Source organism: Collinsella sp. LCP19S3_B7 (assembly GCF_052121795.1).
In the GTDB taxonomy this organism is placed as follows: Bacteria; Actinomycetota; Coriobacteriia; order Coriobacteriales; family Coriobacteriaceae; genus Collinsella.
Genome location: NZ_JBQKDO010000003.1, coordinates 1 through 171,713, shown reverse-complemented (window position 1 = coordinate 171,713; position 171,713 = coordinate 1). Strand labels below are relative to the sequence as shown.

Sequence of the window (171,713 nt, the reverse complement as noted above, 5' to 3'; positions counted from 1 at the left end):
CGTGCCCCCTTCGTCGGTGATTTGTTGTTTAGTCGCTAGAAATCATATGACGGGGCGCGGGCCGTGTTCCGCTATGCGGTTGTCAATTTGCGAAAGAAATTATGCGTCACCAACCAAAAACTATTCGTTTTGGCGATGTCAAGCCGCAACCCATTGATTACAAACCAGTTGGTTGATCAATCGAGAAAGCAGCTCCCCATAGAAGGTTTACCTACCTCCCGCGCAGGGCCTTGAGCTTGGCCAGTGCCTCGGGGCTCAGGCGACTGCCCAGAGTCATCTTGATCTGCGGAGCCTCCTCTGCCTCGCGGACGTCGTTATCGATCTGTTTGATCTCGTCCACCAGCATGCGGCTCGAGATACGCGTAACGCCCTTGCCCATGACGACGGCTTGAATTGTGCCGTCACTCGACACCACGGAGCACGCGCGGCCTTCCTCGCGCGCCTCGATGCAGAGCTTTTGTACCACGGTATCGGCCGATACGCCCGTCGGCGAAAACTCGATGCGCACGCCGCGAGCCGGCAAGTTGGGACGCTCGCTAGAGATATTGCCTGCACCGTCAAACACAATTACGGCCTCGTAGCGGCCCTGGGCAAAGGCGGCAACGTCGTTGATAAGGGCGGTGCGCGCCATATCGTGAACGTCGCTGGAATACGGATCGTCGGAATGGTCGTACACGAGCTTTTCGTAGCGCGGCGTGCAGTGGATCACATTGTAGCCGTCGACCACCAGCAGCTCGGGCTTATTGGAGTGAACCGTCGAGACCGGGTCGGCGATAGCCTGCGCAAACGCATTGCCGCCCACGCCGTAGGTCGCGGCCGAGACAATCGGCTTGGCCGAGCCTTCGCCAAAGCGCTTGGCCTTAGACTTGGCGCGGTTCTTCTTGGACATGCGCTACTCCTCCCCCATGAGCTCGCCGGCGTTGCGACGTAGCCACTCAAAGCACAGTGCCGTCGTTGCCTGGGCAACGTTGAGGCTCTCGGTCATGCCACGCTGAGGAAGCTTGGTCAAAAAGTCGCATTTCTCGAGTACCAGGCGCGAGATGCCGTCGCCCTCGGAGCCCATGACAAGCGCCACGCGGCCCTCGAAGGGAGCATCCCAGCAACTGCCCTCGGCGTGCTCGGAGGCGCCGCCCACCCAAAAGCCAGCGGCCTTAAGATCGTCGAGTGCACGAGCGATATTGGGGACCTGTGCGATAGGCAGATGCATGACGGCGCCGGCTGAGGTCTTGTAGCTGCCCACGGTCACGCCGGCAGCGCGCTTGTTGGCAATAATGACGCCCGCGGCGCCTACAACCTCGGCGGAGCGCACGATGGCGCCAAAGTTACCGTCGTCGGTCACGTGGTCGAGCACCACGACAAGTGCCGGACCCTCGCCTGCACGGTCGAGGATATCGGCGACATCCGCATAAGGGAAGTTACCCACCTCGAGCGCAATGCCCTGGTGAGCGCCATGGCTCGACAGCGTATCGAGCTGCGCGCGTGGCACGTACTTAATGCGGACACCCGCGGCGTTGAGGTCATCGACCAGACGAGACAGGGCGGCATCGCGCTCCCCGCCCTCGGCAATGAGCGCGCACTTGATGGGAAAACCGGTGCGCAGCGCCTCGACGGCAGCACGACGGCCTTCGATAAACTCGCCCTTGGGAGCCTGGACAGCGTCGCGGTTGCGATCGCGCTGCGGACGCGCAGCTTGGGTGCGATCGCGCTGGCCCTTGGAAGCGGCAGCGCGGTCATTTCGGCGAATCGGACGCGAGCCAGAAGCGGCCTGCTTGCCGCCACGAGGCGCACGCTTGCGATTGTCGGCCATAGGACGGCCTCCTAAATACAACTATCAAACGAAACAAATAGACCGACCGCCCGAGGTGCGGCAGATTGCCTTGAAAGAAGAGGGCATAGACCTTGAAGTCATGCCCGACGATTGAAAGGCAAGGTGCCGTGGCTCGGGCGGTCGGGTGCTTGGGAAACCCGCGGGGGTTAGAGGGATTTGATACGGGTGCCGGCGGCGGTATCTTCAATCGTCAGGCCCAGGTCCTTGAGTTGATCGCGGATGGCGTCTGCCAAGTCCCAGTTCTTGGCGGCACGGGCCTCGGCGCGAGCCTCGAGAATCTTGGCAGCGGCCTCGTCCACGTCGTCACCAGTGTAGGCAACCAAGCCGGCGGCAACGCCCAAAAGGCCCAGCGGCAGCTCGACCTTGGGCTCGGGAAGCTCAACGCCAAACGTATCGAGCAGCTCGACCAGCGTATCGGCGGCAGCAAGAGCCGCGGCCTTGTCGGCAGCGTCGCCCGCCTGCTCCAGATACTGATTGCACTCGGTGACAAAACCAAAGACGGCGCCCATGGCACCGGCGGTGTTAAAGTCGTCGTCCATGCACTCCTTAAAGGTGGCACGGGTCTCGGCAGCCTTGGCGGCAAACGCCTCAGATGCTGCCTCATCGGCATCGGCCGTCGCATGGTTCGCGGCCCAGCGCAGGTTCTCGACCGTACCGGCGATACGCGTGAGCGAATTCTCGGCACCCTCCAGGCGCTCCCAGGAAAAGTCGAGCGGCGAGCGATAGCTCGTCTGCAGCATCAGCAGGCGCAGGGCGGCAGCGGAGTGCTGCTCGAGCACCTCGGCCAGCGTAAAGAAGTTACCAAGCGACTTGGACATCTTCTCGCCGTCGACCAGCAGCATGCCCGTGTGCATCCAGGTGTTGGAGAAGCCCTGGTGCCAGGCGCAGGCAGCCTGGGCGCACTCGTTCTCGTGATGCGGGAAGGCAAGGTCGGAGCCACCGCCGTGAATGTCGATCGGGGTACCCAGGTAGCGGTGCACCATGGCGGCGCACTCGGTGTGCCAGCCGGGACGGCCCTCGCCCCAGGGGCTCGGCCAGCTGGGCTCGCCGGGCTTGGCGGCCTTCCACAGGGCAAAGTCGAGCGGGTCGTTCTTGTCCTCGTTCTCCTCGATGCGCGCACCCACCATAAGGTCGTCGATGTTGCGGCCCGAGACCTGACCGTAGTTGGGATCGCTGCGCACGGAAAAGTACACGTCGCCGTTATCGGCGGCGTAAGCGTGGCCCTGCTCGATGAGCGCCTTGATCATGGCAATCATGGGGCCGATCTCCTTGGTGGCGCGGGGGCGCACATCGGGATCGAGCACGTTGGCAGCGCGCATGACGCCAATAAACTTATCCGAGAACTCCGTCGCGACCTCGGCGGCCGTACGGCCCTGCTCGTTGGCGCGCTTGATGATCTTGTCGTCGACATCGGTGAGGTTCTGGGCGAACGTGACCTCGTAGCCGCTCGCGATGAGCCAGCGTCGAATCACATCGAAGCTGATGAACGTGCGTGCGTTGCCGATGTGGATGTTGTCGTAAACCGTGGGGCCGCACACGTACATGCGGACCTTGCCGGGCTCGATGGGCTGGAACTCTTCCTTTTTATGGGTAGCGCTGTTGTAGATACGCATTCGTTACTCCTTAACGGTTTTCTGTAGCAGGCAGACGGCCCAGGCGCCAATTCCCTCGCCTTGACCTTCCCAACCGAGCTTTTCGGTCGTGGTGGCGGCGACGCCCACGTTTTCGACGTCAACGCCCAGGGCATGGGCCAAGTTGGCACGCATGGCATCGCGGTGCGGGGTGATCTTAGGCTGCTGGCAGGCAATGGTGCAGTCGGCATCGACAAACTCAAAGCCCAGCTCGCGCGCATAGTCCATTACGCGGGCAAGCAACACCATCGAGTCGGCACCCTCGTAGGCGGGGTCGGTGTCGGGGAACAGCTTGCCAATGTCTCCCCCGCGGCAGGCGCCCAGAATAGCGTCGGCCAGCGCGTGCGCGAGCACATCGGCATCCGAGTGGCCCAGCAGGCCGCGCTCGTAGGGAATGTCGACCCCGCCGATGATACATCGACGCCCCTCCACCAAACGGTGGACGTCGTAGCCGTGGCCAATGCGCAGGTTACTGAACATGGGGAAGGTCCTCTCTCTCGGCCATCCGCCCGAGCAAAATCGCGGTTACGGGACGCAAGTCCTCGGGCACCGTCACCTTAAGGTTGTCGCGCGGGCTCTGGACGCAGTGGACGCGCCCACCCATGCGCTCGACCAGTGACGAATCGTCCGTACCGATAAAGCCCTCGGCAATCGCCGCGGCATGGGCGCGTTTCATGGCGTCGACACTAAAGATCTGCGGCGTCTGCGCGGCCCAATAGAGTTCGCGTGGCGGCGTCTCGACGATGTTGTCCCCATCGACGATCTTGAGCGTGTCGATCGCGGGCTGGCCACACACGACACCGTCGAGCGAGCGGTCACTCACGAGCACGTCGATAGCGTGATCGATGGCCTCGGTAGTAATGAGCGGACGAGCGCCGTCGTGAATGGCGACGTATTCAAAGCCTGCCGGCACCGCATGCACGCCGGCACGAGTGGAGTCCTGGCGAGTATCGCCGGCATCGGCGAAGCTGATGGGCGTGTCATACGAATACGGGCTGATGGCCAGGCGGCGCATCTCGGCACGACGCTCGGCAGGGCAAACCACGACGATATGGCCGACCTTATCGCTACGGTCAAACGCGCGGATGGACCAGCTCATAAGCGGACGGCCCGCTACATTGACGAGCTGCTTGCCACCGGGATTACCAAAGCGCTGGCCGCTGCCACCGGCAACGACCACGGCGCATACGGGCGCCATTATGCGTTCCCCTGTTTGGTGCCCTTCATGCGGTACAGGGAGTCCGCAAGAATGGCAGGGTTGTTAACGCCAAAGTCGCCCAGGCGCTCCGGATCCTTGCTGATGTCGTCCATGAGCTCCTGCAGCGAGCCATACTCGTCGACGATCTTCTCGGCCACGCCGTCGCGCACGACGGACACGCGCGAAAGCGTGCGCAGGCCCAGCGGCGTCATGACGGAGTCCTCGTCCAGGTCGTCGTAACCCAGAACCGCCGCCACATGCTGCGGGTCGGACAAGTCCTTGGGCGTCATACGGCTAAGCTCGGCACGGATCTTCTCGGCGTTTATCTCGGAGGAATCGCTTGCGTAGTCGCGAATCATCAAGTCGTACTCGGTATCCATGCTGGAGCCGGCGAGCTGCTCGAGCTGCATCTGCACGAGCTTGCCCTGGTTGCCCAGCTTGACAATGCAATCCTTAAGCTCGGTCTTTGCCTGCTGCATGATCTCGAAACTCGAGAAAATGCCGGTGATGTCGGCGAGCGTGACGTAGTCGTCCAGCTCGAGGGCCGTCAGACGCAGCAGGGAGCGGTCGAGCGACTGACGGGTGGTCTGAAGCGTAGCGACGAGCTGGTTGACCGAGCTCATGATGGTGGTGACGGGCTGAATCTCATAGCTCTTGCCGTGCACATACACGTTGACGACGGCACGACGGGCCGAGACCGAGATCACGATGGCGTCGGTGAGCACCGACATGCGAGCGGCAGTACGGTGACGCATGCCCGTCTCGCTCGTGGCGAGCGAGGGGTCGGGATTGAGGTGGAAATTGGCGCGCAGGATCTGGGTAAGGTCGCCGTCGATGACGATGGCGCCGTCCATCTTGGAAAGCTCGAACAGGCGGTTCGAGGTAAACGAAATGTTGAGCGGGAAGCCGTCGTTACCGGCAGCGAGCACGTTTTCGGTGTCGCCGACGCAGATAAGGGCACCCAGGTGACCGGCGATGATCATGTCAAGGGCGGTGCGGATCGGCTGGCCAGGTGCCGTCAGGCGGATGGCCTGTTCCATACGCTTTTGCAGCTCGTTCTTATCCAAGGCATCGCTCCCATCGTATACGCTCCATAAACGTCAATAAGTTTCTCACGGTTTGCCCCTGTGACGCCCGCAAATTCCGATGCTTACAGAATGAGCGAACACCGCTTAGGTAGCTCATTTGGGACGGGGCTCTTTTGGCTGCTCATGTGGTAGCATCGGGTCTCATATAAATGAGGGAGTAGTCGTGTAATCGGGTTCGCCCGCAGAGAGGGGGCCAGACTATGGGACTCGCAGAGCTCGTGTTGCTCGCCGTTGGCCTTTCGATGGACGCCTTTGCCGTTTCCATCTGCAAGGGTCTCGGCATGAAAAAGATCAACCTTAAAGTCGCCGTTGTGCTCGGCCTTTTCTTTGGCGGCTTTCAGGCCGGCATGCCCGTAATCGGTTGGGCACTCGGCAGCCAGTTCATGGGCATCATCGGTCCCATAGACCATTGGATCGCCTTTATCCTTTTGGCCTTTATCGGCGGCAAGATGCTGTGGGAAACCTTTACCGAAGACGAGGATGAGGACGAAGGCGACGGCAAGGATGCCGAAAAGATCGACCTGGGCGAGTACCTAATCCTTGCCATCGCCACCTCGATTGACGCGCTCGCCGTGGGCATCTCGTTTGCCGCGCTCTCGGTCGATATCGTGCCCTCTGTATCACTTATCGGCGTCACAACGTTTATCTTCTCCGTCGCCGGCGTAGCGATCGGCCACACCTTTGGCGCGCGCTACGAAAAACCCGCCACCATCGTGGGTGGCGTCGTACTCGTCCTCATCGGGCTTAAGATCCTACTTGAGCACCTTGGGATCCTCGCACTGTGACGAATAACGGCCGCCCGGCATTACGCCAGGCGGCCGTTTTCATAGCCAGCCGTTTTAGAGCGGCTTAACCAAGGCGACCTTTACGCGGCAAGGCGCTTGAGGACGTCGATGAGCAGCTCGTAGAAGCGCTCGGCAGAAGCGAGCTCCATGCTCTCGTCCGGGGTGTGGACATCGGAGAGCGTCGGGCCCACGGCGATGGCGTCCAGGCCGTGCAGGGCCTCGGCAAACAGGCCGCACTCAAGGCCGGCGTGAATGGACTCGATGCGCAGCTCGGATCCAAAGAGCTCGCGATAGCTCTCGATAAAGACGTCGCGGACCGGCGAATGCTCGGCATAGCTCCAGCCGGGATACTCGAACTCAAACTTGGCGTCGAAGCCCAAGATATCGGCCAGCGTCTGCAGGCGGTCCTTGAACTCGTTCTGCAGCGAGGTGATCGAGGAGCGCGGGGACAGCATAATCTTGACCTCGTCGTCAGAAGTGGCAACCACACCGATGTTGGAGGAAACCTCGACGGAGCCGTCGGTAGCAACGTTGCGGCGGATCACGCCATTGGGGGCAAGACGCAGGGCGCGGATGAGGGCAAGCGCGGACTTCTCGTCCATGGCCTCGACCTCGGCGTCGTCGGCAATCTCGACAGTGCAGGTAAAGCCGGGGTCGAAGACCTCGAGCTCGGCAGTGACGTCGGCGATAATGCCCTTTGCGATCTGGGCCGCGGCCTCGGCGGCAGCGTGGTCGGCGTAGACCAGAACAGCCTTGCACTCACGGTTGATGGCGTTGTCCTTGGTGCCGCCGTTAAAGCTAACGATGGCGGGCTCGCCGGCAACCATCAGGCGGTCAATGATGCGGGCCATGATGAGGTTGCCGTTGCCGCGCTCCAGGTGGATATCGCTGCCGGAGTGACCGCCCAGCAGGCCGGAGATGTCGAACGTGAGGGTGCTACCGGTCTTGTGCTCGCGCGCGATCGGGCAGGTGTAGGTAACGACGACGCCGCCGGCGCAGCTGACGGTGGCAACGCCCTCTTCCTCGGAGTCAAGGTTGATCATGGTGCGGGCGCTAATCTGAGACTTGTCGAGCGTCTCGGCGCCGACCAGGCCAGTCTCCTCGTCGGTGGTGAATACGCACTCGAGGGCGGGGTGAACGATCGAATCGTCATCGAGAACAGTGAGCATCAGAGCGACGGCGATACCGTTGTCGGCGCCCAGCGTGGTGCCGTTAGCGGTGAGAACGCCGTCCTTGACGAGCAGGTCGATACCATCGGTCGTAAAGTCGTGCTCAACGGAGCCCAGCTTGTCGCACACCATATCGATGTGGCCCTGCAGCATTACGGTCGGGGCATTCTCGGCACCGGCAGATGCGGGCTTGCGAATGATGACGTTGTAGACCTCGTCCTGGTACACATCGAGGCCGCGCTCCTTGGCAAACGCAACCAGGAAATCGCTGATGCCCTTCTCGTTGCCAGACCCACGGGGGATCGCGCTGACCTCCTCAAAGAAATGGAACAGCTGGGCGGGCTCATAGCCGGTGATCTTGTAGTCCATGGTGCCTCCTTGGCGCAACTGGTTAGACAATAAGACATGCGCCTTGTATATTCCCAGACTTCGTTTGCATAAACCAGTCGAAAACGCCGAGCGCTCTCGCATCATCGGCTAACGGCGGAGAAACGCCACTTTATTAAGATAAAGCAGGTAGACGCACCGCGCCGAAGGGACGTTGGACCCTTTAACCAACCTCAATGCTCGATCAACGCTTATGCATACACCGTTGGTATGTTTAATGAGATTTACTTTGAACGAGGGGCCTTTCCAACAGAAAAAAGGGCGCTCCTTTGGAACGCCCTCGTGGACACAAGGTTTTGTTACGCCCTACAGCGCGCCGGAACCGGCTTGCATCATGCCGCCGGGGCCCGAGCTTACGCCACTGCTCACAGGCGCGGCGTTTCCGGTGTGCGGCGCTTCCGGAGCGGTATCGCCCCCAAGCGCACCTGCCGGACGCGGCGCTGGGATCTCGCCCGTACCGTGGCTAAAGACGAACTTGCCGTCGGCCACGTCGCACAGGACGGTATCGCCGCTGCCCCACTCGCCGGCCAGCAGCTCCTCGGACAGCGGATCCTCGATGAGCTTTTGGATGGCGCGGCGCAGCGGACGTGCGCCGTTGGTGAGGTCGGTACCCTCGGCTACGATCTTGTCGTAGGCCGCATCGGTGAGTTTGATGTTCATGCCGTTGGCAATCAGGCGCTGGCGCAGGTCGTCCACCAGCAGGTGAGCGATCTTGGTCAGGTTCTCGCCCGAAAGCTTCTGAAACACCACGATGTCATCGATACGGTTGAGCAGCTCGGGGCGGAACAGGCGCTTGAGTTCGCCCATCGCACGGCCCTTAATCTCGCTCGAGGTAAGACCCTGCTCACCGGTGGTGCCAAAGCCAACGCTCGCATCCTGCGCAATCTCGCGGGCGCCCACGTTGGACGTCATGATGATCACGGTGTTGCGGAAATCGACCGTCTTGCCCTGGCTGTCGGTCAGGCGACCCTCCTCAAGCACCTGCAGCAAGATGTTGAAGATATCGGGGTGCGCCTTCTCGATCTCGTCGAACAGCACGACCGAGTACGGGTGACGGCGAACGGCCTTGGTGAGCTGACCGCCCTCGTCGTGGCCCACGTAGCCCGGGGGGCTACCGATAAGCTTGGAGACCTCGAACTCGCTGCCAAACTCCGACATGTCGAAGCTGATAAGCGCGTCCTTGCTGCCAAAGAGGTACTCGGCGAGCGTCTTGGCGAGCTCGGTCTTGCCTGTGCCGGTAGGACCCAAGAAGATGAAGCTGCCGCCGGGACGACGCGGGTCCTTGAGCGGCGAGCGGCTGCGGCGCACTGCCTTGGCCACGGCCTCGACAGCTTCATCCTGGCCGATAATGCGGGTCTTGAGCACGCTTTCGGTCTGCAACAGACGACGGCTTTCGCTCTCGGTGAGCGAAGACACCGGCACGCCCGAGGTCACGGACACGATGTCGGCAACCTGGGCGACATCGATGGTGAGCGGGCTGGCGTCGAGCTCGGCCGTCCAAGCTGCCTTGGCCTCGGCGAGCTCAATCTCGGCAGCCTTCTGCTGCTCGGTAATCTCGGCGGCCTTGTTCATGTCGTCGCCCTCGGTGGCCTCCTGCGCGGCAGCCTTGAGCTCCTCCACGCGATGCTCGGCCTCGCGCACCGGCTCAGGCGCACGGTTGGCGGCAATGCGGGCGCGGGCGCCGGCCTCGTCGATGAGGTCGATGGCCTTATCGGGCAGGAAGCGATCCTGGATGTAGCGGTTGGAGAGGTTCGCGGCAGCCTCGATGGCACCCTGCGTATAGCGCACGTGGTGGTGCTCCTCGTAGCGTGGCTTGAGCGCGGTCAGGATCTTGACCGTGTCCTCGACGCTTGGCTCCTCAACATCGATGGTCTGGAAGCGGCGCTCGAAGGCCGGGTCCTTGGTGAGGTACTTGCGGAACTCCTCGGCCGTGGTGGCACCGATGATCTGGAAAGCGCCGCGCGCGAGCACGGGCTTGAGCATGGAGCTTGCATCGATGGATCCCTCGGCAGAACCGGCACCGATGATGGTGTGCATCTCGTCGATAAACAGGATGACGTCGTCGGCTTCGGTTGCCTCCTGGATTACGTTCTTGAGACGCTCCTCAAACTCACCGCGATATTTGGCGCCCGCGACAAGACCCGGCAGGTCGAGCGTCCAGATGTTCTGGTTCATAAGGTTCTCGGGCACGTTGCCGGCAGCGATCTGCTGCGCTAGGCCCTCGACGATGGCCGTCTTGCCCACGCCGGGGTCACCCAAGATAAGCGGGTTGTTCTTGGTGCGGCGCGAAAGGATCTCCATCATGCGCTGGACTTCCTTTTCGCGACCGATCACCGGGTCGAGCTCGCCGTCGCGCGCCTTCTGCGTAAGGTTGGTGGCGAACTGCTTGAGCGTGTCGGTGCCGCTCCCCTTTTGCTGCGAGGCGTCCGAGCCGCTAAAGAACGGCAGGCCTGTACCGGGACGCCCGGCACCGGCACCGGCGAGCGGGCGCTTCTTGTCTTGATCCTTGGCGGTAAGCTTCTCGATGGCTTTTTTAATGGAAGCGGACGAAACACCCAGGCGCATGAGAATGTCCATGGCCATGCCGTTGCCCTCTTCGACGATACCGATGAGCAGGTGCTCGGTCGACACATAGGTCTGGTTGTTCTCGCGCGCCACGCGGAAGGAACGCTCCATCACGCTGATGACGAGCGGCGTAAAGGCGAGCTTAGCGGCCTCGGTCTCCTCGCTGGGCTCGGGAACGGTGGTCTGGACCTCCCTGAGCGTGTCCATGATGTCATCGTAGGAGATATCGAGTGAGCGCAGTGCCTCGGCGGCAATGCCCTCGTCCTCCTTGGCGAGCGCGAGCAGCAGATGCTCGGTACCCACCTTATTTGAGTGAAGATCGAGCGCCTCCTGCTTGGCCATGGACATGACCTTGCGCGCGCGATCGGTAAAACGGTCCAACATGCTAGTTCCTCTTAGACGAGCTAGTTTTTCAAACGCAAAGCGCCACTCGTGGCGGCGCTTTGGTCTCTTTACCCATATGGAGTATATGTTAACCGCTGTGGCCTTTTCCGCGTGCAGCCATACGACAACGTCTACAAAAAAGGAATCGCCGGGTGCGGCGGGCGCTCTAGGTTAGAGGCTCTTGCCTAGCAGGCGGGCTCGGCGTCCATACTCTCGGCAACGTCATCGACGACATCGGCAACGGGAGCGCCCGGCATACGTACGAGCTCCATATGCTGCTCTTCAAAGACGGTTCCCATGGGGAAGGCGCGTCGGAAGATAAAGCGAGCAACCCCGGCGTGACCAGGAATTTAAAAGCGAAACCCTTGGCAAGGGGGCTGGCAACAAACCAGTCGCAGCACATGGCAAAAATGTAGGCAACGGGGAAGCCGAGCCACGCGGCGGCAATGGCCTCGCCGTTGATGGCCCCATGCTGCAGGGCAACGTTGTAGATGCTCATCCAGAGCACCATGCAAAAGCACATGATAAAGGTAAACAGCAGGCTCTCTCGTTTATTGATAGGCATATAGGGCAAAATCCTTTCTGTGTTACGCCGCGGTGCACAACAAAAACGGGCGGGCGAGATGGAGCTACTGGGACTTCATCTCGCCCGCCCGTGGTACGTGCGTCTGCGACTACTTATGTGGTGGAACTACCCTAACACGAACAGCACACGCTTCGTAAGCGTTGAGTTTATGAAGATGCAGGGCACCAATAATCCCCCGACCCCATAAGTTGCGGTGGAATACGAAGTGCCAACCAGAGCAACGTCGCAGGTTGAGCATAAGTCAGCGAGCGGGCTGCATTTGAGACAAGGTGACGTGAAACGAAAGGGCGCTGACCTTTCGGTCGCGCCCTTGAAGTTGAACGTCAGATTGTACAGGTGCGGCCCGCACAGCGTCGAGCCGTTACGCGGTTCGTAGAACCGCGTAACTAGTTAGTACATCTTTGCGCCGGCGGGAATGGAAGCGTCGAGCTGGATCAGGTTGAGGCGCTCCTCGCCCTCCTCCTCGTGGATGGCACTGATGAGCATGCCGCAGCTGGGGATGCCCATCATCTTGCGCGGAGGCAGGTTGGTGATGGCAAGCAGGGTCTTGCCGACCAGGTCCTCGGGCTCATAGTATTCGTGGATGCCGGAGAGGATGGTGCGGTCGGCACCGGTACCGTCGTCGAGCGTAAAGATCAGCAGCTTCTTGGACTTCTTGACGGCCTCGCATGCCTTGACCTTCACAGCGCGGAAATCGCTCTTGGAGAAGGTATCGAAGTCGACGAACTCCTCAAACAGCGGCTCAACGGCGATCTTGGAGTAATCGAGCGTGGGCTTGAGCGACTTAACGAACGGGCTCGCGGCGTTGCCAGCCTCGGCAGCCTTGGCGGCAGCGGCACCGGACTGGAAACCCTTCTCGGGCTTCATGTGCGGGAACAGCAGGACATCGCGGATAGAAGCCTGGTTGGTGAGCAGCATGACCACGCGGTCGATACCGATGCCAATGCCGCCCGCGGGAGGCATACCGTACTCGAGGGCGCGCACGTAGTCCTCGTCATACTCCATGGCCTCATCGTCGCCGCCGGCCTTCTCGGCCATCTGGGCGGCAAAGCGCTCAGCCTGGTCGACCGGGTCGTTGAGCTCGGAGAATGCGTTGGCGTACTCGTGGCCGGCGATGACCAGCTCAAAGCGGTGGGTCAGACGCGGATCGTCCTCAAAACGCTTGGCGAGCGGGCTGACCTCGATGGGGTAATCGCACACGAAGGTCGGGTTGACGATGGTGTCCTCGCCCAGCTCATCGTAAATCTCGGCGATGATCTTGCCTGCAGTCCACTCGGGCTTGATCTCCAGGCCCTTCTCGCGCGCGGCGGCAGCAAGCTCCTCGACAGGCGTGTCGATGGTGACCTTCTTGCCGAGCACGTCAGAGACAATATCAGTCATGGGACGACTTGCCCACTCACCGGACAGATCGATGGTCTGGCCCTGGTACTCGATGACCTCGGGGTTGCCGATGGCCTTGTTGGCAGCCTTGATGACGCCCTGGGCGAGCGCCTTCATGCCCTCGAGATCGGAGAAGGCACGGTAGGCCTCCATCGTGGTGAACTCGGGGTTGTGGGTGAGGTCCATGCCCTCGTTACGGAAGATACGACCGATCTCGAAGACGCGCTCAAAGCCACCGACGATGCAGCGCTTGAGGTGCAGCTCGGTAGCAATGCGCAGGTAGCACTCCTGATCGAGAGCGTTAAAGTGCGTGATGAACGGCTTAGCCGTAGCGCCACCCTGAATGGTCTGCAGGATGGGGGTCTCGACCTCCATGTAGCCGTCGGACTCCATAAAGCGACGGAAGGTGGAGAGGATCTGCGAGCGCTTGCGGAAGGTCTCGCGAACATCGTCGTTGGCGATCAGGTCGACGTAGCGCTGACGATAGCGGGTCTCCTTGTCGGAGAGACCGTGGAACTTCTCGGGCAGCGGGCGAACGGCCTTGGAGAGCAGGGTCGCGCTCTTAGGGGCGACGGAGAGCTGGCCGCGCTGAGTACGCACAACCACACCGGTCACACCCAGGATATCGCCAAGGTCGAGGGCCTTGAGCGTATTCCAGGCTGCCTCATCCATGTCGTTGATGCGGCAGAACAGCTGAATCTCGGCCGTTGCGTCGCGCACGACGATGAACATGATCTTGCCCTGACCACGCTTGGCGACCACGCGGCCGCCGATCTTCACGACGTCCTCGGTGTCTTCGCCATCGGCAAGATCGGCATACTTAGCCTCGATGTCGGCAACGTAGTCCTCGATCTCGGAGTGCTCGGGATAGGGGTTCTGGCCCGCCTCGAACAGGGCGGCGCGCTTGGCCAGGCGCGTGGCGCGCTCGTCGTTGAGCGTCGATGCCTGCTCGGCGGCGTTTTGGTTCTCTGCCATAAGTTAGCTCCTCAAACTAAAACGCTCCCCAGGATTCGGTCCCAGGGAGCGAAAACATACCTTTACGCGGGACCGTGGTCTAGCGTGCGATCTTGGCGATGGTGTAGACGCGAGTCTTGCCGGAAGGCGTAACGACCTCGACGGAGTCGCCCTCGCCGTGGCCGATGATGGCGTGGCCGACCGGGGACTCGTTGGAGATCTTGTGCTCGAGCGAGTTGGTCTCGGTGGTACCGACGAGCGTGACTTCCATGACCTCACCGTTGGGATCAATCAGCGAAACGGTGGAACCGATGGAGACGGTCAGATCGCCCGTGGTGGCAGCAACCTGAGCGTTGGCGAGAATAGCCTGAATCTCGGCAATGCGAGCAGCATTCTGAGCCTGCTTGTCCTTGGCGGCATCGTACTCGGAGTTCTCCGAAAGGTCGCCAAACGCGCGGGCTTCCTTGATGTCCTCGACGATCTCCTTGGCGTAATCGCCCTCACGCCAAGCGAGCTCCTCGACGAGCTTCTGGCGGCCCTCAGCGGTCAGTACGATCTGGCTTGCGTCCATACGGATATCTCCCCAACTATGATGTAACAATCAACTGTCAACATAACGAAAAAGACCGGCTAGCCTGCGGGCAAGCCGGTCAGGTGCTCACCCCAAAGGGATGGGACTACTCTGCGTCCGCGTCGCCGTCCTCTGCCTTCTTTTTCTTGGCGGCGGCGAGCTGGGCCTCGAGCTCTGCGATCTTCTTGTCCTCCTCGGACTCCTCGACCACAACGTCCTCGGCCTGCTTGGTCTCGTCCTTATCGTCGCCCTCCATACCCTCGCGGATATTCTTGACGGTAGAGCCGAGGGACTTGCCGAGCTTCGGCAGGTTCTTGGGCCCGAAGATAATCAGGACAACGACGAGAATAATGATGAGCTCAGGAGCCCTCAGTCCAAACATGTAGACCTCCACAAAACAGCGAGACAAGCTCGAATGAGTATACCGCGGGTATCGCGGTATCACAACAATAGCTAAAAAAAGGGACCGCAAGAAGCGGTCCCTCCTCATGCTCTGGTCGGGTTGACTGGATTTGAACCAGCGACCCCTGCGTCCCGAACGCAGTGCTCTACCAAACTGAGCCACAACCCGTTAGCTCGACTATAGTAACAAAGTTTTTCGCCGCGTGCTAGAGAAATTATTATTTCTTTGGCGCGTCGATTTGTACCGTGTTGGGAATAAGCTCAGTCGCGCAGGACCACCAGCCATTTTGCTGGGCGGCGTCGACAAGCCTTTCGGCCGTGGCGGCGGTGTCGCAAATGGCAAACGAGCAGGCACCCGACCCGCACACGTCCACGGCAACGGTTCCCTCCTGTTCGCTCAGCCAGTCGAGAACCGCCTGGATCTGCGGCTCCATCAAAGAAGAAATGACGCCCAAGTTGTTATGGATGAGCGAATACGCCATCTTCGCATCACTCACGCGAAGAGCCGATGCAATGGCACCGGGCGCAGTCGCGGGCACCGGGGCCTCGTCAAAACGTCGATAGGCCTCAATTGTCGAAACGCTCGCCTCCCGCGGCTTGACCAGCACAACGGGCGTCACAGGAAGCGCGGGGTACTCAGTTGCCAGAACGTCTCCCCCACCCACGTAGAATGCGGGGCTCGTATGCAAAAAGAACGGCACGTCGGCGCCGATGCCACGCGCAATCTCATCCAGCGCAGGATCAGTGCGGTCGATGCCCCACAGCTCAGCCAGGGCAACGATAACCGCCGCGGCATCCGTCGAGGGGCCGCCCAGGCCGGCGCACAGCGGGATGCGCTTCTCAATCGTCACGCACACGTTTGCCTCGCGCCCGAAATGATCGGCCATGGCGACGGCGGCGCGGTAGGCAGTATTCTTTTGCATGGGAAAATCTGATGCCGGAACCGTCTGGACGGTCAACGCCTGCGCCGGCGTGACCGTCACGGTATCGGCTAGGCCGACAGCTGCCATCAGGGAATCGACTTTGTGGTAGCCGCGGGTATCGCGCTCGGTATGAACCCCCAGGTAGAGGTTAATCTTTGCCGGCGCAGTAAGGATGAGGGACCGATCGGTCACCGTTAATGCTCCTCGAGCTGGTTGCCGAGCGGAGTAAAGATGTGCTCGCCGCTCTCGGGGTCGAACAGTTCAACCTGACCGGTAAGGACGTCGATGTACTGGTAGGACTGACGCGACTTGCGGCCGCGGCGCTCGTCAACCTCGACGATAAAGACAGCCGGGTGGACGCTCTTGATGGTACCCATGCGCTCGACAACGCGGGTACGGCCCATGTTGGCCTTCACCTTGACGCGATCGCCCACCATATCGGTCAGCTTCTCGTGGATGTCGTCGACGTAATTGACTTCCATCTCTTCCATGAACAGGGCCTCCAGAAGGTGCAATTCAAAAAGGGGATAATACCCCTAAGATAGACAAAACTCTAATACTATAGCACCCTGTTACAACCCCACGCAAGTAGCTAATTAGGCTACTTACAGATTGTCGGTATCGAGGACAATGGTGAACGGGCCGTCGTTGACCAGGTCGACTTTCATGTCGGCGCCAAAGATGCCGTGCGCCACGTGGTCGACGTCCTGGGCGACGAGCGTCAGAAAGTACTCGTAAAGCTCGTTGGCGACATCGGGCGCGCCAGCATCCGTAAACGACGGACGACGGCCGTGGCGGCAATCGGCAAACAGCGTAAACTGCGACACCACGAGCACCTCGCCGTCGACATCGGCAAGCGCCAAGTTAGTCTTGCCGTTCTCGTCCTCGTTGATTCGCAGCCCGCGGAGCTTGCCCCATAGTTTATCGGCCTCGGCACGCGTATCGCCATGGCCCACACCCAGCAATACCAGATAGCCGCGCCCAATGCGGCCCACGCACTCGCCGTCGACCGTCACACCGGCGTTGAGCACGCGCTGCACCACCGCACGCACGGCCTACTCCTCGCCCGTGAGTTTGGCGGACAGGTGCTCAAGTGCATGGAAACGATGGCTGATGGCGTTCTTCTCGTCCGCTGTGAGCTCGGCCATAGTCTTGCCCGGCGTATCGACCGGCAGGAACAGCGGGTCGTAGCCAAAGCCGTGGTCGCCGCGGCCCTCGTGTGCGATAACGCCCTCGCAGGCGCCCTCGCCATAGGTGACCAGGCCGTCTTGGTCGATGAGCGCAACGACACTCATAAAGCGTGCGGTGCGATCCTCGTCTGCCACGCCTTCCAGATTAACGAGAAGTTTGGCATTGTTGGCGGCATCATCGCCGTGTACGCCCGCATAACGCGCGCTATACACACCCGGCTCGCCGTCCAGCGCGTCGACGACCAAGCCGGAATCGTCGGCGATGGCCATAAGGCCCGTCTCCTCGACCGCAGCCTGCGCCTTGATGATGGCGTTCTCCAAAAACGTCGTGCCGTTTTCCTCGGGGTCCTCAAAATCGCCCAGCTGGCCGAGCGCCACAAAGCGCACCTCGGGCATGACCTTGCCCAAAATGGCCTCGATCTCGGTGAGCTTATGGGCGTTACCCGTGGCCACAACAATGGTCGCCGCCGGGTCGAGGGTGTCGATGTCAATCTTCTCAAGTGCCATAGCTGGCCTCCTTGTCTCTTATAGCAATGCCGTGTAGAGGACGACGAGGGCCTCGGCCTCTCCCCTCTCAATCAACGGCAGTCTTATACTTCGGCGTTTTCGCAGATTAAACCTGCCAAAATCAACATCCCCTTTTGGCAGGTTAGGCGAGGGCTTGACGCTGAAGCTCGATGAGCTCGGCGATGCCCTTGTCGCCCAGATCGAGCAGGGCGTTGAGACGCTTGCGGTCGAAGGGCGCCTGCTCGCCGGTACCCTGGAGCTCGATCATCTCGCCGGAGTCGGTGGCGACGAGGTTCATGTCGACCTCGGCGTGGCTGTCCTCGGAATAATCCAAGTCGAGCAGGGTGTTGCCGTCGACGACGCCCATGGAAATAGCGGCAACCTGACCGGTAAGCGGAATGCGCTCGAGCTTGCCCGCCTCGACCCACATGGCAAGGGCGTCGTGCAGCGCCACCCAGGCGCCGGTGATGCTCGCCGTACGCGTGCCGCCATCGGCCTGGATCACATCGCAGTCAACGGTAACGGTGTACTCGCCGAGCGCCTTCATGTTGACGACGGTGCGCAGGCTGCGGCCGATCAAGCGCTCGATCTCCATGGAACGGCCCTTGCGGTTGGCATGTTCGCGCTTGCAGCGCTTGCCGGTCGACGCCGGCAGCATCGCATATTCCGCCGTTACCCAACCGGCCTTGGCGCCCTTGCGCCAGCCCGGAACGCCCTCCTCGATGGTGGCGGCGCACAGCACGCGCGTGTCGCCAAACTCTGCCAGGCACGAGCCGTGGGCGTGCTTCATGACGCCGCGGGTGAGCTTAACGGGACGCAGCTCGTTTGCGGCGCGGCCGTTGGCGCGGTTGACCTGCATATATTCCATGGAACTATCCTTTCGGCAAAAGAGTGGCGAAGACTCCGGCGACATTGCGTGCCTAACCGAGTTCATCGATATCGACATGCTCGATGCTTTTGAGCGGCTGGCCAAAGATAAAGCTGCCCGCCACCGCAAACTCGGCAATGTTGTCGGACGTGGTGGCAAAGCGATGCTGCGGCTCGGCGGTGTTGCCCGCCAGCTGCTCACGGCGCGTGAGGATATCGGTCAGCTCGCGGGTGGTCTCCTCGGCGGAGCTCACCACGCGCACCCCGGGCCCCAACGCATGACGGATGGGGCCCACCAGCAGCGGAAAGTGCGTACAGCCGAGCACCACGGTATCGATGCCACGATCGTGCAGTGGCTCGACTGTGGTGTTGACCAGCGCGCGAACGGCTGGCGTATCAAAAATATCCTCGTTCTCGAGCCACTGCTCCTGCAGATGCGCGCCCGAGGCGAGCTCGTGCTCGACAACCTCGACAAAGCTCGAGGCAGGGCAGCCATACACGTCCACGCCGGCATCCAAGTCCTGGATGGCGCGCGTGTAGGCGCCCGAGCGGATGGTGAGATTGGTGGCGAGCACGCCCACACGGCGCGTGCGGGTGCTGTTGATGGCGGCACGCGCGCCCGGCGCGATTACGCCAATCACGGGGACATCGAGCACCTGCTGGGCCAGGCGAAGCGCCGCTGCCGTCGCCGTATTGCAGGCGATGACCATGATCTTGACGTCGTGTCTCGAAAGCCAGCGCCCCGCCTGTAGCGCAAACGAGCGTACCTCGTCCTCGGTGCGGGTGCCGTAAGGGCAGCGCTTGGTATCGCCAAAGTAGTAGACGGACTCGTGCGGAAGCGCCGTCGCAATCGCGCGCGCAACCGTCAAGCCGCCCAGGCCCGAGTCGAACACGCCGATGGGGCGCGTATCACCGGCCAGATTCTCGATATCGGACATTACCTCACCAGATTCTCTCTCGAAAAGATATGGCCAAGCGTAACGGCACTGCGCTATGAACGGGCCGCGACGAGCAGCTCCGCCGTCGCCGCCCAGCCGTCAACGATCCTGCCGCGCGTGACAAAGGCGTTATCGCAGGACGCAAGAAACTCGGACGCGCCGGCGCTGGTCAGACCGTTCTCGACCAGGCAGAACGTGCCCACGTGGTCGGCCATGTAGAAATCAGACTCGGAATCGCCGAGTGCCAGCGTCTCGTCGCGCTCGATGCCCAGACGCTCGCAGAAACGCGCGACCGCCACGCCCTTGTCGAGACCCGACGGATTGATGTTAAAGGCACGACCGTCCTCGACGCGATCGAGCTCGAGGGTCGTCGGCTTGGACAGATGAGTCAAGTGGCCGTTGCAGGCCCAGACCAGACCGCAGCCGGCCTCGTCGAGGATGGCCTGCGCCTCGTCATCGGGAATATCGCCGCGCATGCCGACGGTGACCTCGCGGTACTTATAGCCAGTCGACATGTCGTTGTGGTACTCGATCTTGTGCGGCCAGCGAGCGAGAATCTTCTCGCACACGCCGGTCTGCTCAATCACCTGGTGCGGCGTAAGGCCGCAGGCGGGGTCGTAAGGCATGTCGCCGGTCAGATACTCCCAGTCGTTGGCCTTGAGGTCGTACATGACCAGGCCACCCATCTCGCCAATGTAGGAGTTGAGGCCGAGCACGCGGGCATCTTCGTGGATCATGGTGCGGTTGCGACCCGAGGTGGGAATTACCTGGATGCCAGCGCGGGCAAGCGCCACGACGGCCTCGACGAGCTTGGTCGAGGGATTGCCGTCGTTGTCGCGCAGCACGCACGAGCCGGGCGCGAGCATCGTGGCGTCCAGATCGGTAAAGACGTACTTGACCTTGGCAAGGCGCTCGCGCATCTCGCCCGAAAGCTCGGCAACGGTCGGCAGGGTGTTGTGGGACATGGTCACTCCATTTATTACGTAGAAAAGGCTTAATCTTGATACCGCGTTTTCCCTAAGGTGAACACGCTTGAGAGGCACTGCATCATCGGGCGTCGAGGATCCACAAACGCCATCCTAAAGGCAGCAGCGCTTAGGCGTCGTACGCCGCAAGGATGCGCTTGAGAACCGAGCCATCACGCTCGCAGGGCTCGGGTCCGTTCTTGCGCAGCATGCACTCCTCCTCGCCCTTGCCGGTCACGATAACCACAGCGGGGCGGTCGGTCTCGCGCACGGCCGTCTCGATAGCGGCGGGGCGGTCGCACACGATCTGCCAGCTATCGTTTCCCTGCGCCTGGACATTGCGCGCGATCTCGGCGCAGATGTCCTCGACGTCCTCGGGGCCCGGGTCGTCCTCGGTAATCACGATGCGATCGGCGTACTTGCCGGCAGCGATACCCATCGTAGTACGGCGATCGACACCCTTGCCTCCCGTTGCACCAAAGACAACCGCCAGCTCGCGCTCGGGATAGTTCTCTCGCAGGTCGCGCAAAAGCGTCTCGAGGCTCATGCCGTTGTGCGCATAGTCAACGACGCCCAAAATCTTGCCCGATGCAGACGGATAGAGCTCCATGCGACCGGGAACAAAGACGCCCTCAAAGCCATGGATGATGCCCTCTTCGGAAATGCCGAGGGCCTCGGCGCAGGCAATGGCGGCAAGCGCATTGGACACATTGAACTTGACGGGCGTGGGGATCACGATGTCACGCGTAAAGCGCGGCGTGCGGACCGTGGCGATCACGCCGCAATCGCCGTTGCGAATCGCCAACGCGCGCACGTCGGCGCGTCCATCGGCCAGCGAGAACGTCACCGTGCGCTCGCAGCGGGACGCCGCCTCGAGCACGCGGTCGACGTGGTCCATATCGAGGTTGACCACGGCAAAGCGGCTCTGCGAAAAAATCTTGAGCTTGCTGGCAAAGTAATCCTCGAGCGTGGGGTGCTCGATCGGCGAGATATGGTCCTCACCGATATTGGTAAAGGCGCCCACTTCAAAGTCAATCTTGCCCGTACGCTCGTATTTGAGGCCCTGACTCGACGCCTCCATGACCAGCCACGGAGCGCCCGCCTCGGCGGCATGTGCGATACGCGACTGCAAAAGGAAGGACTCGGGGGTCGTTAGCTTAGAAGGACCGGCCTCGATACCGTCATCGAACTCGATACCCGTGTTGAGGGCTGGTCGATGACGGCCCGTGAGCTTAGCCTCGTTGGCAAGAATGCCACGCAGATAAAAGCTGCAGGTCGACTTGCCCTTGGTGCCCGTAAAAGCGCAGACCTTCACCTTGCCCGAGGGATGACCGTAATAGGCGTCCGCCACCACAGCGAGCGTACGGCGGATATCGTTGACGATCACAGCGGGAATATCGACGTCGTAATCGACCTCGGACACGTACGCCACGGCGCCTTCGGCAATCGCCGAGACCAGATACTCGGGCTTGAACGCACGGCCCTTGCAGACAAACAATGTGCCCGGACGTACCTGGCGCGAGTCGTCGGTCGCAAACTCGATGCGCTGGTCGCAAAGAGTATCCGGCTTGGAAACAACAAGGGCCTCGGCCTCGAGCAGCTCCACATAGCGCATCAAAGCCAGCTTCTCCTTCGTCGTACCCGACATATAACGACCTTTCTCGCTAAACCTAACCTTAAAAGAGCAAAAACCGTCCCAGATGAATCCGGTCGCGCCCCTGTATTATCAACCATCCTAATATGCCACCTGACCTTGCGAGTGTCTCAGCACCCTAAAAACTTGCAAGGACCAGCGCACGGTTAATTCGAAATAACAAAACCCCCGCCCTACAAATGCGCGCGATGCGGGGATGACCAGTGAGTTTGTCATGCTCTACAAGGACACGTCGCTGCTTTCGAGCGTCGGCGTTATGGAACTCATGCTGTTCTCCAAAAACCTCACGACCACCACGGGCAACATCACACCCTATATTTGCGCCGCACCCTACTAGCTGGTTGTGACGATTCCGCTCATCCACGTCGTCGCCAAGGTAGAGCACCGCCTTGCCAAGCGCGGCAAGCGCTAGCCCCTCTCGCGCTCTCGCACACAGCAATCGTCGCAGTCACGGCCCGCCGCTTCACCCAACGTGCGGGCCGTGGTTTTTCGGTCCCCTCGGCGCTTATGCCCCATCACGAAGCAAAAGATTGGCATGATAGTAAGGATTGATTGATATCGACTGCTGCAAACCTTGCGGCAGCGCACCTAAGCCGTCAGCAGAAAGGATCTTGCATGTGCGGTTTTGTCGGTTTTACCGGTACAGATGAACAGAGTGAGCTGGTTCTCACGGCCATGATGAATCGCATCATCCATCGCGGGCCGGATATGGGTGGCCAGCACATCGTCGATAACGTCGCCCTCGGCTTCCGCCGTCTTTCGATTCTCGACCTTTCCGAGGCTGGCGCTCAGCCCATGTCGAGCGATGACGGCAAGGTCACCATCGTCTTCAACGGCGAGATCTACAACTTCCAGGAGCTTCGCGCCGAGCTCGAGGCTGCCGGCTACGTCTTCCACTGCAACGCCGACACCGAGGTCCTGGTGCACGGCTACGAGGCGTGGGGCGAGGACCTGGTCAACCGCCTGCGCGGCATGTATGCGTTCGTGATTCACGACCAGAACAGGAACAAGCTCTTCGGCGCCCGTGACATCTTTGGCATCAAGCCGTTCTATTACTACCGGGCCTCCGACGGCTCGCTGCTGTTTGGCTCCGAGATCAAGAGTTTCCTGGACCACCCCAAGTTTGAGAAGGCCGTCAACCGCGACGCGCTGCGTCCCTACCTCACGCTGCAGTTCCCTGCCACGGAGGAGACGTTCTTTAAGGGCGTGTTCAAGCTTGCCCCCGCGCATTGCTTTACGTACGACCTTACGACCAACACTATGGACATCAAGCGCTACTGGAGCTGCGACTTTACCGATGACAACTCCAAGAGCTTCGAGGAGTACGTGGACGAGTGCGACAAGGTCGTGCACGAGAGCGTTGCCGCGCACCGCATCGCCGATGTTAAAGTTGGCTCGTTCCTCTCCGGCGGCGTCGACTCCAGCTACATTGCCGCCTGCCTCATGCCCGACACCACGTATTCCGTCGGCTTTGACTACAAGAACTTCAACGAGACCAACTATGCCGCCGAGCTTTCCGACAAGCTTGGCATTAAGAACGTGCGCAAGATGATCACCGCCGACGAGTTCTTCGACGCGCTACCCGATATCCAGTACCACATGGACGAGCCACAATCGAACCTCTCCAGCGTGCCGCTGTACTATCTGGCACAGATGGCCGCCGAGGAAGTTACCGTCGTCCTTTCGGGCGAGGGCGCCGACGAGCTGTTTGCCGGCTACGAGTGGTACGAGGACACCCCCGAGATGCGATCCTTCAAGAAGCGCGTGCCGCTCGGCGTGCGCCGTGCCCTGGGCTCGCTCGTTCAGCATCTCCCCTACTTTAAAGGTCACAACTTCCTGACCAAGTGCGCCGAGGTCCCCGAGCGCTGGTACGTGGGCCAGGCAAAGGTGTTCGACCCGTCCGAGGTTGACGAGGTTCTCAAGCCAGCTTACGACACCGGCAAGAACGCCTCCGAAATGTGCGCAGAGTACTACAAGCAGGTCCCCGACTGCTGCGAGCTCTCTAAGAAGCAATATCTGGATATGAACATGTGGCTTCCGGGCGACATCCTGCTCAAGGCAGACAAGATGTGCATGGCACACTCCCTGGAGCTCCGCGTTCCGTTCCTGGACAAAAAGGTCATGGAGTTCGCCGAGCATATTCCCGCCAACTACCGTGTCAACGAAGAGGGCTGCAAACTTGTCCTGCGCCACGCCGCCAATCGCACGCTGCCCGATGAGTGGGCAACACGCAAGAAGGTTGGCTTCCCGGTGCCAGTTAAGTTCTGGCTGCGCGAGCAGAAATACTACGACTACGTCAAGGAGTACTTCACCGCACCGTGGGCTGCCGATTTCTTTGACACCGATGCGCTCATGAAGCTGCTCGACGATCACTTTGAGGGCCGCGCGCTCAACCAGCGCAAGATCTATACCACGCTGACGTTCCTCATTTGGTACAAGCGCTTCTTTATCGACGAGAACAAGGGCACCGAAGTCTCCGCTTAGATTTCGTTATGAATTAGCGGTGAACCCCGCAGGGTTTCCGCTATACTCAATTCCCGCGGGCGATTGGCGCAACGGTTAGCGCAGGTGCTTTACACGCACAAGGCTGGGGGTTCGAATCCCTCATCGCCCACCACTTGATTGAAAAGGCTCCCAGCGATGGGGGCCTTTCCTTTTTGGGCCCAGTGCAGAGGAATTCGAACCCGCAAGGGTGCGGAGCTGAGGAAACGCGAAGCGTTTTCCAGCGCAGCACGCGAGGAGCGGAGCGACGAAGCGGGGCGCGGGCGGCGCCAGCCGCACGCGGACATCCCTCATCGCCCACCACTGAATTGGAAACGGTCCTCGCAAGGGGACCGTTTTTGTTTGCGCCCGGTGCATGGGATTCGAACCCGCAAGGGTGCGGAGCTGAGGAAACGCGAAGCGTTTTCCAGCGCAGCACGCGAGGAGCGGAGCGACGAAGCGGGGCGCGGGCGGCGCCAGCCGCACGCGGACATCCCTCATCGCCCACCACTGAATTGGAAACGGTCCTCGCAAGGGGACCGTTTTTGTTTGCATACGGCCTATCCCAGCCATGGTAAATCGATAGCAAAACGGGTTCCAGTTCGCCCAATCGTGCGCCAAACGGCACGTGACGGTCTGGAACCCGCTTCAAACTGCTCTATGCCTGATGACGCTAAGCTAAAACACCCGCCAGGATCTCGATTAGGCTGTCCACATCGGCTTCCTCGCACACGAGCGGCGGCAAGAAGCGCAGTGTATGTGCACCTGTAGCGTTAATCACGGCACCAGCCACCAACGCGCGAGCCACAACGTCGTGCGCATCACCCGCAGCATCGTCCAAATCGCAGCCGAGCATTAGGCCGCGACCACGCACCTCGGTAACATGCGGCAGCTTGGCGAGCCTTGCCTCCATATAGGCACCCACCTTGGCGGCATGGTCTGCGTAGTCACCGCGCACAAGCGCGGAGAGCGTCGCGGCACACGCCGCGATGGCCAAGCAGCTGCCGCCGAAGGTCGAACCATGGTCGCCGGGCTTAAAGATGTCAGCGATTTCCTTCTTTGCCACCACGGCACCCATGGGCACGCCGTCGGCGATGCCCTTGGCAAGACTCATGATATCGGGCTCCACACCATAAGTCTGGAACGCGAACGGCTTGCCGGAGCGGAAAATACCACACTGGACCTCGTCGGCGATAAGCACGGCACCCACCTCGTGTGCCAAGTCGCGCGCCGCCGCCATAAACTCCTCGGTCATGGGATGCACACCGCTTTCGCCCTGAATCGGCTCGAGCATCACAGCGCAAATCTCGCTTCCCAGCTGCTTAAAGATTGCGTGCAGTTCATCTACATCGTTGGGTGTGCATGCCACAAAGCCACCCGGCAGCGGGCGGAAACTGTCCTGCAGCCAATCCTGCATGGTCGCGGCAATGGTCTCGAGCGTACGACCATGAAATCCGCCGCGCATACACACGATGGTGTTGCCACCGTTGCCGGCACGTTGGGCATACAGACGCGCGAGCTTCATAGAGCCCTCGTTGGCCTCGGCACCGGAATTGGCAAAGAACGTCTCCCACACCTGCTCGCCCGCAGCCGGAGCGCCAAGCGCCGCCGCCGTGGTCTCGTCGCCAGCGGCAATCGCGTCGGCAAGCACGCGCGCACCGTCCGCATCGTCGTTAGCGAGCTTGGACAGCAACGCCGCGACCTGGCCGCGCTGCTCAATGTAGAAGTAGTTGGAGACATGCAGGAGCTTTTTGGCCTGGGCCTCGAGCGCCGAGAGCACCGCCGGGTTGCCGTGGCCTAGGCTGCATACGCCAATACCTGCAAGAAAATCGAGATATTCGCGACCATCGTCGCCGGTGAGCTTCATGCCGTGGCCCTCGACAAACTCGACCGGCGAGCGGCCAAAGGTTTGCATAACGTAGTGGGATTCGAGCGATTGTTGAGCTGCAAGTGACATGAGATGCCTTTCGTTAAGCGCCAGGTGGCGCGGACTGTGGGTGTAACGGTGTGACGATTTCTAACCAGCTAGACCGTCTGGAGCTTCTCGACCTCGTCGAGGTTCTCGGTCAGGCGCGCCGCAAAGGTCGAAAGCGGGTGCGGGTGCGTATCAAATTCGTAGGCCGTCTCGGTAGAGTGGATCACGGTGCCGACGCCGGCATCGGTCAGCAGCTCCAGGAGCAGCGAATGCGGCGTGGTACCGTTAATGATGTGAGCGCGAAATACGCCGCCGACAAGCGCATCGACGGCCGCGCGCAGTTTGGGAATCATGCCCTTATCGACCTCGCCACCGTAGAGCATCTCATTAACCTCGTCGAGCGTTAGGTTGGAGATGAGCGAGTCTTTATCGCTAAAGTCCTTGTACAGGCCGTCGACGTCGGTCAAAAAGATCGCCTTGTGCGCGTGGAGCGCCGCCGCAACGGCACCGGCGGCGGTGTCGGCGTTGATATTGAAGAAGCCACCGTCCTCCCCCGCCGCGACGGTAGCGATGACGGGAATATACTCGCTATCGAGCAAGTTCTCGATGTAGTCGGTGTTGACATGCGTCACTTTGCCCACGCGTCCGAGCTCGGGGTCGAGCGGCTCGGCGATGAGCGTGCCGGCGTCGCTGCCCGATACGCCCACGGCCAAGTTACCGTGGTGGTTGATTGCCGCCACCAGCTCTTGGTTAACCTTGCCGCCCAGCACCTCGCGCACGATATCCATGGTCGCCGGCGTGGTCACGCGCTGGCCGTTCTTAAACTCGACGGGCATATCGTAATGGCTCAGCGCCTCGTTGATGGCTTTACCACCGCCATGCACGATGACGGGGCGCATGCCGATAATCTTGAGCAAAACGATGTCGCTCATCACGTCGCGACGCAGTTGCTCGTCTACCATGGCGGCCCCGCCATACTTGATAACGACCGTCTTGCCGGTCAGGTTTTTAATCCACGGCAGCGCTTCGAACAGCAGCTGCGCAGTTGCTTCGTTGGATTCGCTCGAACGACAATCGCGTGCGAATTTCATAATCTGCCTCGTCTTTCGTATCGTTATCGCGCTGTGCTCCGCTGCCCGCAATCGCGGCGAGATGCGCAGCGTGCCTGGAATCTAGGAGCGGTAGTCACCATTGATTGAGATGTACTCGTGCGTGAGGTCACAGGTCCACACGGTCGTTGCCGCGTCGCCTGCGCCCAGGTCGGCCGAAATCACGATCTCGGGCGCCTCAAAACGTCGCAGGGCCTCGTCCTCGTCAAAAGGAACAGTCAGGCCATCGCGGCAGACGGGCAAGCCCATCATGTCGATGGAAACGTCTTCCTGATTAAACTTTACGCCGCACTTGCCGAGCGCCATGGCAACGCGACCCCAATTGCAGTCGTGGCCAGCGATGCAGGTCTTGACGAGTGGCGAGTTGGCGACGGCGCGGGCGGCGATATCGGCTTCCTCGTCGTTGGCGGCGCCGGTGACGTTAACCGTCACGAGCTTTGACGCACCCTCGCCATCGGCCGCGATGTTACGCGCCAGGCTCTCGCACACCTCGTGCACGGCAAAGGCCAGCTCGTCAAAGGCGTCAGTGCCCTCGACGACGGCCTCGGCATCCGCGGCGGCAGCGCCAGAAGCCAGCATGATACAGGTGTCGTTGGTCGAGGTATCGGAATCGACCGTCACTTTATTAAAGGTCTGTTTAACGGTCGAGAGCAGTAGGGTATGGAGCGCCGCCGACTCGACGGGGGCATCGGTAGTAATGACCGCGATCATGGTGGCCATATTGGGCATGATCATGCCCGATCCCTTGCACATGCCGCCCACCGTATAGGTATTGCCTGCGTGCCCCGCGGCCTCGCTGCGGTAACACACGGCATACTCCTTGGAATGCGTATCGGTCGTCATGATGGCACGGGCTGCATCGGCGCCGCCATGGGCAGAGAGTGCCTCGTAGGCGGACGGAATTGCCGTCTCAAACGTGTCGATCGGCAGAATCTGTCCGATCACGCCCGTGGAGGCAACTAAAATCTGTTGGGGTTCACAGCCAATGATCTGCGAGGCGATGTTGCACGTCTCGCGCGCACAGGCAAGGCCGGTCTCGCCCGTGGCGGCGTTCGCGTTGCCGGAGTTGATTGAAACACCGGCGATGATGCCATAGCCCTTGTCCGTACCGCCCAGGTTGGCACGGCTCACCTGCACGGGCGCCGCACAAAAGCGGTTAGTCGTAAACACGCCGGCCCCGGGACAGGGTTTATCGGGCACAACGAGCGCGTAATCCAGGCGCGCGGGATTCTTGCGGAATCCGGCATGGATGCCCGCCGCCTTAAAGCCGGCTGCCGCCGTTACGCCGCCCTCTACGGCACGAATCTTGATATCGAACTGCTCAGCATTCATCGTCTTTACGACTCCTTATGTCAAACAAAAAATGGGCATCGGTTGGTGCGCCATGCCAGCCACAATCATGAGACCAGCTTAAAAGTGGCGCCAAACTCGATACCCGACTACCAAATCGTTAATAATCGAATGTGCTACACCGGGCACGCCACTGTGGGCAAGCCTCGTCGCTCGTCAAAACCAAAGACGATGTTGGCGCACTGGACCGCCTGGCCCGCAGCGCCCTTGCACAAATTGTCGATGGCGCCCGTCGCCACCAGCACGCCCGCACGCTTGTTGAGCGCAAGGCCGATCTGGGCGGCATTGGTACCGACAACCGAAGCCGTCTTTGGCTGCTGGCCGGCATCGAGCACGCGCACAAAGGTACGACCGGCGTAGAACTTCTTGTAATGGTCGACGGCATCCTCAAGAGTCAGCGCTTCGAGAGCCTGCGTTGCGAGCGGCAGCGTCACCGTAGAGAGCAGGCCGCGCTTGAGCGGTGCCAGGTGCGGAGTAAAGACGACGCGATCGGTAAGGCCCAGAATTTGCTCGATTTCTGGCGTATGGCGATGTTTTCCTACGCCATAGGCCTCCAGATTCTCGTCCGCGCTGCAAAAATGGGTGCGGGTGTTGCACGACTTACCGGCACCCGTCACGCCACTGATGGCGTCGACGACTACGGGGCCGCTCTGGGCCACCCAGCCCGCACGCACGGCAGGCGCGGCAGCAAGACTCGTTGCGGTGGGATAGCAACCGGCGCAGGCGACCAGTACGGGCTTTCCGTCGGCGTGGTCGGATGCAGCGGTCTCTAAGTCCTGGCAGAACAACTCGGGCAGACCGAAGGCACGTGTCTTGAGCAACTCGGGGCTCGTGTGCTCGGCGGCATACCATGTCTCAAAGACGGACGCGTCGCTCAGACGGTAATCGGCCGAAAGATCAAAGCAAGAGACACCCGATGCAAGCAGAGCGGGCACCTGTGCCATGGCAGCCGTGTGCGGCACGGCGAGAAAAACCGCATCGCAGCTCTTAAGTTCAGGGGCGTCATGCGTGGTGAAAACCAGATCGCTCACGCCAGCAAAGCTGGGATACACCGCGGACAGCAGCTGGCCGGCATCGGCGTTGGACGTAATGGCAACAAGTTCAAACTCGGGATGGCCGAGCACGAGGCGAATAAGCTCGGCGCCGGCATATCCAGCCGCGCCGACGATTCCAACCTTTAAAGACATATCGGACTCCTTGTCTGCGGTCTTATGCGTCATTGCGCATTCCGCAGCCGTCGTTATGAGGTAGGTTGAAACTTTAGCACCCGAGAATGCATATTTACGCAAATAATTTGTGTCTTCATGCATTGAAACATACCCGACACATTCGCTTGTAGGAATTGACAAAAAAGCGAGCTCTGCATTAGCCGCAGCGCATCATGCTGCTGGCCAATGCAGAGCCCACCTTATACGGAATACCAAACTTAAGGGTCGCCCAGAGCAGCCTAGAGCTCGACCGGAACCCATTCGTCGTGATTGCAGATAAAAGCCTCGGGGTCCTCGACGCTAAAGAAGACGAGCGTGGGATCGTTAGGCCCCTCATAGTGCTCGCTCAAGCGCTCAAGATGCTTCCACCCGGCCTCGCGCATTTCATCCGAAGCCCGGTCGTCCAGACCCGCACGTCCGCGCAGGATCAACCAACCATGGCCCGGCCACCAACTCGTGGCCTCAAAGCGCTGGTTTTGCAGCAGCTCTTGCCACACATCTTTGGTGCGCGCCGTTACAAACCACAGCTTGCCGTCCTGAATCTGCGCAAACGAGAACGGACGCACATGCGGCTGCCCGTCCACGCTCGTCGCTAGGTACCACGCCGGCACCGACGTCAGATACTCCAGCACCGTATTCAATCCGTCCACGTTTCCTCCTGTCATCTGACCAGTCTTTTTGGAATGGGCAGCTAATTTGGGAAATTAAAGCTCGAGGAGCTCTTCGCTGCCGTCGATATCGCAGAACCGAGCGGCGATGTTGCGGACCGAGAAGAACGCAAGGCGGCCATCGTTGGCACTATCGTGTTGCTCGCCAATGCCCACCATGTGCTTAAAGCCCGTCTGGCGCACCTTGTCACTCACGAATGCATCGTCCTCGAGTGCGGCCTCGCCAGTTAACACGATCCAGCACTCCCCCGGCTTCCAGCCCGATACCTCAAACTTGGGATTCTTGCTCAACTCCGCCCACACGTCCTTGTCGCGCGACGTGCAAAACCACAGCTTGTCGTTATCGATCATGGCAAACGAAAACGGCCTCACGCGGGGCTGATGCCCGTCGTTTGCATCGGTCGTGGCAAGATACCACGCCGGAATGCGTCTGAGATACGAGCAGACGCGCTCGAGCTGAGCCGTGCGATCGATGTCGGTCATAGAGACCCCTTTCTTGCGCTCGAATCGAGCTTAGACGAGTTGAAGATTGATAACGACAACGCATGCCACCAGCAGCGCCATCGCCACCGCGGCCAGTGCATCCCCGCGGCCAAACGTAAGCGCATGCAGACGCGTGCGTCCCCGCTCGCCGTGATAGCAGCGCGCATCCATGGCGGCCGAAAGCGTCTCGGCATGACGGAACACGCCAGCAAACAGCGGAATCGCCACACTGCCGAGCATGCGCACGCCACCGAGCGGACCGCCCATCACGCGCGCGCCACGGCTTGCCTGTGCATCGGCCGTCTGCTTCATCTCGGTGGCAAATTGTGGCATAAATCGCAGTGCGATACCCATAATCATGCCGAGCTCGTGCGCCGGAAGCCCCACACGCGCGAATGGTGCGAGAAGGCGCTCAAAACCCGCGGTGAGGTCGAGCGTCGGCGTGGTGAGCGTAATGGCGCTCATGCCGGCCATCATCATCGTCAGGCGACACGCCATAAACGTCGCAGAACGCAGCGAGCCCTCGCTCACCTGCAAAAAGCCAAACTGCCACAGGATGCGGCCACTCTGATCGGAAAACAGGTTGAGCACCGCGACCAGCACGACAATCGCCAGCAGTGGTGCCATCGACGATAGGACCCGACGCAACGGAACCCGGGCCGCGACATAGACCAGCACGACAAAAATTGCGATCGGAACCAGCCCGCGGAAGCTGCCGACGGTGAGCGCAGTGATCAGAAATGCGAAACCTAGGAGCAACTTAGTGCGCGGATCCAGGCGATGCACTGCGCTTTCCCCCGGATAGTAGCTGCCAAATGAGAATGCCTCCATTAGCAGCCCTCCTCTTGCGTGGCCATCTTGGAACCAGCCTGACGCGACGCCCTCAAAGGTCCGTCCGCGCAGCCTAGCAGCATGCCGGCCAACTCGTCGGCCAGCGCCTCAACCGTATAAAGCTTGTCGCAGCGGAGCGCCACACCGGCTTGCACGAGCGACAATGCCATGCGCTGCGCAGCGGGAACGCCCAAACCGATCGATTTGAGCTCGTTCGCGTGCGCAAAAACCTGTGCGGGCGTTCCATCGGCAAACACCGCGCCCTCGTTCATCACAACGATACGGTCGCAACAATTTGCCAGGTCATCCATGCTGTGCGAAACCATGACAACGGTCAGGCCCTCACGATGGAGCCGATCGATAAGCTCCAGGAAATCCCTGCGCGCAGCCGGATCGAGCCCCGCCATGGGCTCGTCGAGCACCAGGACCTCGGGCTCCATGGCGAGCACGCCGGCAAACGCCACGCGGCGCTGCTGACCGCCCGAAAGCTCAAAGGGGCTCTTGTCGCCTATCGCGGCAAGGTCGAGGCCCACGCGCGCAAGCGATGTTGCGACACGGCGAACAACCTCGTCTTGCGGCAGGCCAAGGTTGCGCGGGCCAAACGCCACGTCCTGCGCCACGGTCTCGGCAAATAGCTGGCGCTCGGGATACTGAAACACCACGCCGACCTTGGCCTTAACCGCGGCGGCGCCTTTCTTGCTTGATAGGTCGAGTCCCAGTGCGCAAACGCTCCCCTCCTGTGGACGAATCAGCCCGTTGAGATGCTGAACCAGCGTTGATTTACCCGAGCCGGTATGACCCGCCAGGCCCAGAAACTCGCCGCGACGCACCGTCAGCGAAACATCACGTAGCGCCCAGGGGCTGTTTGGATCGCTGCCCCAAAGAGCCTGTTTGCCCGATGCGCCCACAGTGGTCGAGCGCTTGCGCCATCGGCGGCGCTCGCGGGCGCTCAGCGTGTAACTATGCGAGAGGTGCGAAATCTCGATGACGGGCTCCGACGCGACCATCCCGCCGGCTGCAGAGGATGCATGGTCAAGCACACGAGAATCGGATGCGGAGGGCCGCCCAGCGACGTCCGCCCCGCTCCGCTCAGCATAAACCTGTGCAATCTCGGCGACCATATCCACCTCACGCACCTGCGCGCAAACGGGTACGCCCTTCGCGCGGAGTGCCCTACCTAGAGAGCACGACGCCGGCATATCCAGGTTGAGCTGGGCAAGTTCGTCCGCCCGCGTCAAGATTTCCTCGGGCGCACCGAGCATGGCAACGCGCCCCGCCCGAAACACCGCGACACGATCGGCCTCGGCGGCCTCTTCCATAAAGTGCGTAATCATCACGATGGTCATGCCGCGATCGTGCAACGCGCGGCAAACCTTCATGAGGCCCTTACGTCCACGCGGATCGAGCATCGAGGAAGCCTCGTCCAATATGAGCACGCGCGGTTCCATGGCGAGCACGCCGGCAAGCGCCACGCGCTGCTTTTGGCCGCCCGAAAGTGCATGGGTCTCGTGGCGCTCAAAGCCCACCAGGCCCACACCCTTCAGCGCCTCGCGTACGCGCTGCGCAATTTGTGCCGATGGCACGCCAAGGTTTTCGGGACCAAACGCAACGTCATCTTCGACAAGCGTTGCCACCAGCTGATCATCGGGATTCTGGAACACCATGCCCGCGGTCGAACGAATGTCGTAGACCAACTCGGGATCTGATGCATCCATGCCGTTGATACGCACCGTTCCTGCATCGGGCTGCAGCAGCGCATTCAGATGCTTGGCAAACGTCGACTTGCCCGACCCATTGCCGCCGAGGATGCAGAGAAACTCGCCATCCTCGATGTTCAGATCGATACCGTCGAGCGCCGGCGTGACACCGTCATAGCTAAAGGAAACGCCTCGACAATCAATCATGCGCGGCCTTTGACCTGGTCCTTTTTAGGCGTGATGAGGTTGGAGACCGCCTTGTACACTGCAAGCGTGAGCACCGAGTTGAGCACGGTCTTGATAAGGTTGAACGGCAGCACGGCAGGAACCATGAGCGGGGCGATCGCATCGACCGAGCCATACCAGAACCATACGCCAATGGTAAGGTTTGCGACCATAGACAGCGCCGTAGCGGTAATGACGCCGAACACCAGGCCAATCACGGCACCCTTATAGGTATGCATCTTCTGGTAGACGATAGCCGCGGGCAGAATGTAGCCCAGCGTGGCAACCAGGTTCATAAGCGCACCGACCCAGTCACCCGTGGTGAGCGCGTGAATAACGATAGCCATAGCGGCAACAGCAGTACCGGCGCCGGGACCATACGCAAACCCGCACACCATCGCCGGCACCAGCGACGGGTCGTAGGTCAAAAACGGCGCCGAAGGAAGGATGGGCAGCTGCACGTACATAAACAGGGCGCCCAAGGCGCACATCAGCGCCATGGTAACGAGCTGTTTGGTGCTCCACCTATTCGTGTTCTCAAAATGGATATGCTGCGACTGTTCAGACATAAGATCACCTGCCTCTTTCATCCGGACTCTAACCGTTGGTACTGGGATCTCACCAGTTCAGCCGGCATGCGAACCAACGCACGCACGGGTCGCGGACTCATCGGCTCGGACGCAGGCACCTCGCCTGCGCCACGGCGCCCCTCTGGCACCGTCCGATTTACCGCCAGTGGGGAATTTCACCCCGCCCTGAAACAGCAATTCCAAGTCTAGCACGGGTAGGCTTTCGCGCAAGTATGCCATGGGTAATTTATGGTGGGGATCAGTTGCCGCAACAACCACGTTCCCCACCCATCCCACAGTAACGCGCTTTTCGCGGCAAAGCCGCGAAACAGCGAAAGGGACACGTACCCCCATCAACCATGTCCTTCTCCGCGAGCCGACCTCAAGGCCGTAAACGCAGGGAATCCCGGCGGCGTGACGGGGCTTCTCTCCGGAACATTCCGCAGGACGCAAAGAGGCTCCGCAGCGCGAAGCGCGATGCGGAGCCTCTTTGCATGTCCGAGGACGTTCCGGAGAGAAGCCCCGTCACGCCCCCGGGATTCCCGGTGGGAGTTCTAGACCTTGTCGGCCTTAGTACATACCGCCGCCCTGCTGACCAGCGGTAGCAGCAGCGATAGCATCCTCAAGCTGAGTGTTCTTGGGCACATCGGAAACCGTGGCCTCGGTGATGAGGATCAGGCTGGCGACAGAAGCAGCGTTCTGCAGGGTGACGCGGCTGACCTTGACGGGGTCGAGGACGCCCATCTCGATCATGTCGCCCCACTCGCCGCTGGCAGAGTTGAGACCCTGGCCAGCGGGCAGCTCGGCGACCTTGTCGACCACGACAGCGCCCTCAAAGCCAGCGTTCTTGGCAATGGTTGCGACCGGAGCGGTCAGAGCCTTCTTGACGATGTCGACGCCGATCTTCTCCTCGGGGTCGTCGATCTCGACTGCATCAAGCGCAGGCACAGCGTCCATGAAGGCGACGCCGCCGCCAGCGACAATGCCCTCCTCGACAGCAGCGCGGGTTGCCTGCAGGGCGTCCTCGACGCGGTGCTTGATCTCCTTGAGCTCGGACTCGGTGGCAGCGCCGACCTTGATGACGGCAACGCCACCGGAGAGCTTGGCCAGGCGCTCCTGGAGCTTCTCGCGGTCGAAGTCAGAGGTGGTGTTCTCCATCTCGCCCTTGATCTGAGCAATACGGGCGTCGATGGCCTCCTTAGAGCCAGCGCCGCCGACGATGACGGTGTTGTCCTTGGAGATGGTGACGGACTTAGCGGTACCGAGCATATCGGCGGTGATGTCAGCGACCTTCACGCCCAGCTCGTCCAGAGCAGCCTGACCACCGGTGAGGACGGCGATGTCCTCGAGAATGCGCTTGCGGCGATCACCGTAGCCCGGAGCCTTGACGGCGCAGACGTTGAGGGCGCCGCGGATCTTGTTGAGGACGAGGGTGGGCAGAGCCTCGCCGTCGATGTCCTCAGCGATGATGAGCAGGCCACGGCCAGCGCGCTGGACAGCCTCGAGAACAGGCATGATGTCCTGGACGCTGGAGATCTTCTGGTCGGTGATGAGGATGTACGGATCCTTCATCACGGCCTCCATGCGGTCGTTGTCCGTGACGAAGTAAGCGGAGACGTAGCCCTTATCGAACTGCATGCCCTCGACGGTGTCGATGGTGATGTCGAACGTCTGGGAATCCTCGACGGTGATGACGCCGTCCTTGCCCACGACTTCCATGGCCTCGGCGATCTTCTCGCCGACCTCGGGGTCACCGGCGGAGATGGTACCGACGGAAGCAATCTGCTCCTTGGTCTCGACCGGCTTGGCCTGCTTCTTCATCTCGGCGACGGCGGCGTTGACGGCCTTGTCGATGCCGCGACGGATGGCCAGCGGGTTGGCGCCAGCGGCGACGTTGCGAAGACCGTCGTTAACGATGGCCTGAGCGAGCAGGGTTGCGGTGGTGGTGCCGTCACCCACGGTGTCGTTGGTCTTGGTGGCGACCTCCTTCACCAGCTGGGCACCCATGTTCTCAATGTTGTCCTCGAGCTCGATCTCCTTGGCGACGGAAACGCCGTCGTTGGTGATGGTCGGGGCACCGAACGTGCGCTGCAGGGCGACATAGCGACCCTTGGGGCCCATGGTGACGGTAACGGCATCGGCCAGAGTGTTGACGCCCTTGGCGAGCTTAGCGCGGGCATCGGTATTGAACGTAATGTTCTTTGCCATGGTAGGTAATCCTCCAAAAGAAATGTGACTCACGTCGCCGCTTCCGAGTCCTATGCGGCGACCGCGTTCAAAGACGAATCAGAGAGCCTGATGAGACTAGGCCTCGACGACGGCGTAGATGTCGTCGGCGCGCATCAGCAGATACTTCTCGCCGTCGACCTTGACCTCGTTGCCACCGAACTTGCCGTAGATGACAACGTCGCCTTCCTTGACGTCCATGGGGATGCGCTCACCCTTGTCGTTGACCTTGCCAGCGCCAACGGCAACGACGGTGCCGCGCTGCGGCTTCTCCTGAGCGTTGCTGGCGATATACAGACCAGAAGCGGTCTTCTGCTCGGCCTCGTCGGGCTTGACCAGAACACGATCTGCAAGCGGTTTCAAAGACGACATGCTTGTCTCCTCCTTTTTGGGCCGCGTGGTTATGCCACGCGAATTAACCCTATTTGTTTGCGTACGCGTTGAATGGTACCCACGAATGGCGGGTTATACAACATAGAGTCAAAAAATCTTATTTTTTGGCACTTAGATTTTCTGAATGCCGGGGGGATAACTTGTGCGCAGCTCCCGTGTGGCGCCGGAGGGGCGGGGCATAAGGTTTCCTGCTCGGGCAGTCCTGCTCGCACGAAGGCCACATTACGTGACCTTCGGCTCGTGCGGAACTCGCGATAAACCTTATACCCCGCCTCTCCGGCGCCACACGGGAGCCAAGTTAACTAGTTCGGGCCCGGCATTCAGAAACGTCAGTGCAGCAAAATGGCGATGCGGATGGGAACATGGGCATGGCTTTCGCTGCACGCACGGGTCCCCTGGGGAGCACCGTGCATTTTTGGGAGTATTCAGCAGACCAGGATGGCTGTATACGCGCCAGACACATCTTATTGGTCCCAAGGACGCCTTCGACCGGCGATTTGGGTCGGCAGGCAGACCCCATCAGGGCATAAAGGCATGCCTCGTGCCTGCCCGGACGCCAAAATAACGTCAATCCCCATGACATTACCCGACCGCAACGGCGCCGGCAGAGCTCGCAGTGCTGAATACTCCGTTTTTTGCACGGCCCAGGCGGGGGTACATCAGGGCCAGAAAGAACATCCCAACCTTTTTATGCAATCTGTAATGGGAAGTATGCAAACACCATGAGGCAGCATTGCAAATGTCCAATTTGAACGCGCGGGGCAGCAGCGCCTCCACCCCACGCACAAATCCGGCAGAGCAGGGACGCTCATAACGAGTCCCCACCGATATGCAGACGTGGCTCGAGCGCCATCCCAAAATAAGTCGCCCGGGCCGCGTTTAACGACACGGCATGAGCATCAGCGCTCGTAGATTACGTTACCTGCCAGGTAGGTGGCCTGAACGTTGGTGGCTTGCAGCTCTTGGGGGTCAACAGTGAGCGGGTTTTGGTCCAGGACTACCAGGTCAGCATACTTGCCGGGCTCCAAGCTGCCGAGGTTTTGCTCGTCGCCTGCTGCATAGGCGCTGCCCAAGGTGTAGTTGCGCAAAGCCGTTGCCGCGTCGATGCGCTCGCTCGGTAACCAGCCGCCCTCGGGCCAGTGGCTTTTGGGGTCCTGGCGCGTGATAGCCGTGTAGAGCACGTCCATGCTGGTAACGGGCGTGATGGGGCTGTCGGTACCGAAGGCTTGGCGAATGCCGCGCTGTTTATAGGTTGCGAACGGCCACATGATGCGGCTGCGCTCCAAGCCCAAATCGCGCTCCGGTCCACCCGGGTCGAGCGTAATGTGGCAGGGCTGGCTCGAGGCGATCACGTTGAGCTTGCGCAGGCGGTCGATGTCCTCGGGCAGGAGGTTCTCCAGGTGCTCGAGCGTGTTGTGGCCGTGCTGGGGCAGGCCGTACAGACCGGCGGCTTCCTCGAAGATATCCAGCGCGGCATGAATCGCACCGTCGCCGATAACGTGGATGCGCACGGCGCGGCCGCGCTCCGCAGCCGCCAGAACCAGCTTGCGCATGCGCTCGGCGGAAACCGTCAGACGGCCTTGGTCGCCCGGGAAGCGCGGATTGGTATAGGGCTCGGTGAGATATGCCGTATGTTCACTCGACACACCGTCAAAGAACTGCTTAAAGCCCGGCGCCGAAAGCAGTGCGTTGTTCGCGTAACGTGCCTGCAGCTCTTCTAGACGCGACTGGTCATCCAGCAGCGTGGGGAACAGATGGGCACGAATGCCCAGCTTGCCGGCTGTCTGCAGTTTGTCGTAGACGTCGTCGCGGATAAAATCGCAGCCCGGCATGGGCATGAGCGACATGTCGCAGATCGAGGTGATGCCCTGCTCGGCCATGCGCCTCATTTGATCGGCGTAAGCGCTTGCGATGCGATCTTCGCCCAGCCACTCAAGGCAGCGCGGCAACAGCTGCATGGCGGCCGCCTCGTGAGCAATGCCCGTGAGCTCACCGTTTGCGTCCTTGTCGTAGCTGCCGCCCGCTGGCGGCTCGCTATCGCGCGTGACGCCGAGCGCCTCGAGAGCGCGACTGTTGAGCCACAGCGTGTGGCCGTCGCCCGAGTACATAACGCAGGGACGATCGGGAAATACCGCATCGAGCGACGCCTTGGTAGGATGCTCGGGCGGGTCCCAACGGTAGTCGCGCCAGCCCTGCGTCACAACCCAAGCGTCGTCGGGCAGATCCTGGGAAAACTCGAGCACGTGCTGCACCAGCGCCACCTCGGACGTGCCCCCATCCATAAGCATATACGGCGAGGAACCGACCGAGGTATGAAAGAAGTGCAGATGAGCGTCATGGAAACCGGGGCAGACAAACTGCTCGCCGTAGTCGATAACCGGCGTGGCGGCAGGCGCGGCGGCGATCACGTCATCGGGCTTGCCGACTGCGACGATACGGTCGCCTGCGATGGCAATCGCCAGCTCACGGGCGGTATCGATGCCGTCTTGCGAGGTAAAGACGTTCTTAGAGCGGATAATCCGATCGATATGTTGCATGGGCATCCCCATCTCTGGCAGGAAATTCAACACCCCCGAGTGTACTCCACCGCCACAGTTGCAAAACGTCAAGCGGTAAACGGCACCTTTCCCAACCCCAACGGCCCCGCCTGCCCCTTGGGAACGGGGTAGAAATGGTAGATTTCAAGCTTGAAATCCGCATCCAAGGCTGCGTGCACAAGCAATTTGCACCTATCAAGGTTACGGAGGTATCCATTTCTACCATTTCTGCCCCGTCCCCAAGTGGCAGGTGGCATACTGGAAAGAGCCTGTACGATTTTGCGATAAACCAGCAAGGAGCAAATCGACCATGACGAAGACCAAGGCACAGCAGATTATGGCAGCGACCGAGGCCCGCGCGGCTGATGACGTCACCGCAGCCATCCAAGATATCGCCGCCGAGTTTGAGCCCTACATCATCAAGCAGCGCCGGCACTTCCATAAGCACCCGGAGCTGAGCCTCGCCGAAGAGCGCACGACTTCTGACATCGCCAACCAGCTCGACGCCATGAATATCCCCTACGAGCGCCCGCTTAAGACGGGCCTGGTGGCGACCCTTCGCGGCACCGCACCCGACGCCTACCGCGAGGACGGCACGCCGCGCCGCCGCATCCTGCTGCGCGCGGATATCGACGCCCTACCCGTCACCGAACAGACCGGCGAGGAGTTCGCCAGCGTCAACGAGGGCTGCATGCACGCCTGCGGCCACGACTGCCACATTGCCATGATGCTCGGCACGCTGCAGATCCTGCGCCATATGACCGACGACATCCACGGCGAGGTCCGCATCGTCTTCCAACCCAGTGAGGAAAACGGCCAAGGCGCCAAACTCATGATCGGCACGGGTGTGCTCGACGGCGTCGATGGCGCCTACGCCGCACACATCTGGAGTGAGGTCAACGCCGGCACCGTAAGCTGCGAGCCCGGTCCGCGCATGGCCAATACCGACTGGTTCCGCATTGATGTCCGCGGGACCTCGTGCCACGGCGCCATGCCCCAGCGCGGCCACGACGCCGTCATGGTGGCGGCCGAGATCGTCAACGCCCTGCAGACCATCGTTTCGCGCGAGATCAGCCCCTACGAGCCGGCCGTCATTACCGTCGGCGAGCTGCACGGCGGCACCGCGCGCAACGTTATCGCCGGTACCGCCTACCTCGCCGGCACGGTGCGCACCTATGGCGATTCGACGCACGAGGAAATGCCCGAGCTCATGCGCCGCATCGTAGAGCACACTGCGGCGGCCCTGGGCGCCGAGGCTGAACTTACCGACTACACCATCGCCAACTACAAGGTCGAAAACGACGTCGCCTCGAGTGAGCGTTGTCGTCAGGCCGTGGTCAAGTGTCTGGGTGCAGCCGGCGAAGGCCATTATCGCGGCACGCTTTCGGGCGAGGATTTTTCGGAGTACCTGCGCCGTGTACCGGGTGTGCTTGCCTTTGTGGGCACGCGCAACCCCAAGATTGGCGCCACGTACGCCCAGCACTCCTGCTTCTATAAGATCGACGAGAGCGTGCTCGCCAAGGGCTCCATGGTGGCCGCTCAGTATGCCATCGACTTTTTGGCCGAGCCCACGCAAGAGGAGCTCGACGGCCCCGCTATCGCCGCGGTTGCCGAGACCAATCCCGATCTGGCAGCCAAGCTACGCTCTGCCAAGGCAACGGCCGCCGAGGCCCGCGACGCCATGCACGACGCCCGCACCGCCCGCCATGCCGCCATCAAGGGCATCCACGAAGCTCGCACCGCCGCTCGTCACGAGGAGAAGCACAACGAGTAGTCGAATCGCGACCATCTCGCAGCCGTAGCCACATCGCGATGTCAAAGCGGGGGCGGACGTTTCGACACGTCCGCCCCCGCTCATTCGTCAAGCACTATTTCTACCATTTCTATCCCGTCCCCAAATGGCAGGTGACAGGGCTACTCGTCTTGCGGGTCCTCGTCGGAGCTTGGCTCGGGTTCCGTCTCGGGCTCGGGCTCCGTCGTGGGCTCGGACTCCGGCGCAGATCCCGGGACAGACTCAGGCTCGGGCTCAGGCGCGACATCCGGAGCGCTGTAACCCGAAGGAGCGGACTTCTTCTCGAAGGGCAATACAAAAGTCAGGACGTCGTCCTTATCCTCGTCGGCCCACTCGCTTGCATAACGTGCGACCCAATAGCCAACGGCACGGTGCTTGAGCATCTTGCCAAAGACCGTTAGAAATACGGTGACGAAAGCGATCAGCACCAGGAACAGCACGAGTGAGATGCCACCGCCGGTAACAATTGCCTCAATACCCGTAGGACGATAGTAGTATCTATACATACCGACAGAGGCAATGGCGCCAAAGACCGCCGTCAAGATCCATGTGACAACGTTGGCGACCAGGCCCGTCAAAAACTCGGGAAGGAATGAAGCGCAAAACAGCTTGGTCTTATTGTTCTTAAAGGCCGCCCAGACCTTGTCGAGCGAAAACGCGCTCTCGACGCGACCGGTCACCGCAAAGTGCATCACGGCGATATCGGCGAACATCTTAAAGAAGACTCCCAGGACCGCCGTGGCAATCATAGCCAGGACAAGCAGACCAAGCGAGCCAAACAGCGCAGTCTCGAGCGCAGAAGAGCCGTAATACGAATACGAGCCCGCCGCGCCAATTACCACGCTCTCCACCAGCGAAAGCACTACACCAATAACGGGAATGGCAGCGATAATCTCGAGCACGACCGAAATAACGCTCGAAAAGACCCCGAGGCCAAACGATGTGGAACGCATCAACGGACGATCCATGCCGTCATCGATCTTAAGCGACAGGTCGCGACCCCACTCGATGCCAAAGCCCGAACCGCACACACTCGCCACGCAGGCGGCCAAAAAGCCGATGGCAGCTGCAATACCGCCGATAACGGGAATGAACAGCACGAGCACCGACACGACACAGATAAGCGCCGGCAAAAAAGCAATCTGGCACACGCGCTGCAGCACGCCCGGAGTCTTGGTCATGTCTTGGAACGCCTGAGCCACACAGCCCTTTGGCGCATTCGCCACGGGCGGTTGCGGAACAAACTGCTGGGGCTGAGACTGTCCCTGGGGAGCGGGGCCGGCGGCCTTGACCACGGTATTAGGGGCACCGCACACGCCGCAGAACTTGTCGTTATCGCCCATGGGGGCGCCACACTGCGAACAGAACATCGAAATCATCCCTTCGTATCTAGAGTGAACCACCTGGATCGCAAACGACGTCTTTGGCAACATTATCGCGCAATGTGGGGACAAATACCCCAAGATGACCGATTTGAAACGTTGGCGGCTTTATTCAATGGTTCGAAGGGTATATCCGCGCTAGTTCGTGCCGCGGAAGCCCTTGCCCACGATCTCGGAGCTGTCAACGATCGTGATAAACGCATCTGGATCGATATCGCGGGTATAGCGGCGCAGTTGCACTGCTTCGCGACGGCTCAGCACGCTCATGATCACCGTCACGCAATTGCCCGAGAAGGCACCGTAGCCGCGGCTGATCGTTGCCGTGCGGTTGAGATGCTTGACGATAAACTCCTCGACTTTGCGTGGCTCGGCGCAAATAATCGTACAGACCTTGCGCAAATGAATGCTCTCGATGGCCTTGTCGACCACAAGCGTCTTGGCAAACAGGCCGAGCACGCAGTACAGGCCAACGCGCGGACCGTACAAAAAGGCCGCGATGGTCACGATGCCGATATCGACCAGTAGCAAGGCGCGTCCGATCTCGAGCGTCGTGCGACGCTTGAGGATCATGGCAAGGATATCGGTGCCGCCCGTTGAGGCGCCAATGTCAAAGACAATGGCACTGCCCAGCGCCGGCAAGATAACGGCAAAGCACAGGTCGAGCCACATATCGCCCGTCATCGAAACATCCGTCGGAATGAAGAGCTCAAACAGCGAGACGTAGGCCGAAAGCGCAAACGAGGCAAAAACGCTCCAAAGGATTGCCTTGCGCTCCAAAAAGATAAAGCCCAAGACGACGAGAACCGCGTTGATAATCCACATAAAGACGCCGACGGGCAGAGTCGGGAACAGCGTGGAAAGAATGACCGACACGCCCGAGGTTCCGCCGAAGGCAAAGTGATTGGGGGTTTTAAAGGCCACGATGGCGAACGCCGTGAGGATCAGGCCCAGATTGAGCTCGGCGAAAAAGCGCGGGAAGCCCGGCTCCTGGCTGCGCTTGCGGCCGGCGCGCTCGCCACGTTCGATATCCTCGCGACCGACAACGCGCTCCATCGGCACCACGGGAGGACGATGCACCTCCTCGGCGGCACGCGACGCCGCCTCTGCCGCAGCGGCCTCAATCGCCCATGCCTTGCTTTCTGTTTCGTGCTCGTCGGCCATTACGGCAACCCCTCGTTAACGATTTGGAAACAATGCGCCCATTAGGGTAACGCGGAGCGCGAAGATTGCAACCCTTAGTTAGACGAGCGGTATGCCTACATCGGGGGCATACAAATAACGGCCGGCCGCACATGCATCCGTGCGGTCGACCGTTTAGCGTTTTCGCAGGTAAAACCTATCGAAACAAACCTGTCCCTATTTGGTAGGCTACTCGTGCTGGCTGGTGCGGTGCTCGTACTCCTCGGGGGTGATGACATCCTCGATGCGCAGGTTGACGCCTGCCACCTCAAGGCCGGTCATCGCGGCCAGACGCTCGGTCACGCGCGCCTTAACGTCGTCGAAAATCGCGGGTGCGTAGGCGCCGTACTCGATAATGACGGAAATGTTGACGACCACGCGGTTGTCATCGGTGACCTCGACCGTCACGCCCTTGGTCAGGTTCTCGGCACCAAACTGCTCCTGAACAAAGTGCATAAGGTTGCCCTTCATGCCCAGGACGTGCGGCACCTCGCGGGTAGCCATGGCGACGATCTTCTCGATCACACCGTTGGAATAGGTCAGCGAATCCTCGGACTCGTCCGCTTCCTCATCATCCTCGTCCGCATCGTCGGCGGGCTCGGCCTCGACGAGCGCCCCGTCCTCGAGCGTTACGTCCTCAGCCTCGGCGGCGACGGTCTCGTCTGCCTCGAGCTCGGTATCGGCCACATCGACCTTCGTATTAAAAGCCATGGTTCCTCCTTATGCCCACCGCACACGCGGCGGTCGAATACATACTAGCGGCCGCTAAACAGACGGCCGAAGAAGTTGACGATCCCGTTCTCGCCGTCACGGATCTGGCCAATCACGGCGCCGATCAGCACAAAGAATGCGATGACGAGTGTGTCCCACAGGCCGAGCGTGAGCACCAGCACGGCGAGCACAAAACCAGCGACGGCTCCGAGCGTGGTGTTGGGATGACGGACGGCATAGCTCCAGATGGCCGCCCCCGTACCCTTGATGAGACCCATGGCCTCGTCAAAGTCGTTGGCGGCGCTGTCGTGCTGCTCGCCGGCCTCGGGGGTGGTGTCGGCGGACTCGCCTGCCGGCGTAGCGTTCTGGTCGATCGTCAGGCGCGGGGTGCGGACGGTCTTGTCTTGATTGGTATCACTCACCGGAAACCTCCACGGTCTGGACGGTAGTCTTGGACGGCAAAAAACGGACGCGCGCGGTCGTGCCCGGCGTGCCGAGCATGGTGTCGCAGGCCTCCTCGATACGTTGCTGCATCGCGGTTGCAAGGGAGGCCACGTCCCGGTCATCGAGCGCGATGGCGTCGACCTTAAAACGGACGAGCGATTCGTCGGAACCCTGCACGCGCGCCTCGACATGCTCGACCATCACACGGTCGTCGCGCTCTGCCGCAGCGCGAGCGCACGAGGAAAGCGCTGCGAGGGTGACCTCGATGTTGCGCTCCCCCGCCGGATGCACGCAGGACGGCTCGCGACGCGCTAACATCAGGCGGAAAAACCCGATGAGCACGCCAAGTGCCACGATGGCGGCGCACACCGTAACGACGACGCGAGGCATGGTGTCACGCAACAGCAGCATAAAGCGATACGTATACGGTCCCCAGAACTGGCAGACAAGCGTGCCCAGCGCCACGATGGCGGCGGCAAGGTACACGGTTGCTAGGGCTCGTTTGAGTACGCGCACGCGCGCTCCCTTCAGGTTTCGGTCCACAGAATGCAAAACGATTCGCATCATTATAAAAGAGCCGGGTCCGGTGCCATACGCACGCGGATCCGGCTCATCTATTCCACGAGGCTTGTATGCTCGCTTCATTATGCCCAGATATGCACGGCTTAACCCGTGCAGGCGCTACTCCTCCTCGAGGGCAGCGATGACCTCGTCGGTCATGTCCATGGTGCTGTAAACATCCTGAACGTCGTCGAGCTCCTCGAGACGGTCGATGAGGCGCTGGACCTTCTTGGCATCGGCGCCGGAGACCTCGGTCGGGGTGGTCGGAACCATGGTGGTCTCGGAGCCCTTGACCTGGATGCCCTGCTCCTCGAGCGCCTTGGAAACAGCCATGACGTCGTTGGCGGCGGTCCAAACGATCCACTCCTCGCCGGCGTCCTCGTAGTCGTCGCCACCGGCCTCGGCGATAGCCATCATGAACTCTTCCTCGTCACCGGCAGCACCGTTGGCGATCATGGTCTCCTTCTTGGCGTTCTCGTCCAGGATCTCCTTGGCGACGACGATCTGGCCCTTGCGCTCAAACTGGAAGGCGACGGAGCCGGAGGTGCCCAGGTTGCCGCCAGCGTGGGAGAAGGCGGAACGGACATCGGCGGCGGTACGGTTGCGGTTATCGGTCAGGCAGTCGACGTAGACGGCAACGCCGGCGGGACCATAGCCCTCGTACACGATGTTCTCGTAGACGGCGGCATCGGCACCCGAACCGAAGGCCTTGTCGATAGCGGACTTGATCTTGTCCTTGGGCATGGACTGAGCCTTAGCCTTGGCAACGGCAGCGGCGAGGCTGGCGTTGTTCTCGGGCAGCGGGTCGCCGCCGAGACGGGCAGCAACGGTGATGTTGCGGCTCAGCTTGGAGAAGAGGGCGGAACGCTTGGCGTCCTGCGCGCCCTTACGATGCTTGGTTGTGGCCCACTTAGAGTGTCCGGACATACGTGTCTCCTATCGGTTTCGACCTAAAGCCCAGCGCAGATGCTCGGGCAATATAAACAAACGTCGTTATGATATACCTACTGGCCTGCGAGATAAACCCCAAAATGAAGGCGTCGTGATGATGCAGCCCCTTGGTGCAAAGTAACCTGTCCCCTTTGCACCAAGTTAGAACCAGAGAAGGTCGCTGCGGGTGATGGTGGCGCCGATGGCGAAGGGCATGCAGGCGATGACTGGATACAGGTAGCGCATGTAGGTCGAGCCGTTGCAGGGACCGATCAGGCACACGGCGAGCACGCCCAGCAGCGGCACCCAAATGGCCAGCCCGCGCCACGAATGACGACGTAGCAGATAGACCACCACAGCGATCATGATCCACACATAGGTGGCCGAGCTCATGGTGAGCGAGATAAACGGGATGCGTTGTACTGCCACGCGATACAGGTTGATCAGGTGGTCGCACCAGCGCACAACCTTGCTATCGACCGGATAGAAGTCGAAGTACTTGAGGTTATCGGGCTTCGCCATGATCTCGGCACTGCGCGCCGTGCTGTAGACCCACGCATCGCGGGCGCTCGGATAAAAGTAGCCGTAGTAGTTATTGATGAGCGCCGAGATATAGCACTCGGGATCCTTTTTGAACATCTGGGCCCACACCTCAAAATAGGCCTTGATGTCCTCCTGCGAGGCGTACTCGTTAAAACAGTTTTTTACGGCATCCGACTTGTCGGGGTTGTAACGGCGGCCCAGATTCTCGTACTTGAGCACCCGATCGATCGCAGCGCGTTCCTTATCGGTCACCAGACCGTCGCAGGGAGCTTCCTCAATCGTGCCGTCGTCTTTGACCTTGGGGTTAACGCCCGAATTAAGGCCGTCGTGCTTTTGGACGAAGCGCGCCGTCTGTTGAAACGGAATCGAGAGGATCTCGCGCTTGGAGCCCGGCGTGATATCGTGCGCGGGCATAAAGACCTTGGTAAAGTACATGTTGGAGGCAAGGCAGAGCACGAGCACCGCGAGAACGCCGGCCCAGCGGAAGCGCGGCGTGGCGCATGAGGGTGCGACGCCAGACTGTTTGACCACGCGACGGGCCACATGCGCGTCCCAGGCGCAAAACGCCGCCGCAATCACGCAGGCCGCCAACGGAAAGACCAGGCCGCCATTGCGCAAAAACGTGGAACCCATGGCGCCCAGCACGAGCAACAGCCAGTCGTGGCACGCAAAGAGCACAGGCGTGCGCTCGCCCGCGCACTCGGCATTGACATCGCGACGGGGCAGGCCACATGCCACGAGCTTGACGGTCTGAACGAGCAGTACCAGAAACGCATCGGCAAACAGTACGTCTTTGGTCAGCAGCGCCGCGTAGTTGGAGAACATCGGCATAAACGCAAAGAACAGCAAGATGACGCCGCGGACCGGCAGGCTCACGCCCAGCTTGCGCAGCGACGATATGGAATAGGCCACGCAGGCGGCCGTGATAACAAATTGGGCGCAGGTGTAGATGGCAAGACCCGCATTGGCGCTATTGAATAGCGAAAGCCCCAGTTGCACACACGAGCCGATGATGGCCGTGTGCACCACCGGATGATGGCCGTTGAGCAGCACGTTGGGGTTAAGCAGGCGCAGGTAGTCGCTCGTGCCGTTGGGGTAGTTGAACCATTGGCGGATCTGCGCGCCCGTATCTCCCATAAAGAGGCCGGGCAGCGAGGCGATAAGCGTGGGCGCCCAGACAATCATGAGTACAAGAAACGGCCCAACAAAAGGATGGACCGAGAGCACGGCGTGGGTAACACGCCACACGCGGCCAAAATGCGCCTCCGAAAACGGAATGCGGCGAGAACTCAACCAATCCAAAAACTCAAAAGCCAGATAGAAGGACACAATCGCCAGAAGCATCCAGCCCGCGCCGCCAATCCAGGCGCAGATAACGCGCGCCTTGTCGCCCAGCACAATCTCGGCCGAATCGGTGAGGTCGTAACTGCGGCCGAACACCATGCAGACGGCAAAGAATAGCGATGGCAGCACGACCGAAGGACACCAAGCGTCACCGCGGCCAAAGAACACATAGCGAAACGGCAGCGTGAGCAGGCAGGCCAGCGCGAGCAGCATCACAGCGTCGGTATGGCCGGCAAATGAGAGGAGTACCTCGTAGCACACGTAAAGCATGCCCGAGGCCTTTGGATCGATCGCCAGGACCGCGTTGCTCGACACCGGGGCGGGATCGATGGAAAACGCCGTGGTCGCCAGCAGGGCGAGCAAAAATGCGACGAACGTCTGCTTGGCGGGATAGCGCTTAAACCAAACGATGCGGGCGGCGTCGCGCGCAGCCGTTGTGGAGAGATCGGAATCCTTCACAGTCCGAAAAGCCTTTCTAGAAACCTGCCAAAAAGGGACAGGTTTATTTTGGCAGGTTTTATCTGGGGAAACGTTACGGTTCTGTCATCGTTGCCTGGCAAAACCACCACAAAGGTGCCTGTCCCCTTTGTGGTGTATGTGGTGGTTAGGCGTCGAGATAGATGCGCTGGGGACGGTTGCGGCGGAGGGCAAAAATGATGAGCGCCAGGCCCGCAATCACGAGCGGCAAACTCAGCAGCTGGCCCATGGTGATGACGCCGCCCAGCAGATAGCCCAGCTGGGCATCGGGCACGCGCACGAACTCAACGAAAAAGCGGACGATGCCGTAACCCATCACAAACACACCCATAAACGTACCCTGGGGCAGCAGCGGTTTTTTGCGGCTGAGCACCTGCAGAATGCAAAAGAGCACAATGCCCTCGAGAAATGCCTCGTAGAGCTGGGATGGATGGCGCGGCATATCGCCCGCGGTGCCGCCAAAGATCACGCCCCAGGGCAAATCGGTCGGCTTGCCCCACAGCTCGCCGTTGACAAAGTTGGCGCAGCGCCCCAGGCACAGGGCCAGCGGAGCACCGATAACGGCAAGGTCGGCGATGGTCCAGGCGTCGAGCTTGTACATGCGGCACACGAGCACGCCGCCGATGATGCCGCCCACCAGGCCGCCATGGAAACTCATGCCGCCTTCGTTGGTGGCAAAGATCTCGAGCGGATGCGCCCAGTAGTAGCCGTCACCGTAAAAGATGACGTAGAACAGACGGGCGCCAATGATGAGGCCAAAGACCACACCAACCACGACACTCATCAGGTCGTCGACCGTAATGTCAAAACCCCAACGACGCTGCGTGCGGTACATGACGACCGCCGTGAGCAGAGCTCCGACCACATAGGCCAAGCCGTACCAGTAGATGGTGATGGGCCCCGCCGAAATGGCGACAGGATCAAGCATATGGTAGAGGTCGTTGAGCATATCGGTCCCCCTGCTCCCTACATACAAATGCGGCCGCGGGCCTTTCGCTCGCAGCCGCACATTTGGGCATGACGTCTATGCGGAGCACATCGCCCGCAGCTTTCGCTTCTCAGAACGGCGCATACTCGTCGTACAGATCCTCGACCTCGCCGGAGGCATTGACCTGCTCGACACGCGTAACGCCGGGCACGTGCTCCTTGAGGATACGCTCGACGCCCATGGAAAGCGTCAGAGCGCTCATGGGGCAACCGGCGCAGGCGCCCTGAAGCTCCAGCTTGACGACGCCCTCGTCATCAACGCCCATATACTCCATGTCGCCGCCGTCGGCCTGCAGGTTGGGGCGAATCTCTTCAAGAACCTTCTTAAGCAGCTCTTCGTTAACAGCCACAGGGGCTCCTTTCTCACAATAACGCGGGCGCGCCCGCGGACAGAGCTATGTTACTACAGCCATGTACCCGCTCGCGAGCCGTCCATGCGCGCGGACACGACTTTCACGAGCAGTTAATTTGACGGTCAATTTGGGACGGGGCTTAATTAGCCGCTTTTGCCAACGCCCGGCGCTCGTACACGCTGCCGCTACTGCTGAGTTTGTTCCCCGGTACCAATGTGGACATCGACGATAACCTGGCGGAAGCTAATGCCACAGGAGTCGAGAATGCGGCGACTGATGCGGCCGTCGTCGGTGTCGGCGTACTTATTGTCCAGATAGACAACCTCGCCCACACCTACCTGCGCCAGGATTTTGGCACAGTCGTGGCACGGGAACAGCGTGACGTAGACCGTGGAACCCTCAAGGTCCTTGAGCGAGCCGCGGTAGTTGAGCACGGCGTTGGCCTCGGCATGAACTACGTAGTTATGCTTGTCCTGCAGCGGGTCATCGCTCGTGCCCCACGGGAAAAAGTCGTCGTTGAGCGCCGAGGGCGTACCGTTGTAGCCCACCGAAAGAATGCGGTGGTTGGTGCTGGCGATGCACGCGCCCACCTGCGTATTGGGATCCTTGCTACGGCGCTGCGCGGCGATGGCCACGCTCATAAAGAACTCGTCCCAGCTAATAACGTCGCGGCGCTTGCCCGACGCGGTTTGATGAAGATCGTCCGACATGGCAGACACCTCCGAAATCGAAATAGTTTGACCCATTGTAGCAGGTGAAAGGTGGGGCTTTTTTCCTCCCGGCGCCGACATCCTTGGCTTTATGCGCGGCGAGGCTTTTGGTTGATGCGGTACAGCTCGGCGAGACCTCGCAGCGTCAGCGCGTCGTCTACCGTCAGGCTGTGACCGACCAACGCCGCGAGCGCCTCGGCATCGTCGCCGGTGATGACAATGGGCACGCTGCCCTCGCCTGCCGCCTTGGTCGAGCGCATCTCGGCAAGCACCATGTCGAGCATGCCGTCGATACGGGCCACCTCGCCCAAGACCACGCCCGAGCGCATGGCCTCGCGCGTGTTGCGACCGATCACATGCGTGGGTGCCGAGGGCTCGACTTGCGGCAGGCGCGCCGCAGCGGCCGAGAGCGAGCGAGCGCCGAGCGCCAGCCCCGGCGCGATAACACCGCCGACAAAGGTTCCGCGCGCATCGATGACCTCGATATTGGTCGTAGTGCCCAGGTCGATCACGATGCACGGAGAGCCGTAGACGGCACGGGCCGCCACGGCGTCGGCGATGCGATCGGGACCGATCTCGGCCGGGTCGTCGTAGTGCACGGGCATGCCGGTCTTAAGTCCCGGCCCCACGGTGAGCACGCGCCCCGTGCAGGTACGGGAAAGTGCCGCCTTCCACGGGCGCTCGAGCGCCGGCACCACGCAGCTCAGCACTGCTGCCGCGGGAACAAGCACACCAGGCATGCCCGCATCGGCTGCCAGTGCGCCCATGACCCGCGCGAGCCTCATGCGCGCCTCATCGGCCGTAATGCTCGGCGGCGTCGTGATCTCGCACGTCGCAAGCGGGCATTCCTGCGCCGCGGCCGAATCCTCGGCAAACAGACCAAAGCGAATGAACGTGTTGCCCACGTCGACCGTCAATATATATGCGCACCCATTAAGCATCGTCGGCGCTCCTTTCGTCTGCCCAGCAGTATATCGCCTACCCGAACCAGCCATCCCAGGTAGTCATTTTGGGACGGGGCTATTTTAGCTACCCCAATATGTCGGTTGATATTTGCCCCAATCCCAGATAATTCGTCGACTGTCAAAGGGTAGCTAAAATAGCCCCGTCCCAAAATGACTAAAAAGCCCCGTCCCAAATTAGCTGGTTTTGGCAGGGCATGGGACGGGCGATGCCGCTATACTGATGCGCGGTCGTGCGCGAGCTCACGCGGCGGCCCTTGGTAACCCGACTTCCCGCGCCGTATCCGTAGCGGCGCTTGCGGGGGAAGCGGATATACGCAAAGGAGTTCTATATGGGCAATCCCTCGAACCGCACCTCTATGCGCGGTCAACTCACGCTGCGCGGCGTCGTCATCGGCGTCCTTGGCTGCGTGATTATCACGGCAAGCTCGGCCTACACGGCCCTCAAGATGGGCGCCCTCCCCTGGCCGATCATTTTCGCTGCCGTCATCTCGTTGTTCTTCCTTAAGCTCATGGGCAATGCCAGCCTCAACGAGGCCAACGTTACCCACACCATCATGTCCGCGGGTGCCATGGTCGCCGGCGGCCTGGCGTTTACCATCCCGGGCGCCTGGATGCTGGGCTATGCCGACCAGATCAGCTGGCTCGACATGTTTATCGTGGCGCTCGCCGGCACCATCTTGGGCCTTCTGGCGACGGCGCTCATCCACCGTCACTTTATCGTGGACGCCGCGCTGGAGTTTCCCACCGGCAACGCCGCAGCCCAGACCCTGCGTGCTACCGAGGCTGGCGGCAAGACCGGCAAGCAGCTCTTTGGCTCCATGGCCATCGCAGGCATCTATAGCGTGCTGCGCGACGCCCTGGGCGTGGTGCCCAGCATGCTGTGCACGCTCAATATCCCCGGCGTGACCTTTGCCATCTACAACTCGCCCATGTTACTGTCCATCGGCTTTTTGGTGGGCTTTGCCCCCGTCGCCTTCTGGTTTGCCGGCGCGCTGCTGGGCAACTTTGGCATTATCGTCGGCGGCACCGCTGCCGGCCTGTTCGATATTGTGACCGCGCAGGGTATCGTCAAGTCCTTAGGTATGGGCCTTATGATGGGCTTTGGCGTCGCCGTCGTCCTTAAAGACATCCTGCCGCAGGTCGCCGGTATCGTCCGCGGTCTTGCCGCCGACAGCTCCACCGACACCGACGAGCAGTCGCTCATCTCGGGCTCGCTTAAGCTCGACGCCGGCATCATCGGCCTGGGCACCGCCGCCATCGCCGTGATCATCGCCATCGCGCTCGACCTTGGCCCCGTCCCAGCCGTCATCGTCACACTGTTCACCTTTGTCACCACCATCATGAGTGCGCAGAGCTGCGGCCAGACGGGTATCGACCCCATGGAGATCTTTGGACTCATCGTCATGCTCATCGTAGCGGCCTTCGCGCAGCTTGCGCAGGTCAAGCTGTTCTTTATCGCCGGCATCGTGGCCGTGGCGTGCGGCCTTGCGGGCGACGTCATGAACGACTTTAAGGCCGGCGCCGTGCTGGGCACCAACCCGCGCGCACAGTGGATCGGCCAGGCCATCGGCGGCATCGTGGGCGCACTGGTCGCTGCCGCCGTCATGGTCGCGCTCGTCACCGCCTATGGTCCGGACGCCTTTGGTCCCGACAAGAGCTTTGTGGCCGCGCAGGCAAGCGTAGTCGCCACCATGGTCTCGGGCATCCCGAGCGTGCCGTGGTTCGCAGGCGGTTTTATCGCCGGCATCGTCATGTATTGGCTCGGCATTCCGGCCATGATGATCGGTCTGGGCGTGTACCTGCCGTTCTACATGTCGCTCACGGCCTTCTTGGGCTCCTGCGTCAAGCTCGCCTACGACAAGTGGGCAGCCCACCGCGACGCCGGTTCCGGTCTTTCGGGCAAAGAGAAGGCTTCCAAGGATGCTGGCTTCCAGGAGCAGGGCCTGGTCGTCGCCAGCGGCCTGTTGGGAGGCGAGTCCGTCGTTGGCGTTATCCTGGCGTTTGCCTCCGTCGGCCTGAGTCTGCTGGGCTAAACCCAACAACAATGTACCCGTACAGAGCGCGGGGCCGGAGACCATCCGGCCCCGCGCTCTGTATCTGTCGAAACACTCGGCCGCAACCGCATTTGACGTCCCCCTTACCTGCTCGTCTAAGTTTCACGTCAAGATGACCACCCCGCCCGCCACGGTGTAGAGTACATGCTGCGAGCGCACCCGCGTTCCTGCGGCAATACGAGGTGGACATGGAACTCGACAAACAACAGATCAAGCGACTACGCAAACGCCATCACCGGCGCCACGGCATTCGACCTGCCCATAGTGAGGCCCTGGAGAACACCGGCCGCTTCCTAAAGCGCGCATTCAACATTCGCGAGGGTCGCGCACCCTATCACGTGATTCGCAAGCGCTTTGTAAACGGGGCGCGGCTGACCGGCTCGCACTTATGCATCCTCATCATCGCCATGCTCATCGCGAGCATCGGCCTCGATATCGACTCGGACATTGCCATCGTGGGCGCCATGCTCATCTGCCCACTCATGGGGTCGGTCCTTGCCATGGCATATGGCATCGCCACGCTCGACCGCGAGATTGCCGTCGAGGCCGTCGCCGGCCTCGCGCTACAGATGGCCTTTTGTCTGATCACGTCCACGCTGTATTTTAAGCTCTCGCCCCTTGGCACCACCACGGCCGCCATCATCGACAACTCGACGCCCACTGTGTGGGACCTTGCCGTCGCGCTCGCGGGCGGCTTTGCGGGCGGGCTGGGCAACTCGCGTGACCAGGAACCTGCCACGCTTATCGCCGGCGTGGCCGTGGCGACCGCGCTCATGCCGCCCCTGTGTGCGGCGGGCTATGGCATCGCCATTGCAAGCGGGTCACTGTTTCTCTCGGCGCTTTATGAGTTTGGCGTCAACGTGGTCTTTATCGCACTGGCTGCCGAAGCCGTGCTGCTTCTTTTGCGCGTGCCGCTCAAGCGCGACCTGAACGGCGACGGTATTGTGACTGCTGAAGAAAACGCCGAAGTCAACGAGCTATCGCGCAAGGTGCGCCGCCGCATCATCGTGGGCACGGTAATCTTTGCCATCCCCTGCATTATTATGACGGCGGGGTCTATTGGCTCGGCGCAGGCCGGCGTGCAAGACGGCTACGGCGTCACTGAAACCACGCGCGAACTTGCGGCGGTGCTGCCGGGCTTTAAGGATTACACCGTCGCCGTCGAGACCTCGGCCGCCGAAGGCGACAAGGAGGGCGTTGTCGAGCGCCAGATTGTCGCTCACGTAACGACAAGCGAGACGCTCGGGGCGCACGACCGCCGTGTTGCCCGCAAGCTCATCGACCTCAACGTGCCCGAACTCGATCGCGTGGAGTTTGACGTGAAGTGATGCGGAACGTGAGGTAGGCCCGGTACGAGCGCGCGCAGCCGCGGGGCACAGGCACAGCCAAGCGCAGCGCTACAGCTCGTACTTGTACACGCGGTAGATGTACTTCTCGGCTTCCATCTCGTACGTGGCAATGGGCAGTCCATAGCGATCGTACTCGGCAAAGGTCTTGGCTATGCCCGATGCCACGAGCATGCTATTCGAATCGCCGACGCGCTGCGCACTACTTACGTAACCTGAGAACGGCGCTGCGATCTGGTCCACAAGCTCGTAGGTGCGCGCGGTCTCGTCCACCGTAAAAATGCGCCCAAACGAATGCGTTCCCTTGCTGTAGTCGGTCACTACCGCAGCGCCCAGCTGGCCCCAGTCGAACTTGGGATAGCTCTCGGCAACACCAAAGTTGTTGTCGTATAGCAGCACCTGGTAGCGACCAGTCGCGGTCGTCTCGTCGTTTGGCAGATAGGTCACACTATGCTGGCCTGCGTTGAGCGAAAAATCGCCTTGAGCCTGCAGCAACTTGTCCTCAAAGCCCGAGCCGGCCCAAAACTCTGGCGAGCCCATAAGCCAATCGACCGTAGGCGTACCGTAGATATCCGTGAGCTTGATGACCGTTGAGGTCTCGCGCGAGCTGAGCAAAACGGTGCCGCCGCCGAGCCACTGGATCGTGTTGATGTGAATCCAATCCAGGTCGCCGTCCGAGGCAACCTTGGCACTTGCCTTGAGGTCGGGGAATATATCGCCCAGGTCCACGACGAGAGAGACGTCACCTGTTGTTATGTCGACCTTAATGATGAGGTCCTCTACATTAACGCGATCATCCTTATCTTTTTTGGCAGCCGCGCGATCGACGTCCAAATCGGCTTCGGAGCCGGCGTGACTCGCCAGCACCAGCAGGTTGCCATCGTCATCGAAAGCGTAGTCGTGGTGTAGCTCGTAGTCGCCCGTGCTCCAGACGTTTACCACCTGGCCGATGGCGTTGATCTGGGCCATCTTGGTAGTCGAGATGCTCATGATCATGCTGCCGTCGCCCGGGAACAGCAAGCGGTGGCTGCGGTAGCCGACAATCGGCACCTCGCCGCGAATCTGGCCGTCGTTGTCGTAGAGGTACATAAAGTCGAGCTTGGACGAGTCGTTGCCCAGAATAGTAAAGAGACCATCGGCAAGCGGCGTATTGGACTCCCCCGACGTGACGGTGAGCTGCTCTTCTTCCTCGCCTTTGAGAGCCGGCGTCTTGACCGTGAACGTCGAGGTGCGGCTGATACCATCTTGTGCCGTGCAAGTGATGGTTACCGTGTTTTTGTGGTTGGGAATGAGGCCGATGACCTTGAACTCGTGTTCCGTGGCCGGCGCGTCGCCGCCGTGGGGCGTATGGGAAAAAGCGGCGACCTTGGGCGTGTCACCAGTCTTTTTGCGACCGGCGACCTTGTAGGAGACGGTTACGGAATCCGTTGTCGCAAAGCGAACGTAGCAGCTCAGGGTATCGGTGCCAAAGGGATCCTGCGCGATAAACGGAGCGGTCTCGTTGTAGCCGCCGTCAGCGTACTCGGCATCGAGCCGCTCCTTGATGGCCGCCTGCTTCTCGACGTCGTAGGTCGCGACAATCTGCTTGTGGAGTTTCTTTTGCTCGTCAGTGAGCTCGTTGCTCGCAGTAGATGCGGCGCCCGTGCCGGCCCCGCCGACCGAGCAGCCCATGAGCCCTGTCCCGGCAAGCGCCAGCGCGCCCGCCGCACCCGCAAGAGCCGCTCGACGCGAAAACAGTCTGCTGTCCTTGTCACTCAATTCCATATCGTTACCGTCTTTGAATACCATTGTCGTTCCCTCATATACCACGGCGTTTGCCCAGCCCTGTCTAATTATGACTCACAGTTTAACAAACGCCCCTTAATGCAAGTTTAAGCTTCTAGCGATACGGAAACGCGGGGCGCGAAGGGAATCCGCAATCCTTCCGCTCCCAAGTGATCAATCGGGGCGGCCGCGATGGTGCTCGATCCAGTCCACGGCAAAGTCGACAAGTTCGCGTTGGCGCATAAAGCGGATTGTCCCGTTGCCGAGCGGAGCTGCGGCGCACTGACACTGCAAATGACACGTTTCTCAATGTTGCCGAGGGATCTTTTTAATACTTGAAGAAACCCTCGCCCGAGCTTTCGCCCAACTTGCCTTCGTCGAGCATCTGCTTGAGGACGGATGCCATGGCCTTAAAGTTGTAGGGCATCATCATCTTTTTGAGCAGCGGGCTCACCAAGCCCGGCACCTTCTGATACTGCATGACGATGTTGTAGGCCGTCTGGATGCCCACGGTGTCGAACACGCGGAACGGGCCCTTGGGCGCGCCAGTGCCGCGCGTCCATGCGAGGTCGATGCTCTTGGGGTCGCTGACGCCCGAGACGTACAGATCAAGGCCCGAAAGCAGCCACGGCACCAGCATGGAATTGAGCAGATAGCCGTTCTTTTCCTTGTTGACGGGCAGGGCAAGCATACGGATGTCGCTAGCAAAGTCGACGAGCTCATCGAAATAGCGTTTGTCGGTCTGGTCCTGAGCCATGACCTCGGTCATGTTGTTCTTCCAGATGGAGTTGGCAAAGTGCAGCGACAGGTACTTCTCGGGGCGGCCGGTGTACTTGGCAAAGGTGCTCGGTAGCAGCGTGGAGGAGTTCGTCACGACAACGGTCTTTTGCGGGAGAACCGGGGCGAGCTTCTTGTAGAAGTCGATCTTTGCCTGGGTGTCCTCGGCCATCGACTCGATAACCAGATCGGCGTCGGCCACTGCCTTGGCAAGATCGAGCTCTAGCTTAAGTGTGGAGTAGGCACGCTCGACGGCGGCGAGCGCCGCCTCCTTGTCGAAGGGCTGGTCACTATCGGCGATACCGGCACACCACTCGCCCGTGCCGTCCGCCATGCCCTCGATAGCCGCGATGTACTCCTCGCGCACATGATCGATCTTGGGCTGAGTGCGGCCGATGCTGCCCTCGCTGCGCAGCCAGATCGTCACATCGAAGCCGCAGTAGGCAGCCTGAAAGGCAATCTGGCTTCCCAACACGCCGCCACCGGCAACACAAACGGTCTTGTAGCTCATAGGAACAGTCCTCTCTTACGTAATTCCATGGATGTGTATTTATTCAACCGTAAGGATGACGCGCGCTGGGGGTGGGTTCCATAAACGGACGGTAATTTGCGGCGAACGGCTACATATGTTCATTATCTCAGGGTTCCAAGGGCGATTTTTGGTGCCACTGACACGTCGCTTTCGGAAGAGGTGATAGTTGGGGCGTTTACGCAGCATACGTCCAGCAAAAACGGGTGGTAGCCGATACGGCTACCACCCGTTTGTCTCATATCTAGCACATAGCAGGCCAACTACTTCTTAATGCCGCGTCCCAGACGCTTGGCGACCGATGCAACGGCCTCCTCGCTGACCGAGCCACAGCTCACGCAGCCATCATGGGCACGCATCTGGCCGGTGACCTCGTCCATCGCGAGCGGCGCCACCTTCTCGAGCTTAAAGCCCTTACCGGCGCGCATGTTTTCCTTGGCCACGCTGATCATGAGCTTAATGCGGTTGAGCTGGTTGACCTCGGACGCGCCGGGGTCGTAGTCCACCGCGACAATGTTGCTCTCGGGGTGCTGACGGCGCAGCTCCTTGATCGCGGCCTTGCCCACCACGTGGTTAGGCAGGCACGCGAAGGGCTGCGTGCAGATGATGTTGGGCGCGCCATGGTCAATCAGGTCGAGCATCTCGGCCGTGAGCAGCCAGCCTTCGCCCATGTTGTTGCACACCGAAAGCACCGTACGGGCCTTGTCCGCCATGGTGCCGATGCGCTCGGGCGCCTCAAAGCGGCGGGACTTTTGGAGCAGCTCCTCCACCGGCGTACGCATCCAGTCCACGAGCTTGATGAGCGCCTGCATACCAGCGCGCGTGGTTGCAGAGCTTCCGAGCTCATCCTTCTGCAGCTCGGCGTTGCTCATGGAGTACAGGAAGAAGTCGAGCAGGCCCGGCACCACGGCCTCGCAGCCCTCGCGCTCGATAACGTCGACCACGTGGTTGTTGGCTGTGGGGTGGAACTTGACCAAGATCTCGCCGACCACGCCCACGCGCGGCTTGGTGCCCTCGCCCACGAGCTGCATGGTGTCGAACGCGCGGATGGCCTCGCGGCACAGCTTGGTGTAGTTGTGGCGGTTGAACTTGGGCGCCAGCTTGCGGGCGCGCGCCATGTACTCCTCGTAGAGTGCGTTGGCGGCACCGGGCGTAGCCTCGTATGGACGACAGCGATAAAGCATCTGCATCATCACGTCGCCAAAGAGCACCGCGTAGACTGCCTGCTTAAGCAGCGCCGGCGTAATCTTAAAGCCGGGGTTGTCCTCACCGAGCGCCACCGCCGAAAGCGAGATCACCGGAATCTCGGGGTGGCCGCTCTCGCGCAGGGCCTTGCGGATGAGTGCGATGTAGTTGGTGGCACGGCAGCCGCCGCCGGTCTGGCTGATAACCACGGCCGTCTTGGACAGGTCGTACCGGCCGCTCTCGATGGCCTCCATAATCTGGCCGGTCACCAAAATGGACGGATAGCAAATGTCATTGTTCACATAGCGCAGGCCGGCCTCGACGGCGTCGTGATCGGTCGAGGGCAGCAGCTCCAAGTTGTAGCCGGCACCGCGGAACACCTCTTTGACCAGGTCAAAGTGGATCGGCGCCATCTGCGGGCACAGGATGGTGTAGCCCTCCTCGCGCATCTGCTCGGTAAAGGGCACCTTGGGCCACGCGGTCGATGCGCTCTCGCGCTGAGCCTCGAACGTGTACTTGCGGCTCGCGAATGCGGGGGCATCCGTGGAGGGAGCCACCGGCGCGGCATCGCCCTGCTCGTAGGTCTCGCCCGCGGCCGCGGCCTCGGCCAAGCGCTCAGCCTCCTGGTCCTTAAGCGCGGCCATGAGCGAGCGGATGCGGATGCGCGCGGCGCCCAGGTTGGACACCTCGTCGATCTTGAGCACGGTGTAGATCTTGCCGCTGGCCTCCAGAATCTCCTGCACCTGATCGGTAGTCAGAGCGTCCAGGCCGCAGCCGAAAGAGTTGAGCTGGATCAGGTCCAGGTCGTTGCGCATCGTAACAAAACGGGCGACAGCGTACAGGCGGCTGTGGTACATCCACTGGTCGACGACGCGGATGGGGCGCTCGGGCTTCACCAGGTGCGCAAGCGAATCCTCGGTAAAGACCGCAAAGCCAAAGCTCGAGATAAGCTCGGGCAGGGCGTGGTTGATCTCGGGGTCGTTGTGGTAGGGGCGGCCGGCGAGCACGATGCCGTGACCGCCGTGGTCCTCGACCCACTTAAGGGTCTCCTCGCCCATGGTCTGGATGTCCTCGTGGAAACGCGCATCGGCCTCAAAGGCAGCGTTGACGGCGGCATCGACCTCGGAGCGCGTGATCTTGGGACCGCGCACGCGACCGCGACCGGCCTCAGCATCGGCCACGCGGTCGACGGCAAGCACCTGGTACAAGCGGCGCTTGAGCTCGGTCTTGTCGTGATAGGGCACAAACGGGTACAGGAACTCGATATTCTGCTCACGAATCTCGTCGATATTGAGTGCCAGCGCCGTGGGGTAGCTCATGACGATGGGGCAGTTATAGCAATTGCCAGCCGTCGGATCCTCCTTGCGCTCCCAGCGCACGCACGGCATCCAGATAAAGTCGACATCGCGGTCGATAAGGTTCATCACGTGGCCGTGGCTCATCTTGGCCGGATAGCACACGCTCTCGGACGGCATGGACTCGATGCCTGCCTGGTAGGTCTTCTTGCTCGACTGGTCGGACAGCTGCACGCTAAAGCCCAAGCGCGTAAAGAACGCATGCCAGAAGGGGTAGTTCTCGTACATGTTGAGTGCGCGCGGGATACCCACGGTGCCGCGCGGGGCCTCGTCGGGGCTCAGCACCTCGCGATTAAAGAGCAACTCGTTTTTCTTTTTGAAGAGGTTAGGGGCCTCGGTCTTTTGCTTTTTGTGGCCGGCGCCCTTCTCGCAGCGGTTGCCGGTAATGAAGCGCCTACCGCCGCCAAAGTCATTGACGGTGAGCTGGCAGTTGTTGGAGCAGCGACCGCAGCGGACGTGCTTTTGCGTCACAGTGAGGTGCGCGATGTCCTCGGCCGAAAGGATGGTCGAGGTGCCGTCGACGCCAGCGCGATCGCGGGCGAGCAAGGCCGCGCCATAGGCGCCCATGCAGCCGGCGATGTCGGGACGCACGGCGTGAACGCCGGTGAGCTGCTCAAACGCGCGCAGCGTGGCATCGGACATAAAGGTGCCGCCCTGGACGATCACCTGGCTTCCGATCTCCTTGGGATCGCGCAGCTTAATGACCTTGAACAGGGCATTCTTAATGACGGAATAGGACAGACCGGCCGCGATGTCGCCCACCGTGGCACCTTCCTTTTGCGCCTGCTTAACACGCGAATTCATAAAGACCGTGCAGCGACTGCCCAGGTCCACCGGAGCCTTGGCATGGATGGCGGCGTCGGCGAACGCGCGCACGTCCATGTTCATAGAGACGGCGAAGCTCTCGATAAAGCTACCGCAGCCCGACGAGCAGGCCTCGTTGAGCATGATGTGCTCGATAACGCCGTCCTTGACGCGCAGGCACTTCATGTCCTGACCGCCAATGTCCAGGATAAACTCGACGCCGGGCAGGAATGCCTTGGCGCCGCGCAGGTGCGCGACGGTCTCGATCTCGCCGGAATCGGCCTTGAGGGCCTCGATGAGCAGCGCCTCGCCGTAACCCGTGGTGGTCACGTGGCCGATGGTGCAGCCGGCGGGGATGTGGTTGTAGAAATCGGCCATGATGACCTTGGCCGTACCCAGGATGTCACCGTTGTTGTTGCCGTACCAGGTATGCAGCAACTGGCCGTCCTCACCCACAAGCGCGGCCTTCATGGTGGTGGAACCGGCGTCGATACCGATGAACACGCGACCGGTGTAGCCTTCGAGCTTGCCCTTGGGAACGACCTCGGTGTCGTGGCGGGTCTTGAACTCGGCAAAGTCCTCGTCGGTGGCAAAGAGCGGATCCAGACGCTCGACCTCGGCGCCCTGTGTGTCACCCAGGGCATCGATGGCCTCGATGAGCTGCGGGAACGTGCTGAGCTTATTGGACTCGTGCGCCATGGCGGCACCGCTCGCCACAAACAGGTGAGCATTTTGGGGCACGATGCGGTGCTCCTCGTCCAGGTTGAGCGTGAGGTAGAAGCGATGGCGCAGCTCGGAGAGATACTGCAGCGGGCCGCCCAGGAAGGCGACGTTACCGCGGATGGGACGGCCGCACGCTAGGCCCGAGATGGTCTGGGTCACGACGGCTTGGAAGATGGAGGCGGCCACGTCCTCGGGGCGGGCGCCCTCGTTGAGCAGCGGCTGGACGTCGGTCTTGGCAAAAACGCCGCAGCGGCTGGCGATGGGATAGATGGTGGTGGCGTTGGCCGCGAGTTCGTTAAGGCCGCTGGCGTCGGTGTGCAGCAGGGTTGCCATCTGGTCGATGAACGCACCCGTACCGCCGGCACAGGTGCCGTTCATGCGCTGCTCGATGCCGTTATCGAAGTAGATGATCTTGGCGTCCTCGCCGCCCAGCTCGATGGCGACATCGGTGGCCGGGATGAGGGTCTCGACGGCGCGCTTGCTGGCGATGACCTCTTGGACAAACTCCAGGTCGAGCCACTGGGACAGCAGCAGGCCGCCCGAGCCGGTAATGGCGCAGGTCATTTGGACCGTCGGCAGCACGGCCGCAGCGCCCTCGAACAGGTCGCGGGCGCAGGCGCGGACGTCGGTGTGGTGGCGCTGGTACTTGGCGTAGACGATCTGGTTGTCATCGTTGAGCACAGCGAGCTTGACGGTGGTGGAGCCCACGTCGATGCCCAGGTGCAGGTTGCCGTGGGCGGCCTCGGGGTTGAAGATTGCGCCTTCGGGGGCGTGGGCGGCGGCTTCGGGCTCGGCGGCGGTGGCGGGCTCGCTAGCGACGGACGTCTCCCCTACCGAGTTCTTGGCATCGGCAACTGCCTCGACAACTTTCTCGGCAGCCGCGGTCGCGGCCTTCTGCGCGGCGTCCACCACGGTGGGCGCAGCCTCGCGTGCGGCGGCGACCATGCGGTCCTTGATGCCCTCGACGAGTTTGCTCATTGTCTCTCCTCTTAGTTGTTGGACTCGACGGTTGCGGGGGTGTCGGCCGCGTCCTCGAGCTGCAAGTTCAATAGCTTCATGCCGTACTCCGGCACGTTGATATCGATGGGTTGGCTATACAGGTCACCAGGGCGCACAAAAGCGAGCACCGTCATCATGCGCGCCATGGCCTCGGGCGATTCGGTGAGCCCACGCTCAAACCAGCGCTGAATCATGCCGACCTCGGCACTCACGACGTAGGTGACGTAGTAGTCAAAGAACGTGCCCAGCGCCAGGCCCAAAATGCCCGTCTGTGCACGCGGCACCACAGCCTCACGCGCGGTGTCGATAATCCTTTTAATGAAGGCCTGGTCGCCGCCCGGACCCAGCAGCGCACCGATCAAGTCGCGGTTGGCCGCAAGATAACGCAGTAGCTCAACCGAACCGGGCGCCGGCTCGAGCTCATCGATGTTGTGATAGAGATCGGGCAGCCGAGCTGCGGTGATGAGCTCAATACGCTCACGGATCTCGGCCAGCAAGCCGTCCTCGATTTGATTGATAAAGTCGGGGATATCGCGGTAATGCGAATAGAACGTACGGCGCGTAAGGCCAGCACGCTCGGTGAGCGACGCGACGTTAATGCGCGAAAGGTCGCCGCTTTCGGCAAGCTCGCTGGCAAGTGCCTGGCGAAGGGCACGCTGCGAGCGAAGGGACCGGCGATCGCATTTCTCGAGCTGGGACAAGCGTCCTCCTTGTTACTCAGCCTGTGCGCTATTGCACAGTGCGAGTATTATTGCACACCGTGTGCATCAACACGTAAAGGCAATATTTGGATGCGACGAAGGGGCAGTCCCTTTGTCACATTATTCGATGATGGTGCGGGGGTTTTGCTTATGCATGGTGGCGAGCATGTGTTTGGGGACGGCGTGGACCATGCAGCTGCCGATAGTCGCGCTCGCGGCGGCCTTGGCCGCGTCACTGCCGTTTTTGGTCGCGTAGCTGTGGCGGAAGCGCTTGAGCATGGCGATGTCGTTGCCGCCGTCGCCGTAAACCGCGACCTCGTCCTCGGCAATGCCGTAGTAGCCCGCCAGCCAGGCCACACTCTCGCCCTTGTTACACGCCACGTCCGTGATCTCAAACATCACCGGATCGAACGGCGCGTTGACCACGCGGTCCGAGCGCTCGGCCAAATACGCCTTAAGGTCGCGCTCCAGCTCGGGCGAGGTCACGCGACAATTGATCTTGCATACGTCATGGCGCAGGATGTCACCGATCGACTGGTCGAAATACTGTTCCTCGTGATACCCCCCACGTGCACGCATGCCGCGCATCACGATGCGCTTGATAGGACTGTCCTTTTTAAAGCCCGCCTGGTGCATCTCGAACGATCCGCTCGAGAACATGCCATCGGGCGTGGAGCAGTCGAAGCAAATGTCCGGGAACGCCTTGAGCAGCTCCTCGGTAACCTGCGGGTCGATGGTCCAGGTCTTGAGCACCTCGCCATGGCTGTTGCGTACGATGGATCCGTTGGAGCAGCAGGCGTCGAGTGCCAGACCCGTAAAGCCATGCTCGCCAATCGGCAGCGTCGAGCGCCCGGTCGCGGGAACCACATGCAGGCCAGCTTCGGTCAGCTCGCGAATGGCACGGCGGATGGTCCCATCTGCCTCGTGTAGGGCGTTCAGCAGCGTTCCGTCTAAGTCACTCGCAAACATCTTGATCATGGGCATGCCTCTCCTTCGTCTGCACGATATTGTAGACGAGAACGGGCGCGCCCCAAGAGAGGCACACCCGTCAGGCGGTCGATTCTACACCGCGGCGGGGCCGTGTTCGCCGGTGCGGATGCGGATAACTTCCTCGACCGGCTCGACCCAAATCTTGCCGTCTCCAACGGCACCGGTGCGAGCAGCATTGCAGATGATGTCGACAATTCCGTCGACATGCTCATCGGCGCAGATGAGGGTGAACTGCACCTTAGGGATCGTGTTGACAAGCAACTCGTTGCCGCGCACGTATTCCTTCCAGCCATGCTGTGCGCCGCAGCCCTGCACCTGGTTAATAGTCATGCCACGAACATCAGCAGCAAACAGCGCGTCTTTAAGAACCTCAAGCTTCTCGGCACGAACGATCGCCGTAATCTTCTTCATAGTGAATTCCTCTCTTTTCTTTAATAAAGAAATGAACCGCTCGTTCATGTGGCACGGGTTTTCCAGGTGCCCGAGATTGCCCCGAAAGAGGAGCGCCGCGTACTTCGGTACGCAAGCGACGGTTTGAGGGGCAAGGTCGGGTGCCTGGGAAAGCCGTGCTGCTAATCGAGCCCAGAGAACGAAGGATACGCGCTCTCGCCGTGCTGACTCGCATCCAGGCCCAGCGCCTCGTCTGCCTCGTCCACGCGCAGGCTGCCGCGAAACAGCGCCTTGACCACCGCGGCGATCACCAAATCGAGCACCAGTACAAGAGCGACCGTCACCACAATGCCCAAGATCTGCGAGATGAGCAGCGACACGTCGCCCGTGTAGAACAGGCCGCCCTTACCGGTCCACGAGAGCTCAGGCACGCAGAACAGGCCCGTGAGCACGCCGCCCAAGATGCCGCCGATGCCGTGGCAGCCAAACGCGTCGAGCGCATCGTCGTAGCCAAACTTAGTCTTAAGATGGCTGATAGCCAGGTAGCAGACAGGCGATACGATCAGGCCCATGACCAGCGCTGCCCACGGCTCGACAAAGCCCGCACCCGGCGTGACCACCACAAGGCCCGCAACCAGACCGGTGCTGGCACCCACCAGCGTGGGGCGACCGGTGCGCACGCGCTCGACGACAAGCCACGAGACCATGCCCGCCGCGCTGGCCGTCACGGTGTTGAGGATGGCGAGCGCCGCCACGGCGTCGGCCTTAAACTCGCTGCCGCCGTTAAAGCCAAACCAGCCAAACCAAAGCAGGCCGGCGCCCAGCGCCACAAACGGCACGTTATGCGGGCGGTAGCTCACCATGCCAAAGCCGCGACGACGGCCGAGCATTAAGCAGAGAATCAGGCCCGTCAGACCGGACGAGATGTGCACCACGTCGCCGCCCGCAAAGTCGAGCGCACCGATGATGTCGCCGATAAAGGAACCCTCACCGCCCCAGACCATGTGGGCGAGCGGCGCATAGACCACGAGCAGCCAAATGCCCAGGAAGGCCGTCATGGCACCAAACTTAACGCGGCCGGCCAGGCTGCCCGTGACGATAGCAGTCGTGATCATGGCAAACGCCATTTGGAAGGTGATGTTGATGATTTGAGGGTAGACGGCACCGTCCGCAGCATTGCCCTCGGCCGCCTGCAGCACCTGGTTGAGCACCGGCAAGCACAGCAGCTGGTCAAGGCCTCCAATAAACGGGCTCGAGCCGTCGCCGCCGTAGGCCAGCGACCAGCCGGCGACAATCCACAGCACACCAACCAGACCAATGGTGCCAAAGCACATAAGCATGGTGTTGATGACATTTTTGCGCCTGGACAGGCCACCATAGAAAAACGCCAGACCCGGTGTCATTAAAAACACGAGCATGGTGCAGATGAGCATAAACGTTGTCGATCCCGTATCGTACATTCGCTCCCCTTTGGTCGCATGAACGTTGCGGCGCCCATAATGCGGCCGAAGGGCAACTGGTGTAGACCAGATACGGCGTTGTTAAACGCTGCGTTGTCGAATGGAAACGGTACCGCAATCTTGGAAACGGCACGGCAACGGGCACGAAACGAACGGGAAATACGCGAGCAAGGGAGCCGTGTGCGCGCCCATCCCGGCTAGCGCCGAAACAGCTCGTGGGCGCGGTCGCGGAGATTAGTTGCTCGAATGACGCCCTCGTAGCGATTGATGCGCAGACGCGGGAAGGCATTGAAGAAGCGCAGGTCGCGACGGCTGAGCGACACGCTCGGCACCGGACGGCTTGCGCGCCTGCCGGCACGGAGACGGGCGAGCGACGGCCGAGGCATGCTCGGCGCGGCATCGGCCACGCGGCGGGCGGCAAGCGCCAGTCCGCGAGCACCATCCGAGATAAACGTCGGCATCGAAGCCTTCTCGCGCAGGGCATCGAGCGCCGCGTCGCCCAGCTCGGCCAGCCACGCGTTAACGGCGCGGCTACGGATATGCGTCTGCGCTACCGAGTCGATCGTCGAATCGGGAATACGTTCGAGCATGGAGTCGGACGCATCGGCGAGCGACTCATTGATGCGGTCGGCAAGGTCGGCCCGGACGCGCTCCAGCTGATCGGACAGACGCCGCCAACTGGCCAAAGAGCACGCTGCGTCAACCATCATCGCGACCGAGACGATAAAGGCGGACAGCCGCACAATCAGCACCGGCAGATGGCCAAGCAGTCCCAGCAATGCCGGCTCCACTAAACGACAAATGCACAACGCGCCCAGGCCAAACGCGCAGGCCCAGTACAGGCAGATACGTCCGTGCAAGTTAAACGGCAGGTGTGAGTAGTCCCAAAAGCGTGCGCCTGTTGCCTTTTCCAATAGAAGGCCCACACTGTACTCGATTACGCTGCACACAAGCGCCGCGGCGACAAATTGGCTCGAGGCATCCGGAATCCCGCGCAGCAAAAGCCAGCAGGCTATGCCGCCCACACCATAGATAGGGCAACACGGCCCCAGCAAGAATCCGCTGTTGGCAAAGCGTCCTTGGTTGAGCATGGCGCAGACTGTTGACTCCCATGCCCAACCGCAAAACCCGTAAAAGGCAAACGAGAGCACCAGTGCCGAGAGCGGACAGGCGGCAAGCGTCGCGCCGTCAAATGCCATGTCGATCGCGGTCCCCACCGTCTACCCTCTCCTCTTTTCGCTCGATTCTTCACTCACGCCATCGTCTGCCTCGTCCTTGCGCGGCAGACGGCCGGCGACCGTCTCGCGCAGAGCACACCATTTATCCGCCAGGCACACAATCCATGCCTCACGACACGTCGGCGGCACCGGCACCAGCGGAAACATATGCCGCACGATAATATTCCGCTCGCGCGACGTCAGCTCAAAATCTTCCTCCGCACGCGCCAGGGCAAAAAACGGATGCCGAAATCCGTGCAGGCGATGGCTTGGGTCGGGATCGTGCCAGTCATAAAGAAAGTAATCGTGCAGCAGGGCCCCGCGCAGCAACGAGGCGCGGTCGACGGAGATACCGACACGGCCCAAGCGCTCGGCAAAGGACAGGCTCGCCCGCGCTACCGAAGTCACATGTGCATAGACCGTCACATCGCCATGCTGGATAAACCCGCGCGTCAGGTCCAGACGGCCCGCCTGCGCCAGTTGACGGGCAGCATGGTCTACTTCGCACGCGATTTTCTCGGCACGAACGACATCGGACATGCTGCCTCCTTCAGCGACTCACGGCGACAAGCCACAGCCTGCACGCATTGAATTAATCATCATCGAATCTACCAGTATGGCACCGGACAAAACGTTTCGCCCCACCAGTTGGCGAATTACCGCGCCGCCGTCACATATCAAACGCCAAAATGTGCGAGACTGTTTTGTGCAATTGTGCCGGCCGAGGGAGCGCCGGCGCTCGATTCGCATGGAGTAACCCACAACGATGCTGCTTACGCAAACGACAACGCCCGAGGACGTCAAGGCTCTCGACCGCGCCGAGCTTCCGCTGCTCTGCGGCGAGATCCGCCAGGCAATCCTCGAAAGCTCCGCCGTCGTCGGTGGGCACGTTGCCCCCAACCTGGGCGTCGTTGAGCTTACGGTTGCGCTTCATCGCGTGTTTAACTCCCCCATCGACAAGATTGTCTTTGACGTTTCGCACCAGACCTACGCCCACAAGGCGCTGACGGGGCGCGCGTACACCTATATCGATCCGGATCGTTATGGTGAGGCTTCTGGCTTTGCCAATCCCGACGAGTCCGAGCACGACCTGTTCGCCATGGGCCATACCTCCACGTCGGTGAGCCTGGGCTGCGGCCTTGCCCACGCGCGCGACCTGGCGGGTGACGCGTACAACGTCATTACCATCATTGGCGACGGTTCGCTTTCGGGCGGCCTGGCGTTTGAGGGCCTCAACAACGCCGCCGAGCTCGACAGCAACTTGATCATCATCGTCAACGATAACGACCAGTCCATCGCCGAAAACCATGGCGGCCTGTATCGCAATCTGGCCGATCTGCGCGCCAGCAACGGCGCCTGTGAGCGCAACGTTTTCCGCGCGATGGGGCTCGACTACCGCTATCTGGACACCGGTAACGATGTGTTAGCCCTCGTCGACGCGCTGCAGGAACTACGCAATATCGATCATCCCATCGTGCTGCACGTCTCCACCGCCAAGGGCAAGGGCTTTGAGCCGGCCCAGAGCGACCCCGAGCGCTGGCACCATGTGGGTCCGTTTGACATGGCAACCGGGCGCAAGCTCTGCCCGGGCCATCCGAGCGAGCCTGCGCCGCGCACCTATGCCGACATTACGGGCGAGGCACTCAGCGCCGCCATCGAGCGCGATCCGCGGGTCGTGGGCATCACGGCCGCCACGCCCTACATCATGGGCTTTACACCCGAGCTTCGCGCCGCGGCCGGCAAACAGTTCGTCGATGTGGGCATTGCCGAGGAGCACGCCGTGACCTTTGCCACCGCGCTTGCGCGCTCGGGCGCCAAGCCAGTCTTTGGTGTGTACGGCACGTTTTTGCAGCGCGCCTACGACGAGCTGTGGCACGACCTGTGCCTCAACGACACCCCCGCAACCATCCTGGTGTTTGGCGCGTCGATCTTTGGCACCACATCCGAGACGCACCTCTCGTTCTTTGATATATCCATGCTGGGCGGACTTCCCAACATGCGCTATCTGGCACCGGCCTGCATGGAGGAATACCTGTCCATGCTGAGCTGGTCGCTCGACCACCGCGAGCATCCCGTGGCGATCCGCGTTCCGGGCATTGGCCTGGTTAGCCGCCCCGATTTGGCGCCCGCCGAGGACACCGACTACAGCGCCGTTCGCTACGACGTGGTGCGTCAGGGCCGCGACGTTGCCGTGCTCGCGCTTGGCGATTTCTTTGAGCTGGGCGAGCGCGTAACAAACCGCTTGGCTGCCGAATACGGCATAGAGGCCACGCTCGTCAACCCGCGCTTTGCAACCGAGCTTGACCGCGAGTCTCTCGATGGCCTTGCCGCCGAGCATCGCGTTGTCGTCACCCTCGAGGACGGCATCTTGGACGGTGGCTGGGGCGAGCGCGTCGCGTGCTACTTGTCCTGCACGCCCGTGCGCACGCGCACCTTTGGCATCGCCAAGGGCTTTCCCGACCGCTACGACCCCAACGAGTTGCTTGCTCAGAACGGCATAACGGTCGAGAACATGGCCGCCGAAGCGGTACGCCTGCTGAGCGAGTAGAAAAACCTCCGCAAGGGAAGCACCCCTGCGGAGGTTTTTTCCCAACTCAATTGTCTCGATCTGTAACACCTAGAGGACAAATCCTCGCCCAATTGTTACAGATCTAGACAAACCGTCTTTGCCCCTGTTGTTTGTCTCAATCTGTAACAGATAGAGACCTTTTGTCCGTCCAGATGTTACAGATCGAGACACTCAAATCCCCCTAAAGAGAAAATCTCAATCTGTAACAGTTACTCGGCAAAAATGGCTGCAGGTGTTACAGATTGAGACAAAACAGCGAGGCAGGCCGCCACATCTGCAAGAACCACCACAAAGGTGCCTGTCCCCTTTGTGGTAGTTTTAAGTCATGGTCGGCGCGAAAAACGAATAGCCGTTCATACGCGATCTCCTTACTTATATATGTCGCGTTGCCGCCATTATAGCGACCGCCGCGAGCGACCATGCTGTCCGCAAAACGCTATCTCAGCTGTAATAATCGACGTTTGCCCAGATAAAACCTGCCAAAATAAACCTGTCCCTTTTTGGTAGGTAGAATTACCCATAAGGTAAGTATGTTTCTGAGTTATTTCGTGTTGACCCATTTGAGCGCGATAGGGTATAACTCTATTCAACCGCTAGGGATTTTATTGAGAAAGGTGTTCTACCATGAGCAAGAGCCTCTCCCAGCAGGTCGTTTTCGACCGTCGCGGCTTCATCGCCGCCACCTTTGCAACCGTCGCCGGCCTTGGTCTTGCCGGCTGCTCCGACACCAGCGCCGAGACCGACAAGGGTTCCGCCGCCGGCTCCTCCAAGAGCCCCGAGGACACCGAGGCTTCCACCACGCTCGATGCCAAGGCATTCGACAAGCTCGTCGACAACGGCCCCAAGGCCGATGATGACGCCATCGCCGCCAGCACCTGGGCCACGGCCGTCAAGGACGCCGGCGTCTTTAAGATCGGTGGCGTTCAGACCTCCACGCTCTTCTCCCTCCTCAACGAGAAAGACGGCAAGACCCGTGGCTTCGACGCCGGCATCGCGCAGCTCCTGTCCAACTACATTCTGGGCGAGAACAAGGTCGAGATCACCCAGGTGACCTCGGACACGCGTGAGTCCGTCCTGCAGAACGGCCAGGTCGACGCCGTCTTTGCCACCTACACTATTACCGATGAGCGCAAGAAGCTTGTCTCCTTTGCCGGTCCCTACTACTACACCCAGCAGGCTATCCTGGTGCTCGCCGACAACGACGACATCAAGAGCGTCGACGACCTGGCCGACAAGAACGTCGCCGTCCAGTCCGGCTCCAACGGCCCCGCCATCCTGGAGGAGTTCGCCCCCAAGGCCAGCCAGCAGGAGTTCAAGACCGACGAGGAGGCCCGCCAGGCACTTCAGCAGGGCCGCGTTGACGCCTACGTCATCGACAACAACATGCAGCAGAGCGCCCTGGTCCGCGAGCCCGGTAAGTACAAGATCGCCGGCAAGCCCTTCGGCAGCAAAGAGCCCTACGGCATCGGCCTGCCGCTCGATTCCGACGGCGTCGCCTTTGTCAACGACTTCCTTAAGAAAATCGAGGACGATGGCACCTGGACCGAGCTGTGGCAGATCTGCATCGGCGATCGCACGGGCGACACCAACGTTCCCGAGCTGCCCGAGATCGGCGCCTAGACAGCGAGCCCAGTAACGGCCGCTACGAAACCATACGGAAACGCACGATGCGCTTTATTGCGCTAAACTGTTTCCACACTGAGTTGTCGGGGCTTCCGTACACACGGGAGCCCCTTTCCTTATCGGCGGGAGGTCCGCATGAGTCTCTCCGAGCTCTGGTCGCTCTATGGCCAGAACTATATCGACGCGCTGCTAGCAACCTGGGGCATGACGCTTGAGTCGTTTGCCATCGCCATGGTGCTGGCCGTCGCTGTCACCGTGATGCGCGTGTCGCCGCTCAAGCCGCTGCGCATTTTTGGCGACCTGTATGTTCAGGTCTTCCGTAACATCCCCGGCATCGCGCTGCTTATCATCGTCGTCTATGCGCTGCCGCCGCTCAAGGTCGTCCTGCCCTACCGCACCTGCGTTATCGTCGCCACGGTCCTTTTGGGCTCGGCCTTTGGCTCCGAGAACTTTATGAGCGGCATCAACACCGTCGGCGTCGGCCAGGTGGAAGCCGCGCGCTCGCTCGGCATGAGCTTCAGCCGTATCCTCGCCAAGATCGTGATTCCGCAGGCGCTGCGCTCGAGCGTGCTGCCCATGACCAACCTCTTTATCGCCGTCATGCTCACCACCGCACTCGGCAGCCAGGTACCGCTTCAACCGCAGGAGCTCACCGGCGTGGTGAGCTACATCAACACGCGCTCGCTCGGCGGCGTCGCCGCGTTCTTTATCTCGGCGCTCGGCTACCTGGGCACGGCCTTTGTGGTGAGCCACATTGGCAACTACATCGATAAGAAGGTGAGGATCCTCCGATGAGCAAGCATTCCACCTCCGCGCTCACCATGCGCGATGCGCTCTACGAGGCCCCCGGCCCCAAGATGCGCGCCAAGATTCGCATCGGCACCGCTATCTCGCTTGTTGCCGTCACCGCGCTCGCCGTCCTCGTGTTGCAGCGCTTTTATGTGACCGGTCAGCTTTCGGTCCACTATTGGTATTTCTTTACGCACCTCACCACCTGGAAGTTCCTGCTTGCCGGCTTTGAGGGCACCGTTAAAGTCGCACTCACCGCTGGCGCCATCGCGCTGGTGTTGGGCCTAGCCCTTATGCTCGGCCGCACCAGCGACATTAAGCCGCTGCAGCTGGTCTGCCGCGTGCTCACCGATTTCTTCCGCGGCGTACCGAGCCTGCTGTTCATCTACTTCTTCTTTTTGGTGCTGCCTCAGTACAAAATTGCGCTGCCGTCGTTTTGGATGCTCACGCTCCCCGTCGCGCTCGCTGCAGCCGGCGTGCTGGCCGAGATTTTTCGCGCGGGCGTCAACGCCGTGCCGCGCGGGCAGGTCGAGGCAGCCCAAGCGCTCGGTCTCTCCAAAGCTAAAATCACCTTTAAAATCGTGCTGCCGCAGGCGATTCGGTTTATCATTCCGTCGTTGATTTCGCAGCTTGTGGTCGTAGTCAAAGACACCACCGTCGCCTACGTGGTGAGCTACCCCGACCTCATGCAAAATGCCCGCGTGCTCATTACCAACTACGACGCCCTCGTGTCGGTCTACCTGGTAATCGCGGTCATCTACATCCTCATCAACGTCGCGATCAACAAGGCCGCTGTCTACGTTTCGCACAAGACCGGCGCGACCATCATCCGCTAACGCTTTACCATTTCCAGTCATAAGGAGCCGAGCACCATGGCACAGAGCACCTCTTCCACCGGCAATCAGCCGCTGATCGAGCTCAGGCACGTCGATAAGCACTATGGCGATCTGCACGTCCTCAACGACATCAATCTCTCGGTCGACCGCGGCGAGGTCGTCGTCGTGATCGGCCCCTCGGGCTCGGGCAAGTCGACCATGTGCCGAACCATCAACCGCTTGGAAACCATCGACTCGGGCGAGATCCTCATCGAGGGCGAGCCCCTGCCGCAGGAAGGCAAGGACCTTGCCCGTATGCGTGCCGAGCTGGGCATGGTATTTCAGCAGTTCAACCTGTTCGCACATATGACCGTGCTGCAGAACGTCATGCTGGGACCGGTCGACGTGCTGGGCGTCTCCAAGGACGAGGCCCGCGAGCGCGCCATGGACCTGCTGGGCCGCGTGGGCGTTGCCGAACAGGCTGATAAGGTGCCCGCACAGCTCTCGGGCGGCCAGCAGCAGCGCGTAGCCATCGCCCGCTCGCTTGCCATGCAACCCAAGGCCATGCTTTTTGATGAGCCCACGAGCGCCCTTGACCCCGAGATGATCAACGAGGTGCTCGAGGTCATGGTCCGTCTGGCCCAGCAGGGCATGACGATGATCGTCATTACGCACGAGATGAACTTTGCCCGCCGCGTGGCCGACCGCGTCGTGTTTATGGCCGACGGCCAAATCGTGGAAACCGGCACGCCCGACGAGTTCTTCGACCACCCCCAGACCAAGCGCGCCCAGGACTTCCTCAACTCCATCAAGGGCCACTAACCAGCAACCCCGTGGGACAAATCCATTGAAAGTGTTATCCCACGTCTCTCATGCGCCCTGTCACCTTCAGATTCGAAAGCAGCACCCATGATCGGAACACGTACTTCCTCGTCCTATACCCCGCACGTCGACGTTGCCCCCTCCGACCGTCCGCTCATCCTCGTCGCGCCGCGTTGGGAAGAGGCAAAGCCGTTTTTGAGCGAGACGCTCTCCCCCAACGAGGAAATCGCCAGTGTCTTTGTCGATGCCATCCTTGCCGCCGGCGGCCTGCCGCTGCAGATGTCCATCACCGAGGACATTGATGTCATCCGTCATTACGTCGATATCGCCGACGGCATCGCCATTCCCGGCGGCCCCGATGTCAATCCCAAACGTTGGGGCGATGATCGACCCTACGACCCCACCCTCTGCTGCGAGATCCGCGATAGCTTTGAGTTTAAGCTGGTCGACGAGGTACTCCGCGCCAAAAAGCCGCTCTTTACCACCTGCCGCGGCACGCAGCTGCTCAATGTCGCCACCGGCGGCACCCTGTGCATGGACGTACCGAGCCTGGGCGCTCGCGAGGGGCGCACGCAGTGGCGCCATACCCACGTGCTCAACGACCCCGTGCATCCCGTCGAGGTCGTGCCGGGCTCGCTTCTGGAGCGCGCGGTTGGCGGGCACAGGCTTATCCAGACCAACTCCGCACACCACTGCTGCGTCGAGCGTCTGGGTAAGAGCACGCGCTTGGTCGCCAAGGCAACCGACGGCGTTCCCGAGTGCATCGAAGTCGAAGGCCAGCCTTTCTGCCTGGGCGTGCAATGGCATCCCGAGTACACCTGGCAGACGCTCGAGACCGACTTTAACCTGTGGAAGTCGTTTGTCGAGGCGGCGGCCAAGGTAAAGCAGGCCCGCTAGTTCGCGAACCGCACAACAGATAAGGACGCCCCGCCGGCCACATGGTCCGACGGGGCTTCCCTTTGCCTAGCTAAACCGAAGGGAACGCGACAACGTCCGCAGGACGCTCCAGCGTCTCGGCAATGCGATCGCGCACTTCGAGCAGACACTCGATAAGCAGCGGATTGAAAGCGCCGCACTCACCGTCCAGAATCATCCGAATCGCCTCTTCTTGCGAAATGGCGTCCTTGTACACACGCACGCTCGTCAACGCATCGTACACATCGGCCACCGAGACCACCTGAGCGGCAATGGGGATATCGTCGCCCTTAAGACCGTCAGGATAGCCCGTACCATCCCAACGTTCATGATGCCAGCGGGCGATTTGGTACGCATAGTCCAAAAGGGCACTTCCTTCATGGTTTCTGCCCAGATTGTGCAGCATGTCGGCGCCAATGGTAGTATGCGTCTTCATTATTTCAAACTCTTCGGGCGTCAGACGTCCGGGCTTGTTGAGAATCGCATCGTCGATCGACATCTTGCCGATATCGTGCAGCGCCGACGCCAACGCAATCGAAGAACGCTCCTCGTTGCCAAGAGAGTACTTGTCGCTCCGTCGCGCCAAGTCGCCAAGCAGCAGCTCAGTCAACTTCTCGATATGCGTGACATGCCTGCCGCTTTCGCCATTACGGACTTCCATGACGCTCGCCATGATGTCGACGAGTATACGGCTGTTATTGACGCGCGCATTGTACTGCTGCGACAGCAGACTCGTCAGACGACGCTGTTTGGCATACAGTCGAATAATATTGTTGACGCGACGACGCACAATGCGGTCATCGAACGGGCGACTGATATAGTCCGAGGCGCCCAGCTCGTACGCGCGCAGAACCATATCATCGGAATCTTCGCTCGAAATCATGATGACAGGTAGATTGTCACTAACCGATCGGCGCGACAGATCGGCCAGCACCTCAAAGCCGCTTACGCCCGGCATGACAATATCCAGCAGCACAAGCGACAACTCATCGCCATAGCGGTCGACCATGTCGAGCGCCGCACGACCGTTATCAGCCTCGAGGATGCAATACTCATCCTTAAGCATCTCGTTGAGAATGGCTCGGTTCATCTCGGAGTCATCGACAATAAGCACCAAAGGCTTTTCGCTTTGGAAGGTCTCGATGGAATCGGCATCGGTCACGACCGTACCGGCTTTTGCCTTAGCGCGGCTCAATAACTGGACGGCGCGGCCAACGCCCTCATCGACCGTCTCGCCATGAATGAGAACGCCACCAACACATGCCGTCAAGCTCGCGTGCTCATGGCCCGGAATAATCGTGGCATGAACGGCATCGGATACCTGATGCAGGCGACGGGTGAAGTCATCGGAGGGAATATTGGGCATGACAACCACAAACTTGTCGCAGCCATAGTGCACAAGCTCGTCAGTCGAACGGATTCCGCTGCGCATTGCTGTCGCCACAGCACCGAGCGCAAGGTCGCCGGCATGACGGCCACACGTATCGTTGAAGACCCTAAAATCATCAAGGTCGATCATCGCAACGCCGGCATTCATGCGGGCGCTACGGAGCTTTTCCTCGTAATATCGGCGATTGCGCACGCCCGTCAGCACGTCGGTGTAGACAAGGTCCTCTTCTGTGGCCTCTTGCTCATCAATCGGACGCACCATCAGCAAGACGTGAGGCTCGCCCTCGACCTTTAGAGGGCGCAGACGGGCGCGGTACTCAACACCATCATTGAGCAGTTGCTCCGATACCTCATCGGAGTCTTCCAAGGCCTCAAGACTCGACTGACGCAGACAAGGGCAGCGATCGCCGGCGAGCAAGCAGTTAGGCTCGCTCTTAATCTGATCGGCCGACAGCAAACGCACCACGGGGTAGGTCTTCGCGACGCGGGCGACCTCAGCGGCAGCCTCCTCGTCGGTTAGATTTGCCTCGTGATTATTGAGCATATGGGGCCCTTTCTATCGTCACGCACGGCAACGGCGCATATCAAATGATACAAGGGTATCATCTAACAGCTGCAGGCAAATGCGCGATTATCGTTGCATTTTTATGACCTGGCAAACAGCGGTAATGGAGCCGCGGGCGCACGGCTATGGGCGCATTCGTTAACAATGACGAAACGCCAACAGTCCCCCTCCCCGCAGGTCATCGAGCGCGCTAACGCTCCAAGACATCGCGAACGGCGTTTGCCGCCGTAACGGGACGATCGCGCAGACCGTTATGCGCGCCCGGGATCGTCACGAGGGGGCAATCGAGATATTCGGCAGCCGCTCGCGTACCAGCCTCGCGGGGCGTACCGACCGAAAGCTCGCCGAGAAGCACAGCAGCAACGGACTTCGATGCGCGGACACTATCCCAATTGGGAACGTAAGTCATATTTGTTCCGTATTCATTGGCCATGAAGCAACGACCATTGCGCAGGGCATGTTTGGCTTCCGCTTCGGTCGTCCCAGGAGCCTCGGGGTCCAAGTCGCCGAGGGCTCCCAAGAAAAGCCGGAGTGCCCTTGAAACCTTTCCAGCCGCAATCATATCGAGCAAAACCGGAGCTGCGCCCATGCCGACGCCTTCGGCCGACACAGCCGGCTCATGCAGAATCGCACGGGCGACGAGATGGGGTTCGGTGCGAAGAAGCTCCAGCGCCACCAACGTACCGGCGCTATGCGCAAGCACATTTGTCGAAGCGCCAACGTGTTCGATCACGGCCTGCAGGTCGGCGGCCTGAGTGGAAAGATCATAGCTGCCGTCTGCCGCTTCGCTGCTGCCACCACAGCCACGGCGGTCGTAGGCAATTACGCGGTAGTTGCGGCTGAGCTCACAAGCGATGCCGTCGAAAAATGTGCCGTCGACACAAGCACCGTGCACGCACACCAAGGCAGGAGTATCAGGCGACACATCCGGGCCGGCATATTCGCGACAGGCAATCGTGGTGCCCGCATTCTCGACCGTAAAATCCATGTTGTGCCCCCATCATCAATGCCCATCCAGTTGCGCGTCAGTACGGTTGGATGGACCCGCATTGCCTTATGCCTTGTTAACAGATTAACTGTACCCGAGCCGAGGCTTTTCATGGCACAGCATCATGAGCGACGTGAAAAAACGAAACTTGTAAAGCAGGAGCCCGCACCTTGTTTTGGAGCCGATGCTATGCTTAGGCACAATTGTCTAGAGGAGCATATGCCTATGTCTACGTATTTGAATGCCAGCCCCATCTTTGGGCCCGTCCGCAGCCGACGCCTTGGACTCTCGCTCGGCGTCAACATGATGCCTGCCAGCGGCAAGATTTGCACCTTTGACTGCATTTACTGCGAAAACGGACTCAACGCCGAACGCCCCTGCCACGAGTCACACAACACGGCTGCCGTGGTGCTCGACGCACTCGAAGCCAAACTACGCGAGATGACAGTCGAGGGTGAGCTGCCCGATGTAATCACGTTTGCCGGCAACGGCGAGCCCACCGCCGCACCGGAGTTCCCGCAGGCTATCGCCGGCGCTGTCGCGCTTCGCGACCAGTTGGCCCCGAACACCAAGATTGCCGTGCTTTCCAACGGCACGCGCGCCGACCGTCCCCAGGTGCATGATGCGCTCATGATGGTCGACGACAACATCCTCAAGCTCGATACGGTCGATCCGGCATTTATCCAGCTGCTCGAACAGCCCGTTGGTCCCTACGACGTCGAGCACCAGATCGAGACGTTCGCGAGCTTTGATGGCCACGTTATCATTCAGACGATATTCCTCACCGGCGAGTACCAAGGCAAGTCTATTGACAACACGGGCGACGAATACGTCGGCCCTTGGCTTGCGGCGCTCGAGCGCATTCGTCCGCAGGAGGCGACCATCTACACGGTGGCGCGCGAGACACCAGTCGCCGGCCTTGCTAAAGCGGCTCCCGAGACGCTCGACGCGATTGCCGCACGCGTGCGCGCCCTCGGCATCCCCTGCCAGGTGAGTTACTAGCACCCGTCTGCCCAAGAGCAGCTAATTTGGGACGGGGCTTTTTTGACTGCTTTTGGGAGCGATATGGGCGGCGCAAGGCCGCGCGGACAAAAGCAGTCAAAAAAGCCCCGTCCCAAATTAGCTGCTCTGCGGGTGGACTATACTAGCCTCGGATGAAAGGAAGTTAGCCATGTATGACAAAGGACCCGTGCCTGGCCGCAACGACGCTTGCTGGTGCGGCAGCGGCAAAAAATACAAGAAATGTCACAGCTCCTTTGATGAGCGCCTCGAGCGCCTGTGGGAAGAGGGCTGGAACGTCCTGCCCCGCACGCTCTATAAGACGCCTGCCGATATCGAGGGCATCAAGCGCTCGGCCGCCATCAACGTGGGCGTGCTCGATTATGTGGGTGAGCATATCACCGCGGGCATGACCACCAACCAGATCGACCAGATGATCTACGACTACACCGTCGAGCATGGTGGAACGCCGGCCGACCTCAACTACGAGGGCTACCCCAAGAGCGTGTGCACCTCGATCAATGACGTAGTCTGCCACGGCATTCCTTGCGATACGGACGTACTGCACGAGGGCGACATCATCAACGTGGACTGCTCAACGATCTTAGACAGCTATTTTAGCGACTCGAGCCGCATGTTCTGCATCGGCAAGGTCTCGGCCGAGCGCCAGCGCTTGGTCGACGTCACCCGCGCCAGCGTGGAGGCGGGTCTGGCAGCCGTCAAGCCATGGCTGCCGCTCTCCGTGATGGCCGAGGCCGTACAAAAGACGGTCGAGGACGCCGGCTTTAGCGTGGTGCGCGAGTATGGTGGCCACGGCATTGGCAAGGAGTTCCACGAGGACCCGTTTGTGGGCTTTACCACCGAGGCGCCCGACGTGGACACTATCATGGTTCCGGGCATGGTCTTTACTATCGAGCCCATGGTCAACGCCGGAGCACCCGACATTAAGATTAGCAAGGGCGATGGGTGGTGCGTGCGCACCAAGGACGGCAGCGACTCGGCCCAGTGCGAGGTACAGCTCGTGGTGACCGAGGACGGCTACGAGCTGCTGAGCTGGTAGCCGTAGATGCGCCAGATGCTGACGGGCACGCTCGTCTTACATCCGGCGTTTTATTTGAACGTTTTGCCTGATAAAACCTGCCAAAATAAACCTGTCCCTTTTTGGCAGGTTGAGCGGAGAGGAACGCTTGTGAACATCCTGGTTTTGCTGCCCGTCAACGACCGCCATCGTGCAATTCTTGAGTCGAGCGCTCCGGGCGAGGATTTTATCTACACGAGCGCCGGCGACATCACGCGCGAACAGGTCGCCGATGCCGACGTAATCCTGGGCAACATCGACCCTGACATGCTCACGGCATGCGACCATCTCCAGCTGTTGCAATTGCAGACCGCCGGCTATGACGACTACCTTGCCGCCGGCACCGTGCCGGCTGAAGCCAAGCTGTCTTGCTCGATCGGCGCCTACGGTCAGGCCGTGAGCGAGCACATGTTTGCCATGGTCCTTTCCATGATGAAGCGCCTGCCCGGCTATCACGACTTGCAGCGCGAGCATCGCTGGGAGGATTTGGGGCCGGTCATCTCGCTCAAAAACGCCAACGTGCTGGTGCTGGGCGCAGGCGATATCGGTGGCCACTTTGCCACGCTCTGCCGCAGCATGGGTGCGCACGTCCGCGGCATCAAGCGCCATCCGCTCGTCTACCCCATTGTGTTTGAGGACATGGACGGCATGGATGCCCTGTCTGAGCGCCTGGCAGAGGCCGACATCGTCGCATCCTTTATGCCCAGCACGCCCGAGACCCGCGGCCTGGCGAACGCCGAGTTCTTCGCCGCGATGAAACCGGGCGCGTTCTTTGCCAACGGCGGCCGCGGCGATCTTGTGGTCGCCGACGACCTGGTTGCCGCTCTGGAATCGGGACATCTCGCCGGCGCCGCGGTCGACGTCACCGATCCCGAGCCGCTGCCCGCCACAAGCCCGCTGTGGGATGCACCCAACATGCTCATCACGCCGCACGTCTCGGGTTGGTTCCACCTGGCCGCCACGCTCAATAACGTGGTCGACATCGCCGCGGAGAACCTGCGTCACCTGCAAGCCGGCGAGACGCTTCGCTGCTGGATTGAGCATTAGGGTTCCGCCGTGCTAACGAACGGCGGACCAGTCGACGCTGCGCGCCGCCCAGATAAAACCTGCCAAAATAAACCCGTCTTTTTTTGGCAGGTTTTAGAGCTCTACACTTTCGGCACCGTTGATGTTTAGGTCGCGCTCGTAGAAAGCCGTGAGGGCACGAATCGCGTACATCACGTCGCGCACGCCACCGGTCTCGTAGCTCGAGTGCATAGCCAGCTGCGGCAGGCCCACGTCCACGGCGTGCATGCTCGCCTGCATATTGGACAGATTGCCGAGCGTGGAGCCACCCGCCATATCGCTCTTGTTGGCAAAGGCTTGCGTGGGCACGTCTGCGTCATCGCAGATGGCCTGGAACACTGCGCGGCTAAAGGCATCGGTGCAGTAGTGCTGGTTGGCGGCTTCCTTGATGACGATACCGCCGTTGAGCACGACCTGGTTGTGGGCATCGCACTTCTCGGCGTGGTTGGGATGCACGGCGTGCGCGTTGTCGCAGCTCACGAGCATCGAGGCGGCAAGCGCACGGTGGTACGACTCGTCATCAAAGCCCAGCGACCCGTTAATGCGACGCAACGCATCGGCCAAGAACGTCGACATGGCGCCCTGCTTGGTCTCGGAGCCAACCTCCTCGTTGTCGAAGCAGCAAAAGACCGAGATGTCATGCGCATTCTCGGCGCCCAAAAATGCCTGCAGCGAGGTGTAGGCGCAGGCTAGGTCGTCGAGCTTGGGCGTCGAGATAAACTCGTCGGCCCAGCCCCAAATGCGCGCGTCCTGACGATTGACCAGAAACAGATCGCGGCCCAAAATCTGCTCGGGCTCGACGTCCAGTTCGTCGGCGATCAGAGCATCAAAGTCGCCCTGCTTAAGCTCGCCGGCGCTGATGAGCGGGCACAGGTCGACAGCGCGGTTGGGTGCAAAGCCCTCATTGACGCCACGGTTCATATGGATAGCAAGGCTCGGAATGATAGCGACCTCGCGCTCGGTGGCAAGCAGGCGGCTCTCAATACGGTCGCCCTCGCGCACCAGCACGCGTCCAGCCAGCGCCAACGGGCGATCGAACCAGGTGTAGTCGATCATGCCGCCGTAGGCCTCGGTGTTCAGGCGCAGCGTCTCGCCCGCGCCGTCGAGCTCGGGCACGGCCTTGACCTTAAACGTCGGAGAATCGCTGTGCGACGCCGTGAGCTGAAAATGATAGTCGCCGGCAACGCCGTCCTCGCCCCACGTCGCGGCCAGGTCCTCGCCCACCTTAAAGGCGATAACGCTCGAGGTGTTGCGCTGCGTGTAATAACGCCCGCCCGGCTCGATGTCCCACGCCGCATTCTCGGGCAGGTAGGTAAAGCCCGCCTCGTCGAGCTCGGCCATAATGGTCACCGCCGTATGGAACATGCTGGGGCACGCCTCGATAAAGTCGATAAGGTCGTTGGCGGCCTCGATATCGTCGGCCGTCACATGCGCGCGCTCGGGCGTTTCCTGATCCGTCATGCTCTCCCCTTTCGCTGGGTTGATGGTCCCCTCCAGCATACCCCGCCACGCCAGCGCCGCACTCTTCATTCCATGTTTAATCCCGTGCCGCTCATCAGGTTGAGCCATCATGCCCGCGCTCCTTTTGCGATAATTACGCCAACAGGACGAGAGGAGCCGTCATGAAGCCACGTAACATTGCCATCGCCTGCGGTGTCGCGGGAGTCGCCGTCGGCCTTGCCGCTGCCACCGGTATCGTTTACCGCAAGCAAATCAAGTCCGCCGCGTCGCTCAAACGCTTGACCGGCTACGCGGATGGCTATGACCTGTACGCAATCGACATCGCCTACGACTACGATCTTGATCGCATCATCGCCGCTGGCGTGCGCGACGACCAGGCCTACATCGATGCCGTGGTGGCGCAGGTGCTGCCCGGTGTGCCGGCACATGTCCAGGCTCCCCAGTTTGCCTGCAGCGCTTTTGTCGCCGTAGATGCCGAAGGCCGCGTGCGCACCGGTCGCAATTACGACTTTAAGGACGACACCTCGGCGCTGCTGGTGCGCAATCACCCACGCGGCGGCTATGCCTCCATCGGGTTTGCCGCCCTTAACAACCTGGGCGATAACACTCCGCTTGACTCCGTCGCCGGACGCGCCGCCGCACTCATGGGTCCGTTTGCCCAGCTCGACGGTGTTAACGAATGCGGCGTGTCCGTTGCCGTACTCACCCTGGATTCCAAGCCCTGTGACCAGGACACGCAACGCCCTGTCATCAATACCTCGCTCGCCATCCGTCTGGTGCTCGACCGTGCCGCCACCACGCAAGAAGCTGTCGACCTGCTTTCCGCCTACGACATGCACGCCATGGCAGGACGCGATTATCACTTCTTTATCAACGACGCCACCGGTGACGCGCGCGTAGTAGAGTGGGATCCGCACGATCCGGACCGCGCTTTCAAAGCGACTCCTGTACGCCAGGTTACGAACTTCTACCCCTGCTATGGCGACGAAGTGCTGCCCAACCAAAAGAACGGCGAACTGGGCCATGGTAAAGAGCGCGCCATCGCAATCGCCGATGTCCTTGACGCCCATGTCGGTGCCCAGGACGAAACGATTGCCTGGGAAGCCCTGCGCGCCGCAGCGCAAGAGCCCAAACAGGGAGACATCACCAGCAATACGCAATGGTCGGTCGTCTTTGACAATACCGAACCCGCCGCCGCTATTACGCTGCGCCGCCACTGGGGCGACGTCGACGCCTTCGCACTGTAAGGAGCCAGGCCCGTCGACCTTACGCTCGCCTGACGTTGTTTACATTTCTATACGTTTGAGCTAACACGTTTTACCCCCGTATCAACAGTGTGCGGGGGTAAACTTATGCGCATGTTATAACTTGCCCGGAAGGATTCATCATGCTTAGGATCGGTCTTCTTACCAGCGGCGGCGACTGTCAGGCGCTCAACGCCACCATGCGCGGCATCGTCAAAACGCTTATGACCAATAGCGAAGAACCTATCGAGATCTATGGTTTTGAGGACGGCTACCAGGGCCTTATCTACAGCAGGTTCCGCGTCATGACGCCCGCCGATTTTAGCGGCATCCTTACCCGCGGCGGCACCATTTTGGGCACGAGCCGCACGCCGTTCAAGCGCCTGGACATTCCCGAGGCCGACGGCGTCGAGAAGGTGCCCGCGATGGTCCACACCTATCACAAGCTGCAACTCGACTGCCTGTTTATGCTGGGCGGCAACGGCTCCACCAAGACTGCCAACCGCCTGCGCGAAGAGGGCCTCAACGTTATCGCTCTGCCCAAGACCATCGATAACGACACCTGGGGCACCGAAATGACGTTTGGCTTTACGAGCGCCATCGACGTCGCCACCAAGTGCATCGACGACATCCACACCACCGCCTCGAGTCACGGCCGCGTGTTCGTTATCGAGATCATGGGCCACAAGGTTGGCTGGATCCCGCTGTACGCCGGCGTCGCGGGCGGCGCGGACGTCATCCTGATTCCCGAGATTCCCTACGACATGGGTAACGTCATCAAGACCATCGAGCATCGCATGGAGACCGGCAGCCGCTTTACGATCGTGGCCGTCGCCGAGGGCGCTATCTCCAAGGAGGACGCGGCGCTGCCTAAGAAGGAGTACAAGAAGAAGCTCGCCGAGCGCACGAGTCCGTCGATTGTCTACGACATTGCCAAGGAAATCGAGGCCAAGACCGGTCGCGAGACCCGCGTCGCCATCCCCGGCCACACGCAGCGCGGCGGTCAGCCCGACGCCCAGGACCGCATCTTTGCGACCCAGTGCGGCGTTGAGGCGGCACTGGGCTGCCTACGCGGCGAGTTTGGCTACATGATTGCCCTGCGTGACGGCAAGATGTGCCACATGCCGCTCGAGGAGGTCGCCGGCAAGCTCAAGTTTGTCGATCCCCAGAGCGACCTGGTACGCGAGGCCAAGGCGCTGGGCATCAGCTTCGGCGACGAATAGCCTCGGCCGAAATCCATCCCATCGGGCCCTCCGACCCCGCCCGACGTATTTCGATTTGGCTCCTCCCTTGACTCCGTCAAAGGTCGCCAATCGAAATCGTCGGTCGGGGTCGGAGGGCCCTGCGTTTACATGCTCGCCGAGGCTATTCGACTTCTTGCTGCGGGTGCCTAGGGCAGGAGGCGCCGTGCATTTTTTGGGAGTTTTCAGCAGCCGAGGGTGCCTGCATACTGAATTTTGGGCGAAAGGCAGGCGCCATGGGCCGCATCTTGTAAAAACGAGCGGCTCTTGAGGCGTTGGGAGCTCAGAATCAGGGCTTTCAGCGCAGTTTTGTGCGCCCGCTCCCATACTCGTGGACTCCGGAATGCTGAATTCTCCGGAATTTGCACGCCGCCCCTGGGGGTACCTGCGGGTAAAAAGCAACCGCCCCGCCAAAATATGCATTCTGCGGGACGGTTTATGCAATAAAGCGACTGTGGCACGTCACAGCTCGCTACAACCTGAATCCAAGAACAGGTTACTCGGCGCTCTTGAGGGCACCGACCATGTCGATCTTGTTGAGGGTTCGGTTGGTGGCGATGTTGACGATAAACGTAAAGCCAAACGAAAGCACCACAGCGAGCACGAAACTCAGCGGCTCGACCTCAACATCAAAGTACAGCGACGGCATCTGAAGAACGTACGTAAAGCTCTCGGCAAGCAGGCCACCCAGCGGCACGCCCAGTGCGGTGCCAATCGCCGTAAGGATCAACGTCTCCTTATTGACGTAGTGGTGCACCTCGCCACGGCGGAAGCCCAACACCTTGATGGTCGCCAGCTCGCGTTCGCGCTCCGAAATATTCGTATTAGACAGCGTAAACACCACCACAAACGACAGGCACGCCGCCATAAAGGTCACAAGCACTACGACCGAATTGATAATCGTAAAGTTCGCCTCATAGTTCTCCCAATGCTCGGCCGTACTCGAAATCGTAAGCCAACCGTCACTCTTAAGCTTCTTGCTAAACGCAATCTGGTCGGCCGACGAGCCCTTAAGCAGCACAAAGATGCCGTTAAGACGCGCGCTTCGGCCGAACGCGCGCTCATAGGTGCCCTGCGTCATATAAAGCGTGTTGCCCAAATAATTGAGCGAGATATCGCTAACCTTGACCTTGGTAACATTGAGCGACGAATCCTGGACCTGCGCCGTATCGCCCGGCTGAATCCCCAGCACCAGCTGTGAACTCTTGCTTAAATACACGTCCCCGTCACGCAGGGCGAGCGGTTCTTTGGACTCATCCTCCAGGCGCACGTAATCGTCCAGGTCATTCGTGCGGTCGTCGGGAATCACAATGAGCTGTACGGTCTCGCTCTTACCGCCAAACGTAAAGGTGACGTTGTCGGTCATAATCGGCAGGGTCGAGGTCACGCGTACGCCGGAGTCGCTGGCCGCGCTACGCTCTTCCAGCGCCGCACACGTCTGAGCATAGTCATCGGGATTGGCGACCGCCAGCAAGTCATAGCGCGTGATGTGCCCGTACTGTTTGGGCGAAAGCGCCACCGACGTATCGCGGATGCCCATACCGCAGATCACGAGCGCCGTGCAGCCGGCGATACCGAAGATGGTCATAAAGGCACGTTTTTTGTAGCGGAACAGGTTACGCGCTGTCACCTTGTTCAAAAAGCCCATGCGGCGCCAAATAAAGCCGATGCGCTCAAGCAAGATGCGCGAGCCGGCTCGCGGGGCCTTGGGACGCATAAGCGAGGCTGGGGTCTCGGCCATCTCGTGGCGGCAGGCGATAATCGTGGCACCCACCACGCCCACGGCAAACAGCGCCACCGAGACGATCGAGGACACGATGTCGTACGAAAGCAGCATCTGGGGCAGTGAGTACATGTCATCGAACACCGTAAACAGAAACAGCGGCAACCCCACAAATCCGATGATGTTGCCGAGTACGCCGCCGAACAGACATGCCCACAGCGAGTAGTCCACGTATTTGGACAGGATTCGCCCGCGTGAATAGCCGAGCGCCTTGTATAAGCCAATGAGCGTGCGCTCCTCCTCGACCATACGAGTAGCGGTGGTAAGGCTGATGAGCACGGCTACGACGAAGAAAATAAATGGGAAAACCGTGGCGATGGCCTCAATCGAAGAGCTGTCGCTCTCGACGCTTGAGTAGCTTGCGATGTTACCGCGATCCTGGATGTACCAAGTGCATTCGCCCAGATCGGAAAGCTCGGCGCGTGCATCGGCAAACTGCTGGTCGGTGGCGGCGCGGCGCTGGTCCAAATCGGCCTGAGCCCGAGCGCGCTCCTCACTGCCCTGGGGCATGCGGTTGATGTTGTCCTGCTCAATCCCAAAGAGCATATTCGCCTGGCGCTCGGAGGCATCCAAGCTTGCCGGCGCGTCGACCGTCAGCTCTTGGACGCGCACCTTCTCACGCTCGTCGCGAATCTTCTCGATATTACCCTTGACCTCGTTGATCTTTGTCGTGTAGGCATCTGAATAGGAGTTGAGGCTCTTGGCTCCCTCGACGATCACGTGGACCGCGGAGTAGGAAGAAGATGTCGCGGCATCCTCGCTCACATAGAACTTATAGTCCGCAGCCGAAGCAGCGCGAAAGGCGTTGACTGTCGAGTCGGAGCTCACATCAATAGGATCGAGGACCTCGGCCGTAATGGTGTAATCACCCGCGGCAAACTGGTCCTTGGCGCTTTGGTTCGACGAGCTCGCGTCATTGGCGGCAAAACTCACCGTGTCGCCGAGCTTTTTGCCCGAAGCCCTCAGGAACTTCGAAGTCACCGCGACCTCGCCGGCGCTCTCGGGCAAATCGCCGCTCACCAGCACCGGTTGATCGATATTCTTCCTGGAAAGGCTCTGCACGACTACACGCTCGCGCGTGGTACCCACGGCGGTGTAGGCGGTCTCGGTGTAGATGCCCTCGGCCGTCTCGACGCCGTCGACCTCTTGAATGGCCGCAAGATCGTCGCGCGTAAGGCCATAGGTCGACTGCACGTTAATGTCATAGACATTCTGCTGGTCAAAATAGACGTCGACCGAATCGCGCAGATCCTCGCAGCCCGCCTTAAGACCGCACATCACGCTCACGCCGAGCGCGGTAATGACCACGATAGATAGGAAGCGCTTAAGACTGCCTCGGATTGTGCGGGAGATGCCACGGCGAAAAACCGTCGGCACCATATCATTTGAGCTTTGAGCGGTACGGTAGGTCGCGAACTCCCGATCGTGACCCACGTGCTCCGTATCGTGGTTTTGGCTGTTTCGGCGATCTTGGTCCATGGGCGCTACCACTCGATCGTCTCGATAGGCACGGGATTTTGCTGGACCGTCTCGCTCTCCACACGACCGCTCTTAAAGCAGATCAGGCGATCGGCCATGGGCGCGAGCGCGGAGTTGTGCGTGATGATGATAACCGTAATGCCCTGCTTGCGGCAGGTATCCTGCAGCAGCTGCAGGATCTGCTTGCCGGTTTTATAGTCGAGCGCGCCCGTGGGCTCATCGCACAGGAGCAGCTTGGGGTTCTTGGCCAGTGCGCGGGCGATGGACACGCGCTGCTGCTCGCCGCCCGAAAGCTGCGCGGGGAAGTTGGCGAGGCGCTCGCCCAGGCCAACCTGGCGAAGTGTCTGTTCGGCATCGAACGAATCGGGGCAGATTTGCGCCGCGAGCTCGACGTTTTCGAGCGCCGTCAGGTTGGGAACCAGGTTATAGAACTGGAAGACAAAGCCGACGTCGGCGCGGCGGTATTCCACGAGCTGCGCCTCATTGGCGGAACTCACGTCGCGCCCATCCACCGTTACGGTGCCGGAAGTCGCCGTATCCATGCCGCCCAGAATGTTGAGCGCCGTGGTCTTGCCGGCACCCGAAGCACCCAAAATGATGGCGAGCTCGCCACGCTCGACCGTAAAGCTCGCGCCATCGAGCGCGTGAATGCGGGCGTCACCCTCGCCGTATGCTTTGACGACGTCCTTGAATTCGATATAAGCCATCGATTAATTCCCATCTGGTCGGATAACTCTTTAGTATTACCCATTTCGCACCGACCAAAAAGGGACAGGTTTATTTTGGCAGGTTTTATATGGGGAAACGAGGGGTGCGGGCAGGCACCAGGACTGTCCACGGCAACCATTTGACCCAAACCGTATCCACCGCTATGATGCCGCTACGGAATGAATGTCTCCGTTGGGTGCGCCAGCCAAGCTGCCGCGTTACCCTAAACCGCCTTGTTGCTGATGACTTCTGCTGTTACGTGATGCCCCTAGGCATCACGCCGCGGCAGGAGTCTTTTTTGTTTTGGAGGAGAAGTGTCGGAAAGCGGCGCATCGAGCAGAATCAAACGTCTGCTCAACACCTATAGCGGTCTTGTGCTTATGGGTGCCGTCGGAATCCCCGTCGGTATCATCGTTGGCGCCATCTGCGCGCTCTTTGGACGCGTGCTTTTGGCGATCGGCGCCTTCCGCGACGAACACATCACCCTGCTCCTCCCCTTCCTCGCCCTTATGGGCCTTGCCATCGTGTTTGCCTACCGCGCTTGGGGCAAGGGCACCGACCGCGGCATGAGCCTGGTATTCGACGTAGGCCACGGGCGTGAGGACGCCATCTCGCCGCGCTTGGTGCCGCTCATTATGCTGAGCACGTGGGGGACGCACCTCTTTGGCGGCAGTGCGGGACGCGAGGGCGTGGCCGTGCAGATCGGTGCAACCGTCTCACATTGGATCGGCCGACGTCTACCTTTCCGAGACCCCGGCAACACGTTTTTGCTTATCGGCATGGCCGCCGGCTTTGCCGGGCTCTTTCGAACGCCCCTTGCTGCCACGGTCTTTGCTATCGAAGTACTGGTCGCAGGACGCATGGAATACCGCGCGCTGTTTCCCGCGCTTACAGCCTCGCTCGCCGCAAGTATGACCTCCGGTGCCCTGGGACTCGAGAAGTTCGAGGTCGCCGTTGTCGCCTCATGCGCGCTTGATCTCCCCGGTCTTGGACGGCTTGCGGTACTAGGCATCGCGTTTGGCATGGTAGGCGGTGCCTTTGCCTGGTGCCTTGCCCATGCCAAGACCCTTGCGGCGCGGCTGCTCCCCAACCCCTATGCGCGCATCGTCGCTATCGGCATCGCGCTATCGGCGATTCTGTTCGCACTGTGGCAGGGTCGATACTGCGGCCTTGGCACCAACCTGATATCGGCGGCGCTCAACGGTAACGGTAAGGTCGCCATCATGCCTTGGGACTGGGCGCTCAAATTCGTACTCACCATCGCCACACTTGCCGCAGGATATCAGGGCGGTGAGGTGACGCCGCTGTTTTCCATCGGAGCCAGCCTGGGTGTCGTACTCGCCGGGATTCTCGGCATGCCCGCCGAAATCTGCGCCGCGCTGGGCTACGCAGCCGTCTTTGGCAGCGCCACCAATACGCTGCTCGCACCCATCCTTATTGGCTGCGAAGTCTTCGGCTTTGGTAATCTGCCGATGTTCTTTATTGTCTGCGTCGTGGCTTACCTGTTCAACATGGATAAGTCGATCTACGCCCTGCAAGAGCGAGCGTAGAAAGATGTCCAAGCAGGTGGTCTCAACCGGAAACGGCGTCCCACTCTGAGGCTGTATTCCGGGACACGGTTTCCGCTTGGGACGCCATTCGGAAAGCGCATCCCGCTTTAAAACGGAATTCCGGGACGTGGTTTCCGTCTGAGTCTCCATTCGGAAAGCGTGTCCCGTTCTTTCACGGCATCTTGGCTATGCAAAGTGTTCGAGCGCTAGTCCTCGTACGCGCCCTCAAGCCGAAGCAGCCACTCCTTGCGATCGAGCCCGCCGGCATATCCGTTAAGCGCGCCGTCGGCGGCAACCACGCGATGGCACGGCACGATAATCGAAATAGGGTTGCGAGCGACCGCAGCCCCCACCGCACGAGGAGACATAACGGGGTCCTCGTTCCCCGGCACCCGATGGCGGGCGGCGACACGAGCCGCAATCTCGCCATACGTGGCGACCTCGCCACGCGGAATAGAAAGCAGCTCAAACCAGACTTCACGCTGAAACGCCGTACCGATCATATGCAACGGCGGCGTATACAGAGGCTCCTGCCCTGCAAAATAAGCATTCAGCCAAGCCCACGAACGCTCAAGCACCGAAGAAGCCGCACCATGAGCCGGACTCGCCGACGACATGCCACCAGCACCGGAAACCGCATCGGCCCCTTCAACATGTTCGGAGTCTTCCCGGAGAAGCGTGGAGCCAAAGTGCTCCTGCCCCTCAAACCAAAGCCCCGTCAGGCCGCGGCCATCAGCGGCAAGCAGGATTTCGCCCAAAGGCGAAGCAAACGTCGTCGTGACCACCAGCGGCTCCTTTCAAAACTCCGCACTATAATACCGCGAATTGTGTAGACAACTCCGCAGATACGTCTGGGCAGGAACGCAATTGCTTAAGCGAGGCCACTTTCCCCAATCAAGCGGAGAAGACGCGGGGCTTCGACGCCAAAGCGGTACCCCTACCAGCTGAGCTCTAATACTTTTCCCGAGAAGTGAACGAGTAAAAACGAGGCCCCGGAGCATCCACACTTTTTGATTACAAAACCGCAGGATTCGCGCAGCAAAGCCGCAGGAAATAGCGGTCAAAATATGCCAATGCTTCGGGGGTCCAAAATAGGTCGTTCACTTCTCGGGAAAAGTATTCAACTTCAATTCACCCCAACCCCAAAGTCACCTCAGGCAGCAGGCGCGAAGCGCCGCAGCTGCCGTCACGGACCCGCAGTCCCCAAAGGAGGCAGGCGCAAAGCGCCGAGGCCGCCGCCGGGACCAGGGCCCGCAACGGCCACGTGCCCTCACATCAGCCCAGCGGCCCCAACCAACAACGGCCCCATCGCAGACCGCTCGCAGCCGAGTCACCGCAGGCGGGGGCCGGGCTTAGCTTTCAGAACACTCCGCAGACCAGTGCGGCGCCTTGTCCGCGGCTCCGAAGGAGCAGGACAAGGCGCCGCACATGGTCGAGGACGTTCTGAAAGCTAAGCCCGGCCCCCGCCGGACAGTTCCACCGCTACTCGCAGAGCAGTTTGGCGATCTGGACGGCGTTGGTTGCCGCGCCCTTGCGGATTTGGTCGCCACAGCACCAGAAGGTGATGCCACGCGCGGCCTCGGGATTCGAGATGTCGCGGCGCACGCGACCGACCCAAATCAGGTCCTGGTCGGAGGTGTCCATCGGCATGGGGAATCGGTCGTGCGCATCCTCGGCACCCAGGTCGTCGACCAGCTTGACACCCGGGGCAGAAGCCAGCGCAGCACGGGCCTCCTCGACCGTAATGTCGCGCTCAAACTCGAGCGTAATGCTCTCGGAGTGCGAGCGCAGCACAGGCACGCGCACACAGGTGCAGTTCACGCGCAGCTCGGGCAGGTGCATAATCTTGCGACCCTCGTTTTGCAACTTCATCTCCTCGGAGGTAAAGCCCTCCTCCTTGACGCCGCCAATCTGCGGAATTAGGTTGCTCGCCAACTGGGCGGCAAATGCGCGCGGCTCGGGAATCTCCTCGCCACGACCCAGGGCGGCCAGCTGGGCCTCGAGCTCGGCCATACCGGGAGCACCAGCGCCCGAAGCCGCCTGGTACGTCGAGACGATCATGCGCTTCACGCCGGCGAGCTTGTGCAGCGGCCAGGTGGGGACCAGGCCGATGATAGTTGCGCAGTTAGGGTTAGCGATAAGGCCGTGATGCCACTTGATGTCGTCGGCATTGATCTCGGGCACGACGAGCGGCACCTCGGGATCCATGCGGAAGGCGTGGCTGTTGTCGACCACGACGGCGCCACGCTTGACAGCCTCGGGCAGCAGCTCCTTGGCGATATCGTCGCCGGCAGCGCCGAGTACGATGTCGCAGCCCTCAAAGGCCTCGGGGCAAGCCTCCTCAATAACAACCTGCTCGCCGCGGAACTCGACGGTCTTGCCCGCAGAGCGCGCGCTCGCCAGCAGCTTGAGCTTGCCAACCGGAAACTCCTGCTCGTTGAGGCACTCGAGCATCTGGGTGCCCACGGCCCCCGTCGCGCCCAAAATAGCAACCGTGTACTGTTTCATGCTTCCCCCTTTGAAGGTTGTGGCTTTTGCCCGCACGCCGAGCAGGCAGGATATTCTTGCCCAGTGTATACAAGAACGGGGCGGACACAAAACCCACCCCGTCGAAACGAAACCGAAACGAAACGCCCCGCGCTAGATTTTTTGGAACATGCCTCAAAACCCACTCGTGCGCCAAAAGGTAGATTTCTAGACATATCCCAAAAATCTACCGGGATGGTCGCTATTTGTGGAGGGCAGCCAGGGCGGGTTCAATCGGTGCAGGAGCCTCCAGATCGGAGACCTTCACAATGCCGTTCTCGTCGGAGAAGGCACGGTAAATGGTCTGAATCGCCAGGTCGAAGTCCTTATCCTCGACACCGATAATGATGTTGATCTCGTCGCAGCTCTGCGAAATCATGCGCACGCTCACGCCAGCCTGGCCGAGCATGCCAAACAGGTGGCCGGAAATACCTGCGCGGCCGCGCAGGTTACGACCGACGGTCGCGATGAGCGCCAGGCCCTCGACAACCTCAATCTCGAGCGGCTCAACCTCCTGCTGGATGTCGCCCACGAGCGAGTACAGCGAATCGTGCACATCCTGCTCCTGCACCACGGCGCCAAAGCGGTCGACGCCGGTGGGCATGTGCTCGACGGAAACGTCATAGCGCTCGAACACCGAAAGCGCACGGCGCATAAAGCCGACGCGGGGCTTGGTGCGATCGCGGGCCACGTTGATGGCGACAAAACCGCGCTTGCCGGTCACGCCGGTAATGATGGGCTCCGCCTCGCCCTCATCAGCCGTCTCGCTAATGATGGTGCCGGGGTCCTGCGGCGCATTGGTGTTCTTGATGACCAGCGGAATACCCGCCTCGCGCACGGGGAACACGGCCTCCTCGTGCAGGACGCTTGCGCCCATGTACGAAAGCTCGCGCAGCTCCTCGTAGGTAACGCGCGCAATGGGCTGAGCCTCGGGAACAATACGCGGATCGGCAGAGTAGAAGCCCGAGACGTCGGTCCAGTTCTCGTAAAGGTCGGCGTCCAGACACTTGGCCAGGATCGAGCCCGAGATATCGCCGCCGCCACGATCGAGCAGCTTAATCTGGCCCTCACGCGTCGCGCCATAGAAACCGGGCATAACAAAGCCGCCCTGCTGACCGTACTCCTGCACCAGCTCGGAGGTGCGGTTCATGCTGAGCGTACCGTCGTGATGGAACGCCACAACCGTCGCGGCGTCCAGGAACGGCAGGCCCAGGTACTCGGCCATCAGGCGAGCGGTGAAGTACTCGCCGCGGCTCACAAGCTCCTCGGTGGAGTAGCCGCCCGAGCGGGCGCGCTCGGCAAAGGCCGCGAACTCCTCACGGATGGGATAGGTGAGCTCCAGCTCGTCAGCGATATCAAAATAGCGCTGGCCAATGTCCTCGAGCAGCTCCTCACACGACACGTGATACTTAACGTGCGCGTTAACCAGGTAGAGCAGGTCGGTCACCTTGGTGTCGCCCTTAAAGCGGCGACCGCAGGCGGAAACCACCACAAAACGGCGGGCCGGGTCGGCATCGACGATGGCCTTGATCTTCTTAAAGTGTTCGGCGTCGGCGACCGACGAGCCGCCAAACTTGGCAATCTTAATCATGGGCTGGAGGTTACCTTTCTAAAAAGCCTCTGCGAACCTATTTGGCACGCTCTGATACCATGGTTTCACCGATTGGGACCAAGGCATCCGAGGAGCAGTGTTATATGGGAACTTATCATAGTACACGAGGACGCACTTTATCGTGCTCAAGTAAGGTGGCAATCCGCACCGGCATCGCTCCCGACGGGGGTTTGTTTGTCTCGGACGAGCTCGGCACCCAGCAGGTCGATATCAGCTCGCTTGCAGATAAATCGTACTTTGAAATCGCTCAAGATGTGTTGGGAATGTTACTGAATGATTACACGGGCGAAGAAATTTCGGCCTGTGTGAATGAGGCATATCGCGGCTCGTTCGCGAGTGAAGAGGTTACGCCGCTCGTCAAACTCGACGCTGCGCCGGGCGCTGACGCCCCTCAGACCTATGTGATGGAGCTCTTTGGCGGCCCCACGAGTGCCTTTAAGGACGTCGCCCTGCAGATGCTCCCCCGCCTCATGGCCCGCACTTCCGCCAAGGACGGCGGCGCCGAGCGCATCATGATCGTCACCGCCACGTCGGGCGACACCGGCAAGGCCGCACTCGCCGGTTTTGCCGACGCTCCGGGCACGGGCATCACCGTCTTTTATCCCGAAGGCAAAGTCAGCCGCGTGCAGAATCTGCAGATGTCCACACAGGAAGGCGATAACGTCGCCGTCTGCGGCATTCGCGGCAACTTCGACGATGCCCAGAGTGCCGTCAAGCGCATCTTTGCCGATAAGGAGCTTGCCGAGCGCTTGGAGGCCGCCGGAACGGTGCTCTCGAGTGCCAACTCCATCAACGTCGGCCGTCTGGTGCCGCAGGTCGTCTACTACTTTGCCGCCTATGCGCAGCTGTTGCGCGCCGGCGCCATCGAGGCCGGCGACGCCGTGGAGTTCTGCGTACCGACCGGCAACTTTGGCGATATCCTGGCCGGCTACTATGCCAAGCGCATGGGTCTGCCCGTCGCCAAGCTCATTGTCGCGAGCGACAAGAACAACGTGCTGGCTGACTTCCTGACCACCGGCGTCTACGACCGCAACCGTCCGTTCTTCACGACCATCTCGCCGTCGATGGACATCCTCATCAGCTCCAACCTGGAACGCATGCTCTACTTCCTGTCCGATGGCGACTGCGAACTTGTTGCCGGCCTTATGGAGCAGCTGGCAAAGACTGGTCACTATGAGGTTCCCGCCGACCTGCTGGCAAAGATTCAGAGCGTCTTTGGCTGCGGCTGGGCCAGCGAGGACGAGGTGCGCGCTGCCATCAAGAGCTGCTGGGATGCGAACGGCTACGTGATCGACCCGCACACCGCTTGCGGCTATCACGTCTTTGAAAATGTCGCTCCCGCCGAGGGCGCCAAGGCCCGTGTGCTGCTTTCGACCGCCAGCCCCTACAAGTTCCCGCGTGCCTGCTGCGATGCTCTGGGGCTCAACGTTCCCGAGGACGACTTTGAGGCCATGCGCGTGCTCGAGCAGGCCACCAATACGGCCGCACCGGCACAGCTCGCCGAGCTCGAGTCCAAACCCGTCCGCTTCGAAGACGTCTGTGACGTCGATGAGATGGCAAGCTACGTCGAGTCTGCAGCAAAAAAGATGGCTACCAACTAAAACCCTTATTAAGCGCCGGCGAAAGCCGGCGCACCTTCTTTTATCAGATAACCCCCGGGATGATGACGAACGCGCACAGCGTGCCTGGCTGTTTAGTTCGTCGCGAGTTCCGCACGCAAAGGAAAGCACTTAATGTGCTTTCCGTCTTGTGCAGGACTGCCCGAGCAGCAAACTAAACAGCCAGGCACGCCAGGAGGACCCACATGATCAAGATCACCGTCCCAGCAACCAGCGCCAACCTAGGCATCGGCTACGACACCCTCGGCATGGCCGTCAGCCTCTACTCGCACTTCACCTTCGAGCGCGCTGACAAGCTCACCATCACGGGCTGCCCCGAGGAGTTCCAAAACGAGAACAACCTGGTCTACGTCAGCTTTGTCGATGCGCTGGCCGCATGGGGCGAGCCGGCTTTTCCCGTCGCCATCGACATTCAAACCGATGTACCCGTCGCTCGCGGCCTGGGTTCCAGCTCCACTTGCGTCGTCGCTGGCATTATGGCCGCCGCCGCACTGACAGGCCACACCGTCGACCGCGCTGAGCTCGTCCGCATTGCCACCGAGGTCGAGGGCCATCCCGATAACGTCGCTCCCGCCATCCTGGGCGGCGCCGTCTGCTCCTTTACGCCGACCGATTCGCTCCCCCAGTGCCTGCGCTACGAGGTGAGCGATCGCTTGCGTTTTATTACCGTGATTCCGCCCTACGAGGTTCACACGAGCGAGGCGCGCAAGGTCGTGCCGCAGGAGATTCCGCTCTCCACCGCCGTATGGCAAATGGGCCGTATCGCCGGCATGACGCGAGGCCTGGAGGCTGGCGACCTCGACCTGATTGCCGCCGCCAATGACGACCGCATCCAGGAGCCCTATCGTCGTCGCCTGATTCCCGACTACAACGCTGTGCGCGACACCTGCCTTAACGGCGGCGCCAAGACCATCTGGATCAGCGGTTCGGGCTCTACCCTTATGGCTGTGACCGACGACACCATCGTGGCAAAATTCCTGCAGGTCAAGCTGCGTGAGCAGTTCCCCAAGTGTGAGACGCACATTCTGACGTGCGACACCGAGGGCGCTCAAATCGAGTACCTGTAGCGCCCTGTCTCATTGCTCTCACCGGTCTCCTTGGGGCTTCCCCTGAAAACGTCCTCGATCATGAATTGCCCTGTCGTGCGCTTCGCGCGACGGGGCAATTCGATCTGCGGATTGTTTTCAGGGGAAGCCCCAAGGAGACCTACGCGACCTCGACAGGATAATCGCATTCGCTGATTTAATATTGCGCTCCTTCGGAGCTGCGGATAAGCGGGCCTCGTGCTGCGGAATGTTTTTAAGGGGATGCCCCCGGGTGGCCCTATGGCAACGTGGCTAGCGATGTCTATAGGGACCCACGCTTTGAAGGGGCGTCGGGCTGAAATTATGGCCCTTTATTGATAGGGGCTCTTGCTAGGCTGGAGCACTTACTAGTGACAGGATTCGACTATGTGCTTGGTTTACGCCGCACTGGGTTCCTTGTATTCGAAGACTGGTTCTAGGAGGTCTTCGATGTTGCAGTGGAGGGCTTTTGCTATGGCTCTTACGCTTGTTACCGAAGCTTCATTGATGTTTCTCTGGCGCTGCTCGTACATTTGGATTGAGCGGAGTGACACACCCGATTCGTATGCTAGGTCTTGTTGGGTTTTCTTAAGCTTCTTTCTTGCTAACGCAAGTTTGGTTTGCCTGGACGCTTTTTTCGCCATATCGCAGACGAGGCGAGCCACACGTTCCTCCGAGGCTTCGTGCCAGGGGTAATACAGACTGCGCAGCACATCAAATGGAACGACATGCAGCAAATCTTCGAAAGACTCTCCTAGGCGCCACTGCAGGTATGCCAGCATCCAGCCCGCCCAATATTCCGGCGTCTTCTCAAATCGATAGGTGCAGTCCGGTATAGACCTGTTTTGATAGCCCGACCTTTCAGCGATAAGCGCGAACAGCTCAACACCCGATTTTCCCGACACGACCCATGCGTTACCGCGTTCAAACTCGCGAGCAACCCCGCTCAGGCAAAAGAGTTCAGCAACTTCAGATCCTTCTGCTCCATAGTCATTGACGGCATAGTCGAAGCAGTCGCCGAGGTTGTTCATTGCGTCCTCAAGGTAGTAGACGGGATATGTCCTACTCGGTCCACGATCTGTTAACTCTTGGATCATTTAAATCAACCCTCCCTGCCATTAAATCCCTAATGTCGATACCTTCGGAATCGAACCCATTGACCGTATCCAAGTATTTGCGTCGAGCATTCTGCTCTCGCTCAAAACGCTTGGGATAAAACTCAGACCCCGAAGCCCGCTTCCAATCGCAGAATCTAATCATCGAAAATGCGCGCTCGCTCATAAGGGCATATTGGATACCCAAATCACCCAAGCACATGATACGTTGCAGCTGTCTGAGCGATATCATGCCGCTGACAAACTGTCTTGCAAACGAAAAATAGGAGTCGTCAGCACGATAGCCTCGAATAACGTCGTGTACCAACAACTATCACTGGGGTGATATAGATGGATGAATACTATTGTCTGCCAAGAGCCCCTACTAGAGGCAGGCCTCGGCAATGCGGCGCTTGAGCTCGTCGATGCCGGTGCCGGTCTGGGAGCTTGTGATGATTACGTTTTCGGCCGGGACGTTGAGTTGCTTTTTGATGGCTGCCGCTTGGCGTGCCTGCTGGGTGCGGCTGAGTTTGTCGGCCTTGGTGAGGCAGACGACAAAGTTGAACTCGTTGCCCTGCAGGTAGTCGATCATGTCATGGTCGAGCTTGCTGGGGTCATGGCGAATGTCCACCAGCGACACAACCAGGTTAAAGCTGCGCTCGGAGTCGAAGAAGTCGCCGATGAGCTCGGCCCAGCGGTCGCGCTCGGCCTTGGAACGACGGGCGAAACCGTAGCCCGGCAGGTCCACAAAGTGCACGTCGTCGGCCTCGAAGAAATTGATATTGCTCGTCTTGCCCGGCGTGCTCGAAACCTTGACCAAGTTCTTGCGGCCAAAGAGCTTGTTCATGATGGACGACTTACCCACATTGGAGCGGCCCACAAAGCTCACCTCGGGACAGGTGGACTCGGGGATCTGCGAAACCTTGCCGTAGCTGGCGACGAACTTGGCAAGCTGGTAGTTAATGGAATCGGCCATGGATACTCCTTGGTCGTAGGTTCTTACAATAGGGATGCACGATTACGCAGCGGCGATGCAGCGGACGATATCGAGTGTGATGCCGCTCGCGGTGCGGGCGTACTCGTCCAAATCGAACTCTCGCTCGCAAAACGCGTCATATGCCTCGTCACAATTATCGCTGATAGCACGCAGCACCAGACAATCGACACCGTTCTTGGCTGCAATATGGGCAATCGCAGCACCTTCCATCTCAACGCAATCGGCATGCGTCGCGTCGATGGCGGCGGTGCGCATAGCGTCGCCCGTTACAAAGCGGTCACCTGTAGCGATAGTGCCAACCAGGAACTGCTTAGGGTCCTTCTCCGCAGCGGAATCGGAAGCGTCAGCATCGATAAACCCATGTTCGGCAAGCACGGTGGTGGCGATGTCAACCAGAGCCGGTGTCGAGGCAAACTCCTCAAGCTCCGGCGCCGACTCGGCGATGAGCGCCGTGTCGGTATCCAGATAGCGCAGGCACTTGCCAATAACCACGTCATTGATATGAAGTTTGGAGTTTAAGCCACCCGCAATGCCCGAAAACACAACGGCCTGCGGAGCATATTTGCTGATGAGATGCTGTGTTGCACCAGCGGCGTTTACGGTTCCCATGCCAGCGGTCGTGGCGACCACTGACAGACCGTTGAGCTCGCCGCTTACAACGCTCAAGCCTGCCTCTTGCGACACATGGGCGCCGTTCAGTTCTTCTTTAATCTGCGCAACCTCTTTTTCGAGTGCACCGATGATTGCGATGGCAGGCATACCATCCCCCAAACCTGTGAAAACTGTTTATCCACGGTATGGTACCAGCATTTTGACTCAACCGCGCAATACGAAGCCGTTAGGCCAACGCAGCGCGGGTATCGTAGAGCGCCTTGGCGATGGCGGCCACGGCCTCACTCGAACGGTCACTCCACGGCATCGATGACATGATGCTCATAATGTAGGTGTCGCCATCGACATCGATGAGGCCAGCATCGCACGTCGCATTGCAACCTGCCTCGCTGATCCAACCGGCCTTGTTACGCACCATGACATGGTCGTCCGCAATGCCGTCACGGATAAAGGACCGGGTCGTAGAGGCCAGAAGGCCCGACAGCCATTGCGACGTCTCGCTCTCGCGGCTCAAATACTCGCTCATCTCGCGCCACAACTTGGCCGAGGTGCGCGGGCAGTAGGTTGGGAAATCGCTCATTGGATCGAGCGCGACCTCGTCTTCGACGCCGAGTGCGGCAATCCAATCCTCGTAGCCATCTTGATCAAACGTTGCACGCAACGCGATAAACGAGTCGTTATCCGAGTTGACGACCGAGGTCTCGATCAGGTCGCGAACCGTCAGCCAGCCCATACTGTAGCCGCCATAGGTGCCCAGAGTATCATCGAGCGATACTTGCCCTGTCTCGACCAGTAACTCGCAGACGTAGAGTACATAGAGCGCCTTGTAGCTGCTCGCACCGTACACCTCGGCGTCCGCGTTATACGTCACGCCCTTGCCGCTCGACAGATCGTAAAACACCACGCCCACGTCGCCCAATTCCTGAGCCTGATCAAGGGTATCTTGGAGCGCGGCGAGGCTCTCATCCTCCAGGACGGGGATCTGGTCATCAACCAGTGAGAAGGTCTGCACGGTATCGCCTGAGGGAATATCGTTAAAGTCCGCCTTCGAAAGCCTCGTCTTGAGGCTCGCTGTCGACAGGGTTTGACTTGCGGTGGCTTTAGATTTAGAGACCTTTTTGTTTTGCGTCTGTACCGTTGACGCATCTGAGTGTGCCATTCGCTCCGACGCGTAGGTTTTAGCGGTAATTCCGAGGATAATAACCGCCAACGTTAGCATCCCAATGGCGGCAATCTTCGTCACGCGGATGCGAGCGTCGGAAAGGCCACGCGAAGACGTGCCCTTCGTCTCATATCTGCTGCTATGCTGCGGCACATGCTCGTCCCGCGATGCGTTGTTTCGCACGTGGTCTCCTGATTGCTCCCGTTCATATACGAGCAGCATAATACCGAGCAGGCATTTCTTTCCAAAGATATTCAGAAGCGTTTAAGGTGTCTTTAAAGAAACCACAAGCGTATTTATCCAAATGGCACGATTCTGTTGCGCATCTCACCGCAACCCAGAGAGCAGTCTTTTTAGGACGGGGCTCTTTTAGCTACTTCTCCACCCTACCGGCCCCAAATGAGCTACCCCTAGCCGATGGCGTTTTTGAGTTCCGCGCGGCGCTTTTTCATGCCCGTCATGACGGCGTTGCGCAGCTCGGGGATGCGCGCGGCATCCATCTGTGGAACGCCCTCGAGCTTATAGGGAATCCCCAACTGTTCATACTTGACGACGCCCATCGTGTGATACGGCAGCATTTCCAGGCCCACCACGTTATGCCACGGGGCAATCAGACGACCGAGTGCCTCGCACTCCTCTGCCGTGTCGGTAATGCCCGGTACTACCACGTGACGGATAACGACCTTGATCCTGCGACGCGCCAGCTCATCGCCAAACGCCAGGATGCGCTCAGGATCGCAACCGGTCAGCTTTTTATGCTCGACGGGATCGGCATGTTTAATGTCGAGCAGCACCATATCGGTCTCGTTGAGTACGGCATCGAACTTCTCGGGATGCGCGGGGTCGAACGCATAGCCGCAACTATCCAAGCAGGTATGTACGCGACCATCGGGGTTGTTGTGCATTGCGCGGAACAGGTCGGCCAAGAACTCAGGCTGCAGGAGCGGCTCGCCGCCGGATACCGTAATACCACCGCTGCGGTAAAACTCATGGTTGCTCTGGAACTCGTCTATCAGGTGCTCGACGGTCACCATGGTGCCGCCGTTAACCGACCAGGTATCGGGGTTGTGGCAATACGCACAGCGCATGGGGCAGCCCTGAACAAACACCACAAAGCGGATGCCAGGTCCATCGACCGTTCCCATCGTCTCGATCGAATGAACGCGGCCCAGGGCAAACGCGGAGTCCTCAGGACGAGCGTCCATACCCTCGAGCTTCATCTCAGCCATTCCCGCTACCTTGCCTCTCATTGGTTTTAGCTACATAAATGCCAGAGTCATTCTAGCCTATATGCTTGATGGCGAAACGGTTTAGCGGTCAATTGGATTGTCCTATTTGGCCCCATGCAAAAGCGGCGGGAAGGTTGTCGCAACCCGCCCGCCGCCGAGGCAATAGAAATCGATAGACGCCAGGCGTTACGCCTTGAGCGTGAGCACCGCGCCGAAGGCGGTCGGGCCGCAATGGCTCGAGATGACGCCGCCGACCTGAGTCCAGGTAACGTCCCTAAAGCCCAGGTCGTGCGCATAGACTTCCATGTCGTCGCGCAGCTCCTCGGAAAGGCCTACCGAATACGCCAGGCCAATGTGCGAGTAGTCAATTTCGCCCTTCGCAACCATGTGGTCAATAAAGGCGCGGGCGCACTTGAGCATAGAGCCGCGGAACTTCTTGGTCGCCACGAACTTGCCACCCGTTACCTCAATGCAGGGCTTAATCTTGAGCAGATGGGCGCCTAGGAACGCGACGTTGGACAAGCGACCGCCCGCCTTAAGGAAGGCAAGGTCGGTAGGAACAAAGCCCAGCAACACGCGGTCCATAACGGAGCTCGCGAAGGCGAAGATCTCGTCGACGGTGGCATCGGGATGAGCCTCGATGTATTTGGCGGTCTCGACGACAACAAGCGACTGGCCCACCGAGACAAAACGCGTGTCCATGGAGAACACGTAGTCGCGCCCCTCTGCCGCGATCTTCGAGGACTGATGCGAACAGGTCGTGGCCTCGGAATACGCAAGATGCAAAATGGTCGCGTCTGGCTGCTCGGCGTGAATGCGGTCGTACACGCGAGAGAAATCTGCCGGCGCGCAGCCGCTGGTCTTGGGCATCACGCCAAACTCGTTGCAGCGCGAATAGATCTCGAGCGGATCGATCGAGCCGTCCTCGACGGTCTCGTCACCAATCGTGACATGCATGGGCACACGCACGATGCCGTAGCGTTCGCAGAGCTCTGGCGTCACATCCGAACCAGATTCAACCACGATTACGTACTTGCCCATTCTTATCACGACCCATCTCGACGTTGACTTTTTAATATGTGACGCACGTCCGCCGTCCTGCTACAGAACGGCCTCCAAGCGCCAAAGAGACGCCGTCCCTTGCACACAACAAAGGACAGCGTCTCCCTGGAAAACTCCGTTCTTAACTGAGATTTTACACGGTTTATTACTAAGTGTTACTTACTCCGCAAACGGTAGCTATACGCGATAAACGGTAGCAAGTAAGTATCCAGAACGCTCAACCCATTAGGAGCGTTCCGCCTAAAGGGTGACTACAAAGGACCCCCGCCGGGGCTGTTTGGGCTACCTCCCAAAACATTCCGCAGGACGCAAGAAGCCCTCGCCGCACGAAGTGCGCAGCGAGGGCTTCTTGCATGTCCGAGGACGTTTTGGGAGGTAGCCCAAACAGCCCCGGCGATCCTGCGGGAGTTAAACCCCTTTAGAACTTGTTGTGGAAGGTACGCGAAATGACCTCGTCCTGCTGCTCCTTGGTGAGCGTGTGGAAGTTCACGGCATAGCCGGAAACGCGGATGGTCAGCTGCGGGTACTTCTCGGGGTGAGCCTGAGCGTCGAGCAGCGTCTCACGGTTGAAGACGTTGATGTTCAGGTGGTGGCCACCCTTCTCGGCGTAAGCGTCGAGCATGTGGACCAGGTTGTCGGCCTGAGTCTCGGAAACTTCAGAAACCTTCATAATGTGTCTCCTTCAATCGATAGGCGCCGGCCGAAACCGGCGCACTAATCAGTAATCGTTATTGTTAGTATAGCACTAACAATAGTTACTCGCCCAGCTGATCAAGGTCGATATCACCAAAGAACACTTGGTCCTCCTTGCCGAGCGCGCCCGGGATGATGGAGAAGGTGTTGGAGATGCCGTCCTGGGCATCGCGGAACGGGAGCTTGGAAACCGAAGACAGCGAAGCGATGGCGCCGTGGCTATCGCGCTTGTGCATGGGGTTAGCACCCGGGGCGAACGGCTGGCCAGCCTTGCGGCCATCGGGCGTGGAGCCGGTCTTCTTACCGTACACGACGTTGGAGGTAATGGTCAGAACCGAAGTCGTGGGCACGGAGTTGCGGTAGGTGTCGTTCATGCGGATGTACTCCATAAACTGGTGCACAACGTCGTGAGCGATCTGGTCGACGCGGTCGTCGTCGTTACCGTACTTGGGGAACTCGCCCTCGGTCTCGAAGTCGACGATGATGCCGTTCTCGTCACGGACGGGGTGGACCTTGGCGTACTTGATGGCGGACAGGGAGTCAGCCACGACGGAAAGGCCAGCGATGCCCGTAGCGAACCAGCGGTGCACGTGCTTGTCGTGCAGAGCCATCTGGATGCGCTCGTAACAATACTTGTCGTGCATGTAGTGAATGATGTTCAGCGAGTTGACGTACACGCCAGCGAGCCACTTCATCATGTCGTTGTACTTGGCCATAACGTCATCGTAATCGAGCGTGTCGCCCTCGACGGCGCGATACTTGGGGCCGACCTGCTTCTTGGAGACCTCGTCAACACCGCCGTTGAGTGCGTACAGCAGGCACTTGGCCAGGTTAGCACGAGCACCGAAGAACTGCATCTCCTTGCCAATGCGCATGGAGGACACGCAGCAGGCGATGCCGTAGTCGTCGCCGTGGTAAACGCGCATGAGGTCGTCGTTCTCGTACTGGACCGAGGAGCTGGCGACAGAAGTCTTGGCGCAGAACTTCTTGAAGTTCTCGGGAAGACGGGTCGACCACAGAACGGTCATGTTGGGCTCGGGGCTGGTGCCCATGTTCTCGAGCGTGTGCAGGTAGCGGAAGCTCATCTTGGTAACGAGCGTACGGCCGTCAACACCCATGCCGCCGATGGACTCGGTGACCCACTGCGGATCGCCGGTAAACAGGGCCTGGTACTCGGGGGTACGGGCAAACTTGACCATGCGGAGCTTCATGATGAAGTGATCCACGAACTCCTGGATCTGCTCCTCGGTGAAGGTGCCGTTGGCAAGGTCGCGCTCAGCGTAGATGTCGATGAACGTAGAGGTACGGCCGATGGACATAGCGGCGCCGTTCTGCTCCTTGACGGCAGCGAGGTAGGCGAAGTACATCCACTGGATGGCCTCCTGCGTGTTGGTAGCAGGTTTGGAAATATCGAAACCATAGGTCTCGGCCATCATCTTGAGCTCGCCGAGGGCGCGGATCTGCTCCTGCAGCTCCTCGCGATCGCGGATGTTGTCGGCGGTCATGACCGTCGGGGTGGAAGCCTTCTGAGCCTCCTTGTCCTTGATCAGGTAGTCGACGCCGTACAGGGCGACACGACGGTAGTCACCGATGATGCGGCCGCGGCCATAGCCATCGGGCAGACCGGTGATGATGTGAGCCGAGCGGCAAGCACGCATCTCGGGGGTGTAGACATCGAAGACGCCGGCGTTGTGGGTCTTGCGCTCGAAGGTGTAGCGCTCGACAACGTTCTCGTCGACCTTGTAGCCGTGCTGGCTGGCAGCCTGGCAAGCGATGCGGATACCACCGTTGACGTGCAGAGCGCGCTTGAGCGGCTTGTCAGTCTGGAGGCCGACGATGGTCTCCTTCTCGCGGTGGGCGTTATCGATGTAGCCAGCGGGGTGGCTCACGATACCCGTGACAGTCTTGGTGTCCATATCGAGGACGCCGCCCTGCTCGCGCTCCTTGAGCAGCAGGTCGAGGACCTCGCCCCACAGCTCCTTGGTACGCTCGGTCGGACCGGCGAGGAACGATTCGTCGCCCTCGTAGGGGGTGTAGTTCTTCTGGATGAAGTCTCGGACGTCAACCTCTCCCGTCCAGATGCCTTCCTTGAAGCCTTCCCATGCCTCCTGCATTGTGTAACCACGCTCCTAGTTACGTATAATGCGGCGCTCTCTCACACCGCTGCTTATTGAATTCTTGAATGTTCGACCTGCACTACCGGCTTCTTCCGTTCTTCACCACACGTTGGTATAGGAAAAAACGTTTGTCCACCTTGGAACTGCAACCCAAAACCCAAGATTTCACCCGTCTGAGAAGGATAACATAGCCACCCCCTTCATCAGGGCTGTTATATGTTTCTTTTTTTATACCATTAGGGCGTTTTTAACAAATCCGCAGGAAATGCGAGCGTGAACAACTACCGTTCACCGATTTGTTTGGTATTTTTCCTTGCCTTTGTACGACGTTCACTCTAGCTGTTATGCCAGCTTTAGCAGGGTAAAGTGCCCCAAAGACCCACAGAAACTGCAGGGCGGCCACGGGATTTCCCCCGGGGCCGCCCTGTGGCGTGGCTAGTTATTTAGCTTTGATTGCCGCTTGGCATTAGGCGGCTGCGGCGACCTTGTCGGCCGCGGCCTTTTTGCTGTCGCCGTGACCCTGGCCCTCAAAATGCTTGTAGCACCAGCTGGTGACCAGCGGGGTCAAAATGGCCGTCACGATGGCGCACGCTGCAACCTGCGCCGTAGCCGTCGCGAGCACGGCGCCACCGTACATGGCCTCGTTGACACTCGCCATGGCGGCAGGCGTGGCCACATTGGCTCCGGCGCAGCTCGAAATGGCCGCACCTGCGACACCCGTACCGCCCGTAAGCTTATCGACCGCGATGACGGGAATTGCAAAGACCACCGAGCAGATCACGCCGAGCAGGATGCCGGGAAGACCGCCGTTGATGAGCTGGCCAAAGGTCATGGTCGAGCCCATGGCAAAGAAGACGAGCACGATGATGGCGGAAAGTGCCGGAGCCATCATCTTCTTAAAGCTCGGGAAGAGGTTACCCAGAATAATGCCGACGACGATCGGCAGGATGGCGCCCACGAGCGACCAGCCGATCGGAGCCTGGCCAGCAGCGCCGAGCACGATCATTGTGACCGGAGGGCCGACAACGAGTGTGGTGATGGCGACGGCGCCACGTTCGGCCTCGTTGCCCATGGTGCCCATCAGACCAGCGTACATAGCGTTGTTGGCGCCGGTGCAAGCCGCCAGCATCACCATGGCAGAGATGCCAAACAGGTTGTCGTTGAATACATAAAGGATGAGCAGCGACACGGCAACGACCACGATCTGCTTGACCGCGATGATGATGGCGCCGCGTGCAGCGGCGGCAGGAGCACTTTTAAACGAAATCGTCGTACCGACGATGAGCAAAAAAGCGCCCACGAGCGGGCTTGCACCCTGCTGGGTCATTCCAAGCGTAAAGCTGCCGAGCGTCTTGAACAGGTCGGGGAATAGCGTGTTGAGCAAGCAGCCCAGCAAAAGCGGCACCAAAATATTGGCGCCCGGGATGGAGGACATCTTAAAGAACGGCTCCTTTGCAGCCGGCGCCTCCACCGCAGTCGATTCACTCATATATATCTCCTTTGGATGCATGCGAATCGTAGCCGCACGCGCCTATGTCAGAAAGAAGGCGACAACCCCGAGTCGCCAGGGTCGCCGCCAAACGATTACCGCGGGGTATTACCCGTCCAGGACGATGCCGCCGTCGCAGTCACCGATCTCGCCGTTCACGAAGCTGGCGAGGTCGGAAGCGAAGAACAGCACCATCTGCGCAGGCTCGCTGGCCTGGGCGGCGCGACCCAGAGGAATACCGTTGATGATGCGCTGAGAGTTCTCGTCAGAAAGGATCGACGTCATGTCGGTAAGCGTGAGCGACGGGCACACAGCGTTGCAGCGGACGCCGAACTTACCGCCCTCCTTGGCGACCGCCTTGGTAAGGCCGTTGACACCGGCCTTGGAGCTCGCGTAGGCCGCGGTGCCGAGCAGGCCGCCGCCGATCTTGCCAGCAACGGAGCTCACGTTGACGATAGTGCCGGCATGTGCCGCCTTAAAGTGCGGGTACACGGCATTCATCATGGTAAAGGTGCCGTTGAGGTTGATGTCGATGGTGCGACGCCACTCGGTGTCGTCGATCTCGTCAAACTTCTTGGTGCTGATGACGCCGGCGCAGTTGATCAGGATGTTGGTTTGCGGCAGGTCCGTAAAAATCTGCTCGACGGTCTCGCGCGCCTTGGGCGCATCGGCGACATCGAGCTGATAGAACTTGTTGCCCTCGCCAAGCTCGGCCACAGCCGCCTCGCCCTTGGCAGCGTTCCTTGCGATGAGCGCGACGTGTCCGCCGCCTGCAACGATACCCTTGGCAATCTCGAGGCCAATGCCCTGAGTGCCACCGGTAACGATCGCGGTTTTACCCGTGAAGTCAAATGCCATGACTCCAACCCCCTTGATTCAGGTGTCTCCTTGCGGGAAGTTGGAGCATCGCACATGGCGATAAATGAGTCCCAGTCGTCATGGTGGTGACAACCCCTCGCCTAACCGCGGGCATGATAGTTCTTTGAAACGCTTCAGCAATTGAATTATTTTAAGTCTTTATGCGCTCTTTATATTGCCTAGTGGCCAAGTAGATTTTTAGGACATGTCCAGAAATCTACCGAATAGGATGGTTAAGTGGGGGTATCTTTTTTCACCGGAAATAGTTTCTAGTGTTAGGGGTTTTCGGTGAAAGATACCGATTTCCGTGAACTTGGGCGTCAGCTCCTTACCGAGTTCGGCAGCATGCATCAGCGCATTTCGCGCTTTGCGGACAAAGCCCTCAGTGGCGAGATGGCCGTCATGCGCGCCCTCATGCTCGCTGGCGGTTCGCTCACGCCAAGCGAACTCGCCGATCGTGCCTGGGTCTCGAGCGCCCGCATCGCCAATATCCTGCGCGCTCTCGAAGCCAAAGGCTGGGTCGAGCGCGAGCACTCAAAGACCGACCGTCGTCGCGTACACGTCACGGTGACCGACAAGGGATTCCATGATCTCGAAATCAAGCATCGGGAATTCGAGGACCGCACCGCGGCCTTCCTCGAGCAGCTCGGCGAAACAGATACCCAAGAGATGGTGCGCCTTCTTAGGCGTGCCAACGAAATTATCGACCGCAATCAAGAAAGGAGAGATGCCGAGTGAGGATTCTCAAGCTCTTTAAAAAGCATGTCCTGGCACTGTTCGCAGCTATCGTACTTATCGTAATCAGCTGCAACGCCGATCTAGCGCTGCCTACGTATATGAGCGACATCGTCGACGTGGGCGTGCAGCAAGGCGGTATCGCCTCGCCCGTACCTGACACCATTCGCACCGAATCGCTCGACGACCTCGAACTCTTTATGAGCGATAAGGACGCCAAAGCTGTGGAGGCCGTGTTTAGCAAGGCGGATAATAACGGCATTCGAACGTACAAGGGCACCGAGGAAGAGCGCGCCGACGGCGGCAAGATTGCCGACATCGTGAGCCTGCCCGAGACCGTCGTCCTTTCGTTCAACCAGGGCATTGACGCCAACTCCATGGATGACATGATGGGTTCGTCCAGCGAGAATAACAACAACGCCGCCCAGGCCATGCCCACCCCCGAGCAGATGGCGGCAATGACGCCCGAGCAGCTCGCCGAGATGCAGCAGAAGGCCGCAGCAGCGCAGAACATGCAAAAGCAGATTGATACCGACGGCGGTAAGATCACCATGAAGAGCCTGCGCCTAGGCGTTGAAGGCGGCCTAATCGACCAGGGCAAGCTCGTCGAGGGTGCCAACGATATGGCGGACAAAATGGGCTCCATGTCGGGTTCCATCGTGACCCAACGCGCCGTGAGCTATGTACAAGACGAGTACAAGGCGCAGGGCATCGACCCCGCCGACGTGCAGAACGCCTATCTGGGCCGCATGGCAACCACGATGTTTGGTCTGTGCCTGATCTCGCTCATCGCCACCATCCTGACCGGCGCCGTGGCCTCGCGCACCGCCTGTTCCATCGCACGCGACCTGCGCCGCGAGACCTTCAACAAGGTTATGCACTTCTCGCCGGCCGAGGTGGGCAAGTTTAGCCAGGCCTCGCTCATCACCCGCTGCACCAACGACATTCAGCAGATTCAGATGGCCGCAACCCTGTTTATCCGCATGTGCCTGATGGCCCCCGTCATGGGCATCGTCGCCGTCATGCGCGTCCTGGCCAACCACACCGGCCTGGAGTGGACCATCGCCGTGGCCATCATCGCGGTCTCGGCCGTCGTCGGCGTGCTTATGGGCCTCACCATGCCCAAGTTCAAAAAGATGCAGAGCTTTGTGGACCGCGTGAACCTCACCGCCCGCGAGCTGCTCGACGGCCTTATGCCCATCCGCTCGTTCAACCGCGAGGAGCATGAGCTCGAGCGTTTTGACAAGGCTTCGCTCGACCTAATGACCACACAGCTCTACACCAATCGTGCCATGAGCTTTATGATGCCGCTCATGATGCTCGTCATGAACTGCATCACCGTGCTTATCGTCTGGTTTGGCGCGCAGGGCGTGTCCGATGGCGTGATGCAGGTCGGCAACATGATGGCGTTTATCTCCTATACCATGCAGATCGTCATGGCGTTTATGATCCTCACCATGGTTTCGGTCATCCTGCCCCGCGCCGAGGTCGCAGCCGAGCGCGTGGAAGAGGTCATCACCTGCCCCACGAGCATCAACGACCCCGCCTCGCCCAAACTGCCCGCGGCCAGCGCACCGCGCGGTGAGCTCACCTTCCGCGACGTGAGCTTCCAGTATCCCGATGCCCGCGCCGACGTCATTAGCGGCGTGAACTTCACCACGCATGCCGGTCAGATGCTCGGCATCATTGGTTCCACGGGCTCGGGCAAGTCCACGCTCGTTCAGCTGATTCCGCGCTTATACGACGTCACGGGCGGCAGCATTTCGCTCGACGGTATCGACGTGCGCGATATGACCCTTTCCGAGCTTCGCCGCCGCATTGGTTACATCCCTCAGCAGGGGCGTCTGTTCTCGGGCACCGTGGAGAGCAACCTTAAGTTTGCCGGCGACATGGTAAGCGACGAGAACATGCACGAGGCCGCGCGCATCGCCCAAGCCGAGGACTTTATCGCCGAGCGCGAGGGCGGCTACGACTCCCCCATCAGCCAGGGCGGCTCCAATGTCTCGGGCGGTCAGCGCCAGCGTCTGGCCATCGCCCGCGCGTTGGCAAAAAAGCCCGAGGTCCTGGTGTTCGATGACTCGTTTAGCGCCCTCGACTACAAGACCGACGCGCGCCTGCGCGAAGAGCTTGCCAAAAACGTTACCGACGCCGCGCTCGTTGTCGTAGCCCAGCGCATCGCGACCATCATGCACGCCGACCAGATCATCGTGCTCGACGACGGTCACGTGGTGGGCACTGGTACGCACGAGGAGCTGCTGCACAGCTGCCCGGCGTACCTGGAGATCGCACAGTCGCAGCTTTCCGCCGAGGAGCTGGGGCTCACTCAAGAAGAAATTGCAGCCGTTATGGAGGGAGGCGAGCACTAATGGCAGACGAGACCAAGACTCAGATTCCCAAGCCCACCCGCCAGCGCGGTCCCATGGGCCGCATGGGTGGCATGGGCCGCGGCGAGAAGGCCAAGGACTTTAAGGGCGCCATGCGGCAGTTGCTCGGCTATATCGGTCAACACAAGGTTGCCGTGCTTGCCGCCGTCGCCTTTGCCGTGTGCTCGGTCGTCTTTAACATTGTGGGACCCAAGGTGCTCGGCCAGGTTACGACCAAGCTGTTCGAAGGCCTGGTCGCCAAGGTCAACGGTACCGGCGATGTCGACTTTGCCTGGATCGCCAAGACGCTCGGCTTTTTGCTCTGCCTGTATCTGGCAAGCTCTGTTTGCAGCCTCATCCAGGGCTGGCTCATGACCGGCGTCACGCAAAAGATTTGCTACCGCATGCGCAAGGAGATCGCCGCCAAGATCGCTGTCGTGCCGATGAGCTACTTTAACGGACACAGCAAGGGCGATGTGCTCAGCCGCATCACCAACGACGTCGATACGCTGGGTCAGTCGCTCAACCAGAGCGTGACGCAGCTCATCACGTCGGTGACGCAGATTATCGGCGTGCTCGTCATGATGCTGTCGATCAGCCTGCCGCTTACCGGCGTCACCGTGCTCACACTGCCGGCCGCCGCGATTATCCTGACCGTGATGATTCATTTCTCGCAGCCGTACTTCCGCGAGCAGCAGCAGGTCCTGGGCACCGTCAACGGCATTATCGAGGAGGACTTTGCCGGCCAGAACGTCATTCAGGTGTTCGACCGCGCCGAGGCCTCAATCGAAGAGTTCGACCGTCAAAACGACCGCCTCTTTATTAGTGGCTGGCGCTCGCAGTTCCTGTCGGGCCTGATGATGCCGCTTATGAGCTTGGTGGGCAACATGGGCTACGTGGGCGTCGTCGTGGTGGGCGCACAGCTCGCGCTGACCGGCAATGCCACGCCCGGCGACATCCAGAGCTTTATCCAGTACGTTCGCAACTTTACGCAACCCGTGCAGCAGCTGGGCAACGTGAGCAACACGATGCAGTCTATGGCCGCTGCCACCGAGCGCGTCTTTGAGTTCCTGGCCGCGCCCGAGGAGGAGCAGAAGGCCGACGCGCAGATTCCCGAAAAGCGCCCTGGCCATGTGGAGTTTGACCACGTCAAGTTTGGCTACACGCCCGACAAGACCATCATCCACGACTTTAGCTGCGAGGCACAGCCCGGCCAGACCATCGCCATCGTCGGTCCCACCGGCGCCGGCAAGACCACGCTCATTAAGCTGCTACAGCGCTTCTACGACGTGGACGGCGGCTCGCTGCGCGTCGATGGCGTCGACGTACGCGATTGGGACCGCGCGGCACTGCGCGGCGAGTTTGCCATGGTGCTGCAGGATACGTGGCTGTTTAACGGCACCATCCGCGAGAACATCCGCTACGGACGCCCCGATGCAAGCGATGCCGAGGTCGAGGCCGCTGCACGCGCTGCACGCTGCGACCACTTTATCCATACGCTCGCCGGCGGTTACAACTTTATGATCAACGAGGAAGGCACCAACCTTTCGCAGGGCCAACGCCAGCTCGTGACCATTGCCCGCGCCATTTTGGCCGACCGCCCGGCGCTTATTTTGGACGAGGCGACATCCAACGTCGATACCCGCACCGAGGAGCTTATTCAGCGCGCCACGGATGCGCTGATGCAGGGCCGCACCAGCTTTGTTATCGCACACCGCCTGTCCACGATCCGCAACGCCGACGTGATCTTGGTAATTCGCGACGGCGACATCGTCGAGAAGGGCACGCACGACGAGCTGCTCGCCCAAGGCGGCTTCTACGCCGACCTGTACAACTCGCAGTTCGACGAAGCGGCGTAAATTCTGCCGCAGGGAACGAATAACACCCGAGAACGGGGGCGCAGGACAACTTGCGCCCCCGTTTTTTTGTTCTGCGACCCTCAAACCGCCTCCCCTGGGACCAAATCGACGACCTCTTCCGAGCCACGTGGCATCATTCCATTCCAGGGCCAGCCAACGTTTGCCCAGATAAAACCTGCCAAAATAAACCTGTCCCTTTTTGGCAGGTTTTGGGGTGACGAGGGCTTGCACTTTAGCGTGCGACAGCGGATAATGCCGAGCATTCGACAATGCACACTTTGTCTTATTTGATTGAGGAGGCCCCGTATGGCCATGGAATTCAAGCGCAGGTTGCCGATCCCCATGGAAATCCGCGAGGAAATGCCGCTTTCCGCCGATCTTACCGCCAAAAAACAGGAATTCGACGCCGAGGTCGCCAAGGTCTTTACCGGCGAGGACGCGCGCAAGGTGCTCATCATCGGCCCGTGCTCTGCCGACCGCGAGGACTCGGTGCTTGAGTACATGAACCGACTGGCCAAGGTCGCCGAAGAGGTCAAGGACAAGCTCATCATCATTCCGCGCGTCTATACCAACAAGCCGCGCACCAAGGGCACTGGCTACAAGGGCCTGCTGCACAACCCCGACCCCGAGGCTCCCGACGACCTGCTCGAGGGCGTCAAGGCCATCCGCCATATGCACCTGCGCGTCATCGAGGAGACCGGTTTCTTTACCGCCGATGAGATGCTCTACCCGTCCAACTACCAGTACCTCGTCGACCTGCTGAGCTACGTCGCCGTGGGCGCGCGCTCGGTCGAGAACCAGGAGCATCGTCTGGTGTCGAGCGGCATTTCGGTGCCTGTGGGCATGAAGAACCCCACCGCCGGTTCCACCACCGTTATGCTCAACTCCATCTACGCCGCCCAGGCACATCAAAGCTTCATCTTCCGCAACTGGGAGGTCGAGTGCGACGGCAATCCGCTCGCGCACGCCGTCATGCGTGGCTACATTGGTCTCGACGGTCGTACCTACCCCAATTACCACTACGAGCATCTGGAGCGTCTGGCTGAGCGCTATACCGGGCATGCCGGCTACGCCAACCCGGCGGCGATCATCGACTGCAACCACGACAACTCGGGCAAGCGCCCGCTGGAGCAGCACCGCATCTGCAAGGAGGTGCTCGACAGCTGCCGCCGCAACGAGTCCATCTCCAAGCTGGTCAAGGGCTTTATGATCGAATCCTACCTGGAGGACGGCAACCAGTCTGTCGACGGCGGCGTCTTTGGCAAGTCCATCACCGACCCGTGCCTGGGCTGGGAAAAGACCGACTACCTCATCCACGAGATCGCAGAGCGGGTGTAGGTTGCGGCGTTTTACCAAACGCCGTAACCTGCCGACGCTGCAAACCCGCCAGAACGGCAATATGCCTTTCAGCTTCGACGGCATGACCAAAAGGTCAATGCCGCCTCGCTTCAAGGCACCTTGCTCGCGTGTACGGGTTTTCGCTGACGTTTTTCTACCAGCGTCGTTGCCAAAGCTAGCACTTGGGGACGCTCCTTTTGGGGTAGTCGTTGGGGACGCTCTTGTTTGACTAGTCGTTTAAGAACGTCCCCAACGACTACCGGGGGAGTTGCCTTCCCTCGCGGCGGTCTTCTAGCAGAAAAACCAAGTGAGTAGGCTTTTTGCAGGAGGCCAAGCACGCCCCAAAACGCCACAGCTCTGACCTGCGGTTTTATTGAGCATTTGTCGCGATGTGCTCGGCAGGTTCAAAAAAGTCTACTCACTTGTATCTGAGACGCACCCGGTTGGAAAAAACCGCCGCGAAAGGGCCCCTGGTCCCTTCGCGGCGGTCATACGCCTCTGATTTTGCGACGATTTTGCCCGCTTGTTATTCGCTGTAGCGGGTGGCTATGGCAGCTCGCACCATTCCGGTGCTCATGAGGTAGGTCACCAGGAAGTAGCCACCGTATGCTGCTAGGAAGATTGCACAGGTGAGGCCCACGGTGCCGCCGATGCTCATATTTCCGAATATGCTCACCAGCTCGATGATCACCTTAAGTGCCACAAAGGAGTGCGCCAGGCCCACTGCCAGCGGGAACAGGAAGAATACCGCTTGCTGCGCCATCACCGAATGTCGAATCTGGCGGTCGTCGCAGCCGATCTGTGCCAGCACACGATAGCTGCGGCTGCCGTCGGCCACGTTGGAGAGTTGCTGGATCGACAGAATCGCCGCGCATGCAACGACCAATACAAAGCCAATGTAGATGGCTAGGTAGCTAATAAGACCGTTCATTTGCGCTGCTTGGGCGTACATCTCGGAGCGTGTGATGAAGGTTCCCCACGAACCCGGCTCCTTGCCGTCAACGAGCAGATTGTCGAGCAGAGTGTATTTAATGCTCTCGTCTGCCTCGGTCGTATCCATCCCCTGTTTGTAGTTAACGAGCAGGCTACTGGAATACGGCTGCAGATTAAGTTGGGACAACAGCTCGTCGGCAACGACGACGGTACCCGGATTACTGCCCATCGCCGAGTTGGCGATGGCCGCCGTGTCCTCGTCCGACTTATCGGTTGCGGGCTTGAGCGTATGCCCGCCCAAGGTAAGGGCATGGCCGCCAGCCATATACTTGGTGTACAGGTCGACCAGCTCACCGCCCATATCACACGTAAGCAAGTACTGGTCGCGGCCAATGCTCACCGGCTCCTCGCCCATCATCTGACGCAGCTTGTTGTACTGGCTCGCCGGCGTCACAAACAGACCTATCGCATCGGGCTTGCTACCCCCGAACGCCTTGGGAAGCTTTTCGCCCATGGTCTTGCACATCTCACCCGCAGACACCGAAGGGCTCGAACCGCCAAACGGGTAACTTAGATACGAATCGATCTGCACATGCTCACCGGCAACATCGGCGATATTGACCTTCTTGACGGTCTCGTCGTTGTTGTCCGCCGACTTGTCCTTACCGTGCCATGCGGAGTACAAATCGACCGTACTATCGGCCAGCACCATGCGATCGGCCTCAGACGGATTGACATACTCTTTGTAGTAGTCGAGCGTATCGGGCGTGTAATAGACATACGTCTGCGACATATCGGCCGGCGTATAGCGCTCCAGATTCTCGTTCATCACATTGGCAATCGACATACCGCACGTCACCGAGGTGATGGCCAAAAACAGGAGCATCGCGATGACGCCCATCGAAAAGCACACCGTGTTGACCTTGGCCGCAAGCTGGCGCACGATAAACATGTTGAGGCCGCGCCAATACACGCCGCGCAGGCTCTGCAGCAGCTTGATAAGCATGCCCGAGAGTCCCCAAAACAGGGCAAAGGTACCCACGGTAACCATAGCGGTCGTAATGCCAAACTGGTTCATGGCCTCTTGCAGCTTGCTGTCCGTCGCGGTTAGCGGGAACCCATCACGTAGCAGACGGTAATAGGCCACGCCCACAAGCACCACGCCCACGGCAAAGATGGCAATCGCGATCCAGGGGTTGCGTGTCTTGATGCTCTCGTTGCGACGCTCGGCACCCATAAGCTCGATGAGTTTGGTACGACGCACGGCGCGAAGGTTCAGCAGTAGCGTGAGCACAAACATTACGAGCATGCAGGCAAGGGTCAGGTTGAACGCATGCACCGAGAAAAAGAAGTGGAAATTGGCGATCTGTGTCTTAAAGAGCGAGGCCGTAAAGAACGTCATGAGCTGGGAGAGTCCCACACCCAGCACAATGCCGGCGACAAAGGCCACAACCGATACTATCACGGTCTCGAGCGCCATGATCGTGGCGACGCGCCCGCGCCCCATACCGAGCACCTGGTACAGGCCAAACTCCTTCTTGCGGCGTTTCATGATGAAGTTATTGGCATACACCATCAAAAAGGCCATGACACCGGCCAAAAAGTACGTCAGGTAGCCGAGCATGCTGCCCATAACCTGCGCCAAGCCCTCTTCATCGATTCCGGCGATGTCGACCTGCATCGAGATGGTGTTAAAGGCATAGAAGACCGTGACGCCCAGGGTGAGCGTCAAAAGGTAGACGAGGTAGTCGCGGCCGGCGCGGCGGACATTGCCCCAAGCGAGTTTACAGAGCATCGGCGCCCTCACCGCCCATCATGGCAACGACCTCCATAATGCGGTCGAAGAACTCGCGGCGGTCGGTGTCTCCGCGGCGCAGCTCGGTGAAGATCTTGCCGTCGCGAATAAACAGCACACGGCTCGTGTAGCTGGCGGCAAAGCTGTCGTGCGTGACCATGAGCACGGTGGCGCGCAGGCGGCGGTTAAGGGCCTCCAGGCTCTCGAGCAGCAGGCGAGCGCTCTTGGAATCGAGGGCACCGGTGGGCTCGTCGGCCATGATCATGGTGGGGTCGGTGACGAGCGCGCGAGCCGCGGCAACGCGCTGCTGCTGACCGCCGGACATTTGGTAGGGATACTTGTCGAGCACCTGACTGATGGACAGGCGCGCTGCCACATCCTGCACGCGGGTCGAGATCTCTGCCGAGTTTGTGCGGGCGATGGTGAGCGGCAGGGCGATGTTCTCGCGTGCCGTGAGCGTATCGAGCAGGTTGGAGTCCTGGAAGATAAAGCCAAGCTCCTCGCGGCGGAACTGCGAAAGCTTAGCCTGCTTCATGCGCGTCACGTCCTGGCCGTTGATGCGGATCGTGCCACTTGTGGCACTATCGATGGTCGACACGCAGTTGAGCAACGTCGACTTGCCCGAGCCCGAAGCGCCCATGATGCCAACGAATTCGCCGCGGTTGACGGTAAAGCTGACGTCGTTGAGCGCGCGGGTCACGTTGCCCAGCGCTCCGTATACCTTTTCGAGATGCACGACTTCCAGTACCGGGGTCGCCATGTGCGTGGTTTGCATACCGAGTCCTTTCTTGCGATTAGTCTACGGCATCTATAGTCGCAAGAAGCCGAGTCGGCTACCATCGATATCGCTTACGCTTGCCTTACCGTTGCGTAAGGTAGGGGTAGTCTTTTTGGGACGGGGCTTTTTTAGCTACCCTATCCGTAGCCTCCGAAGCATGAGGCCGCATTTGACATAGGGCAGCTAAAAAAGCCCCGTCCCAAAAAGACTACCCAAATGAGCTGCCTTGTCATGTGTTGATGTTAAGGGAGGACTCCTGTTGAAGACTGTTCATGTTGCCGCTGGGATCATTCGCAAGGAAGGATCCGATGAGCTGCTTGCCGTGCAGCGCGGCTACGGCGACATGCAGGGACTTTGGGAGTTTCCCGGTGGCAAGCTTATGCGCGGCGAGACGCCCGAGGACGCCGTACGCCGCGAGCTCATGGAAGAGCTGCAGGTAAAAGTCACCAACCTGCGCGATTTCTATACCGTTGAGTATGACTACCCCGATTTTCATCTCTCCATGGAGTGCTACTACTGCTCGCTGGCTAAAGAATCCGATGAGCCCCAGAAGCACGACCGCCAGCTCGATATCCGCTGGATTCCGCGCACCTCGCTTGCCACCGTTGAGTGGATGCCCGCCGACAAAGGGCTTATCGATGCTCTGATTGAGCTGAAGGAAGATCGGCTTGAGGCCAACGGCGCCGCCGATGACGCCACGCCCAACACGGCCGACAAACCCGCCACCAAGCCCAAGCGCGCACCTAAGCGCCGCAGCAAAAAGCGTCCCAAGCCCGGTCTGCTCGACGGCATCGATACCTCGGACCTCTCCGCTGACGAGCGCGAACTGGTGCGCCGTCGCGCCGCTATAAAAAAGTCCATGAAGGGCAACAAGCGCGCCAACACCAAACCCGAGCTGCTCGTTCGCCAGCGCCTGCGGGCAGCGGGCCTTACGGGATACCGTCTGGAATGGAAGGTACCCGGCAAGCCTGACATCGCCTTTCCCGGGCGCAAGATCGCCATTTTCGTCAACGGCTGCTTTTGGCATCGCTGCCCTAAGTGCAATCCGAGCCAGCCCAAGCGCAATGTTGAGTTTTGGGAGGCAAAGTTTCGCCGCAACGTCGAGCGCGACCGAGCCGCCATCGACGCGCTTACCCGAATGGGCTGGACACCCATCACCGTCTGGGAATGTGAGCTCAAGAAAGACCGCATCGACGCCACCATGGAAAAGGTCATCGAACAGGTACGCGCCGCCGCACCGCAGCGCTAACAGCGATCATTCACACGCTCCGCACGTCCGCGCCACAAACCTTAGAAAGCCCTTAAGCTCAAAACCTTTCAAGAGTGTTATTCGATACCTTTGACCTGCAGTTTCACTGTTATAACAAACCTGATTAAGCCTTTCTTTAGCGCTTCTTTGCAGCAGCCGCGGCATAATACAGCCAACGAACGGGACCTAGCAGCACACCCCGTGCGCAACCTTTTGGTGGACATCGAGGAGGCCGCATAAGCATGCATTCTTCCAATGACGCAGCACAGCAGCCATCCCTAAAACATGCAGACCTTTTCTCCTTCCCCCCCCCGACACAGAGAAACGGCCTCCTCGACTCCCCCACCACAAAAGCCAAACGCTCAACCGATCAGAATCTCAACTTGCGAGCATCGTTCGAAAAGCTCCAAGCATCCCTAAACAAGTCATTCCCCAACCAAGCCCGGGCATACTAGTCCCCCATCAACAAAGAGGCCCTAACGCCCCACCGATTTCCGCCCCAACGCCACAAGGGCGATTGAGCAGGGCCGTCCGGAAACGGAAAAGGGCCTATCTCTCAGAACATTCCGCAGGACGGAGGAAGCCCCGCAGCGCGTAGCGCACAGCGGGGCTTCCGACATGTCCGAGGACGTTCTGAGAGATAGGCCCTTTTCCGTTTCCGGACGGCCCGGTGGGATCAGAGTACCCTTGCTGTTACTCTGCTTTGCCCACAGAGTTGAGGTTGGTCATGCGGATCTTAACCAGCTCGGTGATCTCACGCATGCCCTCCTTGGCCGGCTTCTTGGGATCGAAGCAGGCGGGGTTCTCGGCCATGTAGGCCATGAAGCCCTTGGTGTAGGCCTGACGCAGCTCGGTAGCGTAGTTAACCTTGCAGATGCCGTTCTTCACAGCCTCGGCAACCTGCTCATCGGGCACACCGGAAGTGCCGTGCAGAACCAGCGGAACGTCGACGGCGTCGCGGATGGCCTTGACCACGGACTGCTCGATGTGCGGATCGCTCGTGTACACGCCGTGGCTGGTGCCAACGCCAATGGCCAGCGAGGTGCAGCCGGTGCGCTCGACGAACTCCTTGGCCTCGGCAGGATCGGTGTAGGGGCTCTCGCCCTCAACCGCGGGACCGTCGTCCTCCTTGCCGCCAACCTTGCCGAGCTCGGCCTCGACGGGCACGCCCATGGCGCGGCCGGCGTCGGCGACGGACTTGGTCAGGGCAATGTTGTCCTCAAAGGACTCGTGCGAGCCGTCGATCATGACGGAGGTGTAGCCCGTGCGGAAAGCCTGCATGCAGCGGTCATAGCCATCGCCGTGATCGAGGTGCAGAGCGACGGGCACGGAAGCGCGCTCGGCAGCGGCCTTCACCATGCCGTAGAAGTAGTCCAGACCAGCGGTCTTGATGGTGCCCGGGGTGGTCTGCATGATGACGGGGGACTTGGTCTCCTCGGCAGCGGCCAGAACGGCCATAACAAACTCGAGGTTCTCGACGTTGAACGCGCCGACGGCGTAGTGGCCGGCCTGAGCGTCCTTGAGCATCTTTTCGGTGGTAACAAGTGCCATGAGCGTTTGCTCCTCTCCCTCGCCCGCATCTGGACATCGGGCGTAGTTGTTCACAAGGCGTTTTACCTTGCGTTTTACTGCGCCCATTGTATGAAATTCAGCGGCTTTGCACGTGCGAGATATTGAGTCCATGCAGGCCAATACAGTCGTTTTTGAAAAGTAAACGGAAGGAATCGGAACCGAGTGGGCGTGTTCGATATTGAATTTTGAGCGTTTAGCGTCTTTCTTTTATAGAAAAGATAAGTAATCGAAAGGTGTTTTCTTACTCAAAAAGAAAATGAACGAAAATAGAGTCAACACAATTCCTGCAAATTTAGCCGAGAATGGAGCAAACATGGCCCAAGCTACCAACCGTGCTTTTGCTGACGAGCGCCGTACCGCCATTATGGAAATACTCGAGCATAACGCCTCGGTGCAGGTAGCAGAAATCGCCCAGACCTTTGGCGTGTCCTCCGTCACCGCCCGCGCCGACCTGGACGCGCTCGCCGAAGCAGGCAAGCTGCGTCGCACACATGGTGGTGCCGTATCGCTCCACAAACGCCTGACCGTCTCCACGCAAGATCGCCGCATCAATGTCAACGTCGCCGCCAAGCAGGCCATCGCGCAAAGCGCCATCGAGCTCGTTAATAACGGCGACACGCTGCTCGTCGACTCGGGCACCACGGCGCTCGAATTCGTCCGGCTCCTCGATCAGCGCGACGGCATCACCGTTATCACGGCCGACATTACCATCGCCGATTATATTGACGAGAGCATGCCCTCGGTCGATGTCGTCATGCTGGGCGGGGCACTGCGCAAAGGTCATCGCTATCTGTACGGCCCACTTACCATGCAGGCGCTCCAAATGGTCCACGCCGACCTTGCCATCATGTGTCCTGGCGCTTTTGTTCCCGGCTGCGGCTTTACGACCGACTTTCCGCAGATGGCCGAGACCAAAGCGGCTATGGTCGGTGCCGCCCGTCAAAGCGTCGCCCTCATGGACGCCAGCAAGGTCAACGGACGCGGCATGTACCGTTTTGCCGAGCTTGCCGACGTCGACATCATCGTGATGGACAGCGACCCCGACGCCGCCGTCGCCACCTCAATCGCCGAGGCCACCGATAGCGCACGTCCAGCCCTCATCATCGCCGGCGCTTAAACAAAAACCACCACAAAGGGCCTGTCCCTTTGTGGTGGTTTTGCCCGTTAAAAGCGAAATATCGCTACTTGGAAAGCTCGTCGGCGAGGGCCTCGATCTGGGCGCGCGATGTGTCGTTGAGCGAGCCCAGCACGGTCACCTTGTTCTGCGCCAGGGTGATGTCCTTCATGCCCTCGAGCTCCTTGGTCATAACCTTGGCAGCGGCGGGCGTCCAGGAACCGGCCTCGACGAGCGCCACGGTGCGGTTCTGGTAGGCATGCTCGGCGAGCGTGTGGATAAAGGTGCTCATGAACGGGAAGATCTCGCCCTGATAGGTGATGGAGGCGAGCACCAGGCGGTCATAGCGGAACGCATCCTCAACGGCCTCGGCCATGTCGTCGCGAGCCAGGTCAAAGACGGAAACCTTCTGACCGCGAGCCTCGAGCGCAGATGCGAGCTCCTCGACGGCAGCCTTCAGATGTCCATACACACTCGCATAGGCAATCGTGATGCCCTCGTCCTCGGGCTGATAGCTCGACCAGGTGTTGTAGGTGTCGAGGTAATAGCCCAGGTTCTCGGTAAGGACAGGACCGTGGAGCGGGCAGATGATCTGAATATCCAGATCGGCAGCCTTTTTGAGCACGGCCTGCACAAACTTGCCAAACTTTCCCACGATGCCAAAGTAGTAGCGGCGAGCCTCGCAAGCCCAGCCCTCGGGATCCTCGATGTCGTTGGCGCCAAACTTGCCAAAGCCGTCGGCGCTAAAGAGCACCTTGTCGGTGGCCTCATAGGAGAAGAGTACCTCGGGCCAGTGAACGTTGGGGGCGCCGATAAAGGTCAGGCTGTGGCCGCCCAGGTCGAGCACATCGCCCTCTTTGACAACCATTTTGCGCTCGGGGAAGTCGGTGCCAAAGTAGTTGACCATCATGCGGAAAGCACCCATGCTGGCCACAATCTGCGCCTGGGGATAGCGCTCCATAAAGGCGGCGATACCGGCGGAGTGATCAGGCTCCATATGATGGATGACCAGGTAGTCGGGCGTGCGGCCATCGAGCGCGGCCTCGAGGTTGCCGAGCCACTCGTCGACAAAACCACCGTCGACCGAATCGGCGACAGCGATTTTATCGCCCAAGATAACGTAGCTGTTGTATGCCATACCGTTCTCGGACACATCGTACTGGCCCTCGAACAGGTCAATGTCGTGATCGTTGACGCCAATGTAGCGGATATCCTTGGTGATCTCCATCAGGCACAGCCTCCTAGATAGACACAATAACCTGTCTATAATAGCACTTGGCAGCATTCCAAATGTTGTCTGCCGGCATCCTTACCGATTGTTATTGAAATACGATGAATCGCCGTTTACCTGCGCAAACTATGAGCGTGGCATCGCTGTGCTATGTCGAATAATGAGCTGGCCGGGAATACGGATAGCAACGGTTTTGCCCGCCGTACCCGCCTCGGGAACCGCGTGCTCAAACACCTCGCGTCCACGCTGATGTAAATCGAATCGAACGGTCGTGAGCTCGTTATGCGCGACAAAGTCGTCGAGCGAATCGTCGACGCCCACCACGCTTACGTCCTCGGGCACGCGCAGGCCGCTATCACGCAGCGCGGCAATCGCGCCATTTGCCATCTGATCGTTTGCCGCATAGATCGCCGTCATGGTGCGATCGTGCTCGGCCAGGTACCTGCCGGCCTCGTAGCCGCTGTTGGCAGACCAGTCGCCCTCGAGCGGCGCCTGTGGCTTAATGTGCTTATGCTCGAGCGCATCCTGCCAGCCGGCGCGACGAAATTGCTCGTCGACCGAGAACGACGGGCCGCCAATATAGCGAATTTGCTCGTGCCCCAGCTCAAACAGATGATCCATAAGCAAGAGCGAGCAGCCGTAATGGTCGGAGTCGACCGTGGTCACCCGCGGGTGCGCGTACATGGTAACAATAACCGTGCCAATGCCCGGCAGCGGATCAAACGTCTCAAAATCGGGCGCCATACGGCTCATACCGATGATGATGCCGTCCACCGGCAGCGCAGCCATACGACGCGTGGCCTCGGCAAGCGAAAACTCCTCGGTCTTGGACATCTCGACCAGCGTGATGGCGCAATTATGCTCGCGAGCAGCGCTGGCAATGCCGTCGATCATTGAGAGGTTGCCAAACTTGGTGATATCGTTGACGCACAGACCGACCGAATGGTAACGGCCGTCGCGCAGCGAGCGACCGGCATAACTCGGACGAAAACCGAGCTCTTGCATAGCGGCCTGCACGCGCTGGCGCGTCTGCTCGTTAACGTTGGGCAAGCCGTTGGCGACGCGCGAAACCGTCTGCTGCGAAACACCGGCAGCGCGGGCGACGTCGGCCATGGAGACCGGACGCGTACCCGTATCGTTGGACGAGTGCCTTGCCACAGAATCACCTTCACCCTTGCGAAATTTGAATAGCGTGCATGCCGACCCGGGCAGAAACACACCCCGCGCCGAAGCCCGCTATCGTCGGACGCATGTTAACGTACTCTACTTTTTCTATCTGCATCTCTTCTGCTTTATAAGTTCATACGGCATTACCGTTCACGGCTGTAATTCTACCGACTACCAGATTCTCAAAAAGTGACAAGCGATCTGTTATGAGTACGTTAACATAGCCCGTAACGTGCGGCATCGTGAACACTTGGTTCATACCGCTTCAAGTTGTTAACGTACTCGTAGCGACGCAAAACTCACCCGTGCGCGCCAAGGAAAGGACTCCCATGACCACCCCCGACGAAAAGACACTCACCATGCTCACCAGGCTGTTTGAGGAGGAGTTTGGACCAATCGGCGACCGCCAGGTACTCTACGTGCACGCACCCGGCCGTTCCGAGATCAGCGGCAACCACACCGACCACGAGGGCGGCCATGTTATCGCCGGCTCGCTCGATGTCGCCGTTGACGGTATCGCCGTGGCAACCGACTCCAACAAGGTCCGCGTCGCCGACGAGGGCTATCCTACGTTTGAGATCACGCTCGATACGCTAGATGTTCAGGAATCCGAGAAGGGCACGTCCGCGAGCCTCGTCCGCGGCATGGCCCACGAAATCGCCGCTCTGGGTGTTGAGCCCCAGGGCTTCGACTTCGCCTTCACCTGCTCCGTCCCCTCGGGCGGCGGTCTTTCGAGCTCTGCCGCCGTCGAGGCGGCGTACGGCCGCGCCATGGAGACGCTCTGGGGCGCGCCCGCCATCGAGCCCGTCGCGCTCGCCCAGATGAGCCAGCGCACCGAGAACAACTACTATGGCAAGCCCTGCGGTCTTATGGACCAGGCCGCCGTGTGCCTGGGCGGCCTCGCCTACATGGACTTTGAGGACCAGGCTCAGCCTAAAACCCAGAAGCTCGAACTCAACTTTGAGGATCACGGCTATGCGCTCGTGCTCGTTAAGGTTGGCGCCGACCATGTGGCAGCTACCGACGACTACGCCGCCGTTCCGCGCGAGATGCAGGACGTCGCCGCCGAGTTTGGCAAGACACGCCTGTGCGAGGTAAACGTGGCGGATTTTGACGCCAAGCTCCCCGAGCTACGCGCCAAGCTGGGCGACCGCGCCTGCCTGCGCGCCGTTCACTACTGGTACGAGAACGGCCTGGTCGCTAAGCGCTGGGCAGCCCTTAGCGCCGGCGACATCGACCAGTTCCTGGTCCTGACGCGCGAGTCCGGTGCCAGCTCCGCCATGTACCTGCAGAATGTCGTCGCCAAACTGGGCTCCGAGCAACCTTCCATGTATGCCTTGGCGCTGGCCGAGCATGTGCTCGACGGCCGCGGCGCCGTCCGCATCCACGGTGGCGGCTTTGGTGGCACTATCCAGGCCTTCGTGCCGCTCGACCTGGTCGACACCTTTATCTCCAAGATGAACGGCTGGCTGGGCGAGGGCTCTGCCCGCCACTACGCAATTTCTGACAAGGGGGCTTACGCTGCATGGCTGTAATGACTGATGTGCGCGAGGCCGCGCAGGGCCTGATTGAGTATGCCATCCATCGATCGATGATCGGACAGGATGACCGCATCTGGGCCTACAACACCATTCTGGAGTGCATCGGCGCCACGGGTCCCGCGCTCGACATGGCTTGGGCGATGCAGAACGAGAAGCTCTCGCTCTTGCACCCCGATACGCTCTCCGATTTTGACCTGGAGGGCACGCTTGCCGCGCTTTCCGAGGACGCCGTTGCCAACGGCGCTGCCGAGGACACGGCGTCGGGCCGCGACCGCATCGCCATGCGCATCATGGGCGCGCTCATGCCGAGGCCTTCGGTTGTAAACGAGGAGTTCAACGGACGCATGGGCGTCAACGAGCCCCGCGCCGCGACCGACTGGTTCTATGGTCTGTGCTGTGACGCCGGTTACGTGCGCCGCGCCGCCATCGCGCGCAATATCAAATGGAGTACCCCCACCAACTGGGGCGACCTGGAAATTACCATCAACCTGTCGAAGCCCGAGAAGGACCCGCGCGACATTGCCGCGGCCGGCGCCGCAAAGAACACGGGCGAGAAGTATCCCGCCTGTCAACTGTGCATCGAGAACGAGGGCTACCCTGGACGCTCCGCCGCAGCCGACGGCGGCGCCCACCCTGCTCGCCAGAACCTGCGCGTTATCCCCATTCAGCTCAATGGCGAGCGCTGGGGCTTCCAGTACAGCCCGTACGCGTACTTTAACGAGCACTGCATTGCTATGAGCTCCGAGCATCGCCCGATGCACGTCGACCGTAAGGGACTGACCTGCCTGCTCGATTTTGTGGACCAGTTCCCGCACTACTTTATTGGCTCCAACGCCGACCTGCCCATCGTGGGCGGCTCGATTCTGTCGCACGACCACTTCCAGGGCGGCGCGCACGAGTTCCCCATGATGCATGCCGCCGAGGTCTCGCAGTTTAACGTGCCCGGCTTTGACCAGGTCAGCGGCACCGTGTTGCAGTGGCCGCTTTCAGTGCTGAGACTGCGCTCGCACGACCGCGCCCAGCTGCTCGACGCCGCCGAGAAGATTATCCTCGCCTGGCGCGAGTGGACCGATGAGTCTGTGGGCGTCATCGCACACACAGCCGACGGCGTGGCGCATAACACTGTGACGCCCGTCATCCGCCGCGTCGACTCTCGCGGCAATGCCGGCGGCGAAATCTACGAGGCCTACCTGGCGCTTCGCTGCAACATCACAACCGACGAGCATCCGCTGGGCGTATTTCACCCGCATGCCGAGTACCACCATATTAAGAAGGAGAACATCGGCCTGATCGAGGTCATGGGCTTGGCCATTTTGCCGCCGCGCTTGGTTCCCGAGCTCGGCGCTGTCCGCGAGCACTTGCTGGCAGCCAAGGCCGATGTCAGTTACGACCTTGCCGGCGCGCTCGAGGGCGACGACCTTTGCCGCAGCCACGCCGCATGGGCCGAGGATGTCTTTGCCCGCCGCGCCGACGAGCTTACGGCGGATAGCGCCATCGACATCCTGCACGAGGAGGTCGGCATGGTGTTTGGCCACGTGCTCGACAACGCCGGCGTCTTTAAGTGGGACGAGGCGGGACGCGCCGCCCAACAGCGCTTTATTGACTCGCTGTAATGATCCCTTGGGGACGGAGGAAAACGGATCATTTCGTCTTCAAGACAACGGCGCCCGCCGGCAACATCGCCGGCGGGCGCCGTTTTTGGTGCAAGGGCAGCTAATTTGGGACGGGGCTATTTTGACTACTTTGCATCTAGAAGTAGTCAAAATAGCCCCGTCCCAAATTAGCTGCCTCTCATGAGAGTGGAAAATCTCCCACTCTAAGCCCGCTTGCGAGCCCAAAATGGGAGATTATCCACTCTCGTTTTGTTCGGTGCGCCGTAACTCTAAAGTTCGGTTACCTCTACGCTGTTGTAGACCTCGTCCCAGCGGTCCATGACCAGGTGGCCGGTCTTGGGATCCATGGCGTTGAGCTTGCCGCAGGTATTGGCGGTCTTGAGCACGGTGACGTCGTCGGCGCCGGCAGCAATGGCATGCGCAAAGCCGGCGATGGTCGAGTCACCGGAACCCGTCGCGTTCACAGCCGCAATCGCAGGCGTCTTGGCGCGGAACGCGCGGCCCTCATGGAAGCCCACCGAACCGGCAGCGCCCATCGAAACGACAACCCAGGGAATACCGGCAAAGCGGCCATCGGCGGCAAGCGCCTCGCGCAGAGCATCGACATCATCGGTCTTAAAGGACGTACCCAGCAGGCCGTTAATCTCGGTCAGGTTGGGCTTTACGAGCTCGGGCTTAGCGTCGGACTCCAGCGCGGCCTCCAGCGATGCACCCGAGGTGTCGAGTAGCACCTTGGCGCCCGCCTCCTCGGCGATCTTGACGAGCTCGGCATAGTAGCCGGCATCGACACCGCGCGGCAGCGAGCCCGAAAGCGTCACAACGTCCGCCTTCGCTGCAAGCTCGGCAAACTTGGCCGTAAAGGCCTCGAGCTCGGCCGGGGCGATCTGCGGGCCGCTCTCCAAAAGCTCGGTCTGATTACCCTCGTGCAGAATATTCAGGCAAATGCGCGTCTCACCGGCGATGGGCACAAAGTCGTTCTTGACGCCATCGGCATCCATGAGCTCGGCCATATAGGCACCCATGTGACCGCCAAGCAGGCCAGTCGCGAGCACGTCGTCGCCCAGCTGCAGCAACACGCGGCTCACGTTGAGGCCCTTACCGCCAGCGGTCTTTTCGGGCGTCACGCGGTTCACGTCGTCGATGATCAACTTGTCGAGCTGATAGCGCGTATCAATCGACGGGTTCATGGTAACGGTCAGAATCATATTGAACTCCTGTTTAGAAAACCGGCCCGCGCCCCATCACAGAAACGCGAGCCGTCAATTAAAAAGCTGCAGAATGCCGGGTCCGTCAATAACGAAGCACACAAGCTCAGCAAGCAAACGTGTTATCGGAGCAGCTTACCGAACCAGAAAGCTTCGCAACAACAGCGGTAACCCTGCAGGTGTCCCCAACGTCAGCGAGCGGCGATCAGGTGCCCCAGGTCGCCGCGAAAGAGGAGCGACGCGTACTTCATGTACGCGAGCGACGGTTTGAGCGACGAGATGGGGTGCCTGAACGCCGCGCAGCGTCGACCCGTTACGCGGTTTGGCAAAACCGCGTAACCCAATTAGTCGTGGTATTCGCCGCGCTCCCACTTCTCAAGGAACTCGTCAAAGAAGTGCGGGTCAGCCTGAGCCTCGGCGTCGGCCTTATTGCAGGCATCGATCTTGGCGATCAGGGCATCGTGCTCGGGGGTCTTCTCGTAAGGCTCCTCCAGGAAGGCAAGCATGATATCGGCCATCAGGAACTCACCGGTGATCTTGCCACCAAAGCCCACGATGTTGGCGTTGAGCTCGCGACGGGCATACAGGGCAGAGGTCATGTCGCGAACCAGGGCACAGCGGGCGCCGGGAACCTTGTTGACGGCGTTGGTGATGCCGATGCCGGTGCCGCACAGGGCCACGCCAAAGTCGGCCTTGCCGCTGGCAACAGCCTCGCCCACGGCCTTGCCGTAGATGGGATAGTGCGTACGGGTGTGGCTGTAGGTGCCGCAGTCGAGCACCTGGTAGCCAGCCTGCTCCAGGCGGTCGGCCAGATAGATCTTCTCGTCCGTAACGATATGGTCGCAACCGATTGCGATGGTCTTCTTCATCAGAACGTCCTTTCGTCTGAATTCACAAGTTGAGGTAGAAGTTCGAGTTCTCGGTGGCTCTCGTTAGGCCATCTTGTTGAGCATGTCGACACGGATCTGGTGACGGCCGCCGGCGTACTGTGCACGCAGGAACTCGCGGGCGATCTTCTTGGCGACCTCGGTGCCCACAACGCCCGGGCCCATGGTGACCATGCGTGAGCCGTTGTGCTCGCGGGTCATGTAGGCGGAACGCTCGTCGGAAATGTTAGCGACGACCATGCCCTTGATCTTGACGGCGGCCATATAGGAGCCGACACCGTACTTATCGAATGCGAAGCCCTGGGAATCCTTGTGCTCCAGCAGGTCCTTGGCAACGGCGGTAGCGGAATCGACAAAGTCCGCGGCAGGGGTCTCGGAATAGTCGACGACCTCGTGACCATCGGCGATGAGCATCTCCTTGATGGACTCCTTCATCGACATGCCGTCGGCATCGGAAGCGATTACAACCCTCATGACATCCTCCTTGAGAGATACGCAGGTGCGTTGTTTCTGTTTGGAAGTGTTGAATCTCGTTCAGGTCCGGGCATCTGAATGTGCGATTCTTCACTGTTCATGTTTATTTGAACACATTCGAACAGTAACTGCAACAACTATTTGTTTATCTTTGTTCTTTTTTGAACAAATACCGTTCACGGATGATTGCTGACCGTTTGGACCGGGCGCGGGCGTAGCGACCATGTGTTCAACAAACAAAAGGGCGGCCGAGAACGTGTCTCGGCCGCCCTTCGGCGGTATTCCCCGGTATATACGGCAGCTTTAGCTACTAGGACTGGCCGCCCTTCTTGGCATGCTTGGACGGAGTGCCCAGAAAGCGGCCCGTCAAATAATTCGTCGGCCCGGAAATATCAATCCCCAGCAGTGTGTGCCCCAGCCACAAAAACGCCGCGAGCACCAGCAATGGGATAACGCACGAGGTCACTATCATCACGATGACACCTTCGATCAGATCGGTCACCTGCTGCACAATCTCATCGGTCATCTGCTTGGCGCCGCTGGTCACCGTCGTGACGAGACCCGAGGCACCGTCGGCAAGCTGTTCAAGCACGTTCTTGGACTCTGCGGACTCGGTCTTTTTCTTAGTTGCTTTGGAGCTATCGCTATCTGCCGCACTCGCAGCGTCAGTCGCCTTTTGCTCGGCCGCCTCGATGCTCACTCGATACGTTTCATCGACCTTCTGCGACACCCATACGCTCGCGGGCACCAACACCATGCTAATGATGGCGACCACCAGCACACGCGTTGCCACGCGACGAATGACCGTGCTCGTGCTCCAGCGTCCGTGAATGCCAAGCGACGCTGCAAAGAGCACCAGCGCAAACGGGATCAGGATGCCCAGGCCAACCGACCACAAAATCGTGAGTAAATATTTCTCTAGGTATAGCACGGCAAGCACGATACCAAGATTACCCGAAAGCTGTGCGAGCTGCTCGGCAACCGGCGTTCCCGTATCGCCCGGCAGCGCAGTGATACCCGCAGATAGGGCGACGCACGAGGTCGTGAGCGCCAATACATTGCCCTTCTTTTGATCGATGACCTCGATGGTAGAGTTCCAAGTCTTGGTATCGGCAAAATGCGGACGAGCCACAAACCCCGACAGCAGCGCCAGTGCCACGAGCGCAACGATGAGGCCAATCTGCAGTTTTTTGTTTGCGCACACGACATCGGATAGGCTGGGCTGCAGCTCGGTCACCGTTGTTTGCTCGGTTATCTGGACAGGACGCCCATGAGCCATCTCGCCCGCGTCTCTCTTTTGAATCAATCCGTTGTCCGGCATTTGGATACCTCCTCATTCCGGCCTGTATTGCGGATGGAAGTATACCCACCCAGCGAAAAACCGAACGGCAAGAGACGCAACAGACTGCTGCATGACCTGCCCGCCATGAAATGGGCCCATCTACTACGGTTAACTGCCCATCCCCGACCATGCCCCGTGGCGTAAAAACAAAACCACAGGTAGAACGCTTGCAGTTTTTCATGAAACGCGGGTGTGTTCGGGGGTATCGGGTTAAACGTAGTAGATGGGCCATTTTCGTGGCGAGCATCGCCACTACCCCTCGGGGGACGGAGGAAAGCGGGTCATCTTGGCCTGTCAACCCAAATTTCACCGTAACCAAGACAGATAGGATACAGAAAAAGCCCTGCCGCGGATAGCGGCAGGGCTTTTGGAAGAGGACTTGGTTGTGCGGGCTCGTTAGGCGAGCTTGGCCTCGAGCTCAGCGATGCGCTTGTAGGCATCGATGGTAAAGCGGGTCTGCTTCTCCAAGATCATGGTGGTCATGAGAGTGTCCTGAGCGTGAGCCATGATGAAGGTCATCTCCATCTCGCCACCGCCGGCCTCCTGCGCAAGCAGCTTGGTCTGCGTGTCGTGGGCGCCGATGAGCGCATCGCTGGCATCCTTGTGCAGCTGTTCGGCCTTCTCAAAGTCACCCTCGCGAGCAGCATCGAGCGCTGCAAGCAGATCAGTCTGGGCGTCACCCGCGTATGCGACAATCTCGAATCCAACCATCGAGATTTCTTCTTTGGTTGCCATATTGCGTTCCTTTCACATATGAACCAACGGAGAGCACCGCGTCCGGGCATACGCGCTGCGCTGTGTATGACAGAAACAATAACATTCAAACAAAAAAGAACAATACAAACCGTTATTTTGAGCCGTGAACGGTCTTTTTTCACCCGCGAACGGTTTCCAAACCATTTCGAACAATATCAAACATGATTAACGGAAACCCAAACAGGACCGCGCCCTAACGCAAATCGTGCACCGTATCGCCCTCTACGAGCACGCCGGGGATCAGCATGTGCTCCACGCCAGACGCAACTCCCTCGGCGCCGGCGATCTTGTCGACTGCCCACATGCCGACACGCTTGTTGTCAAAGCGCACGGTGGTCAGGCGACGATCGGGCACGATGTCGCCCAGACTATCATCAACCCCCACCACGCTCACGTCCTCGGGCACACGCCTTCCGCGCGACTCGAGTCCGCGAATGCAACCGTAGGCCATGGCGTCATTGGAGGCATAGATGGCGGTACAGGTCGGATCGTCCGCCAGAGCCTGGCCTGCGGCATATCCACTCCGCGCCGTCCAGTCGCCACGGATGAGTCGCGGCAGCTCAATACCATGCGCGCGCAATGTCTCGCGCCAGCCCTCCTCGCGCTGCATGCCCGAAAGCGAGCGTTCGGGACACGAGATAAAGTGCACGGTCTTGTGCCCCTGCCCCAGCAAGTACTCGACAACCTGGCGCGAACAATCGAACTGATCGTTATCGACCGTTGAACAGAGCGGGTGCTCCAACATCGTAACGAGCACCGTCTGCATGCCGGGCAGCGGTTCAAAGGTTCCAAAGTCCGCCGGCATGCGATTCATGATCACAACCATGCCGTCTACCGGCAGTGCGCTCATGCGCGACGATGCGCTCTCGAGGGTATACGGATGTCCATCTACTTTAGTGAGGGTAATGGCGTAGCCGTGCTTATCGGCGGCGGCGGCAAAGCCCTCCATACGGTCGAGGTTGCCGGTACCGGTAATGTTGAACATGGCGACGCCGACGGTCTTAAACTTGCCGCGGCGCAGCGATCGACCGGCAAAATTGGGGCGATACCCCAGCTCGCGCATGGCGGCACGCACGCGCTCCTTGGTCTCGGGGCGCACGCTGGGCGAATCGTGGACGGTGCGCGAGACCGTCTGTTCTGAGACGCCCGCGAGGAGCGCCACATCCTTAACGGAAACCGTTTTTTTAACAGCGGCCATAGGTCGATCTTTCTATGTCAACGATGCCATTGGTGGCACCCTACGCAGTCAAATGAAACATCTTCAAGTATATCTAACGCCTCCCCCACCATACGCTCACCACCCAAAACCTACCGTTCACCGACATTTTTGCTTCCCCGAACGGCTTTTATCGCCCAAATGTTAACGTTGCCATTGTGCAAACACAGAGCCACCGGGCGGCTCAAACGTTTACGCGCAAGAAATCGACGGTCCGCAGGCACAGGGGCCATCGGTTCGCATCTTATTTTGTGTCACAAAATGGCAACGTCAACATTTTGGCAACCAAACGTCAAAAGCTACCATCGTTGCTAACCCACCGACTCTTAGGAGCTTTGCATGGAGCAACTCATCGCCACCATCGAAAAGGGCCAGCCCTTTTTCAACGCGATCGCCCGCAACAAGTACCTCAAGGCGATCCGCGACGGTTTTATCTCCGTCATCCCCATCATCATCTTCTCGTCCATCTTCTGCCTGGTAGCCTCGGTCCCCAACATCTGGGGTTTCTACTGGCCCGATGACATCAACAACGCCCTGTGGAAGTGCTACAACTACTCCATGGGCATCCTGGCCATCGCCTGCGCCGCTACCACGGCCAAGCATTTCGCCGACGCCCAGAACCGCGATCTGCCCAAGAATAACCAGATCAACTTTATCTCGTGCATGTGCGCGGCCATCATCGGCTTCTTGCTCCTTTCGAGCGACACCATCGCCACGGATGCCGCCAGTGGCTTCAACACCACCTACCTTGGTTCCAAGGGCCTACTGACCGCCTTCATCGCTGCGTTTGTGACCGGCATCATCTACAAGTTCTTTATCAAGCGCAACATCACCGTCAAGATGCCCGAGCAGGTTCCGCCCAACATCTCGCAGACCTTTAAGGACATCATCCCCTTCTCCGTCTGCATCACCGTCTTTTGGGTCTTTGACATCGTCTTCCGCGCTGCCTTTGGCTTCTGCTTTGCCCAGGGCGTCATCCAGGTGTTCCAGCCCCTGTTCACCGCTGCCGACGGCTACATCGGCCTTGCTGTGATTTACGGCGCCATGAGCCTGTTCTGGTTCGTGGGCGTCCACGGCCCCTCGATCGTCGAGCCCGCCATCGCCGCCGCCCTCGTTTCCAACATGACCGACAACCTGGCTGCGTTCCAGGCCGGCCAGCACGCTTCCGCTGTCCTGACCCAGGGTGCCCAGTACTTCGTCGTCTGCATGGGCGGCACCGGCGCCACGCTCGTCCTGGTCTTTATGTTCTGCTTCCTGGCCAAGTCCCAGGAGATGCGCGCTGTCGGTAAGGCCGCCATCGTCCCCGTGTGCTTTGCCGTCAACGAGCCGCTGCTGTTCGCCGCGCCTATCGTGCTCAACCCCGTCTTCTTTGTCCCGTTTGTCTTTGCCCCGATCGCCAACATCTGGATCCTCAAGATCTTTATCGACTTCTTGGGCATGAACGGCTTTATGTACACCCTGCCTTGGACCGTCCCCGGCCCCATCGGCACCATCATGGGCCTGGGCTTCCAGCCGCTCGCCTTTGTGATGCTCGCCCTTATCCTGGTCGTCGACTTCGTTCTGTACTATCCGTTCTTCCGCGCCTATGACGCCCAGAAGTGCGCCGAGGAGGCCGAGATTTCCCAGGAGGAGCTCGCCGCCAAGAACGCCGAAAAGGCCGCCAAGCTCAACGATGCCTTCCAGGGCAAGGCCGACGCCAAGAGCGTTGCCGCCGGCGCTGCTGCCGAGGCCGTGGAAGCCGGCGCTCCCGCCGCTTCCGCAGCACCCGCTGCCGAGGCAACGGCCACCAGCGACCTCAACGGTAAACGCGTGCTCGTGCTCTGCCAGGGTGGCGGTACCTCGGGCCTGCTCGCCAACGCGCTGGCCAAGGCCGCCAAGGAGCGCGGCATCAATCTTGAAACCGCTGCCGAGGCCTATGGCAACCACGTGGACATGCTCCCCGACTTCGATCTGGTCGTCCTGGCCCCGCAAGCCGCAAGCTACCTGGCCGACCTGCAGAAGGACTGCGAGCGCGTGGGCAACAAGTGCGTCGCCTGCCGCGGTAAGCAGTACATTGAGCTTTCCCAGAACGGCGATAAGTCTCTCGCCTTCGTAAGCGAGCAACTCTCGAAGTAAGTAACGCACAGGGCCAGCCGACCATCCAAGACCGGCTGGCCCTTCGATTTAGATGATTGGATCATCATGTCCGTTAACCCTGCTAGCGTCACCAACCCGCCTGCGCAGTTTCCCGAGGACTTTGTCTTTGGCGGCGCCACTGCTGCCTACCAGGTAGAGGGCGAGACCCGCACCCACGGTAAAGGCAAGGTTGCCTGGGACGACTTCCTGGAGGCCCAGGGGCGCTTTTCCCCCGATCCCGCTTCGGACTTCTACAACCAGTACCCCGTCGATCTGGAGCTGTGCGAGGAGTTCGGCATCAACGGCATTCGCCTCTCCATTGCCTGGAGCCGCATCTTCCCCAACGGCACCGGCGAGATCAACCCTGAGGGCGTGCAGTTCTACCACGATCTCTTCGCCGAGTGCCACAAGCACCACGTTGAGCCGTTTGTCACGCTGCATCACTTCGACACGCCGCTTGCCCTCTTTGAGAAGGGCGACTTCCTCAACCGCGAGACCATCGATGCCTTTGTGGACTTTGCCACCTTCTGCTTTAAGGAGTACGCCGACCAGGTGACCTACTGGTTCACCTTTAACGAGATTTGGGCCGATGCCTCCAACACCTACATCGAGGGCACCTTCCCCGGCGGCGTCAAGGCGCATCTGGCCGAGGCTTTCCAGTGCGAGCACAACATGATGCTCGCCCACGCCAAGGCCGTACTGGCCTTCCACAACGGCGGTTTTAAGGGCAAGATCGGCGTCATTCAGTCGTTGGAGTTTAAGTATCCGCTCAACGAGAACGACCCCGCCGACATCAAAGCCGCCAACAACGAGCACGTGTTGCAGAACCAGTTCTTGCTCGACGCCACCTTCCGCGGCGACTACGCGCCCGACACCCTCGAGTGCGCCAACCGTCTGGCTGCCGTCTCGGGCGGCACCATCGAGATCCTGGACGAGGACCTCGAGATTATGCGCGAGGCCGCGCTCTACAACGACTACCTGGGCGTCAACAACTACCAGTGCCGCTTCTTGAAGGCTTACGACGGCGAGAACGACCTGCACCACAACGGTACGGGCGAGAAGGGCACCGGCCGCTGGCGCGTTAAGGGTATTGGCGAGCACGTGAACAAGCCTGGCATCCCCACCACCGACTGGGACTGGATCATCTATCCCGAGGGCCTGTTCGATCTGCTCGTCTACATTAAGCAGCGCTACCCCAACTACAAGCAGATCTTCATTACAGAAAACGGCATGGGCTACAAGGATCCCTACAAGGACGGTTTTGTGGACGATCAGCCGCGCATCGACTACATCGAGCAGCACTTGCGCTGGCTGCTCAAGGCCATGGAGGTGGGCGTCAACGTGGGCGGCTACTTCCTGTGGAGTCTGCAGGATCAGTTCTCCTGGACCAATGGTTACAACAAGCGCTATGGCTTCTTCTACGTTGACTTTGAAACCCAGAAGCGCACGCCCAAGGCAAGCGCCTACTGGTACAAGCACGTGGCGCAGACCCGTCGTCTGGACTAGCGGCTGGCGACCAGCGGAATTGCCCCGCTCACATAACCTGTCCCCATTTCTCAGCCGGGGGTGGCACGTCACACGGCGCGCCGCCCCCGGCCTTTTGTTTTTGTTCGGCTGGGGGGCCGCTTGTCTCGATCTGTAACATATAGCCGAGTTTTTGGTCCCTAGCTGTTACAAATCAAGACAAACCGGGAAGACGGGGCCGAATTGTCTAAATCTGTAACACTAAAACCGGTTTTGGACGTCTGGTTGTTACAGATTGAGATAAACGCACAGGACAATCCTCTCAATCTCGATCTGTAACATCTAGCCGAGTATTTCGGTCCTAACTGTTACAGATTGAGATGAACGAGCCGAGCACGTCTACACCCGCAGGTCCTTCACGCTGGAACGCTCGATCAGCACGCCCGACACAAGCGTGCGGCTTCTGGAGCTCGGAGCCTCAAGACCTGCGACGACCTCGTTAAGTGCACGGATGCCCAGCTCGCGGTGGCGAAACTTCACCGACGTCAGAATCGAGTTGGGAATCGTCTTGTAGAGCTCATCGTCGAAGCCGATCACGGACACGTCGTCGGGCACACTGAGCCCTTTGTCACGTAGAGCCATCATCACGCCGTTTGCCATGCAGTCGTTAGCGGCGAGGACCGCCGTGCAATCGGGCTTATCGGCAAGCACAAGGCCCGCGGCATAGCCACTATCCGCATTCCAATCGCCTTGCAGAGGCTCGGGCGGCTCAATGCCACGCGCCTCGAGTGCCGCACGCCAACCTTTCATACGACACTGGCTCGACAGCGACTCTTTCTTACCAGAAACGAAATACACGTTCTTGTGACCATGATCCAAGAAGTACTCGCACGCCATGCGCGCACCACCCTCTTGATCGTCACTGACGGTAGAACAGGTAGGATGCTCCATCGGTGTGATAATCACCGTCTTGAGGTCTTTCGGCGCCTCAAAGGTATCAAAGTCATCGACCATCTGACGCAGGTTGAAGATCATGCCATCAACAGGCAGCTGCGACATCCTGCGCGCGGCTTCGGCAAGGGTCATCTTCTCCCCCGCCCGCTTTTTGATCATCGTGAGCGCAAAGCCTCGCTCTTCGGCGGCATCGGCGATACCGTCAATCATGTCCACGGCGCCGCCCGACAAGTGGAACATCACCACGCCGATGCACCCGTAACGGCCCAACTTGAGTGAACGCGCGGCAAAGTTGGTTCGAAACCCGAGCGCCTCCATGGCAGCATGGACCCTATCGCGCGTCGACTCGCGCACGCTATCGGGCTCGTTGATCACGCGCGACACCGTCTTGAGAGAAACACCCGCGGCAATCGCCACATCGTTCATCGAGACGTTTTTCTTGTCCATCGTTGCCACTGCTTCTCCGCTCGGTTCTCTATCGCTTGTTTTTTGCGTTCTAGCATACACTACCTGCCCGACTGACAAATCAGCCGTTTATCGGACAATATCGACCGTTCACCCGTAAATCCTTGTTGCTCTTCCAAAAATGTCTTACGTTGTCATTAACGAAATGACAACGTTGTCATTTCGCAATGCCTTCCTTAAGCGGGAAGGTTTCCGGGCAGTCCTGACCATCCATCGACGACCAGTTCCATCCACATGCATCGCGCATCAAGTAACAAAGGAGCTTTATGGACGCCATCGTAAAGATGCTCGAAAAGCATCAGCCGTTCTTTGAGAAGATCTCGAGAAACATCTACCTCCAGGCCATCAAGGACGGATTCCTTGGGTGTATGCCCATTGTCCTCACCTCTTCGATCTTCCTGTTGATTGCCACCCTTCCCGGCGTAGTTGGCATCACGCTGCCCCAGCCGCTCATCGACTGGTGCAACAAGCTGTATAACTTCACCATGGGCGTCATGGGCATCATGGTCGCCGGCACCACCGCCAAGAACTTCACGGCCTCCATGAACCGTCGCATGCCCGCCGGCAAGGTGCTCAACGACGGCTCCACCATGGTAGCCGCCCAGTGCAGCATGCTTTTGCTCGCCGTTACGCAGTTCACCACCAAGCTCAACGGCTCCGAACTTTCGGTCTTCGACTGCACCAGCATGGGCACGCGCGGTCTGTTCTCGGCCTATATCGCTGCGTTCATTACCGTGTGGGTCTATAAATTCTGCGTCTCGCGCGATCTGACCATTAAGCTGCCCAAGGAAGTCCCGGGCGCCATCGCTCAGAACTTCCGTGACATCATCCCCTTTGGCGGCGCTGTCATCATCTGCGGCATCATCGATGTGGTGGTGCGCAACCTCATGGGCGTTCCGTTCTCCGAGCTGCTCATCAAGCTGCTCTCCCCACTCTTCACTGCGGCAGAGACCTACCCCGGTCTCATCCTTATCCAGGCAGCCACCGCGTTCTTCTGGTTCATCGGCGTCCACGGTCCTTCGATTGTCCAGCCGGGTATCGACCCCATCCGTCTTGCCAACCAGGCCGAGAACCTGCAGGTCCTGCTGGCAGGCGGCCACCCCGCCCACTCCCTCACCTTTAACATGTCGCTCGTGGGTGAGTTCGGCGGCACCGGCGCCACGTTCATCGTGCCGCTTCTGCTGATTCTCTTTATGAAGTCCAAGCAGCTCAAAGCCGTCGGTAAGGCCTCAATCGTACCGGTCGCCTTTGCTGTCAACGAGCCGCTGCTCTTTGGCGCGCCGATGATCCTTAACCCCTACATGCTCATCCCCTTTGTTGCTGCCGGCTGCGTCAATGTGAGTGTTGCCAAGTTCTTTATCGATAACGTGGGTATGAACGGCTTCTCCTTCGTGGTGCCTTGGGCCACCCCCGCCCCCATCGGCATTTTCATCACCACGAACTTCCAGCTTATCGCCCTAGTATTTGTCGCGATTATCATCTTGCTGGATGCCATCATCTACCTGCCGTTCTTGAAGGCATACGATAAGCTGCTCTGCGACCAGGAGGCCGAGCGCGCCGCCGAGCTGGGTCTCGAGTCCGATGGTGCTGCCACCATCGCCGCCAGCAACCCTGCGCCCGCTGTCGAGCAGGCCACCGCTTCCGTCGAGACGACCGTTGCCGCCGCCGACAGCAAGCCTGTCGCCGATCAGCCCGAGCCCGCCGCCGATGCATCCGCCAAGAAGGATGTCGATGGCCTGAAGGTCCTCGTCCTGTGCGCCGGCGCCGGCACCTCTGCCATGCTTGCCAACGCCATCAAGGAAGGTGCCGCGCAGACCGGAGAGAACATCGCTTCCTCCGCGGGCGCCTATGGTCAGCACACTGCCATCATGGATCAGTACGACGTTATCGTGCTTGCCCCGCAGGTTCGTAGCTACTACAACGACATGAAGGCCGACACCGATCGCCTGGGCATTAAGCTGCTCGCCCCGCGCGGTAAGGAATATATCGACCTTACCCGCGACCCCGCTGGCGCCATCAAGTGGCTCCGCGAGAACCTCGACTAGCTCCTCCCTCTGTTGGTGCCCGGATCCCCAGTTCGGGCACCTCTCCCTATTCGTATCCCACAGAAAGGATGCCTCATGACCAACCCCATGCAGTTCCCCGACGGCTTTGTGTTTGGCGGCGCCACCGCTGCTTACCAGGTTGAGGGCGAGACCCGCACGCACGGCAAGGGCAAAGTGCCCTGGGATGATTTCCTGGCAGCCCAGGGTCGCTTCTCCCCCGACCCCGCAAGCGATTTCTACAACAAGTACCCGGTCGATATCGACCTGTGCCAGCGCTTCGGCATCAACGGTATCCGCGTCTCCATCGCTTGGAGCCGCATCTTCCCCAACGGCACTGGCGAGATCAACCCCGAGGGTGTCGCCTTCTACCACGAGCTCTTTGCCACCTGCAATAAAGCCGGCGTTATCCCCTATGTCACGCTCGATCACTTTGATACGCCCGAGGCCTTTTACCAGAACGGCGGCGAAGGCTTCCTGACGCGCACGACGATCGACGCCTTTGTCGAGTACGCCAAGTTCTGCTTTGCCGAGTTCACCGAGGTCAAGCACTGGTTTACCTTTAACGAGATTCCCGCGACCGCCGAGGGCAGCTTTATCGTCGGCAACTGGCCGCACGGCGAGAAGTATCGCCTAGACAAGGCCTTCCAGCTTATGCACAACATGATGGTGGCCCACGCCAAGGCTGTCGTCGCCTTCCATGAGGGCGGCTTTGAGGGCGAGATCGGCATTGTCCAGAACCTAGAGCCCAAGTATCCCCTCGACCCCAACAACGCCGCCGACTGCGAGGCAGCTCGCATGGCCGACGTCATCAACAACCGCTGGGTACTCGACGCCACCTTCCGCGGCCACTATGCAGCCGACACCATGGAAGCCGCGACCAAGCTGGCCCATATCGCCGGCGGCGAGCTCGACGTCCGCGACGAGGACATCGCCGCGCTGACCGCCGCGCTCCCCTACAACGATTGCCTGGGCGTCAACACCTACAAGTGCCAGTTCCTGCGTGCTGCCGAGGGCGAAAACGACATCAACCACAATGGCACCGGCGACAAGGGCTCCTCGCGCTGGTTCCTCAAGGGCGTGGGCGAGGCATGCGTGCGCGAAGGCGTACCCACCACCGATTGGGACTGGATCATCTATCCCGAGGGCCTGTACGACCTGCTGCTCCGCATTAAGAACGATTACCCCAACTACAAGAAGATCTACATCACCGAGAACGGCATGGGCTATAAGGACGACTTCGAGGATGGCTTTATCGACGACGCCCCTCGTATCGACTACATGCGCCAGCATCTCGCATGGATCCTCAAGGCGATCGACGGCGGCGTGAACGTCGACGGCTACTTTGTGTGGTCGCTGCAGGACCAGTTCTCCTGGACCAACGGCTACAACAAGCGCTACGGCCTGTTCTACATCGACTTTGAGACCCAGAAGCGCTATCCCAAGGCGAGCGCGTACTGGTACAAGAACGTCGCGGAGACCGGCCTGCTCATGGCCTAGTTTCCGCCGCATACCCCCTGTCGGCCGCATACGAATCCCTCCACGGGTTCATATGCGGCCTCTTTTGTTTTGGCGCGGCCCGAGCAGGTCGTTTGTCTCGATTTGTAACATCTAACCGAATATTTCGGCCCTAGCTGTTACAAATCGAGACAAACAGAACGCCCGAGCAGAAATATCTCAATCTGTAACACGTAGCCCACTTTTAACCGTCTAACTGTTACAGATCGAGACGAACGCCACAGGTCAATCCCTTTAATCTCAATCTGTAACATCTAGCCGAGTTTTTCGATCCCAACTGTTACAGATTGAGACGATTCGACGGTATCGTCCGCATGGACACACCGTGGTACAATTGTGTCCCAACGCAAAGGAGGTACCCATGTCAGCTTGTGTGCCCGTCCGAGATATGAAGGACACTGCTGCATTCACTACGCTTGTTGAGTCTGAGCGCGACGTCACCGTAACTAAGAACGGCTACGAGGCCATGCACTGCATCAGCAGCGACCAGTATCGCCTCATGCAAGAAGAAATCGCCAAGGCAAAACTGCTGTCTCGTATGATGTTGGCAGAAGACGAAATATCACAAGGCGACTACAGCGATTACGAATCCTTCGCGGCTTCGATACGAGACAAATATGACCTATAACGTCGTAATCCTCAAAAGCGCGCGATATGAGTACGAGAGTATTGTCGGATACCTTGCCCAAATCCTCAAGAATCCGCGTGCAGCAGGCAATTTTGTCGCTGAGTTTGAATATCAGCTTGATCTGCTTCGCGAGCAGCCGCTCCTACGTCCCCTCTCGCACATGCAAGAGCTGGCGGCACGTAATTACCGATCGTTTCCCATCAACAACTACGTGTGCCTTTATAAGTTTGAGCACGAAACAATCTATATCGCCCACATCTTTCATCAGTCACAGGACTACGCCCGTCTGGTCTAGCCCACAAGCTGAATACTTGGCCCGAGCGCATTTGCGCGTCATCAAATTTGACGCACAAATGGTGTTTTTACTTATACGCGTCATTTTGCGCGTCATATTGAAGCGATAACCCCTGCGCTGGCAGAGGGCAAAAGTCCTCCTGCAGCGCTGGCTAGCAGATGACCTGCGTATGCTCCTCGATGGCGGCGCGGTCCTCGACCGAGATACCCGGCTCGCACACCACGGCATCCAGGCTGTCCAGACGGCAGAAGGTGTAGAAGTCGCGCTTGCCGATCTTGCTGGAGTCGGCGATCAGATAGCGCGAGTCGGCCTTGCTAAAGGCGAGCTGCTGGATACGACCCTCTTCCATGTTAGATGTGGACACGTCGCCGTCCAAAATGCCGTTGGCACCGATAAACGCCGCGTCGATACCCAACGCACGCAGGGTATCCTCGGCCGTTGGTCCCACAAAAGCGGCGGTGCGGCGACGATACATGCCGCCCACGAGGCACAGGTCGAAGTCTTCGCGCGCCTCGAGCAGGTTAAACACCGAAAGCGAGTTGGTCACAATGCGCAGGCGGCACGCCGGCAGCATCGATGCCATCTGCTCAACCGTGGTGCCCGTACCCAAAAAGATGGTCGAACCTTCCTCGATAAGCTCCACGGCGCGGCGCGCAATCTGCAGCTTTTCCTCGGCATGCTTGGTGCGCTTTTCGCTGTGCGAGTACTCGTGGCGCAACATAGCGTGGGGACGACCCTGCGCACTGCGGGCGCCGCCGTGCACGCGCTCGATCTCGCCCAGGCTCGCAAGCTCCTCAAGATCACGGCGGATCGTCATATCCGAGACGCCCAGTGCATCCGAAATCTCCTTGACCGAGACCGTGCCCTGCTTCTCGAGCAGCTGACGAACCTTATCCTGTCGCTCCGCTTTAATCACGATGAGTCCTCACTGTTCCATGCTCGCGTCAATTCAAACAGTAACGAACAAATTGTATCAGACTCGTGCGCGTCAAAAATGAACGCCCGCACAGCTCCAATCATCACTTTTTTGAGAAAAATACCCCCTGCTTTAGTGGGATGTAGTGATAATCTCGCCTGTTCGCGCTACAGTTTGTCGGAAATACCTCGATGTTAGGAACCAAATGATCACTTCTGAGCTTTTCGGCACCGCGCCGTGCGGTACCCCCGTTCATCGCTACACCCTCAACGGGCCCGAGATCTGCGTTCGCATTATGGACTATGGCGCCACCGTGCTGGGTATCGATGTGCCCGACATTCCCGGCAACGTGCGCGATGTGGTGCTGGGCTTCGATAAGCTCGAGGATTACTTTGACAACCCCGCCTGCTTTGGCGCGACCATTGGCCCCGTGGCAAACCGCACTGCAGGTGCAACGATCACCATCGACGGTACGGACTGGCATATGCCCGCCAACGAGGGCGCCAACAACCTGCACAGCGATCTTGAACACGGCCTGCACAAGCGCGTGTGGGATGTTGAGCTCGACGAGGCCCACAACGCCGTGCGCATGACCACCTCATTTGAGGATGGCGAGTTGGGCCTGCCCGGCAACCGCACCTTTACGGCCGTGTTTACCGTGACGCACACCGGCCGCTTCCGTATCGAATATGGCTGCGAGAGCGACCGCGCCACGTACGTGTCCATGACCAACCACACGTACTTTAACCTTGCCGGCCATAACGCCGGCATGGACTGCGAGCACTTCTTTGTTGCCAACGCCGCCCACTACCTGCCCATTGACGACCAGAACATTCCTACTGGCGAGATTGCTCCGGTCGAGGGAACACCGTTTGATTTTCGCGAGTTACGCCCCGTCGCGCCTGGCATGGAGGCCGACGATCCGCAGATTAAGCAGGCACGCGGCTACGATCACTGCCTGTGCATTGGCGGCTATCAGTACGGCCGCAATCTGCGCCGTGCCCTGCACGTCGAGGAGATGTGGACCGGCCGTGAGCTGGACTACTACACCACCGCCCCGGGCGTGCAGCTCTACACCGGCAACTGGCTAGGCGACGAGCACGCCAAGGACGATGCCAACTACGGCTGGGGCGCCGGCTTTGCCCTCGAGGCCGAGATGTACCCCGACACGCCGCACCAGACGCTGTTCCCCCAGGGCATTGTGGGCCCGGGTCATCCCTACAGCAATGTGATCGAATACCACTTTATGAGGCACTAAGCCCATAACGCAACATATCGCACAGCAGCGCCCGCCGGCACACCGCCGACGGGCGTTTTTCTACCTTGTTGTAGGCAACCAGGCACATCCCGGCTTGAATGATTAGTGCATTTAACGTGAGAAAAGCTGTCAGAGCACTTGCGCGGATTTGCGATGTCCCGTATCATAGACAGCCGTTGACGCCTCAGTTGCGTCATCACATGGTCGCCAGCGTAGCTCAGTTGGTAGAGCACCGCTCTCGTAAAGCGGGGGTCACCGGTTCGAGCCCGGTCGCTGGCTCCATTGCACAAGACAGCCGCCTTCGGGCGGCTTTTTTGTTGCCGATTTTGCGTGCGCGTGCCAATCCACGCATCGCAACAGCGTCAGCTCCCCTATTCAAAACAGAAACCCCGTTAATCGTGATTCCCCTAGGGAAAACACGATTAACGGGGTCGTAGCGTGATTCCCTTAGGGAAAACACGCCAGCATACGAACAGCTCAGCAGAGCAGCGCGCTATTCCTCCCAGTAAGCGTCTGCAAGCAGCTTAAAGCAGATCTTCTTAACCGGCTGTGCGCCATCGCCCGGGAACTCGAGCGTGGGCATGTGCGGCTCGCCGGCAACAAACAGCGCAAACTTGTCGTCGGCAAGATCGCCGGCGATCGAGGCGTCGGAATCGACCAGATCGTAGTCGTCCTTCTCGTCAAACTCCTGGACCAGCGTCAGGCTACCCGTAGCGACCTTAAAGGCCTCGCGACCCTCGACGTCGATCTGCAGGTCGTGATAGCGCTGATGCGTCTCATAGTGAGCCTCGGCCTCGGGACGCGTCGTGGGAGCCATGACGTTTGCAAAGACCTTGTCGCCCAGAATCGGATGGCTGCCGACCTCGAGCTCCGCCGGGTCGTTCTCCTCGAGCCAGTCGATCAGCACGTCGAGGCCCTTGAGCATTCCGCGGTACTCCTCGATATCGCCCAATGCACCGTAAATCATCTAAATCCCCTCTCGGATCGTTTCTTTGGCGGCTACTCGGCAAACGCGTTACCAAAGCTGTTGCCGCCCGCATACGTCTCGACCAGGGTAAGGTCGGGAATGAACACGACAGCATCGGCGTCGCGCCCCGGCATAATGCTACCGCACTTGTCGTTGGCTCTAACCACAAGCAAACAACCGATGCCGGAGCCGACGCCCAAGTTCTTACAGCTCGGCCACGACAACGCCGTTGTAGACCTCGTCCCAACGGTCCATGACCAGATGACCGGTCATGGGATCCATGGCATTGAGCTTGCCGCAGGTGTTGGCGGTACGCAGCACCGTCTCGTCGTCCGCGCCGGCAGCGATGGCATGCGCGAAACCGGCGATAGTGGAGTCGCCGGAACCCGTAGCGTTAACGGCGGGGATATCGGGGGTCTTGGCACGGAACGCACGTCCGTTGTGGAAGCCCACGGAGCCGGCAGCGCCCATGGACACGACGACCCAGGGGATATCGGAGAAGCGGGCGTCAGAGGCGAGCGCAGCACGGAGCTCGTCCACATCGTCGGTGGTAAAGCTCGTGCCCAACAAGCCGTTGATCTCGGTTAGGTTAGGCTTGACCAGCTCGGGCTTGACCTCGGACTTGAGGGCAGCCTCGAGCGAAGCGCCCGAGGTATCGAGCAGCACCTTGGCGCCGGCGTTCTCGGCAATGCCCGTGATCTTGGCATAGTAGTCTGCCTCGACGCCGCGGGGCAGCGAACCCGAAATAGTGACGACGTCGGCCTTGCCAGCCAGCTCGGTAAACTTGGCGGTAAAGGCATCCAGCTCCTCAGGGGCAATCGTCGGGCCGCTCTCGAGCAGCTCGGTCTGGTTGCCGGCGTGGAGGATGTTGAGGCAAATGCGAGTCTCGCCCTTGATGGGCACAAAGTCGTTGTTAATACCGTTGGCATCCATGAGCTCTGCCATATAGGCGCCCATATGACCACCGAGCAGACCGGTTGCAACAACGTCGTCGCCCAGCTGGCCCAGCACACGGGCCACGTTGAGACCCTTGCCGCCGGCGGTCTTTTCGGGCGTCACACGGTTGACGTCGTCGATAATGAGCTCATCGAGCTGATAGCGCGTATCGACAGACGGGTTCATCGTAACGGTGAGGATCATTTTTAGCTCCTTATCTCGCAGGCTCCTTATGCCTCGCGATACGAGTCGAAAAACGGAATTACAGAATCTCAATCGTGAACGAGCGAACGACGGTCTCCTTGGGCTTGGCGACAAGGCAGCCGCGCTTATGCTCAAGTACGTCGTCCTCATCGGAGCAGGTCGAGAGGCCGCCCCAGGGCTCAACTGCCACAAAATCGCCCTCGGGCTTACTCCACACGATGAGGTACGGGAAACCCTCAAAACTCAAGCGAACGCCCTTGTCCTCGCCCTTCTTGGAAAGCGTGACCTGACGACTCTCGAGCACGTCAAAGATGGTCTCCGCAAAATCGAAGAGCTCATGCGACAGGGGGAGCGTCTTTCCCACCATGGGGTTCTTTGAACGGTTAGCTACATCAATCAAGCCAGTCGAGGGTACGGCGGTGCAAAGCTCCGCAGCCTCGTCTTTCTCGAAGCGCAACTCGTAGTCCGTATAGGCCTCGCCCTCGTCGAGCGGGCACCTAAAGCCGGGGTGTCCACCGATAAAGAACGGCATGTCCTCGGTGCCCTCGTTGGTCACCTCATAGGAAACGCGCACGGCAGCGTCCTCGAGCGTATAACGAGCGACAAGCTTAAACGGGTAGGGATAATCTCTCAGCAGCGCGGCGTTATCCTCCGAAGCCAGGCACATAGCCAGCTCGTTTGCGCTTTGGCTCAGCAGCTTCCACTCCTGCTTGCGCGCAAAGCCGTGGCGGGCGAGCTTCACATGATGCCCGGCAAACGTCATGGCGCTGCCATCGCGCAGGCCTCCGCAAATCGGGAAGCAAATCGGTGCCTGGCCGGACCACACGGCGGGATCGCCCTGCCACAAGTACTCGCGGCCTCCGGCCTCAATCGAGGTAAACGAACCACCAGCCGTGGACACCTTAATAGAAATCGAATCGTTGGAGAGAGCGTATTCCATTGCCCATCCTTTCGAACAACTGCTTTTGCTCGCAAGTATCCGTCTCGGCCCTGACCAAAGGACAAACCCGCACGCTCAGCGATGTGTCCGGTATCCCAGCCATGCAACGGGGTACCATACAGACATTGATGTAATTACAGCTGGAAGGCCTTCTTATGCGAACCATCATCCTCTACGCCTCGCGCCATCACGGCAATACGAAAAAGCTCGTGGACGCCATCGTCGAGGCACACCCCGAGATCGATACCCTCGACGTCAAGGCGCTCGGCAAAAACGAGTATCCCAACCTGCACGAATATCATCTGATCGGTGTCGCCACGGGCATCTATTACTCCGAGATCGACAAGGATATGGCACGCGTGCTCACTAACGTGCTGCAGCCGCAGGACAAGGTGTTTGGCCTTATGACCTACGGTGGCAAAAACAAGTGGTACGGCAAGGATATCGATGGCATCTGCCGCATGAGGCAGGCCATCTTTATGGGTGTCTACGGCTGCCCCGGCTTTGATACGTGGGGGCCGTTCAAACTCACCGGCGGTGTCCAAAAGGGACACCCGACCGCTGAGGAAATTAAGGGCGCCGTCGACTTCTTCGACAAGATCGAAGACGAGTATGGCGACATCATCGTCGAAGAGTACGCCAAGCGCGAGAAGCGCCTCGCATACGAGAAGGAGCATCCTGCAGGAGGCCTGGTGGCCGGCGTTAAGCGCACGGTAAAGAAGATCGCTAACAAGCTGTAACTGTGAAGGTACTTTTGAGCGTTTAACCCATGCGGCGGGTCCGAGCAGATTCGGGCCCGCCGTCTTTTTCTATCGTTACTCGGTAAAGGCGTTACCGACGCTCTGACCGCCAACATACGTCTCGACGAGGGTGAGCTCATGGTCGAACACGACAAAGTCGGCGTCGCGACCCGGCATGATGCTGCCGCACTTATCCTCGATGTGCACGGAGCGTGCCGGCACCTCGGTTGCCATGCGAATGGCGATATCGGCACTGGCAATGCCCCAGTCGACGATGTTCTTGACGCCCTGGGCAAGCGTGAGCACCGAGCCGGCAATGCTCTTGCCGTCGGCGAGCCAGCACAGGTTGTCCTTCATGATGACGTCCATGCCGCCACTGGTGTAGCTGCCCTCGGGCATGCCGCCGCAACCCAGGCAGTCGGTGATGAGCACCGTATGCTGCCAGCCCTTTGCCTGCAGCAGCGCCTTGATAGCGCCAGGGTTTACGTGCTTGCCGTCACAGATGATCTCGGCGTAGGTCTCGGGCGTGGACATGGCAGCACCCACAACACCGGGCTCACGGTGATGCAGTCCGCGCTGGCCGTTATAGGTATGCGTAAAGCAGCTGGCACCGGCGTTGATGGCGGCGATGCACTCATCGTAGGTGGCGTCGGAGTGACCGATGCTGGTCACCACACCCTTGGCGTTCAGAGCAGCCGCATAAGCAGCGGCACCGTCGTGCTCGGCCGCCATGGCGCTCTTAACGATGCGACCACCCGCAGCCTCCTGCCACTGATCGAAGACCTCCTCGGAGGGATCGATAAGATAAGCGGGGTTCTGCGCGCCCACGTGCTTCATAGTAAAGAAAGGGCCTTCCAGGTAGATGCCCTGAATGCGAGCACCGCAGAAGTCGGGGCCACGGCCTTCGTCCGCCTGAGCGATGGCGGCGCAGGCGTCCTTGATCTGCTCGACGCCATCGGTGAACGTCGTGGGCAGCCAGCTGGTGGTACCGCGACGGGCGAGCTCGGTCGAGCTGATATCGATGCCCTCGGGATCGTTATCGGTAGTCGAATGGTTATAGAAGCCATGGATGTGGGTGTCGACCATGCCCGGAGCGATCCACGATCCCGTGTAGTCCTTGATCTCGCAGGAGGGCTCGTCGGCCTGCCAAGCGCCAAAGACGCCATCCTCGACCATAAGATAGCCGCCCAGTTGCGGGCCTGCCGGCAAGAAGAACTTGTCAGCCTTAATTGCGTACGTGCTCATATGTACTCCTCACTTCTAAAGCAGTTGACTGTGGTGATGTTTATACCCAGCTCACGTAAAACAAAAAGCGCCCGCCCGCCGTTATGAGCGGACGGGCGCCCTTACAGGGGGACGCGATTAAGCGGTGAAGGGGTGAATCGTCACGCCCTTGACCACGCGGTTGACCGTGCCGGTGGGGCTCGGCGTGTCGGGCGTGTTGCCCACGCGCACGGAGTTAAGCAGGCTGATAGCCTGGGCAAACATCACGAACGGCAGAGCAAGGTAGCCCTCGGGAAGTGCCTCGTAGCCCTTAAAGGTGAAGGACTCACCCTCGTAGACAGTAGCGCCATCCTGCTGAACGGCAACGGTGTGCTGAGCGATCTCGTCGCCACCGATCTCGTTGAGGATGTCGATGTCGTACTGACGGGTGTAGGCGTCGTTGTTGACGAACACGAACACGAGGGTCTTGTCGTCGACGAAGGACTTGGGTCCGTGACGATAGCCCATGGAAGTGTCGTAAGAAGTGGCGACCAGACCGTGAGCGAGCTCGAGGATCTTGAGCTGGCTCTCCTGGGCAAGGCCACCGAAGGAGCCAGAACCCAAGTAGGTCACGCGGTTAAAGTCTCCAGCGAGGTAATCGGCGATCTCGGGCTCACGGGAGATGACCTCCTCGCCCATCTTGGCAATCGTCTCGACCCACTCGGCCTTCTGCTCGTCAGAGGCAGTGTCGAAAATAAGGGTGGCGAGCAGGGTCATGCAGGAATAAGAACCGGTCATGGCGAAGCCCTTGTCGTTGGCGCGCGGAATGAGCAGCGTCAGCGCGTTGGGATCATCGGCAGACTCGACGGCGAGCTTGCCCTCGGGAGCGCAGGTGATGTTGAGGAATTTGACGTTGTGGACAAGCTCCTTGGCAACGGCAACGGCGGCAAGGCTCTCGGGGCTGTTGCCAGAGCGGGCAAAGGAAACCACGAGCGTGGGATCCTCGGCACGCAGGAAGTCGCGCGGGGCGCTCACGATGTCGGTCGTGGCAATGGGCTTAAAGTCGTAGAGATCAGTGTTGCCAGCGTGACGCAGGTACGGGGCGCAGGTATCGCCAACGTAGTCAGACGTACCGGCACCGGTGAAGACAACGGACAGACGGCCCTCGCCCATAGCGCGAGCCTCGGCCAGAAAGGCCTCGATGGCCTCCTTGTTCTCACGATAGATGTTGAGCGTATCACGCCAAAGCTCGGGCTGCTGAGCAATCTCGGCCGTGGTGATCTGGGCGCCGAGCTCGGTGAGCTCCTCGACACTCTTCTCGAACATTTCTAATACCTCTCTCTAGAAGTAATCCTCTGACGTGCAATTATACACTTCGGTTGGTTATCTGGTAGTAACCAGTTAAATGCAAGGAATCACCATATGGAAACGATGCGAACACTAGTTGCTACGCTGGTGGTAAACCTTGTATTTAAACTGATCGGCACGAGCAACCGAGAGCGTATACTCCACAACCTCGTTTGACTCGTTATACGTAGTCCTGACCAAATCGAGCACAGGCGACCCCTCGACAATTGCCAAAAGGTGGGCATCGGTGGGACGGGCTATGCTCGCATAGAACTCCTCTTCGGCCACGCGAATCTTTTGCTGAAAGTCCTGCTCAATCACATCGTAAAGCGGCTTACTCTCCAGCAGTGGTCGCTTTAGGGACAGAAATTGACGAACCGGCAGATAGCTGCGTTCGACCATCATGGGCATGTTGTCGGCAGAACGAAGGCGCTTGAGCTTAAAAATGCGATCACCGATATGCAATCCCATATGCTCGGCTAGATTCTTATCGGCCTCCATCTCGCAAAACTCGAGAATCGTGGTCTCGGGGTCGCGACCCATCGCGCGCATCTGTTCGGTAAAGCTGTAGGACTGCATAAGATTGGTTGCCTTTGCCGAACGGTCGGTCACAAAGGTACCGCGACCGTGCTGCCGAACCACCAGTCCTAAACGCTCCAGTTCCTGCAGAGCCAGGCGTACCGTGGTGCGCGAGAGACCATAGCGCTCCGAAAGTTCGCGCTCGGAAGGAATCATGTCACCGGCACGATATTCATGGTCAATCTTTTCGGTCAGAATATCGACCAGCTGATCGTACAGCGGTTGCTTACGCGCCCCGATCGCCATCCTATCCTCCCATTTTCTCAAACTCGGCTACTACCTTGGGTGGTTAACATTATCTGTCTGCCACATCCGAATCATCAAGAAAACAAAAGCCGCGCGCTCTTTCGAGCACGCGGCTTTTAACATACACATGGCTTAAGGGGTCGGGGTGTGAGCCGCGTAGGGACACACCCCTCAAGCTAGAGCCTTACCAGATGCTCGGCCAGAGACCAAGCGGGCCAGCGCCCAGGATGCCCAGGACGAAGAGCAGCAGAATGCCCTTGGTCGGGGTCCAGCTGTGCTTAGCGAACATGTAGTAAAGCAGCAGCGTAAGCATAAGCGGGACGAGCTTCGGGACGATGGTGTTGAGGGTGTCGGCAACAGAGAAGTTGACCGGATCCTCGGTAACGGTGCCGTAGGTCACGGACTCCATGCCGTTGCCCAGATCGGTGACGCCGCACTCGACAGCGTTGCCGTCGGCATCGGAAGCGGTGAGGGCGTTGCCGTCCTTATCGGTCATGGCGATGGTACCGGCCTCAGCGGTCTCGGTATCGATGCCCTCCATACCGGTGAAGTTCTCGGCATCCTTCTCGGAGACGATCACGGTAGTAGCGGAGAGGCCACGGGTGGTGCCGTTGGGAATCTGGAGGTTGATTTGGGTGCCACCCATGGTGACGACCAGGCAACCGACGACGAAGACGCCCATGATGGAAGCGGCGCGCGTGAAGGCCTGCATGTTGGCGGTCAGAGCGTCAATAGCGCTGGTGCCAAGCTTGTAGGACCAGTTCATGAGCCAGAAGCGCAGTGCGAACTGGACGGCGTTGAAGATCACCAGGAAGATGATCGGCGCAGCGGCGTTGCCGTTGATGGCCATGTTGGAGGTGATGCCAGCCGTGATAGGCACGAGCGTCAGCCAGAACAGGGCGTCACCGATACCACCGAGCGGGCCCATTGCGGCGACGCGGACGGCGCGAATCGTGGGGATGTCAACCTTGTTCTGCTCGAGCGAAAGCACGATGCCCATAACAAAGGTGACGAGGAACGGGTGAGTGTTGAAGAACTCCAGGTTGTGGCTCATGGAAGCCGCGAGGTCGTTCTTGTTGGTGTGGATCTTCTCCAGACCGGGGATGATGGAGTAGAGCCAGCCAGCGGCCTGCATACGCTCGTAGTTGAACGAGGCCTGCAGGAAGCAGGAGCGCCAAGCCATCTTGTTGAGGGTCTTCTGGTCGAGCTGCGGAGCAGGAGTGAGATCCTCGTAGTGCTCCGGGATCACATACTCATTAGATGCCATCTTCGAAGTCACCTCCGTCAGAAACAGCTGCACCCTTCAGCTCGGTCTGCTGCTGGAAGTCCCAGAAAGCGATGCCGAAGCCGATGAGAGCGAGGATGAGCAGGGCAGGAGTTGCCAGAGAATCGTTGGCAACGGTGATGATCGCGAGGCCAAAGCCCATGAGGAAGAAGCCCCACATGTCGCGGTTCATCATAACCTTGAGCAGGACGGCGAAGCCGACGAAGCGCATCATGCCGCCTGCAGCGGAGAGACCGGTCTGCAGCCAAGCCGGGATGGCGGAAGCGATGGTCTGACCGATGGTAGCGCCAGCGATGAAGAACAGGGTGACGACGATAGCGAAGATCAGGCCGAGCAGAGCCATGGCGAAGTAGTTCAGACGCTCGATACCCTTGGTGTCAGCGTTGTGAGCCATGTTGTCCGCGGAGGACATGAGCGGCGACATAAGCGTGAAGACCAGGGTAACGCCGAGCTGACCAAGCAGAGCGAACGGAATGGCAAGGCCGACTGCCGCGTTGGGCTCGAGGCCCGTGGCGATTGCGAGAATGGCTGCCATGATGCCGCCGATGACGGCGTTAGGCGGCTGAGCGCCTCCGATCGGCATGTTGCCGATCGTCATGAGCTGATAAGTACCACCCACGAGAAGACCGGTGTTGAGGTCGCCAAGGATAAGACCGATGACGGCGCCGGTGACGATGGGCTGATAGAGAGACTCGAGGAAGTTGAACTGGTCGATTGCCGCGACGAACGTGACGATGAAGACCAGAGCGACCTGGATGATCGAGTATTCCATCTTGCTCCTCCTTTCAAAATGCATGTACGCACTTTTGATATCACGTACAGAACGTCAGGGTTTCACTCCTGACAATGTGGATCACGAGGATTACGAGAAGAGCTTGCTCGTGTCCTCAACAGGCGTGCTCGGAACGCGCCTGATCTCCAGCTCCACCCCCAATTCCTGCAGCTCTTTAAACGCAGCGACATCCTCGTCGTTAACTGCGACGGAGGTGGCGACTTGGCGCTTTCCTTCCGACATGTGCATGTTGCCGATGTTTACCTTCTTTATAGGCACACCGCCCTTGACGAGCGTAAGCACGTCTTCCGGTGTTTCGGCCACGATGAAGATCTTCTGGCGCGGGCTCGCCTTGCCGATGACGTCGATGGTCTTCTGCAGAGAGAAGAAACGCGTAGCGACGCCGGCGGGAGCGGCCATCTTCATGAGGTTCTGGCGCATGGTATTGGTCGAAACGTCGTCGTTGGCGACGAGGATGAGGTTGGAGCCCAGAGTGGAGTTCCACTGGGTGGCAACCTGACCATGAATCAGTCGGTTATCGATGCGGGTAAGAAGAATGTTGGGTTCTGCCATGTTGATCAGCTTCCTTTCGCTATTTGCTGACGACAGTTACTTGATCTCCTGAATCGCGTAACGCGAAACATCTACGACGGCTCCGGATCGGACCTTGATCTGGACCTTCTCGCCTTCGATGCCCTTGACGGTTCCGTAGATACCGCCGGCGAAAAGAACCTCCTGACCCGGCTTGAGCTCGGTGTGCAGCTCCTTGAAGTACTTCTGCTTCTTCTTCATGTTGATTTGCGACCAGATGGTGTAAATCAAGCCCATGATGACAAGCAGGCCTAAAAGAGCGACCGAGGAGCTCAGGACGTTGGCTCCGAAATCGGCCATTAGATGCCGTCCTCGTCGCCGAAGATATCCTCTTCGTCGGAGCCGGCAACGGATGCGACCGTCTGGGCGGTGATGCCCGTCTGGCCAACGGTCACTGCCTGCTCGCCAAGCTCGGCGAGCGTGGCATTGCCGCGGAGGAACAGAAGCTCAATAACCATGGGGAGGTTAGTGCCGGTCAGAACCTCGACGTTGTCGACATCCTGGGCAATCATCATCGACTGGTTAAACGGGGTGCCGCCAAGCAGGTCGGTAAAGACGAGCACGCCATCGCACTCCTCGCGCATGGCGGTAATAGCGGCGCGGAGATCCTCACCGTAGGAAGCAGCCTGATCGCCCTCAAAAGGAACGACGGTAAAAGCGGGCTGGTCACCGGCAACCATAGCGATAGCGCTTGCGAGACCGGGTGCGAACTGTCCATGACCGGTAAGAATAAAGCCAACCATTCAAATTTCCCTTCCGAAGGTGTGTACGATCTGAGTCCGATGATTTTCGGAAGCCAGCGGGCGCTCGCCCTTAAAGCTTCTTGATAAGCATTCCTTGAAGACCAGTGGTCTATCAACTGGTAGTAACCACGTGACGTGTTGTTGTCACTATATCACCCCAGAAGAGGTCGCTTTCGTTGATTCATACAGTAAAACGTTTTTGCACCGCTCACGGTGATATTTCGACCGTTTACCGGTCGTTAACACATCTACCTGCGGTTTTGAAACCGTTTCGAAATGCTTTGGCAAAAGATCGGATCTTTTTCCGTGTCTAAACAACGCAGGGCGGCTAAAAATGGCGTGTAGAAAAATTGCAGGTCATTGTGAAGATATGTGAATTGGTCTTTTTGACTTAATACCAGTCTGAACCAGTTTTGAGATTATCGGCGAACGGTCGTTTTCGACCGTTCACCGGTTACTTGCAATCGTTTGCAGTTGTTTTCCCAGATGAATTAGGGAGACCCGATGAAGCACGTGCGTGATCATTCAATCTGCCCTTTCCGTCTCAATAGATAGCCCTCCAACGCAAAAAGCCCCCTAGAACGATTTCCGTTCTAGGGGGCTTCATCAGATATTTCGGCTTCGTACTCGAAGGCTCAGGTAATCTTTACGCAAACAGGCCGTAGATGCTGATATTGGCCTTGGCGTAGAGGCCGTTGGCGTACTCGGTCCACTTGGAGCTGGCGCTCGAAGCCTGCGAAGAGTACTGCTGGTAGGCGGTGTAATAGGCGGTCATGGCCTGCTTATAGGTAGCGCTATCGGCCGTAAAGGCATCGTCGGCAAAAGCCTTAGCGTAGGTGCTGTCCTTGTCCTTCCAGGTACCCTTCTTGCTATCCCACTCGTCACCGGCAAGGTTGATGATGTAGTCGGCGTAGTCCTTGCTCGCGGTGTCCTCGTTGCCGTCAGAAGGCTCGGTCGGAGCGATCGGCATGCTTGCGGAGCTATCGCCCACCTTCTTCTTGTAGAGCTTCTGCAGCGTTGCGGACTGGCGGACGATCTGCTTGGCCTGATCCTTGGACACGCCATACTGCGTGGCCATGGTCTTGTAGTCCGAAGTGCCGATAGAATCCTCGGCGTACTTCTTCATCTCCTTAGAAGAGACGGTGATGCCCTCGTCCTCGGCGGCGTCGAGCAGGATCTTGTTGCGCACGTAGGACAGGATAACGTCGGCAGAGGGAGCGGTGTAGTTGCCATCGCTATCCTTGACGGTATCAAGGCTGTACTGGCTCTCGATGGCCTCGCGCGCGGTGATGTCGCTCTTCTTGCCGTTGTAGCTGTAGCTTGCCACGGTCGAATCGAGCTGGTCCTCGGTGAGGGTCGCCGAGCCGACGCCCTTGCCGCCAAAACCACCGTTGCCGATAAAGAAGCCGACCACAGCAGCGATCACGATGGCGACCACAAAGGCGGCAATCATCGTCTTCTTGTGCTTGGATGCACTGTCGTCCACGTCGGAGTCATCGTCCTCGTCCTGCTCCTCAGGCATGAGGTTCTCGTCGGCGGCATCCGCGGCAATCTGAGCCTCCAGGCGGGCGTCCTCCTCGGCGGTCGTGCCGGCAGCAATGTGCTCGGCAGACGTACCGGCGACCAGATCGATCTTCTCGTCCTCGTCACCGTCGGGGCCTTCGCCGCGCTCGATGATCTGGATGCCGTCGATCTCGTCCTTCTCGTCCTTCTTTTGAATCAGACCCATATCAGTTACTCCTTGTTAAGAAACATAGTCCTCAATAGAATACGCCCGACAGAGCGCCGGGCGTATTCATTCTCAGGTTATCCGCAAACGTATAAGTACCGCTTAGGCGTTTGAAGCCGTATCCCCTTAGGCAAGATGCGCGATAACGGCATCGGCAAAGGCCTGCGTGCCCACGGCGCCCTCAATGGAGCCGGTCTGGGCACGACGCACGTCACCGGTAACCTGCTCGCCCTCGTCGAGCGTGGCAGATACGGCGGCGCGAATACGATTGGCAGCATCGTTCTCGCCCAGATGATCGAGCATCATGGCGGCAGACAGAATCTCGGCCGTGGGGTTAGCGATATCCTGGCCAGCGATATCGGGCGCGGAGCCATGCGTGGCCTCAAAGATGGCGCAGTCGGCTCCGATATTGGAGCCGGGGGCCATGCCAAGGCCGCCCACAAGACCGGCGCACAAGTCGCTGACGATATCGCCATACAAATTGGGCAGGACTAGAACATCGAAGTCGTTGGGGTTCTGAACCAGACCCATGCAGGTGGCGTCGACGATCTTGTCGTTGAACTCGATATCGGGATAGTTGGCAGCCACCTCGCGAGCCACGCGCAGGAACAGGCCGTCAGTCGCCTTCATGATGTTGGCCTTATGCACGGCCGTCACCTTTTTGCGACCGCAGCGGCGAGCATACTCAAAGGCGTACTCCACAATACGGCGGCTCTTGGCGATGGAGATGGGCTTGATCGAGATGGCGGAATCCGCGGCGAAGGTTTTCTGACCCGAGCGCTCGACAAGCTGTGAAAGCTCCTCGACCTCGGCAGCGCCTTCGTCGAACTCAATACCAGCGTAGAGGTCCTCGGTGTTCTCGCGCACGATAACCAGGTCGACATCGCGGAAGCGCGAGCCATCGCCCGGTTGCGACAGGCAGGGGCGCACGCAGGCGTACAGACCGAAGTACTTACGCAGGGCAACGTTGACGCTGCGGAACCCCGTACCGACCGGCGTGGTGATGGGGCCCTTGATGGCAACTTTGGTCTGGGCGACGGCATCGAGCACATGCTGGGGCAGCGGCGTGCCAAACTCGTCCATGACGCCGGCACCGGCCTCCTGGACGTTCCAATTGATCTGGACACCGGCGGCCTCGACCACGCGGCGCATGGCCTGCGTAATCTCGGGACCGATCCCGTCACCGGGAATCAGGACTACATCGTGCGCCATAATCTGTTACTCCTCGTCTTCGGCGTCGTCAGATTTTTTAACGCTAGCACGCTTCTTCTTTTTGGAGAGATCCAGGCCAAAACGTTTAACAAGCATTTCGCAAATCTCGCTCGAACGGGCCTTGAGATAGCTGCCCTTGCCGTTCTCGGCATCGAACTTAAGGCGCAGCGCAAGCTTCTCGGCGATCTCGGCATCGATCTCGCCTTTGCCAAACTCGTACAGGCAGCCGAGCATATCGCGATACTCGAGGTCACCGTGGTAGCACTGAATGGCCTCGTCCAGGATGGGCCAAGCCTCGCGCGAACGCTCGACGCTCGTGGCACCCCACACGCACAGCAGGCGGAAGGCGGCATAGCGCAGCGTGGAGGAAATCTCGTCAAACAGTGCGGTCTCGGCGCCCTCAAAGGCATCGCCCAGCTGGTCGGGGCAGGTGGTGGCGAGCGCCGCCAGGGCATCGAGGGCCTCCCAGCGAGTCTGAGCCTCGGGCCGGTCGAGCGCCTCGATCAGCGCGGGCACGCAGGGCACGACGCGCTGCGGATCGCGCTCGGCAAGCAGGTGCAGCACGCGGGCGGCAAACTGGCGGATACGGCGCGTGGGGCAGCCGAGCTCCTGGACCAAGCGGTCGACGGTGTTCTCGTTCTCCTCTGCCAGCTGAAGCTGTGCCAGCTCCTCGTCGGTGAGCTGTTCGTCTTTGTTTTCTGCCATAGTTACCTCTTCTTACTATTTCTTAGTATGCCTGCCAGCACCCTTGCTGTCATCGGTGACCGAGATGAGCTGTCGGTCAGCCGCGCCATTGCGACGCGCGCGGCGGCGCTCCTCGGCGTCTCCTGCGTCGGCGGCGGCGCGATGAGCCTGGTTGACGTTAAAGACCTCATCGTGCTTGCGCCACGGACCAACGGACTCGCCAAAGCTCATCTTAAGGCCGGCGATAAAGCCGCCAAGCCAGCCGATCGGCGCAAACTGCACCAGCGGGAACAGCGAGAACACCCAGGTCAGCAGGACGACTGCCGCCGCTCCTGCAAAGTTGGCAATCCAGTAGTCGCGCTTGGTGACGACGCGCTTTTCGCACGCCCACTGGCCGCACAAAAAGCCAATGTAGATCGCAAAGAGAAAGAGCACTAGTGCGAGCACCACGAACGTCCAGCTCATGGGCGCTACTCCTCGTGATGGTGGCCGCAGCAGCACTCGTGGCCGTCGTCATGGCCGTGGCCGCCGCAGCACTCGTGGTCCTCGCCATGGTGGTGGCCACAACCGCACTCGTGATCGTCGCCATGCTCGCCGCAACCACAGCCTTCCTCGTGAGCACCATGCTCCTCGGGACGATACTGCGACCAGTCCAGACCGGCGGCAATGGCGTCGGCCTCCTCCTTATAGAGGACATTGATGGCCTGGGTACCCAGCTTGGCACCGCCGATGGCGTCGAGCATGTCATAGAGCGTAAAGGCCACGTCGGCGCCGGGCAGCGCAAGCTCGCGGTCGTCGGCATAGGCGAGCGCCAAGCGCAGGTCCTTGATGAAGTGCTCCACCATAAAACCGGGCTTGTAGTCGCCGTCGAGCGCCTTGGGCGCCAAGCTCTCCATGGCACCGGACTTGCCGGTGCCGCCCAGGATCATCTGACGGGTCTTCTCCATATCAAGGCCGCTCAGCTCGGCAAACGCCAGCGCATCGGCCATGCCGACCATGCAGGCGCCCAGCGACACCTGGTTGGCGAGCTTGGCAGCCTGGCCCTTGCCGGCGCCATCGAAGCAGCAGATGGTTGCCGCAAAGGTGGAAAGGATATCGCGGACCGGGGCAATGTCGTTCTCGGTAGCGCCCACGATAGCCGTAAGCGTGCCGGCGATAGCACCCGACTCGCCGCCGGTGACGGGGCAGTCAAACGCCATGCGGCCGGAAACCTGGGCGGCCTCGGCAATGTCGCGCGCCAGCTCGGGCGAGCTCGTGGTGAGGTCGATTAGGACCGCACCGGGCTTAGTGCACGCGAGCAGACCGTCGCCCGCCAGGTAGAGCTCCTCGACCTCGGAGGGATAGCCCACCATGGTAAAGACGACGTCGGCGTTCGCCGCGGCATCTGCCGGCGTATCGGCCCAGACGGCACCGCGCTCAACAAGCGCTGCAGCCTTGGACTTGGTGCGGTTGTTGACCGTGACGGGATAGCCAGCGTCCAGAATGTGGCCGGCGATAGGGGCACCCATGATTCCGGTGCCGATAAATGCGACAGAGAGCTTGTTTGCCATGAAACCTTTCCTTTTGGCTTGGGTGTTATTACCAGGTTGAATACTCGTTGTCGGCGTTTGAGCTGTGAGTCGAGGGCGATTACGGACGCAGCGCTTGCCTACTGGCCGCGCACGCGGCGGGCGATGCGGTCGGAAAGCGACGCCTTGTCGGTGCGGTTCTTGCCCCAAAACGCGCAGGCCACCATGCCGGGGCCCACGTGCGAGCCGATGGTGGGGCCCACGGAGCTGCGAATGATCGTAACGTCGGCGCAGCCCTCCTCCTTGCGGATGGCGGCTTCGAGCCAGTCACCGTCCTTTTCGGCATCGGCCGTCATGATGGCGATGGGCATGGTGCGATCGGGCACGTAGTTCTCGCGGAACGACTTGAGGATGGACTTGAGCGCCTTCTTGCGGCCGCGGTTGACGCCGATCAGCGACAGCGAGCCGGCAAGGTCGTAGGAGAGCTCGGGCTTGACGTCGAGCTTTGCCGTGAGCTGCGCCGCCGCGGGCGGAATGCGGCCGCCGGCAGCCAGCGCATCGAAGCTCTCGAGCGTAAAGTAGCCGTGCACGTAGGTCTTGGCCTCGTTTGCCCAATCGACCAGCTGCTTGGCAGTCAGTCCCGCCGAACGCTGGCGCACGGCCTCGAGCGCCAAAAGCGCACCGGTCGCGCAGGGCAGAGCGTTGTCGACCACGTAGAGCTCAAAGTTGGGATACTCGGCGCGCACGGCATCTGCCGCCTGGCACGCGGAGTTGTAGCTCGACGACAGCGCCGAGGTAAAGCACAGGTAAACCGTGGGCGTGCCCTCTTTGGCGCACTCGGTAAAGAACTCGATATAGCGACCGAGCGACACAGCCGAGGTGGACACGCGGGCACCGGCGCGCATGCGGTCGTAGAACTCCTTAGGGCTCATGCTCGACCAGATGTCGTCCGTGCGCTCCTCGCCATCGATAATGAAAGGGAAGCCCAAGATATCGACATCGAGGTTCGCGGCGACCTCGGGGTTAAAGTCGCAGCAGGTATCGACGACGATACGGCAACGGTCCGAATGACCGGCGGATGCGGCCTTGTCCATCAAAGCGACTCCTTACGTAAAAAAGGCGGCCACCCGCATGGGATGGCCGCCAACCGTTAACTCATGCAAGTTAACGTATTTTACTCGTCAAGTGTTTCGATGCGGGGCTTGATGATGCCATATCCACCATTCTTACGGTGATACACCACATTGATGAGGCCAGTCGTCGCGTTCTCGAACACGTAGAAGTCGTGGCCGAGCAGATCGGTCTGCACCAGCGCCTGCTCCTCAGTCATCGGGGTGACATCGATGACCTTCTCGCGGACGAGCAGGTCGTCGTCCTCCTCGGGCAGCAGCAGGTCGGCCAGATCCTCGACGCGCTCGACCGGTGCGACATCCGCGGCGCTGGCGCCGCCCTGGCGGTTGTCCACAACCTTGGTCTTGAACTTGCGCAGCTGGCGGGTGACCTTATCGGCGGAGAGATCGATGGCGGCATACATATCTGCGCCGTGCTCGGCGACGCGAATCACAGAGCCGCGGGCACGAACCGTGACCTCGACGATTGCCGGGTTGGGGTTCGAGGGGTTCTTCTCATAACGAAGCACGACGTCGACTGTCATGGGCTCGATATCGAAAACCTTGAGCGCCTCGCCGATCTTCTCGTCCACATGCGCACGCAGAGCATCGGTTACCGTCGTCTTGCGTCCAGAAACCTTGATATCCATACGTGGCTCCAATCTGCCTCGGGGACTTACTGTACTGGCTATGTACCCATTGCCGTGCATTTAATCACCCGAATTCCCAAAGGCCCGAATAACGACTGCTTGATACCGCATACCGAAGTCTCGCACTTTTCCGCGGCAAAGTGCGCTATATGAGGGCGTCGGCGGAGTTGGTTTTTCTCCTGGAAATTGCCCTTGAGCTGCTGGTTTTATCAAAATTGAAAAGCCGGGCTCCCCTATGGGGGAGACCCGGCCATGCGTGTTGAAACCGTGAAGAAGCGCCTTGTTCAATGTATGGCAGGCGCCACCCCTACCAATAACTAGCTATTGAGCTTGTTGATGTCATCGTCGGTGATGGCGCCCTCCTGACTAGACGACGGGCTGTCGCCGTTGTTATCGGAGGTGTCGCCATCGGAGGACTCGGTCTCGTTGGACGTAGATTCGGATGCCTGCACATTGGCCCCCGAAACAGTCTTGGCGGTAAGGTCATAGGGCATTTGGCCGTACCAGACGCAGTGGACCGCCTCGAGCGTGCCGTCGACCGTGATGTCGTCGAGGGCATCGCCCACGGCACGGCACAGCTCATCGTTAGAGCTAAGGCCTGCGACGCCAAGCGTGGAGGGCGTCTCGAGCGTGCCGACACAGGAGATCTGGCTCATCAGGCGCGCGAGGTAACCACCGGCCGTGGAATCACAGACCACGTAATCGACCTCGCCCGACTCGAGTGCCTCGAAGCACTCGTTGATGTTGGAGAAGGTCTTTTGGTTGGCCGTGATGCCCTGCTTGGCGAGCGCTTCCTGCGAGGCCGAGAAGGTCTGAACGCCCAGGGTAGCGGTGTTAAGCATTTCGGTGGAAACGCTCAACGACTCGCCGTCACTGCTCTTGCCGAATACGGCGGGGGCGTCGTACAGACAGGTGCCAAGCGAGCTGATATCGCCGTCCGTAGAGCTGACGTCGCCAATGAAGATATCGGCCTTTTTATCGCTGAGCGCGGAATCGGCCGAGGACGCATCGACAAAGGCGACCTTGAGACCCATGCGGCATGCGAGGGCACGAGCGGCATCGACCGCATAGCCCGTGAGGTTTCCGTCGGCATCCTGCATGGCTTGCGGGGCATCGGAAGTATCGAGGGCGACCGTCAGGGTTCCCGGCGTGACCAGGGCATCGTCTGATACCGTGGGGGTAACGGTCTCGCGCTCGATCTGGTCGATCGTGGGCGTCGTGAACGTGGACAGTGGATTGAACGCGCACCCACTCAGGCCCAAAACGGCAATGACCGCCGCGGTCCCAGCACCCAACCGAGTCGCATGCATCAAGCTGCCCCTCACCATGTCCGCTACCCTGCCTTCTGTGTCGTATACGATCCGTGCCCTGCACGGAATATCGGGTTGTTCCCACCAGCTGACCTGGTATTTGACCCCACACTTGCGCACCGGGGCGTTTGCTCGGGAGGCCGCAGCCACCTTCACGACTGGCCCGCTCGCCCGCGAGGCGGTATTGCCCCAAAGAAAGTAGAACGGACGGTGCGGCTTACATCTAGGACGCGCCATGATCGCGCCGCGCGCACGCGGTCGCTTACGTGGATCCCTTTGACCGCGTCTGTCTTGGACTTGGATGGGCGCATTGCCCTTCCGCAACCACAGCCTGGCGGGAACGTAGCGCATTATAGCTAAGTTCAAGCTAAAGTTTAAGGTTAGGTCGTCATTCGCACCGCGAGTACAGATTTCGCAGGTCGAGGCGGGCAGCACACGACGCTCTTCATCGGGATGGAAGTCCCTCCAACTGATGTGGCCCAAATGCCTGCGCTCGGCGCGCATCATGCGTAGCGCCGAGGCGCCGGTCAGCATTACAGAGGCTGCCAGTTGCTCGCCTGTCGGCTCGACGCGCCGTGCAATCTTCACTGCCACAAAACCACCCCTACCAAACGCGTGCGATAGCGAGGCCATCGACGGCTTTGGCGCCGGCGCGCTTAAGCTCCGCCGAGGCCGCTGCCATTGTTGCGCCCGTGGTAATGACATCGTCGATGAGCAGCAGACGGCAGCCACGTACATCCTCGACCGTCTCGTACATGTCCCGGGCATGTTCCCGGCGCTCGGCGCGACCGAGTTCGCGCTGGTCGCCATGACCGTATTTGACCAAGGCGTCCACCAATGGCACGCCCGAAAGATCGCAAAACGAGCGCGCGATTGCTTCCATGTGATCAAATCCACGCCGCCGATACGCCGCCGCAGTCGCGGGCACAAATACCACCGCGTCGGCACCGGACAGCACGCCGCCGTAACGGTCGGGGGCTGCTACCTGGGCATGCAAGGCGGTGTCGTAGAGCAGCTCTGCCAGATACGGTGCCAGACGGCGCTCGCCCGCATCCTTGTATGCCTTGATGATGCGCGGCAACGGATGTGCATAGACAGCGCACGCCAGGCAGCGATCGAGGGCCTTAGCCACCGCCGAAGACGCACCCTCGACCGAGCACTCGGTACACAGCAGGTCTCCAAACGGAGCGCCGCACCTCGTGCAGCTGTGGCGCGGATCGACAAGCGTGAGCGACGCCAGGCACTCCTGACAAATAAGCGCACCGGCACGCTCGCAACCGGCGCATCGCGTGGGCGAAAGAACCTCGAGTGCCTCATGCGCCGCGCGCTCGGCAAACGGTAGCATTTCATCCGCAAACGGCGAGATGCCGGCACTCCGTAAGCGGCTCAAACCATTCAGATAGTTATTTATGACAAAACCCTCCCTACGCTTGGGCGAAGGGAGGGTTGTCGATTCAGTGCCATGATACCCCGTTGCATTTGGGGTCAGACAAGTCGAATCCGCTTGCGGGCGCTATTCGCCGGCAGGCGGTTGCGGTGCGGACGAGGTGTGGGTCGAGCCTTCGCCACCATCCTGGCGCGGCTTGCGGGAACGGCGACGGCGGCGGCGCTTCTGACTCTGGTCGGCCGAACCCTCGCCACTGCGATCCTCACGCGGTTCGCGCTCGTCGCGAGCACCGCCGCGCGAAGCCTTGGCGGCAGCTCCTCCGCCATCGCCGGGGCGACGGCGCGTGACCTTGACTTCACCATCCGAAACCTGATCGGCCACAGAAGGAACCGAGGGTTTCTGCTGCGTGCCCGAGGAATGGCGACGGCGCGGACGCGGCGCGCGCTCCTCCTCGCCACGTGGCCTGCCAGCCTTGTCGGCAGGCGCGTCGGAGGCCGAGGCGCCCTTGGGAGCGGCACCGGCCTCGCGAGCGGCTGCGGCGCGGAAGGCGTCCTCGCGCTCCTCGCTCGACAGGTGGCGGCGACGACGGCGCGTGGGGTTCATGCCGCCGCCGCGGTTTTGCTGCTGGGGCTGCTGAGCCTCGCGCTCGCGAGAGGCGTTCTTGCCCGCGGTCTCGCCGTTGTCGACGGACGCCGCGCGCTTGCGGCGACGACGGCCGCCGGCCGCCTCCTCGGCCTCGGAAGCCTCGGCCTTGCCGCGGCCCTTTCCGCGGCCACGACCCTCGCCCTGGCCCTGACCGGCACAAGCATCGGATTCGGCATCGCGACGACGGCGCTTGGGCATCGACGTGCCGGCCAGACGGTCGGCACTCGACAGGCCATCGCCCACGTCGACGCCGTTCTCGCGATCGAGCTCCATGAGCGCCAGGCGCATCTCGGGCGACTCGATGCGCTCGAGCACATCGCGCGTCACGCAGTCGGGGCGGCAGCTGCAGCCCTGCTCGGCGGCCTTCTTTTTGCAGCCCTCCGAGCACGTCATATCGGCCAGGTTGACCTTAAAGACTTTACCGTTCTCCAGGCGCAGCACCAGCTGCTCACGCGGCGTGTCATATTCCTGGATACGCGCCTTGCCGAGCGGCGTATCGATGAGCGTCTTCTTTTTGGGCGCGCGGCTCTTAAAGTCCTTGTACGCCTCGAACTCATAGCGCAGGCAGCACATCAGGCGGCCGCACACGCCGCTGATCTTAGACGAATTGAGCGGCAGGTCCTGCTCTTTTGCCATGCGAATCGAGACGGGCTCAAACTGTCCGCCAAAGCGCGTGCAGCAGAGCTCCTGTCCGCATTGGGCATAGCCGCCCACCAAGCGAGTCTCGTCACGCACGCCAATCTGGCGCATGTCAACGCGAATGTGCAGCGTCGAGGACAGGTCCTTGACGAGCTGACGAAAATCGACGCGCTCCTCGGCCGCAAAGTAGAACACGGCTTTCTCGCCGCCAAACAGGTATTCGACACCCACCGGCTTCATCTCGAGGTCGAGATCTTTGACCAGACGGCGGAAATCGACCATGGCCTCATCGCCCTGGATGGCCAGGTCGTCGGCAAGCTGCAGGTCGATATCGCTCGCCACACGCAGCACGGGCTTGAGCGGCTGACCGATCTCGTCTTGCGGCACCTCGAAGGGATCGGCCGTGACCAGGCCGATCTCGGTTCCGCGCTCGGTGGAGCAAATGGCATAATCGGCCTCGAGGATATCCAGATCCTGCGGGTCAAACCACAGGTCGCGCGAGGCGTAGGTAAACTTAACGGGTACGACTAACGGCATTTCAGTGCCTTCCTGATATCGAACAGCATGACCTCGATGGCCAGCTGGGGAGTAACGTTTCTGGCAATGTTGCGCTCGGCGGTCGCGACCGCCTCGAGCGCCCGGGTGGCACCCGCAACATTCGTCGCGGCGGCAAGCCGCCCGATCGTGTCGCGCACATCCTCGTTCACAATGTCTGCCGCCTCATCCTGAAGCGTCAGCAGCACGTCGCGCATGAGCGTCCGCGCGCTCGCCAGCGCTTCCATGATACCCGAACGCTCGCGCGCGTTGAGTTCGCGCTTGTTGCGGTCCTCAAGCTGCTTCAATGCTCCACGCGACAGATAATCGGCGTTTTGCTCGAGCACCTTTTCCTGCGTGGACTTGACCTCGGCGAGCGGAGCCTTAACGGCGACGATGAGCGACTTGGCGCGGCTGAGTACATCGGCCTCGTCGGCGGCGATGAGCGAATCGATGGCGCGGATCATCTGGCGGCGAGCATCCTGACGCTCGGCGCTCTTAAGGAACTCGATGCCGCGCGTGGGGCTCCCCGCCACGGCGACCGCCATGCGACAGCGTGCGAGATCCTGGCCCGTCGCGCGGCTCACGGCCTTCGTGGCCACGGCGGGCGACACCAGCCGAAACGGCACGCACTGGCAGCGGCTCACGATGGTGGGCAACATCACGTCTGCCGAGGTGCCCAGCAAGATAAACATAACGCCCTCGGGCGGCTCCTCGAGCGTCTTGAGCAGTGCGTTGGCGGTGTTGGCGCGCAGCTGCTCGGCACGGTCGATGATGTAGACCTTGGCCTTGGCACGGATGGGCGCCAGCGGCACGTCGTCGAGCAGCTCGCGGGTCTGGGCGATGAGGTAGCCCGTGGCGCTCTCGGGCGTGTAATAGTGCACGTCGGGGTGCGTATGGCGGGCGACACGCACACAGCTATCGCATGAGCCGCAGCCGTCCTGCTCGCACAGGAAGGCTTGGGCGAGCGCCCAGGCGGCATCGAGCTTGCCGGCACCGGGAGCGCCCAAAAACAGGTAGGCGTGCGATGCGCGGCCGCTGGCGACGGCGTTGGTCAAAAAATCGCGTACGCGCTCTTGGGTGTCGAGCTTGGCCAGCAGGCTTGCCTGAGCGGGGGCCATGTTACTCGGCCTCCTGGGCAAGCGTGGCGGTGACGGCGTCCTGGGAAATGTCGAGACCGTACGCGCGAACCTGCTCGACCGTCTGCGCGAAGACGTCCTCGATGGAAGCGGTGGCGTCGATGAGCTTCACGCGATCTGGCTCCTCGGCGGCAATGGCACTAAATCCCTGGTAAACGCGCTCCTGGAACGCCATGCCCTTGGCCTCCATGCGGTCGACCGCACCACGGGCGGACATGCGCAGCGCCGCCTGCTCGGGCGTGATGTGATAGACGAGCGTGAGCGCCGGGTGCGTCCCCGCGACAGCAAGGTTGTTGGCGTCGCGTACCATCTGGCGATCGAGACCGTCGGCAAACGCCTGGTAGCAGGTCGTGGAATCATAGAAGCGGTCACACAGGACCACCTTGCCGGCCGCAAGGGCGGGAGCTATGACCTCGTGCACCAGCTGGGCGCGTGCGGCCTCGTAGAGCAGCAGCTCGCAGGTATCCCCCATCGCCGTATTGGCGGGGTCGAGCAGCAGGGCACGGATCTTTTCACTAATGGCGGTACCACCCGGCTCACGCAGGGTCACGACCTGGTAGCCAGCGAGCTCGAGCGCACGGGCCAGCAGGCGCGCCTGCGTGGACTTACCGGCACCATCGACGCCCTCGAGCGTGATAAAGCTATGTTGAGCGGGCTCAAAAGCCATGGGCGCAGCCCCTTCCTACAAGGCGCGTAAATGCAGATATATCAACCAAATCATGATACCCCAGGGGCAGGCGCACCCCAAATCCAACCTAGTCATTGGGGACGTTCTTAATTGACTGGTCGTTTAAGAACGTCCCCAATGACTAAAGGTGCCTTTCCAAAGTTGCGGTGAAATAGGGACTGACTGAAGCTCTAAGACCGCCAAACAGTCCCTATTTCACCGCAACTTATGATGGGGAATTTTGGATGCTTGGTATAATCGTCGTATGGCATTGAAATGTGGCGAAAGGAGTGGCAATGTCTCGGTATTGCGCCTCGTGCGGCAAGCTTCTTGCAGATAATGCCAAGTTCTGCACCTCGTGCGGTGCACCCGTTGAGCAAACAGCCGCGAGCGATAGCCAGCCCGCTTTTGAGCAGACCGGGCCCCTTGATACGCCGCAAGCCAAGGCGGACGATCCCCTCGCTTATCGCCCCGACCCCGCCGCAAGCCCCGCGGCCGTCGAGACCACGCAGTGCATACCCGTCGCGAGCGGCTCGTCCCAACAGCAGCCGGCTCCCGCATACGCGCCTGCTTCGCCACAGACCCCCGCTCCCAAAAAGAGCGGCACCGGGGCGCTTGTCGCCGTTATCGTTGCGCTGGTGGCAATCATCATCGCCCTGGTCATCTTCTTTGTGATCAAACCGTTCGACAACTCCGCCACGCAGACGACTGCCGAGGTTACCAAGCTGCACCACGATGTTGACGATGATGACCTCAAGCCTCTCGGCGACCCCAATAGCCTTTACGACGATGACGATGACGACGAGGACGAGGCTGGCGGCGAAGCAACCCTCTCCGAGCAGAACCTCTACCGTCGCCTGAGCGAATACTACGACCTGCTCGAGGACCTCGATAGCCAGGTCCGCGCCTGCGCGCAGGCCTTCAATGGTAGCTATCTGGAAGAAGATCGCACCACCCGTCAAAATCTCGCCGACGTCGCCGAGCGCACGGAGGAGACCATCGAGCATTATTACGATATCGTCGAGGACCTGAACGTCCCCATGAGCTCCAAGAACTACAACTCCTGGAAAGACATCATTGCCCTGTATGACGACCTTGATCACCGCATCGACGCGATCTGCGATGCCTGGGAGATTAGCCTAAAGTACGCAAAGCCCTCGGACCATAAGGACGAAATCGTGGCGCCGCTGGCACGCGACAACGAGCCGGGAACCAGCAGCAACAAGTATCGCTTGGACTTTGAGGACCGCTATCCCAGCGCCAAACCCGTCGAGGTGAACTAGCGTTTTGTCGTTCCCGAGCTGGCAGTTAGGGACGTTCCTAAACTGCCGGTAGAAAAGGAACGTCCCTAACTGCCGAACAAAAAACGGGCGAGGATCATGAACTGCCTCCCATTTCTTGGACACGAGAAATGGGAGGCTTTTTATGCGTGTCGACTTGAGAGTGAAACACGACATCGAGGCCAGGAAGGCGGCGATCGGGCTCTTCGAGCGAGGCCACGGCTCCGAGTCGGCGGCGAAGGCGCTGTCGGTCCCGCGCGACACCGTGAGACAATGGCTCTACGTATACCG

143 protein-coding genes, 3 tRNA genes and 1 riboswitch are annotated in these 171,713 nt (G+C 60.1%); of the genes, 39 read left to right on the top strand and 107 right to left on the bottom strand.

Features of this window, described 5'->3' with window-relative positions:
* Nucleotides 1–211 precede the first annotated feature (211 nt).
* The 6 genes from ACTQW0_RS02505 to disA form a co-directional block, all read right to left on the bottom strand.
* On the bottom strand, nt 212–889 hold the full coding sequence (locus tag ACTQW0_RS02505) for an NYN domain-containing protein (RefSeq protein ID WP_154514764.1): 678 nt from the start codon (nt 887–889) through the stop codon (nt 212–214).
* 3 nt (nt 890–892) lie between these two features.
* Nucleotides 893–1,807 (bottom strand): 23S rRNA (guanosine(2251)-2'-O)-methyltransferase RlmB, encoded by a 915-nt coding sequence (rlmB, locus tag ACTQW0_RS02500; RefSeq protein ID WP_441566761.1) that lies wholly within the window; start codon nt 1,805–1,807, stop codon nt 893–895.
* A 167-nt stretch (nt 1,808–1,974) separates the two neighbouring features.
* Nucleotides 1,975–3,441: a cysteine--tRNA ligase gene (gene cysS / locus ACTQW0_RS02495; RefSeq protein ID WP_441038940.1), complete on the bottom strand. Its 1,467-nt coding sequence runs from the start codon at nt 3,439–3,441 to the stop codon at nt 1,975–1,977.
* A 3-nt stretch (nt 3,442–3,444) separates the two neighbouring features.
* Nucleotides 3,445–3,939 carry a 2-C-methyl-D-erythritol 2,4-cyclodiphosphate synthase gene (gene ispF / locus ACTQW0_RS02490; RefSeq protein WP_006234975.1) on the bottom strand — a complete coding sequence of 165 codons (495 nt, stop codon included), beginning with the start codon at nt 3,937–3,939 and terminating at the stop codon, nt 3,445–3,447.
* The gene (ispD, locus tag ACTQW0_RS02485) at nt 3,929–4,657 is read right to left on the bottom strand and encodes a 2-C-methyl-D-erythritol 4-phosphate cytidylyltransferase (RefSeq protein WP_441564464.1); all 729 of its coding nucleotides are present in this window, start codon (nt 4,655–4,657) and stop codon (nt 3,929–3,931) included. The genes ispF and ispD overlap by 11 nt, the downstream gene beginning before the upstream one ends.
* Nucleotides 4,657–5,697 carry a DNA integrity scanning diadenylate cyclase DisA gene (gene disA / locus ACTQW0_RS02480; protein ID WP_441566763.1) on the bottom strand — a complete coding sequence of 347 codons (1,041 nt, stop codon included), beginning with the start codon at nt 5,695–5,697 and terminating at the stop codon, nt 4,657–4,659. The genes ispD and disA overlap by 1 nt, the downstream gene beginning before the upstream one ends.
* 248 nt (nt 5,698–5,945) lie before the next feature.
* Between disA and ACTQW0_RS02475 the strand changes: the two genes are divergently transcribed.
* Nucleotides 5,946–6,530 carry a manganese efflux pump MntP family protein gene (locus ACTQW0_RS02475; RefSeq protein ID WP_427793585.1) on the top strand — a complete coding sequence of 195 codons (585 nt, stop codon included), beginning with the start codon at nt 5,946–5,948 and terminating at the stop codon, nt 6,528–6,530.
* Between the two features lie 80 nt (nt 6,531–6,610).
* Here ACTQW0_RS02475 and ACTQW0_RS02470 read toward each other — a convergent pair whose 3' ends face one another.
* From ACTQW0_RS02470 to ACTQW0_RS02405, 14 genes are all read right to left on the bottom strand, one after another.
* Nucleotides 6,611–8,068, bottom strand: coding sequence for an aminoacyl-histidine dipeptidase (locus tag ACTQW0_RS02470; protein WP_441566759.1), 1,458 nt, complete (start codon nt 8,066–8,068; stop codon nt 6,611–6,613).
* 324 nt (nt 8,069–8,392) lie between these two features.
* Entirely contained in the window at nt 8,393–11,035 is a 2,643-nt protein-coding gene (locus tag ACTQW0_RS02465) for an ATP-dependent Clp protease ATP-binding subunit (RefSeq protein WP_427727024.1), read from the bottom strand.
* A 976-nt stretch (nt 11,036–12,011) separates the two neighbouring features.
* Nucleotides 12,012–13,976 (bottom strand): lysine--tRNA ligase, encoded by a 1,965-nt coding sequence (gene lysS, locus ACTQW0_RS02460; protein WP_441566756.1) that lies wholly within the window; start codon nt 13,974–13,976, stop codon nt 12,012–12,014.
* A 79-nt stretch (nt 13,977–14,055) separates the two neighbouring features.
* Nucleotides 14,056–14,526: a transcription elongation factor GreA gene (gene greA, locus ACTQW0_RS02455; RefSeq protein ID WP_006234960.1), complete on the bottom strand. Its 471-nt coding sequence runs from the start codon at nt 14,524–14,526 to the stop codon at nt 14,056–14,058.
* A gap of 106 nt (nt 14,527–14,632) precedes the next feature.
* On the bottom strand, nt 14,633–14,908 hold the full coding sequence (gene tatA, locus ACTQW0_RS02450; RefSeq protein WP_195838497.1) for a twin-arginine translocase TatA/TatE family subunit: 276 nt from the start codon (nt 14,906–14,908) through the stop codon (nt 14,633–14,635).
* A gap of 112 nt (nt 14,909–15,020) precedes the next feature.
* Nucleotides 15,021–15,097, bottom strand: a tRNA-Pro gene (locus ACTQW0_RS02445).
* Between the two features lie 49 nt (nt 15,098–15,146).
* Nucleotides 15,147–16,043 (bottom strand): 4-(cytidine 5'-diphospho)-2-C-methyl-D-erythritol kinase, encoded by an 897-nt coding sequence (ispE, locus tag ACTQW0_RS02440; RefSeq protein ID WP_441566754.1) that lies wholly within the window; start codon nt 16,041–16,043, stop codon nt 15,147–15,149.
* A 2-nt stretch (nt 16,044–16,045) separates the two neighbouring features.
* Nucleotides 16,046–16,342, bottom strand: coding sequence for a Veg family protein (locus ACTQW0_RS02435; RefSeq protein WP_118206416.1), 297 nt, complete (start codon nt 16,340–16,342; stop codon nt 16,046–16,048).
* A 114-nt stretch (nt 16,343–16,456) separates the two neighbouring features.
* Nucleotides 16,457–16,903, bottom strand: a complete 447-nt coding sequence (gene dtd / locus ACTQW0_RS02430) for a D-aminoacyl-tRNA deacylase (RefSeq protein WP_117797049.1) — start codon at nt 16,901–16,903, stop codon at nt 16,457–16,459.
* Between the two features lie 3 nt (nt 16,904–16,906).
* A complete protein-coding gene (gene rdgB / locus ACTQW0_RS02425; protein ID WP_118206636.1) occupies nt 16,907–17,548 on the bottom strand; it encodes an RdgB/HAM1 family non-canonical purine NTP pyrophosphatase in 642 nt (213 codons plus the stop codon).
* Nucleotides 17,549–17,690: 142 nt separating this feature from the next.
* Complete coding sequence (gene rph, locus ACTQW0_RS02420) at nt 17,691–18,416, bottom strand: ribonuclease PH (RefSeq protein ID WP_117799672.1); 726 nt, start codon at nt 18,414–18,416, stop codon at nt 17,691–17,693.
* A gap of 52 nt (nt 18,417–18,468) precedes the next feature.
* On the bottom strand, nt 18,469–19,353 hold the full coding sequence (gene murI, locus ACTQW0_RS02415; RefSeq protein WP_441566752.1) for a glutamate racemase: 885 nt from the start codon (nt 19,351–19,353) through the stop codon (nt 18,469–18,471).
* 53 nt (nt 19,354–19,406) lie between these two features.
* Entirely contained in the window at nt 19,407–20,318 is a 912-nt protein-coding gene (locus ACTQW0_RS02410; protein WP_427747684.1) for an HAD family hydrolase, read from the bottom strand.
* A 130-nt stretch (nt 20,319–20,448) separates the two neighbouring features.
* On the bottom strand, nt 20,449–21,966 hold the full coding sequence (locus ACTQW0_RS02405) for a Mur ligase family protein (RefSeq protein ID WP_441566750.1): 1,518 nt from the start codon (nt 21,964–21,966) through the stop codon (nt 20,449–20,451).
* A gap of 202 nt (nt 21,967–22,168) precedes the next feature.
* Here ACTQW0_RS02405 and ACTQW0_RS02400 point away from each other — a divergent pair, with 202 nt between their 5' ends.
* The 3 genes from ACTQW0_RS02400 (at nt 22,169) to ACTQW0_RS02390 (ending at nt 24,589) form a co-directional block, all read left to right on the top strand.
* Nucleotides 22,169–22,309 (top strand): hypothetical protein, encoded by a 141-nt coding sequence (locus ACTQW0_RS02400; RefSeq protein WP_441566748.1) that lies wholly within the window; start codon nt 22,169–22,171, stop codon nt 22,307–22,309.
* 278 nt (nt 22,310–22,587) lie between these two features.
* Entirely contained in the window at nt 22,588–24,456 is a 1,869-nt protein-coding gene (gene asnB, locus ACTQW0_RS02395; RefSeq protein ID WP_441015131.1) for an asparagine synthase (glutamine-hydrolyzing), read from the top strand.
* 57 nt (nt 24,457–24,513) lie between these two features.
* Nucleotides 24,514–24,589: transfer RNA gene (locus tag ACTQW0_RS02390), tRNA-Val, on the top strand.
* A gap of 537 nt (nt 24,590–25,126) precedes the next feature.
* On the opposite strand, the gene ACTQW0_RS02385 is transcribed toward ACTQW0_RS02390, so the two are convergent.
* The 12 genes from ACTQW0_RS02385 to ACTQW0_RS02330 form a co-directional block, all read right to left on the bottom strand.
* Nucleotides 25,127–26,410, bottom strand: coding sequence for an aminotransferase class III-fold pyridoxal phosphate-dependent enzyme (locus ACTQW0_RS02385; protein WP_441560694.1), 1,284 nt, complete (start codon nt 26,408–26,410; stop codon nt 25,127–25,129).
* A 68-nt stretch (nt 26,411–26,478) separates the two neighbouring features.
* Nucleotides 26,479–27,459: an acetylglutamate kinase gene (gene argB, locus ACTQW0_RS02380; RefSeq protein ID WP_427718310.1), complete on the bottom strand. Its 981-nt coding sequence runs from the start codon at nt 27,457–27,459 to the stop codon at nt 26,479–26,481.
* 81 nt (nt 27,460–27,540) lie between these two features.
* The gene (argJ, locus tag ACTQW0_RS02375; RefSeq protein WP_441560696.1) at nt 27,541–28,809 is read right to left on the bottom strand and encodes a bifunctional glutamate N-acetyltransferase/amino-acid acetyltransferase ArgJ; all 1,269 of its coding nucleotides are present in this window, start codon (nt 28,807–28,809) and stop codon (nt 27,541–27,543) included.
* A 134-nt stretch (nt 28,810–28,943) separates the two neighbouring features.
* A complete protein-coding gene (gene argC / locus ACTQW0_RS02370) occupies nt 28,944–30,014 on the bottom strand; it encodes an N-acetyl-gamma-glutamyl-phosphate reductase (RefSeq protein ID WP_427795080.1) in 1,071 nt (356 codons plus the stop codon).
* Nucleotides 30,015–30,274: 260 nt separating this feature from the next.
* Entirely contained in the window at nt 30,275–30,685 is a 411-nt protein-coding gene (locus ACTQW0_RS02365; RefSeq protein WP_427718303.1) for a pyridoxamine 5'-phosphate oxidase family protein, read from the bottom strand.
* A gap of 54 nt (nt 30,686–30,739) precedes the next feature.
* Entirely contained in the window at nt 30,740–31,186 is a 447-nt protein-coding gene (locus ACTQW0_RS02360) for a pyridoxamine 5'-phosphate oxidase family protein (RefSeq protein WP_441560698.1), read from the bottom strand.
* Nucleotides 31,187–31,216: 30 nt separating this feature from the next.
* Nucleotides 31,217–32,017 carry an energy-coupling factor transporter transmembrane component T family protein gene (locus tag ACTQW0_RS02355; RefSeq protein ID WP_441560700.1) on the bottom strand — a complete coding sequence of 267 codons (801 nt, stop codon included), beginning with the start codon at nt 32,015–32,017 and terminating at the stop codon, nt 31,217–31,219.
* Nucleotides 32,017–33,921, bottom strand: coding sequence for an energy-coupling factor transporter ATPase (locus tag ACTQW0_RS02350; RefSeq protein WP_441566746.1), 1,905 nt, complete (start codon nt 33,919–33,921; stop codon nt 32,017–32,019). The genes ACTQW0_RS02355 and ACTQW0_RS02350 overlap by 1 nt, the downstream gene beginning before the upstream one ends.
* Nucleotides 33,918–34,508, bottom strand: a complete 591-nt coding sequence (locus tag ACTQW0_RS02345) for an ECF transporter S component (RefSeq protein WP_441540266.1) — start codon at nt 34,506–34,508, stop codon at nt 33,918–33,920. Before ACTQW0_RS02345 ends, ACTQW0_RS02350 begins: the two co-directional genes overlap by 4 nt.
* Nucleotides 34,509–34,513: 5 nt before the next feature.
* Nucleotides 34,514–34,706: riboswitch (FMN riboswitch) on the bottom strand.
* 372 nt (nt 34,707–35,078) lie between these two features.
* On the bottom strand, nt 35,079–36,716 hold the full coding sequence (groL, locus tag ACTQW0_RS02340; RefSeq protein WP_154514811.1) for a chaperonin GroEL: 1,638 nt from the start codon (nt 36,714–36,716) through the stop codon (nt 35,079–35,081).
* A gap of 96 nt (nt 36,717–36,812) precedes the next feature.
* Nucleotides 36,813–37,106 (bottom strand): co-chaperone GroES, encoded by a 294-nt coding sequence (gene groES, locus ACTQW0_RS02335; RefSeq protein WP_427718293.1) that lies wholly within the window; start codon nt 37,104–37,106, stop codon nt 36,813–36,815.
* Between the two features lie 920 nt (nt 37,107–38,026).
* Nucleotides 38,027–39,670 carry an amidohydrolase gene (locus ACTQW0_RS02330; protein WP_441536872.1) on the bottom strand — a complete coding sequence of 548 codons (1,644 nt, stop codon included), beginning with the start codon at nt 39,668–39,670 and terminating at the stop codon, nt 38,027–38,029.
* Between the two features lie 304 nt (nt 39,671–39,974).
* Between ACTQW0_RS02330 and ACTQW0_RS02325 the strand changes: the two genes are divergently transcribed.
* The gene (locus ACTQW0_RS02325; protein ID WP_441540264.1) at nt 39,975–41,438 is read left to right on the top strand and encodes a M20 family metallopeptidase; all 1,464 of its coding nucleotides are present in this window, start codon (nt 39,975–39,977) and stop codon (nt 41,436–41,438) included.
* A 140-nt stretch (nt 41,439–41,578) separates the two neighbouring features.
* Here the strand turns inward: ACTQW0_RS02325 and ACTQW0_RS02320 are convergent, their stop codons facing one another.
* The 11 genes from ACTQW0_RS02320 to ACTQW0_RS02270 form a co-directional block, all read right to left on the bottom strand.
* Entirely contained in the window at nt 41,579–42,826 is a 1,248-nt protein-coding gene (locus tag ACTQW0_RS02320; protein ID WP_441540263.1) for a DUF4013 domain-containing protein, read from the bottom strand.
* A 150-nt stretch (nt 42,827–42,976) separates the two neighbouring features.
* A complete protein-coding gene (locus ACTQW0_RS02315; protein ID WP_441540262.1) occupies nt 42,977–43,999 on the bottom strand; it encodes a YitT family protein in 1,023 nt (340 codons plus the stop codon).
* Between the two features lie 207 nt (nt 44,000–44,206).
* A complete protein-coding gene (locus tag ACTQW0_RS02310; RefSeq protein ID WP_154514821.1) occupies nt 44,207–44,728 on the bottom strand; it encodes an Asp23/Gls24 family envelope stress response protein in 522 nt (173 codons plus the stop codon).
* Between the two features lie 44 nt (nt 44,729–44,772).
* Entirely contained in the window at nt 44,773–45,150 is a 378-nt protein-coding gene (locus ACTQW0_RS02305; RefSeq protein WP_441040759.1) for a DUF2273 domain-containing protein, read from the bottom strand.
* Nucleotides 45,143–45,688, bottom strand: coding sequence for a hypothetical protein (locus tag ACTQW0_RS02300; protein ID WP_441540261.1), 546 nt, complete (start codon nt 45,686–45,688; stop codon nt 45,143–45,145). The genes ACTQW0_RS02305 and ACTQW0_RS02300 overlap by 8 nt, the downstream gene beginning before the upstream one ends.
* 165 nt (nt 45,689–45,853) lie before the next feature.
* Nucleotides 45,854–46,660: a YebC/PmpR family DNA-binding transcriptional regulator gene (locus tag ACTQW0_RS02295; protein ID WP_154514825.1), complete on the bottom strand. Its 807-nt coding sequence runs from the start codon at nt 46,658–46,660 to the stop codon at nt 45,854–45,856.
* Between the two features lie 165 nt (nt 46,661–46,825).
* On the bottom strand, nt 46,826–49,009 hold the full coding sequence (locus tag ACTQW0_RS02290) for a DUF6020 family protein (protein ID WP_441566744.1): 2,184 nt from the start codon (nt 49,007–49,009) through the stop codon (nt 46,826–46,828).
* Nucleotides 49,010–49,154: 145 nt separating this feature from the next.
* Entirely contained in the window at nt 49,155–49,976 is an 822-nt protein-coding gene (gene lgt / locus ACTQW0_RS02285) for a prolipoprotein diacylglyceryl transferase (RefSeq protein ID WP_427747670.1), read from the bottom strand.
* 109 nt (nt 49,977–50,085) lie between these two features.
* Complete coding sequence (locus tag ACTQW0_RS02280) at nt 50,086–50,364, bottom strand: NifU family protein (RefSeq protein ID WP_427718265.1); 279 nt, start codon at nt 50,362–50,364, stop codon at nt 50,086–50,088.
* A 188-nt stretch (nt 50,365–50,552) separates the two neighbouring features.
* The gene (locus ACTQW0_RS02275; RefSeq protein WP_154514829.1) at nt 50,553–51,077 is read right to left on the bottom strand and encodes a deoxycytidylate deaminase; all 525 of its coding nucleotides are present in this window, start codon (nt 51,075–51,077) and stop codon (nt 50,553–50,555) included.
* A gap of 89 nt (nt 51,078–51,166) precedes the next feature.
* Nucleotides 51,167–52,018, bottom strand: coding sequence for a type III pantothenate kinase (locus ACTQW0_RS02270; RefSeq protein WP_154514831.1), 852 nt, complete (start codon nt 52,016–52,018; stop codon nt 51,167–51,169).
* A 353-nt stretch (nt 52,019–52,371) separates the two neighbouring features.
* Here ACTQW0_RS02270 and ACTQW0_RS02265 point away from each other — a divergent pair, with 353 nt between their 5' ends.
* Nucleotides 52,372–54,075: an OPT/YSL family transporter gene (locus tag ACTQW0_RS02265; protein ID WP_441566742.1), complete on the top strand. Its 1,704-nt coding sequence runs from the start codon at nt 52,372–52,374 to the stop codon at nt 54,073–54,075.
* A gap of 209 nt (nt 54,076–54,284) precedes the next feature.
* Nucleotides 54,285–55,424, top strand: a complete 1,140-nt coding sequence (locus ACTQW0_RS02260) for a DUF389 domain-containing protein (protein WP_441566740.1) — start codon at nt 54,285–54,287, stop codon at nt 55,422–55,424.
* Between the two features lie 69 nt (nt 55,425–55,493).
* Here ACTQW0_RS02260 and ACTQW0_RS02255 read toward each other — a convergent pair whose 3' ends face one another.
* The 9 genes from ACTQW0_RS02255 to ACTQW0_RS02215 form a co-directional block, all read right to left on the bottom strand.
* A complete protein-coding gene (locus ACTQW0_RS02255; protein ID WP_441032873.1) occupies nt 55,494–57,230 on the bottom strand; it encodes an aryl-sulfate sulfotransferase in 1,737 nt (578 codons plus the stop codon).
* Nucleotides 57,231–57,534: 304 nt separating this feature from the next.
* Nucleotides 57,535–58,494: a 3-hydroxyacyl-CoA dehydrogenase gene (locus ACTQW0_RS02250; RefSeq protein ID WP_154514839.1), complete on the bottom strand. Its 960-nt coding sequence runs from the start codon at nt 58,492–58,494 to the stop codon at nt 57,535–57,537.
* 281 nt (nt 58,495–58,775) lie between these two features.
* Nucleotides 58,776–63,557 carry an acyl-CoA dehydratase activase-related protein gene (locus tag ACTQW0_RS02245; RefSeq protein WP_441566738.1) on the bottom strand — a complete coding sequence of 1,594 codons (4,782 nt, stop codon included), beginning with the start codon at nt 63,555–63,557 and terminating at the stop codon, nt 58,776–58,778.
* Nucleotides 63,558–63,568: 11 nt separating this feature from the next.
* Nucleotides 63,569–64,279, bottom strand: a complete 711-nt coding sequence (locus ACTQW0_RS02240) for a TetR/AcrR family transcriptional regulator (RefSeq protein WP_441559384.1) — start codon at nt 64,277–64,279, stop codon at nt 63,569–63,571.
* Nucleotides 64,280–64,399: 120 nt separating this feature from the next.
* On the bottom strand, nt 64,400–65,257 hold the full coding sequence (locus tag ACTQW0_RS02235) for an HAD-IIB family hydrolase (protein WP_441566736.1): 858 nt from the start codon (nt 65,255–65,257) through the stop codon (nt 64,400–64,402).
* An 84-nt stretch (nt 65,258–65,341) separates the two neighbouring features.
* Complete coding sequence (locus tag ACTQW0_RS02230; protein WP_117629936.1) at nt 65,342–65,680, bottom strand: P-II family nitrogen regulator; 339 nt, start codon at nt 65,678–65,680, stop codon at nt 65,342–65,344.
* Nucleotides 65,681–65,841: 161 nt separating this feature from the next.
* Nucleotides 65,842–67,119, bottom strand: coding sequence for an ammonium transporter (locus tag ACTQW0_RS02225; RefSeq protein ID WP_441566734.1), 1,278 nt, complete (start codon nt 67,117–67,119; stop codon nt 65,842–65,844).
* A gap of 197 nt (nt 67,120–67,316) precedes the next feature.
* Nucleotides 67,317–68,336, bottom strand: coding sequence for a putative ABC transporter permease (locus ACTQW0_RS02220; protein ID WP_441566732.1), 1,020 nt, complete (start codon nt 68,334–68,336; stop codon nt 67,317–67,319).
* 3 nt (nt 68,337–68,339) lie between these two features.
* Nucleotides 68,340–68,876, bottom strand: a complete 537-nt coding sequence (locus tag ACTQW0_RS02215) for an HD domain-containing protein (protein ID WP_441566730.1) — start codon at nt 68,874–68,876, stop codon at nt 68,340–68,342.
* A 226-nt stretch (nt 68,877–69,102) separates the two neighbouring features.
* On the opposite strand from ACTQW0_RS02215, the gene ACTQW0_RS02210 reads away from it, so the two are divergent.
* From ACTQW0_RS02210 to ACTQW0_RS02185, 6 genes are all read left to right on the top strand, one after another.
* The gene (locus tag ACTQW0_RS02210; protein ID WP_441566728.1) at nt 69,103–70,884 is read left to right on the top strand and encodes a 1-deoxy-D-xylulose-5-phosphate synthase; all 1,782 of its coding nucleotides are present in this window, start codon (nt 69,103–69,105) and stop codon (nt 70,882–70,884) included.
* A 645-nt stretch (nt 70,885–71,529) separates the two neighbouring features.
* Nucleotides 71,530–72,525: a glutamate ABC transporter substrate-binding protein gene (locus tag ACTQW0_RS02205; protein ID WP_441566726.1), complete on the top strand. Its 996-nt coding sequence runs from the start codon at nt 71,530–71,532 to the stop codon at nt 72,523–72,525.
* A 138-nt stretch (nt 72,526–72,663) separates the two neighbouring features.
* Complete coding sequence (locus ACTQW0_RS02200; RefSeq protein WP_154514877.1) at nt 72,664–73,323, top strand: amino acid ABC transporter permease; 660 nt, start codon at nt 72,664–72,666, stop codon at nt 73,321–73,323.
* Entirely contained in the window at nt 73,320–74,153 is an 834-nt protein-coding gene (locus ACTQW0_RS02195) for an amino acid ABC transporter permease (RefSeq protein ID WP_441566724.1), read from the top strand. Before ACTQW0_RS02200 ends, ACTQW0_RS02195 begins: the two co-directional genes overlap by 4 nt.
* A gap of 36 nt (nt 74,154–74,189) precedes the next feature.
* A complete protein-coding gene (locus ACTQW0_RS02190; protein ID WP_022094659.1) occupies nt 74,190–74,954 on the top strand; it encodes an amino acid ABC transporter ATP-binding protein in 765 nt (254 codons plus the stop codon).
* A gap of 87 nt (nt 74,955–75,041) precedes the next feature.
* Nucleotides 75,042–75,851, top strand: coding sequence for a gamma-glutamyl-gamma-aminobutyrate hydrolase family protein (locus tag ACTQW0_RS02185; RefSeq protein WP_441566722.1), 810 nt, complete (start codon nt 75,042–75,044; stop codon nt 75,849–75,851).
* A 70-nt stretch (nt 75,852–75,921) separates the two neighbouring features.
* Here ACTQW0_RS02185 and ACTQW0_RS02180 read toward each other — a convergent pair whose 3' ends face one another.
* Nucleotides 75,922–77,802: a diguanylate cyclase gene (locus tag ACTQW0_RS02180; RefSeq protein WP_441566720.1), complete on the bottom strand. Its 1,881-nt coding sequence runs from the start codon at nt 77,800–77,802 to the stop codon at nt 75,922–75,924.
* A gap of 211 nt (nt 77,803–78,013) precedes the next feature.
* Nucleotides 78,014–78,811: an alpha/beta fold hydrolase gene (locus tag ACTQW0_RS02175; protein ID WP_154514885.1), complete on the bottom strand. Its 798-nt coding sequence runs from the start codon at nt 78,809–78,811 to the stop codon at nt 78,014–78,016.
* 225 nt (nt 78,812–79,036) lie between these two features.
* Between ACTQW0_RS02175 and ACTQW0_RS02170 the strand changes: the two genes are divergently transcribed.
* The 3 genes from ACTQW0_RS02170 (at nt 79,037) to ACTQW0_RS02160 (ending at nt 81,935) form a co-directional block, all read left to right on the top strand.
* The gene (locus tag ACTQW0_RS02170; protein WP_441032913.1) at nt 79,037–79,813 is read left to right on the top strand and encodes a radical SAM protein; all 777 of its coding nucleotides are present in this window, start codon (nt 79,037–79,039) and stop codon (nt 79,811–79,813) included.
* 169 nt (nt 79,814–79,982) lie between these two features.
* Entirely contained in the window at nt 79,983–80,870 is an 888-nt protein-coding gene (map, locus tag ACTQW0_RS02165) for a type I methionyl aminopeptidase (protein ID WP_441032916.1), read from the top strand.
* Nucleotides 80,871–80,999: 129 nt separating this feature from the next.
* A complete protein-coding gene (locus tag ACTQW0_RS02160) occupies nt 81,000–81,935 on the top strand; it encodes a D-2-hydroxyacid dehydrogenase (protein ID WP_441566718.1) in 936 nt (311 codons plus the stop codon).
* 93 nt (nt 81,936–82,028) lie between these two features.
* Here the strand turns inward: ACTQW0_RS02160 and ACTQW0_RS02155 are convergent, their stop codons facing one another.
* Complete coding sequence (locus ACTQW0_RS02155) at nt 82,029–83,414, bottom strand: M18 family aminopeptidase (protein ID WP_441566716.1); 1,386 nt, start codon at nt 83,412–83,414, stop codon at nt 82,029–82,031.
* 161 nt (nt 83,415–83,575) lie between these two features.
* Here ACTQW0_RS02155 and ACTQW0_RS02150 point away from each other — a divergent pair, with 161 nt between their 5' ends.
* Complete coding sequence (locus ACTQW0_RS02150) at nt 83,576–84,661, top strand: carcinine hydrolase/isopenicillin-N N-acyltransferase family protein (RefSeq protein WP_441566714.1); 1,086 nt, start codon at nt 83,576–83,578, stop codon at nt 84,659–84,661.
* Nucleotides 84,662–84,801: 140 nt separating this feature from the next.
* The gene (locus ACTQW0_RS02145; RefSeq protein WP_154514896.1) at nt 84,802–85,881 is read left to right on the top strand and encodes a 6-phosphofructokinase; all 1,080 of its coding nucleotides are present in this window, start codon (nt 84,802–84,804) and stop codon (nt 85,879–85,881) included.
* A 514-nt stretch (nt 85,882–86,395) separates the two neighbouring features.
* Here the strand turns inward: ACTQW0_RS02145 and ACTQW0_RS02140 are convergent.
* Both ACTQW0_RS02140 and ACTQW0_RS02135 read right to left on the bottom strand, forming a co-directional pair.
* Entirely contained in the window at nt 86,396–89,161 is a 2,766-nt protein-coding gene (locus tag ACTQW0_RS02140) for an FtsX-like permease family protein (RefSeq protein WP_441566712.1), read from the bottom strand.
* A 5-nt stretch (nt 89,162–89,166) separates the two neighbouring features.
* Nucleotides 89,167–89,868, bottom strand: coding sequence for an ABC transporter ATP-binding protein (locus ACTQW0_RS02135; RefSeq protein WP_427718202.1), 702 nt, complete (start codon nt 89,866–89,868; stop codon nt 89,167–89,169).
* A gap of 315 nt (nt 89,869–90,183) precedes the next feature.
* On the opposite strand from ACTQW0_RS02135, the gene ACTQW0_RS02130 reads away from it, so the two are divergent.
* The gene (locus ACTQW0_RS02130) at nt 90,184–91,419 is read left to right on the top strand and encodes a chloride channel protein (protein WP_441566710.1); all 1,236 of its coding nucleotides are present in this window, start codon (nt 90,184–90,186) and stop codon (nt 91,417–91,419) included.
* 206 nt (nt 91,420–91,625) lie between these two features.
* Here the strand turns inward: ACTQW0_RS02130 and ACTQW0_RS02125 are convergent, their stop codons facing one another.
* From ACTQW0_RS02125 to ACTQW0_RS02115, 3 genes are all read right to left on the bottom strand, one after another.
* A complete protein-coding gene (locus tag ACTQW0_RS02125) occupies nt 91,626–92,204 on the bottom strand; it encodes a methylated-DNA--[protein]-cysteine S-methyltransferase (RefSeq protein WP_441566708.1) in 579 nt (192 codons plus the stop codon).
* A 697-nt stretch (nt 92,205–92,901) separates the two neighbouring features.
* On the bottom strand, nt 92,902–93,927 hold the full coding sequence (locus ACTQW0_RS02120) for an aspartate-semialdehyde dehydrogenase (RefSeq protein WP_154514908.1): 1,026 nt from the start codon (nt 93,925–93,927) through the stop codon (nt 92,902–92,904).
* Between the two features lie 220 nt (nt 93,928–94,147).
* Complete coding sequence (locus ACTQW0_RS02115) at nt 94,148–95,536, bottom strand: aspartate kinase (protein ID WP_154514910.1); 1,389 nt, start codon at nt 95,534–95,536, stop codon at nt 94,148–94,150.
* 104 nt (nt 95,537–95,640) lie between these two features.
* On the opposite strand from ACTQW0_RS02115, the gene thrC reads away from it, so the two are divergent.
* Nucleotides 95,641–97,158: a threonine synthase gene (thrC, locus tag ACTQW0_RS02110; protein WP_441566706.1), complete on the top strand. Its 1,518-nt coding sequence runs from the start codon at nt 95,641–95,643 to the stop codon at nt 97,156–97,158.
* Nucleotides 97,159–97,361: 203 nt separating this feature from the next.
* Complete coding sequence (gene thrB, locus ACTQW0_RS02105; RefSeq protein WP_154514914.1) at nt 97,362–98,243, top strand: homoserine kinase; 882 nt, start codon at nt 97,362–97,364, stop codon at nt 98,241–98,243.
* Nucleotides 98,244–98,638: 395 nt separating this feature from the next.
* Here the strand turns inward: thrB and ACTQW0_RS02100 are convergent, their stop codons facing one another.
* The 11 genes from ACTQW0_RS02100 to ACTQW0_RS02050 form a co-directional block, all read right to left on the bottom strand.
* Complete coding sequence (locus ACTQW0_RS02100) at nt 98,639–99,271, bottom strand: helix-turn-helix transcriptional regulator (RefSeq protein WP_427748371.1); 633 nt, start codon at nt 99,269–99,271, stop codon at nt 98,639–98,641.
* Between the two features lie 31 nt (nt 99,272–99,302).
* Nucleotides 99,303–99,662 carry a DUF3990 domain-containing protein gene (locus ACTQW0_RS02095; protein WP_441566704.1) on the bottom strand — a complete coding sequence of 120 codons (360 nt, stop codon included), beginning with the start codon at nt 99,660–99,662 and terminating at the stop codon, nt 99,303–99,305.
* 57 nt (nt 99,663–99,719) lie between these two features.
* A complete protein-coding gene (gene yihA / locus ACTQW0_RS02090; RefSeq protein ID WP_441566702.1) occupies nt 99,720–100,310 on the bottom strand; it encodes a ribosome biogenesis GTP-binding protein YihA/YsxC in 591 nt (196 codons plus the stop codon).
* A 42-nt stretch (nt 100,311–100,352) separates the two neighbouring features.
* The gene (gene mtnN, locus ACTQW0_RS02085) at nt 100,353–101,090 is read right to left on the bottom strand and encodes a 5'-methylthioadenosine/S-adenosylhomocysteine nucleosidase (RefSeq protein ID WP_441540234.1); all 738 of its coding nucleotides are present in this window, start codon (nt 101,088–101,090) and stop codon (nt 100,353–100,355) included.
* A 79-nt stretch (nt 101,091–101,169) separates the two neighbouring features.
* Nucleotides 101,170–102,102, bottom strand: a complete 933-nt coding sequence (locus ACTQW0_RS02080) for a serine hydrolase (protein ID WP_441559403.1) — start codon at nt 102,100–102,102, stop codon at nt 101,170–101,172.
* Nucleotides 102,103–102,515: 413 nt separating this feature from the next.
* Nucleotides 102,516–103,334 (bottom strand): pyruvate formate-lyase-activating protein, encoded by an 819-nt coding sequence (pflA, locus tag ACTQW0_RS02075; RefSeq protein ID WP_441559404.1) that lies wholly within the window; start codon nt 103,332–103,334, stop codon nt 102,516–102,518.
* A 186-nt stretch (nt 103,335–103,520) separates the two neighbouring features.
* Nucleotides 103,521–104,375: a DegV family protein gene (locus tag ACTQW0_RS02070; protein WP_154514928.1), complete on the bottom strand. Its 855-nt coding sequence runs from the start codon at nt 104,373–104,375 to the stop codon at nt 103,521–103,523.
* Nucleotides 104,376–104,814: 439 nt separating this feature from the next.
* Complete coding sequence (gene grcA3, locus ACTQW0_RS02065; protein ID WP_055252439.1) at nt 104,815–105,066, bottom strand: autonomous glycyl radical cofactor GrcA3; 252 nt, start codon at nt 105,064–105,066, stop codon at nt 104,815–104,817.
* Nucleotides 105,067–105,151: 85 nt separating this feature from the next.
* On the bottom strand, nt 105,152–107,203 hold the full coding sequence (gene pflB, locus ACTQW0_RS02060) for a formate C-acetyltransferase (RefSeq protein WP_427795522.1): 2,052 nt from the start codon (nt 107,201–107,203) through the stop codon (nt 105,152–105,154).
* A 469-nt stretch (nt 107,204–107,672) separates the two neighbouring features.
* Nucleotides 107,673–108,695 (bottom strand): 2-keto-3-deoxygluconate permease, encoded by a 1,023-nt coding sequence (locus ACTQW0_RS02055; RefSeq protein ID WP_441566700.1) that lies wholly within the window; start codon nt 108,693–108,695, stop codon nt 107,673–107,675.
* Between the two features lie 108 nt (nt 108,696–108,803).
* The gene (locus tag ACTQW0_RS02050) at nt 108,804–109,553 is read right to left on the bottom strand and encodes an SDR family NAD(P)-dependent oxidoreductase (RefSeq protein WP_006234857.1); all 750 of its coding nucleotides are present in this window, start codon (nt 109,551–109,553) and stop codon (nt 108,804–108,806) included.
* A 288-nt stretch (nt 109,554–109,841) separates the two neighbouring features.
* Here ACTQW0_RS02050 and ACTQW0_RS02045 point away from each other — a divergent pair, with 288 nt between their 5' ends.
* The 4 genes from ACTQW0_RS02045 to ACTQW0_RS02030 all read left to right on the top strand — a co-directional run bounded on the left by ACTQW0_RS02045 (nt 109,842) and on the right by ACTQW0_RS02030 (nt 115,848).
* Nucleotides 109,842–110,291 (top strand): MarR family winged helix-turn-helix transcriptional regulator, encoded by a 450-nt coding sequence (locus tag ACTQW0_RS02045; RefSeq protein ID WP_154514934.1) that lies wholly within the window; start codon nt 109,842–109,844, stop codon nt 110,289–110,291.
* Entirely contained in the window at nt 110,288–112,654 is a 2,367-nt protein-coding gene (locus ACTQW0_RS02040) for an ABC transporter ATP-binding protein (protein ID WP_427795520.1), read from the top strand. The genes ACTQW0_RS02045 and ACTQW0_RS02040 overlap by 4 nt, the downstream gene beginning before the upstream one ends.
* Nucleotides 112,654–114,510, top strand: coding sequence for an ABC transporter ATP-binding protein (locus ACTQW0_RS02035; protein WP_154514936.1), 1,857 nt, complete (start codon nt 112,654–112,656; stop codon nt 114,508–114,510). The genes ACTQW0_RS02040 and ACTQW0_RS02035 overlap by 1 nt, the downstream gene beginning before the upstream one ends.
* Before the next feature lie 306 nt (nt 114,511–114,816).
* Nucleotides 114,817–115,848, top strand: coding sequence for a 3-deoxy-7-phosphoheptulonate synthase (locus ACTQW0_RS02030; protein ID WP_441566697.1), 1,032 nt, complete (start codon nt 114,817–114,819; stop codon nt 115,846–115,848).
* A gap of 526 nt (nt 115,849–116,374) precedes the next feature.
* On the opposite strand, the gene ACTQW0_RS02025 is transcribed toward ACTQW0_RS02030, so the two are convergent.
* Together ACTQW0_RS02025 and ACTQW0_RS02020 are read right to left on the bottom strand one after the other, a co-directional pair.
* Nucleotides 116,375–118,576 carry an FtsX-like permease family protein gene (locus tag ACTQW0_RS02025; RefSeq protein WP_441566695.1) on the bottom strand — a complete coding sequence of 734 codons (2,202 nt, stop codon included), beginning with the start codon at nt 118,574–118,576 and terminating at the stop codon, nt 116,375–116,377.
* Nucleotides 118,566–119,351: an ABC transporter ATP-binding protein gene (locus ACTQW0_RS02020; RefSeq protein WP_441566693.1), complete on the bottom strand. Its 786-nt coding sequence runs from the start codon at nt 119,349–119,351 to the stop codon at nt 118,566–118,568. Before ACTQW0_RS02020 ends, ACTQW0_RS02025 begins: the two co-directional genes overlap by 11 nt.
* 262 nt (nt 119,352–119,613) lie before the next feature.
* Between ACTQW0_RS02020 and vsr the strand changes: the two genes are divergently transcribed.
* Nucleotides 119,614–120,603: a DNA mismatch endonuclease Vsr gene (gene vsr, locus ACTQW0_RS02015; RefSeq protein WP_441566691.1), complete on the top strand. Its 990-nt coding sequence runs from the start codon at nt 119,614–119,616 to the stop codon at nt 120,601–120,603.
* Nucleotides 120,604–121,296: 693 nt separating this feature from the next.
* Here the strand turns inward: vsr and ACTQW0_RS02010 are convergent.
* Nucleotides 121,297–122,154 (bottom strand): class II fructose-bisphosphate aldolase, encoded by an 858-nt coding sequence (locus ACTQW0_RS02010; protein WP_022095149.1) that lies wholly within the window; start codon nt 122,152–122,154, stop codon nt 121,297–121,299.
* 334 nt (nt 122,155–122,488) lie between these two features.
* On the opposite strand from ACTQW0_RS02010, the gene ACTQW0_RS02005 reads away from it, so the two are divergent.
* On the top strand, nt 122,489–123,292 hold the full coding sequence (locus ACTQW0_RS02005; protein WP_441566689.1) for a DeoR/GlpR family DNA-binding transcription regulator: 804 nt from the start codon (nt 122,489–122,491) through the stop codon (nt 123,290–123,292).
* A 64-nt stretch (nt 123,293–123,356) separates the two neighbouring features.
* On the opposite strand, the gene ACTQW0_RS02000 is transcribed toward ACTQW0_RS02005, so the two are convergent.
* Together ACTQW0_RS02000 and ACTQW0_RS01995 are read right to left on the bottom strand one after the other, a co-directional pair.
* On the bottom strand, nt 123,357–124,517 hold the full coding sequence (locus ACTQW0_RS02000) for an FprA family A-type flavoprotein (protein WP_427795508.1): 1,161 nt from the start codon (nt 124,515–124,517) through the stop codon (nt 123,357–123,359).
* A gap of 129 nt (nt 124,518–124,646) precedes the next feature.
* The gene (locus tag ACTQW0_RS01995) at nt 124,647–125,633 is read right to left on the bottom strand and encodes a LacI family DNA-binding transcriptional regulator (RefSeq protein ID WP_154515200.1); all 987 of its coding nucleotides are present in this window, start codon (nt 125,631–125,633) and stop codon (nt 124,647–124,649) included.
* A 383-nt stretch (nt 125,634–126,016) separates the two neighbouring features.
* On the opposite strand from ACTQW0_RS01995, the gene ACTQW0_RS01990 reads away from it, so the two are divergent.
* Together ACTQW0_RS01990 and ACTQW0_RS01985 are read left to right on the top strand one after the other, a co-directional pair.
* Nucleotides 126,017–127,222, top strand: a complete 1,206-nt coding sequence (locus ACTQW0_RS01990; RefSeq protein ID WP_441566686.1) for a galactokinase — start codon at nt 126,017–126,019, stop codon at nt 127,220–127,222.
* The gene (locus ACTQW0_RS01985; protein ID WP_441566685.1) at nt 127,213–128,841 is read left to right on the top strand and encodes a UDP-glucose--hexose-1-phosphate uridylyltransferase; all 1,629 of its coding nucleotides are present in this window, start codon (nt 127,213–127,215) and stop codon (nt 128,839–128,841) included. The genes ACTQW0_RS01990 and ACTQW0_RS01985 overlap by 10 nt, the downstream gene beginning before the upstream one ends.
* Before the next feature lie 269 nt (nt 128,842–129,110).
* Here the strand turns inward: ACTQW0_RS01985 and ACTQW0_RS01980 are convergent, their stop codons facing one another.
* The 6 genes from ACTQW0_RS01980 to ACTQW0_RS01955 all read right to left on the bottom strand — a co-directional run bounded on the left by ACTQW0_RS01980 (nt 129,111) and on the right by ACTQW0_RS01955 (nt 134,703).
* On the bottom strand, nt 129,111–130,046 hold the full coding sequence (locus tag ACTQW0_RS01980) for a hexose kinase (protein ID WP_441566683.1): 936 nt from the start codon (nt 130,044–130,046) through the stop codon (nt 129,111–129,113).
* A gap of 344 nt (nt 130,047–130,390) precedes the next feature.
* Complete coding sequence (gene lacB / locus ACTQW0_RS01975; protein ID WP_441566681.1) at nt 130,391–130,915, bottom strand: galactose-6-phosphate isomerase subunit LacB; 525 nt, start codon at nt 130,913–130,915, stop codon at nt 130,391–130,393.
* A gap of 63 nt (nt 130,916–130,978) precedes the next feature.
* Nucleotides 130,979–131,407: a galactose-6-phosphate isomerase subunit LacA gene (gene lacA / locus ACTQW0_RS01970; protein ID WP_006234830.1), complete on the bottom strand. Its 429-nt coding sequence runs from the start codon at nt 131,405–131,407 to the stop codon at nt 130,979–130,981.
* 310 nt (nt 131,408–131,717) lie between these two features.
* On the bottom strand, nt 131,718–132,728 hold the full coding sequence (locus ACTQW0_RS01965; protein WP_441566679.1) for a hypothetical protein: 1,011 nt from the start codon (nt 132,726–132,728) through the stop codon (nt 131,718–131,720).
* 417 nt (nt 132,729–133,145) lie between these two features.
* Nucleotides 133,146–133,484, bottom strand: coding sequence for a PTS lactose/cellobiose transporter subunit IIA (locus ACTQW0_RS01960; RefSeq protein WP_441566677.1), 339 nt, complete (start codon nt 133,482–133,484; stop codon nt 133,146–133,148).
* 214 nt (nt 133,485–133,698) lie between these two features.
* Entirely contained in the window at nt 133,699–134,703 is a 1,005-nt protein-coding gene (locus tag ACTQW0_RS01955; protein WP_441566675.1) for a LacI family DNA-binding transcriptional regulator, read from the bottom strand.
* Nucleotides 134,704–135,060: 357 nt separating this feature from the next.
* Between ACTQW0_RS01955 and ACTQW0_RS01950 the strand changes: the two genes are divergently transcribed.
* Both ACTQW0_RS01950 and lacG (ACTQW0_RS01945) read left to right on the top strand, forming a co-directional pair.
* On the top strand, nt 135,061–136,836 hold the full coding sequence (locus tag ACTQW0_RS01950; protein WP_427718986.1) for a PTS lactose transporter subunit IIBC: 1,776 nt from the start codon (nt 135,061–135,063) through the stop codon (nt 136,834–136,836).
* Between the two features lie 66 nt (nt 136,837–136,902).
* On the top strand, nt 136,903–138,342 hold the full coding sequence (gene lacG, locus ACTQW0_RS01945; protein ID WP_154514977.1) for a 6-phospho-beta-galactosidase: 1,440 nt from the start codon (nt 136,903–136,905) through the stop codon (nt 138,340–138,342).
* 357 nt (nt 138,343–138,699) lie between these two features.
* Here lacG (ACTQW0_RS01945) and ACTQW0_RS01940 read toward each other — a convergent pair whose 3' ends face one another.
* Nucleotides 138,700–139,701 carry a LacI family DNA-binding transcriptional regulator gene (locus ACTQW0_RS01940; RefSeq protein ID WP_441566673.1) on the bottom strand — a complete coding sequence of 334 codons (1,002 nt, stop codon included), beginning with the start codon at nt 139,699–139,701 and terminating at the stop codon, nt 138,700–138,702.
* A 284-nt stretch (nt 139,702–139,985) separates the two neighbouring features.
* On the opposite strand from ACTQW0_RS01940, the gene ACTQW0_RS01935 reads away from it, so the two are divergent.
* The 4 genes from ACTQW0_RS01935 to ACTQW0_RS01920 all read left to right on the top strand — a co-directional run bounded on the left by ACTQW0_RS01935 (nt 139,986) and on the right by ACTQW0_RS01920 (nt 144,202).
* Nucleotides 139,986–141,764, top strand: coding sequence for a PTS lactose transporter subunit IIBC (locus ACTQW0_RS01935; RefSeq protein WP_441566671.1), 1,779 nt, complete (start codon nt 139,986–139,988; stop codon nt 141,762–141,764).
* Nucleotides 141,765–141,839: 75 nt separating this feature from the next.
* The gene (gene lacG / locus ACTQW0_RS01930) at nt 141,840–143,261 is read left to right on the top strand and encodes a 6-phospho-beta-galactosidase (RefSeq protein ID WP_349115184.1); all 1,422 of its coding nucleotides are present in this window, start codon (nt 141,840–141,842) and stop codon (nt 143,259–143,261) included.
* Between the two features lie 379 nt (nt 143,262–143,640).
* Nucleotides 143,641–143,907, top strand: coding sequence for a type II toxin-antitoxin system Phd/YefM family antitoxin (locus tag ACTQW0_RS01925; RefSeq protein ID WP_117564761.1), 267 nt, complete (start codon nt 143,641–143,643; stop codon nt 143,905–143,907).
* A complete protein-coding gene (locus ACTQW0_RS01920) occupies nt 143,897–144,202 on the top strand; it encodes a type II toxin-antitoxin system RelE/ParE family toxin (RefSeq protein ID WP_195240938.1) in 306 nt (101 codons plus the stop codon). Before ACTQW0_RS01925 ends, ACTQW0_RS01920 begins: the two co-directional genes overlap by 11 nt.
* 151 nt (nt 144,203–144,353) lie before the next feature.
* On the opposite strand, the gene ACTQW0_RS01915 is transcribed toward ACTQW0_RS01920, so the two are convergent.
* Nucleotides 144,354–145,118: a DeoR/GlpR family DNA-binding transcription regulator gene (locus tag ACTQW0_RS01915; RefSeq protein WP_441566668.1), complete on the bottom strand. Its 765-nt coding sequence runs from the start codon at nt 145,116–145,118 to the stop codon at nt 144,354–144,356.
* Between the two features lie 205 nt (nt 145,119–145,323).
* Here ACTQW0_RS01915 and ACTQW0_RS01910 point away from each other — a divergent pair, with 205 nt between their 5' ends.
* On the top strand, nt 145,324–146,376 hold the full coding sequence (locus ACTQW0_RS01910) for an aldose epimerase family protein (protein ID WP_441566666.1): 1,053 nt from the start codon (nt 145,324–145,326) through the stop codon (nt 146,374–146,376).
* 206 nt (nt 146,377–146,582) lie between these two features.
* Nucleotides 146,583–146,658: transfer RNA gene (locus tag ACTQW0_RS01905), tRNA-Thr, on the top strand.
* Between the two features lie 211 nt (nt 146,659–146,869).
* On the opposite strand, the gene ACTQW0_RS01900 is transcribed toward ACTQW0_RS01905, so the two are convergent.
* The 3 genes from ACTQW0_RS01900 to ACTQW0_RS01890 form a co-directional block, all read right to left on the bottom strand.
* Nucleotides 146,870–147,343, bottom strand: coding sequence for a YhcH/YjgK/YiaL family protein (locus ACTQW0_RS01900; RefSeq protein ID WP_117778978.1), 474 nt, complete (start codon nt 147,341–147,343; stop codon nt 146,870–146,872).
* Between the two features lie 204 nt (nt 147,344–147,547).
* On the bottom strand, nt 147,548–148,483 hold the full coding sequence (locus ACTQW0_RS01895) for a hexose kinase (protein ID WP_154514985.1): 936 nt from the start codon (nt 148,481–148,483) through the stop codon (nt 147,548–147,550).
* Between the two features lie 58 nt (nt 148,484–148,541).
* Nucleotides 148,542–149,423, bottom strand: coding sequence for an aldose 1-epimerase family protein (locus ACTQW0_RS01890; protein ID WP_441555085.1), 882 nt, complete (start codon nt 149,421–149,423; stop codon nt 148,542–148,544).
* A gap of 155 nt (nt 149,424–149,578) precedes the next feature.
* On the opposite strand from ACTQW0_RS01890, the gene ACTQW0_RS01885 reads away from it, so the two are divergent.
* Nucleotides 149,579–150,163 carry a flavodoxin domain-containing protein gene (locus ACTQW0_RS01885; protein ID WP_229770598.1) on the top strand — a complete coding sequence of 195 codons (585 nt, stop codon included), beginning with the start codon at nt 149,579–149,581 and terminating at the stop codon, nt 150,161–150,163.
* 75 nt (nt 150,164–150,238) lie between these two features.
* Here the strand turns inward: ACTQW0_RS01885 and nagA are convergent, their stop codons facing one another.
* From nagA to tmk, 20 genes are all read right to left on the bottom strand, one after another.
* Complete coding sequence (gene nagA / locus ACTQW0_RS01880; protein ID WP_154514990.1) at nt 150,239–151,408, bottom strand: N-acetylglucosamine-6-phosphate deacetylase; 1,170 nt, start codon at nt 151,406–151,408, stop codon at nt 150,239–150,241.
* A 117-nt stretch (nt 151,409–151,525) separates the two neighbouring features.
* Nucleotides 151,526–152,692, bottom strand: coding sequence for an SIS domain-containing protein (gene agaS, locus ACTQW0_RS01875; RefSeq protein WP_441016779.1), 1,167 nt, complete (start codon nt 152,690–152,692; stop codon nt 151,526–151,528).
* Between the two features lie 114 nt (nt 152,693–152,806).
* Nucleotides 152,807–153,538 carry a GntR family transcriptional regulator gene (locus ACTQW0_RS01870; protein ID WP_427794005.1) on the bottom strand — a complete coding sequence of 244 codons (732 nt, stop codon included), beginning with the start codon at nt 153,536–153,538 and terminating at the stop codon, nt 152,807–152,809.
* A 184-nt stretch (nt 153,539–153,722) separates the two neighbouring features.
* On the bottom strand, nt 153,723–154,805 hold the full coding sequence (locus ACTQW0_RS01865) for a PTS system mannose/fructose/sorbose family transporter subunit IID (RefSeq protein ID WP_441016782.1): 1,083 nt from the start codon (nt 154,803–154,805) through the stop codon (nt 153,723–153,725).
* Nucleotides 154,795–155,595, bottom strand: a complete 801-nt coding sequence (locus ACTQW0_RS01860) for a PTS mannose/fructose/sorbose/N-acetylgalactosamine transporter subunit IIC (RefSeq protein WP_154514996.1) — start codon at nt 155,593–155,595, stop codon at nt 154,795–154,797. The genes ACTQW0_RS01865 and ACTQW0_RS01860 overlap by 11 nt, the downstream gene beginning before the upstream one ends.
* A gap of 90 nt (nt 155,596–155,685) precedes the next feature.
* Nucleotides 155,686–156,168, bottom strand: a complete 483-nt coding sequence (gene agaV / locus ACTQW0_RS01855; protein ID WP_154514998.1) for a PTS N-acetylgalactosamine transporter subunit IIB — start codon at nt 156,166–156,168, stop codon at nt 155,686–155,688.
* A 36-nt stretch (nt 156,169–156,204) separates the two neighbouring features.
* Entirely contained in the window at nt 156,205–156,486 is a 282-nt protein-coding gene (gene yajC / locus ACTQW0_RS01850; protein WP_022094612.1) for a preprotein translocase subunit YajC, read from the bottom strand.
* On the bottom strand, nt 156,486–156,929 hold the full coding sequence (locus ACTQW0_RS01845; RefSeq protein ID WP_117743271.1) for a PTS fructose transporter subunit IIA: 444 nt from the start codon (nt 156,927–156,929) through the stop codon (nt 156,486–156,488). The genes yajC and ACTQW0_RS01845 overlap by 1 nt, the downstream gene beginning before the upstream one ends.
* A gap of 646 nt (nt 156,930–157,575) precedes the next feature.
* Nucleotides 157,576–158,658, bottom strand: a complete 1,083-nt coding sequence (locus tag ACTQW0_RS01840; protein ID WP_441566663.1) for a hypothetical protein — start codon at nt 158,656–158,658, stop codon at nt 157,576–157,578.
* 126 nt (nt 158,659–158,784) lie between these two features.
* Entirely contained in the window at nt 158,785–159,870 is a 1,086-nt protein-coding gene (locus ACTQW0_RS01835; RefSeq protein ID WP_441566661.1) for an isocitrate/isopropylmalate dehydrogenase family protein, read from the bottom strand.
* Nucleotides 159,871–159,876: 6 nt separating this feature from the next.
* Nucleotides 159,877–160,575, bottom strand: a complete 699-nt coding sequence (locus tag ACTQW0_RS01830; protein ID WP_427718960.1) for a hypothetical protein — start codon at nt 160,573–160,575, stop codon at nt 159,877–159,879.
* 15 nt (nt 160,576–160,590) lie between these two features.
* Nucleotides 160,591–161,019, bottom strand: coding sequence for a hypothetical protein (locus ACTQW0_RS01825; protein WP_427728604.1), 429 nt, complete (start codon nt 161,017–161,019; stop codon nt 160,591–160,593).
* 5 nt (nt 161,020–161,024) lie between these two features.
* A complete protein-coding gene (locus tag ACTQW0_RS01820) occupies nt 161,025–162,104 on the bottom strand; it encodes an NAD(P)-binding domain-containing protein (protein WP_427718955.1) in 1,080 nt (359 codons plus the stop codon).
* A gap of 98 nt (nt 162,105–162,202) precedes the next feature.
* Nucleotides 162,203–163,156, bottom strand: a complete 954-nt coding sequence (locus tag ACTQW0_RS01815; RefSeq protein ID WP_441566659.1) for a DegV family protein — start codon at nt 163,154–163,156, stop codon at nt 162,203–162,205.
* Between the two features lie 80 nt (nt 163,157–163,236).
* Nucleotides 163,237–163,821, bottom strand: a complete 585-nt coding sequence (gene hpf, locus ACTQW0_RS01810) for a ribosome hibernation-promoting factor, HPF/YfiA family (RefSeq protein ID WP_055285508.1) — start codon at nt 163,819–163,821, stop codon at nt 163,237–163,239.
* Nucleotides 163,822–164,138: 317 nt separating this feature from the next.
* Nucleotides 164,139–165,131 carry a substrate-binding periplasmic protein gene (locus tag ACTQW0_RS01805; protein WP_441566657.1) on the bottom strand — a complete coding sequence of 331 codons (993 nt, stop codon included), beginning with the start codon at nt 165,129–165,131 and terminating at the stop codon, nt 164,139–164,141.
* A gap of 604 nt (nt 165,132–165,735) precedes the next feature.
* Entirely contained in the window at nt 165,736–166,476 is a 741-nt protein-coding gene (locus ACTQW0_RS01800; RefSeq protein ID WP_441566655.1) for a ComF family protein, read from the bottom strand.
* A 168-nt stretch (nt 166,477–166,644) separates the two neighbouring features.
* Nucleotides 166,645–168,339 (bottom strand): PSP1 domain-containing protein, encoded by a 1,695-nt coding sequence (locus ACTQW0_RS01795; protein ID WP_427718946.1) that lies wholly within the window; start codon nt 168,337–168,339, stop codon nt 166,645–166,647.
* Nucleotides 168,330–169,457, bottom strand: a complete 1,128-nt coding sequence (locus ACTQW0_RS01790) for an ATP-binding protein (RefSeq protein WP_427794013.1) — start codon at nt 169,455–169,457, stop codon at nt 168,330–168,332. Before ACTQW0_RS01790 ends, ACTQW0_RS01795 begins: the two co-directional genes overlap by 10 nt.
* 1 nt (nt 169,458) lies before the next feature.
* The gene (gene tmk, locus ACTQW0_RS01785; RefSeq protein WP_427747986.1) at nt 169,459–170,142 is read right to left on the bottom strand and encodes a dTMP kinase; all 684 of its coding nucleotides are present in this window, start codon (nt 170,140–170,142) and stop codon (nt 169,459–169,461) included.
* A 296-nt stretch (nt 170,143–170,438) separates the two neighbouring features.
* Between tmk and ACTQW0_RS01780 the strand changes: the two genes are divergently transcribed.
* A complete protein-coding gene (locus tag ACTQW0_RS01780; RefSeq protein WP_441566653.1) occupies nt 170,439–171,425 on the top strand; it encodes a zinc-ribbon domain-containing protein in 987 nt (328 codons plus the stop codon).
* Nucleotides 171,426–171,713 lie beyond the last annotated feature (288 nt).

Coding starts and splice junctions, on each gene's coding strand:
- yihA (WP_441566702.1), bottom strand. CDS start 100,310: ATGGCCGATTCCATTAACTACCAGCTTGCCAAGTTCGTCGCCAGCTAC.
- ACTQW0_RS01845 (WP_117743271.1), bottom strand. CDS start 156,929: ATGGTTGGCTTTATTCTTACCGGTCATGGACAGTTCGCACCCGGTCTC.
- groES (WP_427718293.1), bottom strand. CDS start 37,106: ATGTCGTCTTTGAAACCGCTTGCAGATCGTGTTCTGGTCAAGCCCGAC.
- ACTQW0_RS01935 (WP_441566671.1), top strand. CDS start 139,986: ATGGACGCCATCGTAAAGATGCTCGAAAAGCATCAGCCGTTCTTTGAG.
- ACTQW0_RS01925 (WP_117564761.1), top strand. CDS start 143,641: ATGTCAGCTTGTGTGCCCGTCCGAGATATGAAGGACACTGCTGCATTC.
- ACTQW0_RS01890 (WP_441555085.1), bottom strand. CDS start 149,423: ATGGAATACGCTCTCTCCAACGATTCGATTTCTATTAAGGTGTCCACG.
- ACTQW0_RS02185 (WP_441566722.1), top strand. CDS start 75,042: ATGATCGGAACACGTACTTCCTCGTCCTATACCCCGCACGTCGACGTT.
- mtnN (WP_441540234.1), bottom strand. CDS start 101,090: ATGCCTGCCATCGCAATCATCGGTGCACTCGAAAAAGAGGTTGCGCAG.
- ACTQW0_RS02330 (WP_441536872.1), bottom strand. CDS start 39,670: ATGCCCATGCAACATATCGATCGGATTATCCGCTCTAAGAACGTCTTT.
- ACTQW0_RS02080 (WP_441559403.1), bottom strand. CDS start 102,102: ATGGCACACTCAGATGCGTCAACGGTACAGACGCAAAACAAAAAGGTC.
- ACTQW0_RS02005 (WP_441566689.1), top strand. CDS start 122,489: ATGGCCCAAGCTACCAACCGTGCTTTTGCTGACGAGCGCCGTACCGCC.
- ACTQW0_RS02265 (WP_441566742.1), top strand. CDS start 52,372: ATGGGCAATCCCTCGAACCGCACCTCTATGCGCGGTCAACTCACGCTG.
- ACTQW0_RS02150 (WP_441566714.1), top strand. CDS start 83,576: ATGAAGCCACGTAACATTGCCATCGCCTGCGGTGTCGCGGGAGTCGCC.
- cysS (WP_441038940.1), bottom strand. CDS start 3,441: ATGCGTATCTACAACAGCGCTACCCATAAAAAGGAAGAGTTCCAGCCC.
- ACTQW0_RS02000 (WP_427795508.1), bottom strand. CDS start 124,517: ATGGAGATCACCAAGGATATCCGCTACATTGGCGTCAACGATCACGAC.
- ACTQW0_RS02010 (WP_022095149.1), bottom strand. CDS start 122,154: ATGGCACTTGTTACCACCGAAAAGATGCTCAAGGACGCTCAGGCCGGC.
- ACTQW0_RS01860 (WP_154514996.1), bottom strand. CDS start 155,595: ATGGAATACTCGATCATCCAGGTCGCTCTGGTCTTCATCGTCACGTTC.
- ACTQW0_RS02025 (WP_441566695.1), bottom strand. CDS start 118,576: ATGCTCTGTAAACTCGCTTGGGGCAATGTCCGCCGCGCCGGCCGCGAC.
- argJ (WP_441560696.1), bottom strand. CDS start 28,809: ATGAATGCTGAGCAGTTCGATATCAAGATTCGTGCCGTAGAGGGCGGC.
- ACTQW0_RS02475 (WP_427793585.1), top strand. CDS start 5,946: ATGGGACTCGCAGAGCTCGTGTTGCTCGCCGTTGGCCTTTCGATGGAC.
- ACTQW0_RS01990 (WP_441566686.1), top strand. CDS start 126,017: ATGACCACCCCCGACGAAAAGACACTCACCATGCTCACCAGGCTGTTT.
- ACTQW0_RS02235 (WP_441566736.1), bottom strand. CDS start 65,257: ATGATCAAGATGTTTGCGAGTGACTTAGACGGAACGCTGCTGAACGCC.
- ACTQW0_RS01885 (WP_229770598.1), top strand. CDS start 149,579: ATGCGAACCATCATCCTCTACGCCTCGCGCCATCACGGCAATACGAAA.
- ACTQW0_RS01800 (WP_441566655.1), bottom strand. CDS start 166,476: ATGCTACCGTTTGCCGAGCGCGCGGCGCATGAGGCACTCGAGGTTCTT.
- ACTQW0_RS01895 (WP_154514985.1), bottom strand. CDS start 148,483: ATGATCCTCACCGTTACGATGAACCCGTCTGTCGATACGCGCTATCAG.
- ACTQW0_RS02315 (WP_441540262.1), bottom strand. CDS start 43,999: ATGGCCGACGAGCACGAAACAGAAAGCAAGGCATGGGCGATTGAGGCC.
- ACTQW0_RS02115 (WP_154514910.1), bottom strand. CDS start 95,536: ATGATTAAGATTGCCAAGTTTGGCGGCTCGTCGGTCGCCGACGCCGAA.
- argC (WP_427795080.1), bottom strand. CDS start 30,014: ATGTCTTTAAAGGTTGGAATCGTCGGCGCGGCTGGATATGCCGGCGCC.
- ACTQW0_RS02030 (WP_441566697.1), top strand. CDS start 114,817: ATGGCCATGGAATTCAAGCGCAGGTTGCCGATCCCCATGGAAATCCGC.
- ACTQW0_RS01960 (WP_441566677.1), bottom strand. CDS start 133,484: ATGGCAACCAAAGAAGAAATCTCGATGGTTGGATTCGAGATTGTCGCA.
- groL (WP_154514811.1), bottom strand. CDS start 36,716: ATGGCAAAGAACATTACGTTCAATACCGATGCCCGCGCTAAGCTCGCC.
- ACTQW0_RS02260 (WP_441566740.1), top strand. CDS start 54,285: ATGGAACTCGACAAACAACAGATCAAGCGACTACGCAAACGCCATCAC.
- thrB (WP_154514914.1), top strand. CDS start 97,362: ATGATCAAGATCACCGTCCCAGCAACCAGCGCCAACCTAGGCATCGGC.
- ACTQW0_RS01995 (WP_154515200.1), bottom strand. CDS start 125,633: ATGGCCGACGTCGCCCGCGCTGCCGGTGTTTCGCAGCAGACGGTTTCG.
- ACTQW0_RS02145 (WP_154514896.1), top strand. CDS start 84,802: ATGCTTAGGATCGGTCTTCTTACCAGCGGCGGCGACTGTCAGGCGCTC.
- ACTQW0_RS02400 (WP_441566748.1), top strand. CDS start 22,169: ATGACCAGTGAGTTTGTCATGCTCTACAAGGACACGTCGCTGCTTTCG.
- disA (WP_441566763.1), bottom strand. CDS start 5,697: ATGGAACAGGCCATCCGCCTGACGGCACCTGGCCAGCCGATCCGCACC.
- ACTQW0_RS01900 (WP_117778978.1), bottom strand. CDS start 147,343: ATGATTTACGGTGCATTGGGCGATATCGAGGAGTACCGCGGAATGCTC.
- ACTQW0_RS02230 (WP_117629936.1), bottom strand. CDS start 65,680: ATGAAGAAGATTACGGCGATCGTTCGTGCCGAGAAGCTTGAGGTTCTT.
- ACTQW0_RS01870 (WP_427794005.1), bottom strand. CDS start 153,538: ATGGCGATCGGGGCGCGTAAGCAACCGCTGTACGATCAGCTGGTCGAT.
- ACTQW0_RS01940 (WP_441566673.1), bottom strand. CDS start 139,701: ATGGACAAGAAAAACGTCTCGATGAACGATGTGGCGATTGCCGCGGGT.
- ACTQW0_RS02055 (WP_441566700.1), bottom strand. CDS start 108,695: ATGAGTGAATCGACTGCGGTGGAGGCGCCGGCTGCAAAGGAGCCGTTC.
- ACTQW0_RS02100 (WP_427748371.1), bottom strand. CDS start 99,271: ATGAACAACCTCGGCGACTGCTTCGACTATGCCGTCAATGACTATGGA.
- ACTQW0_RS02170 (WP_441032913.1), top strand. CDS start 79,037: ATGTCTACGTATTTGAATGCCAGCCCCATCTTTGGGCCCGTCCGCAGC.
- ACTQW0_RS02215 (WP_441566730.1), bottom strand. CDS start 68,876: ATGTCCGATGTCGTTCGTGCCGAGAAAATCGCGTGCGAAGTAGACCAT.
- ACTQW0_RS01795 (WP_427718946.1), bottom strand. CDS start 168,339: ATGCCGTTAGTCGTACCCGTTAAGTTTACCTACGCCTCGCGCGACCTG.
- ACTQW0_RS02470 (WP_441566759.1), bottom strand. CDS start 8,068: ATGGACTACAAGATCACCGGCTATGAGCCCGCCCAGCTGTTCCATTTC.
- thrC (WP_441566706.1), top strand. CDS start 95,641: ATGGGAACTTATCATAGTACACGAGGACGCACTTTATCGTGCTCAAGT.
- lacG (WP_154514977.1), top strand. CDS start 136,903: ATGTCCGTTAACCCTGCTAGCGTCACCAACCCGCCTGCGCAGTTTCCC.
- lacG (WP_349115184.1), top strand. CDS start 141,840: ATGACCAACCCCATGCAGTTCCCCGACGGCTTTGTGTTTGGCGGCGCC.
- tatA (WP_195838497.1), bottom strand. CDS start 14,908: ATGTTTGGACTGAGGGCTCCTGAGCTCATCATTATTCTCGTCGTTGTC.
- ACTQW0_RS02270 (WP_154514831.1), bottom strand. CDS start 52,018: ATGCTTAATGGGTGCGCATATATATTGACGGTCGACGTGGGCAACACG.
- ACTQW0_RS02205 (WP_441566726.1), top strand. CDS start 71,530: ATGAGCAAGAGCCTCTCCCAGCAGGTCGTTTTCGACCGTCGCGGCTTC.
- ACTQW0_RS01830 (WP_427718960.1), bottom strand. CDS start 160,575: ATGGCAGAAAACAAAGACGAACAGCTCACCGACGAGGAGCTGGCACAG.
- ACTQW0_RS02180 (WP_441566720.1), bottom strand. CDS start 77,802: ATGCTCAATAATCACGAGGCAAATCTAACCGACGAGGAGGCTGCCGCT.
- ACTQW0_RS02210 (WP_441566728.1), top strand. CDS start 69,103: ATGCTGCTTACGCAAACGACAACGCCCGAGGACGTCAAGGCTCTCGAC.
- ACTQW0_RS01910 (WP_441566666.1), top strand. CDS start 145,324: ATGATCACTTCTGAGCTTTTCGGCACCGCGCCGTGCGGTACCCCCGTT.
- ACTQW0_RS02120 (WP_154514908.1), bottom strand. CDS start 93,927: ATGAAACAGTACACGGTTGCTATTTTGGGCGCGACGGGGGCCGTGGGC.
- ACTQW0_RS02050 (WP_006234857.1), bottom strand. CDS start 109,553: ATGGCATTTGACTTCACGGGTAAAACCGCGATCGTTACCGGTGGCACT.
- ACTQW0_RS01955 (WP_441566675.1), bottom strand. CDS start 134,703: ATGGCCGCTGTTAAAAAAACGGTTTCCGTTAAGGATGTGGCGCTCCTC.
- ACTQW0_RS02360 (WP_441560698.1), bottom strand. CDS start 31,186: ATGACCGACATCGATCGCACGGCTCAGCTCGAGCGCGTCTGCTCGTAT.
- ACTQW0_RS01790 (WP_427794013.1), bottom strand. CDS start 169,457: ATGGCCCCCGCTCAGGCAAGCCTGCTGGCCAAGCTCGACACCCAAGAG.
- ACTQW0_RS01820 (WP_427718955.1), bottom strand. CDS start 162,104: ATGGCAAACAAGCTCTCTGTCGCATTTATCGGCACCGGAATCATGGGT.
- ACTQW0_RS02435 (WP_118206416.1), bottom strand. CDS start 16,342: ATGGAAGAGATGGAAGTCAATTACGTCGACGACATCCACGAGAAGCTG.
- grcA3 (WP_055252439.1), bottom strand. CDS start 105,066: ATGAAGGTTTCTGAAGTTTCCGAGACTCAGGCCGACAACCTGGTCCAC.
- ACTQW0_RS02225 (WP_441566734.1), bottom strand. CDS start 67,119: ATGTACGATACGGGATCGACAACGTTTATGCTCATCTGCACCATGCTC.
- murI (WP_441566752.1), bottom strand. CDS start 19,353: ATGTCCGATATCGAGAATCTGGCCGGTGATACGCGCCCCATCGGCGTG.
- ACTQW0_RS02410 (WP_427747684.1), bottom strand. CDS start 20,318: ATGTCCCACAACACCCTGCCGACCGTTGCCGAGCTTTCGGGCGAGATG.
- ACTQW0_RS01805 (WP_441566657.1), bottom strand. CDS start 165,131: ATGCATGCGACTCGGTTGGGTGCTGGGACCGCGGCGGTCATTGCCGTT.
- map (WP_441032916.1), top strand. CDS start 79,983: ATGTATGACAAAGGACCCGTGCCTGGCCGCAACGACGCTTGCTGGTGC.
- ACTQW0_RS01780 (WP_441566653.1), top strand. CDS start 170,439: ATGTCTCGGTATTGCGCCTCGTGCGGCAAGCTTCTTGCAGATAATGCC.
- ACTQW0_RS02310 (WP_154514821.1), bottom strand. CDS start 44,728: ATGGCTTTTAATACGAAGGTCGATGTGGCCGATACCGAGCTCGAGGCA.
- ACTQW0_RS02200 (WP_154514877.1), top strand. CDS start 72,664: ATGAGTCTCTCCGAGCTCTGGTCGCTCTATGGCCAGAACTATATCGAC.
- ACTQW0_RS02140 (WP_441566712.1), bottom strand. CDS start 89,161: ATGGACCAAGATCGCCGAAACAGCCAAAACCACGATACGGAGCACGTG.
- ACTQW0_RS01985 (WP_441566685.1), top strand. CDS start 127,213: ATGGCTGTAATGACTGATGTGCGCGAGGCCGCGCAGGGCCTGATTGAG.
- lysS (WP_441566756.1), bottom strand. CDS start 13,976: ATGGCAGAGAACCAAAACGCCGCCGAGCAGGCATCGACGCTCAACGAC.
- ACTQW0_RS01920 (WP_195240938.1), top strand. CDS start 143,897: ATGACCTATAACGTCGTAATCCTCAAAAGCGCGCGATATGAGTACGAG.
- greA (WP_006234960.1), bottom strand. CDS start 14,526: ATGGACGCAAGCCAGATCGTACTGACCGCTGAGGGCCGCCAGAAGCTC.
- ACTQW0_RS01965 (WP_441566679.1), bottom strand. CDS start 132,728: ATGCCGGACAACGGATTGATTCAAAAGAGAGACGCGGGCGAGATGGCT.
- ACTQW0_RS02070 (WP_154514928.1), bottom strand. CDS start 104,375: ATGGGCAAGTACGTAATCGTGGTTGAATCTGGTTCGGATGTGACGCCA.
- ACTQW0_RS02245 (WP_441566738.1), bottom strand. CDS start 63,557: ATGAGCAAACTCGTCGAGGGCATCAAGGACCGCATGGTCGCCGCCGCA.
- asnB (WP_441015131.1), top strand. CDS start 22,588: ATGTGCGGTTTTGTCGGTTTTACCGGTACAGATGAACAGAGTGAGCTG.
- ACTQW0_RS02295 (WP_154514825.1), bottom strand. CDS start 46,660: ATGTCCGGACACTCTAAGTGGGCCACAACCAAGCATCGTAAGGGCGCG.
- lacB (WP_441566681.1), bottom strand. CDS start 130,915: ATGAAGAAGACCATCGCAATCGGTTGCGACCATATCGTTACGGACGAG.
- ispD (WP_441564464.1), bottom strand. CDS start 4,657: ATGGCGCCCGTATGCGCCGTGGTCGTTGCCGGTGGCAGCGGCCAGCGC.
- ACTQW0_RS02175 (WP_154514885.1), bottom strand. CDS start 78,811: ATGGATTTTACGGTCGAGAATGCGGGCACCACGATTGCCTGTCGCGAA.
- ACTQW0_RS02155 (WP_441566716.1), bottom strand. CDS start 83,414: ATGACGGATCAGGAAACGCCCGAGCGCGCGCATGTGACGGCCGACGAT.
- nagA (WP_154514990.1), bottom strand. CDS start 151,408: ATGAGCACGTACGCAATTAAGGCTGACAAGTTCTTCTTGCCGGCAGGC.
- ACTQW0_RS02385 (WP_441560694.1), bottom strand. CDS start 26,410: ATGTCACTTGCAGCTCAACAATCGCTCGAATCCCACTACGTTATGCAA.
- rlmB (WP_441566761.1), bottom strand. CDS start 1,807: ATGGCCGACAATCGCAAGCGTGCGCCTCGTGGCGGCAAGCAGGCCGCT.
- argB (WP_427718310.1), bottom strand. CDS start 27,459: ATGAAATTCGCACGCGATTGTCGTTCGAGCGAATCCAACGAAGCAACT.
- ACTQW0_RS01840 (WP_441566663.1), bottom strand. CDS start 158,658: ATGGGTCTGATTCAAAAGAAGGACGAGAAGGACGAGATCGACGGCATC.
- ACTQW0_RS01825 (WP_427728604.1), bottom strand. CDS start 161,019: ATGAGCTGGACGTTCGTGGTGCTCGCACTAGTGCTCTTTCTCTTTGCG.
- ACTQW0_RS02190 (WP_022094659.1), top strand. CDS start 74,190: ATGGCACAGAGCACCTCTTCCACCGGCAATCAGCCGCTGATCGAGCTC.
- hpf (WP_055285508.1), bottom strand. CDS start 163,821: ATGGATATCAAGGTTTCTGGACGCAAGACGACGGTAACCGATGCTCTG.
- yajC (WP_022094612.1), bottom strand. CDS start 156,486: ATGGCCGATTTCGGAGCCAACGTCCTGAGCTCCTCGGTCGCTCTTTTA.
- agaS (WP_441016779.1), bottom strand. CDS start 152,692: ATGTTCGAGAAGAGTGTCGAGGAGCTCACCGAGCTCGGCGCCCAGATC.
- rdgB (WP_118206636.1), bottom strand. CDS start 17,548: ATGGCACTTGAGAAGATTGACATCGACACCCTCGACCCGGCGGCGACC.
- lgt (WP_427747670.1), bottom strand. CDS start 49,976: ATGCTCAACGACCTCTACCATATGCTTGATCCTGTCGCCATTTCGGCG.
- ACTQW0_RS02345 (WP_441540266.1), bottom strand. CDS start 34,508: ATGTCTGAACAGTCGCAGCATATCCATTTTGAGAACACGAATAGGTGG.
- ACTQW0_RS02355 (WP_441560700.1), bottom strand. CDS start 32,017: ATGGAGGCATTCTCATTTGGCAGCTACTATCCGGGGGAAAGCGCAGTG.
- ACTQW0_RS02325 (WP_441540264.1), top strand. CDS start 39,975: ATGACGAAGACCAAGGCACAGCAGATTATGGCAGCGACCGAGGCCCGC.
- rph (WP_117799672.1), bottom strand. CDS start 18,416: ATGGAATATATGCAGGTCAACCGCGCCAACGGCCGCGCCGCAAACGAG.
- lacA (WP_006234830.1), bottom strand. CDS start 131,407: ATGAGGGTTGTAATCGCTTCCGATGCCGACGGCATGTCGATGAAGGAG.
- ACTQW0_RS02350 (WP_441566746.1), bottom strand. CDS start 33,921: ATGATTGATTGTCGAGGCGTTTCCTTTAGCTATGACGGTGTCACGCCG.
- ACTQW0_RS02195 (WP_441566724.1), top strand. CDS start 73,320: ATGAGCAAGCATTCCACCTCCGCGCTCACCATGCGCGATGCGCTCTAC.
- ACTQW0_RS02320 (WP_441540263.1), bottom strand. CDS start 42,826: ATGTTCTGTTCGCAGTGTGGCGCCCCCATGGGCGATAACGACAAGTTC.
- ACTQW0_RS02250 (WP_154514839.1), bottom strand. CDS start 58,494: ATGAGCTACAAGACCGTTTGTGTTGCCGGTGGCGGCGTGTTGGGAAGC.
- ACTQW0_RS01950 (WP_427718986.1), top strand. CDS start 135,061: ATGGAGCAACTCATCGCCACCATCGAAAAGGGCCAGCCCTTTTTCAAC.
- pflB (WP_427795522.1), bottom strand. CDS start 107,203: ATGCAGGAGGCATGGGAAGGCTTCAAGGAAGGCATCTGGACGGGAGAG.
- ACTQW0_RS02255 (WP_441032873.1), bottom strand. CDS start 57,230: ATGGTATTCAAAGACGGTAACGATATGGAATTGAGTGACAAGGACAGC.
- pflA (WP_441559404.1), bottom strand. CDS start 103,334: ATGGCTGAGATGAAGCTCGAGGGTATGGACGCTCGTCCTGAGGACTCC.
- ACTQW0_RS02135 (WP_427718202.1), bottom strand. CDS start 89,868: ATGGCTTATATCGAATTCAAGGACGTCGTCAAAGCATACGGCGAGGGT.
- ACTQW0_RS02405 (WP_441566750.1), bottom strand. CDS start 21,966: ATGTCGGGTACGACGAAGGAGAAGCTGGCTTTGATGCGCTATGTGGAG.
- ACTQW0_RS02465 (WP_427727024.1), bottom strand. CDS start 11,035: ATGTTGGACCGTTTTACCGATCGCGCGCGCAAGGTCATGTCCATGGCC.
- ACTQW0_RS02275 (WP_154514829.1), bottom strand. CDS start 51,077: ATGTCGGACGATCTTCATCAAACCGCGTCGGGCAAGCGCCGCGACGTT.
- ACTQW0_RS01980 (WP_441566683.1), bottom strand. CDS start 130,046: ATGATTCTGACCGTTACCATGAACCCGTCGATTGATACGCGCTATCAG.
- agaV (WP_154514998.1), bottom strand. CDS start 156,168: ATGGCAGAACCCAACATTCTTCTTACCCGCATCGATAACCGACTGATT.
- tmk (WP_427747986.1), bottom strand. CDS start 170,142: ATGGCTTTTGAGCCCGCTCAACATAGCTTTATCACGCTCGAGGGCGTC.
- ACTQW0_RS01815 (WP_441566659.1), bottom strand. CDS start 163,156: ATGGACAAGGCCGCATCCGCCGGTCATTCGGACCGTTGCCGTATCGTC.
- ACTQW0_RS01865 (WP_441016782.1), bottom strand. CDS start 154,805: ATGGCATCTAATGAGTATGTGATCCCGGAGCACTACGAGGATCTCACT.
- ACTQW0_RS02505 (WP_154514764.1), bottom strand. CDS start 889: ATGTCCAAGAAGAACCGCGCCAAGTCTAAGGCCAAGCGCTTTGGCGAA.
- ispF (WP_006234975.1), bottom strand. CDS start 3,939: ATGTTCAGTAACCTGCGCATTGGCCACGGCTACGACGTCCACCGTTTG.
- ACTQW0_RS02020 (WP_441566693.1), bottom strand. CDS start 119,351: ATGCAAACCACGCACATGGCGACCCCGGTACTGGAAGTCGTGCATCTC.
- ACTQW0_RS02035 (WP_154514936.1), top strand. CDS start 112,654: ATGGCAGACGAGACCAAGACTCAGATTCCCAAGCCCACCCGCCAGCGC.
- ACTQW0_RS01835 (WP_441566661.1), bottom strand. CDS start 159,870: ATGGCGCACGATGTAGTCCTGATTCCCGGTGACGGGATCGGTCCCGAG.